The following is a 230,686-nucleotide window of genomic DNA, read 5'->3' as shown; positions in this document are numbered from 1 at the left end:
ATAAATTAAGAGAAAGACTTGAAATTGATAGAATAGGGGTTGCTTTTGTAGACTATGAGGGCGGAAAAATCATAGCCGAGCATGGGGTGATTAAGTCTGGTGAGATTAAGCTAGGACCAGGATTCGAAGTATCTATTGAATCTACAAGACTAAAGAAAATCATAGATTCTGGTGAGCCTATGATAATAGATGATTTGGAAGCTGAACATGAAGATAGACCATATAGTCCATCACTAGAACTCATCAGAAGAGAAGGTATGCTCTCCAATATGATAATCCCACTTATGGTGAGTGGTTCAGTTTTTGGAATGGTGTTCTTTAGCTCTAGAAAAAAGGCATTCTTTAACAGTGAAACCTTGAGAATAGGAAAAGGCATAATCAATGAAATTGAAACCTTGATGAATAGAGCATACTTTACAAAAGTAGTATTTTCTAAAATGACATCGAGCTTTGCAGAGCTAGTAGAAGGAAAAGACACATCTACAGGTGAACACATACAAAGGATGGTAAAATACTCAGTTATCTTGGCAAAAGGATTAAAAGCTCAAAATATACCAGGATATGATATTTCTGAGAAATATATTTTAGAAATAGAGCGTAATGCAGCTTCTCATGATATAGGAAAAGTATCTATTCCAGATGCAATACTTAAAAAACCAGGAGCGCTCACTCCAGAGGAATGGCAGGAGATGAGAACTCATGCAGCTGTAGGAGCTGATATATTTAGAGAAATAAGAGAAAGCTTGAAAATGTTTGATAAAGATTTTTTCAAAGTTGCTGAAGAAATTGCTAGATATCATCATGAAAAATGGGACGGCTCAGGATATCCAGAAGGGCTAAAAAGCCATGAAATACCTCTTTCAGCTAGAATAGTAGCAATAGCAGATGTATTTGATGCACTCACATCAAAAAGAGTTTATAAAGATGCCCATGGATTCAATGATGCAGTTGAAACTATTAAAAAAGGTGCAGGAAAACACTTTGATCCAAATTTAGTAGAGGTTTTTCTAAATGAATTAGGAGCTATAAGAAGAATATATGAACTCTAAAGCAATAAAATATGAAAGGTTATTGAACATTAAGAAATGTAGAAATGGCAAAATAAAAACAGGTTTAGCTTAAGATAAAATTAAGCAAACCTGTTTTTAAATTCTAATGTGGAGTTTGGTCTTTATTTGCATCTTTTCTAATTGATTTGCCTTTTCTTCTTTTAATAATTTTTAGTACAAGATATCCTATGATGGAAATCACAATTCCATATGGAAAGAAATATATAAGTGCTATGATAGCATCTTCAAAAAACCTTCTAGCGTAATAAGCTGATTCTTTAAGTGCATTCATAACTCTAGTGCCAAATGGAGTTTTGATATTATCTCCAGAGCTAAGCTTTGCAACTTCTTCTAGCTGAAAATTAACTGTGCTGTAATTTACGCTGTCATCCATATTCATAATATTTGCAGTTAGATTTTCTTTATCATAAATTATAGTGCTAAGCTGATTTTCAAGTGCTATAATATCCTCCATCTTCTCAGCTTTTTCTAGCAGAGCAAGAATTCTAGCTTCCTTTGTTTCTAGTACCTTAAGTCTAGACTGAGTATCTCTATACTGCTTAGTTATATCCATTTTTGAAGTGTTTTCAGAAATAATGTTTCCAATTTCAGTTAGTTCATTTTTAAAATTCGATAGATTTTCTCTAGGAATTCTTATGGTGTATTCAGAGTGTTTTAAGGCACTGCTGTAGACATAGTTGTTATAGGATATATTAGAGGTCTCTATATAGCCTTTGTGTTTTTCGATTAATGAATTAAGCTTTTCTACAGTAGGCATAAAATCCTTGGTCTGCATATAGATAGACACAGTGGTAATAATTTTATCAGGCTCTATACTTTTAGGGTCACTGATATAATCGATACCTTCCATTTCTGGTTGAGGAGCTACACTGCCTGAATCAGTAGCCATATCAGGAGCTGAGTTTTGAACCTCTTCGGTGGCAGATTCATTTTTGTTTGATGAGCATCCAGCAAAAATAAGATTAAAAACTAGAAATAAAACTAGAACAAAAGATAATTTTTTATTTCTCATTTAATACCACCCCTTAATCGCAACATATATGTATATTTAAAACTATACCCATATTTACAACATCACAACTACTTTGCTAATATATTAAATAATGTAAAAAAGGAGAAATATATGAAAAAATTAATTCTACTTTCTTTGATAGTTTTTATTTGTACTATTAATTTGATTGCTTGTAAGGCTGAAAATGGAAGCGAAAAACTAAATATGAACGATGAGGAATCACCAGAAAAGAAGACTCTTGAGATTGTAAAACAAATGGTTGATGAGCCCGTAGGTGATACATTTGATTTATATTTTGTAACATCGAGTTTACCAACAGTCGAAACTTTTGAAGAGTTTGAAAAAGGTGAACAAGAGATAAATAAGGTATTATTAAAACTAAATGACAAAGAAGGCAAGCATGCTTTTTCTCAAGAAGCTAAAGAACTTATAGAACAAATGACTTTATCTGCTGAGAATGTAATAAAATATAAAAAAATACATCTTGAATATTCAGAGCTTGGAAATACAGAGAAAACAGATGAAGTTCAACAAGCTTATTTTGATGAGATTACAAACATAGCAGACAAGATGAAAGAATATGAAAAACTGTATCATGCATATAAAAATAATGAATAGAAAAATTATAACCAGTGAATTTCATAAAAATTACTCTAATTTTTTGTTATTATAATGCTTTTCTAAATTTTCAAGGTAAATGTAACCTAATAAGGTGATGATTTGACCTATGCCAAAAACCAAACGTATAATTAAATTATCATAATAAAAAAAATAAGCACAAAGTGATATTAAACTATATATTAAAACAAAATAAGAGTATATAAGAATAAATTTTTCAAAACCTATATTAGTTATAATCCATTCTTTCATAATAGTAACTCCTTTTCAAAATTGAAATTAATAGAAACGTTGAGGTAACTAAAAATTATTGTATAAATATATTAGCATATATAATTTATCCTTTCAAAACCTATTAATTTAAAGTATACAAAAAGGGTATATATAAACTGAGCATACTAACGTGGCAGGGAGGAATCTATATGAAAATTGATATAACAGAAAAAGCTAAAGCATATATGAATCAAAAATCAATCAGCACAATAACTTTCGAAAAAAGAGTCTGTTCCCGTGGCTGAGCAGGGCCAATGGTAGAGGCTATAGTATCGCCTACACCTCCCCAGGCTGGAGAGGACTTTAATCAATATGAAGTAGAAGGAATCAAAGTATATATAGACAAAGGCTTTGAATTTACAAAAGAGCATGCAGAAGTTGATTTAAGAGGATTTTTATTTCTAAAAGAAATAATTCTTACAAATATTAAAATAGTTGAAAGCTAAATCAAGAGCTACTACCTAAGTCTTGTTTATGAGATAATAATCATGGATAAGACTTTTTTATTTATTTTTTCAAGGAGATTGATATGCATTTTACAAAAGTAAAAGGAATTCTTTCACCCAGAAATGGAATGAACCTATATAGAGGATGTACACATGGCTGCATATACTGTGACTCAAGAAGCACCTGCTACCAAATGAACCATAAATTCGAAGACATAGAAGTAAAAGAAAATGCAATTGAGCTATTAGAAGATGCCTTAAAAAGAAAACGAAAAAAATGTATGATTGGCATGGGTGCAATGACAGATCCTTACATACCAGAAGAAATCAATCTAAAACACACAAGAAAAGCTTTAGAAGTAGTTAGTAAATATGGATTTGGAATTACCCTTATAACCAAGTCGAATAGAGTACTCAGAGATTTGGATTTACTAAAAGAAATAAATCAAAAAACTAAATGCGTAGTTCAAATGACACTCACGACCTACGATGAAGAGCTATGCAAAAAAATAGAACCAAATGTATCAACTACAAAAGAACGATTTGAAGCCCTATTAACATTAAGAGATTCAGGAATCCCTACAGTAGTATGGCTTACACCACTCCTACCTCATATAAATGATACAGAAGAGAACCTATTAGGAATACTGAATTATTGCAAAGAAGCAAAAGTGTATGGAATTATTTGCTTTGGAATAGGAGTGACACTACGTGATGGAAATAGAGAATACTTCTATGCTCAGCTAGATAAAAAATTTCCAAACCTAAAAGAGCAGTATATTAAAGAATATGGAAATAGCTATATAATAAATAGCAAAAATAACGCAAAACTCATGAAAATATTCCATGAATTCTGCGAGAAAAATAAAATTGAGCATAAGCCAGATAAAATATTTGGCTATCTCAATGAGTTCGAGGACAAGACTGAATTTGAGCAGCTGAGCTTTTTTTAAGATAGACAAGGATCTAATAAATAATTTTTTCGAACAATTTTACAAAAATACTTAAATAATATATAATGTAAGTAAATTAGTAAAACGGGTGATGTACATGAACTACCAAAATAAACTTGAAAAACTATTAGAAAAACACAATGGAACTATATTGAGTGCTGATATTGATGAAAACAAGATACCACGAATTTATCTTCAAAAAATGGTTGCTGAAGGGAAACTTGAAAAGGCAGATAGAGGAGTTTATGTGTCTATTGATTCTATAGAAGATGAAATGTATTCTCTACAAACAAAGTATTCAAAAATTATTTACTCACATGAGACGGCACTATATATTCATGGATTAACTGATAGGACGCCATTTGAATATTCAGTGTCTTTTCCAAGTGGTTATAAAGTTGTTCCAAACGTGGCAGACAAATGCAAAATTTACTATATAAAAAACGATTTACATCAAATGGGGATTATTTCAGCTATTAGTTCATTTGGAAACTCAATTAGTGTATACAATATTGAAAGAACTATGTGTGATTTAATTAGAAGTAGAAATCGTATAGATATACAAATAATTAATGATTCATTTAAACGATTTGTAAAATTAAAAACTACTGATTACTCATTACTTATGGAATATGCAAAAATGTTAAAAGTAGAGAAAATACTAAAAAATTATTTGGAGGTGCTGATATGAGCAGTAAAGCAATGAGCTTGAAAGCAAAAATAAAAAATCTCTCTAAAGAGAAAGGCATATCGGCTCAAGTATTCCTACAAAATTATATGTTTGAGCGTTTTCTAGAAAGATTATCGAAATCTATATATAAGGATAAATTTATACTTAAAGGAGGAATTTTGATTGCAGCGATTGTAGGAATCGACAATAGGGCAACTATGGATATTGATGCTACCATAAAGAACTACCCAATAAATATAGAATCAATAACTAAAGCAATCTCTGAAATCTGCAATATTTATATTGATGATGATGTAACCTTTACATTCTCTAGAATAGAAGCTATTAGAGATGATGATGACTATGGTGGATATAGAGTAGGAATTATTTCAAAATATGACAGCATTATTACGCCTATTCATATCGATATTACATCAGGTGATGTAATTACACCAAAAGAAATACATTATCTATTCAAAATGATGTTTGATAATAAGAGTATTGAAGTATGGGCATACAATATTGAGACGATTTTAGCGGAAAAAGTAGAAACTATATTAAGAAGAGGTCAGTTAAATACACGCCCTAGAGATTTTTATGATGTATATATTTTAGCTAAAACTCAGCCGTATGATAGAGTGTTATTTTATGAAGCACTTAAAAGAACATCAGAGCACAGAGCATCAATACATATTCTTAGTAATATAAGTAGGCGAATTTATGAATTAAGTGAAAGTGAAACATTGAAAGAAAGATGGATTAAATATACTAAAAACTATAAGTATGCTGTTAATATATCTTATGAAAATATTATTGATGTGTTGAATAATTTATTTCAAACACGAGAAAATATATAAATTATCATTCTTTACAAATTTACTTAAATTAAGAGTGATATAAGTATATTTGTGAACAACATTAAGAATAAATTATATTATATAATTTGAGAATAATAATTGATATACACCTACAACCAAAGTCTTATTTATGAGATAATAATCATATAATAAGACTTTTTTATGCATTTTTAGTATAAACATACATAAATTTATAATCCAAATTCTAACCGTGTGCAATTCGACACCTTTATTATAGTTATTAATAATTTTTTCAAAAAATTGAGAAAGAGATAGGGGAGCTTACTATGGAACTTATATTTTTTTTGATTGTAGGATTTTTCTTAATTAAATACATAAAATTTAGTAAATCAGAATACAGTATAAGAAGTAGGAACAGCTTTGCAAAAACAATTTTTAATAAAGGCAACTATGGTGAGTATCTGAATTTTTCTTACTTGGAGAAATTACCAGGATATAAAAAAATAGTAACAAATATATATGTAAAAAAAGAAGATGGAAAAACTACTGAAATAGATTTGGTAATGCTTCATGAAACTGGAATCTATGTTTTTGAGTCTAAAAACTATAGTGGCTGGATATTTGGAGATGAGAAAAATAAATCATGGACTCAGACTTTAAAAGGTAATAATAAAAACTATTTTTTTAATCCTATATGGCAAAATAGTGCTCATATCAGAGCATTAGCAAATTTTTTACCAGAAGTTCCAAGAACTTCATTTAAGTCATATATCATTTTTAGTGAGAGATGCGAGCTTAAAAAAATAATTATAGAACCTGCTGATGTAAAAGTTATAAAAAGACAAAATTTAATTAGTACTATCAACAAAGATATTTCAAACTCAACACAGATATTAACCAGAGAAAAAATAGATGAGATATACTTTAGGAAACTATTACAACTATCAGCGGTCACAGATGAACTGAAACTTACTCATATTGAAAATATATCAAAAGCTTTTAATAAAAAATAAGATGGAAGCAGGAATATTTATGAAGCCATTTTTGGATATAATAAATCTAACCATCAAAGTTTATAATTATGAAATGAGCTATGAAGATTACTTGAGAAAAGTAAGAGAAGATGAATACTTTTATCCTATGGTTATCATGTTAGCTATTAACTTATTGGCAGCATTTATAATTTTTAGAATTCCATGGTATGGATGCATAATTCTAATAGTTGCTTTTATTTCTGCTATGTTTGTTCAAAAGACAGCGTATACATATAAACAGCAATTTTTTAGAGGATTGATATGGGCAGTGTCGAATTTTATATTATCAGCATTTTTCTTGGTTATATTAGTATATATGAGAATAATATGAGCAGAATAATTGAATATACACCTACAACCAAAGTCTTATATATGAGATAATATTCATGTATAAGTCTTTTTATACAAATGTATACAAAATAATAATATTTAAAAGGGGAAATTATGAATAACAATCAGGTTATGCACATAATACTAAAATATAATAATAATGTATATGCAGTGGATACTATTAACAAGCATAGATCAATAATCGAAACTAAAGGGAAGGTTGTATGGGGAATAATAAAACCTAGTGAAAATAGTCCAGGAGTTGCTAAGGATAAAGTAATTAAAATAAAAGATCAAATTTCAAACAATATTGAAACATGGGCATTTTTTGTAACAGGAGGTAAAGTTAGAGCTAAAGGGAAGATTGCTGATATTTTATCAAAAGAGGAAGTTTCAGATAAAATATATTTAGTTCCTGAATATTATCATAAAGATTTAGATAGATGTGTATCTGGAGTTCTTCTTGAAGATATAACATTAATAGATTCAGACATAATTAATAAATTTGAAAGATATGGGACAGAAGGAGGAAGCGTTGCGGTAGGTAATCAAACGAATCCGTTATATATTTCATTAATTGATGATAATCAATCTTTTTATAAAAATGAAAAATCAAAAGAACTTGTTTCAAACAAACAATGGGAAAATTTAAAACCTCATGAAATAAAAGAATACCTGAATGGTGTGAGCCAATATATAAATTCAGTGGGATTCATTTATGAATTTAACGATTTATGCAATTTTTATCTATCTTTAAAGACAAAACCATTTGTAATTTTAGCAGGAATTAGTGGTACTGGTAAATCAAGACTTACTAGGCTTTTTGCAGAAGCATTAGGTGCCAACACTACAAATGAAAGATTTCGTATGATTTCTGTTAAACCTGATTGGAATGATAGCGCTGATTTGTTTGGATATAAGAATATAACTGATAAATTCATAAAAGGAGTTCTTACTGAAGCTATAGAAGATGCTTTGAAAAATATAAATTTACCATATTTTATATGTTTAGATGAAATGAATCTAGCAAGAGTAGAATACTATTTTAGTGAATATTTGAGTTTGATAGAAAGTAGAAGAAGGCATGGGAATTTTATTGTAAGTGATTCTATAAATAATGGAGAAAATCCATCTAGAATAGAAAATAAAATTTATATTCCAGAAAATCTATATATTGTTGGAACGGTAAATATGGACGATACGACTTTTGGATTTAGCAGAAAAGTATTAGACAGAGCTAATACTTTAGAATTTAATGATGTTAATTTAAATAAACTTTTTTTAGAAAATGAGTATTTAGAAGATAAAGGAGATATAGTTATACATAATGATTTTATAAAATCGACTTATCTTTCTCCACAGGAAATAGAAGAAGAATATAGAGAATATTCAATAACAGTTAATAATAGGATTGCAGAAATTAATGAGATATTAAAAAAAGGTAAAAGACATTTTGGGTATAGAGTTAGAGAAGAAATACTATATTATATGGTTGAAAATAAGAAATTATCATTATTAGATGAAAATGTAGCCTTTGATTATCAATTATCTCAAAAAATTCTTCCATTAATTAATGGGAGTCAAGTTATAGTTAAGGATATATTAGTAGATTTATTTAATATTTGTATAGGTAATAAAGTTGTTGTATCGGAAGTGGACTACCTTGAGGATGCATTTAAAAATTTAGATAATGCTATATATAAAAAGAGTGCATCAAAAATAATTGAGATGTTAAGGGGTTATAAATATGACGGCTTTGCAACATTTTGGTTCTAATGAAACATTATTATTGATAGAAAATAGTATGTTTAAACTTTACTTTGTAGGTAAAACTAGAAATAGAAAATTTGATATTATAAATACTAACAATAATATCAAAGGGTATTTATTTATTGAATATCCATATGCTCAAATTGTAAAAACTATCAATGTATTGGGAGAACTTGAGGAAAATAGTTTCAATAGCATGAGACCCAGTTTTTTTGAGGATTCAAACTATCAAATTATACTTGAACCCAAAACAAATGATTCATTTAGAATCTACCATATAGATAAAGAAATAAGAGAGTCATTCATTGAAGTAGGAAATAATCTGTATGGAAATATAGTATTTAATGGAGAGATAGGTTATACGACTTTTAAAGTGTTGTCAAATGATAATGAATTAATGAAATTAACTATAGAGATTTTTCCTTCAAAATTAGATTATGTCAAAGATTATAAAGAAATTTTGAGTGAAGTAAATGAAGAAATTTCTTCATTAGTGTTCGATTTTTTAGGAAAAACGTTTCAAAGGGCTAATCTAGTTGATGTAAACAATCAAACAGGCGTAGAATTTACTGAGATTTTAATTCAGATTTATAACAATTTCAATAAAGCACTTGAATACATAGAAAATCATCCAAAACATGATATTGTAAGAAGTGAAAATATACATCAAGCTAATAAATCAAAAGTAATATCCAGAGCAACAGTAAATTATATAAGAAAGAAAAGTCATTTGTTGTATCCTCATGAAAAAGGAATTATTAATATTAATCACAATAAGTATTTACCTCTAAAGGTTATTGAAAAGAAAAGTGATATAACCTATGATATTTATGAAAATCAGTATGTAAAGCACATTATAAAAATGATTATTCATAGAATTAGAAGTGTTAAGCAGAATATTAGTTTAATTTATAAAATTGACAACTATTATTATGAAGCTTTAAATAAATTAGAAAACAACTTAAATAAGCATCTACAAGGCTTCTTTAGTAAAATATCAGATGTAAATGTAAAACAAAACATAACACTATCTTTTAAGATGACTCAAGGATATAGAGAAATATTTTTTAATTTTATGATGTTAAAAAAAGGGCTTGATATTACTGAAGGTTTATATAAAATAACACCCAAAAAAATCTGGAATCTTTATGAAATATGGTGTTACTTGAAAATACACAACATTTTGAATAGATTGGGTTTCAGCACAGTTCATAATGGAATTATAGAAACTACAGACAATGGAATATCATTATCATTGACAACAAATAAAACATCTAAAATTACATATTCAAATTCTACAGGTAAAAATATAGAATTATGGTACAACAGAACCTATTCTTATCTACCAACAACAAGTCAGAGACCAGACACTGTACTTTGCTTAAGAAACTTAGACAAAAATGATAGGATATATATATTTGATGCAAAGTATAGGTTAAAAATAGATTCAGAAAACATTGTGGGACCCATGGAAGAAGATATAAATGTGATGCATAGATATAGAGATGCAATAGTAAGTGAATTGGATGAAAAATTACAATTTAAATATAACACATTTGGTGCATATGTTATGTTTCCATATAGCGATGAAGTATCATTCAAAAAGCATAAATATTTTAAAAGTATTGAAAAAGTTAATATAGGAGCTTTTCCTATGTTGCCAGGGTCTACATCCTTGATTGAAAATCATATAAATAAGATTGTTAACGAGTCATATATAGAGTCAATAGCGAATCTTCCTACTTATGAAGAGGATGACGATAATCTTAAATTCAAACATTCAAATGTTATGGTCGTAAATGTACCGACAAAAGAACATCTTGCTTCATATTTAAAAAATCATTTTTTCCATATCCCGTTAGTTAAATTATCGAATGTAAGATTAGGTGTACAATACATCGCTTTTTATCAACCTAAAAATATTTTTAAAGAAGATGCTGGTATTTATTATTTTGCTAAAATAAGAGATGTTAGAAAATATAAAAGAAATGAATGCAAGGAACTGCCAGTAATTAAAGGGAATCCAGAAAAAGAATATTTAAGATTTGAGTTAGAAGATTTTGAAAAGGTTGGACCTATTCAGACAGTAGAATATGGAGTAGAACTAATAACGTATACCACAATGTATTTATTAAAGAATGCAGAGACACTTCATGAACTCCATTTTAAAAACAGACTAGAGATAGAACTTTATAAGATATTAAAAAGAATAAGTTTTAGTAAAAATATTAAACTTATAAGGAGATCAGACCATTTTTTAATCAATACTACAAAGATAGAAATTAAAAATAGAAAGTTTTTAGCTATAGATGAAACATTAGTTTCATGGAACAATTTGGAAGAAGAATTATTAAATAGAATTTTTAGATCTAATGATTATATTTGTAGATAATCGAGAATTAAAATTTTATAACTGAAAATTGAAAAGTTAAATAAATTTATCGGTAGTAAAAAGAATAAAGTTAATTATTGTCTAATATAAAAAGACATATGCAAGAAATTTAAGTTTAAAGATAAATCCAAAAACATATAAACAGACAGGAGGAACCACCTTGAACTACATTATACAAATAATCATCTTGGCAATATTTTTAATACTATTTATAAACTGGCTCTCCCAAAAAGCATTCCAAAAGAAGCTTAACTCTTTGCAGGCTATACTAATAACAGAAAATAATCCTGACAAGTATATAGAGGAAAATACAAAACTACTTGAAACTACTAAGAATCTATATAACAAGTCACTGATTTATATCAATATTTCTGCTGGACATGCAGTGAAGAAAAGCTACAGAAAAGCAAAGGAAGCACTAAAGAATATTCCAGAAAAAGGATTAAGAGGAATAAACAGAGTTGTGTATTTTAGCAATCTTGCATACTATCATTTTAAATTAGCTGAGACAAAGGAAGCTATAAAGATAGTAGAGGATAATAAAAAAGAGTTTGATTTATATCAGAACCACTCATTACTAGGCAAACATATAAAATTAAATCAGGTATATTATCTAAAGGCTAAAAAAGAGCTAGATACTGCAAGGGAGCTACTTGGAAAACTAAAAACTGAGTATACAGATGAAAAATATTTGCAAGAGCTTTCTGAAGTGAAGCTTTAGAATAAAAAAAGCTATAATCTCATATAGAACAGAAGAGATTATAGCTTTTTTTTGTAGAAATATTTTGAACTTATTTTTTAAGTTTGTCTATAAAATATTTGAATATTTTTTGAGAATCTTCGTTAGTTCTGCTCATCATTTCTGGATGCCACTGAACAGCGGCGATAAACTGACTATCATCTTCTTTTTCGATTGCTTCAATTATTCCATCTGGGGCACTTGCTGATATTTTAAATCCTGGTGCCAAGTTTTTGATAGCTTGATGATGGAAGCTATTGATTGAAATTTTAGATTTTCCTGTTGCTTTAAATAAGAATGAATCTTCGTTTATTATGATATCGTGAACTGGCATATCAGGGTTAGCATAGTTCATATGCTTTAGGTCTGTACCTTGGAAGCTGTTATCTTGATATAGACTTCCTCCATGAAAAACATTAGTAAGCTGACTTCCACGACAGATACCAAATATAGATTTTTGAAGTTTATTTGCTATTTCATAAGCCATGAATTCAAAGCTATCTCTCATAGGAGATAAGTCTCCTAGCTTATCACAGGGCTGTTCATTATATAGAATTGGGTTTAGGTCTTGACCTCCACTAAATAGTAAGCCATCACACATAGAGATTTGTCTTTCTAAGTTCTCAAAATATTGACTAGTAGGGATTAATATTGGAACTCCACCAGCTTCTTCTATTGACCTAGAGTAATCTTGATTTATAGTTATGCGTGGATAGCCTGGGAATAAATAATTTTTATCCATTTCTATATTTGTAAATATACCAACAATAGGTTTGCTCATAATTTTTCTCCTCGCTTAAATTAATTTAGTCTTTTATGAAACGCTTCTATTACTGCTAGAAACTACCTTCTTTTCTTTGTATAGTCCCATTTTGTAAGGAATGTATACTCCTATAGGTAGGATTACATATCCTATAATCATAGCCCATATAGCATAGGTATTTGTTACAGTTTCTCCGTTATCGTTTACCATTGAAAACTGCTCTGCCCATGAGAATTTGTAAAGTAAGAATGCTGATGTTACAAAAGCTATTATAGGAATTACAACATCTGTAAAGAACATTTTTTGTGCTGTTTCTATCTTTGGTTCTTTATTTTTATCATAGTAGAACATTATTACAGCCATAGGAACTACTAAAAATTGAATAAATCTAGATACTGAGCTTATTATCATGATTCCACGCATATTGTACTGGAAAGCCATAGGAACTGCGATGGCCATTGATGCTGTAACTAGGAAAGCGAATAGGGGAACTCCTTGCTTAGTTTTTTTAGAAAGAAACATAGGTAGCTGTCCCTCATCAGCCATAGCTTCAAAAATTCTTGGAGTACTGAAAGCTGCAGCTATATTGATACCAAACATAGATATAACTGCTCCGTAGATAATTATGTTTTTGATGAGTGGGTTTACAAAAGCAGAAGCTAAAATTACAGGTTCAGTTGAATTTAGTATGCCTTCAGGATTTATTATCATAGCTATACTCACTACACTTACATAGATTAGAGCAACTATTCCTATAGCTAAAGGAATTGCTTTTGGAAGATTTTTTTCTGGTTCTTCCATTTCAGAAGCAGCAGATGCAACTGATTCAAAGCCTGTATAGGCATAAAAAGCAGCTAAAATTGCACCTACAAAGATTGAAGCATCCATTGGTTTTACGATAAGCTCACCTGCAGTATCCACTGCTTGATTAATAGACATAAAATTGTTTTGTCCAGTTTTTAAAAATATTGCAAGTCCAGCAAATACTGCAACTAATAAAGCAGTTATTTTTCCTATAGTAGAAATATTGCTGGCTATTTTTGTTATGTAAGATCCAGAAAATACAATTGCTAAAAGTATTCCCATAAGTATTAAAAATCCAAGAGTTATATTGCCTTGCGTTTGGGCATCTGGTCCACCAAAGATTCCAAGTGTAGTACGTACTACAGCAGTCGCCATTACACCCCAAGCAATTGAGCCAGCTGCGAATCTAGTGATACCCACATAGTAACCGACTTCATTTCCAAAGGCTGCTTTTGAATATGCATAACCAGAGCCATTTTTAGAAATATACTTAGCGGCTGAAGCAAATGTAATTGCTAATATAATAGCGAATAATCCAGCTAAAATATAAACTAGAGGAGTATAAGTTCCTGCAACTTTTACAACTCCTGCGGGTGATAAGAAAATACCTGTACCAATAATGCCGTTGATGGTCAATAACACTATAGACCAAAAACCAAATTTTTTGTTCATGTCAATCATCTCCTTTTGTGATTATTTATAAAGTTCAGAATTTATTGTTCTATTAAGCATTATTGATGCCAAATTGTTAAAATAATAATTATATTATATAAAAATAATTTATAAGCGTTGAAATATAGGTATTCTTTAAAAGTGAATATTGATTTACGATTATAATACTACAGTAAAAGAATAATATAAAAGAAAAAATAATAGGATTAAATAGGATTAATACAACATAATATACTATTTATCCTATATAATTCTATTTATAAAGAATATAAAATTATGAGCAAAGTTTATCTATGGAGGGAATTATGAAAAGTATTGGGATAGTAACTGACGGAGTCAGCGAGTTAGGAAAGTTCCTAAAAGAAAATCTTGAAATGGTATTGAAAAATCATGTACAGATTAATAACTATTATATTAAAAGCTTGAAGGATGATTTTGTAATAGAGGATGATTTAATACTTATAATGATTGATAAAAAGCTCAAAGATATATCAAAGCATATAAAGAGCAAGGATAATGTAATTGTTATTGAGAGGACTATTATGTTATCAGCTTACCATGAATTGCTAAATATTCCTGCAGGGATTGATGTTTTGGTAGTTAATGACGATGATGAAACTACAAAAGAGACAGTTGAACTATTAATTGAGTTAGGGATTACACACATTAATTTAATTCCTTATGAAAAAGAAGGAAAATATAAAAACATGCAGCTTGCAATTACACCAGGAGAGAAAAGACATGTACCATACTATTTGGATGAAGTTATTGATATAGGTAATAGATATATAGATATATCAACTTTTTTTGTCATTATTTCAAAATTATCACTAAATCATGATGAAATAATAATAGAACTAAAGAAATATTTGGAATTAATCGTAAGCTTATATTCAGGAATGAAAGAAAAGGTCAGAGAAATATTTGTAAAAAAACAAGAGCTATCTACTCTATTTGAATTAGCAAACGATGGTATTTTGATTACAAATAAAAATGGAGAAATAAGACATGCAAATAGAAAATTTTGTGAGTTATTTAATATTGAAGAAATTAGTGATAGGAATATGAAGCAATTACTCCCTCAAAAATGGATTAGTAAGCTTCAAACTGATGATGTTTTAGATAATACTTTATTTGAAAATGATAAAAAGGTGTTTAATATAAACAAAAAGCCACTGACGTATTTAAATTCTACATATGGATATTATTATATTTTTCAAGAATTAACTTATATAAAGCAGCTAGAGCAAAGTTTATCGAGTAAGCTTAGAAATCTAGGACATGTTGCTAATTATACTTTTGATGATATAATCGCAAAATCTGACTCGATGGAGAAAACTATTGAGGTTTGCAAAAAAATAGCAAAGACGGATTTAACTGTACTATTAATAGGGGAAAGTGGTACAGGAAAAGAAATGCTGGCACAATCTATTCACAATGAGTCAAACAGAAAGAATCAGCCTTTTATTGCTATAAATTCGGCAGCTATGCCAGAGAATTTACTTGAAAGTGAATTGTTTGGATACGAAGAAGGAGCTTTTACTGGAGCGTTAAAAGGCGGAAAAAAAGGCTTGCTAGCTCAAGCTAACCATGGGACTGTTTTTCTGGATGAGATAGGCGATATGTCGATTCATCTTCAAACAAAGCTACTAAGAGTACTACAAGAAAAACAAATTATGGCTCTAGGATCGTCTAGTATTATGGATATAGATATAAGATTTATAGTTGCTACGAATAAAAATCTGGAAGTGCTTTCACTAGAGGATAAATTCAGAACAGATTTGTATTATAGAATCAACACTTGCCAGATTAATCTACCACCTCTTAGAGATAGAAAAAGTGACATTGTATTAATAGCTGAAAATTTTTTAGGAAATGAATATAAAATAGATAATAGTGTAAAGGGTACTTTGCTAAATCATGATTATAGAGGAAATATAAGAGAGCTAATAAATATTTTAAATTATGCTAAAGCAATTTCCAGTAATGATATAATTAAGTATAAGGACTTGCCAGAGTATATAATAAACAAGCAAAATCAGTCAGTTAAGCTAGAATGCATATATAGTACTCAGTCAAATAGTAAAGTAGATAAAGCTAGATTTATTCTTGAGACGATAAATAATCATGGGTCTATAGGAAGAAATATGCTCATACGTTTGGCTGAAAAGGAAAATGTACCAATAAAAGAAGCTGAACTAAAAAAAATACTTACCTTTTTAAAAAATCAAGGCTTTGTAGATTCGGGAAAAGGCAGAGCAGGAACATATATAACACAAAAAGGCTTGGAAGAATTAAGTAAACGACTATAGCAGGAGGTAATCATGAGGATAATTCACACTGGAGATTGGCATCTAGGAAAAAATCTAGAGGGCATGAGCAGATTGGAAGAGCAAGCTGAATTTTTAGAGGATTTTATTACAATTGTAGAGGATAATAGAGCTGATTTAGTTATTATAGCTGGAGACGTTTATGATAGCTTTACTCCATCAGCAAAAGCAGAGGTTCTTTTTTATAATACTCTTAAGAGATTATCTAAAGATGGGGAAAGATTGATACTCGTTATAGCTGGCAATCACGATAGCCCAGATAGATTAGTAGCGGCATGGCCGCTAGCCCAGCCACATGGAATTATCATGCTAGGAACTCCAAAATCAACAGTACCTATAGGCACTTATGGGAGACATGAAGTGATAAAGTCTGAGCCTGGAATAGTTGAAGTTATGATAGGAGAGGAAAAAGCTGTAATAGCTGCTATTGCTTTTCCTAGCGAGAAAAGACTCAATGAAGTTCTTTATCTAGGAACAGATGAGGATGAAGAAAAGCTAGAAAGCTATGAAGCTAGGATGATACAGTTATTCACTGAACTTGAAAAGCATTATAGAGATAATACTATAAATCTGCTTGTGTCTCATATTTTTGTTATGGGAAGTGAGGAAAGTGGCTCAGAGAGAAGTATTCAGCTAGGAGGGAGCTACCTTATAAATAGCAGTATCTTCCCGAAGAAAGCTCAATACATTGCACTAGGTCATGTTCATAAGCCTCAGATAGTTCATGGAACTGGTGGCAAGGCGAGATATTCTGGTTCGCCTATCCACTATAACAAGACTGAGATTAATTTTACTAAAAGTGTGGAGCGAATTGATGTAGTGGCAGGTAGAGATGCTGTAATTGAGAGAATTGCTCTACCTGTATACAAGCCTATAGAGGTGTGGAAATGTGAAAATTACGCAGAGGCTCTTGAAATGTGTGAAGCGAAAAAGGATGAATCTAGTTGGGTTTATTTAGAAATCAAAACGGATGAATATATCAGGGAAGATCAGATAAAGGAATTAAAGCTACTTAAAAAAGATATTCTAAGCATCAGACCTATTACATCTGAAGATATAAAAAGAGAAGAAATGATAAATGACCATAGAACCCAGTCGTTTGAAGAGCTATTTCAAGCATTTTATATAAAACAAAATAAAGTAGAGCCATCAGAGGAAACCAAGGAGACGATATATAAACTTTACTACGGGGAGGACTATGACAATGAAGCCAATTAGTTTATCTATCAAAGGGCTAAATAGCTTTGAAGAAGAGCAACATATAGATTTTTTGAAGCTTACTCAAAATGGTTTTTTTGGTATTTTTGGTCCTACAGGAAGTGGAAAATCAACTATACTAGATGGAATTTGCCTAGCTTTATATGGAGATATTCCAAGGGGTAAAGTAAATTTTATCAATCTAAATAGCGATAGAGCCTATGTGGAATTTGAGTTTCAAATTTCGGGGGCAGAAAATAGAAAATATAGAGTCAGCAGAGAGTTTAGAAGAGATAAAAAATCAGGAAGTCTTAGAAGTGATAAGTGTAAGCTAGTAGATGTAACCTACGATGAGCCTGAGATTTTAGAAGAAAGTGTAACAGCAATAACGAAAAAATGCGAGGCTATAATAGGCCTAAAAAAAGATGATTTTCTAAGAACTGTGGTTCTTCCTCAAGGTAAATTTAGCGAGTTTCTAAAGCTAGATGGAGCAGATAGAAGGAATATGCTAGAAAGGCTTTTTAACCTGTATGAATATGGGGATGAGCTGAGAAAAAAGCTAAGTAATAGTATGGATATAGAAAAAAGTAAATTGACTAGGCTAGAAGGAGAGCTTTCTGGTATAGGCGCTGTAGAGCCTGATGATTTACAAAACCAAGAGATTTTAGTTAAATCAAAAAAAGAAGAATATAAGCGAGCAAGTAGAGAAGCTGAGCTAATATTAGAAAAGCTTAATAAGCAAACTGAAGTATTTAAGCTACAAAATGAAAAGAAAACCTATGTAAGTCAGCTTGATGAAGCTCTAGCTAAAAAGCCTGAAATAGAAAATAAAGCTAGGTCTTTATCAATTTTTAAAAATGCAAATCAGCTAAAGGATATGATAGCTGATTTTGAAAAAACTAAATTAGAATTTGAAAGCAGTAATAACAAATTGTTTGAAATTGAATTAAAAAGAAAAGACTGCGCTGAGAAAAAAACTGAGATTGAAGCTAAATATAATATGGCAAAACAAGCCTATGAAACCGAGCTTCCAAATCTTTTAGCAAGAAAAGTGAAATATATAGAGGCGTTAGAAAAAGTAAAGGAGTTAGATACTCTAAAGCTAAAAATTGATGAGTGCAAGGCTCAGGAAATAGAGTTTAATAAAAAGCTAAACAAACTAAATATGGATAAAGAATATAAGCACAAAGAGCTAGAGAGTTTAAAAAAGGATATTGAAGAGATAACTTCTGTGATTGCTGAGCTAAAAGTAAGTGCTTTGTTTAGGTCTAAAGTGGAGACAGGATATCAGCTGAGCAAAGATATAACTAAGGAAGCGGAGAGAAAGACTAAGCTTGAAATAGAAAAAGCTAATATATCTAAAGAGTGCGAAGCAGATAATAAGGAAGTAGAAGCTATAAATTCTAAGCTAAAAGAATTAAAAGCCAAAGACCTCCTTATTCAGAAAGAAATGCTTGTATTAAATGAAATGCCTCTAGGTAACAGGGATGATTTAATCAAACTAAATGAAAGATTTAATTTAGTATCTCAGGCATGGAAATTAAATGAAGAAAAAAGTCGACGCATAGAGGAAGCAAATCATAAGGCTAATCTGCTAATAAATCAAGTGCAGGAGCTAAATAAAGCAAGAGCTGAGCAAAAATTTATTTTAGAAGAAGAGAGTAAAAAGCTAGAAAAGGCCAAAATAGAAAATCTAGCTCTAGAGCTAAGAAAAAGTTTAAGTCATGGGGAAAACTGTCCAGTTTGTGGGGCAGTAGAGCATCCATATCTTCATGATGAAGCTAATAATCTAGAGTCTTATTCTGATGATTTAGCAATTTATGAATCAAAGATAGAAGAAGCTACAAAATTAGTAACAAATTATGATGAAAAAATTAATAAGCTAGATACAGAGCTTGCTATATTAAGCAAGCAGATTGAAGAGGATACCTCAGAAATAGCTGACATAGATAAAAGCTTACTTGCAGCTTCTCCTAGCGATATCAAATTAGAATATGAAGCTTTAGATACTAGGATTAAAGATTTTGAAAAGAAGAAACAAGAGCTAGAGATAAATGAAAAAGCTTGCTTAAAAGAAATTTCTAGCTATGAAAATAAAAACGCTTCAATCACATCAAAACTTGAAGCGAGTAGTAGAAGATTAGAAATTTTAGAAAAAGATATGGCTGAGCTTTCTGAGTCATTAAAATTAAGTCAAGATAATCTATCAATGCTAAAAGAGGATTTAAAAGTTGAGGATTTTGAGCTTGAATATAAGAAAATAATTGAGATGGAAAGCAAAAGAGAAGCCTATGAAAAAGACTTAACAGAAAAAAATAAGCTTTGCAGTATGACAGAGAACTTATTAAAAGATATAGAAAAAGAAATAAATCTATCGAGTAACGATTTATCTACTGTATCTACAAGAAAAGACAGCTGGGAGTCTAGTTACAATGAACAAAAATCATCTTTAATCTCTAAGGTGGGTGAGCTAGATTCAGTAGCAGGATTTTTAAAAGATACAGAGTCTAAAATAACTGATGTTCAATCAAACTACAAAGAGCAAAGCAAGTTAAAAACAGAAGCTGAAAACGAATATAGTTCTTTAAACGAAGAATTCATCAAAGAAAACCAAAAGCTTATCGGACTTGATTTAAGAATTAAAGATATAGATAAGAATCTTCATATTAGACTTGCTGAGCTAGGCTTTGGGGATATTGAAGCTGTTAAGTTGAATTTCAAAGATCAAATAGAGCTTGATGCTATTGAAAAAGAAATCAAAGCCTATGAAAATAAACTGTCTAATCTAAGCTCTATTATCCAGACCCTAGACTCTAAGCTTGCTAGCAGAGGTGTAGATGAAGAGGAATTTAAAATGCTTGAAATTGAAGCAAAAGAAAAGCAAATAGCTCTTTCTGATTTAAACAAAAGCTTGATTTTGGAAAGCAAGAAATTAGATGAGCTAAAGCTTAAGCTTGAGTCGATAAAAGAAATTTTGGAGAAGAAAAATAGGATTGAAAAAAAGCAAGCTATATTAAAGGAATTAGAAACTCTATTTAAAGGAAATAGGTTTGTTGAGTTCGTAGCTACAGAAAGACTCAAATATGTTTCAAGAGAAGCCTCGAAAAGACTGCTTGATATCACTGGGGGAGGCTATAGCTTAGAAACTGATGACGATGGTATTTTCTTAATAAGAGACAATAAAAATGGAGGTGTGCTAAGAGATACCTCGACTCTTTCTGGTGGAGAGACCTTCCTAGCATCTCTTGCACTTGCACTTTCTCTATCAGCAGAGATTCAGCTAAAAGGGACAGCTCCTTTAGAATTATTTTTCCTAGATGAGGGCTTTGGGACTCTAGATGATAATTTACTTGAAGTGCTGATGAGCTCACTTGAAAAAATTCACAATGACAAGCTCAAGATAGGATTAATTTCTCATGTGGAATCTGTAAAGCAAAGAGTTCCAGTTAAGCTTATAGTTACTCCAGCAAAATCAGGCATCTGTGGAAGTACTATAAAAATAGAGCATAACTAAAATATGGATTAATAAGGAGGATGCTTATGTTTACAGATAAGGTTGCAGTAGTAACAGGAGGAGCAAGTGGTATAGGAAAAGTCATCTGTGATGAATTAAGAAAAAGTAATGCCAAGGTTTGTATTATAGATATTAAGGATAATGAATATTTTGTTGGTGATATAGCTGATGAAAAAGCCTTGATTTCTTTTGCAGATAAAGTAAAAGCTGAATATGGAAATATAGACTTTTTAATCAACAATGCAGCGCCACCAATGGGAGGACTAGACGATTACTCTTATGAAGATTTTAACTATGCACTAAAAGTAGGAGTAAGCTCTGCATTTATGCTTACAAAGCTATTCAAGGATAGCTTTAATCAAGGTGGAAGCATTATAAATATTTCATCTACTAGAGCTATAATGAGCCAAGCTAACACAGAATCCTATTCTGCCGCAAAAGGGGCTATATCGGCTCTTACTCATGCACTTGCTGTAAGTCTTTCTGGAAAAGTAAGAGTAAACTCTATAAGTCCCGGCTGGATAGAAACTCAAGATGCTGAGCATTCAGTTCTGGATAATGTGCAGCACCCAGCAGGGAGAGTAGGAAATTCCATGGATATAGCAAATATGATAATGTTTTTGCTAAGTGACAAGGCAGGTTTTATAACTGGAGAAAATATTACCATAGATGGCGGAATGTCACATATGATGATATATCATAACGACAAAGGCTGGAAATACAGTTTATAGCTGGGGATGCTAGATAATTACACTCAAATAAGGAGATTATGAAATGAATGTAGAATTATTATTGCAAGAATTATCATTAGTGTCTAAAAAATTTGAGCTGATCAACCAAAAAACTGGTGGATACTTTAATATATTTGAGATTACAGACATTTGGTCTGATGAGGTTATAGTTTGCAGAGTATTGCATGAAATTCTTTCTCCAGAAGGGACTCATTTTCAAGGAAATAAGTATTTGAAGAGATTCATTAAGGATGTTCTTAAGATGGATATGTCAGAAGAAGAGCTAGAGAGTGCAAAAGTATTTAGGGAATACAGAATAGATAATAATAGACGTATTGATATAGCTATTTCGACTATAAATCATTTTATTCCTATTGAGGTCAAAATCTATGCAGGAGAACAAGCAAATCAATGCTTTGACTATGCCAAAACAGCCAAGAATTCTAAGGTTTATTATTTGACGAGATTTGGCGATTTTCCAAGTGACTACAGTGCCAATGGTTTGACTAAGCAAGGTAATGGATATTTAGAAATTTCTTGTATTTCATTTTCTGAAGATATCATAAATTGGCTGGAGAGCTGTGCTTCTCAATCTGAGACGATAAAAATAGCTCCAATTCGGGAAGTTTTGTTTCAATTTATGATGACTATTCGAAAATTTACGAATCAGATGGAGGATGAAAAAGAAATGGAAATAGTAGATATACTTATGAAATCACCTGAGAACATGAAAAGTGCTTTAGACATTCAGAATTGTGTTAATCAAGCTAGAGTGAAATTGATGAAGCAATTATTTGCCAAAATTGAAAGCAAGGTTGGCAGAATTAAGTTGGAAAATGAATATGATTATGCTTCTGATGATTATAAAAATTGCAATGATTTCTATAAATATAAATATTCAACATATCCTGGAATCAGCTATGAGTATAAATCAAAGGTTAAGCCAAATATAGATATCTGGGTTAGAATAGAAATTGATAATCGGATATTTATTGGATACTGTTGCCCAGTTGATGGAAAATCTGTAAAGCAAGCATTGACGCAAGATGAAATAGAACAAATCCTTGGAGTAAAAACACATATTGACGATTGGTGGGCATACTGGGAATATGTACCAGATGGCAATGATGAACTATGCCCAAACTTCAAAGCAGCAAACGATGCTTATTTAAAACTTTTTAATGAAACTTTCTTAGAAAAGTTTACAACTAAGTGCGCTGCGAAAATTATTGAATTACTTAATAAATAAGAAGTTTTATTTCATTAACAATGCCACTTATAGAAATATTATAGAATAAAAAAGGAAAAGCTTTGACTACGAAGGTCTAGACTTTTCCTTTTTTTAAGTTTAGTTCATTGAGAATGTGGTTTATATTTTTTCAATATTTCATTTATGCTTTAGCTATTTCTTTACCAAAATCAACAGCTTTTTGCTTAGCTTCTTCATCAGGATTCCACTGGTGCTTGAAGCCTTCGCCTATGATTTCAAAACCAGCATTTTTAAGCATATCGTTTATAACCTTAGTTCCTTCTCCACTCCAGCCATAGCAACCAAAGCCACTTGCTTTTTTATTTTTGAATTTTAGCTCCTTCATGAAGTGAATAAAGCCAGCCACTGGATGAAGCACACTATTTCCAACAGTAGGAGAGCCTATTAGCACAGTTTTTGACTTGAATACTTCAGATATCAAATCATTATTATCGCATTTTGCGAGGTTGAATATTTTCACAGTAACATCTTTATCTTCCAAAGCTATTCCTTCAGCTATTTTTTCAGCTAATGTTTTAGTTCCATTCCACATAGTATCGTAGATTATTGTGATTTGATTTTCTTGATAGTTATCGTACCATTTAGCATATTTTTCAACTATTTGCATTGGATTATCTCTCCAGATAACACCGTGACTAGTAGCTATTATCTCGATAGGAAGATTAAGAGCTATAACCTCTTCGAGCTTCTTTTTCAAAATAGCGCTAAATGGAGTTAGGATATTTGCATAATATTTTAAAGCCTCGCTAAATAGCTCGCATTGATCAACTAAATCGTTATAAAGCATTTCTGTAGCATAATGCTGACCAAAAGCGTCATTGCTAAATAAAATATTATCTCCAGTTAAGAATGAAGCCATGCTGTCTGGCCAGTGAAGCATTGGCATTTCAACAAAAATAAGCTGTTTATTGTTTCCTACATCTAGAGTATCACCAGTTTTTACTACATTTAAATTCCAATCTTGGTGGTATTGACCTTTTAGTGATTTAACTGCATTTGCACTGCAATAAATAGGGGTATTTGGAATGTGCTTCATTAGCTCTGGAAGAGCTCCACTATGGTCTACCTCTCCATGGTTTATCACTATGTAGTCTATGGAGTTAAGGTCGATTTCACTTTTGAGATTTTCCACGAATTCATTTGCAAAAGGCATCCAAACAGTATCCACAAGTACAGTTTTTTCCTCTTGAATAAGGTATGAGTTATAGGTTGAGCCTTTGTGAGTAGAATAATCATCTCCATGGAATTTTCTCAGCTCCCAGTCTACTTTTCCTACCCAATGAACATTGTTTTTCAGATGTTTTTTCATTTTCGCAGTCTCCTTTTTCGTTATAATAATATTAATAGATTTTTATAGGACTATTGTGGTATATATACATATTATAACTATCCATTTATTTATAGCTGTAAACATATGGATAATAGGAGTGATTAAAATGAATTCAAATAATACCTATGTATATATTAATTCTGCTGAAGAACTGGAAAGAATGAAGCAAAATCCTGTATATATTTTGTATTTTAGTTCAGAGGATTGCAACGTGTGCCATAGTGTATTTCCAAAGCTTCTTGAGCTTAATGAGACTGCTAAGCTGCCTATAGGAAGGATTGATGTAAATCAAAATTTGGAGATAGCTGGACAGCATCTAGTGTTTAATATTCCAACTATATTAATTTTTAATGAAAATAGTGAAATTCTTAGAGAAAGTAGATTTATAGATTTTAGCAAGCTGGAAAGGATATTAAATCTTCTATGAGATGGAGAGGATTAGATGAAAATCAGCAAAATAAGGATTTTATCCGTTATACTAATAACCCTAATGTGTTCAGCGATATCTTATTTTTATCTAGTTTCACACAATGCTTTTGGGAAAATATATCAAGAAGAAACTAGAAATACAATAATAGAAATAAAAAAGACCTTTCTAAAAGACACTATAAATAATCTTTTTGTCGAGATTGATGTAGAAAGAGAACTGGAATACGAAAGATATAAATACTTTACTAAGCAAAGAGGAATTTCATTGGATTTTGCGTCTGAGGATGATGATGAATTTATAAAATTTTTTACTAATAGGTTTGATACTGATATAAAAAATTTAGGGAAGGATAATTATTGGACTATATTATTTTGGGATAACATCACGAATGAAGTAATTTACAATCCTCAAAGTGAGTATAAAAATGGCGACGATTTAGATTTTGTTATTGAAAGACTTAAGTCTGAGCTTCTTTCCTATGAAGAAGTAAAGCATGGTAGAGTATCAGGTATTTTTGGCGTGAAAACTAAATTTGTTGATGATAAAATCAAGCTAATCACAGCAGAAAAAATAAGAAGGCAGCGATTTGATGATGACTCATATATATGGGTAAGTCAAATATTAAATTATAATGGCGGAGACAATTATGCAATTAGGATAGTTCACCCTAATCTTCCAGAAACTGAAGGGAGCTTTTTAAGTACGTCGACTATGGATACTAGAGGCAATAAGCCTTATCTTGAGGAATTAGATGGAATAAATAAAAATGGAGAATTATTTTTTTCATATTATTTTAAGAAATTAAATAGTGATGAAATTGCAGAGAAGCTCTCATATTCGAGGCTATATAAGGATTTTGACTGGGTAATTGCAACAGGTGTATATATTGATGAGGTTGATGCCTACGTTGAAAATACTAATATTAAGAGCAAGTCATTGGCAAGAGAAATAGTGCTTCAATTAATGCTAGTGATTCTAATTGTAATGTCAGCAGGAATTGCTCTTGTTGTTCATACTGAAGGAATATACTCAAAAAAAATGAACAAAAGATTGAAAAATGAAGCTGACTACGATGCTCTTACAAATGCTTACAGCAGAAGAAGAGGGGTTGAAGAGCTAGCCAATGCCTATAGCTCGTTTGTCAAAGGTAGCCAGAATCCTACGCTTATGATGTTTGACCTAGATAGATTTAAGCTTATAAATGACAATTTTGGTCACGATATTGGAGACGTGGTTCTTAGAAGAACTGTAGAGGCTATAAATGAAATTATAAAGGATACTGACATTATAATCAGGTGGGGTGGAGATGAATTTATTGGTGTATTCTATGGCTTAAAGAAAGAGGAAGCTATAGAAATTGCTCAAAGGATATTGGATAAAATAAATTCTATTGAGATTCCAGTGAAAACTAGCGAAATAGATGATATAGTAAAAATAGAAATGTCTATAGGTGTGACTTATTTTTCTAAATCAGATAGACAGGCTTCAGATGCAGTAAAAAGAGCTGATGATGCGATGTATGAGTCAAAAGAAACAGGCAGAAATAAAGTTAGTTATTTTGATGTAGAAGATTTATAAATATTTTTTATCACATTTGATATAATTAGTATAAGCTCATAGTAATGCTTTGAGATTAAATAATAAATGGGGAGGTCTGTTATGAAGAAGTATCCTACACTTTTTGAAGCAGTAAAAGATGCCATTAATTTATGTGACAGCTGGAGATTTATGTATGCAGATGAAATCTACTATAAAGAAAATTTTCCAGGTATAGCACAGGTGTACGATGAAGATAGCATGGCTGATGAGGATAGTTTTTATGTAGTTGCTCCTAGTGGAGCTATAGGCTTTAGTGAAGATGAAGGAGAAACTATAGAGTGGCTATTTGTAAGAGCTGATAACCAAAAAGAGAAGCTACCTTCATCACTTGCTGAGATGGAGGGATAAGCTATGTCTGAAGTTTTGATTAATGTTACAAGAGGGCCAGTAGTAGAATCAATGCATAGAGGAGATGCAGTTGCTGTAGACAACAAAGGAAAGATATTATATCAAATAGGTGACCCATATAAGGTTACATATCTTAGATCATCAGCAAAGCCACTTCAAACTATAAATGTATTTTTAAGCGGAGCAGTAGATAAATATAAATTTGATGACAGCGAAATTTCCATTATGTGTGCATCGCATTATTGTGAAGATTTTCATTTAAAGGTAATTGATTCTATGCTTGAAAAGCTTGGACTTAACCTTAATAATCTAGATTGTGGCAGTATTTATTCCATTAGCCCGAAGCATTATGAAAGACAATTAAAGGAAAATCATGTACTTACTCAAGCAAACAACGATTGCTCAGGTAAGCACTGCGGAATGCTAGCTTCTTGCTTGGTAAAAGGATATAGCTTAGAGAACTACACCAAGTTTGAACATGAGCTTCAAAAAGATATATTAAATAGCCTTTCATATATGTGCGAAATTGAACCGGAAAAAATCAGTATAGGAGTCGATGGGTGTACAGTTCCAGTACATGCCATGCCTATTTATAATATGGCACTTGGATTTGCAAAGCTAGCTAATCCAGAAAATCTAGACTCTGATTATAAAGCTGCTTGTGAAAGAATTTTTGATGCAATGAATAATTCTCCGGAGATGGTGTCTGGTACAGATGGCTTTTGTACTGAGCTTATAAGGCATACCAATGGTAAATTAGTTGGCAAGCTAGGAGCAGAGGGGATTTACTGCATAGGTATAAAAGGAAAAAATATTGGACTTGCAGTTAAAATAGAAGACGGAAATTATTCTAGAGCGATAAATCCAGCAGTAATGAAATGCCTAGAGGATATGCAGGTTTTGGAGCCTAGTGAGCTTGAAAATCTAAAAAGCTTCTCAAGAATACCTAATTACAACAATAAAAATGAAGTAATAGGCTATATTGAGCCTTGCTTTGAATTTAATAGAATATAAAGTAAAAACTATATTATTAAGGCAGTAAAAGACTGCTGACGAGTATAGAAAATCTTATTTAATCAAAAAAACTTCCGTTAATCATTCTTAGGATTAACAGAAGTTTTTTTATGGATAAAACAAAGCGATAAAAAAGCAATTACATGAGTAATGGAAAAACATAGCTATAAAGAACTATATGAATATAAGTTTTATAGTAAAAAAATAATACTTTTTTTGATTAATTTGTTTGGAAACTATACTCAAAGGGTATAAAATTTCTTGTGCATATAAAAAGCATAACAGTTTATATACATCATAATTATTTAGGAGGCAATCATGAAAATAAAAAACAAATTAATACTTAATTTTGGAATATTGATTTTAGTATCAGTTATAATTGTTGGCATAAATATCACTACATTCAAAACTATGGAAAGTGACTCAAGCTTCGTAAATCAAGCGGGAAGCTTAAGAGCGATGAACTACAAAATGACTGAGCTAGCAAATCAAACAGTGTACAGAGATAGCTCTAAAGCAAAGTCGGATTTAGAAGAAACTATGGCTAATTTTGAAAAAACCTTAAGTGATGTAAGCAGTGGCAATAAGGAATTGATGCTTAAAAAACCAACAAATGAAGCTACTGCAGCAGGATTAGAGCAAATTAATTCTAGATGGAGCAAGGAGTTCAGGCCAGCTATAGAAAATATTATCAAAGCCTCAAGTGAAGCCGACATGGAATTTATTAATTCAAATGTAGATAGCTATGTTTCACAAATAAGTGAAATCGTTAATGACTACTCAAGATATTCTCATGAAAAAGTTGTAAAAGCTCAAATGATGAATTTTGCTTTAGTTGTTATAGCATTAATAATTGGAGTGCTTGCACTTGTTATATTAAATAGAGGAATAGTTAGTCCCATAAAACAGCTAAGCAAGGACTTAAGAGCTTTATCAGAAGGCAATGGAGATTTGACAAAGAGAATAGAGGTAAAATCAAAAGATGAAGTAGGAGAAATGACTATTTATTTCAATACTTTTATCGAAAATATCCACAATATAGTCAAAGATATCTCTAATATATCTGGAGTATTATCGAGCAATATGGAAACTATAAGTAATACTACAGAGGAGCTTACAAAATCAACTGAGATGATAGCAATGTCATCAATGGATGTAGCTGAAGGCTCTATGCTTCAAAATACTAAACTAGAAGATTTAAATGAGTTAGTAGTTAAGATTCAAAGTAATATAGAAAATGTATCAAGTAGAGCTCAGGAAACTTTAAAATCATCAGAAGAGTCTCAAAAATATGTTATGTTTGGAGATAAGCAAGTAGAAATTCAGTCAAGAGAGCTTGCTGATTTTATAAGCTCTATAAAAGATGCTTCTGTAACCGTAGAGGAATTAAATAAATCCTCTGAAGAAATAAAAGCTATGGTTGACTTAATTCATAGCGTTTCATCCCAAACAAATCTGCTTGCACTTAATGCATCTATAGAAGCGGCAAGGGCAGGAGAAGCAGGAAGAGGCTTTGCAGTTGTTGCAGATGAGATAAGAAAGCTAGCAGAAGAGACTTCTAGCTCAGCGCAAAAGATAAGTACAATCGTGGATAACATAGGAGATAGGACAATTAATGTTAAAACATCAATGGATCAGCTAGTGGATAGAACCAAGGTTCAGGAAAAGTCTATGGAAACCTTAAAAGCGAAATTAAAGGATATATTAACTAGAGCTAAAAGAACTGTAGAAGAGTCAAATTCCATAATGGATATTTCATCAGAAGTGAAAAGTGAATTCAATAGTATTACAATGTCGGCATCTGAGATAAAGGATGTAGCAGTTCAAAATTCATCAAGCACACAAGATGTAGCCTCTGCAGTTGAAGAGCAAACCGCATCCTTCCAAGAAGTGTCGTCAAACATCAATTCTATCAATGATATGGCACACGACTTAACGAACATAGTATCTAGATTTAAGATATAGAAATCCAATATAACTTGAAAAATAATACAAGTATCTAGCTGAAGCTCAGATAAGATACTAGAAATAATTAAAACCACTAGTATTAAGGACTCCCCAAAACTGTATAGTCTAAGTGAAATTAGATTATATACATAGAGAGGAGCCTTAAACTCTAGTGGTTTTTTTAGATAATATTAGCTTGGAAGACTTTCAAAATTGTTGCTACTTAGAACCATGATATCTCCTGGCTGAATTTCAGTAAAGCCTTTTGGAGTAATTACAGTTTTCTTTCTTTTTATTATAACTACAAGGATATCTTCAGGGATATTTGCTTCCATTATAGTTTTCCAAGCCCAAGGATGGTCATTTTCAATTTTATATTCAATTAATTTTGTGTATACCTCATCTTGATAATCGTTAAAGGTTTTGTATACAGAAACAGATTGCTCTACTAAATCCAATTTTTTCGCTATAAAAGGAATTAAAGTGCCTTGAATCAATATTGAGACCAAGCATATGAAAAATACCATGTTAAAAATAGTATTTGCAAATGGAAGATTACTAGTAAGAGCATAAGTTGCAAACACAATAGAGGCAGCTCCTCTTAAGCCTACCCATGAAACGAGAAGCTGTTGCTTTATTGGGACTTTAAACCAGGATAAAACACTAAAAACAGCTATAGGCCTTGCGATTAATACTAGAAATATTGAAACTAAAAATCCTTCAAAAAAAACTGGTGGAAGCTGAGATGGAAATACCAATAGCCCTAAAGTAAAGAACAGAATAATCTGCATAAGCCAAGACATTCCATCAAAAAAATGCACCAAGCTTCTTTTATGAATTAGGGTAGTGTTTCCCATGATTATTCCAATAACGTAAACACATAGAAGACCATTTCCAGAAAGAAGCTCACTTAAAGCGTAGCCTGTGAGCACTATACCGATTGTAAATATAGGATATAGCCCTTCAATAGAAATTTTAATTCTGTTAAAAACAAATACTGCTACTATAGAAACGGCAACTCCTACAGCAAGCCCAAAGAAAATTTGTTTTGATAGCAGCTCAATTACTGAAATCTGACCACTACTTTTCATAAACGCAAGGACAATTATCGTGAGCATGTAGGACATAGGGTCGTTACTGCCACTTTCCATTTCGAGCATGGAAGCAAGTCCGCCTTTGAGATTTAGGTTTTTGGAACGCAAAATTGAAAATACTGAGGCTGCATCAGTAGACGAAATGACTGCTCCTAAAAGCATTCCTTCCATCAATGATGTTTTGAAAATTATGGTAGCAAAGGCTCCGACTAAAAATGCTGTGATTGCAACACCAAAGGTCGCAAGTAAAATAGATTGAGCAGCTACAGGCTTACCAGTTTTCCAGTTAAAACCAAATCCTCCATAAAACATTATAAAGACTAAGCTTAAAGTTGATAGCTGCTGAGCTATTTCATAGTTGTCAAAGTAAATTCCACCGATTCCGTCTGAACCTAAAAGCATACCAAGACTTATAAAAATAAGTAGGGTGGGAATTCCAAATCTGTATAATAGTTTGCTTGATAGCACACTTATGATGAGTAAAATACCTGAAAAAAGTAACGCATTTATCATTAAATTACCTCCTAAATATAGTTTTACTATAAATTAGGAAGTAAACCTTTGTAATTACTTTGATAAAACACCATATTTGTTATTTTCCGAAGCTTAAAATATATATAGGAAAAATATATATTATACTGAAAAAATTGCATCTTAATCTTACTTAATAATATGGATTCTAAAATCATGAAAAGAAAAATAGCTGTATAGGTATCTAAAGGTTTATAAAGACTAAGCATAGTATTTGATACAGCAATATATGTGTTTGATGACCTTAGCTCATTAAATTCAGTGGTTTTCTCAGAAAAAGGTTTTAGATAATCTCTAGAAATTTCTGGGGCAGAAATATGAAAGATGCAAATAAATATGAGAATAGCAATGAAGATAAATTTAGTCTTAGTGTTCATGGAGTTTTTCAATAAGCATCTCTCCTTTCGCTTTGCATATAAATTTTAGACTATCTGTCTATTTATATTATATAGCAAAACCTTTGGGATATGAACTTTAAATTCAATAATCTGAAGTAAATTAAGTTAAAACGAAAGGCAAATAAATGTTTGTAACTCATTATTATAAAGAGTTAGCTACTGTATTTACAAAATGTATTTATGATGGTAGTCTGTATATGAGTATATATGAATATAAGAATATGAGGTGAAAATTATAAAGAGCGTAGATATTTTTAAAGCCCTAGCTGATGAAAATAGACTTAGAATTATTAGCTTACTACTGACTAAAGAATTGTGTGTATGTGAGATTGAAGCTTCTCTTGAGATGTCACAATCAAATGTTTCAAGACACCTAACAAAGCTCAAAACTTCTGGAATAGTAGATTCAAGAAAAGACTCCCAGTGGGTGTACTACAAAATAAGTGAAAATTTTAGAGATAATAATATGGAGCTAATTAATTATTTAATAGCGACCTTTCGAAATGAAAGCCTACTTATTGATGATATAGCTAGATTACAAAAATTAGATTCTAGAGAATTTATTTGCAAATAAAACCATAATAAAAGGAGAGATAAACCATGAAAAAGATGAATATATATGAACCTGCTATGTGCTGCCCGACAGGTGTGTGCGGAGTAGGTGTTGATCCAGAACTACTTAGAATATCTACAGTGCTTAATAATTTAGAAAAAAAGGGAATTGAAATTGGAAGATTTAACCTTTCAAACAACCCTGGAGAATTTATGCTGAATATGGAGCTAAATAAACTTATAATGGACAAAGGGATGGATATACTACCAGTTACTATCTTAGATGGAAAGATTGTTAAAACAGGTGGATACCCTACAAATGAAGAATTTATTGCTTTATTGGAGCTGAGCGATGATGTACTTTAATCCTTTAGACATGAATATCAGCAAGTATTTATTTTTTACAGGAAAAGGCGGCGTAGGAAAAACATCAACAGCCTGCGCTGTAGCTGTGAATTTAGCAGATTCAGGCAAGAAGGTACTACTTATAAGTACAGACCCAGCATCAAATCTTCAAGATGTATTTGGAAGGGCTTTGACAAATAAAGCTACTGAGATTCCAGAGGTACCAAATTTATTTGTTGCTAACTTAGATCCAATAGCTGCAGCTTTAGAATACAAGGAAAGTGTAATTGGACCGTATAGAGGAAAGCTTCCTGAGGTTATGATTCAAAATATGGAGGAACAGTTATCCGGCTCTTGTACTGTAGAGATAGCAGCATTTAATGAGTTTTCAAATTTTATAACGGATAAGGAAGCAAAATTATACTATGACCATATCATTTTTGATACTGCACCTACAGGACATACACTTAGAATGCTTCAGCTTCCATCAGCTTGGACTGATTTTATAGCTGAAAATACTCATGGAGCCTCTTGTTTGGGTCAGCTATCGGGGCTAGAGGACAAGAAAAATATATATAAGCAGGCAGTAGAAACTTTGTCTGATTCCAATATTACTACTTTAATTTTAGTTTCTAGACCAGAAAAATCTCCACTAGATGAAGCAAGCAGAGCTTCTAATGAACTACTGGAGTTAGGTGTGAGTAATCAGATAATGGTAATTAATGGAGTACTAGAAAGTCATGATGATGATATATCAAAAAGTCTATTTGATAAACAGCAATCAGCTATAAAACAAATGCCTGAAGCTTTAAATAATATAAAAAAATATATGATTCCTTTAAGGAGTTATAATATTACCGGAATAGATAATATTAGAAAATTTTTGACAGAAGACTCCTATGTTATAGAAGCAAGTGAGTTACAGGGTAAAATACCTAAGAAACTTCAAGATGTTATAGATAAGCTTTACGCCACAAATAAAAAAGTTATCTTTACTATGGGAAAGGGTGGGGTAGGAAAAACCACTATAGCAGCTGCGATAGCAATTGGACTAGCTAGTAAAGGAAAAAAGGTTCACCTGACAACAACAGATCCAGCAGCTCATTTAAGACATGTAATTGATGAAATGGATAATATAAGACTAAGTCATATAGATGAAGAGGAACAGCTAGAAAAATATAAAGAAGATGTTCTTTCAAAAGTAAGGGGAAGTATATCTGAAAGCGATCTTGCTTATATTGAGGAGGATTTACGTTCACCTTGTACCCAGGAGATAGCAGTTTTTAGAGCTTTTGCTCAGATAGTAGACAATGACCAGGATGAAATTGTTGTCATAGATACAGCTCCTACAGGGCATACATTGCTACTGCTTGATTCTACTCAGAGCTATCATAGAGAAATAGAACGCTCACAAGGAGATATTCCAGAATCAGTAAAAAAACTACTTCCTAAACTTAGAAATCATGAGGATACAGAGGTACTTATTGTAACTCTTGCAGAGATGACTCCGGTATATGAAGCTGAAAGACTTGAAACAGACCTTAAAAGAGCAGGAATATCGGCTAATTGGTGGATAATTAACTCATCAATGTATGCAGCAAATACTACAAATACCATTCTTAAAGCTAAAGCAAGCAATGAAATAAAGTGGATAAATCATATTGGAAAGCATTCTGACGGAAACTATGCACTTATAAAATGGACAGATGAAGACTTAAAAGATGAAAACTTGAAAACTCTTTAATAGAGTAAATCAAATCCAATTTGTTTATAGCTCATAAATCTGTGATATAAAGATATTCAGTAATTTCAAAATTAAAAAATGGATGTAGAGGAATCAACCTCTAGCATCCATTTTTTTATAGATATTTTTTCACATCTTCAGCAGATAAAACTCTTCCTGATGATTTTACTACTTCATCAACTACTAGCGCAGGAGTTTTCATAACACCATAAGCCATGATTTCTTGAAAATCTTCTACCTTTTCAATAGTAGCCTCCAGCCCAAGCTCTTTTACTGCCTGCTGAGCACTTTGCTCTAGCTTCTTACAATTTGCACATCCAGATCCAAGTATTTTAATTACCATAAAAAATACCTCCTCATAATAATAATTATATTTTGAAATTTAAACAGTACTCTTTAAGAAAAGAGCCATATTTTGAATATTAGAGTTGATACTACTAAAGTAGTAGATATCCAAACGCATTAAACGTGTAGCCTATTATAAGTATTCCAGTAGTTACTATTCCTGCAAAAATAACTAAAAGCTTAGTTTTAACTACTTTTTTAAGAAGTATCATAGATGGAAGAGATAGTGCAGTAACAGCCATCATAAACGAAAGAGCTGTTCCTATTCCTACACCTTTTGAAACTAATGCCTCAGCTATAGGAAGGGTTCCAAATATATCTGCATACATAGGTACTCCTACTGCTGTAGCTAGTAAAACTGAATACCATTTATCCTGACCTAGTAAAGCGGAAATGACATTTTCAGGAATCCAGTTATGAATAGCGGCTCCTATTCCTACACCTATAATGATATATAACCAAACCTTTTTTATTATATCTATAACTTGCTCTTTAGAAAAATCAATTCTATCTTTAGTAGTCATTTCTTCTAGCTCAATTTCTCTTAGCTTGTTGCCATAAACAAAGGGTTCTACATATTTCTCTAGTTTAAACTTGCTTATTAAGCTTCCTCCAATAACTGCAAGAATAAGTCCAACAACAACATAAGCGATAGCGATTCTCCAGTTGAATATACTAGCGAGTAGAAGAACAGAAGCTAAATCTACCAAAGGTGAAGATATCAAAAATGAAAATGTAACTCCTATAGGGAGCCCTGCACTTGTAAAGCCAATGAACAGCGGGATAGAAGAACAAGAGCAAAATGGAGTAACTGTTCCAAGGAGTGCACCTAGTATATTAGCAGTGATTCCGTCAAATCTACCTAATATTTTCCTAGTTCTTTCTGGAGGGAAAAAGCTTTGAATATATGAAATTGTAAATATAAGTACAGATAGAAGAATGAATATTTTTATTACATCATAAATAAAAAAATGTATACTTCCTCCTAGTTGTGTATCTATGTCTAGCTTGAATGCTTTGTTTACAAAAAGCTCTACCAAATCATAAAGCCAGACCATTTTTAACAGCTGATTGTTAAGCCATTGAAAAACAATCATTAAATTATCTCCCCTCTAAATAAGATTATAAAACTGGGTTACAGCATTGATTGAGATAGATATCTTTATCTGAAAGTCTTGATTTATCAAGTACTAGTTGAGGATATAGTTCAATAGTTTCTGCTATATCGTCTAGTAATTTTATAAATACTTTATTATCTAAGTTTAAAGAGTAAAAAACAAACTTTTCCTTTCTAGTATCCTTTACTAAATTTAAATCTCTTAGCTTAGAAAGATTCTTCGAAATAGTAGGCTGAGATAGTTCAAGTATTCCAGTTAATTGACATACACAGAGCTCTTGATGATATAGCATCATTATTATTCTTAGCCTTGATTCATCAGATAAAAGTTTAAATAAATTAATAAGTTGGTTCATGAAAATCTCCTTTACAATAAGAACAATGCCTATTAGAACAATAAAGCTTATTAATTAATCTAAGGAATGTAATCTTATTCGCAATAAAAAATATGTACATATTCTCATATAAGAATATGTACATATTAAATCTAAAATATTACTTTGTCAATAATAAGTTTCTGTATAGATTATGGATTTTAAAAAAGTAAAAGATAATTATGCTATTATTAAAAAAATATCATACAATTACTAAAGAAATATCATACAATTTGTTGTTACATTATATTGATTCGTGTGCTTTTTTATAAATTTCATTGATTTCATCTTGAGGGACTATTTTAGATAGTATGGTAGCTATGATTATGATTCCAGGGATATTAATAAGGAATCTCGTCAAGGCAAACTTAGGACCTAGAGATGTTATTTCAAATAAAATAAGTGGAATTTTTGTTGTAGACCAGGCTCCTATGAATATGAGTATGTTTTTTAGTGACACACCTTTTTTCATAAATACTGCAGCTACAGGAAAGGCACCATAAAGTGGGCCAGCAGCAGCTGAGCCTATAAACATTGCCAAAAGAATTCCTTTAAGGCCAGAGCCCTCTCCCATGAATTTTGTCATAGTTTCCTTTGGAACCCACACATCGAGAAGTCCTAGTAATAAGAAAATAGGTGGTATTACTTGAAGCATTTCCTTTAATGAAAAGCTAGTTATACCTATGATTTCTTTACCTAATGATTTATTAATAAAAGTCAATATAAGTACAGCAAGAAGTACGATTAAAAAAGCTCTGTATCTTTTTAATATAGGTATCATAAGTTAGTCACCACCATTCCTACAACAATTGCAACAATAAAAGAAAACATAAAAGCGAGCACATTTCTAGTGTAAGAAATTTTCTTGCCAAAATACTTAACTTCAACTGGTAATGTTACAATTCCAACCATCATAAGTGTAGATACAAAAGCAGCTATTTGCATGTAGCCAGCTCCACCCTTTAAAAGAAGAGCAGCAGTAGGAAAAGCAACGAATCCAGGAATAAGTGTAATCGCTCCTATAATGGAAGCTAATATAACTCCAAACCACCCTGAACTTTCACCTAGCAAGCTAGAAATTAATTCATGATCTACTACTGCTAGAAGTACTCCTATCAGAAGCATTATTACAAGTAATTCTGGAAGTATGTTTTCAAATGACTTCCAAGCTTTTTTTAGTGCCTTTTTTGTTTTTGATTTGTCCTTTAAGTATGAAGCAGCTAGCAGTATGATAGCTAAAGAATATAAGATTATATTCATTCAAGTCTCCTTTCTGTCTTCTAGTAATAATATACTAAAATGATATATTTATATATTGCAATATATAGATGATACAGTTTGGATAAATATATGTCAATAAAAATAAATTTCAGAATAAAAACTTGTCTTAGAAATTAGTAACCATAATACGCTTATAATTCGAGATTTTTTAGATAGAATTATTATTTGTTAACATTAGGATAATAGATATGGTTTATTGTTGATTTAATATCAAGCCTATGTTATTATATATATCGATAGATATCGATATGAAGGAGAGAAATAAATTGGATTATGAAAGCAATGCTAGACTATTTAAAGCGTTTTGTGATGAGAATAGACTGAGAATTATAGACCTTTTAAAAGATGGAGAAAAATGTGCGTGTACACTTCAAGATGAACTCACTATTGTTCAGTCGACATTGTCTCACCACATGAAAATTTTAATTGAGAGTAAAGTAGTAGAGGCAAGAAAAGACAAGAAGTGGACCTACTATTCTTTATCTGATAGCGGAAGTGAGCTTGCAAAGAATACTCTTAGTGAGATTCTTACTAAAAGTGAAAATTACAGTAGTTTTTGCATATGTGAGGATTAATATTTAAGATATTGATATTACATACAAAATATTATTATTTAATAAGAAGGAGTGAGGGATATGAGTAAACAAAAGTTAGAGGGTATCAGTTTTTTTGAGAGATATCTTACCATTTGGGTAGCACTTTGTATGGTTATAGGTGTTTTAATTGGGAAGTTTATACCTGCTATACCAGCATTTTTAGGTAAATTTGAATATGCAAATGTTTCAATTCCTATTGCTGTTTTAATATGGCTTATGATTTATCCGATGATGATGAAAGTAGATTTTCACAGTGTTAAGAATGTAGGTAAAAATCCAAAAGGGCTTTATGTTACATGGATTACAAACTGGCTTATAAAACCATTTACTATGTTTGCTATTGCATCATTTTTCTTTTATAAAGTATTTTCAGGTTTTATTTCTCCAGAGCTAGCAAGAGATTATTTGGCAGGGGCTGTGTTACTAGGGGCGGCGCCTTGTACTGCGATGGTTTTTGTATGGAGCCATCTTACTAAAGGCAACCCAGCCTACACAGTAGTTCAAGTAGCGACAAATGATCTTATTATATTGGCAGCATTTACACCTATCGTTGCATTTTTGCTTGGAATAGGTGGGATAAGTATACCATGGGATACTTTGATTCTATCTGTTGTACTCTTTGTGGTAGTGCCACTTACAGCAGGGGTAATTACTAGAAATGTAATTACTAAAAATAAAGGAGTAGAGTATTTTGAAAAGAATTTTATACCTAAGTTTAGCAATATCACAATTGGAGGCTTGCTTTTAACCTTAGTTATCATTTTCTCTTTCCAAGGCCATGTTATTTTAGAAAATCCACTCCACATTTTATTAATTGCCATACCACTTACAATCCAGACCTTTTTCATTTTCTTCGTAGCATATATAGCAGCAAAGCTTCTTAAACTGCCGCATAATGTTGCAGCACCAGCTGGAATGATAGGAGCATCTAACTTTTTCGAGCTTGCAGTAGCAGTAGCTATAGCACTTTTTGGAACTACTAGTCCAGTAGCACTTGCAACTATTGTAGGAGTTTTGGTTGAGGTTCCAGTAATGCTCATATTAGTAAAAATAGCTAATAACACTAAAGCTTGGTTCGAGTCATAATCTGAACAATTAATATATCAATAGTAAAAATAAGCACTTACTATTTTGATGTAAATTCTTTAATTCGAAAATGGAATTAGGGGTTAATATCAATTTGTGGTTGCTTATTTTTTATGCACAAATTTAAATGATAATTAATTAAAATTGTTTTGTAACTATTGATTTGATTATAATTTGATTAATGTGGTATTGTATTGATAGAGTGTTTAAAGGATAAATTAATTTGAAGCTTGGGGGAGTATTATGGACAAAAAAGATTACGATATATCAAACTTAGCAATCTCAGAAGCTGATACTATTAAAGAAAAATCACCTTGGAAAACAATTGTGATATATATGATTTTGGGATTTTTGTGGATATTATTTTCAGATAGGTTTGTAGATATTTTTGCTGATAGCCATGAAACATATAAATTAATGCAGTCCTACAAAGGAGTATTTTATGTAGTTGTCACAGCTGTGATATTGTTTTATTTAATCAAATATGACTACTCGAAGATAATGAAGCTTACAAATGATGTTTCTGAAAAAAATGAAGAGCTTGTCAGTTTTTCAGAGGAATTAATAGCTATGGATGAAGATTTACAGCAAAAGATTGAATCATTAAATACTGCTATGAAAAGCATAAACGAGCAAAAACAGTTTACTGATGATATATTCCAAAACAGCAACACCTGTATTGTTACCTGGGGACTTGACGGTGAAGTTCTAGATATAAACAATCATTTTACTGAGCTTATGGGATATGATAGACAAGATATCATAGGTAAGAAATGGTACGAAATTTTACTTCCTGAAGAACAAAAATATAAGTATTATGAGCTGACTTCGAAGCTTGAATCAGATAGAAAGGTTCAAAACTACGAAAATAAAGCCTTGGCAAAGGATGGGCGTATATTTGATATGCTTTGGAATAATGCCATGATTTACAATCCTCAAGATGATTTGACAATAGTAGTTTCATTTGGGATTGACCTTACTATGCAAAAGCAAAATGAGAGAAGGATATATGAGCTTGCTTATAATGATAAATTAACTGGATTTAAAAACTTAATTGCTTTTGAAAATGATATAAATTCTAAAATTAATAAAAAAACAAGCTTTACTTTATATTATCTAGATATGGATAATTTCAAGCATCTTAATGAAATACATGGACATAAATGTGGAGATATGTTTTTAAAGGATTATGCTTCGAGATTGCTTACTATTTTCGATAGAACAAATGTATACAGATGGTGTGGAGATGAGTTTGTAATCATTGAAGAGGATACAAATGATATCAATATAACCAAGAGAATAGATGAAATAGCATTGCTTACAAAGAATATATGGAAGTATAAAAATGTTGAGTACTATCCATCTGTAAGTATAGGAATAACTAAGTTCCCTGAGGATGCTGAAAATTTAGAGGGCTTGAAAAAGAACATGGATATGGCTCTATATAAAGCAAAATCGAGTGGAAAATCCTTAGCCGTAGCCTATCATTCAGACTTTCAAAAGGATATAGAAAAAAAGCTGGATTTAGAAAACACAATAACTCAGGCACTTATAAATGAAAGCTTTAGGCTAGTATTTCAACCTATTTACAGCATTAAGACAGGAAAAATAATTTCGATAGAGGCTTTAATCAGATGCAAAAGCTTGAATATAAATATAGGAGAAATGATTAATATAGCTGAGGAAAGTGGTCAGATTCTCCAAATAGACAGATGGGTAGTTAAAAAAGCCTTTGAAATTATGAAAAATGAATTAGATAAATACGACATTCTGCTGTCTATCAACCTTTCAGCTAAAAGTATAGCTTCACCAGATTTAATAGATTATTTAAGCAATATAACAAAAGAATACAATATAAATCCAATCAAAATAGAGTTTGAGCTTACTGAGCATTCCTTGATTTTCGATATTGATTGGAGTAAAGAGGTAATAGGTAAGCTAAAGCATCTAGGCTTTGGGATTGCACTTGATGATTTTGGAACGAGATATTCATCACTTAATTATCTTAGTACCATTCCTTTTGATTCTTTAAAAATTGACAAATCATATATAGACAAAATAGTTGATACAGATAAAAGCAGGGTGATAGTAGAGCAAATTATTGATTTATCACATAATTTGGGGCTTACTACTGTAGCTGAAGGAATCGAAGAAAATGAGCAGCTTGATATATTAAAAAAGCTAGACTGCGATTATGGACAAGGATATTTACTTGATAAACCATTGGAATTAGAAGATTTAATCATAAAAATAAATTAATTTGTATAATAGCATCTAAACGTTTGACAACGTTTTCTTAAGATGCTATTATATTTTTAAAGATGTGTGAAACATGTTTCACACATATCAAAAAAGAAACTAGGGGATATGATGGCAAACATAAGAGAAATAGCAAAAAGAGCAGGAATAGGTATTGCTACAGTGTCTAGATACTTCAATGATTCTGGTTATGTAAGCGAAGAGTCGAGAGAGAAAATAAGAAAAGCTGTGGAAGAATTAGATTATACACCTAACGCACTGGCTAGAGCTATATTCAAAAAGAATACTAAAATCATAGGACTTATGATTCCAAATATTACAAACCCTTTCTTCAATCAAATGGTTTCTGAAATGGAAAAGCTTTTTAGGAAGCAAAACTATACCATAATTCTTTGCAATACAGATGATGACAAAGAAAAAGAGCAGTTTCATATTGAAACGCTAAGGAGCTATAGGGTAGCTGGAATTGTAGCTATGCGTACAATGACACCTGAGTCCTACAGAAATATCGATATACCAGTTATAGCTTTTGAAAATCAAATATCACCTGAGCATATTACAGTAGCATCTGATAACTATAAGGGTGGTATGGCTGCATTTAAACATCTGTATGATGGTGGATGCCGAAAGATTCTTCATATACAAGGTCCAGAGGTTTTTATCGCAACTACCGAAAGATTAAGAGGCTTTATAGAAGCATCCAAGAAGAAAAAGGATGCACTTGTAGATGTAGTCAAGCTAGAGACAGACTTTCATATTAAGAGCTTGGAGCCAGCCATTGAGAATATAAAAAATATAACTGATTATGATGGCATATTTGTATTCAACGATATCTCTGCAGCAGTGGTTATGAAGCATCTGCATGACTTAGGAGTAAGGATACCAGAGCAAACTCAAATAATAGGATTCGACAACAGCTTCCTAGGTGAGCTATTACTTCCATCACTTACGACTATAGATCAGCCTATAAAGCAGCTTGGAAAAATAACTACTGATTTAATGATAAGACTCATAAATGGCGAGGAAATTGACCAAAAAGAGTATTATCTAAAAACGACTGTTATAAAGAGGAGTTCAACTCTTGGAAAAATAGCAACTTCAAAGGAATAAAAGAAAGGGCGAGGAAGATGAGCCAAGCAGTAAAGCTAGAAGTAAAAGGCATAACCAAAACCTTTCCTGGAGTCAAGGCTTTGGATAATGTAAGCTTCTCCGTAAAAAAAGGAACTGTACATGTTCTTTGTGGAGAAAACGGAGCAGGAAAGTCAACGCTTATGAAAATCATAAACGGAATATATAAACCTGACTCTGGAGAGATAGTTATCGATGGAAAACCAGTTAATGTAAAAAATCCTATCGATGCAAGAAAACATGGGATAAGTATGATTTTTCAGGAATTAAACTATATACCAGAAATGACAATTGAGGAAAGCTTTTTTGTAGGAAGCTGGCCTGTAGACTCAATAAAAAAAGTCGATTGGAAATCCATCAAAAAGAAAACTGATGATTTGCTAAAACGTGAGGGCTTAGCTTACAATTCTAAAACAAAGCTTAAGGATTTATCAGTATCAGATGTACAGATGCTAGAGATTTTAAAGGCGATATCTTATGATTCGGATATAATCATCATGGATGAGCCTACATCAGCTATAACAAACAAAGAGGTTAGGACTCTTTTTGGAAAAATTAAAGAGTTAAAGGAAAGAGGAGCTTGCATCATCTATATATCTCACAAAATGGAAGAGATATTTGAGATTGCAGATGAAATCACTGTATTTAGAGATGGTAAGGTTATAGATTCCAGACCAGTTGAAGCTTATGATTTGAATTTAGTAATCTCTCAGATGGTAGGAAGAGAAATAAGCGATTCATATCCGAAACAAGATTTAGAAATTGGAGAAACAGCCTTAGAGGTAAAAAATCTTTCAAGTAAAGGTAGCTTTAAGGATGTAAATTTTGCAGTTAAGCGTGGAGAAATTATAGGCTTTGCAGGGCTTATGGGAGCAGGAAGAACAGAAGTAATGAGGGCTTTGTTTGGACTTGATAAATACGACAGCGGAGAGATATTAATCAACAATGTGCCTGTGAGGATTCATTCTCCACAAGACAGTGTAAAGCATAAGATTGCAATGCTTTCTGAGGATAGAAGAAGATTTGGTATAGTGCCAGTTAGAAGTGTAAAAGAAAACGCTTCTTTATCTAATCTAAAGAGGTTTATTTACAAAGGTAGACTTCATAAATCGGAGGAAAACGCTGTTATAGGGGAGTATTTCAAAAAAATGAATGTAAAGACTCCGACTATGGATACGACAATTGATGTTCTAAGCGGAGGAAACCAACAAAAGGTTATTTTGGCAAAGTGGATGGTAACTAATCCAGATATTTTAATACTAGATGAACCTACTAGAGGAATAGATGTAGGTGCAAAATATGAAATTTACGAACTTATAACCAAATTGGCATCAGAGGGAAGAGCTCTAATATTGATTTCATCAGAGCTTCCTGAGCTCATTGGTATGTGTGATAGAGTTTATGTTATGTCAAAAGGACAGATTAAAGGCGAGCTTTCAGCTGGAGATATAACACAAGAAAAAATAATGTATCTTGCGACACAAAATTAATAAGGAGGTGTTAAGGTGAGTAATAAAGCAAAAGGAAAAATTAATCCAGATATGCTGAGCAAATATGGAATATATCTTGTATTGTTAGTTTTATTTGTAGTCAGCTGGATGGCAAATGAAAACTTCATGACAAAATCAAATCTCACCAATGTTTCTGTTCAGATAGCAGTAGGCACAATTCTAGCATTTGGACAAACTATTTTAATCATTTCGGGAATGTTGGATCTTTCATCAGCATCAGTTTTAGCTTTAGCAGGGGTTTTATCAATCTCAGCCTACTTATCGACAGGCTCGTTGTTTATAGGTTTTTTGGTAGCAATTTTAGTAAGTGTTGCCTGCAACGTTTTAAATGGACTTATGGTAACAAAATTCAAGACACCACCATTTATAGCAACACTGGCTATGATGACAATGGCAAGAGGTGCAGCACTTTTATATACTAAAGGGCAAAATATTTATCAGATTAAGGACTATACGATATTTGGACAAGGTAATCTAATGGGAATTCCTATTCCTATAATATTTTTAGTATTAACTCTTATCATCACTTGGTACATTTTAAATCATACGGTTTTCGGACGTTCTATTTATGCAATAGGTGGAAATGAAGAAGCAGCAAATGCTTCAGGCATCAACGTTGATAGAGTAAAAATGAAAGCATTTATATTTAATGGAATTTTAGTAGGTCTTGCAGGAGTTATCTTTATGTCTAGGGTAAATGGCGGACTTCCTAATGGAGCTGTAGGTTACGAATTTAAAGCCTTAACTGCTGCTGTCATAGGTGGAACTAGTTTCTCTGGTGGAGTTGGAACAGCATTTGGAACTTTAGCAGGAGCTTTTATAGTAGGCTTCCTTGATAATATCATGGTTATGGTTGGTCTAGACTCATATCTTCAGCAGATAGTAAGAGGTGCAATCATAGCTCTTGCAGTTATCTATGATATTTGGTCAAAATCAAAAGGCAAAAGCAAGAAACTAATTATGGTAGAAGAAACAAAGGAAAAAGTCAGCTGATTTTAGAATGAGCATTCATTTTAAAATATATTATTTTAATTTAAGGAGGGTTTTGTTATGAAAAAATGGTTATCAATGTTTTTTGCTGTAGCACTTCTTGCAGCATCTGTAACAGGTTGTAGTTCACCAGCGCCAACTACTGAAGCACCAGAGGGCTCTGAGGCTCCAGCAGATGGAAAGTACAAAGTTGCTTATGTAGCTAGAGCTCAAGCAGATTCATTTGCAGCGTGGCTAGCTAATGCAGTAAAAGAAGAATCTGAGAAATATGACAACATGACTGTTGATATCTTCGACGGACAAGCATCAGACGATACTGAGAACTCACTTATCGAAAACGCTATCGCAAACAAGTATGACCTTATTATCATTCAGCCAAATAATGGAGAAGCACAAAGATCATATGCAGAAAAAGCTATAGCTGCAGGAATCAAAGTTATAACAACTAATGCAAGAATTTCTGGAATTGAAGGAGCTTCTTCAGTTGACGCAGACCCATACAAGCAAGCTCAAGTAAATGCAGAGCTAGCAGTAGAAAAAGTACCTCAAAATGCTAATGTAGTTATACTTAAGGGGCCTCCAGGAAACTTCCACGCTGATGAGAGATATAAATCATGGCAAAAAGAGTTTTTTGAAAAAAGACCTGACGTTACTATAGTTGGAGAAGAGATTGCTAACTGGAATAAAGACGAAGCTATGACATACATGGAAACATGGATGCAAGCTAATAAGAAAATTGACGCTATAATATCTATGAATGATAATATGGCAGCAGGTGCATTAGAAGCAGTTAAAGATAAACCTGAATTTGCTGAAATTCAAGCTTACGGAGTAGATGGAACAGCTGAAGCATGCCTACTTATTAAAGATGGCAAAATGACTTCTACAAGTCTTCAAAGTGCTTATGATTTAGCAACTGCATTAATGGATACAAGCAATAAATTACTTACTGGAGAAGAGACACAAATAGATATGGATATAGATTGTCCACTTATAACACCTGATAACGTTGATCAATATATTGAAATGCACAAAAAAGCAGGCGCAATTAACTAGTATTAAATGGATAACAGGTTTTCCTGTTATCCATTCCTTTATAACTGTCAGAAAAGAGGAATGTATATGGAAAATAAAGCGATATTTATGCACGGAACAAATGACATGATTTGGAAAGAAATTCCTGTTCCTGAAATAGGGGAAGAGGATGTATTGATAAAGGTGGAAGCAGTTGGAATATGTGGTTCAGATATGCACTATTATCAGCATGGTAAAATAGGAAGCTTTATTGTAGATGGGGACTTCATACTTGGACACGAAGCAGCAGGAAAAGTAGTTGAGGTTGGAGCAAAGGTTAAGGATTTAAAAGTTGGAGATAGAGTTGCTATGGAGCCAGGAGTAACCTGTGGAAAATGTGAATTTTGCGTTACTGGCAAGTACAATCTATGCCCAGATGTGGAATTCTTCGCCACACCTCCATATCATGGAGTATTTGCAAATTATGTAAAGCACCCAGCTTCTAAATGCTTCAAGCTTCCTGAACATGTCAGCTCAATTGAAGGAGCTTTAGTAGAGCCTTTAAACGTAGGGCTTCATGCGGCTAATCAAGGAAATGTAAAATTAGGAGATACTGTTGTAGTGTTTGGAACAGGCTGTATAGGTCTTTGCTCGCTACTAGCTTCAAAAGCTATGGGAGCATCTCAGATTATAGTTGTAGATATTTTGCAAAATAGATTGGATAAAGCCAAAGAATTAGGAGCTACTCATGTAATTAATGCAAAGAATGAAGATGTAGTAGCTAAGGTAATGGAGCTTACAAATAATCTTGGAGCTGAAGTTGTGATTGAAACTGCTGGCTCTGAAATTACATTAAAACAGACAGTAGACGTTTTAAAACCAGCTGGAACTATTGTATCTGTTGGGATGACTCCAAAGGATTCAATTGAATTTAATTTTATGAAACTACAATCAAAAGAAGGAACTATTAAAAGCGTATTTAGATACAGAAATTTATATCCTACAGGTATTAATGCTATTGCAAGTGGCTCTATAAAAATAGCTGATATTGTAAGTCATAAGTTTGACTTTGAAAAAACAAAGGAAGCATTTGATTATGTAGCAGAAAATCCAGGAGAGGTTGTCAAAGCAGTAATAGTGATGCAGTAGAAGGGAAAGAAGGGGTTATTAATGTATTATATTGGTATTGACATAGGAACTTCATCTGTAAAGGTTCTAGCAATAGATGAAGCAGGAAAGATAGTAAAAACAGTTTCGAGAGAATACCCTATTTCATATCCTTTTCCATTGTGGTCAGAGCAAAATCCCAATGACTGGTGGGAGCAAAGTAAGCTAGCACTAAAAGACATTTTAGAATATATTGATAAAGATAAGGTTAAATCAATTGGTTTTAGTGGACAGATGCATGGATTAGTAATCCTAGATAGTGAAGATAAGGTAATTAGACCAGCTATTTTGTGGAATGACCAAAGGACTGAGTCAGAGTGCAGATTTTTAAATAATGAGATAGGAAAAGACAAGCTTTTAAGCTGGACAGCAAATATAGCTCTAAATGGATTTACTGCTCCAAAGGTGCTTTGGGTAAAACAAAACGAACCGGATAACTTCAAGAAAATAGCTAAAATATGTCTCCCTAAGGACTATATAGCATATAAGCTATCAGGTGAATTTGCTACAGATTACTCAGATGCATCAGGGACTCTTTATTTAGATGTAAAAAATAAAAAGTGGTCTGATGATATGATGAGGATTTTGGATATTGACGAAAATAAATTGCCGAAATTATATGATTCTTTTTCTGCAATAGGAACTATAAAAAAAGATATAGCAACTGAACTTGGTCTTCCAGCTGAGGTAAAAATTGTAATAGGTGGAGGGGATCAGGCCGTAGCTGCAGTAGGTGGAGGAATAGTAGAGAATCATCATTGCTCTATATCACTAGGCACCTCAGGAGCTGTATTTGCTACTTCGGATGAGTTTGTAATGGAAGATGAAGGCAAGCTTCATGTATTTTGCGATGCTAGAGGAAAGTATCATGTAATGGGAGTTACTTTGTCTGCAGCAGCTTCTCTCAAATGGTATGTAGAGGATTTTTTAAAAGCCTCATCCTATGATGAAGTTTTAACTGAAGTAGAAAAAAGCGATATAAACGAAAATATATATTATCTTCCTTATTTATCTGGAGAAAGAACACCTCATAATGACCCAGATGCAAAGGCTACCTTCCTAGGAATGACAGTAAGACATGAGAGAAAAGATATGACAAGAGCTCTTCTTGAAGGGGTATGCTATTCACTTAGGGATTGCTATGAGCTAATGCATGAGGTAGGCATAAACCCTAAGGAAATAATAATAAACGGTGGCGGAGCTAAAAATGATTTTTGGTGCCAAATGTTAGCAGATGTACTTCATACTAAAATCAAAAAATTGGATATAAATGAAGGACCAGCTCTTGGAGCTGCAATTCTAGCATCAGTAGGAGATGGCAAGTACAGCTCAGTTTCAAATGCTTGTCAGGATATAATTAAGACAACTAAAGAATTTACCCCAGATGAAGTATCAAGTAAAATTTACTCTGAGAAATACAAAAAATATAAAAGCTTATATCCAATGCTAAAAGATTTTTTTTCTAGCTTATAGATTTTAATATAGCTACTTAATTGATTTTGATTGAGATATAGTTAAACTAGCTGATTTTATAGCTAAAAAAATTATTTTTAAACTAAAAAGCGAGTGGAAGCAAAAATGTTTTGCTAGAACCTCGTTTTTTTGTTGTATTTAAGTACATATAAGAGTAAATTATACTTAATAAGATATCAGTAAATTATGAGGTGAATATGAAGAAATACATACATGTACTTAGCATCGTGAGCTTATCAGTCATTCTATTAGCAGTTGGATTTTTTATTCATGAAATAGTATATGCTGAAAATTTTACTCAGGAAGAGCAGGCTTATATAGCTTCAAAAAATACTGTAAAAATTTTAGTAGATCCAGATTGGTATCCTTATGAGGAGATTGATGAAAAAGGCAATTACAGAGGTATTGCGGCTGACCTCATAGCTCTTATAGAAAACAGGACTGGTCTTGAATTTGAGTTAGTTCATACAAAGAGCTGGGATGAAAGCTTAGAGCTATCTAAGAAAGGAAAAGCTGATGCAATCAGCATGCTAAACGAAACACCAGAACGAAGAAAATGGCTTATTTTTACTAAGCCCTACTATACTGACCCAAATGTATTTATAACTAGAGATGAGCATGAATATATTTCTGATTTAAATAGGTTTATTGATGAAACAATGGTGCTTCCAAAAGGGACAAGTATTGAAGAAAGACTAAGAACTGATTATCCTAAGCTAAAAATACTCTTAGTAGACTCTGAAGCAAAGGCCATAGAAATGGTAGATGAAAAGAAAGCTGACATGACCTTAAGGTCTCTTACTATGGCGGCTTATGTAATCAACAAAGATGGCTATTTTAATTTGAAGATTTCAGGAGAGATTCCAAAATATGAAAATAGACTCAGAATAGGTATAACTAATGATGATGAAATGCTTCAAGGTATTTTAAATAAAGCTATAGATAGCATTTCTCAGCAGGAGCTTCAGAGCGTAATCAACTCTCATATATCCTTGGAATACGATAAAGGTTTTAATTACAGGTTATTTTCTATTACCTTTGCTTTATTTTCAATCGTTCTTTTTATTGGCCTTTATTGGCTAAAAAAGATTAGAAGCTTAAACAAAGCATTAAATGAGCGACAAGCTGAGCTAATATATCTAAATGAGAAAGTAATAGAAAGCGAAAGGCTTTATAAATCCATTCTAGATGCCTCACCCAATGCAATTGTCATGCTAGATATGAAGTATAATATCATTCTAGCCTCAAATGCCGCGATTGATGTTTTAGGCTACAATGGAGATAACTTAATAGGAGAAAATATACTTCAGTTCTTTGCAGAAGATGAGCATTTAGAAATAGAAAAAAATATAGACAGAGTATTTCAGGAAGAAAATATAGGAACTACAAATTATAGAGGAAGAAAAAATGACAACGCCACCATTTATGAAGTAAACAGCAGAGCCATTAAGGATGAAAACGGCAATTCTATAAATCTAGTTTCTATAATTAGGGATGTGACCCAAAGAGCAACACTTGAGGAAGCTTTAGAAGCTAGGGAGAAGCAGTATAAAGAGCTAGCAAAGGAACTGGAGCGAAAAAATATTTCCTTAAGTGAAAGAGTAAGCATAGACAACCTCACTGGAATAAAAAACAGATATTATTTTGATGAAAGAATAAAGGAAGAAGTAGATTTAGCCAAAAGACAGAAAGCAAGCTTTTCACTTTTGCTATTTGATTTAGACCACTTTAAGCTTGTAAATGATAATTTTGGTCATGATGTAGGTGACAAAGTGCTTAAAAGAGTTACCGATGCAGTTTCTAAGATAATTCGTAGCTATGATATTTTCGCTAGATGGGGAGGCGAAGAATTTGTAGTATTAATGCCAAATACTACAGAAGCTGAAGCTGTCCCTGCTGCAGAAAAAATCAGAAGAACAGTTGAAGATATAAGTCATCCAGACATTGAAAAAATAACTATAAGCATTGGAATAGCAATATGGGAAGCAGATGATGATGTAGACCAGATTTTTGTTAAAGCAGATAAAGCACTTTATACTGCAAAAAATCAAGGTAGAAATAGAGTTATCGTTTATAAAAAATCATAATACTTATTATAAAAAATCTCAATAACTAGAAAATAACACTAATTCAGGTGTTATTTTTTTTGTTGTGTTATAATATTTTTTGCATGTTAGAAGAATGACAGTTTTTTATTTATAGTAATGAAATGCGACTTAAGGAGAAGGCTATGATTATAAGTGATAAAACAATTGAAATTGTGGAAAGTGAGCAAAAGTGTATAGGGTGCAATGCTTGCATGAAGGGATGTCCTATGCTCGATAGATTTTGTGACTCTCCAAAAACACTTCTTAAGAAGCTACTAGATGAAAAGTCATTTGATTATAAATTGCCTTATTCATGTATGCAGTGTGGCTACTGCACTAAAGTATGCCCAGTAGATGTGGATTTAAAGCATCTGTTTATGGAGCTAAGAAAAGATACAGTAAATCAAACAAACGGAAAACTTCCAAAGGATTTGAATACTAGTAATGTGGCTATGCATCAAAAGCTTAGCTTTACAGGGCTTTTTTCAAAAAAGATTCAGCATTTAGAATCTGATACAGTGTTTTTTCCAGGCTGTGCGCTTCAGGCATATAGCCCTGATTTAGTTGAAAAGGTATATTCCTACATAAGAGAAACTACAAAGGGTGCAGGTTACTACAATGTATGCTGTGCAAAGCCTACAAAAATGATGGGTAAAGACAGTGAGTTTCAAAAAATCTACCTAGGAATTGATGATGAATTTAAAAGAAGAAAAGTAAAAAGAGTAATAACAGGTTGTCAAAATTGCTATATGACAATTCTATCAAATAGCCCAGGTATAGAAGTGATATCTCTTTGGGAATACATTGATAAATCAGGTGTTCCAGCAGAGGCAAAGAATAAATATAAAATGAAAAAAGAAGAAGGCTTAAATACTAATAAATCTGAATATAGCTTTGTACTTCATGATCCTTGTCCTACTAGAGATGTAGATTCAATTCACATGGCTGTTAGAAATATAATTGCAGCTTTAGGTATAGAGATAGATGAAATGAAGTACAGCAAAGGCAAGACTTTATGCTGCGGAGCTGGAGGGATGGTAGCTATCACTCAAAATGATATAGCAAAAGCTCACATGAGACGAAGAGCTACGGAAAAGGATGCTGATTATATACTTACCTATTGCCAAGAATGTGTAGAGTCTATGAGACGAGGAGGCAGTAAGTCATTACATATTTTAGATTTAATTTTCCTAGATGATTTTTTAGAAGTAAATCAAGGAAATCAAAGCACCTTGGATAAATGGAAAAATAGATTTATAGCAAAAACAGCAAGGCTTTAATAAAAATGACATATAGGAGGAACTACTTATGAAGAAAAAACTTTTGGCAATTTTACTTATTTTATCTATGCTTATGCTATCGGCTTGCTCTAGTCAGTCAGGGAGCACAGATGCTAATGATGAAGCAGAAGGGGCTAATACAACCACTGAGCAGACTACGGTAACTTTTTACGGCTGGGGTGGAAGTGAGGTTACTAATGCATGGATAGATGGGTATCTAACAGATGCAGTTGCAAAAAAATACAATATCAAGCTTGAAAGAGTAGGTATGAATATCGATGAGATATTGAATCTACTGCTAAATGAAAAGCAAGCAGGAACTGATAAAGGAAGTATTGATATTATATGGATTAACGGTGAAAACTTTGCTTCAGCTAAAGAAAATGGACTTTTATTTGGGCCATTTGCAAGTGAGCTTGAAAATTTCAGTAAGTACCTAGATCCGAACTCTCCAGATGTAATGTTTGATTTTGGAGTTGCGACAGAAGGCTACGAGGTACCATTTGGAAAAGCTCAGTTTGTTATGGTTTATGACAGCTCACTTTTATCTCAGGTGCCCGTAGATCATAAAGCGCTTTTAGAAATGGCTAAAAATAATCCTGGAAAATTTACTTATCCTGCGCCACCGGATTTCACAGGAAGTGCTTTTGTAAGAAATATCATATATGATATAGTTGGATATGAACAGTTTTTGACTATGGATGCAGATTATGATACTGTGAAATCAGCTATTATGCCAGCTATGGACTATCTTAAGGAATTAAAGCCATATCTATGGAATCAAGGAAAGACATATCCAGCTTCACTATCTATATTAGATAATATGTATGCAGATGGAGAAGTGTTTATGACTATGGATTATAATCCGAACTCAGCATCATCTAGAATTTCAACAGGGGAGTTTCCAGAAGCTACTAAAACCTTTATATTTGATAAGGGAAGTATAGGAAATACTCATTTTGTGGCTATACCTTTTAATTCACCAAATGTAGAGGGTGCAAAAGCAGTTATTAATGAAATAATATCAGTTGAAGCTCAGGCTAAAAAATACGATCCAAGTGGATGGGGAGATCTTCCTGTACTAGATAACAGTAAGCTATCTGACGATGAGAAGAAAGTATTTGATTCTATTCCTCTTGGAAAAGCAACTCTTCCTCAAGATGAGCTTATGAGTAAAAGAATGCCAGAGCTACCAGCAAAACTAGTTCCAATCATAGAACAGATTTGGATGGAGACTATAGCAGCGGAGAGTAATTAATGTGAAAATACTATTAAAGCCGTATTTGATGCTTTTGCCAGTGCTTATAATTCTGATTGGCATTTTGGGGATAGGAGTTATGACTACTTTTACTCAGAGCATTGGATACTTTAGCGCAATTGGGTCAAACGACTTTACATTAGATAACTATATGAGATTACTAACAGACAAGGGGTTAATTGAATCCCTTGTTTTTTCCATGCGTACATCTTTTATTTCTGCATTTATATCTACCTTAGGTGGAGTTATTTTAGCTGTAGCTGTATACAAGCTAGGAAATGAAGGAGACCTGCTTTCTAAATCCTTTAGGATTCCAATAATAGTGCCGCATCTTCTTTCTGTACTTCTTATTTACAATATTTTTTCTCAGACAGGAATTCTAGCAAGAGTTTTATTTTCTTTAGGAGTAATTGATTCCTTTGAAAGCTTTCCACAGATACTTTATTTAAAAAATGGATTTGGAATTATTTTGGCGTATGTATGGAAGGAATTGCCTTTTATAGCTTTTATTACCTATAACGTACTTTCAAAGCTGAGTACAAAGCTTTCAGATGCGGCTAGAAATTTGGGTGCAAGTAGCTTTCAAGCCATGAGGTATGTAGTTATTCCCTTACTTATTCCATCGATATTATCTTCATTTATCCTAGTATTCGCTTTTTCATTTGGCGCATATGAAATACCTATGCTGCTTGGAGCAACCTATCCGAAAGCTTTACCAGTGAAAGCCTATATTGAGTACATAAATCCTATCCTTAGCAACAGACCTTACGCTATGGCTATCAATTTTTTCATTGCAAGTATGGGTCTATTTCTTGCCTATATTTACTTTAAGTGCTTCGAAAGGGTTACAAGATATGAAAAACAGTAGATTAAAGTACAAACTAATAGCCTATAGCATGGTTTTATCGATAATATTGCCTCTTTTATTAATCATAATCTGGAGCTTTGCTAACAGATGGCAGTGGCCTAGCCTTGTTCCTACGGATTATGGACTTAGAGGTTGGAGCTATATATTTGGAGCAAGAGCTAAAACCTTTGAAATAATATGTATCAGTATGTGTATTTCCTTTATCGCTTCTATTATAACTGTAGGAATTACTATTCCAGCGGCCAAAGCAATGGCGCATTATAACTTTAAATTCAAAAAACAAATTGAAATGCTAATATTTTTGCCGGCTATTGTACCTACTGTAGTAGTGGCTATGGGAATACATATACATTTCTTGAGAATGAATCTAGGAGGTAGCTTTTCAGGCTTAGTACTTATCAACATTCTTCCTTGCATTCCATATTCTTACTGGATACTTAAAAACGTATTTGAAATTATTGGAGATAAAATGAATTATCAGGCTAGAGTGCTAGGGGCAAGTGGTACTCAGACCTTTGTTTATATCACTTTGCCTATGATATTCCCAGGAATCATAACTGCGCTTAGCATGTCCTTTATAGTTTCTTTTGGTCAATACTTTATAAATGTATTAATAGGGGCAGGAAAAATAACAACATTTACTATGCTCATGTTTCCATATATAGAAAGTGGAGATAGAACAATGGGTTCTGTATATGGAACCGTATTTTTGTTTGCAAGCTTAATAGGGCTTGTTATAGTAGAAAAGCTTACATCGAGTATGTATAGAGGTAAATTAAAGGAGTACAAATATGTCTAAAATAGTTTTAAATAATATTTATAAGAGCTTTGGACATACTAAGGTAATTGAAAATATAAACCTAGAGGTAGAGCAAGGAGAGATTCTTTCCCTGCTTGGAGAGTCTGGATGTGGCAAAACTACAACTCTTAAGCTCATAGCTGGAATACTTTCACCAGATAGTGGAGATATTTATATTGGAGAAAAGAGAATAAATGATTTGCCAATTGAAAAAAGAAAGGCAGTTATTGTGTTTCAGGATTATGTTTTATTCCCTCATCTAAACATTGAAAAAAATGTAGGCTTTGGACTTAAGATGATGGGAAAGCCAAAAGCTGAAATAAAGTCAAAGGTAGACGAAATGCTGAGCCTAGTTTCTTTAGAAGGCTATAACAAAAGATATCCTCATGAGCTTTCTGGGGGACAAAAGCAAAGGATAGCTCTTGCTAGAGCGCTTGCTATAGAGCCTAGTGTACTACTTTTAGATGAGCCATTTTCGAATTTGGATGCAAATCTAAAAGAAAGTGTAAGAGATTTAGTGATGACTATCCAAAGGAAGCTAAATATCACTACAATAATGGTGACTCATGAAAAAGAAGAAGCTATGATGTATTCAGATAAAATAGCTGTTATGATAGATGGAAAAATAGAGCAGATTGGCAGTAGCATGGAAGTTTATAATGAGCCTAGAACCCTTGAAGTTGCAAAGCTTGTGAGTACTTATAATCTGATTGAAGGCTATTCTAAATCAAATATTATTGAGTTATTCGGAGTAAAAATTAATTCGAGATTTGAAAATGAAAAAGTAAGCATCATTATAAGACCAGAAGCTATAGTAATCGACGAATCATCGAGCATTAAGGCAAGGCTACTTAGGGAGAAATTTGCTGGAGAGAAAAAATATCTTGAGTTAGAATTAGGAAATATAAAGCTTAAGGCAGTAGCAGATAGCAGCTGTAATTTTGTTGAGGATCAAGAAATTGGGATTAGGTTCTTAGAAGATAAGCTGTTTATATATGAAGTGAAGGAGTAAATTATGCTAGACACTCATGGAAGAAAATATGTTGAGCCAATAATAGAGAGCGTTGCAAATGGCTTTATAAATAGAAATATTTCTGCAAATAAAGTAACAGTTTTAGCTTTTGTGCTAGGAATATCTAGTGGAATCTGGATGCTTATGGGAGCGCCCCTCATTGCGACAGCTGTACTTTGGATATCTGGACTGCTTGATGCAGTAGATGGGGCTATAGCTAGAAAAACAGGCACGAGCTCTTCCTGGGGAGCACTTATGGATATAACCTTTGATAGAATAGTAGAGCTATCAGTTATTATTTCTTTAGCTGTACTATATCCACAGGCTAGACTAGTTCTCATAATGCTGACTGGTTCAATCATTATATCAATGACAGTATTTTTGACTGTAGGAGCACTTAGTAAGAATACTAAAAATAAAGCATTTTATTATCAAGCTGGCTTGGCTGAAAGAACTGAAGGCTTTATAATGTCATCTCTTATGATGCTATTTTCTAATCATATCATCATAATAACAATAGTATATTTTTTAGCAATTTTATTTACAGCAGGTCAAAGGCTAAAAGAAGCATATGAACTATTAAAAAATTAAATAGTTTTTATAAAAAATATCAATAGATAAAATCTCTCAATTTGTTTGTAATACTAATACTTAAATGGTAGACTTAACTAGGTTATACATATAATTTAATAATTAACAGGAGGGTTTTATTTATGAAATTTAAAAAGAAAGCACTTTTAGCTATTATTTTAGGAATCAGTATGCTTGGATTTGCAGGCTGCAGTAATGCACCAGCTGAAACTACTGAAGAGCCAGCTGCTCAAGAGGAACCTGCAGCTCCAGATCAAGTAGGAGGAGTATCATTAGAAAATCCTATACTTGTAGACAAAGAAGCAAAAACTGTAACTGTACTTACTCAAGTAAATGGAAAATATTTCACAGAAGTAACTCGTCATGCTTCAGTATTTAAAGATGGTACTAATGGTGCGAAATCAGTATTTACAGCATATGCTGATCCAGTTGCGTTTTATGATGCATTAGTTGAAATAGGAGCTGAGCCAGGAAATAATATGACTGTAGATAATGGTGCAACTACTCATGTTGAGGGTACTGCTCTAGATATGAAGGTTACATGGAACGGCGCAGAAAAAGAATACGATGTAAATGAAGTAATCAAAGACAGCAATGGAAAACAAATTGCATTTAAATTTGGTGGAAATCTTGAAATGGCAAAAAATAAAAACACTGGTTGCTTATCTTGCCTTGATAGCTGTCCAGTAGGAATAATTTCAAACTCTGCTTATACTTATGGCTCAGTTGAAAAAACAAGTGAAGTTACATTCATGGGTAATGGAGATGTATTGCCAGAAGACGGAACATATATAGCTACAGTATATTCTATAGCTGAATAATTATAGAAAAAAGTTGAAGGCTCCATTTAAAGGGAACCTTTAGGAGGTAATTAGATGAAAAAATTAAGATTGCTGTTCTACTATACTGCTACAGGTATAGCACTAGGCTTTCTTATTAATATGCTACTGTTCTTTAGTGTAGCGTATGAGATGATGGTAGGTCTTGGGCTAGTGATGTATATATTCACTGCTTTTGGATCTATGGTTGCTTTATCAAAGCAAAGACTTGATTGGAAATATTCGTTTTTCATTATAGAAGGGCTAGCAGTATTTTTAGCTCTTGTAACTGGAAGACTACAGCAGTTTTTATATATTACAAAAGAAACATTGGTTATTACTACTCCAGTTTCACAGGTTAGACCGTATTTTTTAGCTTTTGTAATTGTGGTAAATTTAGTGAATATCTATATCATAATGACTTTAAAGAAATATCAAAAGGAATATACAAAAGAGGAAAGAAAAGCTTTAAAAGAAAGCGAGCTAAAGCTTAAAGACCTTCGTGAGGAAATAGATGCATCAGAGCTTGAGCAAATTAAGAAGAAGAGAAAGCTAGGTAGAATTATTGCTCTAGCAGGTATCGGGATTTTTATGATTTGCTATTTTACTATAGACTCACTTCATACAGGACTTAATGAAGCATTTGCAACTATTTCTAGACTAGACACTCAGATAGTAATAGAATACCTAAGATCATTTGGAAAATTAGCAGTAGTTGTTTCATTTACTCTTATGGTGCTTCAATCAATTGCGGCTCCTATTCCAGCATTTTTAATTACATTATCAAATGCTGCCATATTTGGATGGTGGCAAGGAGCAATTTTATCTTGGTCCTCTGCTATGGCAGGAGCAGCACTATGCTTCTTTATTGCTAGAGTGCTAGGTAGAGATGCAGTTGAAAAGCTTACTAGCAAGGGTGCTATGGAGAGTGTTGACGTATTCTTTGAAAAGTACGGTAAGTTTGCAATCTTAATTTGTAGACTGCTTCCATTTGTTTCTTTTGACTTTGTAAGCTATGCGGCAGGACTTACTAATATGAGATTCTGGGCGTTCTTTATTGCAACTGGACTTGGGCAGCTTCCTGCTACTATAGTATACTCATATGTAGGAGGAACTCTTACAGGTGGAGCTCAAAAGCTATTTGTAGGCTTACTTACTTTATTTGCACTATCGATAATGATAGGTATAGCTAAAAAGGTATACAATGATAAACAAAATGCAAAAAAAACTATTGATAAAGCTAGCTAGTTAGAATCAGCCTGATGTTTTTGCATCAGGCTGTAATTTTGATGAAGGAGGAGCAAGTGTGACTAAACTAAAGAAAATTATAATTATAATAGCGACTTTAGCATTTTTCATTTGTATTTATAATTCTTTTCTTTGCGATATTACTGCAGCATCAATAAGAAATTGGGTTGATGGTTTTGGCTCTCTTGCTCCTTTTGCTTATATAGGAGTATGGATAGTACTTCCTATATTCTTTTTTCCAGTGCCAGTGCTTGCTTTAGCAGGAGGACTTTCGTTTGGGCTATGGGATGGAACTTTATATACGATTATAGGAGCAATAATAAACAGCAGCATTATGTACTACATAGCAAAAATACTATCAAAGGATATGATAAGAAGCTACCTTAAAGAAAAAATGCCAAAGGCTTGGTGGGATAAATTTATGGAATCGAGTAGTAGAGATAGCTTTTTGATAGTTTTCATTTGCAGACTTATTCCTGCTATGCCATATAACGTCATAAACTATGCATCTGGACTTGCTGAGATAGGCTTTACTCAGTATACGATAGCGACCTTAATTGGCATCTTGCCAGGAACTGTTATTTTTCTAAACGTAGGGGATAAGATACTAGATGTAAGGTCACCCGAATTTATAATTTCTATCATATTAGTAATTTTACTTACAGCAGGCTCGATATTATTAGGAAAAGCTCTTTCTAAGAAATCTAGTGTTATGCCAGAAAATGACTAAATTAAAACACCTCATAAATCTAAGAGAAAAGATTTGAGGTGTTTTCTTGTGAATCGCATTAATTTTTTAAGATTAATTTACCTAGACGATTTTAGAGTTTTCATCCTTTAAGAAGAAAGTAGATATTCCACTTAAAATAAGAATTCCGCTGATGATTTTAATCCATAGAGCTGTAGAGTGACACTCCATAGGCTTCATACATACACCTATACTAAATGGTGTATCAAGTGGAATGATAAATAGTATAAGTCCAAGTACTATAAATGTAATTGGAAGATGAGCTTTTCTTATGTAGAGCTCAATAGATAAAACTATCAGAATAATAGCGATAAGTATTACAGCAGTACTGGTGTAATGACATCTCATAGGCATTTCCTTGCCACTTTGAAGCAAGACTTTCCCAGTACAGACAGGGCTTATGTACTTTACAGCTATTAGCAGTATAGTTCCTAAGATTGAGTTTAAAAGGTTTACATATTTTTTCATTTCATCTCTCCTTTGCTAAATTCTAAACGATTATATCATACAAATAGGAGATTTAACTTTGCAAAGCCTATAATAATAATTTATAGAATACATAGATAAAATTAATAATCGTAATACATAAAACTAAATATGAGGTGCATTATGAACATATATAAGTTAGGGTTTTACAATGTACTGCGAAGAAGAAATAAAGCAGTACTTATAAGCTTGCTATCAGCAGTTACAATTTGTATTTTTGTCATTATATTTACTTTATATTTTTCTTCAAATAAAGCTGTCGATATTGTTTCTGACAGAATGGGAGCAGACATAATAATACTTCCAAACAATGCAGATAAGGATGCAAAAGAGCTTATGTATTCGGGTTCTCCAGTGATGGGGTTTATGGATAAAAGCGTACTGGATGAAATTCCAAAGGAAAATATTTCACAGTATTCAGCTCAATTTTTTCTAAGAACACTCACTCAGTATGGATGTTGTACTTTTCCAGTGAGCTACAGAGTTTTAGGAATAGATTATGATTCAGACTTTTTAGTGAAGCCATGGCTAGAGAAAAACCACATAACCTCTTTGGGCGAGAAAGAGGTTATTCTAGGGGTAAATGTCATGCCTGATGAAGAGGGAAGTATTGAAATTATGGATCAGGTTTTTGAACTGGCTGGGACATTAATGCCAACCGAGACAGCTCTAGATGACACTATAATAATGAATATAAATGATAGTATATGGCTTGCAGATGTATTTTTTGATGCTGATGCAGGGGACTACTTCCTAAAACAAAAACCTGAAGAGCTCATTTCAGCTGTTATGATAAAGGTCAAGGATGGAGCAGATGTAGAAAAAGTAGTAATGGATATAAAAAAATCTAAAATAGATGCTCAGGTTATATCCTTGAGCCAGCAAAAAATGGAAGTGAAGGAAACTATAGCAAATGTATCTGAAATACTGATGATATTTGCAGGCTCGACATTCTTAATAACTCTGATTGCTCTATTTGGGATATTTAATGTAATGGCTTCTCAGAGGGAAAAGGAAATGGGATACTTAAGAGCTATGGGATATAAAAAATCTGAGCTTATCTTTATGTATACGATTGAGGTTTTGACTATTATAGTACTCGGAGGAGTAGTTGGAAGCCTAATGGGTATATCGCTAAGTGGCTATATGTATGATATGGTAAACAAAATAGTTTTAATGCCGCAAGGGGCGTTTACTTTAGCAGATAGACTCTTGCCAGGACTGCTTGGTATTATGCTTTCGATTGTAATAGGGGTACTTGTTTCAATTATTCCTGTTGTAAAAATCAATAAAAATGAACCTAAGGATGTCTTTACTTCTGGAGGTGTAAGATAATGGATAAGATTATGGAAGTTAAAAACCTTGTAAAGATGTACAAAGATACAGAAGATATTTATGCAGCTGATGATGTGAGCGTAGATATAAATAAAGGAGAGTTTATATTAATAACAGGGGAGTCTGGAGCAGGAAAATCTACTCTACTGTATATAATGGGACTAATGCTAAAACCAGACAAGGGAGAGCTAATGTTTGGTGGAAAGCCACTTAACTGGTCAAATGAAGATGAACTAAATTCATACAGAAGAAACAAAATGGGTTTTGTTTTTCAAGAACCACAATTAGTAGAAGCGCTAACAGTAAATGAAAATCTAATGCTAATGAAAGGACTTAATAATTCTGAGCTTGAAATTGATGGGTTATTAGAAGAGTTTGGTCTTTTAAAGCATAAAGATAAGCTGCCAAATACCCTTAGTGGAGGTCAAAAAAGAAGAGTAATGGTTCTTATGGCTATAGTTAAAAAGCCTGAGGTTATATTTCTAGATGAGCCTACTAATGATTTAGATGAAAAATGGTCTGAAAAAGTTCTAGTTAAGCTAAAAAAGCTTAGCAATCAAGGAACTTCTATAGTGATGGTAAGCCATGATGAGCAGTGCAAGAAGCATGCTGACAAGGTGCTTTGCATGAAGTCTGGAAAAATTGATGAAATTATGTAAACAAACTGTAAATAGTTTGAAATGGACTTATTGAGCCAGATATGAGAACCTATATGTAAGCAATTTAAAATATATCAAAAAACTATTATGGGAATATAGCTACATTATGCTTATATTCCTATAGAAAAAGGATGGTTACTATGAAAAAAATGATAAAAGTGTTTACAGTAGGTTCTTTAGTATTGGGAATGACGTCTAATATTGCTATGGCAGATTCTGTTTTGACTAGCAATTCAGCTGAGCAAGTAAATGCTAAAGCTGGAGTAATACAAGATGATAGCTTAAAAGAAGAAAAAATAAGCTATATGAGCTTTGAAGGCTATGTAAAGGAAATTAAATCAAATAATGGATATACCTCTGTTATAATGACAGATGGTAAGTCAGATGAGGTTATAGGACAATTTAACTTAAAAGGAGATATGCTTGTAGTAAATCAAGACACAGCTACAATTCAAGCTCTAGACAAAATAGAAAAAGGACAGAAAATTAGAGGCTTTTATAGAAAAGATATGCCTATGATACTAATATATCCTCCAGTTATAAATCCAGAATTTATAATGATAAGCTCAGATGATACTAAGAATTTTGTTAAGCATTCTTATTTTGATGAAAACTTAACAAGTATTGACAATAATCTCAAGCTTAACATATCAGATTCTTCAGTGCTTATCGATAAGCATGGAAAGAGCGTTGATATCGAGAAATTAAAAAACAAAGATTTAGTAGTTGTTTACGATGTTTCTACTAAGAGCATCCCAGCTCAAACAAATCCAAAACAAGTTATAATGCTTGAAAAGGATGCAGATGAAATGCCAGTAAAGGATGAAGCCTTAGAAAAAATCATAGACTCTGGATATATGGCTAATGGTGTTAATATGATTCCTCTTAAGCAGGTGGCAGACCATTTTGGATATGAAATTGCATGGGATAACTCTACGAAAACTGCAACACTAAGAAAAGAAAATTCTTCATTTACAGTTACTATAGGTCAGCAAATGTATGGCTATAATAAAAGCCTTCAAAAATTTGAAGTATCTCCAGAGGTAAAAGATGCAAGAACCTATGTGCCAGAATCTATATTAGAATTGCTTCAGCAATAAAACATGATAACTTATAATAATAAATACTGATAAATACTAATGATTATGTATTTATAGAAAAGTAGTATAAATGTAAATTAAAGCACCTAACTTATTAACTTATAAGGAAGGTGCTTTACTGTTGAATAGATGTATTATAACAAAACCAATAACAGCTGTTATTATGATTAAACTATATAATCGAGGATAGAAATACTTCAGCACAAAGTCAGAATATGGAAGCTGACGATAAGATAAAACTACTAATCTTAATAGACTAAAAAGTCCTGCTGAAACTATAAATATCTGACCTTTTATCAATTTTTTTCTAATAATTAGAATTATGATTATAATGAGAACGGCTCCAAATCCCTCCATGAATTGGGTAGGATAAACCCTGATATCGAGCTTACCAAAAATCGAGGAAACTAGAGGATTGTTAGTAAGAGTAGCTTGCTGATTTATAGGAAGAGGAACAGCAAACCATGATTTTGTAGGCTTTCCATAGCAGCAGCCATTTAAATAGCACCCTATTTTCATAATAAAAAAGCTAAACAAAAAAGGCAGGGTAAGCTTGTCTAGGATATCTAAAATATCTAGTTTTTTAAGATTTAGTAGGACTATCAGAACTATAAAGCTAAGAATAATTCCTCCATACAAAGAAAAATAACCAAATTCTAGTGTGAATAAAGAAATTTCAGCCTGCTTATATTTGGGGTATTGTAATATAAAGTTTAATAACCTAGCTCCTACTATAAAGCTGATAGCTATAAAAAAATAAATAGAAAGTATGGCCTTTGAAACAAGACCATACTTTTTTAAAACTGAAAAAGAAAAAATCAGCCCAGTTAGTATACTTAATAATATAAAAACGTCGTAAGCTTTTAGATAAATAATTTGGTTAAATAAATCAAATTTAATAATTGGAAGCATAGTATCATCCTTATTCTTTTTGTCCTTTTAGGTTAATAGTAATTTTCATTATTTTGCCGTTTTCATCTTCTCCAATAATTGTTGAAGTATTTTCAAATACTCTATTTCCTTCTTGAGTTTTTTTCATATCAAGACTTAAATTGATAGCCATTTCATCATCCATTATAACCTTAGAAGCAAATACTCCCTCATTATAAGTTGCACTAGCAGAAACAGGAGGATCTGGCTCTATATCTAAAGCTTCTCCAGTGGATGTATTAATTCCACTAGTAATTCCGAAAACTAAAGTTGCATTAGTCTCATCGATTTTTTGAATTTCAAACTTACATTTCATTCTAGCAACCTTAAATAGTTCTACCATTTCAGCAGTGAAATCACATTCGCCGCCTTCACTTTTGATATAATTTAAGTCAGCCTCTATGTTTGGGAATGTCATGTATACAGTCTGCCAATTACCAGCGATTTCATCCATAGTAGGATACATTTCTTTTAGATTGATTTGCATATTTGGGAAGCTAATTTTAAATGGAATTTCCTTTATAGGCTCATCAGTGTCTGGGTTTGCGTCAGGTTCAAACAAAAGTAAAGTATCAGGAGCGCCTGATTGTATATGTCCTAGTGCAGTAAACTGAGTCTGAGCAGTGCCGTCATCCTTAATTTTTCCAGTCCAGCTTGGAACATATGCAGTATCGTTAAGTGGTGAAAATCGAACTATATATCCAGCATATTCAGCTTTTTCTCCTGCTTTTAAGTTTTCAGTGATTAATACATTAGTTGATTTATTTAGATAATTTTTTAAGTTAATTAATTCCTTAGTGTATTCTTCAGTAAGCTGCCATCTGACTGCTTGCTCTAATTTATCGAATACTGGCTCTTGAAGGTCTTTTACAAGCCTAGCTTTATGGGCATTACTTATTTCTTCTTCTAGTTTTTTATTTAGCCCACCGCCGCCACTAAAACCAGTTTTTTGAATTTCTGATTGCCAAAATGCTTTATCAGAATCAGGCAAATTCCAAAATGCATTTACATATGAAGTAAGCTCATTATCAATTGCGGCCTTTAAAGCATTAGGGTCCTTTGATTCTTTAGTATCCTGCCAAATCCAATATAATTTGCTATACCATTGTTTTGCTGTTCTTATATTTTCCTTTTCATAATAGGCTTTATAGGCCTCGTACCATATTTCTTTTCTTCCGTCCCAAGCTGCAGTTGCAAATTTATTAAGAGAGTAATCTATGGCATAGACACCTACAAAGCTAAGCTGAAGGGCATTTGAACCCCATCTTCCTACTGAGAAATAAGAAAGATTTTTAGTTAGATTAGTAAACAGCTCTTTATCCTTGCCACTACTAAAATCGTAAGCAGCTTGAACCATAGCGGCAGCTAGTCCTACATTGTTAAATGCATTTCCAAGCCCACTTGCAAACTCAGATGCATATAGGGTTTGGGTTATAGATGTAAGAGTTGCACCACTTATACCTAGCCAATCAGATACTACGCTTTGGCCTAGTTCAAAGGCTTGTTTTCCAGGAGTCATAGTATTGTTTATAGCTTCATCAATGACAGCTTCAAAGACTTGTGATATTCCGCTTGGTAGTGGAGGAAATGAATTTACTTTTATTATTTTAGCGGCTCTAGTATTTTCATTTTTTATAGTGAAAACGCTATAGGTTGATAAATGATTTGTGATTATTCGTACTTTTTTATTAGCTTCATCTATTTCAAAAGGAATAGGAATCCACTGACTTTGTGTTTCATCATAATACATAGCTCCGACATTGCTTTTTACACTTCCGTTTTCTATGAAGCTTTCGTCATATGGAATATCTATATTTATTAATGATGTGAAGCTTTCCACTTGAGGAACTTTTATTTCAAAGGTATTTACTAAAACATCTTCTTTAGTAACTTCTTCATTAAAAAGATTTTGTGGCTCAACCTTTTGAATATTAACTGTAGTTTCTTCGTTTATATCATATTCTGAAAACAGTATGTCTATACCATCTGCATTTACAGTAGGATTATCTTCAGTGATTTTAAACTCTTGTACTTTTGAGCTGTTTTTAACATCAGAACCACCTGAACATCCAGAAAAAATGTTTGTAAATATTGTCACTAGAATAAGTAGAGAAATCAGTTTTCTTAAATTCATAATAACACCCCCAGTATTAATAGCTTATTTATATTTTTTACCATTATCTTATATTTACCTCACAATATAATACTTTATGCCTATATAGTTTTACTTATAAATATTTATTTGACTTTATTGACAAGAATATCGAGCAAGAGTATAATTGTTTGATGTAAAACAGTTCGTCATACAACAGTTCGACGAGCAACAATATTAATCGAAGTAAGTGGATAGTAATAATTTTAGAGCAATTAATTTAAAGTGAGGGATGCGAAGTGCATGAAAAATTCATTGGCCATAGAATTCGTATATTAAATAATCTTATAAAAAGAGAAATTGAAAGCTCTGAGCATTTTGCATATGCACAGAGCATAACAGGTACGAATAGCTGGATTATTGCTTATTTAGCACAAAATAGCGATAAGGATATATATCAAAAAGATTTAGAAAAAAAGTTTTCAGTTACTAGATCCACTGCTTCAAAGGTAATAAAATTAATGGTTCAAAAAGGTCTTATTGTAAGGGAAGAGGTAGAATCAGATGCAAGGCTGAAAAAGCTCATCTTAACAGAAAAGGCTTTAAACATGCATGAAGCAATTAAATCAGATATTTTAAAGCTAAATGAAAAGCTTACAAAAGGATTTACAGATGAAGAAATGGGAACTATGCAGGGCTACATAGACAGAATGATAGACAACATTAATTCATAATGGATTATATGAAAGGAAGACTTAAGTATGATAAAGAAATTAGCTAGATATATACAGGGCTATAAAAAAGACAGTATTTTAACTCCTATTTTCGTAATGCTAGAAGTAATAATGGAGGTACTTATACCTTTTTTGATGGCAGATTTGATAGACAAAGGTATTGATGGTGGAAATATTCCGCTTATTATTAAGCTAGGGTTAGCACTTCTAATAGGCGCACTTATATCTCTATTCTTTGGAGCATTAGCAGGAAAAACAGCAGCTACAGCTTCAGCAGGCTTTGCAAAGAATTTAAGAAAAGGCATGTTTTATAATATTCAGGACTTTTCATTTTCAAATGTAGATAAGTTTTCTAATTCAAGCCTTATTACTAGGCTTACTACTGACGTTACAAATGTTCAGATGTCATATCAGATGATAATTAGAAATGCTGCTAGAAGTCCGCTTATGCTTATATTTGCACTTACAGCGGCTTTTGGAATAAGCTCTAAATTATCTTTGATTTTCTTGACAATGATTCCAGGTTTAGGAATTGGCTTATATTTGATAATAAAAAATGCCTTTCCTATTTTTGAAAGAGTATTTAAATCCTATGATAATTTAAACAGGATAGTTCAGGAAAATCTTTCAGGGATAAGAGTAGTGAAGTCCTTTATAAGAGAAGAGCATGAGATAGATAAATTTTCAAAGACCTCGGAAGAAATAAGCAAAGACTTTATAAAAGCAGAAAAGTTATTGGCATTTAATATGCCATTGATGCAGTTTTCTGTGTATTCATGTATGCTCTTGCTATCGTGGTTTGGTGCTAGAGCTGTAGTAGCTAGTGGAAACAATCCAGCGCTTGGACTTAGTACAGGACAGCTTATGAGCCTTATAACCTATACTATGCAGATACTAATGAGCTTGATGATGCTTTCAATGGTGCTAGTTATGATAACAATATCGAAGGCTTCAGCAAGAAGAATAGTTGAGGTTCTAGATGAACAAACAGATATAAAAAATCCAAGCTCTCCTATTTATGAGGTAGAAAATGGAGATATAGAGTTTGAAAATGTAAACTTCAAGTATTCAGATAGTGCAGACAAGCTTTGTCTTGAGAATATTAATATCAAAATAAAATCAGGAGAAACTATAGGAATCATAGGAGGTACTGGCTCATCTAAGACTACTTTAGTCCAGCTTATCCCTAGACTCTACGATGTAAGCAGTGGAGCTGTTAAGGTTGCAGGTATAGATGTTAGAAATTATGATATTAAGTCTCTTAGAAAATCTGTATCTATGGTACTTCAAAAAAATGTACTTTTTTCTGGAACTATAAAGGAAAACTTAAAATGGGGAAATCCAGATGCTACAGATGAAGAAATAAAAGAGGCATGCTCTATAGCTCAAGCAGATGGCTTTATTGAGAATTTTCCTGATAAATATGAAACCTATATAGAGCAAGGTGGAACCAATGTATCTGGTGGACAAAAGCAAAGACTTTGCATAGCAAGAGCCTTGCTTTCAAATCCTAAAGTGCTTATTCTAGATGACTCAACAAGTGCAGTAGACACAAAGACTGATTCTCATATCAGAAAAGAGCTATTAAGCAGTATGCCAAATACAACTAAAATCATCATAGGACAAAGAATATCTTCTATTTCGGAAGCAGATAAAATACTAGTGATGGATGATGGAAAAATAGTTGACTATGGAACTCACGAGGAGCTCATTATAAGCAGTAGTATTTATAGAGAAGTGTATGAGTCACAATCAAAGGGGGTGCTAGGTAGTGAAGCGTAATACTATAAAAAGATTACTATCATATATGAAGCATTATAAATTTTCACTTTCAGTAGTATTTATCTGCATCATTCTTAGCTCACTTATTGGTGCTGTTTCTTCACTTTTTATTCAAGTACTGATAGATGATTATATCTATCCCCTGCTAGTAGAAGCTGTGCCAAACTTTTCTGGCTTGTTTAGAATTCTGATGATTATGGCTAGTATTTATGGAGTTGGTGTGCTTGCTAACTTGATATACAACAGGACTATGGTAAAGATAGCTCAAGGAGTTTTGAAGAAAATAAGAGATGAGTTGTTTTCTCATATGCAGAGTCTTCCGATTTCGTACTTTGATACTCATGCTCATGGAGATATAATGAGCCATTATACTAATGACATAGATACTCTAAGACAGATGTTAACACAAAGTATTCCTCATGCTTTTTCATCTTTGATAACTATAGCAGCAGTTTTCGGAGCAATGATGTATTTAAGCATAGGGCTTTCGCTGTTTGTACTTGCTTTCGTATTTATAATACTGAAGCTAGTGAAGAAAATAGCGAAAAGCAGTGGCAAGTATTTCATGAAGCAACAGCAGTCGATAGGAAGCATCAACGGATATATTGAAGAAATGATTAAAGGACAAAAAGTAGTTAAGGTATTTTGTCACGAAGATAAGATTAAGCAAGATTTTGATATAAAAAATGAAGAATTATGCGAGAATTCAACCTCTGCTCACAAGTATGCGAATATTTTGATGCCTATTATGAATAATCTTGGATATATTTTATATGTACTAATTGCACTTGTAGGAGGCACAATGGCAGTGCTAGGATTTAGTAATTTAAGCCTTACAGGATTAAAGCCACTGACTCTTGGTATGATTGCATCGTTTTTACAGCTTTCTAGAAGCTTTATCAATCCTATAGCTCAGATATCACAGCAGATGAATTCAGTGGTAATGGCATTAGCAGGAGCAAAAAGAGTTTTTGATTTAATGGATGAAGAAAGCGAAGTAGACGATGGCTATGTGACGCTTATAAATGTAAAAGAGGGTGAAGCTGAGCTAATAGAAACATCTGATAGGACTCAGAGATGGGCATGGAAACATCCTCATAGCGATGGAAGTATCACTTACACAGAGCTAAAGGGAGAAGTTCATTTTTACGATGTAGATTTTGGGTATACACAAGATAAGATGGTACTTCACGATATAACTATGTATGCAAAGCAAGGCCAAAAGCTTGCACTCGTAGGAGCTACAGGAGCAGGAAAGACAACTATTACAAATCTCATTAACAGATTTTATGATATTGCTGATGGAAAGATACGCTATGACGGAATTAATATCAACAAAATCAAAAAGGCTGACTTAAGAAGATCACTTGGAATAGTGCTTCAAGATGTAAATTTATTTACAGGAAGCGTTATGGAAAACATAAGATATGGAAGGCTAGATGCTACTGATGAGGAATGCATCAAGGCAGCAAAGCTTGCAAATGCAGACAGCTTCATAAGAATGCTTCCAAATGGTTACGATACTGTGCTTTCAGGAGATGGAAATGATTTATCCCAAGGACAAAGGCAGCTTATATCTATTGCAAGAGCAGCAGTTGCAAATCCACCAGTTATGATACTAGATGAAGCAACCTCTTCTATAGACACACGTACAGAATCTATAGTTCAGCAAGGGATGGATTCTCTGATGCATGGAAGGACAGTATTTGTTATTGCTCATAGGCTTTCAACTATCCAAAATTCAAAAGTGATTATGGTTATGGAAGATGGTAGAATAATAGAAAGAGGCTCCCATGAAGAACTGATTAATCAAGCAGGTAAATATTATCAGCTTTATACAGGAGCATATGAGTTAGAATAAAAAAATTAGAAAGAGAAAGGATGATTTGATGCATTTAAGCGGACAGACACCGTTATTTAGAGCTAAGAATTTAGAAAAGTATTTGGGGATAGAAAGTATTTATCTTAAACTAGAAGGAGCCAATCCAACAGGGCATAAGAATGACAGAATAGCAGAGGCACTTTGCAAGTATGCTAAAACCAAGGGTTATGAAAAATTGTTAATACACGGCTCAGAGAGATACTACAAATCTATAATATATTTTGCTGACTACTTAGAACTAGAGTGTTATGGCCAGGTTATAAAATCAGATTTAAATATCAGTAAGAAAAAGCAATTCCAAAATATAAACTGGGTTGACATAAAAATCAAAAAAAATGAAGATGAGGTAACTCAGATTGAAAATTATGCTAAGGAAAATGGAATGTTTTTACTTAGCGAGTGGGAGAAAAAACCATTTATCAGAAGCCTTGCTATCCAAAGCATAATGGAGGAGATATCTCAAAAATTAAAAAGCCCTACATCTGTCTGGTCTCAGGCAAAAGGTGGATACACTATCATGAGTCTATATCATCAGATAATGAGAAGCTGGATAGATGAAGATATCGATACAATGCCAGAGCTTCACTGTGGGGTGAGCAAGCTTGTAGTTGATAAAATGTCAGATACGCCTCAAAATCAGCCTAAATTTAAAGAAATATTAGAAGGCATGCAAAGTATAATGGCAAATACTGAGACTATAATTCACAGTATCGAAGAAGAAAAACTTACTGAAGCTGTTAAGCTAATCAAAAAATTAGAAAACGTTACAATATCAAAGAATGAAGCCTATTCATTAGCAGCCTTTTTAGCTAGTGAGCATAAAGAAGGTACACATGTAATCCTATTAAATGATGGAAGAAGCGACATAGAAATAAAAGAAATATCAAAGCTACCAGATATTGATATGGAGGAGATAGTAAAATGCACTAGAGAACTGCTTCAGCCCTATCATGATAGCTACGAAGAAACCATTGATGCAGTAAAAAAAGCTGTAAAATTAGGCTATATATTTACTGCAAAAAGAAATAATAAGATTGAGGGAATATGTATAATAGTGCATATGGGATTTGAAGATTTTATCCCGACTTATCACCTTGCTTATATTGGAGTAAAAAGCGGTAATGCTGGCAGAGGGGTTGCTACCTCTCTCATAAATGCAGCTGTAGATAAAACTGGCGGGAAAATGTCTCTTCATGTAGATATACCAAACAAAAGAGCAAAAAAACTATATGAAAAAATGGGATTTGTTCATTGCTACGATAGAATGCTATATAAGGGCTAAAAGGTGAAATAAATGAGAGCAAGTCACGAATTTCCTCCTGTATTTGATGAAAACTCAGAAATTTTGATTTTAGGAAGTTTTCCATCTGTTAAATCAAGACAAGAAAGCTTTTTTTACGCAAATCCTCAAAATAGATTTTGGAAGCTGATGGCACAGTTGCTAAATGAATCTACTCCAAAGGATACTAAGGATAAAATTGTCATGCTAAAAAAACACAAAATTGCTCTATGGGATGTTATTGAATCCTGTGATATTGTTGGTTCAAGTGATAGCTCAATTTCAAATGTAGTTCCAGTAGATATATCACAGATACTTAGTAGGGCAAACATTATAAAGGTATATGCCAATGGTGGAAAGGCTTTTGAGCTTTATAATAAATATCTTTATCCTAAAACACAGCTAGAAATAACTAAGCTTCCTTCAACTAGCCCAGCAAATGCTGGATATTCCTTCGATAAGCTTTTATCAGAGTGGAAGAAAATCTTAGAATAATAAAATAGAATACAGTATAATTTTGCAAGACTAATTATTTTATTGTAATTTGATTTGGGTTTGATATAATTAAAAAAGTTACTAAATTTTAAATTAGGGAGGAGAGGTTTTGATGAAAAAACAGATTTTTGCTTTTGCGCTGACTGCTCTAGTAGTTGGGGGAAGTATTGTACCTTCATTTGCAGATGACAATACTATAAAGGATGCAATTCAAAGCAAGCCAGAAATGATTAAAGGATTGGATTACAACGAATATGCAGGGGCTGATGCTTATAATAATGCAGGAGATAATTTGAATTCTAAGTTTTATAAAGCTCCTGATTTTTATAACATGGTATCTGATGACCAGATTACTATAATACCAAAATTTAAAACAATGCAACAAACTACAGAATGGTCTTGTGGAAACGTGACAGCTCTTATGGTATTAGAGAATTTAGGAATAAAAGGGTTTACTGAAATGCAATTAGCAGAGATGATGGGTTCTTCTGTTGATAAGGACGTAGAGGGAGCTAAGCCTGGCTCAGCAAATAACTTTTTTGAGTATGGAACGAATGTAAAGCAGTTATATGACTTTTTCAGTACTCAAAAGGATTTAAAGGTTTTAGAAACAAGCTACATAGCTAATCCTAAGGCTGAAGATTTGACATCTGAAAATGATGGTTTAAGTACAGCTGATTTTGGGAACATAAAACCTACATTTTCAAGCTCTAGTCTTTATGCATCTGAAAACAGCGATACTACTGAGGCTTGGGTTGAAGATGCAAAGGATTCATATTTTGTAAAATGGCTGACAGGCCATTTAAAAGAAGGACGTCCTATCATGGTTGAGTGGGGAGACTGGGATGGACATTGGCAAGCAATAATAGGCTATGACAACAATGGAACACCTAGTATAGGGGATGATGTTTTAGTTTTTGCAGATCCTTATGATACATCTGACCACTGGCAAGATGGATATTATTTCTATCCACTAGAGAGATGGTTTTATATGTGGCAAGATAGAAAGGTAGCACCAAAGCCTTACCAGCTTCAGCCATATATAGTAGTAGATACAGTTGAAAATTAGTTAATATTTAAAATAAAAAACTTCTAGATAATATAAAATGAAACCTAGTCTAAGGACATTTTAATAATCTAGAAGTTTTTTGATATATAAAGTTATTGAAATAAATGAGCAGTATAGATTTATTTAGCAGTATAGATTTATTTAATGGAAAAAGTTCTTTTGTAATGTAGTTAGTTAATTTTAGTATCTTGAGTCTTTACTCACTCTATTGACAACAGTTTTAGCAAGGTTGTTGCCAAGTATACCAAATATTAGTCCTAAAATAGAATTTAGAGCTATCATAGAATTTGGTATTTCTAAAAATACTCCTCCTATTAAATATTTTGAAACAAGAATTGCAATCAGACCAGTATAGCCAGAGAAAAATGCACTGCTCCAAAATATTCTTTTGCTCTCAGATTTTAAATAAAATGAACTGATATAGGCTAAGAAGGTTGTAATTAAGATTGCCAAGCCCATATACATATTGATAACACTCATAACTAATCCAAAAACAGTCCCTATTTTAGGTAGAATATATTTCCCTTTGAGCTTGTGCTGGACTACATAAAATATAGTAGAAACAAAAGGTGCTACAAAGATATATTTTAGTCCTGGCAGAGGAAATACAGCTGCAATCATATAAATAGCCATACCACCTCCTATAATTATAGCAATGCTTAGTCCGATAATTGTGATTTCGTTGTTTTTTGTTTGATTATTCATAGTATCATCCTTAGTTTGATTTTATATTTTTAGAATCTACGATATATTATAATATTAAATATTGCTTTTATCCTAATAAAATTTATATTTTTTCACATATTTTAGTGGATAAATTTATAGTTAATAGCTATAATTAATTAAATTTAATTGAGGGATGTGAAGTATATGAAAAAAGTATACAAATCTCTAGTTGTTATAGTCATTGCGATTTTAATAATAGTTGGACTTAAAGTTAATTATGAAAGCAGTAAGATTGATGCTCAGATTATAGATTCAGTAAGAACCCTTATGAACTCACAGCAGCCAGATATAGAGGTTTTATCTACTTCTGATGCAGATAAATTAACAGAGTTCAAGGAAACTATTACTGCTCAGGGATATACTGATATAGAAATATCTGGATATATGCCAGATGACGAGAATAATGTATATATACTTGGAAAAGCTAAAAATAAGGACGAAAAAATTGGAAATGGAATTTTTTATATTACTGTTAGACTGACAGAAAATCAAAATATAGAAAGTCTTATTATATCTAGTATAGTGAAAATTAGGGAAGATAAGGAAAACTTCTAGAGGGAGTTGTCTATGAAAAGATTTAAAGACCAGTTTAGAGATAATATTTTAGTTATAATGACTGTATTTATAATGCTTATAATTGTTCTTACTATAAAAACCTTTGACTATATGATTACGAATCAGCAGGATGATGATATACAGCAGCTGTCAGGATTTATAATGAACTCTATAGAAAATTCAGTAAGCGCAGAGGATTTAATTCAAAATTATTTAGTTGAAATTTTAGAAAATGTCACTTATCAGGTTGAAGAAGACCTAAGTGGTGTTGAGCTATCTACAATAGACGTTAATTTTTTAGAAGAGATAAAGTCTAGATACAAATTATCAGAGGTAGCGCTTTTTAGAAAATTAGAAGACGATATTATAATTGAAACATCTACAGCAGAGCATGAGATAGGGCTTTCTACTAAAGATTGGGGTTTTTGGTATGATGCATTTTCTCAGCTTTTGGACGACAAAGAGGTAACTGTAGGAAAAGGCATATCTAAGGGTAGGTTCTGGGCAGGGCCGAGGTCTCTTGCTTATGGTCAAGATGGGTACTATATCTTTACTTATTATAAGCTTGAAAATCAGCCATATCTGCTTAATTTATACGTAGATGATATGAATGCTTTTGGCCTAGTGAAGAAAAACGATCCGAATGCTTTACTAAAAAATATTTTAGATGAAAGTGAGTTTATCCATGAAATAGCTGTTATAAATGTCGAGGCATGGAATGATAGATTTACTGAAGAAAAAAGAGCTCATTTGCAGGATTTTACTGTAGAATATGGAGCTTATTCAGCTTTTACTGCTCATGATACCTATTATCTGAATAAGATAAATTCAATGGGGCTAAATTCGAGTATTAAAAAATCAGTCACTATTGAAGGCAAGGAATATACTAAGATTTATAAAAAACTAAGAAACGACCAAGCAATAATTTTTTTAATAGACGATTCAGACAAGGAATATCTAAAAAGAAGAATGATTTGGATTATCTTAGGCGGACTTCTGCTTATATGCATAACAGGATTTTTTATGGTTTTTTCCTATACTAAAAGCTATAGTGAGCTTCTTAAGCTAGAGAGAAAACGGCTAAAAATTGCCAATGAATATAGACACACTGTACAGATACTTCCGAGTATAATTTTAAGACTGGTAAAAAATAGAGACAATATAATTGTAAAGCACTGTGAAGGAAAAGCTTTATCAGAGCTAGGGATAGATGCTTCCTCTGCCCATGACAAGCTTCTTGAAGAGGTTCTTCCAAAGGATTATTACAAGCTGGCAGTAGAAGGGATATCACAGGCATGCAAAAATAGGGAGTATATCTTTGAACATAGCTTTAATAAAAAAGTATATGAAAATAAAGTTCAGCTTATAGCAGATATTTCTGACGAGCATATTCAAGAGATAATTATTTTTGCTAATGACATTACAAGAATTAGAGAATCAGAAGATAAAGCTAAATATCTTGCTTATCACGATAATTTGACTGACTTGCCAAACAGACTTTGCCTCAAGGAGAGAGTTGAGGCTTTGATTAAAGAAATGGATAGACATTTTATTATGTGCTTTATCGATTTAGATGGATTTAAAGAAATCAATGACACTGCTGGTCATGATGTAGGAGACAAATTGCTCAAAGCAATGGCGGATAGGATAAGCGGATTAGCAGAGAATGATGATTTTGCAGCTAGAATAGGTGGAGATGAATTTGCTTTTATATTTATGGACATAGATTCAGATAACCAAATAAAAGAAAAAGTAAATAATCTATCCAAAATTATAGCAGCTCCATTTACAATTGATGGGCAGTCCTACAGCCTTACTTCAAGCATAGGGGTAAGCAGATTTCCAAAGGACGCTCTATCTTATAATGAGCTGATTAAAAAATCTGACTTAGCCATGTACGAAATCAAAGATAACGGCAAGGATGGGTTCAAGATATTTACATCGGAAGAAATGGTTTAATTAAAATAATAAATTCTATTTTAAGTAATAATAAAAAACCTAGAGTAGACCATGCTTATTTAAGCTGGATACTCTAGGCTTTTTTTATACAACAATTCTAGGGGGGGGGATTATCAATATTTATTGCTCTAATGGGTGAGACTTTTCTTATGCATTAAGTTCAGCTAAAAGCTTTTCTAAATTTAGTCCGTGGATATCAGCTGCCATTGATAGAGGCTCGCTTTGTGCTGACGGGCATCCCAAGCATCCCATACCATTTGCCATTAATATCTCTGCTGCCTTAGGGTTGTCTTTAATAATATCTGCTATAATCATTTCTTTAGTTATCATTTTACATTCCTCCATTATTAATATATGTTTTAATTTAATATGTTATCAAAGTTATTTGTATACACTTGTTTACTTAACGGTTGATTTGATAGTAAGTTACACCAGATTCTACTACTCTGCCATATTTCAAATTGCCAAGAGTTTCGAAGAAAGCTCTATTAAAAGCATCTCTCATTTGGTGATGGTCTTTAGCATCTCCACTTACTTGCTCCCAGTATGCTTTGTGAAGGCATCTATCACTTTTCCACTCTAGCATATCTTGTTCGTTTAAAGTAATCGCTCCAGCTTGATCACAAGGCATTCCTTCTAAAATTTGATTGTGAAGTAGCTTGTGAGCAGAATCAAGATTACCATCCCACATTTCATTTTCATTAAGCTGAATTGCTATAGTATTTGCATAGTTTTCGTATACTGAGCTAGCAATTTCAACTACTTTATCGCCATGAAGAGCTTTTAACTCAGTTATTTTTCCGGCAAATCTAGTTTCAGCCATTTGAATTCTTTTTTGAAGCCATCCATGAATGTTTTGAGTGTCGATAGCTCCCTCTAACTGCTCGTCTGGATTAGCAGGACCATATTCCTCGTCCCAGTGCTTAATACTACCAAGGTCAATACCTGATTCTAATAATCTTGCTTCAACTGATGTCTCTATTCTTTCCTGTAATAAAATTTTTGAATGTAACCAGTGATGTATCGGTCCTAAAAATCTACTCATTTTGTCCTCCAATTTTCTTTTTCTCATATATTTTTTTTACATCTTCGATAAATTTGTCTAATCCTACTCTGTCTATTGTATTACCTAGCTTTTCACCCATAGGTGCAATCTCGCAGTAGTAATCATATACAGCTTCAACCATCATATATGCTTCATCAGCAGTTAGATTCTCTGCGATTTTATCAGAAAGTCTAGGGTGATAACCTGCGCTTCCTCCAGCTATAACAATGAACCCTTCTTCATTAGCAAGAACTCCGATGTCTTTTGCATGAACACTAGTACAAGCATTAAGACATCCAACTACGCCAATCTTTGTTCTGTTTGGAGCAGGGGCGCCATAAAATCTTCTTTCTAATCTTAGGCCTAAGGCTAAAGAATTTTGACGACTTCTTTTGCAAATTTCTCCTGGACAAATTTCTACATTTTTAACTGAATATTGACTTTTTACTGCTGGCTCAAGTCCTAAATCCTCATATGCTTTTGCAACATCTTCTTCTTTCAATCCTATTAGCATTATTCTTTGACCAGAGGTTAGCTTGATAGAGCATTTGTATTTTCTTGCAACTTCAGCAAATTTTTCTAAATTTGTTGCACTTACAAAACCGCCAGGAATACGGGGAGTAATACTATAAAGTCTTTTTCCATTTTTTATTTTTTGTAAATTTCCATATGCTACTTGTGGCATCGTAGTTCCTCCTTTAAATTACATTCATTTTCAGATTTATAAATATTATATCTGAAATTAGGTACAATTATTTTTTATGATTGATGCCCTAAATCTTATGTTCTAATCATACCCGATTATTTCACTAGGGTATGTAACATATGTTACAAAAAAATAAAAAAACTATATCTTTTTGGTATAGTTTTAAAACTAATAAAATTATTCTATTAATTATTAATATGTTCAAAAGTTTTCCAATATGAATTAAACTATATATTAGTAGACCAATATGAAATGAAAAGGGCTGATTAGATGAATTTATTTTTTTCACCTATATTTTTGATTATTTTCTGCATGATGATGGGCTCGTTTCTTGGGAATATCAGCTTTAGAAAATTTAAGCTAGGAAGCTCAATGTCTTTATTTATAGGACTTTTTATTAGCTTTTTTATAAATAAAAATAATCTAAGTGAAATTAATATTCCAAATGAGCTATTCAATGTTGTATTGATTGGATTTATAGCCTCCGTTGGCCTTAAGGCTTCAAAAAACATTAGAACTATAATTTCTAGTCATGGAATAAAGTTTATTATACTTTCATTTTTTATTACGGCTGTAGGTGCAAGCTGTACTTTTTTATTTATTAAGCTATACCCTGATTTAGCATTTTCGATTATAGGCGCCTATGAAGGTGGGCTGACTAGTTCACCAGGTCTTGCAACAGCTCTTGAGATAAGCCAAAGCAAGCTTGCAGATGCATCTATAGGGCTAGGATATTCAATTGCCTATGTACCTGGAATACTAGTTGTGATGTTTTATTCATCTTGGATTGGAAAACGAAATTCCAGTGCTTTAAAAAGTAAATCAAAGCCAATAGATTCTACTATAAAATATCCTTTTCACATTTGGAAATTTTTATTTGTAGTAGTAACTGGACTTGTAATTGGAAATTTTAAAATTAAAATTTCAAGCTTTATGGTTTTTTCTTTAGGTATAACTGGAGGGGTGCTAATTAGTGCGCTTTTTTTAGGAAGCTATTTCAAATCACTTCAATTTGAGAATACAGCTCTAGATGTTATTAGGGATATCTCTTTAAATGGATTTTTGGCTATTGTTGGTCTGGATTATGGATATACAGCTATTAACGCAGTCATGGATTCAGGGGTGGTTTTATTGATCATAGGCTTGGCTATAGCTAGCATAAGTGTAATAGCAGGGCATATTATGGGCTATTACATTTTGAAAATAGAACCTGTTTACTTAGTTGGGGGTATTTGTGGAGGAATGACAAGTACACCAGGATTAGCCTGCGCAGTAGAAGCCTTTGAATCTGAAGATGTGACTCTAGGCTACGGAGCTGCTTACCCCTTTGCTCTTGTTGGTATGATACTTTGGACGAATATTCTTATTTCGCTTAGCTCATAAGAGCAAAGTTTATGTAAATATTTTTTGAAATAAATAAAAAAAATTATATAAATTTATTTGAATCTTACAAAAAAATGATATAGTAATATTTAAAGAGGAGGCTAGATAACATGTGTCAAGAAATTAAAATGAGAATTCAAAAGCTAAGAGAATTAATGAAAGAAAGAGGAATAGATGCATATATTATTCCTTCTGCTGACAATCACCAAAGTGAGTATGTTGGAGAATATTTCAAAGCTCGTGAATATATGACAGGGTTTACTGGTTCTGCTGGAACAGCTATTGTCATGATGGATGAGGCTGGACTTTGGACTGACGGAAGATATTTTCTTCAAGCAGAAAATCAATTAAAAGATACTGGGATTGAGCTATATAGAATAGGAAATCCTGGAGTGCCAAGCATAGAAAAATTCCTAATAGATAAGATGCCTGAATCAGGTGTTTTGGGCTTTGATGGAAGACTTATTGCTATGAAGGAAGGCAGCAATTTTGAGCAAAAGCTAGCTGGAAAAAAAGTTAGTATCAAGTATGATGAAGATTTAGTGGATTTAATTTGGGAAAATAGACCAGAGATTTCTAAAGAAAAAGTATTTTATTTAGAAGAAAAGTATTCAGGGGAGAGTACTACTTCAAAGCTTAAAAGAGTAAGAGAATACATGAATGCGACTTCTTCAAATTACCATATACTTACTAGCCTAGATGATATAGCGTGGTTATTTAACATAAGAGGAAATGACGTAAAGTATTCACCTTTTATTCTGAGCTACGCAATAATTGGTCTAGAGGATTCAAAATTATTTATTGATGAAAGCAAGTTAAGCGACGAAATTAAATCTATATTAGCTCATGATAAAATAGAATTAAGACCATACAATGAGATTTACGAGGCAGTAAAGGAATTTAAGGATTCAGATACGATATTATTAGATCCAAATGGAATGAACTACGCTTTATATAAAAATCTTTCTCCAGTTTCAACTAAAGCAGAAGCAACCAATCCAACTGTTTTATTTAAAGCTATGAAAAATAAAACAGAGCTTGATAATATGAGAAATGCTCAAATCAAAGACGGGGTTGCGCTTACAAAATTAATGTACTGGATAAAAAACAATTACAAGAATGAAGAAATAACAGAGCTTAGCGCTTCAGATAAGCTAGAAGAATTTAGAAAACAGCAAGATGGGTATCTATGGCAGAGCTTTGCACCAATATGTGCATTCAAAGACCATGCAGCCATGATGCACTACTCAGCAACAGAGGAAAGTAATGTAAGATTAGTGGATGGCCATTTGTTCTTGATTGATACAGGTGGAAACTACTACGAAGGCTCTACAGATATTACTAGAACTATGGCTCTTGGAGAAGTATCCTCTGAGATTAAGACTCATTTTACAGCTGTAGTAAGAGGTATGATTAATTTATCTAGAGCAAAGTTTTTATACGGATGCAGAGGCTACAACTTAGATATTTTAGCTAGACAGCCTATTTGGGATCTGGACTTAGATTATAAGTGTGGAACTGGTCATGGAATAGGATATCTGCTAAGTATTCATGAGGGACCTTGTGGCTTTAGATGGTATGTAGCACCACATATAGACGACTCTAATGTTTTAGAGGAAGGTATGGTTATTACAAATGAGCCTGGTATCTATATAGATGGGTCTCATGGTATTAGAATTGAAAATGAGCTAGTGATAAGAAAAGGAACTCAAAATATTCAAGGTCAGTTTATGTATATGGAAGCGATTACATTTGTTCCTATAGATTTAGATGCAATAGATGTTAAGCTTATGAATAGAGAAGAAAGAGAATATCTAAACAACTATCACAAAATGGTGTATGAGAAGATTTCTCCTTTCCTTACAGAAGAGGAAAAAATCTGGCTGAAGGAATACACAAGAGAAATTAATCCGCATCATTAGACTATAGAGAGTTTTAAGGGGGAGACAGAGTTGCTATTAATTAAAAATGCAAAGATATATACAATGAATTTAGATGTAATTGAAAAGGGAGACATCTTAATTGAAAATGGAAAGATTAAAGAAATCAAAGCAGATATTTCTTCTTGTGAGTCCTGCGAGATAATAGATGCTTCAGGCAAAATGGTATTTCCAGGCTTCATAGATGCTCACTGCCATATAGGAATGTGGGAAGAAGGCATAGGCTTTGAAGGTGATGACGGCAATGAAATGACCGACCCAATTACTCCACAGCTTAGAGCAATAGATGCTATTAATCCTATGGATGAAGCTTTTGAAAATGCTATCAAGGGTGGAGTGACAACAGCTGCTACAGGTCCAGGAAGTGCAAACGTAATAGGAGGAACCTTTACTGTACTTAAGCTTCATGGAAAGAGAGTAGACGATATGGTTATGGTTGAAAATCTAGCTATGAAGTGCGCTTTTGGAGAAAATCCAAAGAGAGTATATGCTGAGAAAAAGGCTATGCCTACTACTAGAATGGGAACTGCTGCAAAGCTAAGAGAAACTTTAGCCATGGCGGATGAATATAATCAGAAGAAAGAAGCGGCAAAAGAAGACTCATCAAAGATGCCTGGATATGATATGAAGCTTGAGGCTATGATACCTGTAATTAAAGGCGAAATACCTCTAAAAGCACATGCTCATAGAGCAGACGATATTTTTACATCGATTAGGATAGCTAAAGAATTCAACGTAAAATTAACCTTAGAGCATTGTACAGAAGGACATTTAATTGCAGATGACCTTGCTAAAGAAGGCTATCCAGCTATTGTGGGGCCTACTTTTGGAAACAAATCAAAGTTTGAGCTTCACAATAAAAGCTTTGATACACCAAAAACATTAGTTGAAGCTGGGGTAAAGATTGCAATAATGACGGATAGTCCAGTAATTCCTCTAGAGCATCTTCCTATGTGCAGTGCTCTGGCATACAAGGCTGGTCTTGATGAGATGGAAGCATTAAAAGCAATAACAATTAATCCTGCTGAGATTCTAGGTATAAATGACAGGGTTGGAAGCATAGAAGTAGGCAAAGATGCAGATTTAGTAATTTGGGATAAGCATCCATTTGATTTACAAGCCAATGTCGAGTATACTATCATAGATGGAAAGATAGCATATAAAAAATAGATAATTGAAGTTGGGTGCAAACATGAGAGATTATATAATAGTTACTGATGCAACATCAGATATTCCTAATGAAATGGCCAATGAGCTTAATGTTAAAGTTGTTCCAATGTCATTTTCTCTAGGAGAAAAAAATTATAATCATTATCCTGATTATAGAGAATTAGACATAAAAACATTCTATGACAAGCAAAGAGCTGGACAAACGTCACTTACAACCCAAATTAATGTGGCTGTATACTTAGATTTTTTTGAAGAAATAATAAAATCGGATAAGGAAGTATTATATATTTCATTTTCATCTGCTCTTAGCAGTACCTACCAGTCATCGGTACTAGCTGCAAAAGAATTAAATGAAAAATATCCAGATTTTAAAATTATCACAATTGATTCTAAAGCGGCAACACTAGGAGAAACTCTTTTAGTTAAGCTGGCAGCTCAAAAAAAATCAGAAGGAATGAATATTGAAGATTTGTCAAAATGGGTGGATGATAACCATTTAAAGGTTTGTCACTACTTTACAGTGGATGACTTAAACCATCTAAAAAGAGGCGGAAGAATGACTGCCATGACAGCTTTTATTGGAACGGCTCTAGACATTAAACCGATTCTTCATGTAAATGATGAAGGAAAACTGATTCCCCTTGATAAAGTAAGAGGAAGAAAAAAAGCTCTTAAAGTTTTATTTAACTACTTAGCTGAGCTTTCCGAAAATTTGGAGGAACAGACGATTTTTATTGGGCATGGTGATTGCATAGAGGATGCTAGATATCTAGAATCTCTTATAAAAGAAGCCTATAAAGTTAAAGAGGTAATAATTCATCCTATTGGACCTATTATAGGTTCTCATACAGGACCAGGAGCTATAACGTTGTTTTTCTTAGGAAAGCATAGATAGTTTCTTAATTGAGAAATTTAAAAAAATTTGGAACATAAAATTTAGAACCTAATAATATCTAATTATGTGGATTTATACGGTTCATACAAAATTAAATGCACTTGAATCAACAGTATTTATATTGTCTTTTCGGACCAATATAACAGCTGCTTGATTTCAAGTGCATTTTTAGTGTAAATAGAGCAAGATTTTTTTAGACACATTGGAAATTTGTATGGTTCTATGGATAGGATTCTTACTCTTAAATATCAGTTTGATTACAGTTTTGCTATAATGTTTACAGTGTGGTAACAACTAGAGATATTTTTGGAAAATAGTGATATAAATATAAATAAGAGATAAAAAGATACTATATTTATTTCTTAAATAAAAATTTTCCTAATAGAAATGGTGAAAAAGGGGGAAGAAAAGTGAAAAAGCTAGTGAGTCTTGCTTTAGCCGCAGCTATGACATTTATGCTGACTTCGGTTAATCCTGTACCGAATTTCGCACAAGACCGTATAAATCTCGATAAACCACTTTTGATGCAATTTAACGATAAACTCAATAAGGATACAGTTTATAAAGACATAAGATTTTTAGATGAAAAAGGCAATGAAATTCCAGTATTAATCAACTTGAAAAGTGACAAAGAAGCTATAGTGATTCCTCTTTACGACATGAAGGATATAAAGGTGAGTCTAGATTCTAAATATAAGCAGTATAAAGCATCAGCTTACGAAGGAGAAACTGTTGTAGGTGACGCGAGCAATCTTAAGAGACTTTCAGAAATGAGTCAAAGACAAAACATGGTAATGTATGACATGATGCCAGCAGCAAAAGAAGAATCAGTCATGTCTATGGATATGGGAAATGGAGCAGGTGAAGGTGATTCCTATTCTTCTACTAATGTCCAAGTCGAAGGAGTAGATGAAGCTGATATAGTTAAAACTGACGGAGAATATATCTATTATCTTAAGGACAATCAAGTTGTAATTATCAAAGCTGATAAAAACAATATGAAAAAAATGGCTACGATAGGATATCTTGAGTCAGCACTTTATCCATCTGATATCTATATAGATGAAAACTTGCTGATGGTAGTTGGAAATGCCTATAATGCAAAAGGAAGCTTTACAAAAGCAGTTATTTACGATGTAACAGATAAATCAAAGCCAGTAGTAAAAAGAGTTTTAGAGCAAGAAGGCTACTATGTATCTTCAAGAAAAAATGGAGATAATCTGCATATCATAAGCAGTCATTATGTGTATGATTATGGTGAAGGAAATCTTGTTCCAAAGGTAAAGGATTCAGCTGTATCAAGTGAGTATAAAGAAGTACAGCCATCCAAAATAATGATTTATCCTGGCTATCCTTCACAATCAATTATTGTGATTTCCAGTGCAGATATAAAGAAAAATGAGCCGAGCAAGATAGCTTCTTTTATGGGAAATGCAGATAATATCTATATGTCTAAAAATAGCTTGTATCTGACATACCAAGAAAGCCCATATTATATCATGCCTATGGTAGAGCCTAAAATAGCTCCAGATGTTAGTAGACCAATGATATGGCCTCCAATTCCAAGAGAAACTCAAACTACAATCAAGAAATTTGCTATTAACAACACATTAATAACTTACAGCGCTCAAAATAAAATTCAAGGGTATGTGCTAAACCAATTTTCAATGGACGAGCATAACGATTACTTCAGAATAGCATACACCAGTGATTTTAGTATGGAAAATAAAGGCTCTTCTATAGCAGTGTTTGATAAGAATATGAACAAAGCTGGAAGTATAGATAATATAGCTCCAGGTGAGAGAATATACTCTGCAAGATTTATGGGAGATAGAGCATATATGGTTACTTTTAGAAATGTAGATCCATTCTTTGTTATGGATTTAAAAGACCCTAAGAATCCTAAAATGCTAGGCTATCTTAAAATACCTGGCTACAGCGATTATCTTCATCCATACGATGAAAATCACATTATAGGATTTGGAAAGGACACAGTTGAAATCAAAGGCAATCCTTATCAGCTAGGAATGAAAATATCTTTATTTGATGTAACAGATGTAAATAATCCAGTAGAAAAAGATATAGAAAAAATAGGAGACAGAGGTACAGAATCTGAGCTTCTTCACAACCATAAAGCCCTAATGTACGATAAATCAAGAGGCTTAATGGGATTCCCTATATCTGTAGCAAAAGTTAAGCCAGATCAAAAACAAGATCAGTGGGGATTTCCTCAGTATGGAGAGCAGGTATTCCAAGGAGCTTATATCTATAATGTTTCTGCTGATAAAGGAATAGATTTAAAAGGAAGCATAACTCATATTGAAGAGTACAATCCATATATGTATTCTTACGAGGACAATATCCAAAGAATAATTTATATAGGAGATACTATTTACACTCTATCAAATAGCAAAGTAGTAGCTACTAACTTAAATACTATGAAAAAAATATCTGAGCTTGATTTATAAACATGCTGAATATGAAGAACGATATATTGTAACAGTATTTAGGAAAATGATATTTTACAATTAAATAGTTGGGATAAAAGAGTTTGGAAATCAGTATATTACTGAAATTTCAAGCTCTTTTTGTATAATTACTATAAATCAAATAAAAAATTAAGGAAAAAATAATTTCTCATACAATATCCATAAATATTATACTAACACCACTTGTTTTCTAATAGGACAGTGGCAAGATAGTGGCAGAAGTGAAAGAAACTGACATAAAGGGTGGTATTATGAGTTTGTGTGAAAGCGAAAGCGTTGAATTAAATGAAGCCTACACTCCAAGTTGTTTGAAAAGCAAAAGGAAATTACTCGTAATGATGTTGAAGAAGCACTTGGGGTGGGAACGACACATGCGGTAAATCTGATCAATGAGATGCAAGCCAAAGATTTGATAAAAAAGTGGGTAGAGGAAGATTGACGAGATGTGTGGCGAAATGAAAAAAAGTATGAACAGACAACCAGTTATGAAATAAAGGTTGAGAATTATACAACCTTTATTCAAAAGATTTCAGAGTGAGGATTTGCTAGTATTTACAGAGTATAAGTATCGCAAGGATGTAGTAGGAGATGAATATAAGTTCTGTATGAACGAAGATTGCGATGTGGTTTATTATAATTTGGGTAATGAAACTTCATTCTTGAAAGGCCAAATTAATGTACCTATTTAAAAAAAAATTAAAAAAAGTAGAGAAAAAATATTGACAAGGAAAAAGAAATGGTGTATAAAATAATTGAAGTTAGCACTCGACGTTAGATAGTGCTAACAATTAAAAAATTTTAATAATGTAAAGGAGTGATTATCATGGCAGGATTAATTCCATTCAACAGAAAACAAAATGATTTGATGAACATTGGTTTTGATGATTTTTCCAACATGCTTGATGACTTTTTTACAGGCAGTTGGCCAATCCAAAGAAGTTTAGCTGGAGACAAATTTAAAATTGACATTCAAGACAACGATACAGAATATACAATTGAAGCTGAACTTCCAGGTGTAAAGAAAGAAGATGTAGAAATCACATTAAATGATGGAAGACTCAATATTTCTGTAAAAAAAGAAGAAGTTTCAGAGAACAAAAGCAAAAAATATATCCATCGTGAGAGAAAATATGCTCAAATGTCACGAAGTATTTTGTTAGCAGATGCAGATGATGAAGGCATTAAAGCAAAATTAGAAGAAGGTGTATTGACTATTCAAGTACCTAAAAAACAACACGAAGATACTTCAAAACGTATTATGATTGAGTAACGAATAAAAACACACTGATATAAATTATCAGTGTGTTTTTATTCGTTGAAAATCAATACATCATATTTTAAGAATGAAACTCAACGGGATAAGCTTGTTGAAAACTCAAAGAGTAAGGATTCTAATGTTGATATGTTCACAAAAATGACGGTCATTCTTTAATATAGAAGTGCACTAGTGAAGACTTGAGATAAGTCTTCACTAGATTTTAGAATAAAAAAAGAAAAGCTGAAAATTTATTTAACAAATGCAGCCGCAACCTTGCATTCGACTATTTCTACTCTTTGCCACACGTTATTTATTATGTAAGGCTCTACTTTTAGCCAAGCATCTAACTGCTCTCTTGAAGCAAATTCTACAACCATCATTGAGCCTTTCATATTTCCGCTTTCATCTAGAAGTGCAGCAGCATATAAATCATGACCCTTTTCTATCATTTCATCTACCATGTTAAGATGGGCTTCTCTAGCATTCATTCTGCGTTCTAGTGCTTTATCATCATTTCCATCATATCCAGTTACTATAAATTGCATATTTTACCCTCCCGTAAGTACTGTTTTAATATTATTATACCTCAACTTATTTGATAGGGATATAGTATGAAAATTTCGAACTTGAGCATGAAAAGTTAAACTGATGAAAAAATTTAGCGAAATATAATAATATATGTTATAATATTTAGGCTAATACATAACAATCTATGGAGGTAGAGCCATGAAAAAGCATATAAAGACGCTTTCAAAAGATACACTTAAGAAGAGCGCAGCTAAAGGCGGATGTGGCGAGTGCCAAACTTCATGCCAATCTGCATGTAAAACTTCATGTACGGTAGCTAACCAAGAGTGCGAAAGAGAAGGCAGATAGTAAGTGTAAGTTTTGTGAGGGGGAATCAAAGCAATCGGGCTTTATTCCCTTTTCTCATGTGAAATTCTAGGAGGAATTAAATTGATACATAAGTTTTCGATGAATGACTTAAATATAGTAGTGGATGTAAATGGAGGAGCTGTACACGTTGTAGATGAAATTACTTTTGACGTGCTGGATTATTATGAACTTAATGATGCAGAAAAAATTGCGAAAAAGCTTCCAAAATATACGCTAGATGAGATTAAAGAAACCTTTGATGAAATAAAAAGTTTAGTTGAAGAAGGGCTTTTATATTCGCCTGATAACTATCTTGATATAGATGCATTTAAAAATAGAGAGCCTGTGGTAAAAGCTATGTGTCTTCATATAGCTCATGACTGTAACTTGAAATGCAAATACTGTTTTGCATCTCAGGGAGACTTTGGTGGAGCTAAATCCATTATGAGCTTTGAAGTAGGCAAAAAAGCTTTAGAGTATTTAGTTGATAACTCTGGAAGCAGAAAAAATCTAGAGGTGGATTTCTTTGGTGGAGAGCCACTTATGAATTTTGAAGTAGTAAAGCAGATAGTTGAGTATGGCAATGAACTAGCAAAAGAAAAAGTGAAGAATTTTAGATTCACAATCACTACAAATGGAGTGCTATTAGATGATGAGATTATAGACTATGTAAACGAGCATATGCACAATGTGGTACTGAGCTTGGATGGAAGAAAGTCTATCAATGACGATATGAGACCTACTTTAAATGACAAAGGTAGCTATGATATTATCGTTCCGAAGTTTCAGAAGCTGATTGAAAAACGAAAAGACAAGTACTATTATGTAAGAGGTACTTTTACTAGAGATAATATGGATTTTAGCAAAGATGTTCTTCACTTTAAGGACTTAGGCTTTGATTTGACATCAGTAGAACCAGTAGTAGGAGATGAATCTAATCCTTACGCACTTAGAGAAGAGGATCTGCCTAAAATTTTAGATGAATATGAAAAGCTAGCTGTAGAATATTCAAAAATGAGAGTTAATAATGAGCCTTTTAGATTTTTCCACTTTATGGTTGATTTATCTCAAGGACCTTGTGTTATAAAGAGAATGACGGGCTGTGGAGCAGGTAATGAATATCTTGCAATCACACCTGAGGGAGACATCTACCCATGTCATCAATTTGTAGGGCAAGAAGAATTTAAGATGGGAAATGTAATGACGGATAAGGTTGAGCTTCCTAAAGAAATGCAAGAAACCTTTAAAGAGGCGCATATCTATGCCAAAGATGAATGTTCAAAATGCTGGGCTAAGTTTTATTGCTCAGGAGGATGCCATGCAAATGCATTTAATTTCAACAACGATATATTAAAGCCTTACGACCTTGGTTGTCAGATGCAAAGAAAAAGACTAGAGTGTGCTCTTATGGTCGAAGCTAGCGTGATGATGAATCAAGATGAATTGGAGCCATTAGTATGATAAATTTTGACAGAGTCCCTATAATTAAGGGACTCGAATTTTATAAAAACCAAAATAATACAGCTTTTCATATGCCTGGGCATAAGCAGAATCAAAGGATATTTGAAGAGCTGGAGGTTTTAAAAGCCAATGTTTATAGCTATGATTTGACAGAGGTTCCTGGGACTGACAATTTATATGAAGCTGAAGAGATGATAAAAGATGCTCAAGTTCTTTTAGCAGAAGCTATGGGAAGCAAAAAAAGCTACATGCTTGTAAATGGAAGTACCTGTGGTATTTACAGTATGATACTAGGGCTACTTAATAAAAATGATAAGATTATAGTTCAAAGAAACTGCCATAAATCAGTTTTTACAGCGATTTATTTAGGAAATTTGAGTAGCATATATGTTTATCCTAAGGTGATAAAGGATTTTGATATTGCCTCTACTGTTGATGCCTATGATTTAGCTGAGGTTATTAAGGAAAATAAAGATGCGAAAGCCGTAGTAATTACTTCACCTACTTATTATGGAACCTGTGCATATATAAAGGAAATATCAAATCTATGCAAGGAAAATAATATGCTACTGCTCGTAGATGAGGCACATGGAGCTCACTTTAATTTTAGCTCACTACTTCCTGAGACTGCTATTAGTTTAGGCGCTGATATTGCAGTAACTAGCTTTCATAAAACTCTACCAGCCCTTACACAGACAGCGGTACTCAATTTATCACATAGCCTATCTGATGCTCAAATAGAAAAAATAGAGTCAAAGCTTCAGATGTTTCAATCAAGCAGTCCATCTTATCTTTTTCTAGCGTCAATTGATATGGCTAGATATCTAATGGAAACTAAAGGTGAAATGCTCACAAGGGAACTAAAGGCAAATATAGACAAGGTAAAAGAAGCTCTTTCTGACATCAGAGGGATAAGAGTTTTAGATGAAACAAATCTAGAAAATGAAAGCTATGATTTTACTAGACTGGTTATAAATACACCTCTTAGTGGAAATTACTTGGCTGAGCTTCTAAGAAGTAAGTATAATATTCAAGTAGAAATGGCAGATTTTAATAATATAGTTTTAATTGGAACTGTAGCAGATACTAGCATCATGTATGAAAACTTAGTAAAGGCATTAAAGGATATTTTTGCAGATTCAAATTATGAAGCACAATTAAATAATCATATAAATGAAGCTAGAAAAGATAGTAATTCAATTAACATAAATAGCTATAAGCTTATGCCAAAGCCAAAGACTGTCATTAATTGGCATGAAGCAGAAGAGTTAAAGAGAGAGCTTGTTGAGCTGGATGATTCTATTGGAAGAATATCTGCAGAATCGCTTGTACCCTATCCTCCTGGAGTGCCACTTGTATTACCTGGAGAAGAGATAACCAGTGAGATAATCACTTATATCAATGCTATAAAGTCAGATAGTCTTAAGCTTACAAAAAGCTTATCTTCCAAGGAAGCAGATAAAATATACGTAATAAAGATTTAAGATGAAAGGGGAGGATTACGATTAGCAAATCGTTATTTATAGCGGAAAAACCTAGTGTTGCACTTGAATTTGCAAAGACTCTAGGCATAAAAGGGAATAAAAGAGATGGCTATATCGAATCTTCTGGTGCAATTGTTACTTGGTGTATAGGACATCTTGTGACCATGAGCTATCCTGAAAAATACGATATAAAGTACAAGGCTTGGAGACTTCATGACTTACCTTTTTTACCTGAAGGATATAAGTATGAAATCATTGCAAATGTTCAAAAACAGTTTGATATTATAAAAGAGCAGATGAATAGAGATGATGTGACTACCATATATGTATGTACAGACTCTGGAAGAGAAGGGGAATATATATATAGACTGGTAGACATGATGGTGGATGCAAAATCAAAAGAGAAAAAGAGAGTCTGGATTGATTCTCAAACTGAGGATGAAATCAAAAAAGGTGTAAAAAACGCAAAGCCTCTAGAAGCCTATGATAACCTAGCTGATTCAGCATTTCTTCGAGCAAAAGAAGACTATCTTATGGGAATCAATTTTTCTAGACTTCTTACCTTATGCTATGGAAGAACACTTGCTAAAAAGCTAGAAAAGGATCACATAGTCATAGCAGTAGGTCGTGTTATGACCTGCGTTTTAGGAATGATTGTAAATAGGGAAAGAGAAATAAGGGATTTTGTTAAGCTTCCATATTATAAGGTTCAAGCTCTATTTGAATTTGAAGGGTTTATAGATTACGATGCTGAGTGGAAAGCTGTAGAAGGCTCTAGATATTACCTTTCAAATCAAATCTATAAGGAAGTTGGATTTACGAATAAAGCTTTGGCTGAAACCTTTGTAAATGAACTAAAAACCTCTAACGAAAAGCCTGTAATTGAAGATGTTAAGAAAAAGAAGGAAACTAAAAATCCTCCTCTTTTATACAATCTTGCAGAGCTACAAAATGAGCTTTCTAAAAAGCTAAAGCAAAGCCCAGACCAGACACTTAAGATTGCCCAGAACCTTTATGAAAAAAAGCTGATTACTTATCCAAGAACAGATGCAAGAGTTCTTTCGACTGCTGTTTGCAAAGAAATTCTTTCAAATCTAAAAGGTCTAACTCAGCTAGATAAAGTGGCATCACTGGATGAAAAGGATAAGATGCTGCCAGAGTATGCTTTAGAGGTTATTAATAGTAACAAGCATAAGGGCCTAGAAAAAACCAAATATGTAAATGACAAAGCCATAACTGACCACTACGCTATAATTCCGACGGGTCAAGGCTTATCAACCTACAATAAGCTTCCAGGAATAGAAAAAGAAGTATACATACTTATAGTAAGAAGATTTTTAGCCATATTTTTTCCTCCTGCAATATACAATCAGCTTTCAATTACAACAAAGCTAGGAGATGAAAGATTTTTTTCTACTTCAAAAGTATGTACCTCAGATGGCTTTCAAGTGATTTTAAACGATGAAAAGAAAGAAGACGATTCAAAGCAGGATAAGGCTGAGATTTTGAAAAAGCTAAAAAAAGGTCAAACTGTTTTAGTTAAAGAGCTGGACATCAAGGAATCGGAAACCACTCCGCCAAAACGATATAACTCAGGCTCAATTATTCTTGCTATGGAAAATGCAGGAAAGCTAATCGAAGATGATGAGCTAAGAGAGCAAATCAAAGGGAGTGGAATAGGAACTAGTGCTACTAGAGCAGAGATATTGAGTAAGCTGGAAAAAATAGATTATATTTCACTCAATAAGAAAACCCAGATTCTAGCTCCAACAACTTTAGGAGAATCAATCTACGACGTAGTTGATGGCTCAATCCCTTCACTACTTAGGCCAGAGCTCACAGCTAGCTGGGAAAAAGGGCTATCTATGATAGCTTCTGGTGACATAAAAAATGATGAGTACATGAAAAAACTAGAGAGCTATATCCAAAAAAATACTAGTAGAGTTTTGACTCTTACAAAAAATACTAATGTTAAAAATCAAGCATATGACATAGATAAAACTCCATTAGGAAGCTGTCCACTTTGCAAGGATGGTAAAATAAAGGAAAATTCAAAAGCGTATTTTTGTACTAACTGGAAACAAAGCTGCAATTTTACTCTTTGGAAGAATTCCCTGCCCGAGCTTAAAGAAGATATATCCAGGGATTTGGTAAAAGAGCTTTTAGCTTCAGACAAAAACAGCATCAAAATCCACACTTCTGAAAATAAGGATGTTCATATTAAGTTCAAAGAAAGCGGTAATGGAGAACTTGAAATCACAAAAAGCCACTAAATTTAGTGGCTTTTTATATGATAATTTAACCCCCACCAACAGGTGGGAAAAGAGCAAGCACATCATCAGACTTAAGCACAGCATCAGATTTAGTTCCTCTTCCATTTATCATTATTATTGCTACATCCTGCAGAGGAATTCCTAGGCTTTCAATTATTTCTTTGACAGTAGTATCTGAACTTACGTCCATATCCATTATTTTTTCTCTATTTTCTCTTAGATTTGCAAAGAGCTTAACAGTGATTTGCATAATTTCCTCCTAAATTATATCTAGGTGTCTTTCTTGAGTTTAAAATTTGCTTCATTTCCTTGATTTTTCCCATAAAAGCCTAAAGCAATCCTATAAGGGCCAGGACATCCAGGTGGCAGAAAGGCTACGCGGTCTCCAGGATTGATTATATAGTCTACCTGCTGAACAAAACCGTTTACAAAAATTACTTCTATATCGTCACGCTTGATTTCTAGCTGTTTAGAAAGCTCCAAACCGCTTATAGGGCCATCGATTTCTAGAAATACAGGCATGGTTCCAAATTTCTTTTTTAAAAAGGCATCAAGTTGTAAAAAACCTCTGAGTTCTATTGTTTTACTTGAGTTTTCCATCATTTTGCCTCCTGTATTAACATCGGTTAAATATGAAAAGTCGAACCTATGTCCGACTTTTCAGCATTTTTTACAATTAGAACTTCATAACTTCATCGATTTCTTCAGGGCTGAAATCCCAAACTACGTTATGTGGTGCTATAGGTTCATATTCCATAAATTCTGGCAATCTATCATGTGAATTTGTAAAGCCAGCACGTTTATTGAAGTCTCTTTCAACGCGAAGCACATTCTTTCCTAGCTCATCTACATCATCTGAAGTTAAGCTAAGTCCGTACTGAGCATTTATCATATCAATAAGAGCTTGATAGCCAGCTGGGCTGTCTGCTATACCAAAGTATACAAATAGACACATTCCAGTACTGTCAATTGCAGCTGTACCGATTTGCATAGCACGTGCATACTCTATTTGACCTTCTTTTTTAAGAGGATCTATGTCTGCTCCAACTTTTAGGATGTTTCCTGAGATACAGTATCCTGCAGTGTGGTCTGCGCCCATAGTAGTAGTAGCATATGTTAAGCCGATACCTTTGATAGCACGTGGATCATAAGCTGGGATTGCTTGGTCTTTTACTACTGGAACACGATATAGTCCGCAAACTTTTCCAACTATAGATGTTCCTCCAGCTATGATTCTAGCAAGTGGAGTAGGATTAGCCATCTCTTTAACTATTTCAAGAACCTTTTCTCCATCGCCCCAAGGAATTAATCCGCCTTCCATTGCAGTAGCAACAGCAACAGCAACTTCTATACTGTCAACTCCTACATCATCCATAGCGCGGTCTATATATGCGATAGTATCGAAATCTTTGATACCAGCATCAGCGCCTAGTCCCCAAATAGTTTCATATTCAAAACCACTTGTGATGTATTTACCTTGTTTATCAGGATACCACTGAGAACAACGAATAACGCATCCTTTATGACATCCGTGTGAAACTTTTCCATCTCCACCACGCTCAGTGATAGTTGCATTTAGAGTTTCTCCAGAGAAATTGTCATTGTGGTCTATTCTTCCGCCAGTGAAGTTGTTTGCAGGAAGTCCACCTGCTTCATTAATAATATTAACTAATACATCTGTACCATAAAGTGCAAGACCTTGGCCTGCAACTGGATGGTCTAATAGAGCCTTTGCAAAAACCTTAGAAGCAGCAGCAAAAGCTTCTGGGTCAGCTACTGGCACTTTGCTTGCTCCAGTTTCATCTATGATTATAGCCTTTACATTTTTAGAACCAAGTACTGCTCCTAGTCCACCTCTACCAGCGCTTCTAATATTACCTTCAGGGTCTTTGAACGAAATATTTGCAGATGGTAGTCTGTGCTCACCAGCAGGCCCTATAATTGCAATTCCAACGTGAGAACCATATTTTTCGCCTAGTATACGAATAGCATCATAGTTTCCGCAACCGCCTAAAATTTCAGCTGGAGCAGGCTCGATAGTAACGCCATTCATATCTAATTTAATTACATAAAACTTATCGTCACTTGGCTTGCCTTCGATTACAAATGCTTTAATTCCCATTTTAGCTAGCATTTGAGAAGAAGAACCACCAGTATTTGATTCTTTAATAGTTCCAGTTAGTGGACTTTTAGCTCCTACAGACATACGTCCAGAGTTTGGTGCAGATGTTCCGCTAAGTAGACCTGGAGCGAAGATTATTTTGTTGTTTTTTCCAAGTGCATGACATGTTGGGATAACTTCATCATTTACAAAGCTAGAAGTAAGTGCTCTACCACCTAGTCCAGCATATTTTTCTGGCACATCTGTAATTTCGTGTTTTAGAGTAGCCATGTCAATTCTAATAAATTTTTGCATGAAAAAACCTCCTTCAAAATTTGGTTTAGGTATAATCGTAGTAGATTATACAGGATAACAGTGAAATTCAGTGTTAACCCCATCCTTTCCAAATAGCGGGAGGCAGCGTAGTTTCCTACTCTACCCATTGGCCAACCCTCATGGCATATATTTCAATACTTTAGAATAGTTAGCTCGGATAAGTTTGATTATTCTGATTATTTTTATCTTATCACAAAAGCGATGATTTGTCTATTTTTGATTCCTCATTAAGGTTTACAATTAAAATGTTTATACTTTGTTAAATTTATGCTATATTATTTTTATACAGTTTTTTTTAATAAATATTCTCATTAAGGATTAGTAAAGGGAATGGGGGATGTAAGATGCAGAGTGTTTTGACTACCTGTCCATACTGTGGCTCGGGTTGTACTTTTTATCTTAACGTTAAAGATGGGGAGATAGTTAGTGTAACTCCGAATGAAAAAAATGCAGTAAATGGGGGAAAGCTTTGTTCAAAAGGACATTTTGGTTTTGACTTTGTACATCACAATGACAGACTAAAAAATCCAATGATAAGAAAGAATGAAAAGCTAGAGGAAGTATCTTGGGAGGAAGCTTTTGAATTTATAACTTCAAAGCTAAAATCAACCATAAAAGACCATGGACCAGACAGTATAGCTTCATTTAGCTCGGCGAGATGCACTAATGAAGAAAACTATTTAATGCAGAAATTAATGAGAGCAGCGATTGGGACTAATAATATTGACCACTGCGCTAGACTCTGACATGCACCTACAGTGTCCGGTCTGGGCACAGCTTTTGGCAGTGGAGCAATGACAAACTCTATAGACGAAATTGATTTGATGGATGAAAAGGATGCGATTTTCGCAATAGGGACAAACACGACTGAATGTCATCCGATTATTGGACTAAAATTACTTCAAGCAAAGGATAGGGGAACCAAGCTTGTAGTAGCAGACCCTAGAAAAACTGATTTGGCTATGCATGCTGATGTATGGTTAAGACAAAAGCCTGGTACTGACGTAGCACTTATTAATGCTATGATAAATGTAATCTTGAATGAGAATCTAGCAGACAATGAATTTATAAATACTAGGACTGAAAACTTTGAGCAGATGAAGGAAACAGTTCTTAAATATACGCCAGAATACAGTGAAAAAATCACTAAGGTTCCAGCTGAAAAAATAAGAGAAGCAGCTAGAATAATTGCAAAATCAAACAATACTGCTTCCTACTACACAATGGGAATAACACAGCATACTACAGGAGTAGACAATGTGCTTTCTATTGCAAATTTAGCTATGGTAACTGGAAATCTTGGAAAACCAAAAGCTGGTGTTAATCCACTTAGAGGTCAAAATAACGTTCAAGGGGCTTGTGACATGGGAGCTCTTCCTAACGTTTATCCAGGATATCAAGCAGTTACGGACCCAGCAATAAAAGAAAAATTTGAAAAAGCTTGGAATAAGCCACTTAGCGATAAAGTAGGACTTACTATTCCTAATGTACTTAATGAAATAATGAAAGATAATGTTAAGGTTTTATATGTATTTGGAGAAAATCCAGTTAGAAGCGATCCAGATGTTACTCATGTAAAGCATTGTTTAGAGCATCTTGACTGTCTTATTGTTCAGGATATATTTTTGACTGAGACAGCTGAGCTTGCAGATGTAGTACTACCAGGAGCAAGCTTTGCAGAAAAAGATGGAACTTTTAGTGGAACAGACAGAAGAGTTCAAAGAGTAAGAAAGGCAGTTGAGCCTATAGGAAACTCTATGCCTGACTGGTTGATACTCAGCAAGCTGATTTCTTCTATGGGATATCCTAGCGATTATAAATCTCCTGAAGAAATATTCAATGAAATAAGAACTGTAACTCCTAGCTATGCAGGAATTACATATGGCAGAATAGAAAATGAAGTCATTTCTTGGCCATGTCCTACTGAAGACCATAAAGGAACACCGATATTACACATAGGGAAATTTTCTAGAGGATTAGGAAAGTTTTCTGCAATAGAACATAGAGACCCAGCTGAAATGCCTGATAAAGAGTATCCACTTATGCTTACTACTGGAAGGGTAGTGGCTCATTATCATACTGGAACTATGACAAGGCGCTGCTGGGGGCTAAATGGAACTCATCCAGAGGAATCTATAGAAATAAATCCTGTAGATGCTGCGAACTTAAACATAGAAGATGGAGATGAGGTATCTGTAACAACTCGCAGAGGTTCACTTATAACTAAAGCTCAAGTTACAACCAGAGTACCAGAAGGCTTGACTTTTATTACTTTCCACTTTACTGAAAATCCAGGTAATATTTTGACAAATAGTGCCGCAGATCCTATCACACAAACCCCTGAGTACAAGGTGTGTTCAGTTAATGTAAAAAAACTAGATTTTTCTGATTTTGGATGTCAAAAAAGAAAAATCTTTAAAAAAGAAACTCAAAATGCAGTGTAGGATAGTAAAGGGGAGGTAGTATAGATGAATACTTTTGTTATAGCAAATCCTAAAAAATGTATAGGCTGCAAGGCTTGTGAAATAGCATGTGCAGTAGCTCATATCGATAAATCCGTAGTTACAGCAAATAAGGACGAGATACCATTTTCACCTAGAGTAAATCTGATTAGAGCAGATATTGTTACAACTCCTATTCAGTGCAGACAATGTGAGGATGCTCCATGTGCCAATGTATGCCCAGTATCTGGGATAATACATCAAGACGATAAAATAATAATAAAGACTGAGCAGTGTATAGGCTGTAAGACTTGTATTTTAGCTTGCCCTATTGGAGCAATGAATATGGTTCATGATGAAGCAACCTTGAAAAAAGAGTCAAAGCTAAGCGACACTACTAACTTAGAGCCTATGGTAGCCATAAAATGCGATTTATGTGTAGGAAGAGAAGGCGGACCAGCATGTGTAGAGATATGCCCAGCTGAAGCTTTTATCTTAGTAGAGCAAAAGGATATAAATGAAATAAGTAAAAACAAAAGAAAAGCAAGTACTCTAAGAACAGTATAAATAAAAAAAGGTTCAGCTAAAAATTTTAGCTGGACCTTTTTTCAATACAATAGAATTCTTGGAATTAATTAGCAATATTCGATTGTATTAATTTGAAGAGTGAATAGTTTTGTCTATATGCTCTAGCTCAAATATATCTGGTGGAACAGGTCTTCCAAATATATAGCCTTGAATTTCATCGCACTCTAATACTTTTAGTATTTCTAATTGATTTGGTTCCTCTACACCTTCGGCTATTGTCTTTAATCCCATTCCTCTAGCCATCATGATTATAGCTTTTACTATGAGAAGAGTATTTTTATCTTCAGCTATATTGTCAATTAGCTCTTTTGCTATTTTAAGTCTATCGATATCAAATCTTTTAATATAGCTCAGAGACGAGTATCCAGTACCAAAATCGTCTATTGATATACTTATTCCTATGTTTGCTAAGCCAGAGAATATCTCTTCCATAGAAACTTGAGAGCTCATAGCTACGCCCTCGGTTATTTCTATATCTATCCATTCTGGTTTAATATCTTCGTCGTGGATTTTTTGTCTTATCCTATTAACAAAATCTGAGTTTTCAATTTGAAGTGGAGAAATATTAATACCAACCTGTAAATCCATATTATATTTTTGATTCCAAGCTTTTGCTTGACACATTGCCTGATTAATTACCCATTCACCTAGACTGAATATAATTCCAGTTTCTTCAGCTATAGGTATAAAGTCAGCTGGTGAAATAAAACCTTCTTCAGGATGAATCCATCTTAGAAGAGCTTCCATTCCGACTAATTTATTATCTGAGGTTCTATATTGTGGCTGATAGTATAATTTAAATTCGTTATCGAAATTTGAATTTTTTAGCATTACCTCTAAGCTATGTTTCTTTTGCACTCTTTCACTTAAATCATTGTCAAAGAAAAAATATTTTTGGTTATTGTGAGATATTTTTGCCTCATACATAGCAATATCAGCGTATTTTAGCAGCGTTCCTCTATCTTTAGCATCCTTAGGGTATTTTGAAATTCCTATGCTTAGGCTAACGTTAAATACATAAGGAGGAATTTTTATAGGAAATTCTGATATTTTTAGCAGAGAATCGATAATATCATACAAATAAGAAGTATCCTTGTAGTTCTTGACTATAACTGCAAATTCATCTCCACCAACCCTGTAAACGGTACAATTATCTTTGCAGTGGTTAGTAAATCTTTTACTCAGGCTATAAAGGACTTGATCACCAACTTCATGTCCATGAGTATCATTGATAGCCTTAAATCTGTCCATATCCATATAGAGAAGTGCAAATTTGGAGCAAGAAGCATCATTTATAAGCTCATCTAAATTATTTAAAAAATATCTTCTGTTATATAGTCCAGTAAGCCCATCTTTGTTGGATATTTCTTCTAAAGCTTTATTTGCAAGCTTTAAATCAGAAATTTTTTCCTGAATTGCTTGCTCTAGATATTCGTTAATATGCTGTTCTTTTTTTAGCAGATAGTCAGTTTTTATAGATATTTGAATATATCTGCTAGTAAGCTGATGTAGGCCTATAATTATTAAAATCATAAGGAAATTATGCCAACCAACAAAAGGATATAGGAGCACTAATATAGGTAAAACAACAAGAATTTGAAATTTCTTTGAGTTTCCATAGTTATAGGGCAATCCATCATAAGCCTTAACTGAGATATCTTTTATTGGACGGATACTTCTAAAATATGAACCTAAAGCTAATAACATACATGTCAAGGTATATGAAGAGTCAATTAATGTATTAGCAATATATGTTTCTGTTAGATCTAAATACGCATAGTAAAAATCGGTAAAGGTATAGATGAATATGCCTAAGAAAACAATATTAAAGCTTATAGGAGTTTTCTTTTTTCTCGCAGATGAATAAAAAACTATATAGGATGCAAGAGCTATAAAATCAGTGAGCATATAAACAATTGTGTTTATAAAATCAAAACTTGATTCATATCTCATACTAGTCTTTGAAAATATAAAAGACCAGATTAATATCATCAATATTATACCTATTCCAGTAATATCTGTTAGTAACTGAAATTTATTCCATTTTTTATGAACTCTTCCAAAAACATACAGTACTAGTCCAGCAAGAATAATGCTCGGAAAAGTATATAGTGAAGGAATTAGAGTATCATTGACATCAATACTTAAAAATGAGTCATAAATAAGCCAAAGGGTATCTATTATTCCCCAAAGGAAAGTGAAGCCAAATAAAAAATACCAGGTTAAATCAGTTTCTTTCTGAGCTCTTTTTTTAACACTGGAATAGATTACATAAGAGGAATAAAAAGCAACTATAGGAGAAAATATATTTCCATATAAATCACTTTCATAGGTTACTGATAAAAGGTGACAGAGAAAAAGCACAATCAATATATATATTCTTAGTGGAAATTTAGCTTTGCTCATAGACCTTCCTTTCCGAATGATAGCAGATAGATTCTGTTGATTTTTTTATTGTAAATACAGCAATGATAACTTGAAAAATGAAAAAGTTTAATTGCTCTAAAGGTTGAAGTTCTAACTTTTATACCTTTACTTTTGATTATAGCACTTTAGGACTAAATATAATTATTAATTATATATAAGAAAAATTATCTAAAAAGAATGTGAAATTAATATAATTATCTTGGACATATTACTAAATGGATACAAGATACATACAAAAAAACATAAAAATATGAAAACAAACCAGTTTACTTTTTATATCGGATATGGCATAATATTTCTTTATTAATTTTATATGGGGAAAGGAAGAGTGAATATGAAAATTGGCTTTGATCCGAAGAAGTATCTTGAAGAACAGTCTAAATTTATACTCGAGAGAGTAAATGACTATGACAAGCTCTATTTAGAGTTTGGTGGAAAGTTACTTTTTGACATGCATGCAAAAAGAGTACTTCCAGGCTTTGATGAAAATGCTAAAATTAAGCTACTTCAAAAACTTAAAGACAAGTTAGAAGTAATAATTTGTGTTTACGCAGGGGATATTGAGCGAAACAAGATTAGAGGCGATTTTGGTATTACTTACGACTTAGATGTGCTAAGATTAATCGATGATCTTAGAAGCTATGGACTAGATGTAAATAGCGTAGTTATTACTAGATATGAAGATCAGCCTTCTGCCAATATCTTTATGAACAAGCTAGAAAGAAGAAACATAAAGGTATATACACACAGAGCTACAAAAGGCTATCCTACAGATGTAGATACAATAGTAAGTGACGAAGGCTATGGAAAAAATCCATACATAGAAACTACAAAGCCAATAGTAGTAGTAACAGCACCAGGACCAGGAAGTGGAAAACTTGCAACTTGTCTTAGCCAGCTTTACCATGAAAATAAAAATGGAAAAATAGCGGGCTATTCAAAATTCGAGACTTTTCCTGTGTGGAATGTGCCTTTAAAGCATCCTTTAAACATAGCTTATGAAGCTGCTACAGTGGATTTAAAAGATATTAACATGATAGACTCTTTCCATGTGGATGCATATAATCAAATAGCTGTTAATTATAACAGAGACATAGAGACTTTTCCTGTATTAAAGAGAATTATTGAGAGAATAACTAAAAAGGAATCAGTTTTCAAATCACCTACGGATATGGGCGTTAATAGAGTGGGTTACGGAATTGTGGACGATGAAGTTGTTCAGGAAGCCTCAAAGCAAGAAATCATTAGAAGATATTTCAAGGTTGCTTGTGAATATAAAAAAGGATATGCAGATACTGATAGCTTAGAGCGTATCAAGCTTATCATGGAAGAACTGAGCCTAAAGCCTGAAGACAGAAAAGTTGTACTTCCTGCTAGAGAGCGTTCAACTAAATTAAAAGAAGTGGAAGGTGAAAACTGCGTAGGTTCTGCTATGGCTATAGAGCTTAACGATGGAACTATACTTACAGGAAAGGCTTCTGAAGTAATGGATGCAGCAGCTGCAGCCCTTCTAAACGCAATAAAATACTATGGAAATATATCTGATGAAATTCATTTGATATCTCCAGTTATATTAGAGCCTATAAGAGAGCTTAAATGTAAAATGAGCGGAAATTCAACTAGCTACTTAAATAGCGAAGAGATTCTTATAGCATTAAGCATTTGCGCAGCTACAAACCATACTGCTCAGATTGCTATGGAAAAACTGCTAATGCTTAAAAACTGCCAAGCTCATAGCACAACTATTTTGTCTGCAGTAGATGAGCAAACATACAGACAGCTAGGAATTGATGTAACTAGTGATGCAGAGTTTGCATCAGAGAGCTTGTATTATAACAATTAAAATTTGAATTCACAATAAAAGGGCGGTCGCACTTCAGATTTAGTGTGGCAGCCCTTTTATTATATTAAGCACGAATTGCAAAGCGTATTTTTGTTGAACGTGCTCTTGGATTTCTATTACATTCTTCAGCCGAAGGTCTAATTACATCAGTTGATATTTCTGAATAAATACCTTCGCGATAATAATTTTTGAATGATTTTTTCACTAAACGATCTTCTCCAGAGTGGAAGGACATAATTAGAACTTTTCCATTTGGAGCTAATACAGCTGGCAGCTTTTCAAGGAAATCATAAAGAACTTCAAATTCTTGATTTACATCAATTCGTAAAGCCTGAAAAACACGCTGGCAAGTTTTTTTGATTTCTTGCTCACGATCCTTAGAAGGTATAAAGCTAAGAGTATCTTCTATTAAGTCTCTAAGCTGGCTAGTTGTTTCTATTTTTTCGCCTTCTTCAAATCTTTTAATAATTGCTTTTGAAATTATCTCTGCATGAGGCTCATCAGAGTTTTCTAAAAGCATACCTTCTATTTCATATTGATTCATTTCTTTTAGGCGCTCTGCCGCCGAAATTCCTTTTTCTGGATTTAGACGTAAATCTAGAGGGCCTTCTCTTTTGTAAGTAAAACCTCTATCAGGATTATCAATCTGCATAGAGGATACACCTAAATCAGCAAGAATAAAATCGAATTTTCCAGCTTCCTTAGAAATCTTATCTATTTCAGAAAAGTTCATATTTCTAATTTTAAGCATATCTTCACCATATCCAAGCGATTCAAGACGTGCTTTTGTTTTTTGAGATTCGATTGGGTCTACATCCGTGGCAAAAATACAGCCTTGATGCTCGAGACATTTAAGCATTTCAAGTGTGTGCCCACCATAACCAAGAGTTGCATCAAAACCAATTTGACCAGGTTTGATTTGAAAGAATTCTAAGATTTCATTTACCGCAATGGAGATATGCATACCTGCAGGAGTATTTCCTCTTTGAATTGCTTTTTCAATTTCATCAGAATATTTTTCTGGGTCATGCTCTTTATATTTTTCTTTAAATGTTTTAGGATGAGTACCTTTGTAGCGAGCTCGCCTTTTAGGTTTTTGGTTTTCAGTCATAAGAAATAACTCCTTTGTTATATAAACGTATCTAAATAAAGCGGATTTATTACTTTTTTCCGCCTCTTTTGCCCATCGCAAGTAGTATTCCAAGAGCTAGTGATAAAAATGCTGCTGTCAATACTCTGTACTCAGGAGGAAGCATAAATGTTATAGTGTGAGCTGGTATCCAAAATAAAGGAACTGTTTTTATAAGTACAAAAGAAACAAAGCCTTTAAAATCTATTCTTCCAACAACATCTACAGCTTTTATATTTTTTATTCCTTCATATACCATATCTATATAGGTATCTGTAAATCTGTGAAAAGCCATAAATGTAGGAGCAAAGGTAAGGTTCATAATTGAGCTTACAAAGAAAGCAAATGCAAAGCTAGACCCTTTACCAGGTAGATAGCCTTTTTCCAAAGCACCAGTAACTCCAGCTGCAAATATTTGGAACATAAGAGTTATTACTATACCTAGAAAACCCCAAATTATCGCTCTGTAGATTAAACCAGCTGGTTTTTTCCAGTCACCTACTGATATCCTGATAGCTAACATTTCTCCCATTGTAGCAAGTATTCCAAACTTAATAAATCCACTGATATAAGGATGACCTGCAGTAAAATCAACAAATACTATGTGAGTAGCAGGCATCAGTATAAATAAAGCAACAGATAAAAGTATAATTCCCCATATAAAATCACCTTTTTTCAAATAAAGCACTCCTTTTCTTATTAATTTTGTCTAATTATGATTATAACCATTCTTTTTTATAAACCCAAGGGATTTTTTTACTTACTATCTTTATACTACAAAATTTCCATATATATAGTTAGAAGAAATTTAATTAATCAAGTTTAATTTAAAGTTTAAAAAGGAAAAGGAGGTTATTATTATGCAGGAAATATTAGAACAAGATAAAAGGCTTAGAGATTTAGAAACCTCACAGGCTGAAACTAGAACCTATGTAAAAATGATTCAGGCAGATATTGAAGAAATTAAGACAAGTATAAAAGAGCTTCACAGCTTAAATTTATCAGCAAATAATTCACAAAATGAGATGGGAAGTGCATGGCAAAACATAGTGATAGAGCTAATCAAGTTAGCAAGTCTTTGCATTATTATACTGGGTACAATAGTAGGAGCAATTAAAGTTATGGGAACATAAACCTTAGTTTTCAGAAAAAACAAATTATTATGATTCGAATTAATTGCTATATCAAAACCTACGTTGTATAATAAAAATAATGTATAAATATATAATAAATATTAATTTTAATTATGATTGTATATAAAAAAGTGCGAGGTGACAATTATGATAAGCATTCAAAATGCGCTTGAAATAATTTTAGAGGAAACTAAGCTACAGCCCACACAAGAGGTAGGCATTTTAGAAGCCAGTGGTTATATTTTAGCACAAGACATCTTTTCAAAGGACACATTGCCTCCATTTAACAAATCAGCTATGGATGGATATGCCTATAATATGGATAAAGCTAATGATACTAAAACTCTTAAAGTAGTAGCTCTAGTAAAAGCTGGTGACTATTATGAAAAAGAGTTAAATCCAGGTGAAGCTGTAAAAATTATGACAGGAGCGCCAGTTCCAGCTAGTGCAGATACGGTTATAGAAATTGAGAAAGTAAAGGCTGAGAAAGACACGATAATAATTGAATCACCAGTTAAAAAAGGAAGTAATATTATTTTTAAAGGAGAAGAACTTGTTTCGGGAGATTTAGTTTTAGAAACAGGGAAACAAATTACTCCAGCAGATATTGGACTATTGGCATCTTTAGGATATCCTAAAGTTTCAATATATAAACCTCCCACAGTAGCATGCCTAGTTACAGGCGATGAATTAGTGGATATAGATCAAGAAATATCAAAAGGAAAGATACGAAACTGCAATACCTATACGCTTGAGGCAATGATAAACCAAATAAAAGCACTTCCAGTAGCATTTGACATAATTCCAGACGATAAAGAGGTACTGAAAGCTACAGTTTTAAAAGCCTTTGAGACTTGTGATTTTATAGTAAGCACAGGGGGAGCTTCTGTTGGAGACTTTGATTTCGTGCTAGAGGTGTTAGAAGAAATTGGCGCTGAAATAAAATTTACAAAGGTTGCTATTAAGCCTGGAAAGCCAATAACCTTTGCTAAGTACAATAATAAATTGTTTTTCAGTCTTCCAGGAAATCCAATGTCTGTAATCACAGCTTTTGAACAATTTGTAAAACCAAGCCTAAGACAATCCATGGGAAATATGACTATGGAGCATGTAGAAACTATACCAATGAAAATAGGGGATGGGTTTAAGCTAAGAAAAGGAAGAACTAAATATATCTTCGTAAATGTTGAAAAGGTCGGTGACGAATATATAGCTTACAATACTAGCTCTCAATGCTCAAACCACCTTATGACTGTATCAAAATCAGATGCAGTGCTTATAATTCCAGAGAATATCGAGGATGTAAATAAAGGGGATATTCACAATGGCAGATTTATTTTTAAATAGAAAAACTAATAATCCTATGGACTTAAGTTCAAGCGAGGATTGCATAAAAGTAAGTGGAATTATCAAGCTAAATAGTGGAAGCTTTAGCATATGCGAGGATTATCTGATAATAGAGCAGAAAATAGAATTAAAAATCTATCAAAATGATAAGCTTATAGCTACTAATATATTTTATTGCAGTCCAACCTATATAAAGGAACTAGTTGTTGGATATTTAGTGAGCTTTGATATTATATCCAATTTTGATGATATAAAAAACCTTAGCATAAGCGAAGATAAGAGTGAAGCTATAGTTGAGCTAAGCGAGAAAATTAGAAAAGAAATGGATGATTTAGAGGATGATAACATAAGATTTTTCAATCCTAATTTAATTTTTGAGTCTATGCAAAAAAATTTATCTTACTCAAAGCTTTTTTCAAAAACTGGGGGAGCACATTGTATTGGATTTTTAGATACAAATAGTTATATTAAAGCTTTTGAGGATGTAGGAAGACATAATGCCTTAGATAAATTAATAGGTCATATTTCAATAATGAAAATCAATCCAAAAGATATAGCGATTATGACAAGTGGAAGGCTTTCTCAAGATATGGCTCTGAAATGCATAAACGCAGGAATTAAGACGATTTTTACAAAGTCAGCACCTACAAGTATGGCATTTGAGCTTTGCAAAGCACACCAAATAACTTTAGTAGGCTTTGTACGTAATTCAAGGCTTAATATATATAATCAAGGGGCTTATAGTAAGATTATCAACGAAGATGCAATTGAAATGGTTTTTAGTGAAGCAAAGATTGATACTAAAAACCTAAGATATAAAGTTCTAAAGGACACAGCGATTTTCTTAAATAGATAATAAAAACAAAGGGGAGAAGGATATGAGAAATGAAATTAGCAGTTTTGTAATTGCTGATCCTACGAAATGTGTAGGCTGCAGAACATGTGAATTGGCTTGCTTTACAGTTCACAATTCAAAGAATGAAACAAGGTACACTGTAGGTACAGTAAAAACTCCAGTGATACCAAGATTATTCTTAGTAAAGGACGAGGACTTTGCTATGCCTGTGCAGTGTAGACATTGTGAAGATGCTCCATGTGCAAATAGTTGTCCAGTAAATGCTATCAAGAAAGCTGATAATGCTATTGTAGTCGATGAAAAGCTGTGTATAGGCTGTAAAACTTGTATCTTAGCTTGTCCTTTTGGAGCACTAGAGCTGCTTCCAGAGTACAATGAAGCTCAAGAAGTACAGCAATATGGTCTTGAAGAGCCTAAGAAAATAGCTTATAAATGTGATTTATGTAGCAAAATGGATGGATATGCATGTATAGAGGCCTGTCCAAAGGATGCTCTTAGTCTCGTGGAGCCTGCACTTGATAAAAAGACTAAGAATCTAAAAGCGGCATTAAGCATTTTAGAAACAATGAAAAACTTATAACAGGGGGGAAAATCATGGCTGTTTTAATAGATCAAGAACTATGTACAGGATGTAAGATGTGCTCGGATGTTTGTCCAGTGGATGCAATAAGCGGTAATGCTGGAAAGCCTCAATCAATAGATGAAAATAAATGTGTTTTATGTGGTCAATGTGTACAGATGTGCAGCTCATTTGCCTCTGTTTTTGACGAAGAAATAGAACCAATTGAGAAAAAGCTATCCGATAGAAAGATGCTAAAAGGTATAAAAGAACCTTTGTTTGCAGCTTATTATGATAACAACATACATAAAGTATTAGATATATTGAATGATAAGAATCAGTTCTCAGTAGTTCAGTGTGCACCAGCTGTAAGAGTTGCAATTGCAGAAGATTTTGGAATGGATTTAGGAAGCCTAACTCCTGGTAAAATGGCTGCAGCACTTAGAAAACTAGGATTTGATAGGGTGTATGATACAAACTTCTCAGCTGATTTAACTATCATGGAAGAAGGAACAGAGCTAATTGAAAGAGTTACAAAAAATGAAAAGCTACCTATGTTTACTTCATGCTGTCCAGCATGGGTAAAATACATGGAGCAATCACATCCAGAGTATTTAGACCATCTATCAACCTGTAAATCTCCTCAGCAAATGGCTGGAGCAATATTTAAAACTTACGGTGCAAAGCTAGATAACAAATCAGCGAAGGATATAGCTAGTGTATCCATAATGCCATGCACATGTAAAAGCTTTGAAAGTGAAAGAAAAGAAATGAATAGCAGTGGAGAAAGAGATGTAGATGTTGTACTTACAACTAGAGAGCTTGCTTATTTGATAAAAGAAATGGATATTGATTTTGTAAATCTTCAAGAAGAAAATTTTGATCAGCCTCTTGGTAATTATACTGGAGCAGGAAATATCTTTGGTGTTACTGGTGGAGTTATGGAAGCTGCAATTAGAACAGGCTATGAGCTAATCACAAATCAACCAATCGATAGCGTAGATGTTGTAGCTGTAAGAGGAAATAAAAACTTCAGCGAATCTATAATCAAGGTAGGAGACTTAGAACTAAAAGTAGCTGTAGTTGCAGGCCTAAAAAATGTAGAGCCTATAATAGAAGCTATGAAAAATGGAAAAGCTGATTATCACTTTGTAGAAGTTATGACATGTCCAGAGGGATGTATAAGTGGTGGAGGACAGCCAAAAGTACTGCTTCCTAAGCATAAACCTATGGCATATGAAAATAGAATAAGTGGAACCTATCAGCACGATAGTGAAAGCAAGCTTAGAAAATCTCATGAAAATCCAGCAATTAAAAAGCTATACAAAGATTTTCTAAAAAATCCTCTTGGCCATAAATCACATGAACTACTTCATACAAAATATTATTCAAGAAAAGATAAGTAGAAATAACTAAAGTAAAGCACTAGGATAGCTCTCAGCGAATAAGAGTATTCTAGTGCTTTTATTTATAAACATTTATAAGGAGAATTTATTTTGATTTTAAAAACAAACGATGAAAATTAAGCATTAGTTAAGTATAATGGTAGTATAGAAGTAAATAAACTAGTAATTATAAATGAAAAGTGGTGACTATATGAATATAGACAATTTATATTCTCCAGAAGAAGCAGGGCAGATATTAAAAATATCTAAATATACTATTTATGAGATGATAAAAAGAGGAGAACTCACTGCTCATCAAGTAGGAAGACATATAAGGATATCGGATTCTCAGCTAAAAGCATATTTATCTCAGTTAAAAGGCTCCCAAAATATTTTTTCGGGGACAGTTATTCATAAGGATGATGAAATTTTTGTTGATATTGGGCAGGTTTTAATTAGAGTAAACACAACTTTATCTGGAGATGTAAAAATATCAGTGGATCCAGATGATATAATATTAAGCAAGCAAGATGTCATTTGCAGTGCAAGAAATATTCACAAAGGAAAAGTTATAGATATAAAAGAGGACGATATGAATATGAGAATTACACTTGATATAGGAGCACCTATAAAAGCTGTAATAACGAAAACATCATATAAAGAGATGAACATAAATATTGGGGATGAACTTTTTACTATATTTAAAGCTTTATCAGTTAAAGCCTTTAAATAGATTTACAAAGGGAGAGTTTCTATGAGAGATTTTGGTAGTGCAGTTGTACTTGCTGGGGGAAAATCTAGTCGCATGGGATTCGACAAGAGCACCATGGTATTGCAGAACAAAAAATTAATTGAGAGCACAATAAAAAAGCTAGATAGTTTATTTGATGACATAATTATATCAGTAGATAGCATAGAAAAAAAATCAGAATTCAATCATGATAAAATAGCTGTTGATAAAGTAAAGGGTGTTGGACCACTAGGAGGAATGATTTCGGCTCTTGAAATGGCTCAAAGCGATAAACTTTTTGTTATACCTTGTGATATGCCAGTTATAGACACAAAATATATAAGCTTTATGATGAAATATATGGATGATAATGAAATTATCTTGTCAGAAAAAAATGGATATTTTGAGCCTTTTCCTGGGTTTTACTCCAAAAGCTTGATTCCAAGAATAGAGGAACTTATAAACCAAAATAGACGCTCAATTAGGGCTATATTTGAATGCTCAAGAACCAAAGTAATTTCAGAATCTGAGTGGAAGAAGCTTGGATTTAGCGAAGAAATATTTACGAATCTCAATACTACCCAGGATGTAGAAAAATATTTAAGCTATAAATGATTAAAACTGATATAAATATTGTATAATTACAATGATAGAAAAAATAAATTTTTTAGTGTAAGTATAAAAAGGTTTTTAGGTTAATTAAAAATCTTTGCTTGATTAAAGTATAAAAAATTTAAATTATTGAGGAGGAAAAAATGGAAAAAATGTCGACCAGAATGATGGTAGAGGCAGGAATAATGATTGCTCTTGCCCAAATCTTAAGCTATGTAAAGATATTTGAGGCTCCTTATGGAGGTTCAGTTACTGCAGGAAGTATGGTACCCATAATAATATTTTCGCTTAGATGGGGATTTAAAAATGGTTTATTAACAGGGCTTGCTTATGGAGCTCTTCAATTTATACTAGGTCCAAAATACAGCTATCATATAGTATCTTTATTATTTGATTATTTTATAGCATTTTCAGTTTTAGGCTTTGCTGGTCTTTTTAACAACACTAGAGCAGGTAGCCTAGTAGGAAGTGGATTTGGTGTATTTTTAAGATTTGTGTGCCATGTTATATCAGGGGTAGTGGTGTTTGGAGCATATGCTCCTGAAACTATGAATCCAGTTTGGTATTCTATAGTATACAATGCAGGCTATTTATTACCAGAAATGGCAATATCCCTATTTATAGTAGGAATTTTATATGCACCACTTAAAAAGGCTTCACCTGTTAGCTAATTAAGGGTTTTATTATGGCTTTTTATGCTATATAATATAAAAATGAGCAATTTAGAATTGCTGATTATTTCTTAGAATATATGGTATATGAAAGGATGAATATCAAAATGGCTCTTTATGAAGCATGGAAAAAAGAGGCTTACGAACCAAAGTCTGAGGCTGAATACGAAAGCTTTTGGCAGGAATATCTACCAAAAGAACAAAAAATATATGAGTATCTGCTTTCTAATAAAGATGAAAAGGTTTCAGGTAAGTTAAAGGATTTAGCAGAAAGATTCGAAATCGATACTAAAACCTTTGTTGGTTTTATGGATGGAATAAACACTAGCTTAGTATCTGAGTATGACGTTGAAAATCTAGAAGAAGATAGTGAAATAACTCTAGATGTGGATATGGAAAAACTGTATTTCAATATGCATGATGCAAAGGCTGACTGGCTATACACATTACCACAGTGGGAAGAGCTTCTTACTAAGGAAAAAAGAGAAGAAATAGAAAAAGAATACAAAAAGAGTAAGACTATAGTAAAAGGTGATAGAATAGGAAGAAATGATCCTTGTACTTGTGGCAGCGGAAAAAAATACAAAAAATGCTGCGGAAAAGATGAAAATTAATAATTAAATACACAATCAAAAAAGTCCTCTATGAGCTTATTAAAAGACATAGAGGATTTTTTACTAGAGTTCGTTTTTAAAGGGTTTCATAGACCGCTCCAGAATCCTAGCGCCCCAAGCAAGAAGTACTCCATAATTTGTTACAGGAACAGCTACTTGATTTAAAAGATTAAGTCTATTATTCATCTGTTTTTTAGTCATCATACAGCCACCACAGTGGACTACCAAATCGTAATTCGATACATCCTGTGGATATTCATTACCTTGGAAAAATTCAAATCTAAGTGATTCCCCAAGATTTCTTTTTAGGAGAGCAGGAATTTTATATCTTCCTATATCTTCATGAGAGGTATTGTGTGTGCATATTTCAGCCATCAATATCCTAGCATCAGGAGGAAGGCTTTCTATTACCTTTATCCCATCATAGAAGGTTTTTAAATCGCCTTTTTGTCTCGCAAATAATATAGAAAAGCTAGTTAAAGGTATTTCTTCAGGTACTATTTTAGATACCTCTTGAAAGGCCTGTGAATCTGTAACTACTAAATCAACCTTATCTAGTCTTTCTAGGGTATCAGATAGCTCGGTATCTCTGACTACGTGGCAGATTATACCATGGTCTAGTGCATCTCTTATCAGCTGAACCTGAGGCAAGATGATTCTTCCTTTTGGAGCTTCTGAATCTATAGGAACAACCAAGACAACGTGACTGCCATAAGGTAGTAGGTCCCCAATTATGGTTTCCTCTTCCATTTTTTTTGAAAGCTTATTAATCAGAGCTTTTTTAAAATCAAGTACGTCTTCTCTTTTAGAAGTAGATAAGAAGAAAGCTTCTGGATAAGTTTCTTGTATTTGCTTTTTAGTTTTTTCATCAGCTGAATCTAGCTTGTTAATAACTATCATATATGAAACAGAAAATCTTTTAAATTCTCGCAAAAGCTCTGACTCAAACTCTTTATCTATATCATTTATATCGTGGACAATGAGAGCAAAGTCTATCTGAGTGAACATTTCCTTAGCTCTATTTTTTCTAAGCTCTCCTAGCACTCCTACATCATCTAGACCAGCAGTATCTATAAATAATACTGGACCATAAGGAAGAAGCTCCATAGCTTTTTTTACAGGGTCAGTAGTGGTACCACCAATATCTGAAACTAGTGATACCTTTTGCTCAGTTATTGCATTTAATAACGAAGATTTTCCTGCATTTCTTTTTCCAAATATCCCTATATGGGTTCTGTTTCCAGAAGGTGTAGTATTCATTTTCAGCCTCCTATAGGAATAAATCTCTTTCGCCAGTTTCTATTAATCCAAGATTTTTTATTAATAGAGCTTTTACTTTCTCATTTTCTAGCTTTTCTGCTTCTTTGTAAATTAGCTCTTTAGCAGAAGATTTAAGCTCGCTATCTCCAAAATCCTCTACATATTCCATAAGAGTCATTAGAGCATTTGGACTACATACATTGTGGATGTTTCCTGATTTGGCAAGCTGCATAAATCTATCCCCAGTACGACCTGATCTATAGCATGCTGTACAGTAGCTAGGTACGAAGCCTTGAGCTAAAAGAGACTTGACAACCTCTAGTGGAGAACGGTGGTCAGACACATCAAACTGCTCTACAGATCTTCCGTCTTCTCTTTCCTTGTATCCACCTACACCAGTTGATGAGCCAGCGCTTACTTGAGAAATACCGTAGTGTATAGCTTCTCTTCTAAGCTCCACAGATTCTCTTGTGCTAAGTATCATACCTGTAAATGGCACAGCAAGTCTAATTACAGCTATAAGGCGCTTAAAGGTTTCATCATCAAGGATATGAGGGAACATATCTAAATCCATACCTTCTGCTTTTTTAAGTCTAGGAACAGATATAGTATGAAAACCAACTCCATATTTTTGCTCTAGATGTGCGTTGTGCATCATAAGGCCAAGTACTTCGAATTTATAATCATATAGCCCAAATAAAACCCCTGCGCCTACATCATCTATTCCTGCTTCCATAGCTCTGTCAAAAGCAGTAAGATGGTATTCATAGTTGCCTTTTAAGCAATCTGTGTGCATTACCTCATAGGTAGGACGATGATAAGTTTCTTGGAATAAGATATAAGTTCCGATATCTCTATCTTTAAGTTTTTTGTAATTTTCAACTGTTGTAGCTGCGACATTTACATTTATACGTCTGATATTTCCATCATTTGTTTTTACAGAGTAGATTGTGTCAATAGCCTCTAGAACGTAATCCAAAGGACAGTTATTAGGGTCTTCTCCTGCTTCAAGAGCAATTCTTTTATGACCCATTTGCTCCAATATCTTTACTTCCTGTATGATTTCTTCTTGTGACAGTTTCTTTCTGTCAAACTGATTACAGGCTTGATAGCCGCAGTATTTACATGAATTTACGCAGTAATTAGAAATATATAAAGGAGCAAACATTACAACTCTATTGCCATAAATTTTATTTTTGATTTCTCCAGCAGCTTTAAAAAGAGCTTTTGTTACTTCTTCGTCGTCATTTTGAAGTATAGCCGCTATCTCATCATAAGTAAGACCTTGAAGCTTAGAACCTTTATCTATAATGTCTAGTAAAGCTTCTTTAGGTACATTTTTATTTTTTTCTAGAGTTTCGTATATCAATTGTTCATTTATCATTATTTTCTCCTCCAATTTTTATAATCACCGCGCGCCATATCAATATAAAACCCTGCATCTAAGCATTCCTTTTTTAATTGCTCAAGTGCCTCGTAGCTTTCGGTATCAGTTATTTTCTTTCCATCATAGAGCTGGTAGCTCTTTTTATAATCATAAGGGGTAAGATTTGGCATTACTACATTTGCACCAACTCTAAATCCCTTGTATCTATTTTCAGCTTTCAAAGTTGCAAGTGAAGTCGTAGATGGTATAAGCGAAGTAGGAAGCATAAGCCTAAGTATTGCAATTAATGTATAGGTAAGTTCAGCGCTTCCAGCAGATTCATCTCTAAGAGGCGTGTTTTTATGAGGGATAAATGGCCCTATACCTATCATGTGAGGATTAAGCTCCTTTATAAATAAGAGGTCATTTGCTATATCCTCAATTTCTTGACCAGGGACACCTACCATGAAACCTGTACCTACCTGAAATCCTATGTCTTTTAAATCAAAAAGCGATTTAATTCTATTTTCATAAGACATTTTTGGATGGAGCTTTTCATATAGTTTTTTATTAATAGTTTCATGTCTGATTAGGAAACGATCTGCTCCTGCATCGTAAAGCTTTTGATAGCTCTCTTTTGAACGCTCACCGATAGAGAGGGTTACAGCAGCCTCAGGAAACTGAGTTTTAATGCTGGAAATAATAGCTGCAAACTTATCATCTGTAAATGAAGTATCTTCTCCACCTTGCATTACAAATGTTCTAAAGCCTAAGCTATATCCGATTTCTGCAGTTTTTATTACTTCCTCTGGGGTCATGTGATAACGGGTTAATTCCTTATTATGTATAGAGATTCCGCAATAGGTACAATCGTTTTTGCAGTAGTTGGAAAATTCTATTAAGCCTCTCACATACACGCTGTTTTTGTAATGCTCGTAGCGCACGCTATAGGCTTTTTCATAAAGATACTCCCTTTCTTCATCATTTATATGAAGAAGAAGGTTTATAAGATTGGCTTTTGAAAGGGTTTGCTCCTGATAGAGCTCATTGATTAAATCACGCATCAAGCGGTTATTTCCTTCTTTGATATGGATGTTTTGACTACAACAGAAGGAATATTGCCAAGTTTTCCAGTAAGACTGTTTATCTCGTCTAGACTACCTACAACAGTTATAGATATAACTGATATATTGTCTTCTGGAAAGGGAATGCCCATTCTGCCTTTTACTATGCCTTTAAACTCAGATAGGACATGGTTGAATCTTTCTTGACTAATATCAGGTGATTCTAAAACTGCTCCTATCACAGCTATTTTTTGAGACATAATATACCTCCTTCACTAGTTATTGAATCTGCAAACAAAAAAACCTATGGAAGGATCCATAGGTTGAATATGCCTATTTGCCCGATCCTTGAAGATTAGAATTCTCTTTTCTATCAGGATGTTCATTTCAAAAGCACTCTTAATAAAAGGCTCACCTCTTAGAAAAAGCGAAGAATAATTTATTGATAAATTTTTAATGAATTATTCTAAATACAGAGTATCAGCAGAGCGCTAAAAAGTCAATAAAATTGTTAAATTATTAACTCCAAATATTTACAATCAAATTTATGAAAATCTGTCTTAAGATTTAAAATATGAGAGGAATTAATAATCATAAGAAGAGTAACTGATAAGCTATAAAATATGAGAGGTTCTAAGTTCTAAATATAAAAAAGTGACTGCAGATTTAGCTACAGTCACTTTTTTTGTTAGATTTCTAGTAATTCATTTATTCTTTCTTTGTCAAAACCTACAACTACTTCATCTTCTATAAAAATCGCAGGAACACCCATGATTTTCTTTTGGATTAAAGTTTTTCTAGCTTCTGGATCTTCACTTACATTTTTTTCAGTATAAGGTATATTATTTTCATTGAAATAATCTTTTGCTGCATGACAGTAAGAACAAGATGAACTAGTATAAATTGTCACATTTTTCATTTTTGTAAACCCTCCCTTCGATGTTAAGTCGATACAATATCAAATATACCCGAATTATTTAAAGAAAAACATAAAAAAATAAACTTAGTATTCAAAATGCTATATAATATAATTAAAATATAAAGTTAGAAAAATATGAAAATTATGTGATTTTAAATAGATGGGAGATATGTCATGATAGCACAGCTTATAAAAAATGTCGAACAGGTAGTAATAGGTAAAAATGAAATCATTGAAAAAATAATAATAGCGCTTTTATGCAAGGGACATGTACTACTTGAGGATGTTCCAGGGGTTGGAAAAACTACCCTTGTGAGAGCACTTGCCCAGTCTATGGACCTTAGCTTTAGCAGAATTCAGTTCACGCCAGATTTACTTCCTGCAGATTTGCTAGGGATTTCAGTTTTTAATCCTAAGGATGCTCAGTTTCATTTTCAAAAAGGGCCACTTCATTCACAGCTGGTTCTTGCAGATGAAATAAATAGAACCTCTCCAAAAACTCAATCTAGCTTGCTTGAGGTAATGCAAGAGCAACAGATAACAGTGGATAACAAAACCTATAAGCTAGAGGATCCATTTATGGTTATAGCAACTCAAAATCCAATAGAGCATGAAGGGACATTTCCACTGCCAGAGTCACAGCTAGACAGATTTTTTATGAAGCTATCCATGGGATATCCTGATGAACAAGAGGAACTGAAGCTGCTTGAGCTAAATATCAGTGCAAAAACCTTGCCAGTTATTGTAGATATACAGTCTATAATGGAATCTAGAAAAAAAGCTGAAGCTATTTTTGTTTCAGAATCTATTAAGCGATATATTGTAAGGCTAACTAGAGCAACGAGAAAGCATGAGCTAGTTGACTTAGGAGCTAGCCCAAGAGCAACAATTGCTTTATATAATGCCAGTAAAGCTCTTGCTTATCTAAGAGGAAGAGCCTATGTGATTCCGGAAGATGTAAAGGAGCTATTTATTGATATAGTTTCGCATAGGATATTTATATCTCCTCAGGCAAAGTATCAAGGTAAAAGCGAAAAGCTAATCTTAAAGGAGATTATGGATTCAACAGCGGTGCCTTTGGAGGTTTAGGATGGTTAATATAGCATCATATAAATTCTATTTCATAGGAGGAGTGATTATTGCACTCACTATAGTAGTAGGGGGCGATATTCCAAACTTTGTATTTAAGGTGTGGGTATTAGCGCTTTTATTTTCTTTACTTACACTTATTTATTACGTTAATAAGCTCGCATATAGATTTGAAATAGAAAGCACAGAGATTTTTGCAGGACAAAGAGTGAGGATAAGATATAAGCTAGCTAATTTAGGTAGCTTTATTCCAGCGAACAATATAACTTTTTCAAATACAAGTGATGAAAAGCTAAGACAGTCAGAGTTTTGCGAAAAAATATATATACCAGCCAACGACTATTATGAAATAAAAAGAGATTTGCATCCAAAGCGTAGAGGCTTTTACAAGATAGGGAAAGTAAAGGTAATAGCCAAGGATGCACTAGGACTTTTTTATGTTGAGAAGTTCTTTGAGCAAAAGGATATCTTGACTGTATATCCGAATCTAATAGAGCTAAAAGAATTTGATATTCCACCTTCAGACTATTTCGGAGAGCAAACCATAGCCTCTCTTATTAGTGAAGACTACACTAGTATAAAGCGAATTAGAAAATATACACAGGGAGACCCGTTGAAGAAAATAAATCAGAGACTTACTGCAAAACTGGGAGAGCCTTATGTAAATGAGTATGATTCCTCTTCAAAACCCAAGCTAATACTTCTTGCAGATGCGTATACTCATTCATATGACAATGACGAGTATTCGATAATTGAAGATACCTTAGTAGATACAGTAGCATCTATTAGCCATTATGCCCTTATGAATAAGATAGAGGTTTTATATATAGACTCAACAAACAAGCACCCGTATTTCAATGCTAGAGACATGAGTAGCTTTATGCCCTTACTAAAACGATTGGCTGGCTTCGAGCCTGAAGGAAGCCTTCCACTAGAAAAATTTCTACTAGATGAAGCTATAAGTCTATCTTTTAACAGCAGCATAGTGCTTTTAACACCATCCTTAGATTTAAATAAATGCAGAATTATCACTACCCTTAAAAAAAGAGGATTTGATATCATGCCTATTGTTTTTGAAGCTTCAGATGCGCAAGAGGAGCTTAAAAGAAATCTTAGAAAAGACAATATCATGCCAGTTACTATAAGGCCAAAATATAAAAAGGTTGATGACGATGAAAATTAAAACCTCCCAAACATATAAAGTCTTTGCACTGTATTTTATTAGTTTGGCTATTTACAGCATGCTTCTTTCAGTTGTAGGAATACAGCAAGGACTATCGACAAGCATGTTTCTTGTGGCTTGTTTTAATTTTATTTGTGTTCTTATATATAAATCTAATAAACTTAGAACTATTATGTACTCGATTATTCCAAAGCTTACACTAGCTCAGCTAGAAATAGGATTTTATTCAGTTTTATTTCTTTTTATTAGCTTAATTACAGAAAAAGAGATAAATGGATATTTTACTTGGATTTCAGATATGTTTGCTAGTGGAACTTATATAACTATCGAAAGATATGAAAGCTTTTCTAAATTCATACTGATAGCTATAGTTTGCATTTTTGTCATGCTTCTAATTAAAAAAAGACTTGGCTTTGTGACTATTTTATTTTATGTATTTTTTATTTTATCTTGGCATTTTTATGTGCCAGGGGCCTATTTATATTCCATTATCTATACAATGGGAAGCCTTGCTTTTTTTGTAGATAAAGCTAGCTTTGAGCCTGATGATAATGTAAACGAAGTGAGGCTTAATTTTTATGGACCTATTATAGGGATTGCTCTAAGTATTCTTGCTCTCATTATTCCATTAAAACTGCCTGTAGTTTATTTAGATGATTTTGCACAGGAAATGACATCGAGATTTCCGATTTTAGAGTCTATGAGAGAAACTGTTGAGGATGCTATAGGTGGAAGCTCTTTTAGATTCTCAGACTTGCCATATCAGCCAAATACAAAGAAATTAGGTGGAAGCGTTGAGCTCTCGGATGGGATTGCACTCAAAGTCAAAGCCAAGGAGCCTTTGTACTTAAGAGGAAGTGTAAAGCATGTATACACAGGATATTCATGGGAATTAAAAGAGCCCTTATATTATAAAATGCAGGATAATAAACTCAAGCTAGAGCCTGAATCCCTAGGCTATATTCCTGAAAAAATAGAAATCTATCCTGAAAATTTAAAAACTAGAACAATTTTTAATCCATATTTTACTTATGAAGTCGCTAATATAGAGGATACTGAACTGATATATACTATGGATTTGGAAATAATGAGAAATAATGGTCAAAAAAATCAAACAAAGCCCTATGAAGTTGGTTATTTTTCTGTTGATTATTTAGGTGAAAGAGAGTATTCAGATGAAGAACTAGAGATGCTTAAGCCATATCAAAGCCTACCTAGCTCAGTAACAGATAGGACAGTAGCTTTAGCAGAGAAGATAACAAGTGAGCAAGAGGGTGTATATAAAAAGCTATTAGCACTAGAGGATTATTTAAAAAACAACTATCCTTATACTTTAACCACCTCAGAGCTTCCAGAAAATAGGGATTTTGTGGATTATTTTCTTTTTGAGGAGAAAAAAGGATACTGCACTTATTTTTCGTCAGCTATGGCAGTTATGGCAAGAAGTATAGGAATTGCTACTAGATACGTAGAGGGCTTTCGAATGGATGAGGAATTGGATGAAGCTGGACTTTATATAGTCAGAGAAGATAGAGCTCATGCCTGGGTAGAGGCTTATATTCCTGGAACTGGATGGCTGTCATTTGAACCTACAGGTAGTCTTACTCAAGAAGAAATAGATCAAAGAAATAGGCTTAATGAATCCGGAAATACAGATGAATATGAGGATGAATCTGATCCTTTAGGTCAGGATAATGAAACTGAATCCAGAAACAACCAAGAAGATGCAGGGTTTGAGTATGATGACTCAGAGGTGATAGCTTCAAATGAGCCAGTGAAAATAAGCTCAAAGCTAATTGCACTTTTAATAGGAGGAGCTTTATTAGTAAGTATGATTTTTAGAAAAAGGCTTTTTGAAGAATATAGACATTTTAGGATTAAGAAGGAAAAGGGTATGGAGGGGTTTAAAAAGAGATATTTTGAAATAATTCGTATTGCAAAATTAATGGATGAAGCCGAGATTAAGGGTACTCCAAAAGAAATTATGAATATCTTGAATAATAAATTCAGTTTTAGCGAGCATAATCTTGGAGAGCTAGTTAATGAAGCTTTTTACTCAGGAAATATTATAAAGCAGTCACAGCTTGACATCATGGATGAGGCTTATGAAAGTATATTTAGGGTATATATCAAACACAAGAATACTGACAATTAAAAGAGCTTCAACTGCTAGTAAACTCTAGGAGATTTATTGTGATGAGGAGGGAATAGCATGAGAGTCATTCAAGTGGAAAATTATGAAAAAATGAGTAAGCTTGCAGCAAAAATAATTTCTTCCCAAATAATTCTAAACCCTAAAATAAAAATAGGTCTAGCTACTGGATCTACCCCAGTAGGTCTATATGAGGAGCTGATAAAGCTCTATAAGGAAAAAGAAGTATCCTTTTCCGAGGTTTTAACCTTTAACCTAGATGAATACTATCCTTTAAAAAACAGCCATAAAAGTAGCTATCATGTATTTATGGAGGAGCGTTTATTTAAACATATTGACATAAAAATAAGCAATACTCATATTCCAAATGGAGAAGCCGAGAATCCTTTCGAGGAGGCTTTACGTTATGAAAAATCTATAGAAGCTGTAGGAGGAATAGACCTTCAGTTACTTGGAATAGGTGTAAATGGTCATATTGGATTTAACGAGCCTAGTGACTACTTCGAAAAGGAAACTCATCTTGTAGATTTAAGTAAAGCTACTTTAAATTCAAATGCAAAATATTTTGATGATAGAAACTCTATGCCTACAAAGGCTATCAGTGTAGGCATAGGAACAATCATGAAGAGCAAGAAAATTTTACTGCTAGCAAGTGGAGCTAGTAAGTCGGAAATTGTAGAGAGGATGATTTATGGAAAAGTAAGTCCAAAGGTTCCTGCCTCTATTTTGCAATTTCATAACGATATAATTGTAATAGTAGATAATGAAGCTAGTAAAGGACTTAAGCTTCACGATAAAAACGCATAAATAAATCCTCGTTTTTTGTAAATTTTACTCCGTAATAGCTTTCATTTATATCTATATATTCTATGAAGTGGAGTTCATCATCCTTTAATCTGGTTATGAGCTCTTCTTTTGGTATGAAATAGTCATCAGAAGCTTTTAAGCCTAGGTCAGCTTCTGTTTTTTCTGTTTCAAGTATCCATAATTCACCGTCTTCTTTTAATAATCTTTTTATTTCTTTAACAAATTGTTTTACGTTTGGTATTTTTTTTAATATATGAAACATGAAAATAACATCAGCAGAGCCATCAGGCAGTGCAGTTGTGTAGTTATGAGATCTAATAAATTTTGCATCAGAGGATTCTGGCCTTGTTCTAAGTAGTTCGTTGATTGTGTTGATGCTTAAATCAACTCCTATTACATTGGTGAAGAACTTTTCTGAGGTAAAAGTAAAGTAACCATCATTGCAACCAAAATCAATAAAAGTACCTTTGTAAGTTCTTTTGTTCATAAATTTTAAAATTACATCCTCAGCTGGTGGCAGATAAGCTTTAGCTTCCTTTGAACTATTATTATTATTTTTGTTGGTATCCATGGGAATCATCCTTTCGACGCCAATATAAAATCAATTAAATTTACAGCTAAATGATTATAATACATGAAAAAAATGGTAATATTATTGTGAAATCTATTCTTAGTAGTTTGTAGATAACATTATTAATTCTTTTAAGCTATATACCTATTTTTTCCTGTTTTACACCAATTTTTTTAAGATTTATATTTAATTTTTCTAATATAGAAAGGACTAGGTCTATGAAAGCTACAAAAATTATCAGGGATGTCATTCATTCAGATATTGTTTTTGACCAAAGATTTATGAAGATAATTGACACTAAGGAATTTCAAAGACTTAACAGAATAAAACAGCTCAGCTGCGAATATATGGTATTTCCAACAGCTACGCATACACGAATGGCTCACAGCCTAGGAACCTATTATGTAATGGGAAAGCTGATTGAACATTTTAGCGCACTGCTCTTAGAAATGGGCTACGAAGTAAAAAATGAGGATAAGGATTTGGCTTTATGCGCTGCCTTACTTCACGATATAGGACATGGGCCATTTTCTCACACCTTTGAAAAAATCTTTATGATGAAATCGCATGAGGACTGGGCAGTTAGCATATTAAAAAGCACTGAAACTGAAATAAATAGTGTTATACTGAAGGAGTTTGGAGAAGATTTTTTGATAAGGCTTACAGAAATTATATCCAAAGCATATAAGCATCAAGATGAAAATGGAATATTTTTTATTATCTCCACTCTTGTTAGCTCTCAAGTAGATGCAGACAGGATGGATTATTTATTAAGAGATGCTTACTTTACAAGTGTAACCACTGGAAACTATGATTTTAAAAGACTTATAAGAGCTTTTGGAGTTGAAAAAAATTCTAAGGGCGAGCTTATAATTTTTATACATCAAAAATTTATAGCAACCTTAGAAGAATATATATTAGCAAGATACTACATGCACAAAGAAGTATATCAGCATTCAGTAAAGCGTCAAATGGAAGGGATATTGCAAAAAATATTTGAAAGAGCTAAGCAGCTTTATATTTCTGACAATAAGATAGAAATAGCTAGTATCATAGAAAAACTATTCAGAAATGAAAAGCTCTCAGTTGAGGATTACTTAAAGCTGGATGATACAACCTTGCTATATCACGTATCGCTATGGCAGGAGAACAAGGATGAAATCCTATCTAGGCTGTGCAAATCCTTTATTGAAAGAAAGAAGTTCAAAAAGTACACTTTTTCTCAAGATAGCCATATACAAATAATTAGATTTAAAGAAAAGATTAATGAGCTTTTACTTGAAAATAATAAGCCTCCAATTGAAGATTATTCCAAAGAGTATTTTTATATAGAAGACGATAGAGATTTAAAGCTATATGTAAATACTAAGGAGAATATTTGGATAAAAAGAAAAGATAATAAGCTTCTGGATTTATCTGAGGTTTCTATCATTATTAACGAAAGCAGTATATCAAATAAAAGCGAATGCACCAAAAGAGTATATATAAGTCCTGAAATTTTTAATCTAAGGTTTGGACTTGAAGTTGATTTGATTGAAAAGCTTGGTACGTGGTAAAAATAAAATAAGTATGTTTACAAATATTATGACAATGATTTTAGCTCTTATTATTGTGAAATAAGCTAAGTATTTTTATATAAGGAGAAGCTGGTTTTTCTCTATTAGATAAGGTGGGTGGGTTATGCAAAAGGAAAAAATGTTAAGTGCTAGTGATTTATCTTTATTCTGTTATCAACTATCTCTAATATTTAAGTCTGGCATTCCGATTTTAGATGGAATGGAAATTTTTGCAAAGGATATGATGGATCCTAGGCTAAAAGAAGTAGCTCAGGATATGCAACAGCAGTTAGCCCAAGGCTATAGTCTTCATAGTGTTATAGAAAAATACAAATTCTTTCCAGTTTATTTGACAAGCATGGTTAAGATAGCAGAGCAAACTGGAAATCTGCAAGATGAGCTTGAGAGACTGTCCGATTATTATGAGCAGACAGATAGACTCAATAACAAGATAAAAAGTGCAGTAACTTATCCTCTGATACTGCTTGTATTGATGGCTGGGGTAATACTTTTTCTAGTTCTAAAGGTACTTCCTATGTTCCATGAGATACTTCTATCTTTGGGGGGGGACATTCCAGTAAGCACCAAAATAATGATTGATTTAGCTAATATTTTGAAGACATATGCTTTAGCTATTATTGGGGTTTTAATCGTTGCAATAGCCTTACTTCTATATTATTTTAAATCTCAAAAAAATATTGAATCAGGGGATAAGATTTTATTTAAATTGCCATGGATTAATGCCACCTATAAAAAAATTATATCTGCAAGACTAGCAAATGCCATGACTATGATGTTAAAAGCAGGCTCTTCATTTGATGAAGCTCTAGATATGTCAAAAAAATCAGTGGGAAACGCTTATGTGGAATCACTGCTAGAAGCTGCGAGACTAAACATTATAAATGGCTCAGACCCAGTGAAAGAGCTAGATAATCTAGGCATTTTCCCTGTATTATTTATGAAAATGCTCAAAATAGGTCACATGACTGGAGAGCTTGAAAGCAGTTTAAGCAAAATATCTGTAATTTATGATAAAGAAGTTGAAAAGTCATTGTCGAAGATAACCACTATGATAGAACCAGCACTGGTGACCATATTATCTCTTATTATTGGAGTAATGTTGTTTACAGTTATGCTTCCTCTAATTAATATCATAGCCGCTATCGGATAAAAGGAGGGGGAGTTATGATTAATGCAGTTAAATCAAAAATCATACCTATACTTTTTTTAACAATAATTCTAGCATATATGTTTTTTAACTTCCAAGGATTAAGCTCATTTTTAGCTAGTTCAGATAGTGATAATATAGAGAGCGTTAGAAAATCTATAGAAAATGCCGCAGTTCAATGCTATGCGCTAGAAGGTCATTATCCTCCAAGTATAGACTATCTTAAAGAAAACTATTCTATAATTACCAATGAGGATGCATATATCTACCATTATGAAGTAGAAGCATCAAACATTATGCCAACTATATTGGTATTTAAAAAATGGAAGGAATAGTGGAACTTATGAAAAAAAATAATAAAGGAGTAAGCAAGGTAGAAGTGATTCTCGTTATGATATTAATCCTGCTTATGGGGCTAGCAGTGTTCACTCTAGTAGTATCCTCTAGTGATACCTATAAAAATGTCATAGATGAAAAAGAAAATTTATCAAATCTAAGAATTGCTGCTTCATATATAGATAATAAAATAAAACAATCTGATGAGCAGTCCTCTATCTATATTAAGGATAATCCTATAAATGGGGAAGCATCTATTGTAATAGTTCAAAGGGTAGATAATGAAAATTATGAAACATGGATATATTTAAACGATAAAATGCTTAAAGAAGCTTATATAAAGCAAGATCAGGAATTTACTGACGATATGAGCTTTGATATAGCTTCTATCGAAGAGTTTGTACCGAGCATTAAAGATGATATTATGGAAATTACAATTTCAGGAAACAAAGCTTCCGATACATTTTCAAAGAGATATTTAAAAATAAACTTGAAATCAAATGAAGGATAGGAGGAGGCTATTTTGAATAAGAAAAATGGATTTACTTTGATTGAAATAATAATATCTATAGGAATAGTCTCTTTTCTAAGTGTATACATCCTTCAGATATTTATAACAGCAAAAAACTTAAACGAAGTCACCTATGATTTAGACAATGCAGTCATTGTAAGCAAATCAGTTATGGAATCCCTATCAGCAGGAGAAAAAATTGGTCCAGATAGTGATGATATAATACTAAAAAATGCAAGGAAGCTTTCCGATGAATTAATATATACAGTAAAACTAGGTGATGATTTCCAACCAGTAGATAGTGATTTTGTGGACTCTTCCTATATTATGAATATCACTTTGGATTTAGTAGATTCATCAGAGCTTAGTAATATGGGTTTATACAACATATCAGTTGATATACAAAGGGAAAAGCCATATTTCTTGAAATCTAGCCAAAATAAAGAAATTTATGCATTAAATGCCTCTAAAGGACTACTACTAGATATAGGGGGCGATACAAGTGATTAAATTTAAAACTAGAACTGGCAGTTCATCGATACTTGTTATACTATTAGTAGTAACTATGGTAGTATTTGGAGTTTTAGCTATGATGTCATCATATTCTGGACTTAAAATGGCTAGAAAAACTGCTCAGTGGACTCAGGATTATTACGAGCTTGAATCAAAGGCTGAAATTATGCTTTACGATATAAAAAATATAGTGCATCAAAGCATTGTAGCATCAAATACCACAAGTCAAGATTATTGGACTAGCTTAAATAGAGCTCTTCAGGAATTAGATAGCTCAGAGGTGACGTTGACCTATGATGCAGATAAAATTATTGTAAAAGGGGATTTTGTAAACTCATCAGGAGATAGATTTCTAGCTTTGCTTACTCTTGAGAATCTAGCTTCAGATACTGATATAGCTATAGAAGAGGATTTGATTGAGATAAATACCTGGAAGCTGATACCAAGAGAGGTTGAGTATGAGGACGCAATAGAATTTAAAGATCTGGAGGTAAACATAGAAAATGATTGAGCTACAATCTCTACTAAAAGAAGCAGTTGACAAAATGGCCTCAGATATATTTATAAGTGTTGGAGTACCACCTACACTTAAGATAAATGGACAATTAATAAAGGCTGATGATGAAAAATTAAATCCAGAAACGGCAAAGAAGATGATAAGCGAACTATTTAAAACAGAGGAAGACTTTCTTGATTTTGTAAAAGCTGGGGAAAAAGATTTTTCTACATCTTTAGCTGGAATTGGAAGGTTTAGAGTAGCTGCATACATCCAAAGAGGCTCTATGGCAGCGGCTATAAGGGTACTGAGGTTTGAATCACTAGACCTTGGGCAGCTTAATATTCCAACAGAAATTCTTGATTTTCACAGTAAGAAAAAAGGTTTGATTTTAGTTACTGGGCCGACTGGCTCTGGAAAATCTACAACATTGTCGGCAATAATAAGCTTAATCAATAAAAAAAGATCATGCCATATTCTTACGCTAGAAGATCCTATTGAGTATCTTCATAAGCATGACAAGAGCATAGTGGATCAAAGAGAAATAGGAATAGATACCAAAAGCTATTCCATGGCATTAAAATCTGCTTTAAGACAAGCACCAGATGTAATTTTAATTGGAGAAATGAGAGATTATGAAACTGTATCTATAGCTCTTACAGCAGCAGAAACAGGACATCTTGTATTATCTACGCTACATACAACTAGTGCAGCAAAAACCATAGACAGAATAATCGATGTGTTCGAACCGTCTCAGCAGCAGCAAATAAGAGTTCAGCTTTCAACGGTTCTTACAGCTGTTGTGACTCAACAGCTTCTTCCATCGATAGACGATAGCAGGATACCTGCATTTGAGGTGATGATAGCAAACCCTAATATTAGAAATCTAATAAGAGAAGCTAAAATACCTCAAATAGACGCAGCGATACAAACTGGAAGAGCTTTTGGTATGATGAGTATGGACATGAGCATAGCAAATCTATATAATGAAGGAAAAATAACTAAGGAAACAGCTTTAGCCTATGCTGTAAATCCTGAGGGGATAACGAAATATTTTAAGTGATAATTAGAGAAGGTGATTTAGATGATTAAAAAGATATTGTTCATAATTTTAGTGATGTTTATTACTGGCGCTTTTAATGAAGCTTATGCGGAGGTTAAGATTGATGATGCTAATTCTGGAAACGGAGTAGTAGGTGTAAGCTATAGCAGTAATTCTGGTAAGAAAATAAAGGTTATGATTCAAAAGGATTCAACTAAATACACCTATAATTTAAAGCCAGATGGAGCTGTAGAGAAATTTCCTCTTCAGATGGGCGATGGAAAGTATAAAGTAAGCGTTCTAGAAAATACATCTGGAACAAAATACAGCTATTTAGATACAAAGACAATTGATGTAAAGTTAAAGAATCCAAATGTTGTTTTTTTGAATTCCATACAAAATATAAAATGGGATAACAATCTAAACTCAATAAAAAAAGGTAAGGAATTAAGTGGAGAACAAAAGGAACACGATAAAAAGCTTTCTACACTTTATTCATATATCATAAAAAATGTAACTTATGATTATGATAAAATACCTTATCTTACAACTGACTATAATCCAAACATTGAGCAGACCTATAGAGATAAAAAAGGTATCTGCTATGATTATTCTTCTTTATTAGCAGGAATGCAAAGAAGTCAAGGTCTTCCTACAAAGCTAGTAAAAGGCTATGCTAAAGGAGTAGATGGATATCATGCGTGGAACGAGGTCTTAATTGGGGGGAAATGGGTTGTAGTTGACTCTACCTTTGATGCTGCAATGTGGGGTGGAAAAATCAGTCAAAAAATGATAAAGAGTGCAAATGATTATACTAAAGTAAATGAATATTAAACTAAAGTAAATAAACATCAAATTAAAGTAAATAAACATTATACTGATGCTATAGAGTTATTTTATTGTATAAATAAGATAACTCTATAGCTGTTTTGTTGACTGAATATTTTAAAAGGTGTAATATAGTAGGGGAAACTGATAATTAATTTCTATTAAGAATAGGAGAATATATATGAGCATAACAGTAGATAAAAAAGCTTCAGATGAGCTAAAATCAATTTTATCAGAAAAAAACATCAATACGGATACACTTCGTATATTTTTATCTGGAATGGGCTGTTCTGGACCTATGTTCAATCTTGCTCAAGATGAAGCAAAAGACTCAGATTTAAAGGTAGAATTTGAAGGTCTTAACTTCATCGTAGATAAAACTCTAGTATCTCAGTACGATGGGTTTGAAGTTCTTTATGTAGAGCAAGGCGATATGGGTGGAGTGTATGTGCAAGCTCTTAATGTAGGAGAATCAAGTGGTTGCAGCAGCTGTAGCGGTTGTAGCTAAAATAAATAAAATTAACCTGAAATATAGAAGAATCTGCTATAGCATAAAAGCTTTTAGCAGATTTTTTTGATTATTATCATAAAAAAAATACTATACGTATTAATGATTTATGATAAAATATTTACAAGAAGCTAAGGGAGGGAATTTTATGCAAAAAAACCTAGAAAAATATGCAAAACTTCTTGTTAGAAATGGACTCAATATTCAAAAAGACCAGTTACTCGTTGTAAATGCGCCTATTGAGGCAGCTGAATTTGTCAGAATAGTAGCTAAACAAGCCTATGATGAAGGAGCTAAAAATGTACATGTTGAATATAGAGATGAAGAGCTAGCACTTGTGAAGTACTTAAATGCACCATTTGAAGCATTTAAAGAGGCTATGCAGTGGAAGGCAGATGGATTCGAGCAAATGGCTTCAGAAAATGCTGCTTTTTTAAGCATTACGGGAACTGATCCTGATTTATTTAAGAATGTAGATCCAGAAAGAATAGCAGAAGCAAATAAAGCAAACTTAAAATCGACGGAAAAGTTTAGAAAATATACACTTAATTCAAAAGTTTCATGGTGCGTGGCGGCAGTGCCGAGCCCAGCATGGGCAAAAAAGATTTTCCCTGATGAGACAACTGATAAAGCCATAGAAAAACTATGGGATAAAATTTTTATTGCTAACAGAGTTTATGATGAAGATCCAGTTGGTTCATGGGACAATCACATAAAAAATTTAACTGAAAAAGTAGATTTCCTAAATAATAATCAATTTAAATCACTTCACTACAAATCTGCAAAGACAGATTTGGTAGTTGAACTTCCAAAGAATCATGTGTGGGCAGGTGGAGGAGAATACAACGAATCAAACGTTTATTTTGTTGCCAATATGCCAACTGAGGAAGTGTATACTATGCCCCTTAAAACTGGAGTAAACGGATATCTAACTAGTACTTTCCCACTTAATTATTCAGGGAACTTGATAAATAATTTTAAGCTTACATTTAAAGACGGAAGAATAATTGAAGTAGAAGCGGAAACAGGATTAGAGACTCTTAAAAAGCTAATTGACACCGATGAAGGCTCTCATTATCTTGGTGAGGTTGCACTAGTTCCTTATGATTCACCTATAAACAACACTGGGATTGTATTTTACAACACACTTTTTGATGAAAATGCTTCATGCCATTTTGCATTGGGAGCAGCCTATCCCACTAGCATAGAAGGTGGAGATAAGATGACAGACGAAGAGCTAGAGCAAAAAGGTGCCAACACCTCGCTTACTCATGTTGACTTTATGGTAGGTAGTAAGGATATGAATATAGTTGCTACTAAACATGACGGAACAAAGGTTCAGATATTTAAAGATGGTGACTGGGCATTTTAAAATTGTGTATCAATAACAACAATTCGATATATTCGAAATATTGACTGAAATTTCTAGTCATGATAAAATTATAATTAAGTTATTATATAGAGCAGGAGGAATTAAGGGTGAAAAACGGAGTAGTTAAATGGTTTAATGCTGAAAAAGGTTTTGGATTCATATCAGTAGAAGGGGAAAAAGATGTTTTTGTACATTTTTCTGCAATCCAATCTGAGGGATACAGAAGCTTAGAAGAAGGTCAAGAAGTGCAGTTCGAAATCGTTGATGGAGACAAGGGACCTCAAGCAGCAAATGTTACTAGAATATAATTCGATATTCTAAAGCAAAAACCCAAGGATTTATCCTTGGGTTTTAATTTTATCTATAGAACTTCTACGTTATATTTTGATTTTAAATCAGCTATATGGTTTTGGTAGATTGCACCTTGCTTTTCAGCCATCATATTACGAAGCAGATTAGAACGAACTTCTTCAAAAGAAAGTAGTCCTGATTCTTGCTTGTCAGTTACTTTTATTATATGAAAACCAAATTGAGTTTCTACAGGCTCAGATACTTCTCCTACAGCCATTTTGAAAGCAGCCTCTTCAAATTCTGGGACCATTTGACCTTCACCAAACATACCTAAATCTCCGCCTCTTTCTTTAGATGGACAGCTTGAGTATTCTTTTGCAAGAGCTTCAAATGACTCACCTTGAGCTAACTTACCTTTTACTTCTTCTGCTAAGCTAACGTCGCTTACTAGAATATGGCTAGCTTGTACCTTTTGTGGTGAAATAAAGCCTTCTTTATTTTCGTTATAATAAGCTTCTAGTTCTTCATGAGTAACAGAAACTGAATTAATTAGGTTTTGGATGCTGTATTGTGTAACGAAGTTCTCTTTTAATTTTTCGAACTCGCTTTGGAATTTAGCATCGTTTTCGATAGAATTTTCTAAAGCTTCAAGATAGAATAGCTTTTGGTTTACTAATTCTTGAAGAAGAGCCTGCTTTCCTTGCTCACCTTGGAAATTAGCAGCTATTTGAGGGTTGAGGTTTTTAAGCATATGCTCTAAATCAGATTCTGTAATTTGATGTGTGGCAACTTTTGCCAATACTTTTTCTTTGTTTTCCATGTGTAATCTCCTTTTTATATGGGTTTTAAGTCTCGCTTAGTTAATCTTATCAGAACTGATTCAAAAAGTCTAATTATTAAAAAGACTCAAAGAGGTGAAATAATATGAGTGAAGAATTTGAAGTAAGTAAAATTAAAAAAATCAGATATAATCTTTATCACGTCATTTTTAATGAGGAAATAGTTCAAAAATTTACAGATGAAACTATGGCAACATTTAGAGTAAATCAAGGAGCTGTTTTTTCAAAAGAAACCTATGATGAAATAGTGAAAAATGACCAAATTAAAAGAGCGAAATCAAGAGGCTTAGATATACTTAGCAGGTCTTCTAAATCTAAGATGCAGATAAAAAGCACCTTGAAAAGAGAAGGGTTTTGTGAAGAAGCAATAGAAAATGCACTTGAATTTTTAGAGAGCTATAAATTTGTTGACGATCAGAAATTGGCAACTGATATAGCAAAGAATAAAGCGAGTACAAAAAAATGGTCAAAGAGGCAAATGGTATCTAAGCTTATGGAAAAAGGTATTTCGAAAAATGATATAGAAGAGGCACAGACTTATATAGACGATGATAAGGAGCTTGAAAATGCAAGCTATCATGGATTTAAAAAATTCAAATCTCTATCTGAGAGCAAGCCATTTGATGAGAGGCTTTCCAAAACTGCACAGAGTTTAGGATATAAAGGATTTTCTTATGATATTATAAGAAAAGTTATTGATGAAATAAAAAAGGAAAATGATAACTAAATATTTCTTTATAGCAGGATAATCCTATGGTATAATATAGGCTTGTAAAAAGTGCGACGTAGTTTTAACTGGAATGACCAGTTTTTTCAATTTAATGAAGGAAGTGTAAACTTGAATACTAGAAACGATATTAGAAATGTAGCAATAATTGCTCACGTTGACCACGGAAAAACGACATTAGTAGATGCTCTACTAAAGCAAAGTGGGATATTTAGAGAAAATCAGCATGTACAAGAAAGAGTAATGGACTCTAATGATTTAGAGAGAGAGCGTGGAATTACTATCTTGTCAAAGAATACGGCTATCGACTATAAAGGTACGAAAATAAATATAGTTGATACTCCAGGCCATGCTGATTTTGGTGGAGAAGTTGAACGTGTACTTAAAATGGTAAACGGAGTTATTCTTGTTGTAGATGCTTTTGAAGGCCCTATGCCTCAAACTAAGTTTGTTCTTAAAAAAGCTCTAGAACTTAGCTTGCCTGTACTTGTATGCGTAAATAAAGTAGATAGACCAGAGGCTAGACCGGTAGAAGTAGTTGATGAGGTTCTAGAGCTTCTATTGGAGCTAGATGAGAGCGAAAGATATTTAGAGTCTCCGTTTATATTTGCTTCTGCAATTGGTGGCTGGGCGTCAACTGACATAAATGAAAAGAAAGATACTATGGAAGATATGTACGAAGCTATATTAGAGCATATTCCTGCTCCACAAGGAGAGCTTGATGGACCTGTTCAGCTTCTTATTACTACTATTGACTACAATGAATATGTAGGAAGAATAGGAGTAGGAAAAGTAGAAAGAGGGACTGTAAAAGTAAACCAAGACGTTATGCTTTTAAATCATCTTGAGCCTGAGAAAAAACATAAGGTTAGAATAGGTAAGCTTTATGAATATAATGGTCTTGCAAGAGTTGAGGTTACTGAAGCTAAAATGGGAAGCATAATAGCTCTTAGCGGAATAGAGCAAATTCATATAGGAGACACTCTTACCGATTTAGAGGTACAAGAAACTATAGAGTTTGTAAAAATCTCTGAGCCTACTATAGCAATGAACTTCTCTGTAAATGACAGTCCATTTGCTGGTCAAGAAGGTAAGTTTATAACTTCTAGACAATTAAGAGACAGACTTATGAAAGAGCTTAATACTAATATATCTCTGAGAGTTGAGGAAATGGATACAGCGGATACATTCAAGGTATCTGGAAGAGGAGAGCTTCACCTTTCTATTCTGATGGAAACTATGAGAAGAGAAGGCTATGAGCTTCAAGTTTCTAAACCAGAGGTTTTATTTAAAAGAGATGAAAATGGAAAGCTTTTAGAGCCTATGGAGAGAGCAGTAATCGATGTTCCTGAGGATTTTATGGGACCAGTTATGGAAAAGATGGGAACTCGTAAAGGCGAAATGATTAATATGCAACAGTCAAAAGGTGGATATGTGAGACTTGATTTCTCTATTCCAACTAGAGGGCTTATAGGCTATAGATCTGAGTTTTTAACTGATACAAAAGGAAACGGTATACTTAACACTATATTTGATGGATATCAGCCTTATAAGGGTGATATAATAGCTAGAAGTCAAGGTTCATTAGTAGCTTTTGAAGATGGAGTAGCAGTTGCTTACGGGTTGTTTAATGCACAAGACAGGGGTATTCTTTTTATCGATCCAGGACAAAAAGTATATCAAGGGATGGTTATAGGAAGCAATTCAAGATCAGGGGATATAGATGTAAACGTATGTAAGAGAAAGCAAGCTACAAATATGAGAGCATCTGGCTCAGATGAATCGCTTAGACTTTCTCCACCTAAAAGAATGTCTCTTGAAGAAATTCTTGAGTTTATAGATGAAGATGAGCTTGTTGAGATTACACCAAAATCAATGCGTATCAGAAAGAAAGTTTTGGATAAAACTCAAAGAGCAAGAATAACTGCAAAAAATAAAAAGTAAATCCCTAACTTTTTCCACATTTTGCACGAATTTATACCATATATCTAAAGTATTATAACAATAAGGAATGAAACACAACCTTACAACCCACCCCTTTTTTCATGTAAATCCGATGCAGCTAGCTGCATCGGAACATTTTACAAACCCTTGGCTTAACCTGCCAATACTATATACTTCACCCTCCTAAGCTGCCCACATAGAGTGGCAGCTTTTTGTTTACAGAAAAAACTATAAGAAAGTAGGGTAATTATGAAGCATATTTTCATAGTAGATGATGAGAAGCGTATCAGAGACTTAATCGAGATGTATCTAAAAAAGGAAGGATATAACACAACTACCTTTGAAAGTGCAGATGGCGTGCTATCAGCTATAAGAGAATTTATGCCAGACTTACTGGTTTTAGATATAATGATGCAAGGCTTAGATGGTTTAGATTTGTGCAAGGAAATTAGAAAAATTAGTGAAGTGCCTATAATTTTTGTATCAGCAAGAAGCGATGAACTAGATAGGATACTCGGACTAGAGCTAGGTGCAGATGATTATCTTGCAAAGCCTTTTTCTCCTAGAGAGCTAGTAGTAAGGATAAAAACCATATTAAAAAGAACGACTAAATCCTCAGAGCATAACGACGAAATTTTGAAAACAAAGGATTTGGAGATATATGTTCAAAGAAGAATAGTCAAATGTATGGGGCAAGACATACCTCTTACTATAAAGGAGTATGAGGTACTGGAGTTTTTGATGAAAAATATCAATCTACCTCTTTCTAGAGAACAAATTATCGAGTCTATTTGGGGATATGATTACGATGGTTATGATAGAAATGTCGATGATACTATAAAAAGGCTTAGAAAAAAGCTTAAGACTGCAAAATCACGAGTGGTAATAAAAACAGTCTGGGGCTATGGATATAGGATAGATGACAATGAGTAAAATCGGAAAAAAAATAATGCAGAGCTATTTTATCATTATATTAGCAACTGCATTTGTATTTATGGGTATTTCAAAAATGTCCTTCAACGATATCCTCAATCGACAGACAAGGCTAGACCTCAAAAAAGATGCTGACGTAGTAGCCAAGCAAATAAACATGGTGATAGATCAAAAGATTGAAATGACAGTCGTGGATGGAAGCCCTAATGTGAAAATCCAAATAAGTAAGAATTTTTTTGGAGAAAATGCACTTAGCATTTCAGAAATTATTCTCCCAAAAGGAATGGGTTATGCTCATAATAGACTTGCAACGACTCATTTTATAATAATGGATGTAGACAAAAACCTCATTTTTCAATCCTATAATACAGAGCAGGAACCTATAAATCCTTTAGAGATAGACAAAACAAAATATTATGTAGAGCAAAGACCTCTGATTTCATCTGTAGACCAAGAGACTTTAGGCTACCTTGTTATGCTTGCTAAGAAAGAAGATTTAAGTGTAATAAATGCTCTTATCAATAGATCTGTATTCTTAGGTTTTTTAATAGCACTTTTTATTGCTAGTATAATCTCTATATTTTTTGAAAGAGGAATAATAAGCCCAATAAATAAACTAAAGAAAAATATAGCCTCCTTCTCATTTACTGATGATGAAATCATCTGGGAAGAAATAAAAACAAAAGATGAGCTAGCAGAAATCAATCAGGATTTTCTTAAAATGGCATACAAGCTAAAAGAATATGATAAGAAGCAAAAAGAATTTTTCCAAAATACTTCTCATGAGCTAAAGACTCCACTTATGTCTATTCAAGGATATGCAGAGGCTATCAAGGACAAGGTAATGGATGAGAGCATGGTTGATGAAGGTCTGGATATAATAATAGATGAAAGTAAGAAGCTTAGAGATACAGTTAACTCAATTGTTTACCTTAGTAAAATGGAAAATCTTATGAGTGAGGAAAAGTCCATTAGAATAAATCTCTGGGAAGCTGTAGAAGAGATAATAATAAGGCTTACACTTCTAGCCAAAGAGAAAAATATAACCTTTAAGAATGATATTGCTCACTATATTGTGGTTAGAACTAGTGATGATAGATTAGACAGAGTTTTTTCAAATATACTTTCAAATGCCTTAAGATATGCAAAATCTCAAATATCTATTGAATCCTTTGAAATCGAAACTGGTCATATAATAATAAAAATTCAAGATGATGGACGAGGCTTTGAAAATAATGAGGAGCTGTATATATTTGACAGATTTTACAAAGGTAAAGGAGGCAACACTGGACTTGGGCTATCTATAGTAAAAAGCATTGCAGAGTCAAATGGCTGGGGACTCAAGGCTTATAATGCAGATGAAGGTGGAGCTGTAGTAGAAATTGTGATACCACCACTTAGAGATAAAGATGTAAACTAAAAAAAAGGATTGTCTGATATTTCCAGACAGTCCTTTTTTACTTATATTTCAGAGGTTTTAGTATACTGATTTGAGGATTTTATAGTAGCTATAGGAGCTTTTGAAGCGCTGTAGGCTGCATCTACTGTAGTATCAACTATAATCCAGTTTCCGTCAATAAACACTTCGTTCCATGCATGGTATTCATTTACTAAGGTAGAGCTACCTTTTACTACCTTGGCGGGAATCCCTTGGCTTCTTAGCATAGAAGCAAATAAAACACTGTAGTCATAGCAAATACCTGACTTTGATTCATAAATTTTTTCTATATCAGGTATATATCCTGGTTTAACTGTAGCTGCTTTATTATAATCATAGCTATAATTTTTAATAACATAATTGTATATAGCATCAAATTTGTCTTTATCAGTTTGAAGATTTTTTGTGAGCTCTTCAGCTTTTTTTATTGCCATCATTTGCTCACTCCAGTTAACAGCAGCAGTTGAAGCAAGATACATAGCAGTATCATCTGCTATATAAGCGTCGATTTTTTGAGTGTATACTGATTTATAGCTATTTCCTGATGTGTTTTGCATTATTTTTATAGTGTAGCTTCCGTTGTCGTAAATTAAAGGGAAGCTTTGAGCTGTATTAGCAGCTAAATCAAAATATTGCTTTTGTCCATCTTTTTCAATTGCTAATTTATATTTAGCTTGATAATTTGTAGAGTAATTGACTTTGATTATGCCTTTAGCAACATCGCTCTCGTCTATTATCTTTGAATCTGCATGAGCTAGATTGGGAAAGGTTACACTAGCAATCGATAAAGCAACTAATAAATACTGTTTTAGATTTTTTTTCATAATAAAAACTCCTTTTCGGTAGCTAGGCTGCCAACCAGTTACGGTAAGGCCCTATAGCTTTGCGTCATAGCATTTCTACTACTTTGCCATTGTCGTGAGGAGAGATCTAATAGATCAATCGCACGTAAAAACAATTTACTATTTATATTCTTATTATACCAAATTTTCAAGTAAATAACATTACATTTAGATTAAAACGTAAAAAATATTTAAGAAAATATTATAATATTAAAATATAAAACTAACTAAAACTAACTCAACCTAACTATTTGTTGACAATTATAAAAACTCAAATTAAACTTAAGATAAGAAATCAGAATATTTATACATATTAAGGGGGAATTTATTTATGAAAAAAAGAAATCTATTTTTTAAAGAAACCTGCTTGGCTTTACTTATGGTATTTGCACTTATGCTTAGCGGATGTACTTCTACGCCTGAAGCTGAGCCTGCACCTGAGCCAGAAACCGAGCAAGCCAATCAAGAGGTGACAACACCTGAAAATCCAGATATAATATTAGCAACGACAACTAGTACTCAAGATTCTGGGTTACTAGATGTACTAATACCTATGTTTGAAGAGCAAACTGGATATAGAGTAAAAACAATTGCTGTAGGAACGGGTCAAGCGCTTGCTATGGGAGAAAAGGGTGAAGCAGACGTACTTCTTACTCATGCTCCGGCATCAGAAAAGCCTCTAGTAGAAAGTGGAGCTGTTACTAATTATCAGCTTGTAATGCATAATGATTTTATATTAGTTGGGCCATCAAGTGACCCTGCTAAGGTTAAAGACCTAAAATCAGTAGCAGATGCTTTTAAGGCTATATCTGAAACTTCATCTATATTTGTGTCAAGAGGAGACGATTCAGGAACCGACAAAAAAGAAAAAGGAATATGGAAAGATATTAATATTCCAAATGAAGGCTCATGGTATCAAGAAACAGGACAAGGTATGGGACAAACTTTAAATATTGCTTCCCAGAAGGAAGGTTATACTTTGACTGACAGAGCGACATTTTTAGCTCAAAAGGATAATCTGCAGTTAGAGATAGCTGTTCAAGGTGAAAAATCATTGTTAAATATATATCACGTAATGCAAGTGAATGAAGAAAAATTCCCTAAAGTGAATGCTGATGGAGCTAAAGCCTTTGTGGAGTTTATGATAGATTCAAAAACTCAGGATATAATTGGAGAGTTTGGCATGGATGAATATGGTGAGCCACTATTCTTTAAGGATGCAGGAAAATCAGAGGAAGAAATAGGAAAATAAGGCTGTGATTTAATGGATTTGATTATTGAGGGACTTAAAAAAGCTATAAATATGATATTAACGGGTGATCCTGAGGTACTTAGGATCACTCTTTTAACTCTGCAAGTATCTGGAACAGCTACACTTATAAGCTTGATTATAGGGATACCCTTTGGAACGGTGCTGGCATTAAAAAGATTCCCTGGCAGAGATTTTTTAATGAGCATAGTAAACACAGGAATGGGAATGCCTCCAGTAGTTGCTGGATTATGGATTTCTATTTTGCTATGGCGCTCGGGACCTTTAGGTTCGCTTAATCTTATTTATACCCCAACTGCAATAATAATTGCTCAAGCGGTGATTGCTTCACCTATAGTAGTAGGACTTACTAGTGCTGCTATTTCTCAAGTAGATCCAAAGCTTAGACTTCAAATAAAAGCTTTGGGAGCAACTAAGCTACAGTATTTATGGTTTTTATTAAAGGAAGCTAGATTTTCTCTGCTTGCTGCTGTGATTGCTGGATTTGGAGCCGTTGTTTCAGAGGTAGGAGCATCAATGATGGTAGGAGGAAATGTAAAAGGATTATCTAGAGTTCTTACTACGGCAACGGTTATGGAAGTATCAAAAGGGAACTTTGATGTAGCAATAGCTCTTAGCGCTATTTTAGTTCTAGTTTCTTATTTGACTACATTATGGCTTACAGTGCTTCAGCAAAAAAGATAGGAGGATATTGATGTTAAAAGCTAAAAATTTATGCTGGCAGCAAGGAAATAAAAAAATACTTGATAACATCGATTTTTCTCTTTTAAAAGGTGAGGTAATAGGGCTTGTAGGACCAAATGGTTCAGGTAAGAGTAGCTTGCTAAAAGTCCTATCTTTTTTGGAGAAGCCTACAGCTGGAGAAATATTATTTCAAAATAAGGTAATTGGATCTAATATATCATTAGATATAAGAAGAAAAATAGCTATTGTTTTTCAGGATCCTCTGCTTTTAAATACTACCGTATATGAAAATGTAGCTTCAGGTTTAAAAATAAGAGGAAAATCAAAAAAAGAGATAAGTGATAAAGTTGATAGATGGCTAACTAGCTTTGGAATTTTTCATTTAAAAAATCAAAAGGCTCGTCTGCTATCAGGGGGAGAATCACAAAGAGTAAGCTTAGCTAGAGCATTTGCGATTGAACCAGATGTAATTTTTTTGGATGAGCCGTTTTCAGCTTTAGACGTTCCAACAAAAGAACTATTGATTGATGACATTAATAAAATAATTAAAGATACAAATACCACAGCTGTTGTAGTAAGTCATGATTTTAGGGATATTTTTAGACTTGCAAGTAAAGCTATGGTATTGATAAATGGAAGAGTAGAAGCAGTGGATACTCCATTTAATTTAATTAATAAATCAACCACGGCTGAAGTAGATAGATTTTTAATACATTGGAAAAATCTAGATTTCTAGATGAGGAAGTTCTTATTGTTAATACAGCAAAGAGCCAAAGATTTATCAGCAAACTTTAATTGCTATAATTAGTTAGAGCTTTGTTACCGATTAGAGAATAGGAGAAATGAGATATTGATAAGTAGTTTTTATGAAAATAAGAAAGAAATAAATAAGCAACTAGAAGCTATATATAGTCAAATACTTCCAGGAAATTGTAAAGGCTGTGCCAATTGCTGCAGCGAGTCTGTAGGAGCTTCATTCACTGAGACGGCAAATATTTATGTTTATTTACTTGAAAATAGTTTGTTTACTCCAGATTTAAAAAAAGCCATTATGGTATATTATCTAGACATATATCAAAAGAGAAATAAATGTCCTTTTTTGGATAAAACCAAGAGATGTAAAATTTATGAAGTTAGACCTCTAAATTGCAGACTATATGGACATTGGCTAAAAGATGACTACGAATCAAATCTCAAACGTCTTCATAAACAAGCACTTGATATTTCAAAAGAATTTAATGAAAATGGTTATGAGGTTTCTAAGGAATATTTGGACTTTCAGATACCATATTGCCATGATTTTATAGGAGAGCTATATGATTTAAGCTTTAGAAATCGATTGTATGACAGGCTTGTGAATATAGACAGTGGTTTTATTATCAGCAATAATCTTGAAATCGATTATGCAGATAAAGGAATCGTAGAGCATATTGCTGGATTGTTGTTTGATACTGAGGAAATTGACAAGCTAAGATTTGAAAACAAATTGACGGATAAGCTAAGAAGAAGGCTAATTAAAATTGCAGAGCATATTATACCAAAAGTTTATATAAATAAGTAGTACATCAAAAACTCAAACTTCTAATTGGATACATTATATGTATAAATTAGAAGTTTGAGTTTTTTTTAACGAAAAAACGCAGGATAAAAAATTTTTTAATTCATAAATTGATGAAAATCTTGCAATGATAGGCTTTTTATTTTCCATTGTGTTATCCTAATGAAAATATATCAAAAAAAGTATGGCACTTTTAAACTAATTGTATTACAATAATACTCGTAATTCAGAAAAAATAATTTATATGGTTATTTTAGGAGGCCGAAATGTCTACGAGAAATCAATGGAATACACGTGAAATTAGTTCAAGCAATACGGTATTTTCTAGAATGAGAACTACAATAGAATCAGCTTTTTGGGGAAATAACGTTCATAATATTGAAAATTTGAAGCAAGCATATCAATTGGCAAAAAATTCGCCTGGAACTATAGTTACAGATATGCCTGTATACGAGCCAGAAAAAATAGGCTTAGATAAAGATTCAAAGGTATTGCTTTTTAACGATGGGGATGTAAGTGCAAGATGTGCTCAAGCAAGAAGAATTCTAGGTAGTCCTGGAATTAGTGAAGATGAGTATAGTGCTGTAGTTAGAGAAGCAATATATCAAACTAGAACAAAAAAACTTTACCATATTCAATCCTGTATTGGACTAGATAAAGATTTTATGATAAAAGCTCATTTATTAATTCCTGAGGGACATGAAAATATAGCTTACAACTGGCTGTTAAACTTTCAGGAGTTTAACGAAGAGTATATAAGGATGTATGAGGAGTCAAAAGCTATAGGTAACGAAGGGGATATCTATGTTTTTTCAGATCCAGACTGGAAAAATGAAAATTATCCTGTTGGGCTTACAATATTTGATCCAAACCACAATTGCGCAGCGCTTTTAGGTATGAGATATTTTGGAGAGCATAAGAAAGGAACTTTAACCTTGGCTTGGGGATGCGCCAACAGAAATGGCTTTGCATCATGTCATGCTGGACAAAAAAGATATACCTTAAAGGATGGAAGAAATTTTGTTGCAGGTGTATTTGGATTATCTGGTTCAGGCAAATCCACACTGACTCATGCAAAGCACGACGGAAAATACGAGGTTATGGTGCTTCATGACGATGCATTTGTAATTTCAGTTGAAGATGGCTCATCTGTTGCACTTGAGCCTTCATATTTTGATAAAACTCAGGATTATCCTGCTGGCTGTGACGATAATAAATATCTAATTACAGCTCAAAATTGTGGAGTTACTATAGATGATAAAGGTAATAAAACCTTAGTAACTGAAGATATAAGAAACGGTAACGGAAGAGCAATAAAATCAAAGCTGTGGACTACTAATAGATTAGATAAGTTTGAAAATCCAGTAAATGCTATATTTTGGATTATGAAGGACGAAACATTACCTCCAGTACTTAAGCTTACTAATAATATATTAGCGGCCACTATGGGAGCAACTCTTGCAACAAAAAGAAGCAGTGCAGAAAGGTTACTACAAGGAGTAGACCCAGATGCTTTAGTTATTGAGCCATATGCCAATCCTTTTAGAACCTATCCTTTATCAGATGATTACCTTAAATTTAAAGAGCTATTTGAAAAGAGAGCTGTTGAGTGCTATATTATTAATACAGGTAGCTTTATGGGCAAGAAAATTCCTAAAGAAATAACCTTGGGAATATTAGAGGATATAGTAGATAATAAAGCTAATTTTGTTTCTTGGAATGAAATCTTTGGTATGCAGATACAAGAACTTGCTGGATTTATTCCTAATCTTTCGGATAAAAAATACCTAGAGGCACTAAATAACAGAATTCAAGATAGGATAAACTTTATTAAGAATAAAGAAATAGATCTATGCGGAAGGGATGCTTTGCCAAAAGAGGCTCTTGAAGCTCTAGTAAAAATGAAAGAGAGCATATACTCTCATATAGATTTAAAACATGTAGTAAATATATAAGTTGTTAATTTTATATCTAATTATTGTATTTCATATTGAAATGAATAATTATTCGGTGTATAATTATATTAACCGCAGAATGAAGCTGCAAAGATTTTAATTAATACTTTAAAATCAAGCCATGAAGGCTATTGTATTTTTATAATACTTTAGTTTTCATGGCTTTTTTATGCTTTTTACTAATAATAAATTTAGGAGGGTTATCGTGAAGAAAATAGCAATTTCACTATTATGTATTACTATGCTAGCATCTAGCTTGTTACTTGGAGGTTGTAGTAGTAAGCAAGCAGAAAATTCACAATCTGAAGAAAAAGAAGCGAAAAAAGAGCTAGTGCTCGCTCTAGGCTCAGAGCCAGATGGTGGTTTTGACCCTATAAACGGATGGGGAAGATATGGCTCGCCTCTTTTCCAAAGCACACTTTTAAAAAGAGATCAGGATATGAATATAATAAATGATTTAGCAACTGGTTACGAGGTGAGTGAAGATGGCTTAACTTGGACAGTGAATATCAGAGAGGATGCTAAGTTTTCTGATGGACAGCCACTTACATCAGAGGATGTTGTTTTCACTTTCGAAAAGTTAATGGAATCATCATCAACTGTTGATTTAACATTTGTAGATTCAGTTACAAGTAAAAGTGATTATTCTTTAGAATTTAAACTTAAATCACCACGCTCGACATTTATATCAAATTTAATTGCAACTGGTATTGTTCCAAAAAAATCTTATACTAGTGAATATTATCAAAAACCTATAGGGTCAGGGCCACTAGTTCTTGTTCAGTGGGATAAGGGACAGCAGATAATAGTTAAACCAAATGAGAATTATTATGGACAAAAACCTAATTTCGATAAAATTACATTTTTATTTTTAGAAGAAGATGCTGCTTTTGCTGCAGCAAAGGCAGGTCAGCTTGATATGACAGCTATACCTCCAAGCTATGCATCTCAAAAGATAGAGGGAATGAAGCTTACTGAGGTTTCAAGTGTAGACAATAGAGGAATAATGTTTCCTACAGTAAAAAGTGGAGAAGCTGATGCAGATTCAAATCCAATCGGAAATGATGTTACCTCTGATTTAGCTATTCGACAAGCAATCAATGTTGCTCTTGATAGACAGGCGATAGTAGATGGTGTATTAGAAGGCTATGGAACTAAAGCATATAGTATTTGTGATAAGATGCCATGGTGGAATGAAGAAACAGTAACGACAGATAATGATATTGATTTAGCAAAGAAGATATTAACTGACGGTGGATGGATAGATGCTGATGGCGATGGAATTTTGGAAAAAGATAACATTAAAGCTGAATTTAACCTAGTATACCCATCAGGGGATCAGCTAAGACAGTCGCTTGCTATGGTAGTAGCGGACATGGTTAAACCAATAGGAATAAATATAGTAATAGAGGCTAAAACTTGGGATGAAATAGAAGCAGTTTTACATAAAGATGCGATACTTATGGGATGGGGAAGTCAAGACCCTCTTGAGATGTACAATGTCTACTCAAGCAAAATGAAGGGTGTTGAGTGGTACAATCCTGGCTACTACGAAAATCAAAAAGTGGATGAGTATATGGAAAAAGCTCTTCAAGCTAGAAGTGAAGAAGAGGCAAACGAATACTGGAAAAAAGCACAATGGGATGGTGAAACTGGTCTTAGCGGTAAAGGTGATGTTCCTTGGGTTTGGCTAGTTAATAGAAGTCATTTGTATTTAGTTAATGATAAACTTGATATTGGGAAGCAACAAATACAGCCACATGGACATGGCTGGCCGTTAACAAGCAATATAGAGCAGTGGAAATGGATAGATTAGCTGAAAGGACAATATTATGAATAATAACTCTGTCTTAACCTTTATTATAAAAAAAGTGATTAGATTTACAAGTCTATTATTCGCATTATGCGCATTATCATTTGTGCTTATTTCGAATTCTCCTATTGATCCAGTTAAGGCATATATTGGGGCTGACATGATGAATGTCGGCCCTGAGCAAAGAGCTAAGATTGAGCAATACTGGGGACTAGATAAGCCGGCTCATGAGCAATTTCTCTCATGGGCTAGTGCTGTAGCTAGAGGAGATTTAGGAGATTCGAAAATATATAGAAGACCAGTAATAGAAATTATTTCTGAAAGGTTTACAGCATCTCTTCTACTTATGGGAACAGCTTGGACTATTTCTGGAATACTCGGTTTTATTTTAGGGATAGTTTCGGCTGTGAAAAAAGGGTCATGGATAGATAAGGTAATTAAATGGTATTGCTTTATTCTTGCATCTACCCCTACATTTTGGCTTGGACTTTTACTTCTAATAGTCTTTGTAGTATGGCTAGGAATTCTTCCGATAGGGCTTGCAGTTCCTGCTGGAGTTTTGAAAACAGATGTAACACTTGCTGACAAGTTCATGCACTTTATACTTCCGGCTCTCACACTTAGTATTTTAGGAGTGGCAAATATGGCAATGCATACTAGAACAAAGCTAATAGAAGTTCTAAACAGCGACTATGTTTTATTTGCAAAAGCCAGAGGAGAAAGCGACTGGGAAATTGTAAAAAATCACGGTATAAGAAATACTGCTCTTCCTGCTATTACACTTCAGTTTGCTTATTTTGGAGAGCTATTTGGAGGCTCTATACTGGCAGAAAAAATATTTTCCTATCCAGGATTAGGTTCAGCCATAACAGAAGCAGGACTAAGAGGGGATGTACCTCTGCTTTTAGGAATAGTGCTGTTTTCAGCAATATTTGTATTTAGTGGCAACCTAATAGCAGATATTTTGTACAAGGTTGTAGATCCAAGAATGAGGGGGATTAGTGCATCATGAGTGATTATGCAATAAATACAGCAAACAAAAAAAAGCAAAAACAAAAATTCACTATTAATAGAAGGCAGTATACTTTTGGAGTAATTGGACTGTCAATATTGATATTACTTAGTGTATTAATTGCTAGCTATGCACTGCCAGACTCAAATATTGCAACTAATTTAAATGCTAAAAATCTCGCACCATCATTTGATAATATTTTCGGTACTGATTGGTTAGGAAGAGATATGTTCACAAGAACTATTAAGGGACTTAGGCTCAGTGTTGCTGTAGGAGCATTAGCTGCAACAATAAGCGTAGTTTTAGCAACAATATTGGGTCTTATTGCAAGCATTAACGATAAATGCGATTTAGTAGTTAGCTGGTTTATAGATTTATTTTTAGGAATGCCTCACATTGTTTTTCTAATTCTAATATCATTTGCCCTTGGCGGAGGAGTAAAAGGCGTAGTTGTTGGAGTAGCAGTAACTCACTGGCCAACTCTTACAAGAATAGTAAGAGCTGAGATATTACAAATAAAGACCGCTGATTATGTCAAAATTTCTAGGCATATGGGAAAAACAAGCTGGTATGTAGCTACAAAGCACATATTGCCTCATATAGTTCCTCAGCTATTAATAGGCTATTTATTATTATTTCCTCATGCAATCTTACACGAAGCTGCTATTACTTTTTTAGGCTTTGGGCTATCTCCACATAAGCCAGCGATTGGAATAATATTATCTGAATCAATGATGTATTTATCTACAGGTATGTGGTGGCTTGCATTTTTTCCTGGGTTAGCATTGATTATAGTTGTAAAGCTTTTTGATGTGATAGGTGAAAATTTAAAAATGCTGTATGATCCTAGTAGTGCTCATGAATAGGGGAGAGCTTATGAACCTTTTTAATAAAACTAAAGACAATAACAAAGAAAATAATAATATGGATAAGAATATAGATGAAATAAAAATTGATGAAATGAAAATAGAATATTCTGAATCTGTTTTACTTGATGTAAGTGGACTAAGTGTTTCCTTTAATCAATATGTCAAAAATTTAAAGCAAGTTGAGCTAAATGTAATCCACGATTTAAATCTTACAGTGAAAAAAGGTGAAATAGTAGCTGTAGTTGGTTCAAGTGGCTCAGGAAAAAGCTTACTTGCTCATGCTATTTTAGGTATATTGCCAAGCAATGCAGTTGTAAGCGGAAATATATTATATAATGGAGAACTGCTTAATGATAAAAGAAAAAAACAGCTTAGAGGAAGAGAGATAACATTTATTCCTCAATCAGTAAATTATCTGGATCCTCTTATGAAGGTTGGTAAGCAAGTTCAGATAGGTATGGACAAAAAAGATGCATCTAAAAATCAGAAAAAGCTGTTTTCAAGATATGGGCTAAAAACTAAAGATGAAGTTAAATATCCTTTTGAGCTCTCTGGAGGAATGCTCAGAAGGGTTTTGATATCCACCTCAATACGACCAGAGGCGAATCTGATTATTGCTGATGAACCAACACCAGGGCTTCATCCTGAGGCACTTGAGGAAACTAAAAATCAAATAAAGGAACTAGCAAATCAAGGGAAAGGCGTAATTATGATAACTCATGACATACACTCTGCGCTTGATATTGCAGATAAAATAGCTGTTTTTTATGCAGGGAGTACTCTTGAAGTAGCTCTTGTTTCGGATTTTGAAGGTGAAGGAGAAAATCTTAGACATCCATATACAAAAGCACTATGGAAATCTCTGCCTCAAAATGGCTTTAAGGTCACTGAAGGAAGTCAGCCAATGGCAAATAAACTGCCTTCAGGATGTTTATATTCTCCTAGATGTGAAAATACCTGTAGTATATGTAAAGATGAAAGACCTAAAATGAGAGAAATTAGAAATGGTATGGTGAGGTGCAACAATGCAACTTAAAGCAAAGAATCTAGGCTTTGGATATAGAAAAGACGAATGGATATTTAGAAATAAAGATTTTGAAATAGAATCAGGTGAAATTGTAGGGATATCAGGATACAGCGGATGTGGCAAAACTACTTTTGGAAAAGTCCTTTGCAGTTATTATAAGCCAATTGAAGGAAGCTTACTTCTTGATTCAAATGAAATTACTTTAAAAGACTACAATCCTATTCAAATGATTTTTCAGCATCCTGAAAAATCAGTAAATCCTAGATGGAAGATGAAAAGGATTTTAGAAGAGGCATATACACCAAGTGAGGATATTCTAGATATGCTAGGAATAGAAGCTGACTGGATGGATAGATGGCCTATCGAGCTTTCAGGAGGAGAGCTCCAACGCTTTTGTGTTGCAAGAGCATTATCTCCTGAAACAAAATTCATAATTGCTGATGAAATGACAACTATGCTAGATGGAATCACACAAGCTAAAATTTGGGAATCCTTACTTGAGATATCTATAGCTATGAATATAGGCCTTGTTGTTATCAGTCATGAAAAAGAACTTTTAAAGAAGCTTTGTGATAGAATAGAACCATTCGAATAGGAAATTCTATATAATTTTTTCTATTATTTTTTAATAGGTGTGGTAAAATGAATTAATAAGATTATTAATTCATTTTGCTTTTATGGGAGGTACATATTTTATGTATACAATTCTTGTCGTTGATGACACTCTATTTAATAGAAAGCTAATGCTGGAAGTTCTGGAAACAAAAATAGATAATGCAAGATATCTTCAAGCTGAAGATGGAATAGAAGCAATAGAGATTGTAAAAACCAACGAGGTAGATTTGGTTATATTGGATTTAATGATGCCAAATAAAAATGGTTATGAGGTGCTTAAAGAGCTCAAAAATAACTCCCTTTATTCAGATATTCCAATAATAGTTAATTCGTCAGTGACTGATATGGATAGCATAAAGCAGACCTTAGAAATGGGTGCAGTAGATTATTTTACGAAGCCGTTAACTCCTGAGCAGATGGAAGTAATAATACCATTAAAAGTAAACAATACTCTTAAATATCATGAGCAAAATAGACAGCTTAAGATGGTTAGTAGAAATATTAATAACGAGATGAAAATGGCAGGAGCTTTCCAAAAGGCATTAATGTCTATGTATGAGGATAAGCTTTATCCAGGCTTAGACCTATATGTATATTTTAAAGCCTGTGAGCATTTAAGTGGAGATTTCTTTGAGCTAGTAGAGACAGGTGGAAATAGGTGGTTTATAATAGCTGATATTAAAGGGCATGGAGCAGCAGCTGCCATGATGTCCTTTATGGTCAGAAAAATGTTCAATAATATAATAAGGCAAGAAAGCCAGCCTAAAGATGTACTAGAAAAGATAAATAAAGCTTATCATGAGCTTAAAATAGATACAGAGCTAGTATTCTTCTCCGCATTTATAGGGAAAATAAATGGTAATGAGCTTACCTATTCAAATGCAGGACATCCTCATCCAGCACTACTTTCTTTAGATATAAATAAAGGCAGGAGACTGGACTGTAACGGACACTTTATAGGATTTATGGATGATACAACCTATACTGAGGAAACAGTTGTTTTAGAAGATGAGGATTGCATATTGCTTCATACAGACGGACTGTATCAAGGTAAGCAGACTCCGAGCGTCAATCTAAATAGAGCCTTGGCAAATATGATATACAGCTATAGTAAGAATCCTTCCGTAAAAGACTTGACGTGCACGGTTTATGGAGAATATATTATGCCAGATGAAGAGCTTCAAGATGATATAACTATAGTAGCTTTAAAATATAAAAACAAATAACTGACTTAAACTTCTAACATCTGTAGTGCATAACTTACTGCAGATGTTTTTGCTTTAACTTCAAAAATTTGTATTTTTTTTTAAAATATATTATTATATATAATCTAGGGCAAAAGATTTATAAAGGAGGGAAAAAATCTTTAATGAAAAAATCATATCTTCATACAAAGAAGAAAACTCAGAAATTGACATTAATGATGATACCCAATAGTACAAGTAAAATAAGACAATACGCATTTTCATATAAAATTATAGCAGCGGCTGTTTTAGCTTTGATAATGTTAACTAGCATGCTTACTTTTTTTTCTACAAGGTATTTTTATGTCAATCAAGATTATCAAAATTTGAACAGACAATTGATTACCTTAAAAAAAGAAAATACAGCTCAAAAGGTTAAAATTGATTATTTTGCATCGAAATCACAAGAAATAGAAAGCCGTATTGCAAAGCTTAAGGAGCTTGAAAATCAGATTACAAAAGCTATAGATCCTAAAGCTGCTGAAGCAGAAAGCATGAGCGTAGTATCTAGATCAGCCGATAGAGATTTTTATATGCCTGAAGTGGATGAGGCTGACATTAGATTTGTAGATGAGCTGCTTAGCTCTCAAGAAAAAAATATAGATGAGCTATTTGATAATATACAAGGCAAAATAACAAAGCTGGAAAAAATTCCAAATAGCATGCCTACAGAAGGAAGACTTACTTCTCCTTTTGGAGACAGGACTCATCCAGTAACAAAAAAAATTGAGTTTCATAGCGGAATAGATTTAGCGAATAATACGGGAACAAACATATATGCATCAGCAACAGGAATAGTGCTATTTTCTGAAATCAATGGTACATATGGAAAAATGATACTTATTTCGCACGGAAATGGTTATAGTACCGTGTATGCTCATCTTAGCGAGCAGCTAGTGAAAGCTGGTGACCAAGTTAAAAAGGGTGACTTAATTGGAAAAATGGGAAGCACTGGCAGGAGCACAGGGCCTCATCTTCACTTTGAAATCAGAGAAAATGGTACACCAATTGATCCACAAAAAATTCTAGTTAAGTAGGGGGAATCTATGTTTAATAAAAAGGAAACCAAAATAGATACTGATTTTGATAAATTTGATACCTTGATAGGCTTGAATACTAGCTTTGTAGGAGATTTAAATGCGAAAGGCTCTATAAGGCTAGATGGCCAGCTAAAAGGGAAAGTTAATGTCGAAGGACATCTATTTATAGGAGAAAATGCTTTAGTTGAAGCCGATATTGTTACAAGCAGTCTTATAGTATCGGGTAAGGTGACAGGAAATATAGAAGCTCAAAGCTTTGTAAGAATAACATCAAATGGAAAAGTAAAAGGAGATATAACGGTAAAAACCCTAGTGATTGATGAAGATGCTTTCTTTGAAGGCAATTGCAAGATGCTAAACTCTACTGAAGCATCTGAATAAAAAATACTTAAAGAAGTTCACGAATAATATATTTTTCGAGAGCTTCTTTTTTGCTATTATTGTATAATTTATAGTTAAAGGGGTATTTTATTAATAGTTATGAGAGGGGGAGCATTCCATGAGCTTTCTTGATAATATAATAAGCAAAAATAATTCAGGTGATGATTTTGTGAAGTACAAGGACATAGTACTTAATTTAGATGTATGTCTGCTTATGCTCAAAAATGGGGAAATTGAATATATAAATCCAGCTGGAGAGGCATTGATTTCAAGAATTAATGGATGCTCAAAAGAGGATTATGATTGCGAAATATGCGAGAAGCAAATCAATCTTTTGCTTGAACAGGGTATAGGAGCTTTATCCAATTCAATGAGACAGAGATATTCATACATAACAGCAATAAATGGTCAAAGAACTGTATTTTATATAAAAATTGAAATTTATAAACTTCAAATGGATGAAACTAGGCTGATGGTTAGATTTGAAGACTATACTGATCAGTATCTAGCTGAAGAGTATATGAAAAGTGTAAATAAAACTAATAGCATGATTAGCAAGATTTCCAGCAGGTTTTTAGGGAACTATGACAAGGATAAAGCTGTAAATGAAGCCTTAAGAGATGTAGGCATGCTTACAGGAGCTGATAGAGTATATGTATTTGAGCTACTAAAAGAAAATACTATTATAGACAACACCTATGAGTGGTGCAATAAAGAAATAGATTCTCTCATGGAAAAAAGAAAGCAGCTAAATTTTGAAGACTATACGTGGTGGATTAAAGAGATAAATGCACATGAAAAGGTATGGATTATGAGAGACTGCAAAGATTATGATTGCAGCTTAAACGATATTAATATACTAAATCTTTACAATATCACTTCACTTTTTGTTTTTCCAATAAAAAGTCAAAATGAAATTGTTGGCTTTATTGGTGCTGACAATATATCACAAAGCTGTGAGATGAACAACGAAATCAATAAAATTTTAACCTTGGTTGCTAGATTAGTTGGGAACAGCATAGATAGCTTTAAGGATAAAGAAGCGATAATTGAAAGCGAGAAAAGGTTCAGGCAGTTATTTCACAATATTAATTCAGCAATATTTATTCACAAGCTTGAGGATAATAAAGTGAATCCTTATTTCTTGATGGTAAACGAGCACGCATGTAATATCCTAGGCTACTCGCAATCGGAGTTTAGCTCTTTAACTTTGCACGACCTTATAGAGGGTAATATTTACGAGGATATTATAAATGAAATAAACGATAACTCTCATAAAAAAAATATGACCTTTGAAGTGAACCTAAAGACCAAGGATAATGCACTTATATTAGGAGAAATGACAGTGACAAATACTCTTCTAAATAACGAAGAAATTGTTTTGATTGCTGTAAAGGATATAAGCAATAGAAGAATTTATGAAAAAAAATTAGAAGATAGAAATAAAGAACTTAAGGATGCCTTAGTTCAATTAAAGGAAATTCAAAATCAAATGATTCATCAAGAAAAAATGGCTGGAATAGGTCAGCTAGCAGCAGGAATAGCCCATGAAATTAACAATCCTTTAGGTTACGTAATGAGCAATTTTGATACATTGAAGAAATATATAGAAATATATGACTCTGCGATTGAAAAATTTCTAAAATGCTCTTGCAACGATAAGAATTTAATAAAGGATAATGGAGCTGACTCAAATGAAGGAGCAAGTAACAGCACTCTTATTAGAAGGCTTAATCTAATAAAAGAGGATATGCCTGATTTGATTCATGATTCTAAACATGGACTTGATAGAATTCACAAAATAATAACTGGACTAAGATTGTTTTCAAGATCAGATGAGTCAGATACTATTGAGGACTATGATTTAAATGAAGGTATAGAAAGTACTTTGCTTGTTGCAAATAATGAAATAAAATACTATGCGAATGTAATAAAAAAATTGGGAAAAATTTCTAGTATAAAAGTAATTCCTGTTGAAATAAACCAAGTATTATTAAATCTCATAGTTAATGCGGTGCATGCTATTAAAGAAAAAAGTCCTGATACTCAAGGAGATATAATAATAACTACATTTGAGGAAGAGGACTTCGTATGTTGTAGCATAGAAGATACAGGGATAGGCATAAAAGAGGAAATAGTATCAGAAATATTTAATCCATTTTTTACTACTAAGCCTGTAGGGCAAGGTACTGGGCTAGGTCTTAGTATATCCTACGAAATTATAAAAAATAAGCATAAAGGTGACTTAATAGTGGAAAGTACTCCTAATAAGGGAAGTAAGTTTACTATAAAACTGCCTAAATAGGCTATATGATTCCAATTGTTAGGGGGTCTTAATGTGAAAAGCAAAGTTAGAATACTAGTAGTAGATGATGAAAAAGAAATTTTAAGGGCAATTAGACGGATGACATTTGAGATTGATTTGGAAATGGATTATTTAGCCTCTGCATTTGAAGCGATTAAAGCATTTAATGATACTCCCTATGACATCATACTTTGCGATATAAAGATGCCAGATATGGATGGTATAAAGCTTCTAACTTACATTAAGGAAAATTTTCCAACTACATCTAGAATTGTATTAAGCGGTCATGTGGATGGTAATTTTATTTTTAATATTATTAAAAATTCTATAGCCCATTCATATATGTACAAGCCGTGGGACAACGATAAGCTCATATCGCTTCTAAATAAGCTAAAAAGTGCAAGAACTATAGCTATTAATGAAGACATAATGGAAGTCGTTGGGAGTATTGATATATTACCTATTCATCCAAATACACTTAAGCTGATAAAATCAGGTTATCCATTTGACGAGGATGATGAAAAGCTATATTCAATACTTTGCAATGACCCTGCGCTTGCACTTAGATTTATTCATATTGCTAATTCTCTAAACGCTGTATTAAAGCCATCAACATTATCAAGAGCCATAAAAAATCTCACTAAAGACCAAATCAATAAAATCCTAGAGGATTATCTAAATGATAAAAATTTAGTTTTAAACATGGTTGAAGGTTCCGATTTACAAATCTTTTGGCCTTATATGATGAATAATAAGGAAATAATCATTAGGCTTTATAAATATCTATTTGATAAAGCTATTTCCCAGGAGTACAAGCTTATAGCTCTTTTGTTTGATATAGGTCAGCTAATGCATTTTGAATACTCTAGCCTTCTCAAGGCTAAAGAAATTTCACATGAGAAGCTAGGAGCCGCCATACTTAATTTATGGGGGATGCCTTCTGATTTAGTTGAATGTGCTTTGTATCACAACGATCCATATAATAAAAATGTCACAAATAAAGACCTAGTTTATCTTATAGCCTTATCAAACTATATAAATTCAATATTTCATAATAGAGAGATTCAGGGCTTTGACTGGAAAGGCATATTAGAGCATTTTGGTAAGGAAGAAAGTGAGTTTGAGCAAATTATAGACACCTTAAAAATGAAGGTCATGAATTAAATAATGAAGGGATAAAAAATGATAATAACACAAATAACTGAGCTTTCAAAATATATACTTAAAGAATATATAAAATCAGGAGACAAAGTAGTCGATGCCACTCTTGGAAATGGCAATGATGCAGAATTTTTAGCTCAAATAGTAGGTGAGCAAGGCAGAGTTTATGCTTTTGATATAGACTCGGATGCAGTAGAGGCTTGTAAAGAGAGACTGCAAAGCAAATATCCTCAGATTGATTTTATTTTAGATTCTCACGAAAATCTAAATATGCACGTAAAGGGTACTATTTCAGCTGCTATTTTTAATCTAGGCTATCTTCCTGGTGGAAGCCATGAGACCTACACAAAAGCAGATATTACTATTAAAGCACTTAATAAGGCTTTAGCTCTTTTAAAACCAGAAGGAGTTTTAGCTATAGCTTCCTATGTAGGACATGATGATTTTCAGGAATTTAATGCTGTAAGAGAATTTATGAAAAACTTAAACCCTAAGGCATATAAAGTTATTTTTATAAATCCAGAGAATCAAAATGAAAGAGCTCCAAAACTATTCATTTGCCAAAAGATAAAAGCTGAATCAGGTCTAATTACAAAGCTTATGATAAAGAAATCCAAGGACTTGCCACGTGAATCAGTAAAAACTCTAAAGCTATCAAGCGATTGTGGGATAGTGGACGATATCCATGCAGGAAGAACGTTAAGACAGATAAGTCTACTCAGCCAAAGTACAAAATCTAGTTTGCAGGATTATAAAATGGGCCTATGCGTAAATCGATTCTCTGAAAATATAAGGTTTAATAATCTGGAAACAATGAGCCTAAAGGTTTCTCAGCAGCTTAAAATAGCAGATGCTGTTTTAGAAATAACTCAGATAGGAAAAGAATGCTTTGAAGACTGCCTTATTAGAAAGGAAAATAAACGATGTCCTTTATATACTCAGGCTTTATTTGCTAGAGTTATAGTGGGAGGAGATATACATTTAGGAGATGAAATAGAGCCTTTATCATTAAAATAGTCAGTTTTTAGGAGGGAGAAATGCTAAGATATTCGCGAAATAAAAATCTAATGTCAGATGATGAAATTATACTTTTGTCTCAGAAAAAGGTCTGCGTATTAGGCCTAGGAGGTCTTGGAGGCTATATTGTAGAAATGCTTTCTAGAATTGGGGTCGGAAGCCTAACTTTAGTGGATGGAGATGTTTTTGATGAAACAAATTTAAATAGACAGCTTTTTAGTTCAATGAACAACTTAGGAAGCTCGAAAGCGCTAGAAGCTGAAAAAAGAGTAAAGGGAATCAATCCTCTAACTAAGGTTATTCCAGTCTACGAATTTGTAGACTCTTCAAATGCGATGAAAATAATTGCAAATCACGATGTAATAGTGGATGCTCTTGACTCCATTGATTTGAGGAAATATATAGCCAAGGTCTGTACAGAGCTAAACCTTCCTCTAGTTCATGGAGCAATTGCTGGGTGGTACGGTCAGGTTGCAACAATTTATCCAAACGACACTACTTTAGACATACTATATCCTAAGGATATTAAAAGGGGCATAGAAAAAGAGCTAGGAAATCCATCGTTTACGCCAGCACTTGTAGCTTCGATTCAAGTGAGTGAGGTAATAAAATTACTTTTAAACAGAGGAGATTTGCTTAGAAATTCCTTTATGATGATAGACCTTTATACAAACGACATAGAGGTAATTAAAACTAAGTAGGTTGTATTTTTTATAGGAATCAAAAGCTCATAATGATGTAAAATAAACTTCTGATGATATCCATAGGACTTAATTTATGTCAATAAAAGTTGAATTGAGTGAATTTTCCATAAAAATTTAATTTATTTGTAAAAATAATATTGTACTCTTTGATTAGATTTGGTATAATCTGTTTATTCGTTAGGATTTTCCTAGCGCATGAGTTTTTACTCATACATACTTAAAAGCATTAGGGTTGATGTTAGCTCACAACCTTGGTGCTTTTTTTCTTGCGATTTTTTATAATAAAAAAATATTTGACAAAGGATATCTAATGTTATATAGTTTGAATATAAAATGATTTGATAATCAAACTATTTCATAATCAAACTATATATTTTGGAGGAATTATGCAAATAAACGAGATAAAAGAATTGGCTATGTTAATGAATAGCGCTGGACTTAGCGATATAGAGCTTAAGATTCCCGGAATGGAAATAAAGCTTAAAAAGCAAGGCGCATTTGTTCAGATGACATCAACGCCAGCCGTTGAAGAAACAAAGGAACAAGTACAGATACATATAGAATCAAAGCCGGAAGCGAAAGTAACTAAAGCTCTTAACGGCAAAGAAGTAAAATCACCAATCGTAGGAACTTTTTACAGTAGTCCATCGCCAGACTCACCAGCCTATGTCAAAGTAGGAGATACAGTTAAAAAAGGCGATGTTCTATGTATCATTGAAGCTATGAAGATGATGAACGAGATAGAAGCTGAGCTAGATGGAAAAATAGTTGAGATATTAGTAGCAAACGAATCAGCAGTTGAGTTTGGGCAGCCGCTATTTCTCATAGAGGGAGTTTAGAATTATGTTTACTAAAGTGCTCATAGCTAACAGAGGAGAGATTGCCGTAAGAGTAATCAGGACACTTAGAGAAATGGGAATCGCCAGTGTAGCAGTATATTCTGAAGCAGATAAAGATAGCCTTCATGTTCAGCTAGCAGATGAAGCTGTATGTATTGGTCCAGCGAAATCTAAGGATAGCTACTTAAACAGCATGAATATATTAAGTGCTGCTCTGACTACTGGAGCTCAAGCTATTCACCCAGGATTTGGATTTTTATCAGAAAATGCAAAGTTTGCAAAGATGTGTGAGGAATGCAATTTGACCTTTATAGGACCATCTTGGCAAATCATAAATAAAATGGGAGACAAATCTAGAGCTAAAGAAATGATGAAAGCTCAAAAAATTCCAGTAATCCCAGGCTCAGATGGAATTGTTAAGGATATAAGTGAGGGTCATAAAATAGCAAATGATATTGGATACCCTGTTATGATAAAAGCTGCTGCTGGTGGTGGCGGCAAGGGCATGAGAATGGCTACTTCAGAAAAAGACTTTGAAAATGCATTTAAAAATGCAGCAACTGAAGCGAAAAATGCTTTTGGAGATGATGGCCTTTATATAGAAAAGGTAATTGTAAATCCAAAGCACGTGGAAGTTCAGCTTCTAGCAGATAAATTTGGGAATGTAATTCATCTAGGTGAAAGAGATTGCTCAGTCCAAAGAAAGAATCAAAAGATGGTAGAAGAAGCACCTTGTATAGTAATAAGTGACGAGCTTAGAGAAGCTATAGGAAATGATGCTGTAGCTGCAGCAAAAGCTGTAGGATATGAAAATGCAGGAACTATAGAATTTCTTCTAGACAAGGATGGAAATTACTATTTTATGGAGATGAATACTAGAATTCAAGTTGAACATCCTGTTACTGAAATGGTAACTGGTATAGATATAGTAAGACAGCAGGTATTAATTGCAGCAGGACATAAAATGCAGTATGCTCAAGCTGATGTAAAGATATTAGGTCATGCGATAGAATGCAGAATAAATGCAGAGGATGCTTCCAATGGATTTAGACCTTCGCCAGGAAAGATAAACAGCCTTCATATACCAGGTGGAAATGGCGTAAGAGTGGATTCATTTTTATATCAAGGCTATAGCGTGCCTCCACACTATGATTCAATGCTGGCAAAGCTAATAGTGTACGCAACTACAAGAGATGAAGCAATCATGAAAATGAAAAGAGCTTTAGGCGAGTTTGTTGTTGATGGAGTTATTACAAATGTAGATTATCATTTTCAGATAATGGAAAACAATGTTTACAAATCAGGATTGTATGATACTGGTTTTATAGAAAATAGCATGGGGGTTGATTAACATTTTTGAACAACTCTTTAAAAAAACACAATATGCAAAGTTAAAAAAAGATGCAGTTATGAATATTCCAGAAGGAATGTGGATAAAATGCGGTTCATGTAAATCCAATATATATGCCAATGATTTAGAAGAGACAAAGCAGGTATGTCCATCATGTGGATACCATATGCCGCTTAGTGCTTGGGACAGAATTGAGCTTATAACGGATAATGAGAGCTTCATAGAGTTAGATGAGAATATTCAAAGCTTAAATCCAATAGATTTTCCGGATTATGAAAGAAAGACCAAGACATCAACTCTAAAAACTGGATTAAAGGAAGCTGTGATAACTGGCATAGCAAAGATTAACACTGAAGATGTGGTTTTAGCTGTTATGGATTCAAGATATATGATGGGAAGCATGGGAAGTGCTGTAGGAGAGAAAATAACTAGAGCAGTTGAAAAATCTATTGAGCTAAGATATCCACTAGTTATATTTTGTGCCTCAGGTGGAGCAAGAATGCAAGAGAGTATTTTTTCACTTATGCAAATGGCTAAAACAAGTGCAGCTCTTGGCAGACATAAAGAAGAAGGACTACTATATATAACTGTACTTACTCATCCGACAACTGGAGGAGTAACAGCGAGCTTTGCAATGCTAGGAGATATTATTTTAGCAGAGCCTAAAGCGCTTATTGGATTTGCAGGTCCTAGAGTTATAGAACAGACTATCAGGCAAAGACTTCCAGAAGGATTTCAAAGTGCAGAATTCTTAAAAGAAAAAGGCTTTGTAGATAAAATAGTAGAAAGAAAAGATCTTAAAACTGTACTTTCGAAACTGATCTTCTTTCATAAAGAAAGGAAAGAGGCTTAATGAAATCAGCAATGGATAGAGTTAATCTAGCTAGGCATAAAAAAAGGCCTACTACCTTAGATTACATAAAGCATATATTTGACGATTTTATAGAACTACATGGAGATAGATGCTTTAAGGACGATCCAGCAATAGTTGGGGGAATAGCTTCTCTAAATGGCAAAAGTGTAACAGTAATAGGTCATCAAAAAGGTAGGGATACAAAAGAAAATATTTATAGGAATTTTGGTATGCCAAGTCCTGAAGGATATAGAAAAGCTCTTAGACTCATGAAGCAAGCAGAAAAATTTGGTAGAAGCATCGTAACCTTTATAGATACTCCTGGAGCCTACTGTGGACTAGGAGCAGAAGAAAGAGGCCAAGGTGAAGCTATTGCAACTTGCTTGATAGAAATGGCTGGGCTAAAGGTTCCTACTATATCTATAGTTATAGGTGAAGGTGGAAGCGGAGGAGCTCTTGCCCTTGGAGTTACAGATGAAATTTGGATGTTAGAAAATGCTATATACTCAGTCTTATCGCCAGAAGGGTTTGCAAGTATTCTTTGGAAGGATTCTTCTAGAAGCAGTGAAGCGGCTTCAATGATGAAGCTGACAGCAGAAGACTTAAAGCAGTTTGGAATTGTAGATAAAATAATCAAAGAGCCTGGAAAAGGAGCTCATGATAATCCTTCAAAAACTGCAGAGCTTATTAGGTCAAAATTGTTAATGGGGCTTTCTAAAATTGAAGGTATTCAAAGAGATACTTTATTAGAGAAAAGACTTAATAAGTATAGAAATATCGGAGAATTTTCAATATAGAGTTCCAAAATTGCGTTTCTATGGGTAAGATATGTATATAACAATTTATTAGGATGGTGAAATCATGTCAAACCCAATGAAATTAATTAATGATATACTGGTAGATTTGTTCAAGAATATCTTAGATATAGAAGAACAAGCTCTAAAGGATAGAGGAATAATAGACTTATCTATGAATGAAATGCATACTCTTGAAGCCATAGGCTATGAAGATGTTAAGACTATGTCTGAAACAGCTGAAATCTTGAAGATTACGCTTGGAACTCTTACAACATCAGTAAATAGATTAGTAAAAAAAGGTTATGTACAAAGACTGCAAGATGAGAAAGATAGAAGAATAGTGCTAATTAAACTCACGGATAAAGGTCAAGAAGCTTACAAAATCCATGAAGATTTTCATATGGAAATGGTAGCAAAAATGCTTATCGATTTGAATTTGGAAGAAGATAAAGCACTTCTTGGTTCCTTAGAAAAATTAAAAGAGTTTTTTCAAAGTAATTATATGAACAGTTCTGATTAGAAGGAAAGGGGGAGTATATGAGCTATACTTCCATTATAGGAACAGGAAGCTATATTCCTGAAAATATAATTGACAATAATTATATAAGCCAGTTTGTAGATACAAGTGATGAGTGGATAACTGAAAGGACTGGTATAAAAGCCAGAAGACTTTCAAAAGGAGAAGATACTTCTCAGCTAGCAATAAAAGCAGCTCAAAGAGCTATAGAGATGGCAAAAATTAATCCAGAAGATATAGGACTTGTAATACTTGGAACTATTACACCAGACACTTTTACTCCATCAGTAGCTTGCATAGTTCAATCAGCTATAGGTGCAGTTAACGCAACTAGCTTTGATATATCAGCGGCTTGTAGTGGTTTTGTTTATGGTCTTCAAATAGCAGATAAATTCTTGCAAGGAAGCAATATGAAATATGCTTTAGTAATAGGCTCAGAAGTTCTTTCAAAAGCTCTAGACTGGGAAGACAGAAACACCTGCGTTATATTTGCAGATGGAGCAGGGGCGGCTATATTAGCTAAAAACGAAGAATATGGAATTAAAGCTAGTTTTTCAGGAAGCAGTGGAGATGTAAAAGGCAATCTAGTACTGCCTGCACTTCAAGTAAACAACCTAATAGCTAAGTCAGAAAATAAAAACAGCGTTATTAGCATGAATGGCAGAGAGATATTTAAGTTTGCAGTTCAAATTATGCCAAAATGTATAAATGCAGTACTTGAAGAAGCAAATATGAGTCTTGAAGATATAGATTATATAGTACCACATCAAGCGAATTACAGAATCACAGAATCTGTAGCGCAAAAAATGAATATACCGATAGAGAAGTTTTATATGAACCTAGATGAATATGGAAATACTTCCTCAGCAACTATTCCTCTCGCTCTAGATGAGATGAACAGAAAAGGAATGCTGAAAAAAGGACAGAAAATAATATTAGTTGGTTTTGGTGGCGGCCTCACTTGGGGAAGCGTACTGATAAATTGGCAAGGTTAAAATATTAGGACTTGCTATATAAATTAAAAAAATGGAGGAATTTAAAATGACATTTGAAAAAGTAAAGGAAATTTTATCAAAACAATTAGAGGTATCTGTAGACGAAATTCAGCTTGCTAACTCACTTCAAGAAGATCTTGGAGCAGATTCACTAGATGTAGTAGAAATAGTAATGGCTTTAGAAGACGAGTTTTCAATTGAAATTGCTGATGAAGAAACAGCTAAAATCAAAACTGTTGATGACATTGTAAAATACATCGACTCACAAAAATAGGCCTACTAAAAGACTCTCTATACCTAGAGAGTCTTTAGAAAATTTATATTGAATCTAGGCCATATTTCTAGGAGGGAATATGATAAAAACTGAGATTTGTGAATTGCTTGGTATACAGTATCCGATAATTCAAGGTGGAATGGCTTGGATTTCAGATTGGAGTTTATGCTCTGCTGTATCAGAAGCTGGAGGTTTAGGCGTTATTGCAGCTGGAAATGCTCCTAAGGATTGGGTAGTAGATCAAATTAGAAAAGTAAAGGAAGCAACAGATAAACCTTTTGCAGTAAATGTAATGCTACTTAGTCCATTTGTAGAAGAAATTGCTCAGGCAGTTTGTGAAGAAGGAGTAAAAGTAGTAATTACAGGTGCAGGAAATCCTGGCAAATATGTAGAGATGTGGAAAAAAGCAGGGATAACTATAATCCCAGTTGTTCCATCAGTTGCACTTGCAAAAAGAATGGAAAGAATAGGGGTAGATGCCCTTGTAGCTGAAGGTGGAGAAGCTGGAGGACACGTAGGTGAAATTAATACAATGGCTCTTATGCCACAGGTGGTTGATGCAGTAAGTATACCTGTAATAGCAGCAGGGGGAATAGCTGATGGCAGAGGTGCGTTAGCAGCATTTATGCTAGGAGCTTCAGCCCTTCAAATAGGGACAAGATTCTTAGTTGCAAAAGAATGCAATGTTCATGAAAATTATAAAATGAGAATTTTGGATTCAAAGGATACTGATACGGAAGTTACTGGAAGAAGTACAGGACATCCAGTTAGAGTGCTGAAAAACAAACTTACAAGAAAGTTTAAAACATTAGAAAAAGAAAATGTGGATCCTGCTGTTTTAGAAGAATTAGGAGCAGGAGCTTTATATAAAGCGGCTATAGAGGGAGATATGGAGCAAGGCTCTATTATGGCTGGGCAGGTAGCTGGACTTATTAAGAAAGAGCAAACTGCAAAAGAAATTATTCTAGAGATTATGGATGAATCAAAAGAGCTATACGGTAAAACCGGAAAGAAATTAGGACTTTTATAGGAGGATAATATGAATAAGATAGCATTTGTATTTGCTGGCCAAGGTGCTCAGTATACAGGTATGGGTAAGGATTTCTTCGATAACTTTGAATCCTCAAGAAATATATTTAAACTAGCAGATGAAGCACTGGGCTTTGGTTTAAGCGAGATATGCTTTAGCGGATCAGAAGAGGAACTTTCTATGACGGAAATTACTCAACCAGCTATCCTAACAGTTACCTCAGCTATACTAGAAGCGGTGAAAGAAAAAATAGATTTTCCTGATATGGTAGCAGGACTTAGTTTAGGTGAGTATAGCGCTCATGTCTGTGCAAATAGCTTAGATTTTAAAGATGCAGTTAAGCTAGTTCAAAAAAGAGGAAAGTATATGCAAGAGGCAGTGCCTCCTGGAGTAGGAACTATGGCTGCGATAATGGGACTTACTAAAGAGCAGACTATAGAGGTATGCAAAGAGGCAGCTTCGTTTGGAATCGTGGAGCCTAGTAACTTTAATTGCCCTGGACAAACTGTAATTGGTGGAGAAATTGAAGCAGTTGAAAAAGCCTGTGAGATTGCTAAAGCCCATGGAGCAAAGAGAGCGATGAGACTGAAGGTAAGTGCACCTTTTCACACGTCTATGCTTGAAAGTGCAGCTTTTCAGCTTTCAGGAGAGCTTGAAAATATAAATATCAGACCTATGGAGATTCCTGTAGTTACAAATGTGGATGCTAGCATTATAAACCATGAAAGTCAAATCAAGGATATTCTCGTAAGGCAAGTAATGAGCTCAGTACACTGGGAAGACTCAATAAAAATGATGATTGATAATGGAATTGACACCTTTGTAGAAATAGGACCAGGCAAAACCTTAAGTGGGTTTATTAAGAAAATAAACAAGGATGTAAATACTTTTAATATTGAAAATATGATTTCCTTTGAGGAAACTATAAATAGATTGGAGGAACTTGGCTATGGCAAAAACAGCAGTGATAACTGGAGCGACCAAGGGATTGGGTAAGCAAATAGCTTTGGAGCTAGCTAAGGACGGATTTGAAATAGTAATAAACTATAGAACAGAAAACGACAGCCTAGCTCAAATGGTAGAAGAAATAAACAAAACAACTAAAGCATATACTTTTAAAGCAGATATAAGCAATTTTGATGAAGCAAAAGCTCTAATAGATTTTGCAACTTCTGAGACTGGAAAAATTGATTTATTAGTAAATAATGCAGGAATCACAAATGACAAGCTACTGGTTAGAATGTCAGAAGAAGATTTTAGCAAGGTTATAGATATCAATTTAAAAGGAACATTTAATTGCATCAGACATGCAAGCAGATTAATGATGAAGCAAAAATTTGGAAGAATAGTAAATATTTCTTCTGTAATAGGTCTAATTGGAAATGTAGGACAAGCAAACTATGCAGCATCAAAGGCTGGAGTTATTGGACTAACAAAGTCAGCAGCTAGGGAAATGGCTCCTTACTCAGTTACAGTAAATGCTATAGCTCCTGGATTTATAAAATCCGATATGACAGATAAGCTTACAGATGAAATAAAAGATAACATTAAATCATCGATACCTATGAGAAAAATAGGCGAACCTAAAGATGTAGCAAATCTAGTGAAATTTTTAGCAAATGATGAAACAGGATATATTACAGGACAGGTAATCAATGTAGATGGCGGAATGGTTATGTATTAATCTATAATATGGGAGGCACGTATGCAAAAAAGAGTTGTAATTACAGGTATGGGGACAATAAATCCAGTTGGCAACAATCTAAATGATTATTGGAATGCTCTATTAGAAGGAAAATGTGGAATTGATATAATAAAAGCCTTTGATCCATCTGATTTCAAAGCTAAAACAGCTGGTGAAGTTAAAGACTTTAATCCATCAGAGCTTATAGGAAGAAAAGAAGCAAAGCGTTTAGATAGATTTTCGCAGTTTGCAATCGTAGCGGCTAAAGAAGCACTGGCTCATAGCAAACTGGATATGGATAAGATAGATAAAAATAGAGCAGGGGCAGTTATTGGAAGTGGAATAGGTGGCCTAGCTACTATTGAAGCGGAGCAAACAAAATTATTAAATAGTGGACCAGATAGAGTATCGCCTCTTTTTATTCCTATGGCTATTTCTAACATGGCAGCTGGAAATGTTGCAATTACGATAGGTCTAAAAGGAATTTGTACTTCTGTTGTAACAGCCTGTGCTTCAGCTACTAATGCTATTGGCGAAGCATTTAAGCTGATTCAATCAGGAAATCAGGATATAGTATTTGCAGGTGGAGCTGAAGCTTCAATTACACCTCTTGCTATAGCAGGATTTGCATCTATGACAGCTTTAAGTACATCTACTGACCCTAAAAGAGCATCTATTCCTTTTGATAAGGACAGAGATGGATTTGTAATGGGTGAAGGAGCTGGAGTACTAGTGCTTGAATCTTTAGAGCATGCTCAGGAAAGAGGAGCTGACATCTATGGAGAAATCGTAGGTTATGGCTGTTCTAGTGACGCTTATCATATTACATCACCAGAACCATCAGGAGAAGGTGGAGCTAGAGCTATGAGTAACGCATTAGAAGATGCTAATGTTAAGCCGGAAGAAGTAATCTACATAAACGCTCATGGAACAAGCACTCCTTACAATGATAAAATAGAAACAGCAGCTATAAAGCGTGTATTTGGTGAGCATAGCAAGGATATGGTTATTAACTCTACTAAGTCAATGACTGGTCATTTGCTTGGAGCAGCAGGAGCTGTAGAGGCTATAGCTAGTATAATGTCCCTTAAGGAAGGCGTAGTTCATCCTACTGTAGGACTTGTTACTCCAGATGAAGAATGTGATTTAGATTATGTAAAAGGAGAAAAAAGAGTAGTTGACGTAAAATATGCTATTTCTAACTCTCTAGGCTTTGGAGGCCATAACGCCAGCCTTCTTTTCAAAAAATGGGAGGGTAAATAATGTTAGATAGCAATCAAATACAAGAAATTATCCCACATAGATATCCATTTTTATTAGTGGATAAGATATTAGAACTCGAATCTGGCAAAAAGGCAGTGGGACTAAAAGCAGTTACGGCTTCAGAATATTATTTTCAAGGCCATTTTCCGCAGGAACATGTAATGCCTGGAGTGCTTATAATTGAAGCACTGGCTCAAACGGGAGCTGTATGTATTTTAAGCGTAGAGGCAAATAAAGGCAAGACAGCTTATTTTGCAGGAATAAATAAGGCTAGATTTAAGACAAAAGTAAAACCTGGAGATGTTCTTACTCTTGAGGTTGAGATTATAAAATCAAAGGCTTCTATAGGAATAGGAAGCGCTATAGCTAAAATAGGAGACAAGGTTGCAGTAGAAGCCGAGCTGATGTTTGCTATCGGCTAAATATTAGCGCTCATACATGAATATACAGATGGTTAATCTGTTTTTAAAACTTACAATATAATCCCTTTTAACTTTAGATATTAATTTAATATTTAATAGTTATAAAGGGATTTTTTGTTTAAATTATAGTGTTTATATTGTATAGTATAAAGTAGAATTTAATACTATGATCAGGAGGTTTGAGATGAAGATAGGCATTTTAGGTTTAGGTACAGTTGGCGGAGGAGTATGGGATATTCTATCCACCACAAAGTTTCAAGAATATGATATAAAAGTTAAAGCTGCTCTAGTTAGAAATAAAAGCAAATATATCTCTTATGAAGAGCAAGGCCTGAATTTGACCTTAGAGCCTTACGAAATATTAAACGATCCTGAGATTGATACTGTAGTAGAGGTTATGGGTGGAATTGATAAGCCTTATGAATATATAAAGTATGCATTATCCCAAGGTAAGCATGTAGTGACTGCCAATAAAGCAGTTCTAGCAAAGCACATGGAGGAATTCTTAGCTCTAGCTAAAAACCATAACGCAGCACTTTTATATGAAGCAAGTGTAGGTGGAGGAATACCTCTTATTAAGCCTTTAAAGCAAAATGCGAGAATAAATAACTTTTATGAGATTTCTGGGATTTTAAATGGAACTAGCAATTTTATTTTGAGCAAAATGTCAAAAGAAGGCCTGGAGTTTGCAGATGTATTAAAGCAGGCTCAAGAAAAAGGCTATGCTGAGCAAGACCCTTCAGATGATATCGATGGTACTGATATGGCAAGAAAGATTTCAGTGCTTTCTAGTACAATTTTTAAAAAGCATCTTCCACTTGAGCAGATTCAAATAAATGGAATTAGACATATTGAAAAGCAGGATATGGATATAGCAAAAAAAGCAGGATGCGACATAAAACTAATAGCTAGGTCTACTTATGAGGACAATAATTATAAGGCTGCTGTAGAGCCAGTTATTTTAAAACAAAACTCCATTTTTGCCCAAGTGTCTGATGCCTATAATATTGGTATGGCAAAAGGAGATAACCTAAGCGAAGTGAGCTTTTATGGAGAAGGAGCTGGAAGATATGCAACTGCAAATGCAGTAGTGAGCGATCTTTTAGATATATATAACCTTGAGGCTATTGAACACCTAGCAGTTGATTTTTCTAGCACAAAAGTAAATCCAATTTTAGCAGATTATTACGTGAGGTTAAATGATACAAATAAAATAGAAGAATTAAAAGCAAAGCTTTCAGCTTATAATTTAATAAATTTACACAAAGGAGCTTTTATTGCTGAGAAAATTACTTCATCAGAGATTAAAAATTATGCTGATGAAATAAATGTAGCTAATCAAAACTATTTTATTGCTAGACTTGATGATGCTTTAATTCCAAGCGAGCTTCTATAATATAGAGATAATCTAGGAGGAACCATGAAAAAGAAATTGACATTATTAGGATTAGCATTAATCCTAGGGCTTACCTTACTGCCAATTGAGGCGTCTGCCGAGTCAGCATCCACAGTAGTATCGCTTAATGAGTACACCAATCAATATGAAAATTATGCTTTAGGGTACAGCCTTCATGTTTATCAAGATATGAAGATAGACGAATCTGCAATGGATATAAGAACTAGATTTGTAAATGCTGATACGACCATTGATGTTTATTATGATGATTTTACAAATGAGCTTGATAGCTTTGCAACCTATAAAAATTATGGGAATAAAAGCCTTTATAACAATCCTTTGTTTTCTGTAAGCAAATCAAGGGACATTAAAGTAAGTGGAATTAAATCACATTTGATTTACTATACTAGGCCAAAGCTATCCAAAATAAAAAATGATAAAAACTATTATGCTTGCGTAGAAATACCTAGGACAAATAAAAAGGTATACACTATAATAATGAAGTCAAGCAAGCCAATATCTGATTTTGAAGCAATTGCCAGTACTTTTAAATTGACATCCTCAAGCTCAGCTATGCCAGCTTATAAAGCTACGAAAACTATAACTAGACCTATGAGCAAAGAGGCTAAAGAATTTTACGATGAGACATTTGCTCAAAAAAGCAATTTGAAGTTCGGTATTTTTGAGCCAACTGCGCCATATGATTTTTCATATCTAAAGCAATTACAAACTAAGCTAGATTATGATTTTCCTGTTATTGTAAGATACCAGCATATGGATGAAAAATTCCCTAAAAATGAGATGCTTACGGCAAAGCTAAACAATAAGGTAGTTGAGCTTACTATGCAAACTACAAAGGAGCAAGGCTCACAGGAGGATATAACCTATAAGATTTTAAATGGAGAATATGACCAGTATTTTATTACCTACGCCAATGATTTAAAATCTATTAATTATCCTGTTTTATTTAGACTTAACAATGAGATGAACGGAGACTGGTGCAAATACAGTGCATATCATTATGGAAAAGATGCAGATTTATATGTCGAGCTATATAGATATATTTATGATTTGTTCAAAGTAAATGGAGTAGATAATGCTATTTTTGTATGGAATCCAAATGAAAGAAGCTTTCCAAACTTTGCTTGGAATCACTACATGTCATATTATCCAGGGGATGAATATGTCGATGTAGTAGGATTAACAGGATATAATACAGGAAATTACTATAAAGGAGAAAGCTGGAGAAGCTTTGAAAGAATCTACGATGAAATATATTATGAGTATGCAAATAGATTCTCTCAACCACTTATGATTACAGAATTTGGTTCTAGCTCACATGGTGGAGATAAGCCAGCTTGGATTCAAGATATGTTTACTAAGATTCACAAATATGACAGAATTAAACTTGCTGTTTGGTGGAGTGGAGTAGATTGGGATACCAAAGGCAATCCAGCTAGAATATACAAAATAGACGAATCAGCCTCAGTGATTGAAGCTGTAAAAAATGGATTGACTAGAATTAAAAAGTAAAGCTTATAAAAGCTTGCCTTTAAGTGTGAGATAAAATGTTTATAGCATAAGCAATTCGGGAATAGATAGTAAAGAAAATGAATGTAGGAGTGAGAGCAATGATAGAATGTAAAAGTCCAATAAACTCTGAAATAATAGCAACTATAAACTCAACAAAGCCCGATGATTTAGAAGCTATCTATAAAGATTCAGCTGATGCATTTAGAATATGGTCACATTTATCTTTAAAGGAAAGATTGAAATATATGCAGGCTCTTAGAAAGTATTTAGTAGAAATGGGAGATGAGCTTAGCAGAGAGATATCAAAAGCTACAGGAAAGCCTGTCATAGAAGCCTATACCTCTGAGATTCTTGCAGTGATAGAAGCTATAAAATACTATGAGAAAACTGCAGAGGATATCTTATCTACAAAAAAGGTATCTAGCCCTTTATATTTTAAACCTAAAAAGAGCTACGTAGAATATAGACCTTTAGGAACGGTTCTTGTGATATCACCTTGGAACTTTCCGTTTAGCCTGTCTATGATACCGACAATTTCTGCGCTTATAGCTGGAAATAGCGTAATACTAAAGCCTTCTTTTGAAACTCTTGCCGTTGGAAAGCTTATTGAAAGAATGTTTACTGCCTTAAACTTTCCTAAAAAAATAGTTCAGGTAGTTTACGCTAATAGTAACTCAGGGCTTGGAGAAAAATTAATCGATTTAAAGCCTAACAAAATATTTTTTACTGGCTCTACAGCTACAGGTAAAAAAATATTAAAACAGGCAAGTGAACATCTGATTCCAGTAGAGCTAGAGTTAGGTGGCAAGGATCCTATGATAGTATTTAAGGATGCAAACCTTGAGAGAGCTGCAAGCGCTGCTGTCTGGGGAGCCTTTACAAACTCTGGTCAGGTATGTCTATCTGTAGAAAGAGCCTATGTACAGGAAGAAGTATATGATGAGTTTCTATCCCTAGTAAAAGGCAAGATCGGTGAGCTATGGCAAGGTACAGAGCCTTATGCAGACCTTGGTTGCATGACTAGTGAAAATCAAGTGAGAATAGTAAAATCTCATATCGAGGATGCTAAGCTTAATGGGGCAGAGCTCTATACAAAAGCAGAAATGATTGATAATAATAAATTTATTTCTCCAGTATTGCTAAGTAGTGTAAATCACGACATGCTAGTGATGAGAGAAGAGACTTTTGGACCAGTTCTTCCAGTAATGAAATTTAGATACGAGGATGAAGCTGTAGAGCTTGCAAATGACAGTATTTATGGACTAGGAGCTAGCATATTTACTTCAGATGCAAACAAAGCGTCTAGAGTTTCCTCTAAGCTTAATGCTGGAGTAATAGCTATAAATGAAGTTATAGTACCTGTTGCAAATATGGCACTTCCATTTGGAGGAGTTAAAGCAAGTGGAATGGGACGCTATCATGGAAAAGAAGGGCTGCTATCCTTTGTAAATGAGGTGGGAATCGTAGAAGACACTGGAATAAAAGACAAAGAGATTCAATGGTTTCCATACTCAAAAAATAAAATGAATTTATTTAAGAAGATGGTCAAAATGCTTTATTCTTAAAAAATTAAAAAAACTAGGGTTTAACCAATTGGTTAAGTCCTAGTTTTTTATTTTGGTTATATCAAAGCTATCGTACCAAGTGAATAATCTTGGATTGATTTTGAGTTAAGCTTATTATAAAACATTTTCTATTCAATAACGAGGTCAAGCTTATAAAGCTTCTTGAATGCAGAGATAGCAGTTCTCGCATCATTGAGCTCTACTTCTGGATTGTCTTTAGAAATAACTTTAATTATAACTTTGTCTTTTTTGATTTCTATTTCTAAATCAGAAACTATGCAGCTCATGCTTTTATCAAGACTCTCGGCAATTCTGAGAAAGATAGCTATTTTTTTAATTTTTTGTACATCCTCTGAATCTAGTAAAAGCTTGTATCTGGAGTAATTTTCTAATGCTTTATTTTTTCTATGCATGGAAGCTGTATAAGCACTCATCAAAAGTTCCTTGTGGGACAATCCATTTACTTGAGAATTAAGTATTACGAAGAATGAATTTCTATGGTGGTTATAGTAGTTTATTATTATTCCTGCATCATGAAGTAGTGAGGAAGTGTCTATTATATTGCCGACATCATCAGTTATCTTATGAACAGGCTTTAATAAATCAAAAAGACGTTTAGTAAGCTTTCTAACCTGATATGAATGCACGAGGTCTAGCCCCATAATCTTAGTAGTGTTTTCAAGTGATAGCATTAGAGGGTTATCTACATATACATTTTTGTCAAGCAGATAGTTGTAAAACAAGCCTTCTCTTACACCCTTACCACTTACTATCAATTTATCGCTGTTAATCTGCTTCATAATTGCTGAAACAAGACTAAGAGAGCCTATAAAGATATCCGCTCTATCTGATGATAGTCCTGGATATGTTTTTTTTGATTCATAATCCATTGCTTTGAGCTCATCGTATATTTCAAAAACCTCGTCAGTTTTAACCTCATAATTATGGAGAATATCGATGGGATAATTTCGTTTTAACATATTAATTTTACCAATGTTACGAAGTGTTCCTCCGACTCCTATAAGAGGTAAATTTTTCGCCGATTTAAGCCATGGAACTTCTTTTAGCTTGTCTGATATAAACTTTATCATTTTCTTTTCTTCATCTTTTGTAAGAGGGTCTTTAATTTTAAATTTTTGAGCAAAATCGATTGAACCCATAGGGATACTTACTGACTCTATAAGCTCTCTATTTTTCATAAGCACAAGCTCAAAACTTCCTCCGCCTATATCTAAAATTAATCCATCTTTTGAAAATACAGAATGGGAAACAGCTAGATAATCAAAGTAAGCCTCATCTTTTCCACTTATTACCTTCATATCTATATTAGTTTCATCATAAATTCTATCTATAAGCTCTTGACCATTATTGGCTTTTCTAACTGCAGCAGTTGCAACAGCGATTATTTTAGTTGCATTTTGAGCATCACATAGCCTTTTAAACATTTTCATAGTTTTTAGTGCATCTTGAATTTTATCTTCCTTTAGGTTAGAAAACTCATCTATTCCATCCCCTAAACGAATGGATTCCTTATGCTCGTCCATAAGTCTAAATGACAAGTCCTTAAATACTCTCACTAGTATTAATCTAACAGAGTTTGAACCCATATCTATGATTCCTATAGTATCCATAAAGATTTCACCTCCTAATTATTGTTGTATTTAGTCTAGCTTTATTATGAATACAACAAAGTGTCTGGGACTAATTATAAATCTTTGATTGCATTAATGAGCAGAATTCTTACTATAAATGATACCACAAAACAAAGCTCTTCCTTCACTTAATTAGAAATATATATAAAAGATGTATTTTTGCTTTAACTACATAAAATTATTGGGTATAAGATTAATTAATCATTGCTTAACAAATAGTATACGTGTTGACTGTATAATAGAAATAGCAATATAAATGTAGGAGTGGATTAGATGGGAAAAAGCACTAAGCTGGTTTCAGCTATAGATGTGGGTTCGAACACAATTAGAATGATTATAGCTGAAATAGGAGAAAATACTGGAATCAATATAATTGACGAAGTAAAAAAGCCGATTGACATTGGGAAGGATACATATAACTATGGAAAAATAAGCATTGAAACTATAAAAGAGGCATGTAAAATACTGAAAAATTTTAAAAAGCTAATGCTTGACTATCGAGTAACAGAATATAGAGCAGTTTCGACAAGTGGAATAAGAGAATCAGCAAATTGTGATTATGTACTGGAGCAGATAAGAATATCAAGCGGACTTAGCTTAGAGATAATTAACAATGCACAGGAAAGACTCCTCACATATAAAGCTATAGAAGATTATTTGCCTGATTTTACTAATATTAAGCAAGCTGGAGTTTTGATTGTAGATATAGGCTCAGGTGGGGTGGAAGTAAGTCTTTATTATGATTCGAAACTACAGTTTACAGAGTATGTAAAAATTGGCTCTCTTAGAGTAATGGAGACTCTGGCTGATTTAGAAAAGATTACTTTGGATTTTGCCTCTGTGATTGAAGATTATATTGAGAGTAATATTTATATATTAAAGGATAGAATAAAGCCCTATAATTTATCGAACTTCATAGGAATTGGTGGGGAATTTACTGAGATATATAAAATATCAAAGAAAACTGATAAAGAAAAATCTATAAAGTTTGTTTCAAAAGAGAATCTTACAGATTTATATAAAAAGATAAAGCAAATGAACACCTATGAGGTAGCACAATATATGCAAATCTCAGAAAAACAAGCAGAGATGGTGCTTCCAACCTTAGTTATATTTAAAAAATTTGTAGACCTTACTCAGGCGGATGGGATATATGCCCCAAGAGTGTCCTTAAGGCATGGTATCTTAGCAGATATGGCTGATAATATATATAATACAAAGCGTAAAGAGGAATTTTTAAACGATATATTAAGCTCGGTGGCTTATCTTGGTAAGCGCTACAGAATAGATGATTCCCATGCTCTTCATGTAAGAGAAATGGCTATAAAAATTTTTGATAAAACTAAAAAGATTCATGAGCTTGGTTCTAACGATAGATTTTTGCTTGAGATTGCAGCGCTTCTTCATGATATAGGCAAGTATATCAATCTCAATGAGCACATTGAGCATTCATACAGTATTATAAAAGCTCAAGACATAATGGGAATAAGCGATAGTGATTTAAATATAATAGCTCATACGGCTAGATTTCATAACGAAGAGAATCCAAAGAGTATAGACTCTTATAAGATTTTGCCTTATGAGAATAGAATAAAAATTAGTAAGCTATCAAGCATATTAAAGCTTTGCGACGCTATGGATATAACACATAAAAGAAAAATTAAGTCCATAGATATAAAGGTGAAGGACACCAATCTAATAATAACAGCTCATGCAAAGGATGATATTCCTCTCGAAAAATGGTATTTTATGAAAAAAGCAGATTTTTTTGAAGATGTAACAGGATATAGACCAATTCTAAAAGTTAAAGGGTGAATAAAATGACAAATAATACAGTCTATCCTTTTTTTAACAGGGAATTAAGCTGGCTGGAGTTTAATACAAGAGTGCTTGAAGAAGCCCAGGATTTAAAAAATCCATTATTTGAAAGGTTAAAATTTTTAGCTATTACTGCTTCTAATTTAGATGAATTTTTTATGGTTAGGGTAGCATCCTTAAATGACCAAATAATAGCAGGCTACAGTAAGAAAGACTCAGCTGGACTGCTTCCAAAAGAACAGCTAGATAAAATTACTCTCAGAGTACACGAACTAGTATCTGAAAAATATAACACCTATCTTAGGTCACTTATTCCAGCTCTTAAAAAAGAAGATATATATTTCAAAAGGCCTAAGAATTTAACGGACGAGCAGAGGATTTTTGTAGAAAAATATTTTTTTAATCAGATTTACCCAGTGCTTACACCAATGGTAGTGGATAAATCAAGACCATTTCCATTAATTTTAAATAAGAGCTTGAACATTGCTATATTACTTAGAGGAAATGAAGATGTAGAACCAGTGTTTGCAACAGTTCAGGTTCCATCTGTGCTAGATAGATTTATACTTCTTCCTTGTGAAAATGATAAAAAAGAATTTATCCTACTTGAAGATATTATTAAAATTCATATGGATATGCTGTTTATAGGGCATGAGATTCTCGATATGGCATGTTATAGAATTACAAGAAATGCTGACCTTTCTATTGATGAAGATGGAGCGGAGGATTTGCTTGAAGAAATAGAGCAGTCTATAAAAAAACGCAAATGGGGTAATGCTGTAAGACTAGAATATGAGAAAAACACCTCTCAAGAGATAATTGATTATATTTTAGAAGAGTCAGAGGCTTTTGAAGGCGGAATGTATAGAATCAGTGGACCTTTAGATCTTACTTTTCTTATGAAGTTTTATAATTTAAAAGGCTATCAAGATTTAAAATTTGAAAATCAGATACCACTTCCTTCTATTACGGTTCAAAATAACAATATTTTTGAAGCCATAAGTGAAAGAGATATTATGCTTCATCATCCTTTTGAAAGCTTTGATACAGTTGTTGATTTTGTAAGACAAGCTGCTGAGGATGACAATGTGCTTGCGATTAAACAAACTCTCTATAGAGTAAGCGGAAATTCGCCAATAATATCAGCTTTAGCAAAGGCGGCAGAAAACGGCAAGCAGGTGACAGTGCTGGTAGAGCTAAAAGCGAGATTTGATGAGGAAAATAATATAATTTGGGCTAAACAGCTTGAAAAAGCTGGATGTCATGTAATATATGGGCTTGTGGGCTTAAAAACCCATTGTAAGCTACTGCTTGTAGTACGAAGAGAAGAAGATAAAATAAAGAGATATGTTCATATGGGGACAGGCAATTACAATGATGTAACAGCTAAGTTTTATACTGATACAGCAATAATGACATGCAACCCGTATATCGGGGCAGATGCCTCAGCTGTTTTTAATATGCTATCTGGCTTCAGCCAAATCCAAAGACTTGAAAAGCTAGATATAGCTCCAGTGGGATTGAGAAAGAAGATTGAAAATTTAATTAAGAATGAAATAAGAAATGCAAAAGAGGGGTTTGGAGGACAGATAATATTTAAAATGAATTCTTTGGTGGATGAAAGCATGATTAGACTTTTATATGAGGCTTCCGAGGCAGGAGTAAATATAAAGCTGATTATAAGGGGCATATGCTGTTTGGTTCCTGAATATCCTCAAGTAAGTGAAAATATAGAAGTAAGAAGCATAGTAGGAAAATTGCTAGAGCATAGTAGAATTTTTTATTTTTATAATGCTGGCCAAGAAAAGATATTTATGTCTAGTGCTGATCTTATGCCTAGAAATCTAGATAGAAGAGTCGAGCTGTTATTTCCAGTAGAAGATGAATGTAATAAAGCAAGAGTGAAAAATATTATTAATTTATATCTTTCAGATACTGACAAAACTAGAATTCTTCATAGTACAGGGGCATATAGCAGAGTAGATAAAAGGGGTAAAGAACCTCTTAACGTTCAAGACTATTTTTATGATTATATTAAAAATAAGATAGATAATAGATTTAATTTTAATGAAATTACTGAGTTTAAACCAAGAACCTATGAAGAGTAGATAAAGACAATATAAAAACGCTCATTACCTTTTAGGTAATGAGCGTTTAGCATATTTATGTGGGTTTAATAAATTAACTGTGGGGAAGGGACTTACATTTTTTGTCTTGCAGTGTATTTTGTGTGAAGTAATTCATGAGCTTTATGGCCATATGGCTCACCTAAGAAATCAGCATAAAGCTGTTTTATCATTGGGTTCTCATGAGATTTTCTAATAGTTTTTGCTCTATCTTCAGAGTAAATACCTTCAATTCTTCTTGAAAGAATTGATAAGTCTCCATGGTGATATGGCTGTCCGCCACCACCGATACATCCACCAGGGCAAGCCATGATTTCTATAGCGTGGTATTCAGCTTCACCTGCACGGATTTTTTCAAGTAAAGCTCTCGCATTACCAAGTCCATGAGTAACAGCAATTTTGATATCTTGACCATTGATATTTACTGTAGCTTCTTTAGTTCCATCAAGACCTCTAAGTGCTTCGAATTCAACGTTTTCAAGAGTTTCTTTTGTTAACCACTCATAAGCAGTTCTAAGAGCAGCCTCGATAACTCCACCAGTAGTTCCGAATATTACAGATGCTCCGGTTGATTCTCCTAGAGGATTATCAAAGTCTTGGTCTTCTAATTCATTAAAGTTTATACCAGCTTCTTTAATCATTTGAGCAAGCTCTCTAGTAGTAATTACTATATCAACATCTTTAGTTCCACCATGACCAAGCTCTGGTCTAGCAGACTCGTATTTTTTAGCTACGCAAGGCATTACAGATACAACAATCATATCCTCTGGCTTAACATCAAGCTTCTCAGCTAAATAAGTTTTAGCAACAGCTCCAAACATTTCGTGAGGAGATTTACAGCTTGATGGGATATCTAACATATCGCTGAACTGATGCTCAAAGAATTTAACCCATCCTGGACAGCAGCTTGTAAGTATTGGAAGCTTGCCACCATGCTCTAATCTATGAACAAACTCAGATGCTTCTTCCATTATAGTAAGGTCAGCAGCAAAGTCTGTGTCAAATACTTTATCAAATCCAAGTGTTCTAAGTGCAGCAGCCATTTTGCCAGTAACTACAGTTCCAGGCTCCATACCAAACTCTTCACCTAGAGCAACTCTAACAGCTGGAGCTGTTTGAACTACAACATATTTCTTACTATTGATAGCGTTCCATACTTTAGAAACGTTATTTACTTCAGTAAGAGCAGCTGTAGGACATACTGCTAGACATTGTCCGCAGAATGTACATGTAGTTTCATGAATAGGTAAATCAAATGCAGTACCTACTACAGTATCAAAACCTCTTCCAACTGCAGATAATACGTTAACTGTTTGAACATTGTTACATACAGTTTCACATCTTCTGCAAAGTACGCATTTATCCATATTTCTAACTATAGAATAACTGCTTCTATCAATTGGGTACTCAGACATTTTGCCTTCGTATTTGATTTCTCTTATACCTAAATCAGCAGCAAGAGATTGAAGCTCACAATCAGTGTTCTTTTCACAAATTAGACAATCCTTTGGATGATCTGATAATAAAAGCTCAACAACTGTTCTTCTAGCTCTGATTGCTTTTTGAGTATCTGTTTTTATTTTCATTCCTTCAAATACTGGAGTAGCACAAGCTGGAGCAAGATTTCTTCTTCCTTCAACTTCAACCACGCACACACGACAAGATGCAGCTTGGTTTACCATCTTTATGTCATGAAGATCAAGGTGACATAAAGTAGGTATTTTGATATTTAGTTCTTTAGCGGCTTCAAGTATTGTAGAACCTGCAGGAACCTGTATATCTTTTCCATTTATATTAACATTCACCATACCGTAATCACCCCTTCTTAACCTTTAGTAATAGCATTTACAGGACAAGCATCAAAACAAGCACCACATTTAATACATTGATTTTGATCAATTACATGCTTTTCCTTCACTTTTCCACTAATACATGATACTGGACAAACCTTAGCACACTTAGTACATCCGATACATTTTTCTTCAGTAATCATATATTTTAGAAGAGACTGACAAGCTCCAGCAGGACAAGCTTTATCTTGAACGTGAGCTATATATTCATCTTCGAAGAAATTTAATGTAGATAATACAGGGTTTGGAGCAGTTTGTCCAAGACCGCAAAGTGAAGTATCTTTTATAGTTTGAGCAAGCTCTCTCATAGCATCAAGATCTTCCATAGTTCCTTTGCCTTCAGAAATCTTAGTAAGCATTTCATGAAGTCGCTTGTTACCTACACGACATGGAGTACATTTTCCGCATGATTCCTCTACAGTAAACTCTAAATAGAATTTAGCTATATCAACCATACAGTTATCTTCGTCCATAACAATCATACCGCCTGAACCCATCATAGAGCCAATAGCTCCTAATGATTCATAATCTATTTTTACATCTAATTGGTCTTTAGTAATACATCCACCTGATGGACCTCCTGTTTGAACAGCCTTAAATTCTTTGCCGTCCTTGATTCCGCCACCTATTTCATAGATGATTTCTCTAAGAGTAATTCCCATAGGAACTTCAACTAGACCAACGTTGTTAATTTTACCAGCAAGTGCAAAAACTTTAGTTCCTTTTGATGTTTCACTTCCGATTGCGTTAAACCAAGAAGCTCCTTCTAAAAGGATTGCAGGAACGTTTGCAAGAGTCTCAACGTTATTAACGCATGTAGGCTTGTCCCAAAGACCGCTTTCAGCAGGGAATGGAGGTTTTGTAGTTGGCTCTCCACGTTGTCCTTCTATAGAATGGATAAGAGCAGTTTCCTCTCCACATACGAAAGCTCCTGCGCCATACTTGATTTCAATATCAAAAGAGAAGCTTGTTCCCATTATATTGTCTCCAAGTAGTCCGTGCTCTCTAGCTTCGTTTATAGCATGACGAAGTCTCTTGATAGCAAGAGGATACTCAGCACGAATATAAACGAATCCTTTTGATGCTCCAACAGCATAACCAGCTACAGCCATAGCTTCGATTATACTATGAGGGTCACCTTCAAGAATAGAACGGTCCATAAATGCACCAGGGTCTCCCTCGTCAGCATTACATACTATATATTTAATATCTGATACAGGCTTTTTCGTGAATTCCCACTTAAGACCAGTAGAAAAACCTCCGCCGCCTCTTCCTCTTAGGCCAGATAGTTTTATTTCATCAATTACATCTTGAGGTGTTTTTTCAGAAATACATCTTCCTATTGCCTCATAACCTCTACAAGCAATATACTCAGAGATTAGTTCTGGGTTAATAAGACCGCAGTTTCTAAGAGCAATACGTTTTTGCTTTTTATAAAAAGACATCTCGTGTTGAGTGTTTACTTTTTCGTGTGAATCAGGATCTTGATATAGTAGTCTATGTACTCTGTTTCCATCAACAAGATGAGTTTTAACTAACTCAGCTGCATCTTCAGGAGCTACTTGTACATAAAACACATCATCTGGGAATACTTTTACAATTGGTCCTTGCTCACAAAAACCAAAACATCCTGTAATATGAGCGTTTACCTTGTCAGATAAACCTGCTTTTGCTATTTCTGCGTTAAGATTATCGATTAGTTTTTGACTTTGAGAGGACATACATCCAGTTCCACCGCACACTAGGATTTCTCTGTACTCTGTATTTTGAATGTTATCTGTTCTTAGCTTTAAATTTGGCTTGTACTCAGCTTGTAAATCTAGTAGAGCCTTAAAAGATTCAATTTTATTCATGTTAGTCCTCCTTCCTAATCAGCATATTTTGCAAGTATTTTTGGAATATCGTCCACAGTTACTTTTCCATAAACTTCGTCGTTTACCATAATAACAGGGGCTAAACCACAGGCTCCAACACATCTAAGCGCCTCTATTGAATACATTTTGTTTTCAGTAGTCTCGCCTGGCTTGATGCATAGAACTTTTTCAAGCTCTCTAAGTAGAGAATCAGCTTTTCTAACAAAGCATGCCGTACCCATACATACGTTAATTACGTATTTACCTTTTGGTTCTGTAGTAAAGTAAGAATAAAAGCTAACAACACCGAATACTTTAGAAGCTGGGACTCCTAATTTTTCACCTATAAATAGTTGAACTTCCTTTGGAATAAATCCAAAGAGGTTTTGAGCCTTATGAAGAACTTCGATAAGAGCAGTTTCTTTATTCTCCACATTAGCAATATAATCTGCTAACTGATCATAAAGCTCCTTGTTTAAAGTGGTTTCTTGCATATTATCCCTCCTTGCTAAATATTAGACAATCTTTACCCATAATATAACAGAATTTAAAAAAAAGAAAAATAGTATTTGCAATAATGGTTAAATATTCACAAAACGCTGAATATCAATGAATATTTTTTAGGTTTTCTTGAATAAATTTACTCAAATATTCAAGAAAACGATTATCAAATGAATGAAATATTCAACTACGCCCCTTTTCTTTGATAAATTAACTACTTACGATATTTTTATCGTTAAGCCTTTATTCATAGTTAGAAATTATCACCCTCCTATATTGTAGTAATGAGCAAAATTAAGAAAAACCTATTTTTTTTGTAAAGATAACGTTTCCAGAGTGCTTTAGTGGGAATTAAACTTACAAAATTAAAAAAAACTTATTTTTAAATTTGTAAAATCTGGATAAAAATATTATATCAAAAAAATCAAAATAAAACTAATAAATATTCATAATATTCTCAATTGAATAACAATTAATTTATTTATTAACAAAATTTCAATATTAAAGAAAGAAGTAATTATAAGCGTGTTTTAAATCTTATTATCCAATTGTTTTATTTGAGTGTTTTAAAGCGTTTTTAATGATATAATTAGATAAGAAATAGAGATGATTTCTTAAATTAAAATGATATTTATAAATAAATAATAATTTATTTATTCAATTAGTTAATTTTATATCAAATCAGGAGGGGATTTTATGAAAATAGTAATTATCGGAAGTAGCGCCGCAGCGATATCGGCAGCGGAAACATTGAGAAAGTTGAATCCAGATATAAAAATCACAATGATTAGTAGCGATGATAGACTTCCTTATTATAGACCGATGTTGTCCCATATGATTGGTGAAAGTGAATATCCAGCTAATTTTTATTTGAAGACTAAAGAATATTTTCAAGAAAAAAATATTTCTATAATTCTAAACACCAAAGTAATCGGAATAGATAAAGATAAAAAAATCGTGACAACAGAAAATAATGCTAACTATGAATACGACAAGCTAATTTTATGTACTGGAAGTAATAATTTTGTTCCTCCTTTAGAAGGAACAGATAAAAAAGGTGTATACACAATCAAATATGCTAGCGATATAGAAAATATAAATAAAAATCTTGATAAAGTAAAAAAAGCAGTCATTATTGGAGGAGGACTTTTAGGGATTGAAGCAGCTTGGAGCTTACTTCATAAAAATATTGATGTAAGCATTGTAGAATTTAGTGATAGGCTGATGCCAAGACAGCTCGATGTCAAAGCATCGAAATTAGTTTTAGAATCTGCAACTAAATCTGGTATAAAGTTTTATCTTGGAGAATCCTCTAAAGCTATTTTAGGAGAAGAAACTGTAACGGGAGTTGAACTAAGTAGCAAAAAAATTCTAGATGCAGATATGGTTATTATTTCTGTGGGAGTAAGAGCAAATTTAGACCTTCCAAAAGGATGTAAGATAGATTGTGATAGAGGTATAATGGTAACGAAAAATCTTAAAACCTGTGATGAAGATATCTATGCAGCGGGAGATAATGTACAAATTGGAAATAGCACATATGGAATTTGGCCAGCAGCTATGCAGATGGGAAAAATCGCTGCTGCCAATGTACTTGGCGATAATAAAGAATTTGAGGGCTTTATTCCTGCTACTATATTAAAAGGACTAGAAATAGGAGTTTATTCTGCAGGAGACATAGAGGACAAAGAAGGAAGAACTTATGAAATTGTTGAAGACTCTAATAATTATAAAAAATTAGTTTTTGAAAATGATATTTTGGTAGGGGGATTATTAATAGGAGAAACTAAATTATCATCGAAAATTTATAGTGCTTTAACTCAGAAAAAAACTAAAAGCCAAATTATCGACGAAAATTGGTTTGTTTAATGTTTATTTTTTCTTTATTAAATGATTTTCAGATGCTATACTGTTTTAGGATTAAAGCTAATTATTAAGAAACTTAAATTATAGGATGTGAAGCAATGCTTATTTTAGCAGATGATTGGAAAGATTATGAGATTATTGATGCTGGCAACGGCGAAAAGTTAGAAAGATGGAAAAATATAGTGCTTAGAAGACCTGACCCTCAGGCTATATGGCCAGCTGATACAGATAACGTAAAGTGGAAAGATGTCCATGGACATTATCATAGAAGTAGCAAAGGTGGAGGAACCTGGGAGTTTAAAAAGAAAATTCCTGAAAGATGGACTATATCTTATAAGGGACTATCTTTTTATATAAAGCCTACAGGTTTTAAACATACAGGACTGTTTCCTGAGCAGGCAGCTAATTGGAGCTGGATGATGGATAAAATTTCAAAAGCAAATAGACCTATAAAGGTTCTTAATTTATTTGCATATACTGGAGGAGCAACCTGCGCTGCTTCTTATGCTGGAGCAGAGGAAGTATGCCATGTAGATGCATCAAAAGGAATGGTTGCTTGGGCTAAAGAAAATGCAGAGCTTAGTGGTTTATCGAACAATAAAATTAGATATATAGTAGATGATTGCTTTAAGTTTGTACAAAGAGAAATAAGAAGAGGTAATAAATACGATGCTGTAATAATGGATCCTCCTTCGTATGGAAGAGGGCCAAATGGAGAGATTTGGAAATTTGAAGAGGAGCTTACGAAGCTACTAAAGCTTACATCCCAGGTGCTAAGTGATGAACCGCTATTTTTATTATTAAATTCTTACACAACAGGATTATCTCCAACAGCTATAGAAAATATGCTGAAGCTTATAATTGTAAAGGACAAGCAGGGAAGTGTATCGAGTGGAGAAATAGGCTTGCCAGTGAAAAAAGAAGATTTAATTCTACCTTGTGGAATATATGGAAGATGGGAGAAATAAAAGTGACTCCTGAAGTAATATATGAAGACAACCATATTATAGTAGTAGTAAAACCCTTTGGAATGCCCTCGCAAGAGGATGATTCAAAGGATTTGGATATGCTCAGCTGGGTCAAGGCATATGTAAAAGAAAAATACAATAAGCCAGGAGAGGTATTTATAGGACTGGTTCATAGGCTAGATAGAGTGTCAGGAGGTCTAATGGTCTTCGCTAGAACCTCTAAGGCTGCATCTAGGTTATCAGATCAAATAAGAAAAAAACAAATTGAAAAGAAGTATACTTTAGTTGCAGAAGGAAGTCTTGAGAAAAAGTCGGGCTTTATGGAAGATTTTCTTGTAAAGGACAAATCAAATAACAAAGTAAAAGCATTTAAAAATGAAGTCAAGGATTCTAAAGATGCAAAGCTCAGCTATGAGGTTATGGATGAGAGACAAGGACTTAGCTTGGTTTCAGTTGACCTTATCACAGGAAGGTCACATCAGATAAGAGTGCAGTTTTCGACTAGAGGGTGCCCTTTATATGGAGATTTAAAATATGGCTCTTCTAATCCTCAAAAAAAATCCATAGCTTTATGGTCATATTATTTGAGCTTTGAGCATCCTACTAAAAAAGAAAAGCTCGAATTCAAAATTGAGTTACCAGACCATAAGCCATGGGATATATTTAAATAGTCGTAATTTCTTTGACTCTATATTTAGATTTTAGTGTGAAATATTTTTTCTAAATCGGTGGCTTTTTTAGGAGCCACCTTTTTCATGGATTCAAAGTATAAAATTATATCTCCTATATAAGGAAGGTCTTGACCTACGTATTTTTGAGTTAACTCTCTTATCTGCATAGCTGTGATACAGTTTGTATCATGGATATCACAATGTCTGCATTTGGCTATAAGTTCAGCAAGCTTTTTCTCATAATATATATTGTGATTTTTGGAATTCATTTTTAAAATAATACCAATAGATAGTGCAAGTATAAAGCTAAATAGAGTTATGTATGTAGGGGTGAAATATATTTTATCTACTGATGAGTATAGCCCTGATAAACCAAAGCCTAAGAATATAATTGAAGCAAGGACCTTCATTGTGACTTCTGGAATTCTTTTTCCGAGTACTTTCCCTACTAGTATACCGATTAAACTTACGGCAATCATTCCTGAGGTAGTTCCAAGAAGTGTTAGAAACGGATAAGCTGATTTAGCACCTAGAGTCATTGCTGTAAGCTGAGTTTTATCACCAAGCTCGCCTATGAAAAAAGCACTTGCTACAGTTAAAATAGGAGTTTTGAAAGAAAAAGAAGCCTCGTCCTCCTCGTCCTCATCTTCATATTCTAGTTTTAGAGACCAAAGCCCAAAAATAATAAACATAATGGCCGCCACAACTTTAATTAAATCTAGAGAAACATAGTTACTTATGAAGCTTGCAAAAACTATTGCAAGGCCGTGATTTAAAAATGCTCCAAGAAAAACCCCTATAAGAACTTGCTTTATTTTATATTTAGTTGAAAATGCAAGAGCTAGAAGCTGAGTTTTATCTCCCATTTCAGCTAGAAATATAAGTAAAAAAGATGATATAATTGTTCCCATGATTTTACCCCCACTAAAAATTCAATAATATTTTAATAAACTAAAAACAAATCATAGTTTAAAAATACGATAAAAATAGAACGGCTAGTTTTTAAAAAAATATTATAACTCATTCTTTTTCTAATATCAATTGATATTGTGTAGTAGGGATATTAATTAAAATTAAATTTAGTAAAATTTTTCTTTGCTAATAAAACGAAAGGCGATAGCTATGAGCTTCCATTATAAGAAACCTTTTAAGTTAAAAAGTAAAATAGGAAATAATAAATTCTCATTCGATAAAAGAGAGCTTTATAAAGAAATCGGCATTTCATCTTTAAAAGAATCGAGCGAAATTCATATAAATGAATCAAATACTGTAGCTTTTGCTGAGATGGATAACGATAAGGAAGTGGGCTTTAAAGGAATAGATCCCTTTATAGTAAAAACTCATAAGAATAAAAAAATCTACGTATTTGACAATCATAACCACGCATTTTTCTTTATATATAAAGAAATTTTTGAAAATCAAATTCCCTTTGGACTTGATATGATTCATATTGATCAGCATAAGGATACGAGAACACCAGATGTAGATTTTTCTGAAGTGAAAAATTGGCAGGCTGATATAAGAGATTTTTTTTATGAAATTAATTATCTAAGCAAAGAAGATAAAGATTACGAGCTAACTTTGTTAGATGCTGCATTTTATTATACAAATGCTGTGTTAAATGTGGGGAATTTTATTAAGCCACTTCAAAAGGAAAGCTTGATTGAGAGCTTATTTATAGTGGATTCAACATATTCTTTGGATAATATTGAAAAACAAGCAGTACATAGTAAGGGGTATATTTTAGATATTGATTTGGATTTTTTCAGCGAGGATATGGAGTACATTGACAGGAAAAGAAAAATAGAAGTGATTAATAACCTTGCTAAAAAGGCAGCACTTATTACTATATGCACTAGTCCTTTTTTTATAGATTTTGAGAAAGCTAAACAAGCTTTAGAAGAACTGGTTTTATTTGCAGATTTATAAAAACTTGTAAAACCATTATATAAACTAAAAGCTAATAAGTGATGCTAAAAATCTATAAGTGGTTGTAGAAATTTAAAGCTATTTGTAAATATATTATGTAAATGTTTAAATAGACTTAAAAATTAAGTTTATAAATTAGTATTGCATTGTTACTATATGTATGATAATATATTAACATAACAAAGCCATGAAGGCTACAGAGGATGAATCCTCGTAGTCCATGGCTTTTTTGTTTATCTCCATAGCATAAATTGAGATAAAACCCCAAACCCCACTAACAGAACCTATGCTCAAGGTTCTGTTTTAGTTTTTGAAAAAACATGCTATTATATCATAGTACTAAACATAATAACTAGGAGGATTTTTGGATGTTAGACATAATAAGAGTATTAATTTTGAGTATAGTAGAAGGGGTGACTGAGTTTCTACCAGTTAGTAGCACTGGCCACCTTATTTTAGTAAATGAATTTGTTTCCCTAAAGCCACAGTCTTTCTCAAATAGCTTCAATGTTATTATCCAGCTTGGGGCTATTCTATCGGTAGTTGTGTTGTATTTTGAAAAACTAAACCCTTTTAGTTCAAATAAATCTAAACAGCAAAAAAAGAATACAATAGATTTATGGTTAAAAGTAATAGTAGGAGTTATTCCAGCTGGAATATTAGGATTCTTATTCGACGACTTCATAGATAAATATCTGTTTGGACCTGTAACAGTTACAATAGCGCTTTTTGTTTGGGGAATAATAATAGTTTGGATTGAAAATAAGAATAAAAAAATATCTATTGATTCTGTTTATAAAATTACATATAAAACTGCTCTTTTAATTGGACTTGTTCAGTGCTTAGCAATGATTCCAGGTACATCAAGATCAGCTGCAACAATTATAGGAGCTATGCTTCTTGGGTGTTCAAGAGGAGCGGCAGCGGAATTTTCTTTTTTCCTAGCCATTCCTACTATGTTCGGGGCTACTCTTTTAAAGCTTGCGAAAATGTTTTTGGGAGGCACAATTTTTACCGCATGGCAGTGGTTTTTACTGTTTCTAGGCTGTGTTTTCTCTTTTATAGTAGCTCTTCTGGTTATAAAGTTATTTTTAAACTATGTTCAAAAGCATAATTTTAAGGTTTTTGGATATTATAGAATAGCGCTCTCTAGTATTTTGCTAGTATACTTCTTTTTTATAAAATAGTAGGAGAATTAAATGTCTAATAATAAATTGTATAAGGTTTATTCGGAGTACTTAAAAGAAAAGTACAAAGAAAAGGTTTATAGGATACCTATAAATCTTCCAGTAACTTGTCCAAATAGAGATGGATGCGTTGCAAAAGATGGTTGTAGCTTTTGCTCAGAAAAAGCTGCAGGATTTGAAGCCCTATCGAATAAAATATCTGTTAAAGACCAGCTTGAGAAAAATATTGACTATATAGGGCCTAGATATAAGGCTAAAAAATATATAGCGTATTTTCAAAATTTCACTAACACTTATCTGCCACCGGCTGTCTTTGAAGCCTATTTAAAAGAAGCTATAAGAGAAGATGTAGTTGAAATTTCAGTATCTACTAGACCGGATTCATTGGATGAGAGATATTTAGATATTCTTAAAATGATAAAAGATGCACAAGACATTGAAATAACAATAGAGCTTGGGCTTCAAAGCATAAATCATAAGACCTTAAAAAGCATAAACAGAGGTCATACCTTGGCAGAATTTATTGAAGCGGCTAATCTTGTAAAAAGCTATGGCTTTGAGCTAGTAGTACACATGATACTAAATATTCCGTATGATGACGAGGAAGATATAATTGAGGGAGCAAAGATACTTTCTGCGCTTAAGGTAGATGCAGTAAAGCTTCATTCCTTATATCTTATTAAAAACACTCCAATGGCAGATTTAGTCGAGTCAGGGAAACTAGAGATATGCTCAATGGATGATTATATAAAAAGAACTTCGCTTTTTCTTGCTTATCTTTCTCCAGATATTGTAATTCACAGGCTTTTAGGAAGAGCTCCAAAAGAAGATACGATTTTTTGTAATTATTCTACCTCATGGTGGAAGCTTAAAGATATGATTGAAGCCTATATGATAGCAAATGATTTATACCAAGGGTGTTATTTTGACTATCTAGGAGGAAAAGCTGTAAGACACCTTTAGAATTATAATAGAAAAGAGTAATCCAATTAAATTTCATTATTGGGCTACTCTTTTATTTTTTAGGAATAAATTATCAGTAAGTGAGGTTGGTCTATATTAATACTGATTAGAGCCTTATGGAATAAATTTTTCACCTAGATATTTTTTGATATCCTCAGTTGAAGAATCTGGAGTAACCAAAACCTCTCTCCCGGTCTCTTCAAAAATTATTAGGACTTCGCAATCTCTTGCTTTAAAAAATTTTTTAACGGTTTCTTCAAGAACCTTCCTTACTTTTATTACATCTTTTTTCTTTTTTTCATATTCTTTAGTAAAATAACTCCCTTTTAAGGTGATTATTTTTATATATCTGGTTGTCATAATTCCTCCTAATTGATTTATTTAGCTAATGGAAATAGAGTCTGATCCCAGGTGTGGGTTTTTGCCATTTGAGTACTTGTAAGCATAAAGAAATCATAGCTTACATAATTTAATGGTTTCTTAAATGAGCCACTGTAAACTGGATCGTTCCAAGTGACATCTAAATGATACCATAAATTGTTTAGCTTAACTAGATTCCACATGTGGTCTTCATTAGCAGCCACTCCACTTATAATTTTTGCATCTATTCCTGCGTAACTAAGCATTTTATAAGTTAGAAATGAATAGCCTTCACACAGTGATGATTTGTTAAATACTGCATGATATGCAGAATTTTTTTCATAACTAAGGTCATATTCAACATGCTTAACTATAGTATCATTTACAAATTTAATTATCTCAAGATTACTAGGACTTAGTGCTAAAAAAGGATCCATAGTGGTTTTTATCCATTCATTAACTTTTGTATTTTCATCTGGAGTCATGCGATAATCCAAGTTTAAAACTAAATTGGCAGATTTTCCAGTTACACTTCCATCCATAGTAATAGAATAGATGTCCATATTGCTTTGATAAAAAATTATGTTCGTAATATGATTGAAAATTTTCTGTGCTTGACTATCGCTAAAGTTTTTTAAATTTAAATTGATATTTTCTTTTCTGCTTATTGCATCTTGGATAAGTTCTAGGCGAAATTGTTCACTTTGTAGTAGATTGTTGGCATCGTAAGCAGTCGCACTAAGGGCGAAGGTATTGGCAGGCATGAGTAAAAAGATAACCATGAAGATGAGGAGAGATTTTTTCATTTCAATCCTCCTTTCTAATAATAATCAACAAGAGAAAATGTTGTGTTTTTCTGATATAATATATAAGGTTACTATATATTATACCAAAATTAACAGATTTTAAAACGAGGGAATACTATGGAGATTACAAAAATTAATGGGAAAAGCGGATTCGTAAAGGGTGGGACTACCACAGGGATATATACTTTTAAGGATAAATCTGTACTTATTATAGATCCAGGGCTATCGTCTGCAAGAGGAAATAGACTAAGTCAGATGCTAGAAGACAGCTCTCTTAGAGCTAGATACTGTATCACAACCCACGAGCATCTAGATCATTTTGAAGCATATAGTAGTATTAAAAGTCATTTTACTGGATGCAGTTTTTTCTGCTCTGAAAACACAAAAAAATTTCTTCAAAGTCCTAAATTTTTTACTACATATATTTATGGAGCAAATCCACATAAAAAATTACTAGGAAATACAAAAGCCAGTATTTTTGATTTTGATATAGAAGATACAATAAAACAAGGACAGTTTAAGCTTTCTGATATAAAATTTCAAGCATATGAGCTTAATGGGCATAGTAATGGAGATATAGGAATTCTATCGCCTGATAAGGTTCTTTACGTTGGGGATGCATTATTTGACTATCATATAATGAAAAAATATGATTTTCCTTTTATATTTGATGTAGAAAAATATTTAAAAAGCCTTGAGCTGATAGATGAGATTGATTTTGATTATTGTGTTATAGGACACAGCAAATCCATTTATAACAAGGATGAAATAACGGATATTGTAAGCAAAAATAAAGATAATGTTAACAGGTACGTGAATGAAATATATAATCTGTTAGAACAACCATATACTAGAGAAGAACTACTTAGTAAGATAATAAGTGATAATGACTTGAAGCTAGATTATAAAGAATATCATTATTACTATTCCACACTCGGCTCCATGTTAACCTTGTTAATTGACAATGATCAAATTCAATACGAGGTTGAAAATGGTTTAGTGTATTACTACAAACTTTAATATTGTGAAGGGGACGATATTATGGAACTTAATCAATGGAAAACTGTTCTTATTCCTTATCAGTACGCTGTAGAGGAACTAAAAGTAAAATTCAAAAATATTCGCAAAGAGCTAATAGACAATGGCGAATATTCTCCTATTGAGTTCGTTACGGGAAGAGTAAAAAAAATATCATCAATTATAGATAAAGCCAAGCGCTTAGATATTGACTTAAGCGAAGTAGATGACAAAATTGAAGATATAGCTGGGATAAGAATAATGTGCCAGTTTGTAGAGGATATATATACTGTGGTTTCTTATATAAGAAGCCGTAAGGATATGGATGTGCTTTATGAAAAGGATTATATTAAAAACGACAAGTCAAGCGGCTATAGAAGCTACCATGTAATAATAAAATACCCAATTCAAACTGTATCAGGAGTAGTTGATATCCTAGCAGAAATTCAAATAAGAACTCTATCTATGAACTTTTGGGCTACTATTGAGCATTCTTTGAAGTATAAGTATAACCACTATATTCCTTCCGATATAGCACAAAGACTAAGAAAAGCTGCTGATGCCGCTTTTAATTTAGACCAAGAGATGAGTGTGATTAGAGAAGAAATAATGAGAGCTCAGGTAATGTTTGAAATGAAATCAGTAACGGTAAAGGATATCATATACAGCATTCAGGAGCTTCAAAAAATGGGTCTTACTGATGAAGCCAAGGATTTTCAGCGCAGATTTGATGCGGTAAGCACTGTATCTGAGATGGACGATATAATAATGCTTAGAAATGAGCTTAATAAACGTATTTATGAACTAAAAAAATCGTAAAAATAAAGTATGATTAAGGAGAATTAATGAAAATATATGCTATAGGAGATCTTCATCTCTCAAGTAATTCAAACAAGCCTATGGACATATTCGGATGGCATAATCACAAAGAAAGAATATTTGAGGATTGGAAGGCTAGGGTAAAACCAGAAGACTTAGTGCTTTTGGTAGGGGACACCTCATGGGCAATTCATTTAGATGAAGCAAAACAAGATTTGCAAGAAATTGCTGAGCTTCCAGGTACAAAAGTATTGATTAAAGGAAACCACGACTACTGGTGGAGTACTTTAAGCAAAATGAATAAATTATATGATAATATGTTTTTCCTTCATAACAACGTATATGTATTTGGAGACTACGTTATCTGCGGAACAAGAGGCTGGCTTTGTCCAAATGAAACAAAGTTTACAGAAGAAGATTTAAAGGTATATGAAAGAGAAGCTATGAGATTTAAAAATTCTCTAGATAAAGCAAAAACTACAGGTGCAAAAACTATTATAGCCATGCTTCATTATCCACCTACAAATGAGCTGTTTGAGAATTCGCTGTTTACAGCTCTAATTAATGAGTATAATGTTGATAAAGTGGTCTATGGTCATCTTCATGGCAATGATTTTTTTAAAACTGGACTTCAAGGTAGAGTAAACAATGTCGAATATTCTTTGGTGTCATGTGACTACTTGGATTTTAAACTCAAGGAATTAATTTAGTCTTTATTTTGTATCACTTAGCTCTTATTTTAACTTATCTTTGATAATGGTTAGGGGGATTATGTATGGTACTAAAAGGCAAGGTTGTCATAGCTCAAGGTGGAGGACCCACAGCTGTAATTAATCAATCTTTAGTTGGTGCAGCTTTAGAGTCTAGAAAATTTCCTCAGGTTGAGAGAGTTTATGGAGCGGTTCATGGTGTTAGAGGTATAATTAATGAAGATTTTCTTGATCTTACTCAAGAAACGACTCATAATTTGGAATGCGTTGCGAATACACCATCTTCAGCGCTATTTTCTACAAGAGATAAGCCCGATGAAAAATATTGCAAAGAGATATTTGAGGTATTAAAGGCTCATGATGTGAGATATTTCTTTTATATTGGAGGAAATGATTCTGCATCAACTGTGAATATAGTTAATGAAAATGCAAAAAAATCCTCATATGAGTTTAGAGCTATACATATTCCTAAAACCATAGACAATGATCTTTTAGTAAATGACCACACTCCAGGATATGGTTCTGCTGCAAAGTTTGTTTCTCAAGCTTTCAATGGAGTTGATTTAGACAATAGAGCACTTCCTGGTGTATATATAGGAGTAGTTATGGGACGAGATGCAGGTTTTTTAACTGCAGCTTCTGCCATTGCTCAGAAATTTCCTGACGATGGTCCTCACCTTATATACTTGCCAGAGGTTCCGTTTGATAAAGAGAAATTTTTAGGAGATGTAAGAGAAGTATATAGAAAATACGGAAGATGCGTTGTTGCAGTATCAGAAGGTATAAAAAATGAAGATGGCGTTCCTGTTGCAAAAGACTTAATGAGCAAAATTGAATACGATGCCCATGGTAATATAGTGCTTTCCTCTACAGGAGCATTAGGTGAAAAGCTAGCTAGCTATGTTAAAGAGAATTTAGGAATAAGCAGAGTCAGATCAGATACTTTTGGATATTTGCAAAGGTCCTTCATGGGATGTGTTTCAGAAGTGGATCAGCATGAAGCTAGAGAAGTGGGAGAAAAAGCTGCGCAGTTCGCTCTTTGGCATAATATGGATGGTTCCATTACTATACACAGAACTGGAGATTATTCTGTAGATTACAGGCTTACTAGCTTAGACAAGGTAGCAAAATATACAAAATCAATGCCAGAACATTTTATAAATAAAGAAGGAAATCATGTAACAGAGGCTTTTAAAAATTATCTAAGGCCACTTATAGGTCAAGATCCATTTACAGCTCATATGCTTAGAGCTCCTAAAGTAGATAAAATTCTTAAAAATATATAATAGTATTATAAATTATAGAAATTATAAACTCCATCTAAGACCTTAGCTAAAAAAGCTAAATGGACTTGATGGAGTTTTTTTAAATTATTCCTTGTATAAATTTGTCAATTCGTCACTTATAATGCATGAGAGTCTAGCGTTGTTTTTTAGAATTTCACCTATATACTGCATAGTTTTACCTTTTGTGTAACTGTCTATTTCCTCTATCATATACGAAGTAAAGTCTTTTCTATCTATATGTGACTGCCTTGCTTTTTCTAGCGCCATTTTCACATAGCTTTCCATAGTTTCTCTATCAATAACGCATGCAGGAGGAACAGGATTAGCAACTATTACTCCACCTTTTATTCCCAGGTTCCATTTTGTATCAATCAAGCTAGCAATTTCTTTAGGGTGGTCTATCCTATACTCCACCTTGAGGCGGTCGTCTAATACATAAAAAGCTGGAAAAATATCTGTAGTATATCCCACAACGGGTACTCCGTATGTTTTTAGATATTCCAAAGTCAAAGGGATATCGAAAATGTAGTTTACTCCAGAGCAAACTACAGCTACATTTGTAGATGAGAGCTCTTGTAAATCGGATGATATATCAAAGTTTTCAACTGCACCTCTATGAACTCCACCAATAGCAGCTGTTGACAGAACTCTTATTCCGGCAAGCTTGGAAATAAAAAGAGCTGCAGCTGAAGTAAGTGTCCCAGAAAGCTTTTGAGATATAAAATAGGAAATATCTCTTGTTGATATTTTAGGCGCGTGATCCATGCTGAGTAGATATGCTATTTCAGATGAAGTAAGACCTGCGATTAGCTTTCCATCAATAATTCCTAAAGTTGCAGGGTAGGCTCCACTGCTTTTAATTATATCTTCAATCTCCATTGCTAAATTTAAGCTCTGCGGATAAGGAACAACCTTTGATATACTATTTAATTCTAAACCCACTACAGGCTTATTTGAGCGGATTATCTTTTCTAAGTTTTTTTCTATAAAAAGGTATTTATTCATAAAAAAACCCCCTTAACATGTCAATTTTCATTTAAGTTAGCGGCATATTAGTTATTATACCTTTAAACTGTGAATGAAAACAAAACAAAAATGCTAAGAGGGATATTTTTTAAGCTGCTTGATTTATTCTTTTTGAATCTTGAGGATTTTTTGTTATTAGGGATATTCCTATTGCAAATATAAGTAGTCCAGCAGATATAAGGTATGCAAGATTGTATGAACCTGTGCTATCAACTATGACAGCTGCCATAATAGGTCCGATGGTTCCACTTATACCCCATGCTGTATATAAAACGCCATAATTTCCACCAAAGTTTTTTACTCCATAAAAATCTGCAGTAAGAGATGGGAAAAGACTGAGTAGTGAACCATAGCCTATACCTGCTAACATAGTTCCTATAGTAATTCCGATTGGATTTACATAACTAGCAAATAACAACATATTTATTCCCTGTATAGCAAGAACTAAAGTAAGCGTACGTATACGACCGATTTTATCAGAAAGAAGGCCTGCACCTATACGACCTAGGGCATTGAATATAGCAAGCAATCCAACTAAAAAGAATCCTTTATCCCATGAAGCCTGCTCTAAAGAAATGGCTGCTAGATTTCCTATTATCATTAGACCAGCTGATGATGACAGGGCAAACATTATCCATAAAAAATAAAATTCTTTAGTTTTAATTATACCCCTCCAATCAAAATCAGCTACTGGTTTTGATTTAGGAGAGTTTGAGTTTTTCATATTTTTTGGTTCTTCAGGAACATAACCCTCAGGAGGATTTTTAATTAGCTGAGCTATTCCAGTTCCAACAATTAATATAAAAATACCCAGTATTAAAAAAGTTCTTGAGATGCCAAACGATGAAATTAGAGCTGTGGTAATAGGAGCTATGTAAAGAGAAGCAAGACCCATACCACTTACAACTATTCCAGTAACCATACCTTTTTTTGCTGGGTGAAACCATTTTAGCGCTGGAGGAGTTACTGAAGCGTAAGCAAAGCCTATTCCACCTCCAGTTATTATTCCATATGACAATACTATTATTGCAGGATTTGTTGTAAAACTTGATAAAATAAGACCTAGAGCTGTAAAGATAGTTCCAAGTATAACGATTTTCTTTGGACCATATTTATCTTGAAGCTTTCCTGCAACAAGAAGAGTAAGAGCCCATACTAAAATAGCAACTGTGTAAGGAAGTGAAGCTTCGCTGTTTGACCAATTCAAATCAGCAACTAGTGATTTTTTTATAACGCTCCAAGAATATAAAACGCCGATAGTTAGATTTACGCCAAGACCAGCTAATAATACTGTCCAAGCCTGTTTTGCCAAACTTTTGTTTTCCATCAAACGACCTCCATATAATATCAAAAAATAAATGTGAGTTGATTATAAACTTTAGAGTTACTCAAAGGTCAAATATTTTTTTACAAAAAAAGTATATTGAGTTTTTTTATAGCTGAATTTAAAGTATAATAATCCAAACAATAGATATAGTCATAAGTAAAGGAGAGATTTATGAAAGAAAAGTTCATGATTGGAGAATTGGCCAAACTTTTCAATATAAGCACGGATACTATTAGACATTATGACAAAAAAGGATTACTTAAGCCTCAGTGCAATAAAGATAATTCCTATAGGTATTATGATGTTAGGGATTTTTTTAAGCTTAGCAGGATACTTTTCTTTAAAAGTCTAGATATATCGCTTGAGGATATAAAAAATTATCTCCATAATAAAAATACTGAAAATCTTTTGGTTCTTTTAAAGAAAAAAGAGAAGGAGGCCCATGCAAAGGTTCAACACTGGAGTGCTTTAGAAAATAAGATTAAGACAAAAATACAGATAATTGAGTCAGCTCAAAAAGATTTAGACATAGTGAGACTAAAGATGATGCCAGCTAGAAGTGGTATTTTTCTTAGAATAAAGCAAAAGGATGATCATTATGAAACTAAGAAAATGTTTAGCGACAACAAACAGTATATAGCTATGAGTTCATGGCTTGTTGATGGACAGATATACACCTCTCTGGAAAAGGAAGATTTGGAAAAAGGTATTTTTAATAAGTTTAGTTATTTTATTGAGCTTCCATTTACTGAAGATATTTTAAAACCGGAAATAATAACCTTGCCTAAAGGAGAGTATGCTTGCATTAGTTTTTTGGGACCCTATAGAGATATGCATAGGCATTATGAAATTTTAATTTCATGGATAGAGCTCAATGGCTATGAGATTACAGGAAACTCAATAGAAAAAAACATTGTGGATTATGATTTTTCTGATTCTGAAGAAGAATACATATCTGAGATTCAAATCCCAGTAAAAAAATCAACAGGGCAAAATAATGTATTGAAAATATAAATTATAAGGATTATAGTTAGAAAAATTAAAAAGTATAATTATCGGAAAATAAAGAAAATTGGATTAAATTAATTATTTGAAATTTTGAAAAAATATACAGGAAAACATTTGACACAATTATTATGCTAGTATTATACTAACTGTGTAGATAATAACCACCTTTGTAGTACAATAAATGTTTAATTTATTTTTATTGGGTATATAATATTAGGTGAGACTGATTATCACCTACCTATTATTTAAAATATGGTAGCATGGTATAACAAAATTTTCAAAGTTATGGAAAAAAATAAAATTGAGGTGACTGTAATGGAAGACAAGAAGGTTCTTAATGTTTATTCAGAAATTGGTAAACTAAAGACTGTACTGCTTCACAGACCAGGAAAAGAAATTGAGAATCTTACACCAGATCTGATGGATAGACTGTTGTTTGATGATATTCCTTACTTGGAAGTAGCCAGACAAGAGCATGATGCTTTTGCCAAAATTTTATCTGACAATGGAGTAGAGGTACTCTATTTGGAGGATTTAGCAGCAGAGGCAATCGAAGATGCTAGTGTAAAAGAAAGATTTGTAGAGGAATATATTAAAGAAGCTGGAATTCTTGGTGAGAAGAAAAAACAGCTAGTAAAAGAACTCTTATTAAATTGTAAAACAAATAGAGAATTAGTTGACAAAATGATGGAGGGAATCAGAAAATCAGAACTTCCAAATTACAATGCAACTTCTCTTGCTGACATGGCAGACTCAGGCTATCCTTTCGTGGCAGACCCTATGCCTAATCTATATTTCACGCGAGATCCTTTTGCTACTATTGGCTCTGGAATTTCGTTGAATCACATGCGCACTGTTACAAGAAATAGAGAAACCTTATTTGCAAAGTATATCTTTGAAAATCATCCACGCTTTAAAGATAGTAACATTCCTAGATGGTTTGACAGGGATGACACCACTTCATTAGAAGGCGGAGATGAGCTTGTACTTAATAAAGAAGTACTAGCTATAGGTATTTCTGAAAGAACAGATGCTGCTTCTATCGAAAAAATGGCGAAACGTATTTTTGATAAGGATGAGAGCTTTAAAACAGTTTTAGCTTTCCACATACCTAATAAAAGAGCGTTTATGCATCTAGATACAGTTTTCACAATGATTGATTTTGACAAATTTACAATACATCCTGAAATCGAAGGACCTCTTACAGTATATGCTATTAGCAGAGGAGAAGGTAACAGTATAAAAATCCAAAAAGAAACTCAGGAGCTAGATAAGGTATTGGCAAAATATCTTGAAGTTGAAAAGGTTACTTTAATCCGTTGTGGTGGAGGAGATATGATTGATGCCGCTAGAGAGCAGTGGAATGATGGATCGAATACTCTTGCAATTGCTCCAGGTGAGGTAGTTGTTTATTCTAGAAATCATGTAACAAATAAGCTACTTGAGGAAGCTGGAGTAAAGCTTCATATAATGCCATCGAGTGAGCTTTCAAGAGGTAGAGGCGGTCCACGCTGCATGTCTATGCCTTTATACAGAGAAAATCTATAATACACTTAAACTTAGGCTTGGCCTATAGAATAATAATAATTTTTAATTTAAAAATTGGAGGGAATACAATATGCCAGTAAGTCTTAAAGGAAGAAGTTTTTTAACATTAAAGCATTTTACACCAGAAGAAATCAACTATCTTTTAGATCTATCAGCTGATTTAAAAGCGAAAAAAAGAGCAGGCATTAAAGGAAATCTACTTGAAGGGAAAAATGTAGTTTTACTATTTGAAAAAACCTCAACAAGAACTAGATGCGCATTTGAAGTTGGAGTACTTGATGAAGGTGGTCATGTTACATTCTTAGGTTCTGGCGATAGTCAAATGGGTAAAAAAGAATCAATCGAAGATACAGCTAAGGTACTTGGAAGATTTTATGATGGTATTGAGTTTAGAGGCTTTAAGCAGGAGACAGTAGAAATTTTAGCAGCAAATGCAGGAGTGCCAGTATGGAACGGTCTTACTGACCTTTATCACCCAACTCAAATTTTAGCTGACTTTTTAACTATCAAAGAGCATGTTGCTAAGCCACTTAACAAAGTTAAATTTGTTTATGCTGGAGATGCAAGAAATAACATGGGTAACTCTTTAATGATAGGTGCAGCAAAAATGGGTATGGAGTTCTGGGGTCTTGCACCAAAAGAATTATGGCCAGCAGAAGAGCTAGTTGCTGAAATGAAAGAAGTTGCTAAGGAAACTGGCGCATCTATTAACTTCAGTGAAAATATAGATGATGTAAAAAATGCAGATGTTATTTATACAGATGTATGGGTTTCTATGGGTGAAGAGGCTATGTTTGAAGAAAGAATCAAGCAGCTTAAGCCTTACCAAGTTAACATGGATATGATTAAGAAGACAGAAAACCCAGATGTTCTATTCTTACATTGCTTACCAGCTTTCCATGATTTAAACACAACAGTAGGTAAAGATATCTATGAGAAGTTTGGACTTGAGTCTATGGAAGTTACTGATGAAGTTTTCAGAAGCAGACATTCAAAAGTATTTGATGAGGCTGAAAACAGAATGCATACTATAAAAGCTGTAATGGTTGCAACTATAGGAAACTTATAAGATTAATCGATTAAATAAAAAAACTAAAAGCAGGGGAGTTTTCCCTGCTTTTATAGACTTAAATTATGCATAAAACTAGGAGGAAAATGAATGAAAGATAAAATTGTTGTTGCACTAGGAGGAAACGCCCTTGGGAATACACCTGAGGAGCAAATTCAAGCTGTAAGACATACAGCAAAGCCAATCGTGGATTTGATAGCTGATGGTCATGAGGTTATAATAGCCCATGGCAACGGACCACAGGTAGGTATGATAAATCTTGCTATGGATGTAGCTTCAAAATCATCTGCGGCTACTCCAGAAATGCCATTTCCAGAGTGTGGAGCTATGAGCCAAGGTTATATAGGCTACCATCTTCAAAATGCGATTAGAGAAGAACTACTTGAAAGAGATATGCAAATCCCAGTAGCTACTGTAGTTACTCAAGTAATAGTAGATAAAAATGATTCAGCATTTGAAAACCCAACTAAACCTGTTGGAGCTTTTTACTCTAAAGAAGAGGCAGAAAAGCTAATGACAGAAAAAGGCTTTGTAATGAAAGAGGATGCAGGTAGAGGCTATAGAAGAGTTGTTGCTTCACCACTTCCTATAGATGTAGCGGAAAAAGAAACAATAAAGACTCTAGTTGACAACAATCAAGTAGTTATTGCTGTTGGCGGAGGAGGAATTCCTGTTTATGCTGAAGGAAATAAATTAATCGGAATTCCTGCAGTTATTGATAAGGATTTTGCTTCAGCAAAGCTTGCTGAAATTTTAGATGCAGATTACCTAATCATTCTTACAGCAGTAGAGCAAGTTGCTATTAATTTTGGAAAAGAAAACGAGCAGTGGCTTTCAACTTTAACTATAAATGAAGCTGAAAAATATATTGAAGAAGGACATTTCGCTCCTGGCTCAATGCTTCCAAAGGTTAAAGCAGCTATATCCTTTGCTGAGTCAAAAGAAGGCAGAAAAGCTCTTATTACATCATTGGAAAAAGCATCAGCAGGTATTGCAGGTCAGACAGGGACAAGAATAGTAAAATAGTATATAATGTAGTGAAAGGGAAGAGAAATCTTCCCTTTTATTTAAAATAGAGTTGTTATGATTTTAAACGATTAAAACCATAACAATTTTATTTTATAAAAATTTAAGGAGGAGCCATTTTGGACCAGGAAAGAATTATAGAAAAAATGATGGATTTTGGACTAAATAAATATGAAGCAAAGGCCTATGTCGCTCTAATTAAAAATCCTGAAGTTACAGCATATGAACTAAGTAAAGATTCTGGAGTTCCCCAAGCTAAAATATATGAAACTATGAGTAAGCTTCTGTCAAAAAACTTAGTTAATATAATTGGAGATAGCCCTACAAAATATATTCCTGTTGATTTTGATGCATTTTTAGATACATACAAAGAAAATGTTGAGTATTCTGTAGATTATCTTAAAAAGAATATTAAAAACTTAAGCCAGTCACAAAAAGTGTCATATCTATGGCATTTGGAAGGAAGAGATAATATTTTCCAAAAGATAAAAAACATGATACCTAAAGCAAATTCCTTTTTATATTTAGAAGCTTGGGCTGAAGAGTTTGATTTTTTTGCAGATGAGCTAAAGGAAGTTGAAAGTAAAGGAATAGAAATTGTGAGTGTTATCTATGGAGATACTAAAAATGATATAGGGATTATGCATTTTCATGAGATGGAAGGGCTTGAAAAGCAAGTTGAGGAAGTTGGAAGGTGGTTTACACTTGTCGTAGATGGAGCAGAGTCTTTATTTGCTGTTTTTGTTGAAAAAGGAATAGACCAAGGAATATGGACAGAGAATAAGGCATTTATGCTCATGGCAGAGTCATTTATTTCACATGATATTTTTATAGCTGAAATATATAAAATGCATAAGCTGGAACTAGATAAAGAGTTTGGACCCAACATGCAGCATATAAGAAAGTATGTAAAAACGAAATAATATAGCATATTTTTTGTATAATTATTCCAAATTATTGAACTACAAAATAATTATTTTATAAATCCGATTTTATTTATTGACAACGCTTATGTACTTGGATTATAATTAAAATTTACAAATTTGACAATTGCTCTCTACTGTGCTATTATATAAATAGTGATAATAGAGAAGAGGGTGATTTTTTGGCTACGAAACATACCTTAGAAGGAATAAGAAAGAGTATTGAAAAGCACCTGGGAAAAAAGATAATTCTAAAAGCCAACAAAGGCAGAAAAAAGATTATTGTTAGGGAAGGCATCCTAGAAAATGCATATCCTAATGTTTTCGTTGTCAGGCTTGATGGAAACTACGAAACTACTACTAGAGTATCTTATAGCTATTCTGATGTACTTACATCTACTGTGAAACTAAAACTGAGTAAAAACGACTTAGCTAAACTTTCTTAGTATATTACTACATAGAAACCCCTTTTATTAATATAAGAGGGGTTTTTTGTATGCAGAATTATTTTCGATTATAATTACAGTTTTTATGTATTTTGCAAGTTTTGTATAGTATAATGTTCTTATTGTATAAAAAATACATAATTCTCAATTGTGCTTTTGGAGGAAGAATGGAAAAGTTAGTAGTAAAAGCAAATGCAAAGATAAACCTTACTTTAGATGTTATAGGTAAACGTGAAGATGGCTATCATTTGTTGGATATGGTAATGCACAGCGTTGGTATATATGATGAAATAACTATAAAAAAGAATTATGAAAACAATATAAAGGTAAGCTGTGATAATAATAGCTTAGAAATAGACGAAATGAACTCTGCATTTAAAGCAGCAAAGTTAATTATGGAAGAAAAAGAATTTTCAGGAGTGGATATACATATTAATAAAACCATACCAATTGGCGCAGGAATGGCTGGGGGAAGTGCTGATGCAGCAGCTGTAATAGTTGGAATAAATGAGCTTTTTAATCTCAACATGTCACTTGAGGAAATGAAAAGTATAGCTCTTAAAATAGGAGCAGATGTACCCTTTTGTATAGAAGGAGGGTGTGTAAGAGCAACAGGAATTGGAGAAAAAATGGAAAAGCTACCAATTATGGATTTGAATCTGCTAATTATTAAGCCAGATGAGTCTATATCTACAGCTTTTGTATATAAGAATCTATTTCTTTCAGAACTTGCAAATAGACCTGACAATAATGGCTTTATAAAGGCTATGAATTATAAGAATTTAGATGAAATGGTAAAAACTATGGGGAATGTATTAGAGAGTGTTACAGCAAGTAAAGTTTCATTGATAAACGAAATAAAAAAAGACATGATAAATGGCAAGGCGAAAATTTCTATGATGACTGGCAGTGGAACTGCAGTATTTGGAATTTTCGAATCCATTTCAGATTTGAAAGATTGTTATGAGAGTTTAAGATTTAAATATAATGAAATTTTTGTAACTAAAACAGAGAGAGGAGGAGTTTATATTGAATCGAGGGATTAATAAGCTCAATATAAAAGATATAAAACCACTTAGAGAAATTGTATTCGAGCATCTTAGAAATGCAATTTTAGATGGAACGTTGCTACCTGGAGAGAGGTTAATGGAAGTTCAGCTAGCTGACAAGCTAGGTGTGTCTAGAACTCCTATTAGAGAAGCTATTAGAAAGCTAGAGCTAGAAGGTTTAGTAGAAATGATTCCTAGAAGAGGGGCTCAGGTTTCAGATCTTTCTGTAAAAGATGTAGCTGATGTGCTTGAAGTAAGAGAAACCTTAGAAGGCTTAGCAGCATCACTAGCTGCAGTGAATATGAGTGAAGAAGAGCTTAAGGAGCTAGAAAAAGCGTATATAGCCCTTATTAAAAGTGTAGAGGAAAAAAATATTGAAAAAATTATAAGATGGGATTCTAGATTCCATGATGTTTTGTTAAGTGCCTCTAGAAATCCAAGATTAGTAAAGGTTAATGCTGTTCTTATAGAGCAAGTTCATAGATTTAGAAAAAGCTATATTGAAGACATTACTACAGCGAAATATATAGTTCATAGCCACAAAAAAATATTAGATGCTTTAAAATCTAGGGATCCAGAGATATCTAGAGCTTGTGCTATGGAACATATAAGAGAGGTAAAGGAGTTCATACTCGATAAATACAAAAAAAAGGCTAGGTGAAAATAATGAACATTGGATTAATATTTGGTGGAAAATCTGCAGAGTATGAAGTTTCACTTCAGTCTGCAATGCATATTTACAAAAGACTTAATAAGGATGTTCATAATGTATATCTCATAGGAATGGACAGAGATGGTTTTATGCATTACTTTGATGGAAGCATCGAAGAGGTTTCAGATGGAAGCTGGTTCGATAAAAAAACTTCAGCTGAAGTGATTTTATATAGTAACAAGAAAAAACCAGGAATTTATGATAATGATAAAGTGATTGCTGAGCTTGAGCTTGTTTTTCCAGTTCTTCATGGACCATATGGTGAAGATGGAAAGCTTCAAGGTTTACTAGAGCTTTCAGGCATACCTTACGTAGGATGTTCAGTCCTAGCGTCTGCTAACGGAATGGATAAGGATATGGCGAAGAAAATATTCTCTTATGAAGGGATAAACCAAGTGCCTCATATAACTTGTTATTCATATGAGCAAGCACAAGAGATTGTTTCAAGAGCAGAAGCTAATTTAGGTTATCCTTGCTTTATTAAACCAGCCAATATGGGATCAAGTGTTGGAATATCAAAAGCTAAAGATAAACAACAGCTGGTTTTAGCTATGCAAAAAGCTTTTGAGTATGACCATAAAATAATAATTGAAAAAGGCGTTAATGCAAGAGAAATAGAAGTTGCTGTGCTAGGCAATTGCGATAATATTAGAATATCAGTTGCTGGAGAGATAATTCCTTCAGATGAGTTTTATGATTATGATGCTAAGTACAAAAGCAATGCATCTCAGCTTATCATACCAGCAGACCTTAGTTTTGAAGCTGATAGACAGATTCAAGACATGGCATATAGGGCATATAAAGGCTTAAATGCAGAGGGACTTTGCAGAATAGATTTTTTTGTAGACAAGGATACTCAAAAGGTGTATCTTAATGAAGTTAACTCAATGCCAGGATTTACATCTATTAGCATGTATCCGAAGCTTTGGGAAAATAGTGGAGTATCTTATGAAAACTTATTAGAAGAACTAATTGATTTAGCTATACAAAGGCATAAGAGAGATTCTTCTAAAAAGAATATGTAGGTGTTAGTTGAAAGGTGATACATTTGAATAAGGCAATTATAAATATAAGAACTACTCAGGTAGACATTAATACAAAGCAAGATGAAGTTATTGAGTTAATAACAGAAGGAAAGTTTTACAAAAAAAGCGATGCTTATTATCTTGTTTATGATGAGAGCGAAATTTCTGGAATGCAAGGAACGACTACTACATTAAAAATAAAAGATAATCAAGTTGTTTTAAGAAGGCTAGGTAGCAACTCCTCAACTATGGAGTTTGAAAAGAATAAAAGACATAGGACTCAATATAAAACACCATATGGAAGTATGACAATGGAAATGCTGACTAAAAGCGTGGATGTTTATATTAAAGAAGAGCCTCTTGAAATTGATATCATAATAGAATATGATATTTTGATAAAAAATATGTTTGAAGGAAAAAACAGTATGCACATAACTGTTAATAAATAAAAGATGAATATATTGTAAAGGATGAACTCGATGGTTATTGAAAAAATTAAGCAAACCATAGAAAGAGAAAATCTTATAGAAAATAAAGATAAAATTTTGGTAGCACTATCTGGAGGACCAGATTCCGTATGTCTGTTGCATGCTTTAAAGAAATTGGAGACATATTATAATATAAAAATTTATGCGGCTCATTTAAATCATAAAATTAGGGGGATAGAAGCCCAAAAGGATGCACTTTATGCTGCAAAATTATGTGATGAGCTAGATGTTCCATTTTTTGTAAAGGCTATAGATGTACCAGCATATGCAAAAGAAAAGAAAATGACATTAGAAGAAGCTGCGAGAAAACTGAGATATGATATGCTTTTTGAAGTAAAAAATCGTATAGGAGCGAAAAAAATTGCTGTAGCTCATAATCTAGATGATCAAGCAGAAACAGTTATAATGAGACTTATACGCGGTACAGGTATCACAGGTCTTAAGGGCATGGATTACAAGAGAGTCGATGGAGTTATTAGACCTCTTATGGATACTTCAAAAGCTAACATTGTAAGTTATTGCGATGAAAACAAACTAAACCCTAGAATAGATTACACGAATTTAGAAACGGAATATACAAGAAATAAGATTAGACTAAAATTACTTCCTTTTATAGAGCAAGAATTTTCAGCTAATATTAAGGATACAATTTCAAGAATGGCAAATGTATTAAGAGAAGATAGTGATTATCTAGAAGCTGAAGCTCAAAGAATTTTCGAAGAGCAGGTGCTTGAAAATACAAATGAAACCATTAAACTTGATATAGAAGAGCTGAAAGGAACTCATTCCTCTTTAGTAAAAAGACTTATTAGGATGGCAATAAAAACTTTAGCTGGCACACTTGAAGGCATTGATAATGTACATATAGAGGATATCTTATCTCTTATCAAAAATTCTAAAAATCAGCTTAAACTGAATCTTCCTAAAGGCTTGATGGTATATAAAACTACAGATGGTTTAATTTTTACTTTTGAAGAAATATCTTTTGAAAATGTAAATTACAACTATATTTTGGAACCAGATGGGTATATACAAATAGATGAAATCGGCATGCGCATTGAATCTAAAATTATGTCAAAAGAAAGATGCATTGCACTTCCGACAGGTCAGTATACCAAAGCTTTTGATTATGATAAAATCAAAGGTAATTTAATTGTCAGATCAAGATTAGATGGTGACAGAATGAAACCTATGGGGTTAGGAGGGACGAAGAAGCTTAAAGACATTTTTATTGATTTAAAAATCCCAAGAGAAAAAAGAAACAGCATTGCTGTACTTTCTGATGACAAAGGAATCTTGTGGCTTATGGGACATAAGATTAGCGAGGATTATAAAATTGATGAAAATACTAAAAGAGTAATTAGAATAACTTGCAAAACTTTATAAAAAAAATGTTGTATGATATACTTTGATATATCTTAAATCGAAATAGTTAGAGAGGAGGGCTTCTTTTTGAAAAAATTTTTCAGAGGAGCAGGCTTTTATCTACTTATATTTTTAATTATCATCTCGGTTGTTCAGCTTTTTGGGAACCAGACTCAGGAGATTAGGGATATACCGTTTTCAGAGTTTTACCAAAATCTTAAAGCAGAAGATGTTAAAGAGGTAAAATTTGTAGATAGAAGAATTACAGGAACATTAAAGAGTACAAATGAAACATTCACGTCGTATTTACCTTATTCAATCAATGAGGAGAGCTTGTCTTCGGAAATATTAAAACAAGCACAAGAGAAAAAGCTAGTAGTTACAGGTGAGCCTGTACCAGCTACACCTTGGCTTATTGAAATACTGCCTTCACTATTTATGATATTGATTTTTGTAGTGATTTGGTTCGTATTTATGCAGCAGTCTCAAGGTGGCGGTAGCAAGGTTATGAATTTTGGAAAGTCCAAAGCAAAAATGCATAAAGGTGATGAAAAAGTCAAAGTAACTTTTAAGGAAGTCGCTGGACTAGACGAAGAAAAAGAGGAGCTTGAGGAAATTGTAGATTTCCTGAAAAATCCTAAAAAATATATTGAGCTAGGAGCCAGAATACCAAAAGGTATCTTGATGGTAGGTCCTCCTGGAACAGGTAAAACATATCTTTCTAAGGCAGTTGCTGGAGAAGCTAAAGTGCCATTTTTCTCTATAAGTGGTTCTGACTTTGTTGAGATGTTTGTTGGGGTCGGAGCATCTAGAGTGAGAGATTTGTTTGAGCAAGCCAAAAAATCAGCTCCATGTATCATTTTCATAGACGAAATTGATGCAGTTGGAAGAAAAAGAGGAGCAGGTCTTGGAGGCGGACATGATGAAAGAGAACAAACGCTTAATCAGCTTCTAGTTGAAATGGATGGTTTTGGAGTGAATGAAGGAGTTATTATCATGGCTGCTACAAACAGACCAGATATCTTAGACCCTGCTTTACTTAGACCAGGTCGTTTTGACAGACAGGTGCTAGTTGGTTCTCCAGATGCAAAAGGCAGAGAAGAGATTCTAAAGGTTCACGCAAGAAATAAGCCTCTTGCTGAAGATGTTAATTTAAAGGTTCTTGCAAGAAGAACGCCAGGATTTACTCCAGCTGATATTGAAAATCTTATGAACGAAGCAGCTCTTCTTACTGCAAGATTAAATGAGAAAACAATAAAAATGGATACTATAGAAGAAGCAATCACTAAGGTTATAGCTGGTATTCCGAAAAAATCAAAAGTAATAAGTGAAAAAGAAAGAAAGCTTACAGCATATCATGAAGCAGGTCATGCTGTTGTGGCATCACTATTGCCACATACAGACCCTGTTCATCAGGTTACTATTATTCCAAGAGGTAGAGCTGGAGGATTTACAATGATTCTCCCTACTGAAGATAAATACTATGCTACAAAAACTGAAATGGAAGAGCAATTAGTGCATCTATTAGGTGGTAGGGTAGCTGAAAGATTAGTTTTAGATGATATATCAACTGGAGCTCAAAATGACTTGGAAAGAGTATCTGCAATTGCTCGTGCTATGGTTACAAAATATGCAATGAGTGAAAAGCTTGGTTCTATGGCATTTGGAGATTCTTCAGATGAAGTTTTCCTTGGAAGAGATTTTACTACTAGAAGGAATTATTCTGAAGAGGTAGCTTCAGAAATCGATAGAGAAATAAGAAGAATAGTCGATGAAGCATATCATATGACAGAAAAGCTTCTTAGTGACAATATAGAAAAGCTTCATGGTGTTGCAAAAGCATTATTAAAATATGAAACTCTTGATGCAGCTCAATTCCAAAAAGCTTTTGCTGGCGAGCTTGATTTGACAGATGATGATTTAGAGTCAAGTGATGAAGCTAAGTCAGAAAATAAAGAGGAGCTAGGTCAGTTCATTGATGAAACTATCAGCAGTGAAACTGTTTCTGATACTCCTTCTGAACTTAAACTTGATGATGAAAGTGAAAAGGAAAAGGAAGTTTAGTATAAAAGCTGGACTTAAATATTAAATAAGCTTAAAGCGCCTATCTGCTATTTTAAAATTAGCGATATGGCGCTTTTTTCATTGTGCATGATTTGAATTGTAATTCTGCAAAAAATACAATTTAACAATAAACTGATAGCTGAAAAATGAAGCTTTCTTAAGTTTTTATGACTAACTAATGAATACAAAAATGCATTTTATGGCATGAAATAATTCTTGGTCAAGAAATCATGAAATTTTTTCACTCAATTGCATGAAAATTACTCTGATTTCTAAAGACAAATTACAAAAAGTGTGTTAATCTTGTAGTTGGTTCCCAAACAAACATAACTATCTAGGGAGGAAAGTAAAAATGTTTAATAAGAATGATGTTTCAAAAATCAGAGAAACTGTAGAATCCTGGGAAGCTACAAAAGTAAAAAAGGCTCTGGAAAAATTCCCAGAAAGAAAAGAGACTTTTAAAAACTCATCGGAGATTGAAGTTAAAAGACTTTATACTCCAGCTGATATCGAAGAACTTGATTATGAAAGAGATTTGGGAATACCTGCTCAGTATCCATTCACTAGAGGCGTTCAAGATACCATGTACAGAGGTAGATTCTGGACAATGAGAATGTATGCTGGATTTGCTACAGCAGAGGAATCAAATAAAAGATACAAGTACCTTATTGAGCAAGGCTCTATGGGATTATCGGTTGCTTTTGACCTACCTACTCAAATGGGATATGATTCAGGTGATGAAATATCTAAAGGTGAAGTTGGGAAAGTTGGAGTTGCTATAGACTCATTAGCAGATATGGAAATTCTATTTGATGGAATTCCTCTAGATAAGGTTTCAACTTCTATGACAATTAATGCTCCAGCGGCAGTATTGCTTGCAATGTATATTGCAGTGGCTGAAAAGCAAGGAGTTACTTCAGATAAATTACGTGGTACTATTCAAAATGACATATTAAAAGAGTACGTTGCAAGAGGTACATATATTTTCCCTGTAAAACCGTCTATGAGACTTATCACTAATATATTCGAATACTGTTCTAAAGAAGTTCCTCTTTGGAATACTATCAGTATATCAGGATATCATATCAGAGAAGCAGGCTCTACTGCTGCTCAAGAAATTGCATTTACACTTTCAAATGGTATAGCTTATGTTCAGGCCGCTATAGATGCAGGTCTTGATGTAGATAGCTTTGCTCCAAGACTTTCATTCTTCTTTAATGCTCATAATGATTTATTTGAAGAAGTTGCTAAGTATAGAGCGGCTAGAAGAATCTGGGCTAAAGTTATGAAAAATAGATTTAATGCAACTAATCCTAAATCAATGATGTTAAAATTCCACACTCAAACTGGTGGATCAACACTTACAGCTCAGCAACCAGAAAACAATATCGTAAGAGTTGCAATTCAGACTTTAGCTGCTGTACTTGGTGGAACTCAGTCTCTACACACAAATTCAAAGGATGAAGCACTAGCGCTTCCTACTGAAGCATCAGTTAGAACTGCTCTTAGAACTCAACAAATTGTTGCTCATGAAAGCGGAGCGGCTGATACTATAGATCCACTTGCAGGTTCATATTATGTAGAATCGCTAACAAATCAATTAGAAGATGCAGCTATGGAGCTAATTAACAAGATTGACGATTTAGGTGGTTCTCCATCTGCAATTGAAAAAGGATATATGCAACAAGAAATTATGGATGCATCATATACTTACCAAAAGGAGATTGAATCAGGCAAAAGAATTATAGTAGGAATGAACAAATTCCAAGTTGAAGAGCCAAAACCAACAGGATTACTTAGAGTTGATCCTATAGTAGGAGAACTACAAGAAAATAAAATTGCTGACCTTAAGCAAAAAAGAGATTCTCAAAAAGTAGAGCAAGCTTTAGCTTCACTTAAAAATGCATGTAGTACGGATGAGAACTTAATGCCATATATACTAGATGCCGTAAAAGCTTATGCAACTTTAGGCGAAATCTGCAACGTTATGAGAGATGTGTTTGGAGAATACAAGCAATCTGTAATACTTTAATTATAATATTTATATAGATTTGGGGAGGAAACCAAAATGGATAGACCTATTCGTGTTTTAGTTGCTAAGCCAGGGCTTGATGGCCATGACAGAGGCGCAAAAATTATAGCTAGAGCTCTTAGAGATGCAGGTATGGAAGTTATTTATACAGGACTTAGACAAACTCCAGACCAAATAGTTCAAGCAGCTATACAAGAAGATGTAGATGTAGTAGCAATGAGCATCCTATCTGGAGCTCACAGTCACCTTCTTCCAAAAGTAGTAGAGTTATTAAAAGCTGAGAATGTTTTTGATGAAATTCTTGTCATAGGTGGAGGAGTTATTCCAGATGACGATATCCCTGAACTTAAAGAAAAGGGAATTTCTGAGGTATTTACTCCAGGTACACCTACACAAATTACAATAGATTTTATAAAAGAAAATATTAAGAAAAAAGCTTAAAAATTTATATTAAGGCAGGTAAAATCAATGGAACTTTTGGAAAGACTATTAAAAGGAGAAAAAACTGCATGCGCTAGGCTTATTAGCATAGTTGAAAACGAATCACCTGGATATGTAGAGTTATTAAAAGAGCTTCATAAACATACCAAGGGAGCTTATGTAATAGGCATAACTGGACCTCCAGGAGCAGGTAAATCAACTTTGACTGATAAGCTAATTAAAAAGCTCAGAGAAAAGGGCAAAAAAGTTGGTGTAATTGCTATAGATCCTACTAGTCCTTTTACAAAAGGTGCGATTCTAGGTGATAGAATTCGAATGGTTGATTTATCTGTAGATAAAGACGTATTTATAAGGTCGATGGGTACAAGAGGGCATTTGGGTGGTCTATCAAGGGCCACTCAAGGTGCCATAAAAATATTAGATGTATATGGCTGTGACTATATTATTGTTGAAACTGTTGGGGTAGGGCAATCTGAAGTGGATATAGTAAAGACTGCGGATACAGTTGTTATGGTAATGGTTCCAGGCTTAGGTGATGACATCCAGGCTATAAAAGCTGGAGTAATGGAAATCGGCGATGTATTTGTAGTGAATAAATCAGATAAAGACGGAGCTAAGAAAACCTTTAGAGAAGTTGAAATCATGCTTGATTTTAAAAAGGATTGGAAATTTAGACCTCCTGTTTCAATGGCGATAGGAGAAACTGGCGAAGGTATAGCTGAGCTATTTGATAATATTGAGCTTCACAGAGCATACCTTGAAACAAGTGAAGAAATTATTTCGAAAAAAATAAATAGGAATAAAGCTGAAATAAAGGAAATAGTACACGATAATATAGAAAAGAAAATTTCCTTGCTGATATCAGAGGACAGTATGTCCAAAATTTTAATGGATACGGTGAATAATGAAATAGATCCGTATTCAGTGGCTGAGAAAATCTTATCAAAGATTTTGTTGTAATATAGAATATTTTTGATATTTATATAATTAATTATTTAATAAAACTAGGAGGTTGTAAATGAACGTATCTAGAGTAGACCATATTGGTATAGCTGTAACTAATCTTGATGAAACAATTAAGTTTTATGAAGAAGTTCTTGGAATAAAATGTGAAGGTACTGAGGTAGTTGAAGACCAAAAGGTTAAGGTTGCATTTTTCCCTGTAGGGGACACTGAACTAGAATTTTTAGAATCTACATCAGAGGATGGGCCTATCGCTAAGTTTATAGAAAAAAATGGTGGAAGAGGCGGAATACAGCATGTTGCGCTTCGTGTAGACAATATAGAGGAAGCTATAGCTAACATGAAAGAAAAAGGGTATGCAATGATAGATGAAAAACCAAGATATGGAGCTGGAGGAGCAAAGATTGCTTTTTGTCATCCAAAAGCAACTGGAGGCATTCTGCTCGAGTTAAGCGAAAGATAGACATAAATCAATCAATTAATTAAGGAGGCAATAAAATGTCAGAAAAACTTGAACTGCTTCGCCAAAAAAGAGAGAAAATTGAAATGGCAGGCGGACAAAAAAGAATAGATAAACAGCATCAATCAGGAAAACTAACAGCTAGAGAGCGTATGAATGTATTCTTCGACGAAGGGACCTTTGTTGAGCTAGATGCATTTGTGAAGCATCGCTGTACAAATTTTGGCATGGACAAAGTAGATGCTCCAGCTGAAGGCGTTATAACTGGATATGGTAAAGTGGACGGAAGATTGGTTTATGCTTTCGCTCAAGACTTTACTGTAGTTGGTGGTTCGCTTGGAGAAATGCATGCTAAAAAAATGGCTAAAATTATGGATTTAGCAATGAAAATGGGAGCACCAGTTGTTGGACTAAATGATTCTGGTGGAGCTAGAATACAAGAAGCTGTTGATGCTCTTGCTGGATATGGAGAGATTTTTTATAAAAACACAATAGCTTCAGGAGTTATCCCTCAGATATCAGCAATAATGGGACCTTGTGCAGGAGGAGCTGTATACTCTCCAGCGCTTACAGATTTTATATTTATGGTTGATAAAACTAGCCAGATGTTTATAACTGGACCTCAAGTTATTAAAACAGTTACAGGAGAAGAAGTATCAGCTGAAGAACTAGGTGGAGCTATGACTCATAACTCTGTTTCAGGAGTAGCCCACTTTATTTCTGCAAATGACGAAGCTTGCCTGCTTGAAATAAGAAAGCTCCTTAGCTACTTGCCTTCAAACAATATGGAGATGGCTCCAGTATTTGAAGCGGATGATATAAACAGAGTATCTGATGAACTAAATGATATAGTGCCAGCAGATTCAAATAAGCCTTACGATATGAAAAAAATCATTACGTCAATTGTAGATTTTGGAGATTTCTTTGAAGTACAACCTTATTTTGCGAAAAATATAGTAACAGGTTTTGCTAGAATAAATGGCCAATCAGTAGGAATTATTGGAAATCAGCCTATGGTTATGGCAGGATGCCTAGATATAAATGCATCTGATAAAGCAAGTAGATTTATCAGAACTTGCGACTGCTTTAATGTGCCTATATTATCATTTGTAGACGTACCAGGATTCTTACCAGGAGCTTCACAGGAACTAGGTGGAATAATCAGACATGGAGCTAAAATGCTTTATGCATATAGCGAGGCTACTGTTCCTAAGGTTACAATAATAACTCGTAAAGCTTACGGTGGATCATATCTTGCAATGTGCTCAAAGGATTTAGGAGCGGATATGGTATATGCATGGCCATCAGCTGAAATTGCTGTAATGGGACCACAAGGAGCTGCAAATATTATATTTAAAGATGATATAAAAAATTCAGAAGACCCAGCAGCAACTAGAGCTGAAAAAATTAAAGAGTATACTGACGAATTTGCAACACCATACAAAGCGGCAGAAAGAGGCTTTGTAGATGATGTAATTGAGCCAGCACATTCGATTATAAGACTGGCTGAGGCCTTTGATATGTTGCTTTCAAAGAGAGAACAAAGACCTTCTAAAAAGCATGGAAATGTACCATTATAAAAGGAGGGCTATGAATGAATATAAATGAAATTTTAGACCAAATGTCCCACGATATAACTGCTCTTACATTTGGAGAAAAAATGCTTGGTGGATTAGCAGCAACTGCTTTATCTATGGCGATTGTATTTTTAGTTCTAGTTTTATTAATTGGGATAATAAAAGCTATGGATAGTATGGTGAATCCAAAGTCTAAGCAAGAAAATGAAGAAAATAATGAATTTGATAATATTCAAAGCTATGAGCAAGAGCAAGAACCTAGCGAAGATATATCTGAGCTAATAGCAGTAATTTCAGCTGCAGTTGCTTGCTCTATGGGTGTAAGTGAAAGTAAAATTAGAGTTGTAAATATAAATAGAGTGGGAAATGATAGTCCTACTTGGGCAAAAAATGGAAGATTAGAACAATTACAAAATAGATTATAATCGGAGGTCGACAATGAAAAAATTTAATATAACAGTTAATGGTAATCAGTATGAGGTTGAAGTAGAAGAAATTAAAGATTCAAGTACAAGTGCTCCTAGAATTCAGCATCAAGCACCTGTAGCTGCTCCTCAGCCTTCAGCTCCTACAGCACCAAAGGTAGAAGCTAAAAAGCCAGTAGTTACAAACGGAGCAGGAAGTGTAAAAGCTCCTATGCCAGGAACTATTAACGATATAAAGGTTACTGAAGGACAAGCAGTTAAAGCTGGAGAAGTGCTAGTTATTCTTGAAGCGATGAAAATGGAAAATGAAATAATGTCTCCTGCTGATGGCATAGTAAAGCAAATTGCTGTTGCTAAGGGAGCATCTGTTAGTTCAGGAGATGTTCTAGTAGTAGTACAGTAGTAAAAGCTATAAAGGTCAACTACACAAACATGACGTTTTGAGTATCTGACTTAAACAGAAAGGAGATACCTTATGATTCAAGTTATATTAGAATTTATTAATTCTACTGGAATAGCTCATATATCTTTAGGTCAGCTAGGAATGATAATAGTGTCTTGTATATTATTTTATCTAGCAATTGCAAAAGGATTTGAGCCTTTATTGTTAATTCCTATAGCTTTTGGAATGTTGCTTGCAAATCTTCCATTAGCAGGAATAATGGCTTCACCAGAAACTCTATTATACATAGATCCAATTGAAAGCATGGAGCAGGCTCAAAAAGCTCAAGAAGGTATTTTTTCAGCTCATATGAAGACGAATTTACCTGGAGGGCTTATATATTATCTTTCAATGGGTAACAAGCTAGGAATCTTTCCACCTCTAATATTTATGGGTGTTGGAGCTATGACGGATTTTGCACCACTTATTGCAAATCCTAAATCTCTACTTTTAGGAGCAGCTGCTCAGTTTGGTATATTTTTTACTTTCTTTGGAGCAATTGCTCTTGGCTTTACTGCACAAGAAGCTGCTTCAATAGGTATAATAGGTGGAGCTGATGGACCCACAGCAATATTTCTAACTACTAAGTTAGCACCTCATCTGCTAGGGCCTATCGCTGTTGCTGCATATTCTTATATGGCTTTGGTGCCTGTAATTCAGCCGCCTATCATGAAGGCGCTTACAACTGAAGATGAAAGAAAAATAGTTATGAAGCAGCTTCGAACTGTAAGTAAAAAAGAAAAAATAATTTTTCCAATAGTAGTTACAATCGTAGTGTCTTTAATATTACCTCCAGCCGCAACCTTAATTGGTATGTTGATGCTAGGAAACTTATTTAAAGAGTCTGGATTGACAGAAAGACTTAGTAAGACAGCTAGCAATGAATTAATCAATATCATTACTATTCTACTTGGAATATCTGTTGGAGCGACAGCAAATGCTGAACAATTCCTTACCCTTCAAACTATTCAGATAATAGTACTTGGAGTTATTGCGTTTGGAGTAGGTTCAGCCTCTGGTGTAATTCTTGCTAAAATTCTCAACAAATTTTCAAAAGATCCAATTAATCCACTGATTGGTTCAGCAGGAGTATCTGCCGTACCTATGGCAGCCAGAGTTTCGAACAAAGTAGGACAGGAATCAAATCCAGCAAATTTCCTATTGATGCATGCTATGGGACCTAACGTAGCTGGTGTTATTGGTTCTGCTGTAGCAGCAGGTGTATTACTTAGTTTATTTAATTAATTAAAGCAGCCTTAGGGCTGCTTTTCTGCTAAAATAAAGTAATAAGTGAATTGATATTGTGAGGAGAATCATTATGAATAAAACTATAATACAGATGCTAATAGATTCGGATAGTGAATATGTCTCTGGCCAAAATATTTCAGATAAACTTGGAATCACAAGAGCTGCAGTATGGAAAAGAATATCTAAATTAAAAGAACTTGGATTTGAAATTGAGTCCGTAACTAAAAAAGGTTATAAACTAATTTCATATCCAGATATATTAAACAAAGAGCTTATTGAAATAGGAATGAAATCAGATTTTATAGGGCATAGTGTTGAAGTTTTAGAGAGCGTTGACTCAACAAATGACTATGCAAAGAAAAAAGCAAAAGAATTAGTAGACGGCAGTGTTATTATATCTCTAGAGCAAGTAAAGGGTAAAGGAAGAAGAGGTAGAAGCTTTCACTCTGGAAAAGGGGATGGAATATACCTATCAATTATACTTAAGCCTGGTTTTGAACCTACTAAAGCCCCTTTTATAACCAGTATAGCTGGAGCAGCACTTGTAAATACATTTAATAAATTCAATATACAGACTAAAATAAAATGGCCAAATGATGTGTTAATAAACGGCAAAAAGGTTGCTGGTATACTTACTGAAATGTCAGCTGACATGGAGTTTATAGAATATATAGTACTTGGAGTAGGAATAAATGTCAGCGGCTTAGAATTTCCAAGCGAGCTTAAAAATATAGCAACCTCTCTTAAATTAGAGGGATATGATGTGAAAAAGTTAAGTATAATTTGGCAGTTTATATATGAATTTGAGCTTCTGTATAATTTATACTTAAATGAAAATACCAGTGAAGTAGTGAATATATTAAGAAACAATTCAAGCGTACTTGGAAAGCAAATAAATGTACATTATATGAATCAAATTGAAAGTGCTATAGCTGTTGATATTAATAATCAAGGAGCGCTTATTATCAAGACTCAAGAGGGTGAAGTAAAAGAGTTAAGCTCAGGAGAAATTTCTATACGATAGGGGTGATTACTATAAAAACAACTGTAAAAGGAATTAAAATTGGAAATCTACAAGATGAACAGGCTCTCACTGGGGTGACAGTAATTCTATGTGAAAATGGAGCTACTGCAGGAGTTGATGTAAGAGGAAGTGCACCTGGAACTAGAGAAACGGATTTACTTGATCCAGTAAACACAGTTGATAAGGTCCACGCTGTTGTACTTTCAGGAGGTTCGGCTTTTGGATTAGCTGCAGCAACTGGTGTTATGAAATATCTAGAAGAAAGAGAAATTGGATTTGATGTAGGAGTAACAAAGGTTCCGATTGTTTGCCAAGCAGTTTTATTTGATCTTTTGCTAGGTGATTATAAAGTAAGACCAGATGAAGTTATGGGATATAAAGCTTGTGAAAATGCGGGTGAGGATTTTGAGATAGGGAATTATGGAGCAGGGACTGGAGCGAGTATAGGCAAGATAAACTCTATGGAGTTTGCAATGAAATCTGGCCTTGGGTATAGTGAGTTTGTTCACGAATCAGGACTGGTTGTAGGAGCTTTGGTTGCAGTAAACGCTTTTGGAGATATTATAAAAGATGGGAAAATTATAGCTGGAGCTTTAAATAAAGACAAAGCTTCCTTTGCCAATACATCTAAATTAATGACAAGCTCTCTTTTGCAAAGAGGCTTTGATAATACAAACACAACTATAGGAGCAATTATAACTAATGCTAAGCTTTCAAAAGCCCAGTGTAAGAAAGTTTCTCAGGTGGCTCACAACGGATATGCAAGAGCTATATCTCCGATACACACCACTTTAGATGGAGATACAATTTTTGCTTTAGCAACTGGAGAAATCGAAACAAGTATCGATGTGGTTGCAAATTTGGCGAGTGAAGTAATGCAAGAAGCAATATACAGCGGTGTCAAAAGCTCAAAATCTGTTTTAGGCTTAAAAAGCTTCAATGATCTTTCTGATGAAAAGTAAAATAAGTATCTAAAAAAATAATTTGAAAAATTATACAAAAACTATGGAAATTGGGTATAAATTAGCATATAATATTTATTTGTAAGTCAGTATTTATTCATATAAAACTGAACTTTGTGTATTAACATTATTTTATTAGTCCGGCATCCATGAAGGAGCTGGAACGGAGGTGGACAAATTGATAGAAACAAAGAAGTCCTTTACAGTAAGGCATATGGCAGTAACAGGCATGCTTGGAGCTATTTCAGTTGTACTAGGGATGACTCCACTGGGGTTTATTCCAGTAGGCCCAACAAACGCAACTATAATGCATATTCCTGTAATAATAGGAGCAATAGTTGAAGGCCCTATAGTAGGAATGCTTGTAGGACTTATATTTGGGATTTTCTCACTTATAAGAAGTATTACAGCACCTACACCTATTTCATTTGTATTTTGGAACCCCCTTGTATCTATTCTTCCTAGAATTTTAATAGGACTTGCTTCATACTATATTTACAAGTTTTTTTCAAAAACTACAAAGAATGAAGCTGTTTCGATTGGAATTACAGGAGCACTTGGAACTTTAGTAAATACACTAGGTGTGCTGGGTATGGTATATGCACTATATGCAGAAAAATTTGTATCAGCACTTGGACTATCTGGCCAAAACGCATTCAAAGTTATAAGTGGTATAGGAATAACAAATGGTCTTCCTGAAATGTTTGTTGCAATGCTAATAGTAACTGCAGCAGTAAAAGCTATAAAAAAGGTAAGACGATAATAATTTGACTATGATAGGGAAGCCAATGGCTTCCCTTAAAATATACTTAGAGGTGAATTATGCTACTAGTATTTGATGTTGGAAATACGAATATGGTTTTAGGAGTTTACAAAGATAAGGAACTTATATGTAACTTTAGAATTGGAACAGATAAGTCAAAAACTTCAGATGAATATGGCGTAATAATAAGGCAATTATTTGATTATGAAGGTATATCCTTGAAAAATATTGAAGATGTTATTATCTCCTCAGTTGTTCCAGAGGTTATGCATTCCCTTGAAAACTTTTCATTCAAGTACTGTGCAAAAGAGCCAATTATCGTAGGTCCTGGAGTGAAAACAGGAATTAACATTAAATATGAAAATCCACAGCAAGTTGGTGCAGATAGAATAGTAAATGCTGTAGCTGGTTATGAAAAATATGGTGGGCCTCTTATACTTATAGATTTCGGAACGGCTACGACATTTTGCGCAGTTTCTCAAAAAGGAGAATACCTAGGAGGAGCTATATCGCCAGGAATAAAAATTTCAAGTGAGGCACTTTTTCAAAGAGCATCAAAGCTTCATAAAGTTGAAATAGCTAAGCCTAAAGGTGCTATAGGCAAAAATACTACATGGGCAATGCAATCAGGAATAGTTTTCGGATATGCAGGGCTAGTAGATAATATAGTTTCTATGATGAAAGAAGAACTTGGAAGTGATGATGTAAATGTTGTTGCTACAGGTGGCCTTGCTCCTTTGATATGCGCAGAGACAAAAACTGTAAAAATTGTCGATAAGTTTCTTACATTAGAAGGACTTAGGATAATTTATGAAAGGAATAGAATGTAATTGAGAATTGGGAACTTTGAAACACCAGGAAATGTATTTTTAGCTCCTATGGCTGGAGTGACAGATTTGCCATTTAGACTTATATGTAAGCAGTTTGAAGCATCCTTGCTCTATACGGAGATGATAAATGCAAAAGCAGTTTGCTATGAAGACAAAAATACCTTTGATATGTTACTTGTAGAGGATGAGGAAAAACCAGTTGCTGTTCAAATATTTGGAAGTGAGCCAGGTTTTATGGCAGAAGCTGCAAGAACATTAACCGAGCTTAATAGATTTGAAATTATAGATATAAATATGGGATGCCCGGCTCCTAAAGTTGTAAAAGCAGGAGATGGCTCAGCTCTTATGAAAGACCCAAAGCTAGCATATGAAATAGTAAATAAAGTAAAAGCAGCTACTAATCTTCCTGTCACAGTTAAATTTAGAAAGGGATGGGACGAACAAAGCATTAATGCGTTAGAATTTGGAAAGCTAATGCAAGAGGCTGGAGCAGATGCTGTAACTCTTCATGGAAGAACAAGAGAGCAATATTACAGTGGGACTGCTGACTGGGAAATAATAAAAGAATTAAAAGAGAAACTTACAATTCCCGTGATTGCAAATGGTGATATAACATCGTTTGAAGCAGCGGAGCGAATACTCGATATAACTAAAGCAGATGCACTTATGATAGGCAGAGGGGCCCAAGGAAACCCATTTATTTTTAAGGAAGTAAATGATTATATGGAATCAGCAATTTTACCAAAGGAAATAAGTCCTAAACTAAAGATAGATACAGCTATAAGCCATTATAAGCTTGCACTAAAATATAAAACACAGCATAAAGCTGTTACAGAAATGAGAAAACACCTTGGTTGGTACTTGAAAGGTTTAAAAAATAGCGCCAGAATAAAAGACCATATAAATAAAATGTATGAGCCATCAGACGTTATTAATGCATTAACTGAATATGCTCAATCCTTGACATAGTTAAATTCATACTATATAATCATTCGCATATATAATAGAAAATATGCTCTTTGAGCCATGATAAAAAGGAGAGATTTAGAAGTGGACAACCAAAAAAAAGAAATACTTTTAACAGAAGAAGGATTTAAGAAGATAGAGGATGAACTAGAGCTTTTAAAGACTGTTAGAAGAAAAGAAGTAGCAGAAAGAATCAAGGTAGCCATTTCGTTTGGTGATATTTCTGAAAACTCTGAGTACGATGAGGCTAAGAATGAGCAGGCTCAATTAGAGGAAAGAATATTAAAACTTGAAAATATACTTAGAGTAGCTGTTATAATCGATGAAAGCTCAATAGATACAAATCTTGTTACAGTAGGCTCAGTAGTTAAAATAGAGTTTAAGGATGCACTTACAGATGAAGTAGAAGAAGATGAGTACACAATAGTAGGCTCTGCAGAAGCAGACCCTTCTGAGTCTAAAATATCAAATGAATCACCTATAGGCAAAGCTCTTCTAGGAAAAGTAGTAGGAGATGAAATTGATGTTCAGGTTCCAGATGGAATATCTAAAATTAAAATTTTAGAAATAAGAAGGTAATAATAACAACAGGGTTATAAGAACCCCACCCATTAACGCAATAAAAATTGCTAATGGGTCCCGGGAACCTTTTTGTATTTACAATAAAAAGCTCATATAAAATTTATATGAGCTTTAATAATAAAAAAAACAGGAGGTAGTGTTATGTCTAATGATCAAATGAATTCTGAAACGCTAAGTTTGAACGAGATGCTTCAAATAAGAAGGGACAAACTGAAAAAGCTTCAAGAAGCTGGTAAAAACCCTTTTAAGATAGAGAAATACATAAAGACGCATCACAGCAAGCAAGTTAAGGACAACTTTGAAAAGTTAGAGGGAAACGAAGTTTCTCTTGCAGGAAGAATTATGAGTATGAGAGGGCATGGCAAGGCTTCTTTTATTGATATCCAAGATGAACAAGGAAGAATACAGGTTTATGTAAGACAAGATGCTATAGGTGATGACAGCTACACAGATTTTGTTACTTATGATATTGGAGACATTATTGGTGTAGAAGGTACAGTGTTCATGACCAATAAAGGGGAGCAATCAGTAAAAGCATCTAAGGTTGCATTACTTACTAAATCTCTTCAAATTTTACCTGAAAAATATCATGGATTAAAAGATCCTGATTTAAGATATAGGCAAAGATATGTGGATTTAATCGTAAATCCAGATGTAAAAGAGGCTTTCTTGATAAGAAGTAAAGCAATTAAGGCATTAAAAGAATATCTAGATGAAAGAGATTTCCTAGAAGTGGATACTCCTATATTATCTACTATAGCAGGAGGAGCAACTGCAAGACCTTTCATCACTCATCATAATACTCTAGATATTGATATGTATATGCGTATTGCAAATGAGCTATACTTAAAAAGACTTATTGTTGGTGGGTTTGAAAGAGTATATGAGCTAGGAAAAATGTTTAGAAATGAAGGTATGTCAATAAAGCACAACCCTGAGTATACAGCTATAGAGGTATATCAGGCTTATGCTGATTATGAAGATATAATGAGACTTACTGAAGAAGCTGTAGCTTGCATGGCACAAAAATCACTTGGAACTACAAAAATAAATTATCAAGGCACAGAAATCGATCTTACTCCTCCTTGGAGAAGACTTAGTATGATTGATGCAATAAAAGAATTTAAAGGTATAGACTTTAATGAAATTCAAACAGATGAAGAAGCCATTAAAGTTGCAAAGGAAAATCACATTGAAATTACTCCAGTTATGAATAGAGGATTTGTTATAGCTGCTATGTTTGAAGAGTTCTGTGAAGAGCATTTAATTCAGCCTACATTTATAACTCATCATCCAGTTGAGGTTTCTCCGCTATCTAAGAGAAATCCAGATGACCCAAGACTTACAAATAGATTCGAGGCATTTGTGAACACTTGGGAAATTGCAAATGCTTTCTCAGAGCTAAATGATCCTATTGACCAAAGAGAAAGATTTATGGATCAATTGAAGCAAAGAGAGCTAGGAGACGATGAAGCTTATATGCTTGATGAAGACTTCTTAAATGCAATAGAAGTAGGACTTCCACCAACAGGCGGTCTTGGAATAGGTATTGATAGAGTTATAATGTTACTTACTAACTCTTCATCTATCAGAGATGTAATACTTTTCCCTACAATGAAGCCTATAAAAGAAGAAAAGAATGACACTAAAGAATAAAACTAAAAAAATATATACCAAATATTATGAACTAATCTAAAAAAAGGCCTAAAAGAATATGAATTTTATTCTTTTTAGGCCTTTTTTCATTTTACGATAAATCTCTGACAAAATAGTAAATATTATTTAATTTAACTTATGTTATTCTGGGACCTTTGATTCATTTTAATTTTTTTTTCAAAAAAAAGAAGGATTTTTTGAATTGCTGAAGAAATCTAGCTTAGAGGGTCATCGATTATATCAAACTAAGTAGTTACCATGGATGGGAGTGATAGAGGTGAATATAGTTGTAAGTTGGATTTGCGTTTTTTGTTTTTCAATAATCTGTGCAAATTGTTTAAAATTGCTATATGTCTCATTTTTTTACGAAAGCAATCCTAAAAAATCAAGAAGAGCAACTAGAACTTCGCATCATCACGCTATGCCAGAAGCTACTAGAGAATATTCTTATCAAGCAACAAGAAATAGCAATTATGTTTCTGGAGCAGTAGCTATGAAAGAAGATATAAGATATAATTCCTATGAGCAATATAGAAGGAATCATAAAATAGCTAGATAAATATCATATTTACATAAAATGCACCTACCATATTAAAAAGAAATAAAGTAAGTGCATAATTATAAATTGTATTAAATAACTAATTCTATTATAGGATTAGTTATTTTCAATTATGAAGCTTTTTATAGCATTCAGTCCTTTTTTGATAACTTCTAAATCAGCAGCATAAGACATTCTTAAATAACCCTCAACTCCAAAAGCGATAGATGGAACTAAAGCTAAATTGTACTTTTCAAGTAGCTCTTCGCATAGTTTCATAGAATCCAAGTGGTTCTCAATTTTAAAAAATAAATAAAACCCACCAAGCGGCTCTATAAATGAGATTTTAGGAATGCTTGATATAAAGTCTAGAACATAATTTCTTCTGACTTTAAATTCCTCTACCATTTTTTCAATATCATCCAATCCTTCGCATAATGCACCTAAAGCAGCATACTGAGAAATAAGTGAAGGATGAGAAGTAATATGGCCCTGAATTGATGCTATTTTGTCAGCAATTTCCTTTCTTGATGCGGTATAGCCAACTCTAAGGCCTGTCATAGCACATGACTTAGAAAAGCCATTTACAACTATAGTTATGTTTTTTATAGCCTCTGATATGCTTGCTATTGATATGGGTCTAACATCATAATATATTCTTTCGTATATTTCATCAGATATTATTAATATGTTATTTTGTAAACAAACTTCAGCGATTTCTTCTAGTTCCTCTTTTGAATAAATACTTCCTGTAGGATTACAGGGGTTGCTAAATAAAATAGCTTTGACTTTTGGATTAATATAAGAGCTTAAATCATTAGCTGTGATTTTAAATTCATTTTCGACTTTAGTTTCTATTATAATAGGAGTGACACCAGCAATCTTTGCTATTTCAATATAACTTACCCAGTATGGAGAAGGTATTATTATTTCATCGCCGACATCACAGGTTGCAAGTATACTATTATAAATAGGCTGCTTTGCACCTGTAGAAATTATTATTTCATCAAGGCTGTAGTTAAGAAAATTTTCATTTAGAAGTTTTTTTGAAACCTCATCTCTAAGCTTTTCTAGGCCTCTTACGTTATCGTATTTTGTTTTATTTTCTCTTAAAGCGATTTCTACATATTTCTTTGCAGCGCTGGGAATAGGAAAATCAGGCTCACCAATACTCAGGTCTATAATATCAAAACCACTTTTCTTTAATTCATTAACTTTCTGACTTATGGCAATAGTTTTCGAAGGGCAAATTTCGGATGCACGTCTTGAAATCATGGTATCTCTCCTTGGAATTTTATAGTATTATAGCATTTTATCATATTATAATGCTTGCTTGAATAACATTAAAAATAATTATATACTATAAAAAGATAATATCTTATTGCAATAAAAGTGCAATAACAAAATGTGAAGATATTTAGGGGGAAACTATGAAAAAATCAATTATGTTTCAAGGTACAGCTTCAGGCGTTGGAAAGAGTCTTATAAATACAGCATTTTGCAGGATATTTACGGAAGATGGATATAATGTTGCTCCGTTTAAATCTCAAAATATGGCTTTAAATTCATTTATAACAGCTGATGGGAAAGAAATGGGAAGAGCTCAAGTGGTTCAAGCTGAGGCTGCAAATAAAAAACCTGATGTAAGAATGAACCCTATCTTATTAAAGCCAACTACTGATAGAAAATCTCAGGTCATAGTAATGGGAAAAGTAAAAGATAATCTTGATGCTGTTACCTATCATAAAGAAAAAAATAGCCTTAGAGAAGTTGTTGAGTCTACTTATACTGAGCTACTAGATGAAAATGACATCATTGTAATAGAAGGAGCGGGAAGTCCAGCAGAGATTAATCTTAGGGAAAATGATTTTGTAAATATGGGTATGGCAAAAATAGCTAAAAGCCCGGTAGTAATAGTTGGGGATATAGATAGAGGTGGAGTTTTTGCATCTCTTTATGGAACGATAATGCTTTTGACTCCTGAAGAAAGAGCTTATGTAAAAGGAGTAATAATCAATAAATTCAGGGGAGATATAGAAATATTAAAGCCTGGGCTGGATATGCTTGAAGAGCTTATAGGAGTTCCTGTTTTAGGCGTGGTTCCATATACAAATTTAAATATAGAAGATGAAGATTCACTTACTGATAAATTTAGAATTAAAGAAAAGAAAAATAAAGCTATTTCTGTAAATGTAATAAGATTACCTCATATATCTAATTTTACAGATTTTGATATTTTTGAGACTTTTGATGATGTTCAGCTTACATATATAGATGGACTAACTTCTCTAGATGATTCTGACCTTATAATTATTCCAGGGACGAAGAACACCATCGAGGATTTAATATTTCTAAGAGAGAGTGGACTAGAAAAGCAAATAATTAAAGCGCATAAAAATAATATCCCGATCATTGGAATCTGTGGTGGATACCAGATGCTTGGAACAAAAATCAAAGATCCTGATGGAGTAGAATGTGGAATTGAAGAAATTGCAGGAATGTCTTTGATTGATCTTGAGACAATTTTCGAGGATGAAAAGGTTACTTCTCAGGTCTCAGCAAAGATAGAGTTTGATGTTGAAAACAGTATATTTAGTGGAATCAAAGGAACCAATATAAAAGGCTATGAAATACACTGTGGAAGAAGTATCAATGAAACAGGAGCGATAAAAATCTTAGAAAAGCATGGAGAGCTAGCCGATTATAAAGAAGGTAGTATAAATATAAAAGGGAATGTATTTGGAACCTACATTCACGGTATATTTGACTCTATGGAGTTTACTAAAAAAATACTTTCAAACATAAGAAAAGCTAGAGGGCTTGAAAGTAAACAAGAAGAGTTTTCTACCTACGAAGAATTTAAGGAAAACGAATATAAAAAATTAGCAGCTCATGTAAGAGCGCATGTAGATACAAAGAAAATTTATGAAATAATGGAAAAAGGAATTTAGGGCAGAATATGCTCTTTTTTCTTTGAATAGGATAAAAAATCAAGTTTATTTGTTAAATTATGGGTTTGACTTGCTATTTTTATTTTGGTAATCTTATTAATGGATATACTACATATTGTGGACATGGTACTAAAGAACCACAATATAATGTGGAAAGGGGATAGTTATGATTGACAAAGTGAAAAAACGAGACGGCAGGCTTATTCCATTTAATCCAGAAAAAATAACAAGAGCAATTTTTCTGGCTGCATCCGAAGTAGCAAATAAAGAAGGCATTACAGCAGATTACCAAATAGCTTCAGAACTGACAGAAGAAGTAAGAAAGCTTCTTAATAGAAAATTTGCTGGGAAAATTCCTTCTGTTGAAGATATTCAAGATGCTGTAATTAAGGTTTTGATTGAGACAGGGCATGCTAAAACCTCTGAAACTTACATATTATATAGAGCAGAGCGAAGTAGAATAAGAAATTCTCGTTCTAGGCTCATGAAAACAATTGAAGATATAACATTTTTGGATGCAAATGAATCTGATATAAAAAGAGAAAATGCAAATATAAATGGAAACACTGCAATGGGTACTATGCTTCAATATGGAAGTGCTGTATCTAAAGAGTTCTGTAAAGATTTTATAATAAAAAATGAACATTCGATGGCTCATGACAATGGAGAAATTCATATCCACGATATGGACTTTTTGAATATGGGAACGTTGACATGTTGTCAAATAGACTTAAAAAAAGTTTTTTCAGGAGGATTTTCAACAGGTCATGGTTTTTTAAGAGAGCCTCAAGATATCATGAGCTATGCAGCCTTAGCAGCGATTGCTATCCAGTCTAACCAGAATGATCAGCATGGAGGTCAATCTATTCCTAATTTCGATTATGCTCTTTCAGAAGGGGTTAAAAAAACATTTAGAAAACTATACGCAGAAAATTTTTATAAGGCATTATATATGGTTTTAGGAAATGTTTTTGAGAGAAAAGCTATAATAGATAGTATTTTAAAAATAACTGATGAAACTGGTTCAGCAAAAATATCAGTCTCTGATGAAGAAAAAAATATAGAGGCTCAAAAAATATCTAAAGTATACTCTATAGATTTTGAACAAGTTAGAAAATTACAAGCTTTTGTTTATGATGAAACATTATTTGAAACGGACAGAAAAACTTATCAGGCAATGGAAGCTTTTATTCATAATTTAAATACAATGCATTCAAGAGCAGGAGCACAAGTTCCTTTTTCAAGTGTCAATTTTGGTACAGACATATCAGAAGAAGGAAGAATGATTTCAAAAAACTTAATGCTTTCACAAGAAAAGGGATTGGGTAATGGAGAAACTCCTATTTTCCCTATACTTATATTCAAAGTAAAAGAAGGCATCAACTTAAATAAAGAAGATAAAAACTATGATTTATTTAGACTTGCTATGAGAGTATCCTCAAAGAGACTGTTTCCAAACTTCAGTTTCCTTGACGCTCCTTTTAACATCAAATATTATCAACCTGATAAACCAGAAACAGAAGTTGTGTATATGGGTTGCAGAACGAGAGTAATGGGGAATGTCTGCGGAGAAGAGCAAGCTATGGGTAGAGGAAATCTTTCGTTTACGACACTTAACCTGCCAAGGCTAGGGATAAAGTATGGAATAAAAACTTCAGATAGAAACAAAGCAGATTTAGAGGGATTCTTTGCCGAGCTAGATGAGAAAATTAACTTAATTGGAGAACAGCTTTTAGAAAGATTTGAAATACAAGCTAGCAAAAAAGTCAAAAACTTCCCGTTTTTAATGGGACAAGGTATTTGGAAGGGTTCTGAAAATCTGGGATGGGATGATGAACTTAGAGATATAATAAAAGAAGGCACTCTTACAATGGGATTCATCGGTCTTGCTGAATGCTTAATTGCGCTTACAGGCAAGCATCATGGAGAAGATGAAAGCTCTAGAGCATTAGGAGAAAAGATAATTAGACATATTAGAAATAAAATGGATGAAATGAGTGAAGCTCATAAGCTTAACTATTCCTTGATAGCAACTCCAGCTGAAGGTCTTTCAGGAAGATTTACACGTATAGATAGAAAGCTATTTGGAGAAATTGAAGGAGTAACTGATAAAGATTACTACACTAATTCATTCCATGTGCCAGTTTATTACAAGCTTAGTGCATATGAAAAAATTCAAATAGAAGCACCTTACCATGAACTTACAAATGCTGGGCATATTAGCTATATAGAATTAGATGGCAATCCATCTTCTAATTTAGATGCATTTGAAACTATAATTAGAGCTATGAAAGATGCAGGAATTGGCTATGGAAGTATAAATCACCCATTAGATAGAGATCCTGTGTGTGGATATAATGGTGTTATAGGAGATACCTGTCCTTCATGTGGAAGAGAAGAAGGCGATGTTCCTTTTGAAAGAATCAGAAGAATAACTGGATATTTAGTAGGAACTTTAGATAGATTTAATGATGCTAAAAAATCTGAAGTTAATGATAGAGTTAAGCATATATAAAAAGCTTAAAAACTAAGAAGGATTGTTTAAAATGATAAAAATATGTGGAATTGAAAAAGAGAGTATAGTAGATGGAACAGGTCTAAGATATGTTGTATTTGCTCAAGGGTGTCCGCATAAATGCGTAGGTTGTCATAACCCTGAATCCCATTGTTTTGATTCGGGTAAGTATAAAATGATAGATGAAATACTAAATGATATTAAACGAAATCCTTTGCTTAAGGGAGTTACTTTTTCTGGAGGAGAGCCATTTGAACAAGCTAACTCCTTCATAAAGCTTTCAAATGAAATTAAAGCTTTTAATAAAGAAAGAGGCTTAAATTTAGATATTTGGTGCTTCACAGGATACAAAGCAGAAGAAATTGTCAATTCAAAAGATAAAGCTAAGCTTGAATTACTGAAATCTGTAGATATATTAGTAGATGGAAAATTTGATTTGAATTTAAGAACCATAGAAAAGCCATTTGTAGGGTCTTCTAATCAAAGAATTATTGATATCAATAAAAGTAATTTCAATAACTTCGTATTATGGAATGATTTATAAATTTAATCAAAAAAAGAACAATCTGAGATTAGGTTGTTCTTTTTTAAAAAAAATAAAAGAAAAGGTATTGCTTTTTTTTTTAGAGCATGATATATTAATACATGTCCTCAACGAGAGGATGAAACAAATGTCTTCGACAAGAAGACAAAAGGTTAAAAACAGATGAACTTTGAAAACTGGATAGTAAACCATAAAAAGTTTTTAATTTCGATTAAAAACCACACCATTTATGAACAACAACCAAGTCAGTAAATTTTTACTGAGACTAAGGATTATATTTGAGAGTTTGATCCTGGCTCAGGATGAACGCTGGCGGCGTGCTTAACACATGCAAGTCGAGCGGGCAATTTATCTAGCACTGATTACTTCAAATGGCTATCGCCAGTGTAATCATGAGTTTCTACCTTTAATAAGGAAAAAAAAGAAATTCATGTACGCAAATAGTGATAATACATTTTAGTGGAGTGATGAGTGCTGGATAAATTGCTAGCGGCGGACGGGTGCGTAACACGTGGGTAACCTGCCCCTATCACTGGGATAACACACTGAAAAGTGTGCTAATACCAGATAACATAAGCTTTTGGCATCATTAGCTTATCAAAGAATTTCGGATAGGGATGGGCCCGCGTCTGATTAGCTAGTTGGTGAGGTAACGGCTCACCAAGGCAACGATCAGTAGCCGACCTGAGAGGGTGATCGGCCACACTGGAACTGAGACACGGTCCAGACTCCTACGGGAGGCAGCAGTGGGGAATAT

Annotated in this window: 215 protein-coding genes, 1 rRNA gene and 2 riboswitches (1 of these 218 cut by a window edge); of the genes, 173 read left to right on the top strand and 43 right to left on the bottom strand. The window is 33.3% G+C overall.

Annotation, left to right across the window (positions count from 1 at the left end):
• Window positions 1-1,049, top strand: partial view of an HD-GYP domain-containing protein gene (locus B5X47_RS07310; RefSeq protein WP_159446430.1) — the 3' portion only. The gene continues 856 nt to the left of window position 1, outside the view; 1,049 of the gene's 1,905 nt are visible here — the last part of the coding sequence; the start codon falls outside the window, past its left edge; the stop codon is at window positions 1,047-1,049.
• A gap of 103 nt (window positions 1,050-1,152) precedes the next feature.
• Here the strand turns inward: B5X47_RS07310 and B5X47_RS07305 are convergent, their stop codons facing one another.
• Window positions 1,153-2,082, bottom strand: a complete 930-nt coding sequence (locus B5X47_RS07305) for a DUF4349 domain-containing protein (protein ID WP_079589516.1) — start codon at window positions 2,080-2,082, stop codon at window positions 1,153-1,155.
• Window positions 2,083-2,193: 111 nt separating this feature from the next.
• Here B5X47_RS07305 and B5X47_RS07300 point away from each other — a divergent pair, with 111 nt between their 5' ends.
• Complete coding sequence (locus tag B5X47_RS07300) at window positions 2,194-2,700, top strand: hypothetical protein (protein WP_079589515.1); 507 nt, start codon at window positions 2,194-2,196, stop codon at window positions 2,698-2,700.
• A 30-nt stretch (window positions 2,701-2,730) separates the two neighbouring features.
• Here B5X47_RS07300 and B5X47_RS07295 read toward each other — a convergent pair whose 3' ends face one another.
• Window positions 2,731-2,952, bottom strand: coding sequence for a hypothetical protein (locus B5X47_RS07295; protein ID WP_079589514.1), 222 nt, complete (start codon window positions 2,950-2,952; stop codon window positions 2,731-2,733).
• Window positions 2,953-3,122: 170 nt separating this feature from the next.
• On the opposite strand from B5X47_RS07295, the gene B5X47_RS14045 reads away from it, so the two are divergent.
• The 9 genes from B5X47_RS14045 (at window position 3,123) to B5X47_RS07250 (ending at window position 12,107) form a co-directional block, all read left to right on the top strand.
• The gene (locus B5X47_RS14045; RefSeq protein ID WP_264175378.1) at window positions 3,123-3,419 is read left to right on the top strand and encodes a CC/Se motif family (seleno)protein; all 297 of its coding nucleotides are present in this window, start codon (window positions 3,123-3,125) and stop codon (window positions 3,417-3,419) included.
• Window positions 3,420-3,502: 83 nt separating this feature from the next.
• Window positions 3,503-4,372 carry an SPL family radical SAM protein gene (locus tag B5X47_RS07285; RefSeq protein WP_079589512.1) on the top strand — a complete coding sequence of 290 codons (870 nt, stop codon included), beginning with the start codon at window positions 3,503-3,505 and terminating at the stop codon, window positions 4,370-4,372.
• A 97-nt stretch (window positions 4,373-4,469) separates the two neighbouring features.
• Window positions 4,470-5,063, top strand: a complete 594-nt coding sequence (locus B5X47_RS07280) for a type IV toxin-antitoxin system AbiEi family antitoxin domain-containing protein (RefSeq protein WP_159446429.1) — start codon at window positions 4,470-4,472, stop codon at window positions 5,061-5,063.
• Window positions 5,060-5,899, top strand: a complete 840-nt coding sequence (locus B5X47_RS07275) for a nucleotidyl transferase AbiEii/AbiGii toxin family protein (RefSeq protein WP_079589510.1) — start codon at window positions 5,060-5,062, stop codon at window positions 5,897-5,899. The genes B5X47_RS07280 and B5X47_RS07275 overlap by 4 nt, the downstream gene beginning before the upstream one ends.
• Window positions 5,900-6,186: 287 nt before the next feature.
• On the top strand, window positions 6,187-6,873 hold the full coding sequence (locus B5X47_RS07270; protein ID WP_079589509.1) for a nuclease-related domain-containing protein: 687 nt from the start codon (window positions 6,187-6,189) through the stop codon (window positions 6,871-6,873).
• A 19-nt stretch (window positions 6,874-6,892) separates the two neighbouring features.
• Complete coding sequence (locus tag B5X47_RS07265; protein WP_143215785.1) at window positions 6,893-7,225, top strand: hypothetical protein; 333 nt, start codon at window positions 6,893-6,895, stop codon at window positions 7,223-7,225.
• 113 nt (window positions 7,226-7,338) lie between these two features.
• Window positions 7,339-9,000: an McrB family protein gene (locus B5X47_RS07260; RefSeq protein WP_200805096.1), complete on the top strand. Its 1,662-nt coding sequence runs from the start codon at window positions 7,339-7,341 to the stop codon at window positions 8,998-9,000.
• Window positions 8,972-11,386, top strand: coding sequence for a DUF2357 domain-containing protein (locus B5X47_RS07255; RefSeq protein WP_079589507.1), 2,415 nt, complete (start codon window positions 8,972-8,974; stop codon window positions 11,384-11,386). The genes B5X47_RS07260 and B5X47_RS07255 overlap by 29 nt, the downstream gene beginning before the upstream one ends.
• A 160-nt stretch (window positions 11,387-11,546) precedes the next feature.
• Window positions 11,547-12,107: a hypothetical protein gene (locus B5X47_RS07250; RefSeq protein ID WP_079589506.1), complete on the top strand. Its 561-nt coding sequence runs from the start codon at window positions 11,547-11,549 to the stop codon at window positions 12,105-12,107.
• Window positions 12,108-12,177: 70 nt separating this feature from the next.
• Here the strand turns inward: B5X47_RS07250 and B5X47_RS07245 are convergent, their stop codons facing one another.
• Together B5X47_RS07245 and B5X47_RS07240 are read right to left on the bottom strand one after the other, a co-directional pair.
• Window positions 12,178-12,906, bottom strand: a complete 729-nt coding sequence (locus tag B5X47_RS07245; RefSeq protein WP_013360962.1) for a gamma-glutamyl-gamma-aminobutyrate hydrolase family protein — start codon at window positions 12,904-12,906, stop codon at window positions 12,178-12,180.
• Between the two features lie 33 nt (window positions 12,907-12,939).
• The gene (locus tag B5X47_RS07240) at window positions 12,940-14,364 is read right to left on the bottom strand and encodes an APC family permease (RefSeq protein WP_079589505.1); all 1,425 of its coding nucleotides are present in this window, start codon (window positions 14,362-14,364) and stop codon (window positions 12,940-12,942) included.
• A gap of 305 nt (window positions 14,365-14,669) precedes the next feature.
• Between B5X47_RS07240 and B5X47_RS07235 the strand changes: the two genes are divergently transcribed.
• From B5X47_RS07235 to B5X47_RS07215, 5 genes are read left to right on the top strand one after another with little or no spacing between them, the layout of a single operon-like run.
• Entirely contained in the window at window positions 14,670-16,676 is a 2,007-nt protein-coding gene (locus tag B5X47_RS07235) for a sigma-54 interaction domain-containing protein (RefSeq protein WP_159446428.1), read from the top strand.
• Between the two features lie 12 nt (window positions 16,677-16,688).
• Window positions 16,689-17,912, top strand: a complete 1,224-nt coding sequence (locus B5X47_RS07230) for an exonuclease SbcCD subunit D (protein WP_079589503.1) — start codon at window positions 16,689-16,691, stop codon at window positions 17,910-17,912.
• Window positions 17,899-21,405, top strand: coding sequence for an SbcC/MukB-like Walker B domain-containing protein (locus tag B5X47_RS07225; RefSeq protein ID WP_159446427.1), 3,507 nt, complete (start codon window positions 17,899-17,901; stop codon window positions 21,403-21,405). The genes B5X47_RS07230 and B5X47_RS07225 overlap by 14 nt, the downstream gene beginning before the upstream one ends.
• 26 nt (window positions 21,406-21,431) lie before the next feature.
• Window positions 21,432-22,136 (top strand): SDR family oxidoreductase, encoded by a 705-nt coding sequence (locus tag B5X47_RS07220; RefSeq protein WP_079589501.1) that lies wholly within the window; start codon window positions 21,432-21,434, stop codon window positions 22,134-22,136.
• Between the two features lie 43 nt (window positions 22,137-22,179).
• A complete protein-coding gene (locus tag B5X47_RS07215) occupies window positions 22,180-23,385 on the top strand; it encodes a PDDEXK-like family protein (protein WP_079589500.1) in 1,206 nt (401 codons plus the stop codon).
• 142 nt (window positions 23,386-23,527) lie between these two features.
• Here B5X47_RS07215 and B5X47_RS07210 read toward each other — a convergent pair whose 3' ends face one another.
• Window positions 23,528-24,715, bottom strand: a complete 1,188-nt coding sequence (locus B5X47_RS07210) for an anaerobic nitric oxide reductase flavorubredoxin (protein ID WP_079589499.1) — start codon at window positions 24,713-24,715, stop codon at window positions 23,528-23,530.
• Between the two features lie 127 nt (window positions 24,716-24,842).
• On the opposite strand from B5X47_RS07210, the gene B5X47_RS07205 reads away from it, so the two are divergent.
• The 5 genes from B5X47_RS07205 to B5X47_RS07185 all read left to right on the top strand — a co-directional run bounded on the left by B5X47_RS07205 (window position 24,843) and on the right by B5X47_RS07185 (window position 30,092).
• On the top strand, window positions 24,843-25,163 hold the full coding sequence (locus B5X47_RS07205) for a thioredoxin family protein (protein WP_079589498.1): 321 nt from the start codon (window positions 24,843-24,845) through the stop codon (window positions 25,161-25,163).
• A gap of 15 nt (window positions 25,164-25,178) precedes the next feature.
• The gene (locus tag B5X47_RS07200) at window positions 25,179-26,744 is read left to right on the top strand and encodes a sensor domain-containing diguanylate cyclase (protein ID WP_079589497.1); all 1,566 of its coding nucleotides are present in this window, start codon (window positions 25,179-25,181) and stop codon (window positions 26,742-26,744) included.
• Window positions 26,745-26,825: 81 nt separating this feature from the next.
• On the top strand, window positions 26,826-27,113 hold the full coding sequence (locus B5X47_RS07195; protein WP_079589496.1) for a hypothetical protein: 288 nt from the start codon (window positions 26,826-26,828) through the stop codon (window positions 27,111-27,113).
• 3 nt (window positions 27,114-27,116) lie between these two features.
• Window positions 27,117-28,127: an asparaginase gene (locus B5X47_RS07190; RefSeq protein WP_079589495.1), complete on the top strand. Its 1,011-nt coding sequence runs from the start codon at window positions 27,117-27,119 to the stop codon at window positions 28,125-28,127.
• 318 nt (window positions 28,128-28,445) lie between these two features.
• Complete coding sequence (locus B5X47_RS07185) at window positions 28,446-30,092, top strand: methyl-accepting chemotaxis protein (protein ID WP_079589494.1); 1,647 nt, start codon at window positions 28,446-28,448, stop codon at window positions 30,090-30,092.
• Between the two features lie 173 nt (window positions 30,093-30,265).
• Here B5X47_RS07185 and B5X47_RS07180 read toward each other — a convergent pair whose 3' ends face one another.
• On the bottom strand, window positions 30,266-31,681 hold the full coding sequence (locus tag B5X47_RS07180) for a potassium/proton antiporter (protein ID WP_079589493.1): 1,416 nt from the start codon (window positions 31,679-31,681) through the stop codon (window positions 30,266-30,268).
• Between the two features lie 642 nt (window positions 31,682-32,323).
• On the opposite strand from B5X47_RS07180, the gene B5X47_RS07170 reads away from it, so the two are divergent.
• The 3 genes from B5X47_RS07170 to arsA are packed head-to-tail and all read left to right on the top strand — an operon-like array spanning window position 32,324 to window position 34,738.
• Window positions 32,324-32,671, top strand: coding sequence for an ArsR/SmtB family transcription factor (locus B5X47_RS07170; RefSeq protein ID WP_242951021.1), 348 nt, complete (start codon window positions 32,324-32,326; stop codon window positions 32,669-32,671).
• A gap of 26 nt (window positions 32,672-32,697) precedes the next feature.
• The gene (arsD, locus tag B5X47_RS07165) at window positions 32,698-33,015 is read left to right on the top strand and encodes an arsenite efflux transporter metallochaperone ArsD (protein ID WP_079589491.1); all 318 of its coding nucleotides are present in this window, start codon (window positions 32,698-32,700) and stop codon (window positions 33,013-33,015) included.
• Window positions 33,002-34,738: an arsenical pump-driving ATPase gene (gene arsA, locus B5X47_RS07160; RefSeq protein WP_079589490.1), complete on the top strand. Its 1,737-nt coding sequence runs from the start codon at window positions 33,002-33,004 to the stop codon at window positions 34,736-34,738. The genes arsD and arsA overlap by 14 nt, the downstream gene beginning before the upstream one ends.
• A gap of 115 nt (window positions 34,739-34,853) precedes the next feature.
• Here the strand turns inward: arsA and B5X47_RS07155 are convergent, their stop codons facing one another.
• From B5X47_RS07155 to B5X47_RS07135, 5 genes are all read right to left on the bottom strand, one after another.
• Window positions 34,854-35,081 (bottom strand): thioredoxin family protein, encoded by a 228-nt coding sequence (locus B5X47_RS07155; RefSeq protein WP_013360981.1) that lies wholly within the window; start codon window positions 35,079-35,081, stop codon window positions 34,854-34,856.
• Window positions 35,082-35,175: 94 nt separating this feature from the next.
• The gene (locus B5X47_RS07150; protein WP_079589489.1) at window positions 35,176-36,180 is read right to left on the bottom strand and encodes a permease; all 1,005 of its coding nucleotides are present in this window, start codon (window positions 36,178-36,180) and stop codon (window positions 35,176-35,178) included.
• A gap of 25 nt (window positions 36,181-36,205) precedes the next feature.
• Window positions 36,206-36,556, bottom strand: a complete 351-nt coding sequence (locus B5X47_RS07145) for an ArsR/SmtB family transcription factor (RefSeq protein WP_079589488.1) — start codon at window positions 36,554-36,556, stop codon at window positions 36,206-36,208.
• Window positions 36,557-36,818: 262 nt separating this feature from the next.
• On the bottom strand, window positions 36,819-37,355 hold the full coding sequence (locus tag B5X47_RS07140) for a permease (protein ID WP_079589487.1): 537 nt from the start codon (window positions 37,353-37,355) through the stop codon (window positions 36,819-36,821).
• A complete protein-coding gene (locus B5X47_RS07135) occupies window positions 37,352-37,834 on the bottom strand; it encodes a permease (RefSeq protein WP_013360985.1) in 483 nt (160 codons plus the stop codon). The genes B5X47_RS07140 and B5X47_RS07135 overlap by 4 nt, the downstream gene beginning before the upstream one ends.
• Before the next feature lie 287 nt (window positions 37,835-38,121).
• Between B5X47_RS07135 and B5X47_RS07130 the strand changes: the two genes are divergently transcribed.
• The 19 genes from B5X47_RS07130 (at window position 38,122) to B5X47_RS07040 (ending at window position 59,770) form a co-directional block, all read left to right on the top strand.
• Window positions 38,122-38,430, top strand: a complete 309-nt coding sequence (locus tag B5X47_RS07130; protein WP_330395751.1) for an ArsR/SmtB family transcription factor — start codon at window positions 38,122-38,124, stop codon at window positions 38,428-38,430.
• Between the two features lie 60 nt (window positions 38,431-38,490).
• Window positions 38,491-39,537, top strand: coding sequence for an ACR3 family arsenite efflux transporter (gene arsB / locus B5X47_RS07125; protein ID WP_079589485.1), 1,047 nt, complete (start codon window positions 38,491-38,493; stop codon window positions 39,535-39,537).
• A gap of 243 nt (window positions 39,538-39,780) precedes the next feature.
• Window positions 39,781-41,796, top strand: coding sequence for a sensor domain-containing protein (locus B5X47_RS07120; protein WP_079589484.1), 2,016 nt, complete (start codon window positions 39,781-39,783; stop codon window positions 41,794-41,796).
• Window positions 41,797-41,862: 66 nt separating this feature from the next.
• Window positions 41,863-42,906, top strand: a complete 1,044-nt coding sequence (locus B5X47_RS07115; protein WP_242951020.1) for a LacI family DNA-binding transcriptional regulator — start codon at window positions 41,863-41,865, stop codon at window positions 42,904-42,906.
• Between the two features lie 17 nt (window positions 42,907-42,923).
• Window positions 42,924-44,414, top strand: coding sequence for a sugar ABC transporter ATP-binding protein (locus tag B5X47_RS07110; protein ID WP_079589483.1), 1,491 nt, complete (start codon window positions 42,924-42,926; stop codon window positions 44,412-44,414).
• 15 nt (window positions 44,415-44,429) lie between these two features.
• Entirely contained in the window at window positions 44,430-45,428 is a 999-nt protein-coding gene (locus B5X47_RS07105; protein ID WP_330395750.1) for an ABC transporter permease, read from the top strand.
• A 57-nt stretch (window positions 45,429-45,485) separates the two neighbouring features.
• The gene (locus B5X47_RS07100) at window positions 45,486-46,481 is read left to right on the top strand and encodes a sugar ABC transporter substrate-binding protein (RefSeq protein WP_079589482.1); all 996 of its coding nucleotides are present in this window, start codon (window positions 45,486-45,488) and stop codon (window positions 46,479-46,481) included.
• Between the two features lie 66 nt (window positions 46,482-46,547).
• A complete protein-coding gene (locus tag B5X47_RS07095) occupies window positions 46,548-47,588 on the top strand; it encodes an NAD(P)-dependent alcohol dehydrogenase (RefSeq protein WP_079589481.1) in 1,041 nt (346 codons plus the stop codon).
• 21 nt (window positions 47,589-47,609) lie between these two features.
• Entirely contained in the window at window positions 47,610-49,079 is a 1,470-nt protein-coding gene (gene xylB, locus B5X47_RS07090; RefSeq protein ID WP_079589480.1) for a xylulokinase, read from the top strand.
• A 197-nt stretch (window positions 49,080-49,276) separates the two neighbouring features.
• Window positions 49,277-51,166, top strand: coding sequence for a diguanylate cyclase (locus B5X47_RS07085; protein WP_079589479.1), 1,890 nt, complete (start codon window positions 49,277-49,279; stop codon window positions 51,164-51,166).
• 143 nt (window positions 51,167-51,309) lie between these two features.
• Complete coding sequence (locus B5X47_RS07080) at window positions 51,310-52,446, top strand: (Fe-S)-binding protein (protein WP_159446426.1); 1,137 nt, start codon at window positions 51,310-51,312, stop codon at window positions 52,444-52,446.
• A gap of 28 nt (window positions 52,447-52,474) precedes the next feature.
• A complete protein-coding gene (locus B5X47_RS07075) occupies window positions 52,475-53,704 on the top strand; it encodes an ABC transporter substrate-binding protein (protein WP_079589477.1) in 1,230 nt (409 codons plus the stop codon).
• 1 nt (window position 53,705) lies between these two features.
• Window positions 53,706-54,572, top strand: coding sequence for an ABC transporter permease (locus B5X47_RS07070; RefSeq protein WP_079589476.1), 867 nt, complete (start codon window positions 53,706-53,708; stop codon window positions 54,570-54,572).
• Window positions 54,559-55,371, top strand: coding sequence for an ABC transporter permease (locus B5X47_RS07065; RefSeq protein ID WP_079589475.1), 813 nt, complete (start codon window positions 54,559-54,561; stop codon window positions 55,369-55,371). The genes B5X47_RS07070 and B5X47_RS07065 overlap by 14 nt, the downstream gene beginning before the upstream one ends.
• Entirely contained in the window at window positions 55,364-56,383 is a 1,020-nt protein-coding gene (locus tag B5X47_RS07060; protein ID WP_079589474.1) for an ABC transporter ATP-binding protein, read from the top strand. The genes B5X47_RS07065 and B5X47_RS07060 overlap by 8 nt, the downstream gene beginning before the upstream one ends.
• Before the next feature lie 3 nt (window positions 56,384-56,386).
• Window positions 56,387-56,974, top strand: coding sequence for a CDP-alcohol phosphatidyltransferase family protein (locus B5X47_RS07055; protein WP_079589473.1), 588 nt, complete (start codon window positions 56,387-56,389; stop codon window positions 56,972-56,974).
• A gap of 122 nt (window positions 56,975-57,096) precedes the next feature.
• Window positions 57,097-57,795, top strand: a complete 699-nt coding sequence (locus tag B5X47_RS07050; protein ID WP_079589472.1) for a YdjY domain-containing protein — start codon at window positions 57,097-57,099, stop codon at window positions 57,793-57,795.
• A 54-nt stretch (window positions 57,796-57,849) separates the two neighbouring features.
• Window positions 57,850-59,040 carry a VTT domain-containing protein gene (locus B5X47_RS14050; protein ID WP_079589471.1) on the top strand — a complete coding sequence of 397 codons (1,191 nt, stop codon included), beginning with the start codon at window positions 57,850-57,852 and terminating at the stop codon, window positions 59,038-59,040.
• 58 nt (window positions 59,041-59,098) lie between these two features.
• Window positions 59,099-59,770: a TVP38/TMEM64 family protein gene (locus tag B5X47_RS07040; RefSeq protein WP_079589470.1), complete on the top strand. Its 672-nt coding sequence runs from the start codon at window positions 59,099-59,101 to the stop codon at window positions 59,768-59,770.
• Window positions 59,771-59,851: 81 nt separating this feature from the next.
• Here B5X47_RS07040 and B5X47_RS07035 read toward each other — a convergent pair whose 3' ends face one another.
• Entirely contained in the window at window positions 59,852-60,256 is a 405-nt protein-coding gene (locus tag B5X47_RS07035) for a DUF4418 family protein (RefSeq protein ID WP_079589469.1), read from the bottom strand.
• Between the two features lie 141 nt (window positions 60,257-60,397).
• Here B5X47_RS07035 and B5X47_RS07030 point away from each other — a divergent pair, with 141 nt between their 5' ends.
• From B5X47_RS07030 to B5X47_RS07020, 3 genes are all read left to right on the top strand, one after another.
• The gene (locus B5X47_RS07030; protein ID WP_159446425.1) at window positions 60,398-61,609 is read left to right on the top strand and encodes an ABC transporter permease; all 1,212 of its coding nucleotides are present in this window, start codon (window positions 60,398-60,400) and stop codon (window positions 61,607-61,609) included.
• Window positions 61,609-62,268: an ABC transporter ATP-binding protein gene (locus B5X47_RS07025; RefSeq protein WP_013361006.1), complete on the top strand. Its 660-nt coding sequence runs from the start codon at window positions 61,609-61,611 to the stop codon at window positions 62,266-62,268. The genes B5X47_RS07030 and B5X47_RS07025 overlap by 1 nt, the downstream gene beginning before the upstream one ends.
• Before the next feature lie 140 nt (window positions 62,269-62,408).
• Window positions 62,409-63,368 carry a stalk domain-containing protein gene (locus B5X47_RS07020; protein ID WP_159446424.1) on the top strand — a complete coding sequence of 320 codons (960 nt, stop codon included), beginning with the start codon at window positions 62,409-62,411 and terminating at the stop codon, window positions 63,366-63,368.
• Between the two features lie 99 nt (window positions 63,369-63,467).
• Here B5X47_RS07020 and B5X47_RS07015 read toward each other — a convergent pair whose 3' ends face one another.
• Together B5X47_RS07015 and B5X47_RS07010 are read right to left on the bottom strand one after the other, a co-directional pair.
• Window positions 63,468-64,280 (bottom strand): prolipoprotein diacylglyceryl transferase family protein, encoded by an 813-nt coding sequence (locus B5X47_RS07015; protein ID WP_079589466.1) that lies wholly within the window; start codon window positions 64,278-64,280, stop codon window positions 63,468-63,470.
• A gap of 10 nt (window positions 64,281-64,290) precedes the next feature.
• Window positions 64,291-66,432: a hypothetical protein gene (locus B5X47_RS07010; RefSeq protein ID WP_079589465.1), complete on the bottom strand. Its 2,142-nt coding sequence runs from the start codon at window positions 66,430-66,432 to the stop codon at window positions 64,291-64,293.
• A 257-nt stretch (window positions 66,433-66,689) separates the two neighbouring features.
• Between B5X47_RS07010 and B5X47_RS07005 the strand changes: the two genes are divergently transcribed.
• The 6 genes from B5X47_RS07005 to B5X47_RS06980 all read left to right on the top strand — a co-directional run bounded on the left by B5X47_RS07005 (window position 66,690) and on the right by B5X47_RS06980 (window position 73,631).
• Window positions 66,690-67,124 carry a MarR family winged helix-turn-helix transcriptional regulator gene (locus tag B5X47_RS07005; RefSeq protein ID WP_079589464.1) on the top strand — a complete coding sequence of 145 codons (435 nt, stop codon included), beginning with the start codon at window positions 66,690-66,692 and terminating at the stop codon, window positions 67,122-67,124.
• 27 nt (window positions 67,125-67,151) lie between these two features.
• Window positions 67,152-68,906, top strand: coding sequence for an ABC transporter ATP-binding protein (locus tag B5X47_RS07000; protein WP_079589463.1), 1,755 nt, complete (start codon window positions 67,152-67,154; stop codon window positions 68,904-68,906).
• Window positions 68,896-70,767 (top strand): ABC transporter ATP-binding protein, encoded by a 1,872-nt coding sequence (locus B5X47_RS06995; protein WP_079589462.1) that lies wholly within the window; start codon window positions 68,896-68,898, stop codon window positions 70,765-70,767. Before B5X47_RS07000 ends, B5X47_RS06995 begins: the two co-directional genes overlap by 11 nt.
• A gap of 28 nt (window positions 70,768-70,795) precedes the next feature.
• Complete coding sequence (locus B5X47_RS06990) at window positions 70,796-72,070, top strand: pyridoxal-phosphate dependent enzyme (protein WP_079589461.1); 1,275 nt, start codon at window positions 70,796-70,798, stop codon at window positions 72,068-72,070.
• A 12-nt stretch (window positions 72,071-72,082) separates the two neighbouring features.
• Window positions 72,083-72,562: a DNA-deoxyinosine glycosylase gene (locus tag B5X47_RS06985; protein WP_079589460.1), complete on the top strand. Its 480-nt coding sequence runs from the start codon at window positions 72,083-72,085 to the stop codon at window positions 72,560-72,562.
• Between the two features lie 112 nt (window positions 72,563-72,674).
• The gene (locus B5X47_RS06980; protein ID WP_079589459.1) at window positions 72,675-73,631 is read left to right on the top strand and encodes a papain-like cysteine protease family protein; all 957 of its coding nucleotides are present in this window, start codon (window positions 72,675-72,677) and stop codon (window positions 73,629-73,631) included.
• Window positions 73,632-73,811: 180 nt separating this feature from the next.
• Here B5X47_RS06980 and B5X47_RS06975 read toward each other — a convergent pair whose 3' ends face one another.
• On the bottom strand, window positions 73,812-74,336 hold the full coding sequence (locus B5X47_RS06975; RefSeq protein ID WP_079589458.1) for a hypothetical protein: 525 nt from the start codon (window positions 74,334-74,336) through the stop codon (window positions 73,812-73,814).
• A gap of 165 nt (window positions 74,337-74,501) precedes the next feature.
• Here B5X47_RS06975 and B5X47_RS06970 point away from each other — a divergent pair, with 165 nt between their 5' ends.
• Window positions 74,502-74,912, top strand: a complete 411-nt coding sequence (locus tag B5X47_RS06970; RefSeq protein ID WP_079589457.1) for a hypothetical protein — start codon at window positions 74,502-74,504, stop codon at window positions 74,910-74,912.
• A 12-nt stretch (window positions 74,913-74,924) separates the two neighbouring features.
• Window positions 74,925-76,871 carry a GGDEF domain-containing protein gene (locus B5X47_RS06965; RefSeq protein ID WP_079589456.1) on the top strand — a complete coding sequence of 649 codons (1,947 nt, stop codon included), beginning with the start codon at window positions 74,925-74,927 and terminating at the stop codon, window positions 76,869-76,871.
• 147 nt (window positions 76,872-77,018) lie between these two features.
• Here the strand turns inward: B5X47_RS06965 and B5X47_RS06960 are convergent, their stop codons facing one another.
• The 3 genes from B5X47_RS06960 to B5X47_RS06950 all read right to left on the bottom strand — a co-directional run bounded on the left by B5X47_RS06960 (window position 77,019) and on the right by B5X47_RS06950 (window position 78,601).
• Window positions 77,019-77,201 carry a DUF1858 domain-containing protein gene (locus B5X47_RS06960; RefSeq protein WP_143215784.1) on the bottom strand — a complete coding sequence of 61 codons (183 nt, stop codon included), beginning with the start codon at window positions 77,199-77,201 and terminating at the stop codon, window positions 77,019-77,021.
• 73 nt (window positions 77,202-77,274) lie between these two features.
• Window positions 77,275-77,916 carry a hypothetical protein gene (locus tag B5X47_RS06955; RefSeq protein ID WP_079589454.1) on the bottom strand — a complete coding sequence of 214 codons (642 nt, stop codon included), beginning with the start codon at window positions 77,914-77,916 and terminating at the stop codon, window positions 77,275-77,277.
• Window positions 77,909-78,601, bottom strand: a complete 693-nt coding sequence (locus B5X47_RS06950) for a nitrite/sulfite reductase domain-containing protein (RefSeq protein WP_079589453.1) — start codon at window positions 78,599-78,601, stop codon at window positions 77,909-77,911. The genes B5X47_RS06955 and B5X47_RS06950 overlap by 8 nt, the downstream gene beginning before the upstream one ends.
• A gap of 291 nt (window positions 78,602-78,892) precedes the next feature.
• On the opposite strand from B5X47_RS06950, the gene B5X47_RS06945 reads away from it, so the two are divergent.
• The 8 genes from B5X47_RS06945 (at window position 78,893) to B5X47_RS06920 (ending at window position 87,769) form a co-directional block, all read left to right on the top strand.
• Window positions 78,893-80,005, top strand: coding sequence for an aspartate-alanine antiporter-like transporter (locus B5X47_RS06945; protein ID WP_079589452.1), 1,113 nt, complete (start codon window positions 78,893-78,895; stop codon window positions 80,003-80,005).
• A 110-nt stretch (window positions 80,006-80,115) separates the two neighbouring features.
• Complete coding sequence (locus B5X47_RS06940; RefSeq protein ID WP_079589451.1) at window positions 80,116-81,927, top strand: aminopeptidase P family protein; 1,812 nt, start codon at window positions 80,116-80,118, stop codon at window positions 81,925-81,927.
• Between the two features lie 30 nt (window positions 81,928-81,957).
• Window positions 81,958-83,115: an amidohydrolase gene (locus tag B5X47_RS06935; RefSeq protein ID WP_079589450.1), complete on the top strand. Its 1,158-nt coding sequence runs from the start codon at window positions 81,958-81,960 to the stop codon at window positions 83,113-83,115.
• Between the two features lie 22 nt (window positions 83,116-83,137).
• Window positions 83,138-84,010: a DegV family protein gene (locus B5X47_RS06930; protein ID WP_079589449.1), complete on the top strand. Its 873-nt coding sequence runs from the start codon at window positions 83,138-83,140 to the stop codon at window positions 84,008-84,010.
• 410 nt (window positions 84,011-84,420) lie between these two features.
• Entirely contained in the window at window positions 84,421-86,478 is a 2,058-nt protein-coding gene (locus B5X47_RS06925) for a beta-propeller domain-containing protein (protein ID WP_079589448.1), read from the top strand.
• A 325-nt stretch (window positions 86,479-86,803) separates the two neighbouring features.
• Complete coding sequence (locus B5X47_RS14040; protein WP_278278419.1) at window positions 86,804-86,938, top strand: hypothetical protein; 135 nt, start codon at window positions 86,804-86,806, stop codon at window positions 86,936-86,938.
• 58 nt (window positions 86,939-86,996) lie between these two features.
• Window positions 86,997-87,188 carry a hypothetical protein gene (locus B5X47_RS14130; protein ID WP_242951019.1) on the top strand — a complete coding sequence of 64 codons (192 nt, stop codon included), beginning with the start codon at window positions 86,997-86,999 and terminating at the stop codon, window positions 87,186-87,188.
• Window positions 87,189-87,322: 134 nt separating this feature from the next.
• On the top strand, window positions 87,323-87,769 hold the full coding sequence (locus tag B5X47_RS06920) for an Hsp20/alpha crystallin family protein (protein WP_079589447.1): 447 nt from the start codon (window positions 87,323-87,325) through the stop codon (window positions 87,767-87,769).
• Between the two features lie 236 nt (window positions 87,770-88,005).
• On the opposite strand, the gene B5X47_RS06915 is transcribed toward B5X47_RS06920, so the two are convergent.
• Window positions 88,006-88,302 carry a YciI family protein gene (locus B5X47_RS06915; protein ID WP_013361039.1) on the bottom strand — a complete coding sequence of 99 codons (297 nt, stop codon included), beginning with the start codon at window positions 88,300-88,302 and terminating at the stop codon, window positions 88,006-88,008.
• 181 nt (window positions 88,303-88,483) lie between these two features.
• On the opposite strand from B5X47_RS06915, the gene scfA reads away from it, so the two are divergent.
• The 4 genes from scfA (at window position 88,484) to B5X47_RS06895 (ending at window position 93,851) form a co-directional block, all read left to right on the top strand.
• Window positions 88,484-88,633 carry a six-cysteine ranthipeptide SCIFF gene (gene scfA / locus B5X47_RS06910; protein WP_013361040.1) on the top strand — a complete coding sequence of 50 codons (150 nt, stop codon included), beginning with the start codon at window positions 88,484-88,486 and terminating at the stop codon, window positions 88,631-88,633.
• Between the two features lie 75 nt (window positions 88,634-88,708).
• Window positions 88,709-90,094 (top strand): thioether cross-link-forming SCIFF peptide maturase, encoded by a 1,386-nt coding sequence (scfB, locus tag B5X47_RS06905; RefSeq protein WP_200805102.1) that lies wholly within the window; start codon window positions 88,709-88,711, stop codon window positions 90,092-90,094.
• The gene (locus B5X47_RS06900) at window positions 90,091-91,578 is read left to right on the top strand and encodes an aminotransferase class I/II-fold pyridoxal phosphate-dependent enzyme (protein ID WP_079589446.1); all 1,488 of its coding nucleotides are present in this window, start codon (window positions 90,091-90,093) and stop codon (window positions 91,576-91,578) included. The genes scfB and B5X47_RS06900 overlap by 4 nt, the downstream gene beginning before the upstream one ends.
• Window positions 91,579-91,592: 14 nt before the next feature.
• Window positions 91,593-93,851, top strand: coding sequence for a DNA topoisomerase (locus tag B5X47_RS06895; protein WP_330395755.1), 2,259 nt, complete (start codon window positions 91,593-91,595; stop codon window positions 93,849-93,851).
• Window positions 93,852-93,876: 25 nt separating this feature from the next.
• On the opposite strand, the gene B5X47_RS06890 is transcribed toward B5X47_RS06895, so the two are convergent.
• The 3 genes from B5X47_RS06890 to B5X47_RS06880 form a co-directional block, all read right to left on the bottom strand.
• Window positions 93,877-94,101 (bottom strand): MoaD/ThiS family protein, encoded by a 225-nt coding sequence (locus tag B5X47_RS06890; protein ID WP_079589444.1) that lies wholly within the window; start codon window positions 94,099-94,101, stop codon window positions 93,877-93,879.
• A gap of 20 nt (window positions 94,102-94,121) precedes the next feature.
• Window positions 94,122-94,454, bottom strand: a complete 333-nt coding sequence (locus B5X47_RS06885; RefSeq protein ID WP_242951018.1) for a MoaD/ThiS family protein — start codon at window positions 94,452-94,454, stop codon at window positions 94,122-94,124.
• A 73-nt stretch (window positions 94,455-94,527) separates the two neighbouring features.
• Window positions 94,528-96,267, bottom strand: coding sequence for an aldehyde ferredoxin oxidoreductase C-terminal domain-containing protein (locus B5X47_RS06880; RefSeq protein ID WP_079589442.1), 1,740 nt, complete (start codon window positions 96,265-96,267; stop codon window positions 94,528-94,530).
• 69 nt (window positions 96,268-96,336) lie between these two features.
• A riboswitch (molybdenum cofactor riboswitch) is annotated at window positions 96,337-96,459 on the bottom strand.
• Window positions 96,460-96,632: 173 nt separating this feature from the next.
• Between B5X47_RS06880 and fdhF the strand changes: the two genes are divergently transcribed.
• Both fdhF and B5X47_RS06870 read left to right on the top strand, forming a co-directional pair.
• The gene (fdhF, locus tag B5X47_RS06875) at window positions 96,633-98,732 is read left to right on the top strand and encodes a formate dehydrogenase subunit alpha (protein WP_079589441.1); all 2,100 of its coding nucleotides are present in this window, start codon (window positions 96,633-96,635) and stop codon (window positions 98,730-98,732) included.
• Window positions 98,733-98,756: 24 nt separating this feature from the next.
• Window positions 98,757-99,296, top strand: coding sequence for a 4Fe-4S dicluster domain-containing protein (locus tag B5X47_RS06870; protein WP_079589440.1), 540 nt, complete (start codon window positions 98,757-98,759; stop codon window positions 99,294-99,296).
• Window positions 99,297-99,383: 87 nt separating this feature from the next.
• Here B5X47_RS06870 and B5X47_RS06865 read toward each other — a convergent pair whose 3' ends face one another.
• Complete coding sequence (locus B5X47_RS06865) at window positions 99,384-101,723, bottom strand: putative bifunctional diguanylate cyclase/phosphodiesterase (protein ID WP_079589439.1); 2,340 nt, start codon at window positions 101,721-101,723, stop codon at window positions 99,384-99,386.
• A gap of 355 nt (window positions 101,724-102,078) precedes the next feature.
• Here B5X47_RS06865 and B5X47_RS06860 point away from each other — a divergent pair, with 355 nt between their 5' ends.
• Window positions 102,079-103,587 carry a DUF1846 domain-containing protein gene (locus tag B5X47_RS06860; RefSeq protein WP_079589438.1) on the top strand — a complete coding sequence of 503 codons (1,509 nt, stop codon included), beginning with the start codon at window positions 102,079-102,081 and terminating at the stop codon, window positions 103,585-103,587.
• A 64-nt stretch (window positions 103,588-103,651) separates the two neighbouring features.
• Here the strand turns inward: B5X47_RS06860 and rsmH are convergent, their stop codons facing one another.
• Entirely contained in the window at window positions 103,652-104,698 is a 1,047-nt protein-coding gene (rsmH, locus tag B5X47_RS06855; protein ID WP_143215782.1) for a 16S rRNA (cytosine(1402)-N(4))-methyltransferase RsmH, read from the bottom strand.
• Window positions 104,699-104,747: 49 nt separating this feature from the next.
• A complete protein-coding gene (locus B5X47_RS06850; RefSeq protein WP_334293175.1) occupies window positions 104,748-105,404 on the bottom strand; it encodes a hypothetical protein in 657 nt (218 codons plus the stop codon).
• A gap of 172 nt (window positions 105,405-105,576) precedes the next feature.
• Here B5X47_RS06850 and B5X47_RS06845 point away from each other — a divergent pair, with 172 nt between their 5' ends.
• The 9 genes from B5X47_RS06845 (at window position 105,577) to B5X47_RS06805 (ending at window position 112,623) form a co-directional block, all read left to right on the top strand.
• Window positions 105,577-105,849, top strand: a complete 273-nt coding sequence (locus tag B5X47_RS06845) for a hypothetical protein (protein ID WP_079589435.1) — start codon at window positions 105,577-105,579, stop codon at window positions 105,847-105,849.
• A 147-nt stretch (window positions 105,850-105,996) separates the two neighbouring features.
• Entirely contained in the window at window positions 105,997-107,196 is a 1,200-nt protein-coding gene (locus B5X47_RS06840) for a molybdopterin molybdotransferase MoeA (RefSeq protein WP_079589434.1), read from the top strand.
• Complete coding sequence (fdhD, locus tag B5X47_RS06835) at window positions 107,174-108,052, top strand: formate dehydrogenase accessory sulfurtransferase FdhD (protein ID WP_079589433.1); 879 nt, start codon at window positions 107,174-107,176, stop codon at window positions 108,050-108,052. Before B5X47_RS06840 ends, fdhD begins: the two co-directional genes overlap by 23 nt.
• 22 nt (window positions 108,053-108,074) lie before the next feature.
• Window positions 108,075-108,632: a 4Fe-4S dicluster domain-containing protein gene (locus B5X47_RS06830; RefSeq protein ID WP_079589432.1), complete on the top strand. Its 558-nt coding sequence runs from the start codon at window positions 108,075-108,077 to the stop codon at window positions 108,630-108,632.
• Between the two features lie 14 nt (window positions 108,633-108,646).
• Window positions 108,647-110,017, top strand: a complete 1,371-nt coding sequence (locus B5X47_RS06825; RefSeq protein WP_079589431.1) for a [FeFe] hydrogenase, group A — start codon at window positions 108,647-108,649, stop codon at window positions 110,015-110,017.
• Window positions 110,018-110,189: 172 nt separating this feature from the next.
• Window positions 110,190-110,729: an excisionase family DNA-binding protein gene (locus B5X47_RS06820; protein ID WP_231853143.1), complete on the top strand. Its 540-nt coding sequence runs from the start codon at window positions 110,190-110,192 to the stop codon at window positions 110,727-110,729.
• 21 nt (window positions 110,730-110,750) lie between these two features.
• The gene (gene mobA, locus B5X47_RS06815; protein WP_079589430.1) at window positions 110,751-111,341 is read left to right on the top strand and encodes a molybdenum cofactor guanylyltransferase; all 591 of its coding nucleotides are present in this window, start codon (window positions 110,751-110,753) and stop codon (window positions 111,339-111,341) included.
• Between the two features lie 140 nt (window positions 111,342-111,481).
• Window positions 111,482-112,009 carry an energy-coupled thiamine transporter ThiT gene (gene thiT / locus B5X47_RS06810; protein ID WP_013361060.1) on the top strand — a complete coding sequence of 176 codons (528 nt, stop codon included), beginning with the start codon at window positions 111,482-111,484 and terminating at the stop codon, window positions 112,007-112,009.
• Between the two features lie 107 nt (window positions 112,010-112,116).
• Entirely contained in the window at window positions 112,117-112,623 is a 507-nt protein-coding gene (locus B5X47_RS06805) for an SEC-C metal-binding domain-containing protein (protein WP_013361061.1), read from the top strand.
• A gap of 63 nt (window positions 112,624-112,686) precedes the next feature.
• Here B5X47_RS06805 and hydF read toward each other — a convergent pair whose 3' ends face one another.
• The 5 genes from hydF to B5X47_RS06780 all read right to left on the bottom strand — a co-directional run bounded on the left by hydF (window position 112,687) and on the right by B5X47_RS06780 (window position 117,232).
• Window positions 112,687-113,883: a [FeFe] hydrogenase H-cluster maturation GTPase HydF gene (hydF, locus tag B5X47_RS06800; RefSeq protein ID WP_079589429.1), complete on the bottom strand. Its 1,197-nt coding sequence runs from the start codon at window positions 113,881-113,883 to the stop codon at window positions 112,687-112,689.
• Between the two features lie 10 nt (window positions 113,884-113,893).
• On the bottom strand, window positions 113,894-115,267 hold the full coding sequence (hydG, locus tag B5X47_RS06795; RefSeq protein ID WP_079589428.1) for a [FeFe] hydrogenase H-cluster radical SAM maturase HydG: 1,374 nt from the start codon (window positions 115,265-115,267) through the stop codon (window positions 113,894-113,896).
• Window positions 115,267-116,313, bottom strand: a complete 1,047-nt coding sequence (gene hydE, locus B5X47_RS06790) for a [FeFe] hydrogenase H-cluster radical SAM maturase HydE (RefSeq protein WP_079589720.1) — start codon at window positions 116,311-116,313, stop codon at window positions 115,267-115,269. Before hydE ends, hydG begins: the two co-directional genes overlap by 1 nt.
• Complete coding sequence (locus tag B5X47_RS06785) at window positions 116,313-116,573, bottom strand: TM1266 family iron-only hydrogenase system putative regulator (RefSeq protein ID WP_013361066.1); 261 nt, start codon at window positions 116,571-116,573, stop codon at window positions 116,313-116,315. The genes hydE and B5X47_RS06785 overlap by 1 nt, the downstream gene beginning before the upstream one ends.
• 428 nt (window positions 116,574-117,001) lie before the next feature.
• Entirely contained in the window at window positions 117,002-117,232 is a 231-nt protein-coding gene (locus B5X47_RS06780) for a glutaredoxin family protein (RefSeq protein ID WP_013361067.1), read from the bottom strand.
• A gap of 174 nt (window positions 117,233-117,406) precedes the next feature.
• On the opposite strand from B5X47_RS06780, the gene B5X47_RS06775 reads away from it, so the two are divergent.
• The 4 genes from B5X47_RS06775 to nagB are packed head-to-tail and all read left to right on the top strand — an operon-like array spanning window position 117,407 to window position 122,463.
• A complete protein-coding gene (locus tag B5X47_RS06775; RefSeq protein WP_079589427.1) occupies window positions 117,407-118,321 on the top strand; it encodes an AAA family ATPase in 915 nt (304 codons plus the stop codon).
• Window position 118,322: 1 nt separating this feature from the next.
• The gene (locus tag B5X47_RS06770) at window positions 118,323-119,504 is read left to right on the top strand and encodes a DUF58 domain-containing protein (RefSeq protein WP_079589426.1); all 1,182 of its coding nucleotides are present in this window, start codon (window positions 118,323-118,325) and stop codon (window positions 119,502-119,504) included.
• The gene (locus B5X47_RS06765; RefSeq protein WP_159446423.1) at window positions 119,494-121,659 is read left to right on the top strand and encodes a transglutaminase domain-containing protein; all 2,166 of its coding nucleotides are present in this window, start codon (window positions 119,494-119,496) and stop codon (window positions 121,657-121,659) included. The genes B5X47_RS06770 and B5X47_RS06765 overlap by 11 nt, the downstream gene beginning before the upstream one ends.
• A gap of 57 nt (window positions 121,660-121,716) precedes the next feature.
• Window positions 121,717-122,463 (top strand): glucosamine-6-phosphate deaminase, encoded by a 747-nt coding sequence (nagB, locus tag B5X47_RS06760; RefSeq protein ID WP_079589424.1) that lies wholly within the window; start codon window positions 121,717-121,719, stop codon window positions 122,461-122,463.
• On the opposite strand, the gene B5X47_RS06755 is transcribed toward nagB, so the two are convergent.
• A complete protein-coding gene (locus B5X47_RS06755; RefSeq protein ID WP_159446422.1) occupies window positions 122,438-123,034 on the bottom strand; it encodes a class I SAM-dependent methyltransferase in 597 nt (198 codons plus the stop codon). The two genes, nagB and B5X47_RS06755, sit on opposite strands and share 26 nt — an antisense overlap.
• Before the next feature lie 218 nt (window positions 123,035-123,252).
• Here B5X47_RS06755 and B5X47_RS06750 point away from each other — a divergent pair, with 218 nt between their 5' ends.
• The 11 genes from B5X47_RS06750 to B5X47_RS06700 all read left to right on the top strand — a co-directional run bounded on the left by B5X47_RS06750 (window position 123,253) and on the right by B5X47_RS06700 (window position 131,672).
• On the top strand, window positions 123,253-124,590 hold the full coding sequence (locus tag B5X47_RS06750) for an HD domain-containing protein (RefSeq protein WP_079589422.1): 1,338 nt from the start codon (window positions 123,253-123,255) through the stop codon (window positions 124,588-124,590).
• A 124-nt stretch (window positions 124,591-124,714) separates the two neighbouring features.
• Window positions 124,715-125,761 carry a type II secretion system F family protein gene (locus tag B5X47_RS06745; RefSeq protein ID WP_079589421.1) on the top strand — a complete coding sequence of 349 codons (1,047 nt, stop codon included), beginning with the start codon at window positions 124,715-124,717 and terminating at the stop codon, window positions 125,759-125,761.
• A gap of 14 nt (window positions 125,762-125,775) precedes the next feature.
• Entirely contained in the window at window positions 125,776-126,093 is a 318-nt protein-coding gene (locus B5X47_RS06740) for a hypothetical protein (protein ID WP_079589420.1), read from the top strand.
• A gap of 8 nt (window positions 126,094-126,101) precedes the next feature.
• Window positions 126,102-126,605, top strand: coding sequence for a DUF4860 domain-containing protein (locus B5X47_RS06735; RefSeq protein WP_159446421.1), 504 nt, complete (start codon window positions 126,102-126,104; stop codon window positions 126,603-126,605).
• 12 nt (window positions 126,606-126,617) lie between these two features.
• The gene (locus tag B5X47_RS06730) at window positions 126,618-127,115 is read left to right on the top strand and encodes a prepilin-type N-terminal cleavage/methylation domain-containing protein (protein WP_159446420.1); all 498 of its coding nucleotides are present in this window, start codon (window positions 126,618-126,620) and stop codon (window positions 127,113-127,115) included.
• Entirely contained in the window at window positions 127,108-127,629 is a 522-nt protein-coding gene (locus tag B5X47_RS06725) for a hypothetical protein (protein WP_079589417.1), read from the top strand. The genes B5X47_RS06730 and B5X47_RS06725 overlap by 8 nt, the downstream gene beginning before the upstream one ends.
• The gene (locus B5X47_RS06720) at window positions 127,622-128,677 is read left to right on the top strand and encodes a type IV pilus twitching motility protein PilT (protein ID WP_079589416.1); all 1,056 of its coding nucleotides are present in this window, start codon (window positions 127,622-127,624) and stop codon (window positions 128,675-128,677) included. The genes B5X47_RS06725 and B5X47_RS06720 overlap by 8 nt, the downstream gene beginning before the upstream one ends.
• Before the next feature lie 21 nt (window positions 128,678-128,698).
• Window positions 128,699-129,490, top strand: a complete 792-nt coding sequence (locus B5X47_RS06715) for a transglutaminase-like domain-containing protein (RefSeq protein ID WP_013361080.1) — start codon at window positions 128,699-128,701, stop codon at window positions 129,488-129,490.
• 175 nt (window positions 129,491-129,665) lie between these two features.
• Window positions 129,666-129,992 (top strand): iron-sulfur cluster biosynthesis family protein, encoded by a 327-nt coding sequence (locus tag B5X47_RS06710; RefSeq protein WP_079589415.1) that lies wholly within the window; start codon window positions 129,666-129,668, stop codon window positions 129,990-129,992.
• Between the two features lie 148 nt (window positions 129,993-130,140).
• Window positions 130,141-131,364, top strand: a complete 1,224-nt coding sequence (locus B5X47_RS06705; RefSeq protein WP_079589414.1) for an aminopeptidase — start codon at window positions 130,141-130,143, stop codon at window positions 131,362-131,364.
• Between the two features lie 107 nt (window positions 131,365-131,471).
• Window positions 131,472-131,672, top strand: coding sequence for a cold-shock protein (locus B5X47_RS06700; RefSeq protein ID WP_079589413.1), 201 nt, complete (start codon window positions 131,472-131,474; stop codon window positions 131,670-131,672).
• Window positions 131,673-131,725: 53 nt separating this feature from the next.
• On the opposite strand, the gene B5X47_RS06695 is transcribed toward B5X47_RS06700, so the two are convergent.
• Window positions 131,726-132,475 (bottom strand): peptidylprolyl isomerase, encoded by a 750-nt coding sequence (locus B5X47_RS06695; RefSeq protein WP_079589412.1) that lies wholly within the window; start codon window positions 132,473-132,475, stop codon window positions 131,726-131,728.
• A 104-nt stretch (window positions 132,476-132,579) separates the two neighbouring features.
• Here B5X47_RS06695 and B5X47_RS06690 point away from each other — a divergent pair, with 104 nt between their 5' ends.
• The 4 genes from B5X47_RS06690 to B5X47_RS06675 all read left to right on the top strand — a co-directional run bounded on the left by B5X47_RS06690 (window position 132,580) and on the right by B5X47_RS06675 (window position 137,518).
• The gene (locus tag B5X47_RS06690; RefSeq protein ID WP_079589411.1) at window positions 132,580-133,221 is read left to right on the top strand and encodes a regulatory protein RecX; all 642 of its coding nucleotides are present in this window, start codon (window positions 132,580-132,582) and stop codon (window positions 133,219-133,221) included.
• 111 nt (window positions 133,222-133,332) lie between these two features.
• On the top strand, window positions 133,333-135,165 hold the full coding sequence (gene typA, locus B5X47_RS06685; protein ID WP_013361086.1) for a translational GTPase TypA: 1,833 nt from the start codon (window positions 133,333-133,335) through the stop codon (window positions 135,163-135,165).
• 249 nt (window positions 135,166-135,414) lie between these two features.
• The gene (locus tag B5X47_RS06680) at window positions 135,415-136,098 is read left to right on the top strand and encodes a response regulator transcription factor (protein WP_013361087.1); all 684 of its coding nucleotides are present in this window, start codon (window positions 135,415-135,417) and stop codon (window positions 136,096-136,098) included.
• Window positions 136,091-137,518: a sensor histidine kinase gene (locus B5X47_RS06675; protein ID WP_159446419.1), complete on the top strand. Its 1,428-nt coding sequence runs from the start codon at window positions 136,091-136,093 to the stop codon at window positions 137,516-137,518. Before B5X47_RS06680 ends, B5X47_RS06675 begins: the two co-directional genes overlap by 8 nt.
• Before the next feature lie 41 nt (window positions 137,519-137,559).
• On the opposite strand, the gene B5X47_RS06670 is transcribed toward B5X47_RS06675, so the two are convergent.
• Window positions 137,560-138,360, bottom strand: a complete 801-nt coding sequence (locus tag B5X47_RS06670; RefSeq protein WP_079589409.1) for a transglutaminase domain-containing protein — start codon at window positions 138,358-138,360, stop codon at window positions 137,560-137,562.
• A 14-nt stretch (window positions 138,361-138,374) separates the two neighbouring features.
• Window positions 138,375-138,458: riboswitch (cyclic di-GMP riboswitch) on the bottom strand.
• A gap of 251 nt (window positions 138,459-138,709) precedes the next feature.
• On the opposite strand from B5X47_RS06670, the gene B5X47_RS06665 reads away from it, so the two are divergent.
• The 32 genes from B5X47_RS06665 to B5X47_RS06510 all read left to right on the top strand — a co-directional run bounded on the left by B5X47_RS06665 (window position 138,710) and on the right by B5X47_RS06510 (window position 171,552).
• Window positions 138,710-139,630 carry an ABC transporter substrate-binding protein gene (locus tag B5X47_RS06665; RefSeq protein WP_079589408.1) on the top strand — a complete coding sequence of 307 codons (921 nt, stop codon included), beginning with the start codon at window positions 138,710-138,712 and terminating at the stop codon, window positions 139,628-139,630.
• Between the two features lie 12 nt (window positions 139,631-139,642).
• Window positions 139,643-140,332 (top strand): ABC transporter permease, encoded by a 690-nt coding sequence (locus tag B5X47_RS06660; protein WP_013361091.1) that lies wholly within the window; start codon window positions 139,643-139,645, stop codon window positions 140,330-140,332.
• A gap of 10 nt (window positions 140,333-140,342) precedes the next feature.
• Entirely contained in the window at window positions 140,343-141,068 is a 726-nt protein-coding gene (locus B5X47_RS06655; RefSeq protein ID WP_079589407.1) for an ABC transporter ATP-binding protein, read from the top strand.
• Between the two features lie 114 nt (window positions 141,069-141,182).
• The gene (locus B5X47_RS06650; RefSeq protein ID WP_159446418.1) at window positions 141,183-141,893 is read left to right on the top strand and encodes a YkgJ family cysteine cluster protein; all 711 of its coding nucleotides are present in this window, start codon (window positions 141,183-141,185) and stop codon (window positions 141,891-141,893) included.
• Between the two features lie 263 nt (window positions 141,894-142,156).
• Window positions 142,157-143,845 (top strand): phosphoenolpyruvate carboxykinase (ATP), encoded by a 1,689-nt coding sequence (locus B5X47_RS06645; protein WP_079589405.1) that lies wholly within the window; start codon window positions 142,157-142,159, stop codon window positions 143,843-143,845.
• A 205-nt stretch (window positions 143,846-144,050) separates the two neighbouring features.
• Window positions 144,051-145,661 (top strand): ABC transporter substrate-binding protein, encoded by a 1,611-nt coding sequence (locus tag B5X47_RS06640; protein WP_200805095.1) that lies wholly within the window; start codon window positions 144,051-144,053, stop codon window positions 145,659-145,661.
• 16 nt (window positions 145,662-145,677) lie between these two features.
• Window positions 145,678-146,670, top strand: coding sequence for an ABC transporter permease (locus B5X47_RS06635; protein ID WP_079589404.1), 993 nt, complete (start codon window positions 145,678-145,680; stop codon window positions 146,668-146,670).
• Window positions 146,667-147,536, top strand: coding sequence for an ABC transporter permease (locus B5X47_RS06630; RefSeq protein WP_079589403.1), 870 nt, complete (start codon window positions 146,667-146,669; stop codon window positions 147,534-147,536). The genes B5X47_RS06635 and B5X47_RS06630 overlap by 4 nt, the downstream gene beginning before the upstream one ends.
• Before the next feature lie 10 nt (window positions 147,537-147,546).
• The gene (locus B5X47_RS06625; protein ID WP_242951017.1) at window positions 147,547-148,575 is read left to right on the top strand and encodes an ABC transporter ATP-binding protein; all 1,029 of its coding nucleotides are present in this window, start codon (window positions 147,547-147,549) and stop codon (window positions 148,573-148,575) included.
• Complete coding sequence (locus B5X47_RS06620; protein ID WP_079589401.1) at window positions 148,565-149,161, top strand: ABC transporter ATP-binding protein; 597 nt, start codon at window positions 148,565-148,567, stop codon at window positions 149,159-149,161. Before B5X47_RS06625 ends, B5X47_RS06620 begins: the two co-directional genes overlap by 11 nt.
• Before the next feature lie 100 nt (window positions 149,162-149,261).
• Window positions 149,262-150,407, top strand: a complete 1,146-nt coding sequence (locus B5X47_RS06615) for a fused response regulator/phosphatase (RefSeq protein WP_159446417.1) — start codon at window positions 149,262-149,264, stop codon at window positions 150,405-150,407.
• Between the two features lie 143 nt (window positions 150,408-150,550).
• Entirely contained in the window at window positions 150,551-151,462 is a 912-nt protein-coding gene (locus tag B5X47_RS14030) for a M23 family metallopeptidase (RefSeq protein ID WP_079589399.1), read from the top strand.
• Window positions 151,463-151,471: 9 nt separating this feature from the next.
• A complete protein-coding gene (locus B5X47_RS06605) occupies window positions 151,472-151,846 on the top strand; it encodes a bactofilin family protein (RefSeq protein WP_079589398.1) in 375 nt (124 codons plus the stop codon).
• 118 nt (window positions 151,847-151,964) lie between these two features.
• A complete protein-coding gene (locus B5X47_RS06600; protein ID WP_079589397.1) occupies window positions 151,965-154,151 on the top strand; it encodes an ATP-binding protein in 2,187 nt (728 codons plus the stop codon).
• A gap of 33 nt (window positions 154,152-154,184) precedes the next feature.
• Entirely contained in the window at window positions 154,185-155,315 is a 1,131-nt protein-coding gene (locus B5X47_RS06595) for a response regulator (RefSeq protein WP_159446416.1), read from the top strand.
• Between the two features lie 18 nt (window positions 155,316-155,333).
• Window positions 155,334-156,329, top strand: coding sequence for a tRNA 5-(aminomethyl)-2-thiouridylate-methyltransferase MnmM (locus tag B5X47_RS06590; RefSeq protein ID WP_079589395.1), 996 nt, complete (start codon window positions 155,334-155,336; stop codon window positions 156,327-156,329).
• A 20-nt stretch (window positions 156,330-156,349) separates the two neighbouring features.
• A complete protein-coding gene (locus tag B5X47_RS06585) occupies window positions 156,350-157,030 on the top strand; it encodes a HesA/MoeB/ThiF family protein (protein WP_079589394.1) in 681 nt (226 codons plus the stop codon).
• A 389-nt stretch (window positions 157,031-157,419) separates the two neighbouring features.
• Window positions 157,420-157,872 (top strand): acetyl-CoA carboxylase biotin carboxyl carrier protein, encoded by a 453-nt coding sequence (accB, locus tag B5X47_RS06580; protein WP_200805094.1) that lies wholly within the window; start codon window positions 157,420-157,422, stop codon window positions 157,870-157,872.
• 4 nt (window positions 157,873-157,876) lie between these two features.
• Window positions 157,877-159,223 carry an acetyl-CoA carboxylase biotin carboxylase subunit gene (locus B5X47_RS06575; protein ID WP_079589393.1) on the top strand — a complete coding sequence of 449 codons (1,347 nt, stop codon included), beginning with the start codon at window positions 157,877-157,879 and terminating at the stop codon, window positions 159,221-159,223.
• A 1-nt stretch (window position 159,224) separates the two neighbouring features.
• A complete protein-coding gene (gene accD, locus B5X47_RS06570; RefSeq protein WP_079589717.1) occupies window positions 159,225-160,076 on the top strand; it encodes an acetyl-CoA carboxylase, carboxyltransferase subunit beta in 852 nt (283 codons plus the stop codon).
• Complete coding sequence (locus B5X47_RS06565; RefSeq protein ID WP_013361110.1) at window positions 160,076-160,873, top strand: acetyl-CoA carboxylase carboxyltransferase subunit alpha; 798 nt, start codon at window positions 160,076-160,078, stop codon at window positions 160,871-160,873. The genes accD and B5X47_RS06565 overlap by 1 nt, the downstream gene beginning before the upstream one ends.
• A 64-nt stretch (window positions 160,874-160,937) precedes the next feature.
• On the top strand, window positions 160,938-161,393 hold the full coding sequence (locus B5X47_RS06560) for a MarR family winged helix-turn-helix transcriptional regulator (protein ID WP_079589392.1): 456 nt from the start codon (window positions 160,938-160,940) through the stop codon (window positions 161,391-161,393).
• Window positions 161,394-161,410: 17 nt separating this feature from the next.
• Window positions 161,411-162,385, top strand: coding sequence for a beta-ketoacyl-ACP synthase III (locus tag B5X47_RS06555; RefSeq protein ID WP_079589391.1), 975 nt, complete (start codon window positions 161,411-161,413; stop codon window positions 162,383-162,385).
• 46 nt (window positions 162,386-162,431) lie between these two features.
• On the top strand, window positions 162,432-162,659 hold the full coding sequence (gene acpP / locus B5X47_RS06550) for an acyl carrier protein (protein ID WP_013361113.1): 228 nt from the start codon (window positions 162,432-162,434) through the stop codon (window positions 162,657-162,659).
• Between the two features lie 79 nt (window positions 162,660-162,738).
• Window positions 162,739-163,689: an enoyl-[acyl-carrier-protein] reductase FabK gene (gene fabK / locus B5X47_RS06545; protein WP_079589390.1), complete on the top strand. Its 951-nt coding sequence runs from the start codon at window positions 162,739-162,741 to the stop codon at window positions 163,687-163,689.
• 9 nt (window positions 163,690-163,698) lie between these two features.
• Complete coding sequence (gene fabD, locus B5X47_RS06540; RefSeq protein WP_079589389.1) at window positions 163,699-164,685, top strand: ACP S-malonyltransferase; 987 nt, start codon at window positions 163,699-163,701, stop codon at window positions 164,683-164,685.
• On the top strand, window positions 164,639-165,373 hold the full coding sequence (gene fabG, locus B5X47_RS06535; protein ID WP_079589388.1) for a 3-oxoacyl-[acyl-carrier-protein] reductase: 735 nt from the start codon (window positions 164,639-164,641) through the stop codon (window positions 165,371-165,373). Before fabD ends, fabG begins: the two co-directional genes overlap by 47 nt.
• A gap of 21 nt (window positions 165,374-165,394) precedes the next feature.
• The gene (gene fabF, locus B5X47_RS06530) at window positions 165,395-166,636 is read left to right on the top strand and encodes a beta-ketoacyl-ACP synthase II (RefSeq protein WP_079589387.1); all 1,242 of its coding nucleotides are present in this window, start codon (window positions 165,395-165,397) and stop codon (window positions 166,634-166,636) included.
• A complete protein-coding gene (gene fabZ / locus B5X47_RS06525; protein WP_200805093.1) occupies window positions 166,636-167,058 on the top strand; it encodes a 3-hydroxyacyl-ACP dehydratase FabZ in 423 nt (140 codons plus the stop codon). Before fabF ends, fabZ begins: the two co-directional genes overlap by 1 nt.
• A 184-nt stretch (window positions 167,059-167,242) precedes the next feature.
• On the top strand, window positions 167,243-168,454 hold the full coding sequence (locus B5X47_RS06520; RefSeq protein ID WP_159446415.1) for a homoserine dehydrogenase: 1,212 nt from the start codon (window positions 167,243-167,245) through the stop codon (window positions 168,452-168,454).
• Between the two features lie 24 nt (window positions 168,455-168,478).
• Complete coding sequence (locus B5X47_RS06515) at window positions 168,479-169,987, top strand: glycoside hydrolase family 26 protein (RefSeq protein ID WP_079589384.1); 1,509 nt, start codon at window positions 168,479-168,481, stop codon at window positions 169,985-169,987.
• Between the two features lie 98 nt (window positions 169,988-170,085).
• The gene (locus tag B5X47_RS06510; protein WP_079589383.1) at window positions 170,086-171,552 is read left to right on the top strand and encodes an aldehyde dehydrogenase family protein; all 1,467 of its coding nucleotides are present in this window, start codon (window positions 170,086-170,088) and stop codon (window positions 171,550-171,552) included.
• Window positions 171,553-171,680: 128 nt separating this feature from the next.
• On the opposite strand, the gene ppx is transcribed toward B5X47_RS06510, so the two are convergent.
• Complete coding sequence (ppx, locus tag B5X47_RS06505) at window positions 171,681-173,183, bottom strand: exopolyphosphatase (RefSeq protein ID WP_079589382.1); 1,503 nt, start codon at window positions 173,181-173,183, stop codon at window positions 171,681-171,683.
• A gap of 294 nt (window positions 173,184-173,477) precedes the next feature.
• Between ppx and B5X47_RS06500 the strand changes: the two genes are divergently transcribed.
• Together B5X47_RS06500 and B5X47_RS06495 are read left to right on the top strand one after the other, a co-directional pair.
• Entirely contained in the window at window positions 173,478-175,019 is a 1,542-nt protein-coding gene (locus tag B5X47_RS06500; RefSeq protein WP_079589381.1) for a Ppx/GppA phosphatase family protein, read from the top strand.
• Window positions 175,020-175,024: 5 nt separating this feature from the next.
• The gene (locus B5X47_RS06495; protein WP_079589380.1) at window positions 175,025-177,130 is read left to right on the top strand and encodes an RNA degradosome polyphosphate kinase; all 2,106 of its coding nucleotides are present in this window, start codon (window positions 175,025-175,027) and stop codon (window positions 177,128-177,130) included.
• Window positions 177,131-177,222: 92 nt separating this feature from the next.
• Here B5X47_RS06495 and B5X47_RS06490 read toward each other — a convergent pair whose 3' ends face one another.
• From B5X47_RS06490 to B5X47_RS06480, 3 genes are read right to left on the bottom strand one after another with little or no spacing between them, the layout of a single operon-like run.
• Window positions 177,223-178,956 (bottom strand): NADH-dependent [FeFe] hydrogenase, group A6, encoded by a 1,734-nt coding sequence (locus B5X47_RS06490; protein WP_079589379.1) that lies wholly within the window; start codon window positions 178,954-178,956, stop codon window positions 177,223-177,225.
• Window positions 178,957-178,973: 17 nt separating this feature from the next.
• A complete protein-coding gene (nuoF, locus tag B5X47_RS06485; protein ID WP_079589378.1) occupies window positions 178,974-180,851 on the bottom strand; it encodes an NADH-quinone oxidoreductase subunit NuoF in 1,878 nt (625 codons plus the stop codon).
• Window positions 180,852-180,865: 14 nt separating this feature from the next.
• The gene (locus B5X47_RS06480; RefSeq protein WP_079589377.1) at window positions 180,866-181,345 is read right to left on the bottom strand and encodes an NADH-quinone oxidoreductase subunit NuoE family protein; all 480 of its coding nucleotides are present in this window, start codon (window positions 181,343-181,345) and stop codon (window positions 180,866-180,868) included.
• A gap of 703 nt (window positions 181,346-182,048) precedes the next feature.
• On the opposite strand from B5X47_RS06480, the gene B5X47_RS06475 reads away from it, so the two are divergent.
• The 3 genes from B5X47_RS06475 (at window position 182,049) to B5X47_RS06465 (ending at window position 184,857) form a co-directional block, all read left to right on the top strand.
• Window positions 182,049-183,221, top strand: a complete 1,173-nt coding sequence (locus B5X47_RS06475) for an NAD(P)/FAD-dependent oxidoreductase (RefSeq protein ID WP_079589376.1) — start codon at window positions 182,049-182,051, stop codon at window positions 183,219-183,221.
• Between the two features lie 95 nt (window positions 183,222-183,316).
• Window positions 183,317-184,186, top strand: coding sequence for a class I SAM-dependent methyltransferase (locus B5X47_RS06470; protein WP_079589375.1), 870 nt, complete (start codon window positions 183,317-183,319; stop codon window positions 184,184-184,186).
• Entirely contained in the window at window positions 184,174-184,857 is a 684-nt protein-coding gene (locus B5X47_RS06465; protein WP_079589374.1) for an RluA family pseudouridine synthase, read from the top strand. Before B5X47_RS06470 ends, B5X47_RS06465 begins: the two co-directional genes overlap by 13 nt.
• Before the next feature lie 23 nt (window positions 184,858-184,880).
• Here B5X47_RS06465 and B5X47_RS06460 read toward each other — a convergent pair whose 3' ends face one another.
• Window positions 184,881-185,768: a TMEM165/GDT1 family protein gene (locus B5X47_RS06460; RefSeq protein WP_079589373.1), complete on the bottom strand. Its 888-nt coding sequence runs from the start codon at window positions 185,766-185,768 to the stop codon at window positions 184,881-184,883.
• Between the two features lie 211 nt (window positions 185,769-185,979).
• Here B5X47_RS06460 and B5X47_RS06455 point away from each other — a divergent pair, with 211 nt between their 5' ends.
• From B5X47_RS06455 to B5X47_RS06445, 3 genes are all read left to right on the top strand, one after another.
• Window positions 185,980-186,786, top strand: a complete 807-nt coding sequence (locus tag B5X47_RS06455; RefSeq protein WP_079589372.1) for a peptide arginase family protein — start codon at window positions 185,980-185,982, stop codon at window positions 186,784-186,786.
• A gap of 368 nt (window positions 186,787-187,154) precedes the next feature.
• Window positions 187,155-187,973 (top strand): undecaprenyl-diphosphate phosphatase, encoded by an 819-nt coding sequence (locus B5X47_RS06450; RefSeq protein ID WP_079589371.1) that lies wholly within the window; start codon window positions 187,155-187,157, stop codon window positions 187,971-187,973.
• A gap of 12 nt (window positions 187,974-187,985) precedes the next feature.
• The gene (locus B5X47_RS06445; protein ID WP_079589370.1) at window positions 187,986-188,936 is read left to right on the top strand and encodes a tRNA modification radical SAM protein MnmL/YtqA; all 951 of its coding nucleotides are present in this window, start codon (window positions 187,986-187,988) and stop codon (window positions 188,934-188,936) included.
• A gap of 114 nt (window positions 188,937-189,050) precedes the next feature.
• On the opposite strand, the gene B5X47_RS06440 is transcribed toward B5X47_RS06445, so the two are convergent.
• Window positions 189,051-189,296 carry a hypothetical protein gene (locus B5X47_RS06440; RefSeq protein WP_013361135.1) on the bottom strand — a complete coding sequence of 82 codons (246 nt, stop codon included), beginning with the start codon at window positions 189,294-189,296 and terminating at the stop codon, window positions 189,051-189,053.
• A gap of 17 nt (window positions 189,297-189,313) precedes the next feature.
• Window positions 189,314-190,102: a transglutaminase domain-containing protein gene (locus tag B5X47_RS06435; RefSeq protein WP_079589369.1), complete on the bottom strand. Its 789-nt coding sequence runs from the start codon at window positions 190,100-190,102 to the stop codon at window positions 189,314-189,316.
• A gap of 117 nt (window positions 190,103-190,219) precedes the next feature.
• On the opposite strand from B5X47_RS06435, the gene B5X47_RS06430 reads away from it, so the two are divergent.
• The 4 genes from B5X47_RS06430 to B5X47_RS06415 all read left to right on the top strand — a co-directional run bounded on the left by B5X47_RS06430 (window position 190,220) and on the right by B5X47_RS06415 (window position 193,934).
• Complete coding sequence (locus B5X47_RS06430) at window positions 190,220-191,122, top strand: MBL fold metallo-hydrolase (protein WP_079589368.1); 903 nt, start codon at window positions 190,220-190,222, stop codon at window positions 191,120-191,122.
• Window positions 191,123-191,143: 21 nt separating this feature from the next.
• Entirely contained in the window at window positions 191,144-191,938 is a 795-nt protein-coding gene (locus B5X47_RS06425) for a GTP diphosphokinase (RefSeq protein ID WP_013361138.1), read from the top strand.
• 26 nt (window positions 191,939-191,964) lie between these two features.
• Window positions 191,965-192,648, top strand: a complete 684-nt coding sequence (locus B5X47_RS06420) for a metallophosphoesterase (protein ID WP_079589367.1) — start codon at window positions 191,965-191,967, stop codon at window positions 192,646-192,648.
• A gap of 65 nt (window positions 192,649-192,713) precedes the next feature.
• The gene (locus B5X47_RS06415; RefSeq protein WP_079589366.1) at window positions 192,714-193,934 is read left to right on the top strand and encodes a 6-phosphofructokinase; all 1,221 of its coding nucleotides are present in this window, start codon (window positions 192,714-192,716) and stop codon (window positions 193,932-193,934) included.
• Between the two features lie 84 nt (window positions 193,935-194,018).
• Here the strand turns inward: B5X47_RS06415 and B5X47_RS06410 are convergent, their stop codons facing one another.
• Together B5X47_RS06410 and B5X47_RS06405 are read right to left on the bottom strand one after the other, a co-directional pair.
• A complete protein-coding gene (locus B5X47_RS06410; protein ID WP_079589365.1) occupies window positions 194,019-194,939 on the bottom strand; it encodes a pseudouridine-5'-phosphate glycosidase in 921 nt (306 codons plus the stop codon).
• A gap of 109 nt (window positions 194,940-195,048) precedes the next feature.
• Window positions 195,049-196,287: an L-lactate MFS transporter gene (locus B5X47_RS06405; protein WP_079589364.1), complete on the bottom strand. Its 1,239-nt coding sequence runs from the start codon at window positions 196,285-196,287 to the stop codon at window positions 195,049-195,051.
• A 171-nt stretch (window positions 196,288-196,458) separates the two neighbouring features.
• Between B5X47_RS06405 and B5X47_RS06400 the strand changes: the two genes are divergently transcribed.
• The 28 genes from B5X47_RS06400 (at window position 196,459) to B5X47_RS06265 (ending at window position 223,940) form a co-directional block, all read left to right on the top strand.
• Window positions 196,459-197,301, top strand: coding sequence for a MerR family transcriptional regulator (locus B5X47_RS06400; protein WP_079589363.1), 843 nt, complete (start codon window positions 196,459-196,461; stop codon window positions 197,299-197,301).
• Window positions 197,302-197,580: 279 nt separating this feature from the next.
• Entirely contained in the window at window positions 197,581-198,843 is a 1,263-nt protein-coding gene (gene arcA, locus B5X47_RS06395) for an arginine deiminase (RefSeq protein ID WP_330395747.1), read from the top strand.
• Window positions 198,844-198,913: 70 nt separating this feature from the next.
• Window positions 198,914-199,912 carry an ornithine carbamoyltransferase gene (gene argF / locus B5X47_RS06390; protein WP_079589362.1) on the top strand — a complete coding sequence of 333 codons (999 nt, stop codon included), beginning with the start codon at window positions 198,914-198,916 and terminating at the stop codon, window positions 199,910-199,912.
• Between the two features lie 90 nt (window positions 199,913-200,002).
• The gene (gene arcC, locus B5X47_RS06385; RefSeq protein ID WP_079589361.1) at window positions 200,003-200,938 is read left to right on the top strand and encodes a carbamate kinase; all 936 of its coding nucleotides are present in this window, start codon (window positions 200,003-200,005) and stop codon (window positions 200,936-200,938) included.
• Between the two features lie 119 nt (window positions 200,939-201,057).
• Window positions 201,058-201,861 carry a TrmB family transcriptional regulator gene (locus tag B5X47_RS06380; RefSeq protein WP_079589360.1) on the top strand — a complete coding sequence of 268 codons (804 nt, stop codon included), beginning with the start codon at window positions 201,058-201,060 and terminating at the stop codon, window positions 201,859-201,861.
• Between the two features lie 182 nt (window positions 201,862-202,043).
• Window positions 202,044-202,307 carry a Veg family protein gene (locus tag B5X47_RS06375; RefSeq protein WP_013361148.1) on the top strand — a complete coding sequence of 88 codons (264 nt, stop codon included), beginning with the start codon at window positions 202,044-202,046 and terminating at the stop codon, window positions 202,305-202,307.
• A 167-nt stretch (window positions 202,308-202,474) separates the two neighbouring features.
• On the top strand, window positions 202,475-203,353 hold the full coding sequence (ispE, locus tag B5X47_RS06370) for a 4-(cytidine 5'-diphospho)-2-C-methyl-D-erythritol kinase (RefSeq protein ID WP_079589359.1): 879 nt from the start codon (window positions 202,475-202,477) through the stop codon (window positions 203,351-203,353).
• Window positions 203,337-204,017: a GntR family transcriptional regulator gene (locus B5X47_RS06365; protein WP_013361150.1), complete on the top strand. Its 681-nt coding sequence runs from the start codon at window positions 203,337-203,339 to the stop codon at window positions 204,015-204,017. The genes ispE and B5X47_RS06365 overlap by 17 nt, the downstream gene beginning before the upstream one ends.
• A gap of 5 nt (window positions 204,018-204,022) precedes the next feature.
• Window positions 204,023-205,093, top strand: coding sequence for a D-alanine--D-alanine ligase family protein (locus B5X47_RS06360; RefSeq protein ID WP_079589358.1), 1,071 nt, complete (start codon window positions 204,023-204,025; stop codon window positions 205,091-205,093).
• Window positions 205,094-205,116: 23 nt separating this feature from the next.
• Complete coding sequence (locus tag B5X47_RS06355) at window positions 205,117-205,542, top strand: YwiB family protein (RefSeq protein WP_079589357.1); 426 nt, start codon at window positions 205,117-205,119, stop codon at window positions 205,540-205,542.
• A gap of 30 nt (window positions 205,543-205,572) precedes the next feature.
• Window positions 205,573-206,967, top strand: coding sequence for a tRNA lysidine(34) synthetase TilS (gene tilS, locus B5X47_RS06350; protein WP_079589356.1), 1,395 nt, complete (start codon window positions 205,573-205,575; stop codon window positions 206,965-206,967).
• Window positions 206,968-207,033: 66 nt separating this feature from the next.
• On the top strand, window positions 207,034-209,010 hold the full coding sequence (gene ftsH, locus B5X47_RS06345) for an ATP-dependent zinc metalloprotease FtsH (protein WP_079589355.1): 1,977 nt from the start codon (window positions 207,034-207,036) through the stop codon (window positions 209,008-209,010).
• Window positions 209,011-209,362: 352 nt separating this feature from the next.
• On the top strand, window positions 209,363-211,042 hold the full coding sequence (locus B5X47_RS06340) for an acyl-CoA mutase large subunit family protein (protein WP_079589354.1): 1,680 nt from the start codon (window positions 209,363-209,365) through the stop codon (window positions 211,040-211,042).
• A gap of 36 nt (window positions 211,043-211,078) precedes the next feature.
• Window positions 211,079-211,483, top strand: coding sequence for a cobalamin B12-binding domain-containing protein (locus B5X47_RS06335; protein WP_079589353.1), 405 nt, complete (start codon window positions 211,079-211,081; stop codon window positions 211,481-211,483).
• 27 nt (window positions 211,484-211,510) lie between these two features.
• Window positions 211,511-212,443 carry a methylmalonyl Co-A mutase-associated GTPase MeaB gene (meaB, locus tag B5X47_RS06330; RefSeq protein WP_079589352.1) on the top strand — a complete coding sequence of 311 codons (933 nt, stop codon included), beginning with the start codon at window positions 211,511-211,513 and terminating at the stop codon, window positions 212,441-212,443.
• A 58-nt stretch (window positions 212,444-212,501) separates the two neighbouring features.
• The gene (gene mce, locus B5X47_RS06325) at window positions 212,502-212,909 is read left to right on the top strand and encodes a methylmalonyl-CoA epimerase (protein ID WP_013361159.1); all 408 of its coding nucleotides are present in this window, start codon (window positions 212,502-212,504) and stop codon (window positions 212,907-212,909) included.
• Window positions 212,910-212,944: 35 nt separating this feature from the next.
• Window positions 212,945-214,486, top strand: a complete 1,542-nt coding sequence (mmdA, locus tag B5X47_RS06320; RefSeq protein WP_079589351.1) for a methylmalonyl-CoA decarboxylase subunit alpha — start codon at window positions 212,945-212,947, stop codon at window positions 214,484-214,486.
• 14 nt (window positions 214,487-214,500) lie between these two features.
• Window positions 214,501-214,908 carry an OadG family protein gene (locus B5X47_RS06315; RefSeq protein ID WP_079589350.1) on the top strand — a complete coding sequence of 136 codons (408 nt, stop codon included), beginning with the start codon at window positions 214,501-214,503 and terminating at the stop codon, window positions 214,906-214,908.
• 13 nt (window positions 214,909-214,921) lie between these two features.
• Window positions 214,922-215,311 carry a biotin/lipoyl-containing protein gene (locus B5X47_RS06310; RefSeq protein WP_079589349.1) on the top strand — a complete coding sequence of 130 codons (390 nt, stop codon included), beginning with the start codon at window positions 214,922-214,924 and terminating at the stop codon, window positions 215,309-215,311.
• 72 nt (window positions 215,312-215,383) lie between these two features.
• On the top strand, window positions 215,384-216,595 hold the full coding sequence (locus B5X47_RS06305; protein ID WP_079589348.1) for a sodium ion-translocating decarboxylase subunit beta: 1,212 nt from the start codon (window positions 215,384-215,386) through the stop codon (window positions 216,593-216,595).
• A gap of 73 nt (window positions 216,596-216,668) precedes the next feature.
• Window positions 216,669-217,622 (top strand): biotin--[acetyl-CoA-carboxylase] ligase, encoded by a 954-nt coding sequence (locus B5X47_RS06300; RefSeq protein WP_079589347.1) that lies wholly within the window; start codon window positions 216,669-216,671, stop codon window positions 217,620-217,622.
• A gap of 2 nt (window positions 217,623-217,624) precedes the next feature.
• Window positions 217,625-218,584 carry a P1 family peptidase gene (locus B5X47_RS06295; protein WP_143215778.1) on the top strand — a complete coding sequence of 320 codons (960 nt, stop codon included), beginning with the start codon at window positions 217,625-217,627 and terminating at the stop codon, window positions 218,582-218,584.
• Window positions 218,585-218,762: 178 nt separating this feature from the next.
• Entirely contained in the window at window positions 218,763-219,347 is a 585-nt protein-coding gene (locus B5X47_RS06290; protein ID WP_143215777.1) for an ECF transporter S component, read from the top strand.
• Between the two features lie 59 nt (window positions 219,348-219,406).
• Window positions 219,407-220,177 carry a type III pantothenate kinase gene (locus B5X47_RS06285; RefSeq protein ID WP_079589345.1) on the top strand — a complete coding sequence of 257 codons (771 nt, stop codon included), beginning with the start codon at window positions 219,407-219,409 and terminating at the stop codon, window positions 220,175-220,177.
• Window positions 220,178-221,146: a tRNA dihydrouridine synthase DusB gene (gene dusB, locus B5X47_RS06280; RefSeq protein ID WP_079589344.1), complete on the top strand. Its 969-nt coding sequence runs from the start codon at window positions 220,178-220,180 to the stop codon at window positions 221,144-221,146. It begins immediately after the preceding gene.
• A 57-nt stretch (window positions 221,147-221,203) separates the two neighbouring features.
• Window positions 221,204-221,722, top strand: coding sequence for a transcription elongation factor GreA (gene greA / locus B5X47_RS06275; protein ID WP_079589343.1), 519 nt, complete (start codon window positions 221,204-221,206; stop codon window positions 221,720-221,722).
• 159 nt (window positions 221,723-221,881) lie between these two features.
• Entirely contained in the window at window positions 221,882-223,381 is a 1,500-nt protein-coding gene (lysS, locus tag B5X47_RS06270) for a lysine--tRNA ligase (protein ID WP_079589714.1), read from the top strand.
• 277 nt (window positions 223,382-223,658) lie between these two features.
• Window positions 223,659-223,940, top strand: a complete 282-nt coding sequence (locus B5X47_RS06265) for a hypothetical protein (RefSeq protein WP_041487109.1) — start codon at window positions 223,659-223,661, stop codon at window positions 223,938-223,940.
• Between the two features lie 96 nt (window positions 223,941-224,036).
• Here B5X47_RS06265 and B5X47_RS06260 read toward each other — a convergent pair whose 3' ends face one another.
• On the bottom strand, window positions 224,037-225,194 hold the full coding sequence (locus tag B5X47_RS06260) for a pyridoxal phosphate-dependent aminotransferase (RefSeq protein WP_079589342.1): 1,158 nt from the start codon (window positions 225,192-225,194) through the stop codon (window positions 224,037-224,039).
• A gap of 155 nt (window positions 225,195-225,349) precedes the next feature.
• On the opposite strand from B5X47_RS06260, the gene B5X47_RS06255 reads away from it, so the two are divergent.
• The 4 genes from B5X47_RS06255 to B5X47_RS06240 all read left to right on the top strand — a co-directional run.
• Window positions 225,350-226,870 (top strand): cobyric acid synthase, encoded by a 1,521-nt coding sequence (locus B5X47_RS06255; protein WP_079589341.1) that lies wholly within the window; start codon window positions 225,350-225,352, stop codon window positions 226,868-226,870.
• Window positions 226,871-227,036: 166 nt separating this feature from the next.
• Window positions 227,037-229,385 carry an anaerobic ribonucleoside triphosphate reductase gene (locus B5X47_RS06250; protein WP_079589340.1) on the top strand — a complete coding sequence of 783 codons (2,349 nt, stop codon included), beginning with the start codon at window positions 227,037-227,039 and terminating at the stop codon, window positions 229,383-229,385.
• Between the two features lie 31 nt (window positions 229,386-229,416).
• Window positions 229,417-229,929 (top strand): anaerobic ribonucleoside-triphosphate reductase activating protein, encoded by a 513-nt coding sequence (gene nrdG / locus B5X47_RS06245; protein ID WP_079589339.1) that lies wholly within the window; start codon window positions 229,417-229,419, stop codon window positions 229,927-229,929.
• 274 nt (window positions 229,930-230,203) lie between these two features.
• Window positions 230,204-230,686 (top strand): 16S ribosomal RNA (locus B5X47_RS06240); the annotation flags it as partial.

Origin of the sequence: Acetoanaerobium noterae (assembly GCF_900168025.1) — a bacterium.
Classification (GTDB): Bacteria; Bacillota; Clostridia; order Peptostreptococcales; family Filifactoraceae; genus Acetoanaerobium; species Acetoanaerobium noterae.
The sequence above is the reverse complement of the archived record's forward strand: the minus strand, read 5'-3'. Positions and strand labels throughout refer to the sequence as shown.

Excerpts from the sequence above, each read along its gene's own strand:
- B5X47_RS06885 (WP_242951018.1), bottom strand. The coding sequence starts at position 94,454 with ATGATGGAAAACTCAAGTAAAACAATAGAACTCAGAGGTTTTTTACAA.
- B5X47_RS06495 (WP_079589380.1), top strand. The coding sequence starts at position 175,025 with ATGACAAATAATACAGTCTATCCTTTTTTTAACAGGGAATTAAGCTGG.
- B5X47_RS06950 (WP_079589453.1), bottom strand. The coding sequence starts at position 78,601 with ATGCCACAAGTAGCATATGGAAATTTACAAAAAATAAAAAATGGAAAA.
- nuoF (WP_079589378.1), bottom strand. The coding sequence starts at position 180,851 with ATGAATAAAATTGAATCTTTTAAGGCTCTACTAGATTTACAAGCTGAG.
- B5X47_RS06590 (WP_079589395.1), top strand. The coding sequence starts at position 155,334 with ATGATAATAACACAAATAACTGAGCTTTCAAAATATATACTTAAAGAA.
- B5X47_RS06515 (WP_079589384.1), top strand. The coding sequence starts at position 168,479 with ATGAAAAAGAAATTGACATTATTAGGATTAGCATTAATCCTAGGGCTT.
- B5X47_RS06665 (WP_079589408.1), top strand. The coding sequence starts at position 138,710 with ATGAAAAAAAGAAATCTATTTTTTAAAGAAACCTGCTTGGCTTTACTT.
- tilS (WP_079589356.1), top strand. The coding sequence starts at position 205,573 with ATGGTTATTGAAAAAATTAAGCAAACCATAGAAAGAGAAAATCTTATA.
- B5X47_RS06470 (WP_079589375.1), top strand. The coding sequence starts at position 183,317 with ATGCTTATTTTAGCAGATGATTGGAAAGATTATGAGATTATTGATGCT.
- B5X47_RS07190 (WP_079589495.1), top strand. The coding sequence starts at position 27,117 with ATGTCTGAAGTTTTGATTAATGTTACAAGAGGGCCAGTAGTAGAATCA.
- hydF (WP_079589429.1), bottom strand. The coding sequence starts at position 113,883 with ATGAATACTACACCTTCTGGAAACAGAACCCATATAGGGATATTTGGA.
- B5X47_RS06705 (WP_079589414.1), top strand. The coding sequence starts at position 130,141 with ATGCAAAAAAACCTAGAAAAATATGCAAAACTTCTTGTTAGAAATGGA.
- B5X47_RS06315 (WP_079589350.1), top strand. The coding sequence starts at position 214,501 with ATGAATATAAATGAAATTTTAGACCAAATGTCCCACGATATAACTGCT.
- B5X47_RS07120 (WP_079589484.1), top strand. The coding sequence starts at position 39,781 with ATGGACAAAAAAGATTACGATATATCAAACTTAGCAATCTCAGAAGCT.
- B5X47_RS07010 (WP_079589465.1), bottom strand. The coding sequence starts at position 66,432 with ATGAATTTAAGAAAACTGATTTCTCTACTTATTCTAGTGACAATATTT.
- B5X47_RS06445 (WP_079589370.1), top strand. The coding sequence starts at position 187,986 with ATGTCTAATAATAAATTGTATAAGGTTTATTCGGAGTACTTAAAAGAA.
- mobA (WP_079589430.1), top strand. The coding sequence starts at position 110,751 with ATGAGAGATTTTGGTAGTGCAGTTGTACTTGCTGGGGGAAAATCTAGT.
- B5X47_RS06805 (WP_013361061.1), top strand. The coding sequence starts at position 112,117 with ATGGCTCTTTATGAAGCATGGAAAAAAGAGGCTTACGAACCAAAGTCT.
- B5X47_RS06460 (WP_079589373.1), bottom strand. The coding sequence starts at position 185,768 with ATGGGAACAATTATATCATCTTTTTTACTTATATTTCTAGCTGAAATG.
- B5X47_RS06430 (WP_079589368.1), top strand. The coding sequence starts at position 190,220 with ATGGAGATTACAAAAATTAATGGGAAAAGCGGATTCGTAAAGGGTGGG.
- B5X47_RS07265 (WP_143215785.1), top strand. The coding sequence starts at position 6,893 with ATGAAGCCATTTTTGGATATAATAAATCTAACCATCAAAGTTTATAAT.
- B5X47_RS06360 (WP_079589358.1), top strand. The coding sequence starts at position 204,023 with ATGAACATTGGATTAATATTTGGTGGAAAATCTGCAGAGTATGAAGTT.
- B5X47_RS06475 (WP_079589376.1), top strand. The coding sequence starts at position 182,049 with ATGAAAATAGTAATTATCGGAAGTAGCGCCGCAGCGATATCGGCAGCG.
- B5X47_RS07060 (WP_079589474.1), top strand. The coding sequence starts at position 55,364 with ATGTCTAAAATAGTTTTAAATAATATTTATAAGAGCTTTGGACATACT.
- B5X47_RS07235 (WP_159446428.1), top strand. The coding sequence starts at position 14,670 with ATGAAAAGTATTGGGATAGTAACTGACGGAGTCAGCGAGTTAGGAAAG.
- B5X47_RS06945 (WP_079589452.1), top strand. The coding sequence starts at position 78,893 with ATGAATTTATTTTTTTCACCTATATTTTTGATTATTTTCTGCATGATG.
- B5X47_RS07225 (WP_159446427.1), top strand. The coding sequence starts at position 17,899 with ATGAAGCCAATTAGTTTATCTATCAAAGGGCTAAATAGCTTTGAAGAA.
- B5X47_RS06555 (WP_079589391.1), top strand. The coding sequence starts at position 161,411 with ATGAGCTATACTTCCATTATAGGAACAGGAAGCTATATTCCTGAAAAT.
- B5X47_RS06710 (WP_079589415.1), top strand. The coding sequence starts at position 129,666 with ATGAGCATAACAGTAGATAAAAAAGCTTCAGATGAGCTAAAATCAATT.
- B5X47_RS07270 (WP_079589509.1), top strand. The coding sequence starts at position 6,187 with ATGGAACTTATATTTTTTTTGATTGTAGGATTTTTCTTAATTAAATAC.
- B5X47_RS07075 (WP_079589477.1), top strand. The coding sequence starts at position 52,475 with ATGAAGAAAAAACTTTTGGCAATTTTACTTATTTTATCTATGCTTATG.
- B5X47_RS06480 (WP_079589377.1), bottom strand. The coding sequence starts at position 181,345 with ATGCAAGAAACCACTTTAAACAAGGAGCTTTATGATCAGTTAGCAGAT.
- B5X47_RS06560 (WP_079589392.1), top strand. The coding sequence starts at position 160,938 with ATGTCAAACCCAATGAAATTAATTAATGATATACTGGTAGATTTGTTC.
- B5X47_RS06720 (WP_079589416.1), top strand. The coding sequence starts at position 127,622 with ATGATTGAGCTACAATCTCTACTAAAAGAAGCAGTTGACAAAATGGCC.
- B5X47_RS06620 (WP_079589401.1), top strand. The coding sequence starts at position 148,565 with ATGCAACTTAAAGCAAAGAATCTAGGCTTTGGATATAGAAAAGACGAA.
- B5X47_RS06960 (WP_143215784.1), bottom strand. The coding sequence starts at position 77,201 with ATGATAACTAAAGAAATGATTATAGCAGATATTATTAAAGACAACCCT.
- B5X47_RS06255 (WP_079589341.1), top strand. The coding sequence starts at position 225,350 with ATGAAAAAATCAATTATGTTTCAAGGTACAGCTTCAGGCGTTGGAAAG.
- B5X47_RS06450 (WP_079589371.1), top strand. The coding sequence starts at position 187,155 with ATGTTAGACATAATAAGAGTATTAATTTTGAGTATAGTAGAAGGGGTG.
- B5X47_RS06605 (WP_079589398.1), top strand. The coding sequence starts at position 151,472 with ATGTTTAATAAAAAGGAAACCAAAATAGATACTGATTTTGATAAATTT.
- B5X47_RS07055 (WP_079589473.1), top strand. The coding sequence starts at position 56,387 with ATGCTAGACACTCATGGAAGAAAATATGTTGAGCCAATAATAGAGAGC.
- arcA (WP_330395747.1), top strand. The coding sequence starts at position 197,581 with ATGGAAAAAAATAAAATTGAGGTGACTGTAATGGAAGACAAGAAGGTT.
- B5X47_RS06840 (WP_079589434.1), top strand. The coding sequence starts at position 105,997 with ATGATAAGCATTCAAAATGCGCTTGAAATAATTTTAGAGGAAACTAAG.
- B5X47_RS07275 (WP_079589510.1), top strand. The coding sequence starts at position 5,060 with ATGAGCAGTAAAGCAATGAGCTTGAAAGCAAAAATAAAAAATCTCTCT.
- B5X47_RS06660 (WP_013361091.1), top strand. The coding sequence starts at position 139,643 with ATGGATTTGATTATTGAGGGACTTAAAAAAGCTATAAATATGATATTA.
- B5X47_RS07255 (WP_079589507.1), top strand. The coding sequence starts at position 8,972 with ATGACGGCTTTGCAACATTTTGGTTCTAATGAAACATTATTATTGATA.
- B5X47_RS07065 (WP_079589475.1), top strand. The coding sequence starts at position 54,559 with ATGAAAAACAGTAGATTAAAGTACAAACTAATAGCCTATAGCATGGTT.
- B5X47_RS06310 (WP_079589349.1), top strand. The coding sequence starts at position 214,922 with ATGAAAAAATTTAATATAACAGTTAATGGTAATCAGTATGAGGTTGAA.
- B5X47_RS06675 (WP_159446419.1), top strand. The coding sequence starts at position 136,091 with ATGAGTAAAATCGGAAAAAAAATAATGCAGAGCTATTTTATCATTATA.
- ispE (WP_079589359.1), top strand. The coding sequence starts at position 202,475 with ATGGAAAAGTTAGTAGTAAAAGCAAATGCAAAGATAAACCTTACTTTA.
- B5X47_RS06785 (WP_013361066.1), bottom strand. The coding sequence starts at position 116,573 with ATGTCTCAAAAAATAGCTGTGATAGGAGCAGTTTTAGAATCACCTGAT.
- B5X47_RS06900 (WP_079589446.1), top strand. The coding sequence starts at position 90,091 with ATGATAAATTTTGACAGAGTCCCTATAATTAAGGGACTCGAATTTTAT.
- greA (WP_079589343.1), top strand. The coding sequence starts at position 221,204 with ATGATAAAAAGGAGAGATTTAGAAGTGGACAACCAAAAAAAAGAAATA.
- B5X47_RS06820 (WP_231853143.1), top strand. The coding sequence starts at position 110,190 with ATGAAAAGTGGTGACTATATGAATATAGACAATTTATATTCTCCAGAA.
- B5X47_RS06970 (WP_079589457.1), top strand. The coding sequence starts at position 74,502 with ATGAAAAAAGTATACAAATCTCTAGTTGTTATAGTCATTGCGATTTTA.
- B5X47_RS06745 (WP_079589421.1), top strand. The coding sequence starts at position 124,715 with ATGCAAAAGGAAAAAATGTTAAGTGCTAGTGATTTATCTTTATTCTGT.
- B5X47_RS06510 (WP_079589383.1), top strand. The coding sequence starts at position 170,086 with ATGATAGAATGTAAAAGTCCAATAAACTCTGAAATAATAGCAACTATA.
- B5X47_RS06425 (WP_013361138.1), top strand. The coding sequence starts at position 191,144 with ATGGAACTTAATCAATGGAAAACTGTTCTTATTCCTTATCAGTACGCT.
- B5X47_RS07300 (WP_079589515.1), top strand. The coding sequence starts at position 2,194 with ATGAAAAAATTAATTCTACTTTCTTTGATAGTTTTTATTTGTACTATT.
- B5X47_RS14050 (WP_079589471.1), top strand. The coding sequence starts at position 57,850 with ATGAAAAAATTAAGATTGCTGTTCTACTATACTGCTACAGGTATAGCA.
- B5X47_RS06865 (WP_079589439.1), bottom strand. The coding sequence starts at position 101,723 with ATGAGCAAAGCTAAATTTCCACTAAGAATATATATATTGATTGTGCTT.
- B5X47_RS06770 (WP_079589426.1), top strand. The coding sequence starts at position 118,323 with ATGGTTAATATAGCATCATATAAATTCTATTTCATAGGAGGAGTGATT.
- xylB (WP_079589480.1), top strand. The coding sequence starts at position 47,610 with ATGTATTATATTGGTATTGACATAGGAACTTCATCTGTAAAGGTTCTA.
- B5X47_RS07180 (WP_079589493.1), bottom strand. The coding sequence starts at position 31,681 with ATGATAAATGCGTTACTTTTTTCAGGTATTTTACTCATCATAAGTGTG.
- B5X47_RS06955 (WP_079589454.1), bottom strand. The coding sequence starts at position 77,916 with ATGAGTAGATTTTTAGGACCGATACATCACTGGTTACATTCAAAAATT.
- fabF (WP_079589387.1), top strand. The coding sequence starts at position 165,395 with ATGCAAAAAAGAGTTGTAATTACAGGTATGGGGACAATAAATCCAGTT.
- B5X47_RS06920 (WP_079589447.1), top strand. The coding sequence starts at position 87,323 with ATGGCAGGATTAATTCCATTCAACAGAAAACAAAATGATTTGATGAAC.
- B5X47_RS07295 (WP_079589514.1), bottom strand. The coding sequence starts at position 2,952 with ATGAAAGAATGGATTATAACTAATATAGGTTTTGAAAAATTTATTCTT.
- B5X47_RS06630 (WP_079589403.1), top strand. The coding sequence starts at position 146,667 with ATGAGTGATTATGCAATAAATACAGCAAACAAAAAAAAGCAAAAACAA.
- B5X47_RS06625 (WP_242951017.1), top strand. The coding sequence starts at position 147,547 with ATGAACCTTTTTAATAAAACTAAAGACAATAACAAAGAAAATAATAAT.
- arsD (WP_079589491.1), top strand. The coding sequence starts at position 32,698 with ATGAAAAAGATGAATATATATGAACCTGCTATGTGCTGCCCGACAGGT.
- B5X47_RS06740 (WP_079589420.1), top strand. The coding sequence starts at position 125,776 with ATGATTAATGCAGTTAAATCAAAAATCATACCTATACTTTTTTTAACA.
- B5X47_RS06405 (WP_079589364.1), bottom strand. The coding sequence starts at position 196,287 with ATGGAAAACAAAAGTTTGGCAAAACAGGCTTGGACAGTATTATTAGCT.
- B5X47_RS06645 (WP_079589405.1), top strand. The coding sequence starts at position 142,157 with ATGTCTACGAGAAATCAATGGAATACACGTGAAATTAGTTCAAGCAAT.
- argF (WP_079589362.1), top strand. The coding sequence starts at position 198,914 with ATGCCAGTAAGTCTTAAAGGAAGAAGTTTTTTAACATTAAAGCATTTT.
- B5X47_RS06575 (WP_079589393.1), top strand. The coding sequence starts at position 157,877 with ATGTTTACTAAAGTGCTCATAGCTAACAGAGGAGAGATTGCCGTAAGA.
- acpP (WP_013361113.1), top strand. The coding sequence starts at position 162,432 with ATGACATTTGAAAAAGTAAAGGAAATTTTATCAAAACAATTAGAGGTA.
- fdhD (WP_079589433.1), top strand. The coding sequence starts at position 107,174 with ATGGCAGATTTATTTTTAAATAGAAAAACTAATAATCCTATGGACTTA.
- B5X47_RS06680 (WP_013361087.1), top strand. The coding sequence starts at position 135,415 with ATGAAGCATATTTTCATAGTAGATGATGAGAAGCGTATCAGAGACTTA.
- scfA (WP_013361040.1), top strand. The coding sequence starts at position 88,484 with ATGAAAAAGCATATAAAGACGCTTTCAAAAGATACACTTAAGAAGAGC.
- arcC (WP_079589361.1), top strand. The coding sequence starts at position 200,003 with ATGAAAGATAAAATTGTTGTTGCACTAGGAGGAAACGCCCTTGGGAAT.
- B5X47_RS06285 (WP_079589345.1), top strand. The coding sequence starts at position 219,407 with ATGCTACTAGTATTTGATGTTGGAAATACGAATATGGTTTTAGGAGTT.
- mmdA (WP_079589351.1), top strand. The coding sequence starts at position 212,945 with ATGTCAGAAAAACTTGAACTGCTTCGCCAAAAAAGAGAGAAAATTGAA.
- B5X47_RS07240 (WP_079589505.1), bottom strand. The coding sequence starts at position 14,364 with ATGAACAAAAAATTTGGTTTTTGGTCTATAGTGTTATTGACCATCAAC.
- B5X47_RS06500 (WP_079589381.1), top strand. The coding sequence starts at position 173,478 with ATGGGAAAAAGCACTAAGCTGGTTTCAGCTATAGATGTGGGTTCGAAC.
- B5X47_RS06825 (WP_079589431.1), top strand. The coding sequence starts at position 108,647 with ATGGCTGTTTTAATAGATCAAGAACTATGTACAGGATGTAAGATGTGC.
- B5X47_RS06490 (WP_079589379.1), bottom strand. The coding sequence starts at position 178,956 with ATGGTGAATGTTAATATAAATGGAAAAGATATACAGGTTCCTGCAGGT.
- B5X47_RS07280 (WP_159446429.1), top strand. The coding sequence starts at position 4,470 with ATGAACTACCAAAATAAACTTGAAAAACTATTAGAAAAACACAATGGA.
- B5X47_RS06860 (WP_079589438.1), top strand. The coding sequence starts at position 102,079 with ATGAAAATTGGCTTTGATCCGAAGAAGTATCTTGAAGAACAGTCTAAA.
- B5X47_RS06990 (WP_079589461.1), top strand. The coding sequence starts at position 70,796 with ATGCATTTAAGCGGACAGACACCGTTATTTAGAGCTAAGAATTTAGAA.
- B5X47_RS07095 (WP_079589481.1), top strand. The coding sequence starts at position 46,548 with ATGGAAAATAAAGCGATATTTATGCACGGAACAAATGACATGATTTGG.
- fabG (WP_079589388.1), top strand. The coding sequence starts at position 164,639 with ATGGCAAAAACAGCAGTGATAACTGGAGCGACCAAGGGATTGGGTAAG.
- B5X47_RS07020 (WP_159446424.1), top strand. The coding sequence starts at position 62,409 with ATGAAAAAAATGATAAAAGTGTTTACAGTAGGTTCTTTAGTATTGGGA.
- B5X47_RS06415 (WP_079589366.1), top strand. The coding sequence starts at position 192,714 with ATGGTACTAAAAGGCAAGGTTGTCATAGCTCAAGGTGGAGGACCCACA.
- B5X47_RS06870 (WP_079589440.1), top strand. The coding sequence starts at position 98,757 with ATGAATACTTTTGTTATAGCAAATCCTAAAAAATGTATAGGCTGCAAG.
- hydE (WP_079589720.1), bottom strand. The coding sequence starts at position 116,313 with ATGCGTGATTTAATCAATGAGCTCTATCAGGAGCAAACCCTTTCAAAA.
- B5X47_RS06410 (WP_079589365.1), bottom strand. The coding sequence starts at position 194,939 with ATGAATAAATACCTTTTTATAGAAAAAAACTTAGAAAAGATAATCCGC.
- B5X47_RS07195 (WP_079589496.1), top strand. The coding sequence starts at position 26,826 with ATGAAGAAGTATCCTACACTTTTTGAAGCAGTAAAAGATGCCATTAAT.
- B5X47_RS06965 (WP_079589456.1), top strand. The coding sequence starts at position 74,925 with ATGAAAAGATTTAAAGACCAGTTTAGAGATAATATTTTAGTTATAATG.
- B5X47_RS06690 (WP_079589411.1), top strand. The coding sequence starts at position 132,580 with ATGAGTGAAGAATTTGAAGTAAGTAAAATTAAAAAAATCAGATATAAT.
- B5X47_RS06765 (WP_159446423.1), top strand. The coding sequence starts at position 119,494 with ATGAAAATTAAAACCTCCCAAACATATAAAGTCTTTGCACTGTATTTT.
- B5X47_RS14030 (WP_079589399.1), top strand. The coding sequence starts at position 150,551 with ATGAAAAAATCATATCTTCATACAAAGAAGAAAACTCAGAAATTGACA.
- thiT (WP_013361060.1), top strand. The coding sequence starts at position 111,482 with ATGGAAAAAATGTCGACCAGAATGATGGTAGAGGCAGGAATAATGATT.
- B5X47_RS06440 (WP_013361135.1), bottom strand. The coding sequence starts at position 189,296 with ATGACAACCAGATATATAAAAATAATCACCTTAAAAGGGAGTTATTTT.
- B5X47_RS07245 (WP_013360962.1), bottom strand. The coding sequence starts at position 12,906 with ATGAGCAAACCTATTGTTGGTATATTTACAAATATAGAAATGGATAAA.
- hydG (WP_079589428.1), bottom strand. The coding sequence starts at position 115,267 with ATGATAAATGAACAATTGATATACGAAACTCTAGAAAAAAATAAAAAT.
- B5X47_RS07200 (WP_079589497.1), top strand. The coding sequence starts at position 25,179 with ATGAAAATCAGCAAAATAAGGATTTTATCCGTTATACTAATAACCCTA.
- B5X47_RS06655 (WP_079589407.1), top strand. The coding sequence starts at position 140,343 with ATGTTAAAAGCTAAAAATTTATGCTGGCAGCAAGGAAATAAAAAAATA.
- B5X47_RS06420 (WP_079589367.1), top strand. The coding sequence starts at position 191,965 with ATGAAAATATATGCTATAGGAGATCTTCATCTCTCAAGTAATTCAAAC.
- B5X47_RS07230 (WP_079589503.1), top strand. The coding sequence starts at position 16,689 with ATGAGGATAATTCACACTGGAGATTGGCATCTAGGAAAAAATCTAGAG.
- meaB (WP_079589352.1), top strand. The coding sequence starts at position 211,511 with ATGGAACTTTTGGAAAGACTATTAAAAGGAGAAAAAACTGCATGCGCT.
- B5X47_RS06755 (WP_159446422.1), bottom strand. The coding sequence starts at position 123,034 with ATGGATACCAACAAAAATAATAATAATAGTTCAAAGGAAGCTAAAGCT.
- B5X47_RS07110 (WP_079589483.1), top strand. The coding sequence starts at position 42,924 with ATGAGCCAAGCAGTAAAGCTAGAAGTAAAAGGCATAACCAAAACCTTT.
- nagB (WP_079589424.1), top strand. The coding sequence starts at position 121,717 with ATGAGAGTCATTCAAGTGGAAAATTATGAAAAAATGAGTAAGCTTGCA.
- B5X47_RS07150 (WP_079589489.1), bottom strand. The coding sequence starts at position 36,180 with ATGATTGTTTTTCAATGGCTTAACAATCAGCTGTTAAAAATGGTCTGG.
- arsB (WP_079589485.1), top strand. The coding sequence starts at position 38,491 with ATGAGTAAACAAAAGTTAGAGGGTATCAGTTTTTTTGAGAGATATCTT.
- B5X47_RS06305 (WP_079589348.1), top strand. The coding sequence starts at position 215,384 with ATGATTCAAGTTATATTAGAATTTATTAATTCTACTGGAATAGCTCAT.
- B5X47_RS07220 (WP_079589501.1), top strand. The coding sequence starts at position 21,432 with ATGTTTACAGATAAGGTTGCAGTAGTAACAGGAGGAGCAAGTGGTATA.
- B5X47_RS06735 (WP_159446421.1), top strand. The coding sequence starts at position 126,102 with ATGAAAAAAAATAATAAAGGAGTAAGCAAGGTAGAAGTGATTCTCGTT.
- B5X47_RS07000 (WP_079589463.1), top strand. The coding sequence starts at position 67,152 with ATGATAAAGAAATTAGCTAGATATATACAGGGCTATAAAAAAGACAGT.
- B5X47_RS06585 (WP_079589394.1), top strand. The coding sequence starts at position 156,350 with ATGCTAAGATATTCGCGAAATAAAAATCTAATGTCAGATGATGAAATT.
- B5X47_RS06830 (WP_079589432.1), top strand. The coding sequence starts at position 108,075 with ATGAGAAATGAAATTAGCAGTTTTGTAATTGCTGATCCTACGAAATGT.
- B5X47_RS06775 (WP_079589427.1), top strand. The coding sequence starts at position 117,407 with ATGATAGCACAGCTTATAAAAAATGTCGAACAGGTAGTAATAGGTAAA.
- B5X47_RS06985 (WP_079589460.1), top strand. The coding sequence starts at position 72,083 with ATGAGAGCAAGTCACGAATTTCCTCCTGTATTTGATGAAAACTCAGAA.
- B5X47_RS07100 (WP_079589482.1), top strand. The coding sequence starts at position 45,486 with ATGAAAAAATGGTTATCAATGTTTTTTGCTGTAGCACTTCTTGCAGCA.
- B5X47_RS06465 (WP_079589374.1), top strand. The coding sequence starts at position 184,174 with ATGGGAGAAATAAAAGTGACTCCTGAAGTAATATATGAAGACAACCAT.
- B5X47_RS06300 (WP_079589347.1), top strand. The coding sequence starts at position 216,669 with ATGAATAAAACTATAATACAGATGCTAATAGATTCGGATAGTGAATAT.
- B5X47_RS06670 (WP_079589409.1), bottom strand. The coding sequence starts at position 138,360 with ATGAAAAAAAATCTAAAACAGTATTTATTAGTTGCTTTATCGATTGCT.
- B5X47_RS06695 (WP_079589412.1), bottom strand. The coding sequence starts at position 132,475 with ATGGAAAACAAAGAAAAAGTATTGGCAAAAGTTGCCACACATCAAATT.
- B5X47_RS07025 (WP_013361006.1), top strand. The coding sequence starts at position 61,609 with ATGGATAAGATTATGGAAGTTAAAAACCTTGTAAAGATGTACAAAGAT.
- fabD (WP_079589389.1), top strand. The coding sequence starts at position 163,699 with ATGAATAAGATAGCATTTGTATTTGCTGGCCAAGGTGCTCAGTATACA.
- B5X47_RS06435 (WP_079589369.1), bottom strand. The coding sequence starts at position 190,102 with ATGAAAAAATCTCTCCTCATCTTCATGGTTATCTTTTTACTCATGCCT.
- B5X47_RS06915 (WP_013361039.1), bottom strand. The coding sequence starts at position 88,302 with ATGCAATTTATAGTAACTGGATATGATGGAAATGATGATAAAGCACTA.
- B5X47_RS06635 (WP_079589404.1), top strand. The coding sequence starts at position 145,678 with ATGAATAATAACTCTGTCTTAACCTTTATTATAAAAAAAGTGATTAGA.
- B5X47_RS07305 (WP_079589516.1), bottom strand. The coding sequence starts at position 2,082 with ATGAGAAATAAAAAATTATCTTTTGTTCTAGTTTTATTTCTAGTTTTT.
- B5X47_RS06715 (WP_013361080.1), top strand. The coding sequence starts at position 128,699 with ATGATTAAAAAGATATTGTTCATAATTTTAGTGATGTTTATTACTGGC.
- B5X47_RS06975 (WP_079589458.1), bottom strand. The coding sequence starts at position 74,336 with ATGAATAATCAAACAAAAAACAACGAAATCACAATTATCGGACTAAGC.
- B5X47_RS07015 (WP_079589466.1), bottom strand. The coding sequence starts at position 64,280 with ATGCTTCCAATTATTAAATTTGATTTATTTAACCAAATTATTTATCTA.
- B5X47_RS06930 (WP_079589449.1), top strand. The coding sequence starts at position 83,138 with ATGAGAGATTATATAATAGTTACTGATGCAACATCAGATATTCCTAAT.
- mce (WP_013361159.1), top strand. The coding sequence starts at position 212,502 with ATGAACGTATCTAGAGTAGACCATATTGGTATAGCTGTAACTAATCTT.
- B5X47_RS06845 (WP_079589435.1), top strand. The coding sequence starts at position 105,577 with ATGCAGGAAATATTAGAACAAGATAAAAGGCTTAGAGATTTAGAAACC.
- B5X47_RS07260 (WP_200805096.1), top strand. The coding sequence starts at position 7,339 with ATGAATAACAATCAGGTTATGCACATAATACTAAAATATAATAATAAT.
- B5X47_RS06455 (WP_079589372.1), top strand. The coding sequence starts at position 185,980 with ATGAGCTTCCATTATAAGAAACCTTTTAAGTTAAAAAGTAAAATAGGA.
- B5X47_RS06780 (WP_013361067.1), bottom strand. The coding sequence starts at position 117,232 with ATGAAAAATGTGACAATTTATACTAGTTCATCTTGTTCTTACTGTCAT.
- lysS (WP_079589714.1), top strand. The coding sequence starts at position 221,882 with ATGAATTCTGAAACGCTAAGTTTGAACGAGATGCTTCAAATAAGAAGG.
- B5X47_RS07185 (WP_079589494.1), top strand. The coding sequence starts at position 28,446 with ATGAAAATAAAAAACAAATTAATACTTAATTTTGGAATATTGATTTTA.
- fabK (WP_079589390.1), top strand. The coding sequence starts at position 162,739 with ATGATAAAAACTGAGATTTGTGAATTGCTTGGTATACAGTATCCGATA.
- nrdG (WP_079589339.1), top strand. The coding sequence starts at position 229,417 with ATGATAAAAATATGTGGAATTGAAAAAGAGAGTATAGTAGATGGAACA.
- B5X47_RS06565 (WP_013361110.1), top strand. The coding sequence starts at position 160,076 with ATGAAATCAGCAATGGATAGAGTTAATCTAGCTAGGCATAAAAAAAGG.
- B5X47_RS07215 (WP_079589500.1), top strand. The coding sequence starts at position 22,180 with ATGAATGTAGAATTATTATTGCAAGAATTATCATTAGTGTCTAAAAAA.
- B5X47_RS07080 (WP_159446426.1), top strand. The coding sequence starts at position 51,310 with ATGATTATAAGTGATAAAACAATTGAAATTGTGGAAAGTGAGCAAAAG.
- rsmH (WP_143215782.1), bottom strand. The coding sequence starts at position 104,698 with ATGACTGAAAACCAAAAACCTAAAAGGCGAGCTCGCTACAAAGGTACT.
- fabZ (WP_200805093.1), top strand. The coding sequence starts at position 166,636 with ATGTTAGATAGCAATCAAATACAAGAAATTATCCCACATAGATATCCA.
- B5X47_RS07050 (WP_079589472.1), top strand. The coding sequence starts at position 57,097 with ATGAAATTTAAAAAGAAAGCACTTTTAGCTATTATTTTAGGAATCAGT.
- B5X47_RS06890 (WP_079589444.1), bottom strand. The coding sequence starts at position 94,101 with ATGCAAATCACTGTTAAGCTCTTTGCAAATCTAAGAGAAAATAGAGAA.
- B5X47_RS07140 (WP_079589487.1), bottom strand. The coding sequence starts at position 37,355 with ATGATACCTATATTAAAAAGATACAGAGCTTTTTTAATCGTACTTCTT.
- arsA (WP_079589490.1), top strand. The coding sequence starts at position 33,002 with ATGATGTACTTTAATCCTTTAGACATGAATATCAGCAAGTATTTATTT.
- B5X47_RS07210 (WP_079589499.1), bottom strand. The coding sequence starts at position 24,715 with ATGAAAAAACATCTGAAAAACAATGTTCATTGGGTAGGAAAAGTAGAC.
- B5X47_RS06750 (WP_079589422.1), top strand. The coding sequence starts at position 123,253 with ATGAAAGCTACAAAAATTATCAGGGATGTCATTCATTCAGATATTGTT.
- B5X47_RS07085 (WP_079589479.1), top strand. The coding sequence starts at position 49,277 with ATGAAGAAATACATACATGTACTTAGCATCGTGAGCTTATCAGTCATT.
- B5X47_RS06340 (WP_079589354.1), top strand. The coding sequence starts at position 209,363 with ATGTTTAATAAGAATGATGTTTCAAAAATCAGAGAAACTGTAGAATCC.
- B5X47_RS06335 (WP_079589353.1), top strand. The coding sequence starts at position 211,079 with ATGGATAGACCTATTCGTGTTTTAGTTGCTAAGCCAGGGCTTGATGGC.
- B5X47_RS06600 (WP_079589397.1), top strand. The coding sequence starts at position 151,965 with ATGAGCTTTCTTGATAATATAATAAGCAAAAATAATTCAGGTGATGAT.
- B5X47_RS07285 (WP_079589512.1), top strand. The coding sequence starts at position 3,503 with ATGCATTTTACAAAAGTAAAAGGAATTCTTTCACCCAGAAATGGAATG.
- B5X47_RS06400 (WP_079589363.1), top strand. The coding sequence starts at position 196,459 with ATGAAAGAAAAGTTCATGATTGGAGAATTGGCCAAACTTTTCAATATA.
- B5X47_RS06940 (WP_079589451.1), top strand. The coding sequence starts at position 80,116 with ATGTGTCAAGAAATTAAAATGAGAATTCAAAAGCTAAGAGAATTAATG.
- B5X47_RS07145 (WP_079589488.1), bottom strand. The coding sequence starts at position 36,556 with ATGAACCAACTTATTAATTTATTTAAACTTTTATCTGATGAATCAAGG.
- B5X47_RS06615 (WP_159446417.1), top strand. The coding sequence starts at position 149,262 with ATGTATACAATTCTTGTCGTTGATGACACTCTATTTAATAGAAAGCTA.
- B5X47_RS06250 (WP_079589340.1), top strand. The coding sequence starts at position 227,037 with ATGATTGACAAAGTGAAAAAACGAGACGGCAGGCTTATTCCATTTAAT.
- B5X47_RS06520 (WP_159446415.1), top strand. The coding sequence starts at position 167,243 with ATGAAGATAGGCATTTTAGGTTTAGGTACAGTTGGCGGAGGAGTATGG.
- ppx (WP_079589382.1), bottom strand. The coding sequence starts at position 173,183 with ATGGATACTATAGGAATCATAGATATGGGTTCAAACTCTGTTAGATTA.
- B5X47_RS06880 (WP_079589442.1), bottom strand. The coding sequence starts at position 96,267 with ATGCAAAAATTTATTAGAATTGACATGGCTACTCTAAAACACGAAATT.
- B5X47_RS07155 (WP_013360981.1), bottom strand. The coding sequence starts at position 35,081 with ATGGTAATTAAAATACTTGGATCTGGATGTGCAAATTGTAAGAAGCTA.
- B5X47_RS06260 (WP_079589342.1), bottom strand. The coding sequence starts at position 225,194 with ATGATTTCAAGACGTGCATCCGAAATTTGCCCTTCGAAAACTATTGCC.
- B5X47_RS06980 (WP_079589459.1), top strand. The coding sequence starts at position 72,675 with ATGAAAAAACAGATTTTTGCTTTTGCGCTGACTGCTCTAGTAGTTGGG.
- accB (WP_200805094.1), top strand. The coding sequence starts at position 157,420 with ATGCAAATAAACGAGATAAAAGAATTGGCTATGTTAATGAATAGCGCT.
- B5X47_RS07030 (WP_159446425.1), top strand. The coding sequence starts at position 60,398 with ATGAACATATATAAGTTAGGGTTTTACAATGTACTGCGAAGAAGAAAT.
- B5X47_RS07135 (WP_013360985.1), bottom strand. The coding sequence starts at position 37,834 with ATGAATATAATCTTATATTCTTTAGCTATCATACTGCTAGCTGCTTCA.
- B5X47_RS07035 (WP_079589469.1), bottom strand. The coding sequence starts at position 60,256 with ATGAAAAAATATGTAAACCTTTTAAACTCAATCTTAGGAACTATACTG.
- B5X47_RS07205 (WP_079589498.1), top strand. The coding sequence starts at position 24,843 with ATGAATTCAAATAATACCTATGTATATATTAATTCTGCTGAAGAACTG.